Here is a 230,686-nt window from a genome sequence, read left to right as displayed (position 1 = left end):
ATCACCTCACCCTCCAGGCCAGAGGTATGTGTCAATAAGTGATGTACGCATACCTTAGTTTTGCCTTCACCTGTAAATTCGGGGATGTAATCGGAAACAGGTCTGTTTAGACCAATCTTCCCTTGTTCCATTAACATCATTATAGCGGTTGCCGTAAACAGTTTTGTTATGGAACACAGTGGATAAATAGCATCTACAGTTAATTCCGCTGCGCCTGGCTCTGGACCGAATTTCCCGTTCGCTTGATGGACGAGTAGCATCCCCTTTCTCGCAGCAACAATAACTTGTGCCGGTGTGATGTTGTCTTCAACCATTTGTGCAGCTGCTATACGTATGCGCTCTATACCGTAAGCCGACACACCCGCCTGTTCTAAAGAATGAAATAATAGTTCTTTCATGGGTAGCCCTCCTAAATAAATTTATTCAATACATATATAAATTATTATATAAATATGTTAAATAATCCTGCTTACTTACTATTTACCTGTGACTCCATGGTTAATGAGCTATTCTTAATAAAAGAAAAACGCTAATCTCGGTTATCTCCCGAAAATTAGCGTTTTATTTTAACCTCATCCACTTCTTCACTAAGTGACCGCTACCTTAAAAGCATCGACATTTAATGCCGTCCCATTGATGGTTAATGTGGCGTTGTAATAACCGCGATCACCACTCGGCTTACATTTATAATCACCCGAACATCCGCACACAAAGAATTTTGTATTTGTATAACCTGGATATATATTAGTAAGCTTTCGATAAAACAAATGTCCATGATGTGTGAAAATAGCTAGCACCTTATCCCTCACTTTCGTAGGAATAGCTGCAAAAAACTTAGCAGTCTCCGCCGCGCTTAATACATGGCTAGGATCGACCGTGATCCCGCTCACTTTTAAAGGCCAATGAAAATCAATAATATAAAAATGCTGATCATCTAAATTTTTCAATATATTTATACTTCCCGGAGTGAACTGCCCCATAGCACAATTAAGCCACACGTACTTCACCATACCTTGTGTCCCCGGAAAATTCATTTGCCCTTCCACTGCACCTAAATATTGCGTGAACAAGGACTGTGTACTAGCCTCCCAATTCCCTATAGATGCTTTATAAGGGATGCTCCCCAGCGTGCTTGTTACCGTATCTTTAAAATCCTTGTAGTAAGCATTTGCATTATTTCCATGATTCGCTCCCGCTTGCGTGTTATCTCCTCCAAAAATAACAAATCTCTTATTCCCGCTGCTTACTGCCTTTGGCAAAAGATTCTTAAAAATGCTAGCGCTATTCCCATATCCGACATGGCTGTCCCCAATAACCGCGAAGTTAATAGTCTGGGCTGTTGCTTTAGGAATCAGATTAGATTTGGGTTTAGGTCTGGAGAAAAGCTTGCGCTTCTTGGCGGAGGCTAACTGCTTTTTCATCTTAATCACCTCTTTAAAATGGATAAAGAATACCTGGTAGTATGTATATTCGATCCAATATGCTTTCTCTTGGACAGACGAATCTTTTAAAAAGGTAAGATGTTATAATTAGTTCCACAGACGTCAATAATACAGTTCGATCCATAGCATTATAGTTTGAAAATATATTCAAGTAACGGAGGCCTTATTTTGAATAACGTTATCCCGGAATGGGCCGAATCTCATTTTCCTTTATATAGCGCTGGCAGCATTCAATCGATGTATGGGACCTCAAATCTACCAAGAGTTCAGATTCATGAGAATCTAACCGTATTACTGGCCGTTGCCGCTGGTAAAGGGAGCCTTGAGGTTAATAATCTGACTTATGAGCTTACGGAAGGAAGCGTAATCCTTCTCCCCGCTAATACTCATGCCTCTTTAATTACAAATCTCCAGCAGCCGCTTCATGCCTATAAGCTCACCATCTGGATTCAAGAGCAGACTCAGGCTATACCTGGCGGTGCGATGATACGAAAAAGCGAAATGGCTTCGAGTTCAAATATGCTGTTGTTTCCTTATGAGCCTACTATTGTATCCAGTGTCAAGGAATTGTATCTTCACCGACTGCCAGATCGAGAAACACGCCATGTACAGAATCAAATGCTTTTTCATCAGATTATTCTACAATTGCTCGAACAGCTGGAAGCCAGATATACAGTTAACGAGCAACCATCGATGGAACGGAGCATTTCTTACCTGGAGAATCACTTTAGCGAAAAAATAACACGTGAGCACTTGGCCGCCATTGCGGGTGTAAGCAGCTCGCATTATTCAACGCTGTTTAAGCAGGTGACAGGCTTCAGCCAGAGCGAATATCTGTCGCGGCTACGGGTTCATAGTGCCAAGGAGCTTTTGCTTAACGGTTCAGGCACACTTAGGGAAATTGCGCTAAAGGTAGGCTACAAGGATGAATTTTATCTCAGTCGTCGTTTTAAGCTGCAGACAGGCGCATCTCCGTCTGGTTACAGCCGAAGCTCTCTCCAGCGAGTTGCCGTAATGCTTACCCCTTATGCAAGCCATTTGCTGTTACTTGGCTTAGAACCTGCGGTTACCATCTCTGAAAGCAGTGAATATTTGAATCTTTCGGATCAGGAACCACCGCAGTCGATGAAGTTTATCAATACAAATAGCTCGGCTGAACAGATCAGATCGCTATTAATTGATGCCAACGTTGAACTGATTATTGCGGCCAAAGAACATCTGGAGGAATACGGATTGAAGGCCGGGCAGCTGCGAGCTGTAGCACCTATTATGGAGATCTCTTGGAACGAAATCGGCTGGAAAGATCAGCTACGCCTAATCGGCCGAGCCATTCAGCGGAGTGAACGGGCGGAGCAGTGGCTGAAGGATTTTGAACAAGAAGAGCTAGAAGCCCGAGAAATAGTACAGCACAGCACAGTAGCTAACGATATCATCACCATTCTGGTAATCAAGCCTGAGGAGCTACTCGTTTACGGAGCAAGGAATGTAGGTTATGTGATGTACCAATCCCTTGGACTTAGAGCACCGACCTTGATTGACAACGAGATAAAAAGATTGGGAGATCAGTTCCATTCGATTTCGATCGGGGTTTCAGATCTTGCAGATTATGCAGGAGACCGAATTTTAGTCATTGTATTTCCCGATGCCAAAGGCTCTACTGCGCATACTGAAGCGATCTTTCAATCCCCTTATTGGAGCCAGCTTCCCGCAGTGCAGCAGAAGAAAGTCCATATTCTTGATCTGGATGATTGGGTGCCTTATAACCCGGCTTCGATTCGCTTACAACTAGGACGAGCGGTAGCTTTATTCGGAGGCAAATAATAGTCCAAGTCTTTTTTCCAACAAAAAGGCATGGTTAGGCACATAAGTGATCCCTATAATGATTACAAATGCGAATGATTCTCATAATCACTCTAAGGCATAGGCTGAAGATTGATTTACACGGTTTGAATTGTTCAAAGTAACACTGTCATACAAAAAAGGGGAGAATTATTTAATGAGAAAGATATTTATTCCGTTTGTACTTATTATGGGGATTGCACTTAGTGCTTGTGGGGGAAATCAGGCGAAGAATGATGCTAGTCCTACAAACAGCCCATCTTCTACTCCTGCTGCGGAGTCAGAAAGTGCGACTTTTACGTATCAATCCGAAGATGGACCTGTTGAGGTTCCAACACATCCTCAGCGTGTTGTTGTACTCACTCGTTTTTTAACAGGTAATGTCATGGCACTGGGTGTACCTGTTGTGGGCGTAGATGAAATGTCTAAAACTAACCCACGCTTTGAAGAGCAACTAAAAGACGTAGAAGCGGTTAGCGATGAAAGTCTGGAGAAAATCATTGAACTGCAGCCGGATCTGATCATCGGACTCTCCGATATTAAGAATATCGATAAATTCAAGCAAATCGCACCAACCGTTACTTATACTTATAATAAAGTGGATTACTTAACCCAACAGCTGGAAGTCGGCAAATTGGTGAACAAAGAAAAAGAAGCTCAAGCTTGGGTCGATGATTTTAGTGCCCGCACCAAAAAAGCGGGTGAAGAAATCAGAGCGAAGATCGGTGATAATGCAACTGTCTCTGTTATTGAGACCTTTAATAAGCAATTGTATGTATACGGGTATAACTTTGGCCGCGGAACTGAACTCCTCTATGGGGACTTCAAGCTTGGCATGCCAGAAACAGTAAAAGAAAGCACCAAAACGGATGGATTCTTTGCTGTCTCGACAGAAGTGCTGAAGGATTATCTGGGCGATTACGTTATTTTCAGTAAAAATGCGGATGAAGATAATTCCTTCCAGAATACAGAAATCTACAAGAGCATCCCTGCCGTCAAAAACAATCGTGTTTTCGAGGCTGATGCAAAAGCATTCTATTTTAACGATCCGCTTAGCCTTGAGTACCAGTTGGAATTCTTTGAACAACAATTTCTTGGAAAATAAAGATAATGACTACGAAGCAAACTTCCATTCCATTTTTATATAAGCTGCTTGGTAGCGTGCTGGTAATGGTTATATGCCTCGTGATTGCTATGCTATTCGGGGCTAAAGAAACCACTTTCAATGATCTGTGGCTTGCCATCACCTCTAATTCAAAGGCAGACAATGTCCTTATTCTGCGTGAGATCCGGCTACCTCGCGAACTCGCCGCCATGCTGATCGGTGCTGCCTTTGCCGTATCCGGTGCTATCATGCAGGGGGTTACACGCAATCCATTAGCCGACCCAGGCCTGCTCGGTCTGACCTCGGGCGCGAATATGGCGCTGGCTCTTACCTTTGTATTTCTGCCGGGACTGAATTATTTTGGTACCATGATCGCTTGTTTTTTTGGCGCTGCCCTAGGAGCCGTGCTAGTGCTTGTTCTCGGTTCTGTGCGCCAAGGTGGCTTCTCTCCGATTCGAATCGTACTCGCCGGTGCAGCGGTATCTGCCTTTCTGTATGCTATTGCAAGTGGTGTAAGCATTGCCTTCAAAATATCCAAGGATGTATCCATGTGGACAGCGGGTGGATTGATCGGCACAACCTGGGGCCAGCTTCAGGCTATTGCACCTGTGATCATCATCGGCATCGTGGTGGCATTAATATTTTCAAACCAGTTAACCATTCTTAGCTTAAGTGACGAGGTAGCCATCGGATTAGGACAAAATCTTGCTGTGGTTAAAGGGATTCTATTCACTCTTATTATTCTGCTGACTGGAGCATCGGTCGCTCTAATTGGGGATATGGCTTTTGTAGGGCTGATGATTCCGCATATTGTCCGTAAGATTGTCGGTACCGATTACCGGTATATTTTGCCGATTTCGATCTTTACGGGTGCATCGTTCATGCTTCTCGCGGATACAATTGGACGGACAATCCATGCACCTTATGAGACGCCAGTGGTCGCCGTCGTAGCTATGCTTGGGCTACCTTTCTTCTTGTTTGTTGTTCGGAAAGGAGGTAAAACACTCTCATGATTTCCTCTGCACCCGTGCGAAAGCAACGAATTATCCTATGTGTATGCACCGGTTTGATTCTGCTAACAGCTATCGTCAGCATGGGAATCGGATACTCTTCCCTATCTTTTGACAGACTGCTTCCGGTTCTGTTCGGGCATGGAACCTTTAAAGAGGACTTTGTATTATTCTCTGTAAGATTGCCGCGGATTCTGATTACACTGCTGGCAGGCATGGCCTTGGCGTTATCCGGTTCCATTCTGCAAAGCGTTACACGAAACGATTTAGCCGACCCCGGTATTATTGGTATCAACTCTGGTGCGGGAGTGGCTGTCGCTGTTTTCTTTCTTTTTTTCCCGGTTAGCGTTGGATCATTCATTTATGCGCTGCCGCTGGTTGCTTTTATAGGGGCATTACTTACAGCTGCATTAATCTATCTATTTTCATATAGTCGGACTAAGGGGCTTGATCCTGTTCGATTGGTGCTCGTTGGGGTAGGGTTCTCCCTAGCGTTGTCTGGCGTTATGATCGTGATCATTTCGTCCGCGGATCGTGCCAAGGTAGATTTTATTGCAAAATGGATCGCAGGAAATATATGGGGTACAGATTGGCCATTCATTTGGGCTTTACTGCCTTGGTTGATCTTACTAGTTCCCTTTACCCTGTACAATTCACAGCGACTCAACCTGCTCAGCCTAAGTGAAGTCTCTGCCATTGGTGTGGGGCTGAATCTCGAACGTGAACGTATCGTTCTGATTCTCACGGCAGTTGCAGCTTCCGCCTCCGCGGTTTCTGTCACAGGCGGGATCGCCTTCATCGGACTGATGGCTCCACATATTGCCAAATCGCTAGTCGGCCCGCGTAATCAGATGTTTATTCCCGTCGCTGTATTGCTGGGCGGCTGGTTGCTTCTGATCGCGGACACCGTTGGTCGCAATCTTGTCGATCCTGACGGCATCCCGGCAGGGATTATGGTGTCGCTAATCGGCGTACCTTATTTCGCTTATTTATTGCTTAAGAAATAAGCAGTTCTATAAACAAAAAAGAGAACCTCGGCATAATTACCGAGGTTCTCTTTGCTGACCGCCTTTGTCCCGAGATTTCCACCTCGAAGAGCGGTATATAATCAAGAAATCTGGGGACAACAACGGCCGCAAGTCCAATGATTCACCGCAGTGAATACTGAGCTTTTTGTTCGCAAATTTAGTTCAGCCTATATATCACCTAAATCTTCATATCCTTACCCGTATAATCTACAAACATGAAATGACCTTCTGGTGTAGTACGCTTCTCGATCAGGTCAAGGATCCCCTCGGCACTTTGATTTGGATTTGTCGGTGCCTCTGCCCCGCCCATATCGGTTTGCATCCACCCCGGATGCACGCTGAGCACTTGAATCCCACGTTCTTTTACATAGACATGCAGCTGCTGTGTGAACATATTGAGCGCCGCTTTGGAAATGCCATAAGGATAGTCGTTCGGATAAGCATTGGTGATACTTCCTGCTTCCGACGATATATTGATGATCGAGCATTCGGGTTCCGTAAGTAGCGGCAGGAAATGCTTAACCACTCGTATCGGTCCATACAGATTAATATCCATCGTTGTAAGCATATCTTGGAAATCCAACGCTTCAATCGATGTATCCCGAGCGTTGAGTACCGCCGCATTATTAATAATGGCACCGAGGGTCCGTCCTTGTTCTTGTAGACTCGAAGCAAGTGCCGCGATTCCCGCCTCATCCGTCACGTCCAGCGCAGCGATGGTAAGCTTACCTCCATAGGTTTCAGCAAGCTTCGATAGCGCTGTTTGTTCCTGATCGGGCCGGCGAACCCCAGCAATAACTCCATAGCCCCGCTTCAGCGCTTCGGCCGCCAGTTCATAACCCAGTCCACGTCCAGCACCTGTAATGATAATATTCATAGTTATTCCTCCCCGCTATCCTTATCGTTCTCTAGCAGCTCCACAATTACTTTTAACTCCTTGAAAGTGTCCATATAAGCATAACGCCCCCCGGTATACTCACCCTTTTGCTGGAGTGGGAAGCCTTTGCCTTCTAGCAGCATTATCTTTTCTTTCATTCCTTCAACTAAAAAAGCAATATGATGAGGTCCCTCACCATGTTCATTCAAGTAATCCCGCCACGTACTCGGCTCATGATCCGGTTCTATCAATTCCAGCTGCAAAGAGCCCATATCAAAAAAAGCTAGCTTAGCCCGCGCCTGCGTAGCCACGCCATTATGCCGTGTCTGTGCAACATCTTCTGTATCTGTAACGATAATTTCCGGCTTTTTGAGTCCAAAAAACTCCGCATATGCCGTACTTACCTTCTCCACATCATTCACCAATATTCCAATCTGCGTAACAAAATGATTGCCTAGCAATCCTGACATGCGCATCAACCTCCTATTAGTCTGACAAGTCCACCATACCGATTCTTTGAAAGGGCTGTCAAGCCTGTGTTGAAATCATTCTGAGCAACGATAATTTCAAGTATGTTTGTTTCGCTTAATCACCAATCCGGTTATAGAATGAAAAGTTTACATTAACAAAAAGGGGTGAGGAACGATGGACCATAGAAAAAGATCACGCCTGATGCAGCAGTTTGTTTTTGTCGGGCCTACTTCCTTGTTTTTCTTTATGATTGTGCTGATTCCTTTCTTTTTAGGACTCTATTATTCTTTTACCAGTTGGAACGGAATCTCACGTGATGTGGAGTGGACCGGACTCCGGAATTATCTACATATCTTCACAAAGGACCCTTCCTTTCTTCATTCATTCTGGTTCACGGCGAAGTTCACTTTCTTCGGTCTGGTACTGACCAATCTGCTCGGCTTCGCACTCGCTTATGTGCTGACCCGCAAGCTATTCACGCGCAATGTCCTGAGAACGGTATTTTTTGTACCTCATGTTATCGGTGGACTTTTGCTCGGGTTCATTTGGCAGTTTATTTTTGTCAGAGGATTCTCCTCGATTGGACAGGCTACGAGCTGGTACTTCTTTAATCTTCCGTGGCTGGGCACCGGAGGGACAGCCTTCTGGGCGATTGTAATCGTATTTGTCTGGCAAAATGCAGGGTACCTAATGGTCATCTACATTTCTGCAATCAACAACGTTCCCAAAAGCCTGATTGAAGCCTCAAAAGTGGATGGTGCCGGACGCTTTCAGGCTTTACGCCATGTCACCATTCCGCTGGTTATGCCAGCTGTAACCGTTTGTCTGTTCCTTTCTATCTCTTGGTCGTTTAAGCTGTTCGACCTTAACCTGTCGCTGACCAAGGGTGGTCCCTTCAAAGCTACTGAATCTGTAGCGTTGAATATTTACAATGAGGCCTACACTATTAGCCGATTCGGGATGGGCTCCGCAAAAGCGATGATTTTCTTCGTCATTGTGGCCGTAATCTCCCTGCTACAGGTTAGAGCAACCAAGAAAAGAGAGGTGGAGCTGTAATGGAGACTACCGCCAAGAAATTCAATGTGCCATTGCTTCTCGTCGAAGTAATTGTGATCCTGCTAGGCCTTCTATTCCTAATACCGTTTTACTTTCTGCTAGCTAACTCGGTTAAAAGCTATAGTGAGATTCTTTCGGATTCCGCTGCGCTGCCCTCTGTATTCCAGTGGAGCAACTACGCCGAAGCTTGGAAAGCTATCAATTTTCCTCGTGCCTTTATGAACTCTTTTATTATCACGGTGATTAGTAATATTCTGCTAGCGTTCCTCTGCTCTATGTGCGCTTACAAAATGGTCCGCAATAACAGCTTATATAACCGCATACTTTATATTGCTTTAGTGGCCGCTATGGTTATTCCGTTTCAGGCGATCATGATCCCGCTGGTGCAAGTTGTTAGCGGTCTGGGCGTCATGGATTCAACCGCAGGTTTGATTTTAGCGTATCTTGGATTTGGCGCCCCGATGACTGTGTTTCTATTCCATGGCTTCGTCAAATCGGTACCTCTTGATATTGAGGAGGCTTCGAGAGTAGACGGCAACAGTCCTTATGGTACCTTTTTCCGGATTGTGCTTCCGCTCATGCAGCCGATTATTGTCACTGTCATTATTCTGAATACCCTGTGGATCTGGAACGATTACCTGATGCCTTCGCTTATTCTGCAGGACCCGGTGCTTCGCACCATTCCCATCGCCACTTATAGCTTCTTCGGACAATATACGAAGCAATGGGATTTGGCACTTCCGGGACTTGTGCTCGGGATTACGCCCGTGGTCATCTTTTTCCTAGCGATGCAAAAATATATTATTGAAGGCATTGCCCAAGGCTCCGTAAAGGGCTAACGATACATGTTATTTTCAGCCAGAGAGGATGAATGAATATGAGAACCAAACGTGGAATCCTCCTCGCATGCTCCCTGCTGCTGGCTGCCCTGACAGCCGGCTGCGGACGTGGCAGTGACAATGCGAATGGAGTTAAAACCGTGCATATCTACCAGTTCAAGGTTGAAATATCTGAAGCGCTAGCTTCGCTTAAGACTGAATTTGAAAAGGAACACCCCGATATTAAGCTGGAGGTGCAAAGCGTGGGTGGCGGGACCGATTATGGTGCCTCCCTACGCGCCAAGTTCTCATCAGGAGATGAACCGGATATCTTCACCATTGGCGGCAACAATGAACGTGATATGTGGATGGAATATCTGGAGGATTTAAGCGGTGAAGCTTGGGCCAAGGATGTTAAGCCCCTAGCAGCAGAACAAATGACCGCAGATGGCAAGCTCTATGGCATGCCGATGAATCTCGAAGGATACGGCTTCATCTATAATAAGGACCTGTTTAAGAAAGCAGGCATCACCGAGAAACCCTTAACTCTAACCGCTCTGCGCGAAGCCTCCGAGAAGTTAAAGGCAGCAGGCATCACACCTTTTGCAAATGGATATCAGGAATGGTTCGTGCTCGGCAATCATAATGTGAACGTAGCTTTCGCCCAGCAGCCAGATCCCGAAGCATTTATCGCCGGGCTTACGGACGGCACCAAAACTTTCGCCGGAGACCCGGTTTTCTCCAAATGGATCGAACTGCTGGACCTTACTGTAGAGTATGGCAACAAGAATCCACTCTCGACCGATTATAATACCCAAGTCACAATGGTAGCGAGCGGAGAAGCCGCGATGATGCAGCAGGGCAACTGGACACAAGGACAGATCGACGGCATCGATCCTAATCTAAATCTGGGTATCCTACCGATGCCCATTGACGATACCCCCGAAGACAATGACAAGCTGTATGTAGGCGTGCCAAGCAATTGGGTGATCAATAAAAACTCCCCCGTTAAGGAGGAAGCCAAGGTCTTCCTGGATTGGCTGGTCACCTCCGAGACCGGGAAAAAGTATATCACTAAGGAATTCCAGTTCATCCCTGCGCTCGACAGCATTAAGGGCACCGAAGAAGATCTTGGAGCGCTGGGCGCCGAGGTGCTGGCTTATACCGATAAGAAACAAGCTCTGACCTGGAACTGGACCCGTCTGCCGAACGGGATGCCGCAGGAATTATCCAGCAGCATCCAAGGGTATCTCGGTGGCAAGCTGACCAAAGAAGGCATGCTGAAGGAATTCCAAGTCAACTGGGATAATCTCAGTGTGCAGTGAGTTACCTGCTCTGTACACGATCGTAAAGAAAAAGCCGCGCAGCGATGCACGGCTTTTTCTTTACGATCATATTCATTTGACTAGTTCGCACGCAGCATACTAATTTGTCTGGCAAGATACACTGGTGTATAGGGCATGTCATCTCGAAGCCAAGAAATAACCGTGCCAATTAGGGCTGCTGAACCGTACCAAACAGCAATGTCCTTCTGTATGGGCATCTTGGAATGCTCAGCAGCACCCTCCTTTTTCTCCTGGTGTGCAGAGATGATTTCCGCCATCAAGTTGAACAGACGGTCTGTAAAAATAGGGCTTCTTTTCGATGTGAGTATCACTTTATAGAATTTGGCATTTTCCGCAATATGCTTAAGCAGACTCTCTAGTATCCTCAAATTCTCTTCTTCAACCGATTCGTGATCGTTGTCATCGTTGTTGACCACTTGTAAAATGTCCTCCACCATTTCATCCGCCATCTTTTCCAACATATCCGGGAGATCCCGATAATGCAGATAAAAAGTAACACGATTGATTTTAGCCCGCTCTGCAATACGGTTTACTGATATTTTCTCAATATCCATTTCCTCAAGCAATTCAATCACAGCATCTCTAAGCAATTGACGTGTACGAAGTACCCGGGGATCTGTACGTTGCGTTGTGTTATTCATCTTACTCTCTCCAATCTTTAACTTTCATATCGTAAACTACAATTTTTAAATAATTGTTGTTTTTTAATGAGAAAACACTACAAATTTAAAACGAATGTAAACTATTTTACATTTTTTCGCAAATCGTTGCTTGATTACATGAAAATTTCATTTATAATCTAATTCATGCATTGTAAACTATACAACACACTGTAAATTTAGTCCATGATCAACGATTTGAAAGGATGGAGTGGAGTGAGTACAAAGACAGAAGTAACAAGCAGTTCCGTAAAAAAGGGACCCATCTTATTCATTATGATTTTGGGCGCCTTTCTTGCGACACTGAATCAGACAGTAATGAGCGTTGCCGTTCCCGAGTTAATGAATGATTTTAATATCTCGGCTGCTACCGCTCAGTGGCTGACAACAGGCTATATGCTGGTTAATGGTGTTCTAATCCCAATTACAGCTTATTTGATGCAACGGTTTACGACACGAGAGCTTTTTCAAGCTTCCATGTTTATATTTTTAGCTGGAACGATCGTCTCGGCTCTCGCAACTAACTTCCCTATTCTACTGACCGGGCGTATGATTCAAGCAGCTGGTGCTGGAATTATCATGCCACTGCTCACAAATGTTATCTTGACCCTGTTTCCTCCTGAAAAAAGAGGGGCCGCCATGGGGATGGTAGGGTTAGCTATTATTTTTGCACCCGCGATTGGACCTACTCTGGCCGGATATATTTTGGAACATTATTCTTGGGAGACTATGTTCTATGGCATGATTCCCTTGACCGTCATTGTAATCATATGTGGATTTATTTATTTGAGAAATGTATCGGTGCGCATCTATCCTAAGCTGGATATTGTTGGTGTAGTTCTTTCTACTATCGGTTTTGGCACCTTGCTGTATGGCTTCAGCCGTGCTGCAAGCGCAGGCTGGTCAAGCGCGGAAGTACTGTTGTCTCTGGGCCTCGGTGTCCTTTCCCTTGGCTTATTCGCTTGGAAGCAACTAGCTTCCCAAAACCCGCTGCTTGATCTTCGGGCCTTCAAATACAGTATGTTCTCCTTAACAACTGTCATCAGTATCGCAGTTACAATTGTGATGTATGCAGATATGATGCTGCTGCCTCTGTATCTGCAAAATGCCCGTGGCTTTACAGCGATGGAATCCGGCTTACTGCTGCTTCCTGGTGCGCTCATTATGGGTTTATTGATGCCGGTAACCGGAAAGCTGTTCGACCGGTTCGGGGCAAAGTGGCTCGCTATTATCGGATTACTGATTACAATTGCAACGACTCTAAGCTTTGTAAATTTAACGGACTCAACCAGTTACATGTATCTGGTATATATGTCAACTGGCCGCCGGATCGGTATGGCTCTGCTCCTTATGCCAATACAAACTTTAGGGCTAAATCAATTGCCCTCCAAGCTTAGTGCGCACGGTACAGCAATTTCGAATACCATTCGACAAGTGGCTGGCGCAGTGGGAACTTCCTTACTCGTCACCGTAATGACGAGCCGTACTACAACGCATATGAAGGATATGCTGGCCTCGGGCAGCACACAGAACGGAACACAAGAACATATGATTATGGAAGCTTCCATTCAAGGTATCAATGATTCCTATCTAGTTATTGTTGGTATCGGCATTCTTGGGCTGCTGCTCTCTTTCTTCATTAAACGTGTTGGGCAAGCGCCTGATCCGGAGCAAGAACCCGAAGTGAAGCTCAAAAAAATTATTGCTAAAGAAGCTTAATATATAGAAGCAATTAGCACTATTTAAAGCAACTTGCAAAAGAGATCAGCGATGTTAATCATTGCTGATCTCTTTTTAGTCTGACAACTACCCTGCTTACAAGCTCGGGCGGTTAAATACCCTGCATCCTGAATATAACCCCCACTCACATCTAAAAAATTGCCCATTGCGCAATTTTGCCCTTTGGGCAATAATATAAAAATAGAAAATAGAGCACAGAATGTCCTCTGTACTTAAGAAAGGAGATCGAATAGAACTTGAACCCCAAACAGACGCTGCGCGACAAAAAAAAAGAAGCTACGGCCTATGCCTTAGCCAAATCTGCCTTCGAGCTTGCGCTTGAACTAGGGATGGACGGCTTCATCGTCGACGACGTTGTACAGAAGGCTGGCTACTCCCGGCGGACCTTTGCCAACTACTTCTCGTGCAAAGAAGAGGCGGTAGCAGCATATTTTATCAGCAACTCTTCAAGAGAAGATAAAAGCATGTTATTCGATAACCTGCCACCAGATGCAACACCGCTAGATGCCTTGTACAAATTGTTCAAGCTGCAGTTTACTTCCGAGTTTCTGTATCAATTGCGACAGTTCGTATCGCTGGCTAATCAGTATCAGTCACTGGAGCCTTATATTCTCAGCGTATTCCGCCGCCTGCAGATTGCCGCACAGGAAGTGCTCGAACAGTTCACTCATGGACGTTATGACGACGGGTATACACATCTTCTCGCAGGCGCCGTTTACGGAGCGTTCGTGCCGATTCTGGATGGACGTCTGAACGTCATGCTACCAGGTGAAGCGCAGGATGAACACTCCGATGCCATATCGTTCGATCAATATCTAAATTCCATGTTTACTTACTTACGCAAAGGCTTTTAATTTAGAGATACAAAGGAGAAACCATAATATGTCTACATTTCTGTACCGATTGGGCAAATCTGCATATACCAAGCCCTGGTATTTCCTTACCGTCTGGATTCTGATTCTCGGTGTCATAGGCGCCCTGCTTGGTGTCAATGGCATCCAGTCCAGCTCGGAAATGAAAATTGAAGGCACTGAATCGCAAAAAGTACTGGATATGCTGGTCAAGGAACTTCCAGCAGCTGCTGGCGGACAGGCGAGCGTTGCCTTTACCGCACCTGATGGAGAACGGCTAGATACGCCGGAGAGATCAGCACTGATTCTGAAGGCTATAAATGATGTCTACAGCATGGACTATATCATCAATCCTGCTGAACTGGCCGCGCAAGCCGCGGCGGCTGCGGGTCAAGCTGCAGGAGCAGACCCATCAGCAGCTGCCGGTGGCCAAACTGTCACTGCGGACCCTTCGGCGGCTGCGAGTCAGACAGACGCTGCGGTTCAGGCGGCTCCTTACGGGCCACTAATCGTTGATGGTGCTCCGGTTCCCGGCGTCATGCTGTCTGCCGACGGTAGCATCGCCCTGTTCCAATTCCAGTTCACTGTTCAGCAGACATCACTCCCCTCTTCTGTACCAGATAACGTGATTAAGGCTGTAACCGAAGTCGAGCAGGCAGGCTCCGGGATCACAGCCATTCCGAGTGATTCGCTCAAAAGCACACCGTCCATCGGATCTACGGAAGCGATCGGAGTAGCCGTCGCAGCAGTTGTGCTGTTTATTACACTCGGTTCGATTGTTGCAGCCGGACTGCCGCTGATCACCGCGCTCCTTGGTGTCGCGATTAGCGTCGGTGGTGCTTTTGCTCTTTCGAATATTGTGCACATGAATGACATTACACCCATTCTCGCAGTCATGATCGGTCTGGCTGTCGGTATCGACTACTCCTTATTTATCGTGAACCGGCAGCGGCGGTTAATTCTCGATGAGAATTTAAGTGCCAAGGAAGCGGCAAGCCGAGCGGTCGGCACCGCCGGCAGTGCAGTATTCTTCGCCGGACTGACCGTCATCATCGCCCTTTGCGGCATGTTGGTCATCGGCATCGGCTTCTTGTCAACCATGGCTCTCGTTGCTGCTGTCAGCGTGCTGATCACTGTTCTGTTGGCGCTTACCCTGCTGCCTGCGCTGCTGGGTCTCGTCGGCGAACGGATCTGCACCGCCAAGGCACGTTCAAAGAACGTAGCTTCCGCGAACAAAGCCCGTCACGGGTTCTCACACCGCTGGGCGAACGCAACGGTAAAATACCGCTGGGCTATCATTGTTCTAGTGGTCTTGGTTCTTGGTACAGCGGCGATTCCAGTAACCAAAATGGAGCTAGGTATTCCGTCTGGCGCTTCGGCAAATCTGGACACTCCAGCACGCCAGAGCTATGACATCATCTCCAAGGGCTTCGGCGAAGGGTTCAACGGTCCGCTACTACTGGTGGCCCAACCAAACAACCCGTCCGACAAGATTTCCATGGAGACGCTTGGTAAGCTGGTTCAAGAGCTGCAAATGCATGATAACGTCACGCTGGTGTCCCCGATGGGTGTCAACGCGACCGGAGATATTGCTATTATCAGTCTAATCCCTAAAACCGGCCCTACAGATACAAAAACGAGAGATCTGGTACAGGATCTGCGCGATCCCGCTTCCAGCCTCGCATCAGCAAATGATGTAACACTTGGTGTGACCGGCTTCACTGCGATCAACATCGATATGTCCTCCAAGCTATCCGATGCATTTCCCGTGTATATCGGCATCATCGTAATTCTATCCCTAATTATACTACTGCTTGTTTTCCGGTCGGTCATCGTTCCGATCAAGGCGACGGTAGGCTTCATTCTCAGTGTGCTCGCTACTTTCGGTCTAACCACGGCCGTATACCAGTGGGGATGGCTGCACTCCCTGTTTGGTTTTGACACAGGAGGACCACTGCTCAGCTTTATGCCAATTCTGGTCACCGGCATTCTGTACGGACTGGCGATGGATTATCAGGTATTCCTCGTCAGCTCCATGCGTGAGGCTTACGTCCATGGACGTCGTGGCAACGACAGTGTCGTTCACGGCTACGATCTCGCCAGCCGCGTCGTACTTGCCGCAGGCGTAATCATGGTTTCCGTCTTCGCTGGCTTCATCTTCGCACCTGATGCGATGATCAAGCAGATCGGATTCGCACTGGCCTTCGGCATCCTGATCGATGCTTTCATCATCCGAATGACGCTCGTTCCGGCGGTAATGGCCGTCTTCGGAGACAAAGCCTGGTGGCTTCCGAAATGGCTAGACCGTCTGCTTCCGAACCTCGACGTCGAGGGCGATAAGCTGATCGCCATGCTCAATGCCAAGGGAGAAGGTAAGGACGGCCATTAAACCATCCTCACCAATCCTCAAATGCAATGTAATTTCCACTGAAGCCAGCTATTATTGAACGATAAACAAGAACAGCGATTCTCCAAGGATGGGAGAATCGCTGTTTTCTGTCGTTTACGTTTTTTTTGATACTTCTTGCAACCGCCTATAAAGACTTTCTCTCCAAGTTAAGCCTAAAGCTTCCAAATGCGGTACAAGATTACTGCCGCTTCAGCACGGGTAAGCGTGTCGTTTGGTGCAATTCTGTCGTTCTTACCGTTCACAACTCCGGCTTTGATCAACAATAATGCGCTGTCTTTCGCATAGCTGGAGATGCTTGCTTCATCCAGATAAGCATTTAAAGTTCCACTCGCCTTAACTTGCTTACCGGATGCCGCCAGAGCGCGAGTTGTCAGCACCATCATATCTTGACGGGAGATATCACTGTTTGGTCTGAACGTATCATCTGCAAAACCTGTAACGATTCCCAGTTCCTTCGCAATGACCAGTTCATCATAATAATAATCCGTCTTTTGGACATCGCTGAACAATGCTGCACTTTTGCCCGTTCCCTTCAGTTCAAGCGCTCTCACGAGAAGAGCAATGAAATCCGCTCGCTTCATAGAATCTGCAGGTGAGAAGCTATTCGCGCTCGTTCCTTGGATGACATCGCGAGCAGCCATAACATCTATGGCTTGTTTTGCCCAAGATACGTTCTGCAGGTCTCCGAAGTTTTTCTTTACAATGGTTATTGCATAAATGCTGAAGTGGGTCGTTTGAAATACAACCGTTTGGGTTGCAGCATCATATCGGCCGTTCGGAACCGGTACTACGTTGCCGTTATCATCGATGTACCAAACAACGATTAAATCCGGATTACTTAGCTCCTCCGCTGTCGGTGTGTAAGGAATGGATACTGTTACAGGCGCGTTAGGGTTATTCCATGGAATGACTTTGTCGCCTGATACTACGCTTAGATCAATAACCGGATGGCTGCCGATCAAATTGCGGTTAGCTGCACTCAGGCTGTCCGCAGAGACTTTACTTATGCGTATGGACACTTGCTCAGCAAGGTCTGTTAAGTCGGGCAGCATATTGCTTGGAATTTGGATTGTAGCATTTTCCGTCTTAAGCAATAGTTCAAAGTTTTCTTTCCCCATCAAGCTTTGGGTTGGCAATTGTATATCATACACTTTCGCATCCGTTTGCTTTGGTACTTCGATCACGATTTGTTTCTTGCCGTTTGCCGCTGCGGTAGCCTGTTCAAGCGCCTTTTTCAAGTTGTCGCTGGAGATCGTGCCTATGGCACGCCCGTTATCGGATTTCACCTCCAGTGTAATCGTAACAACACCATCTTTGTATGCAATGGCTACAGGCTGTGGAGTTGTTACTGCACTATCAGTGTTGCTGCTACCAGTTGGTTCATTGGTTGGCGCTGGTGTCGGTGTTGGTGTTGGTGTTGGTGTTGCTGTTGGCGCTGGTGTTGGTGTTGGTTCCGTATCAGTTGCTTTCCCCTTGAGGGTAAGTACACCATAAACAGATGTGTCCATATATCCAGTGCCTGTCGTATCGTTCCAAGCCGCAACACTTTGACGTGAACCGTCCTTAGCATCATTGATCTGTACATCGAAACCAAGCTTCTTATCGTTGTCCGGAGTTATCCCATGAAGCGGAATCTTTACTTCAACTGTGTAGTTTGTTCCGGAAATTTGAGTTGCTGATTCGAAGCCAGCTGCAATACTTGTCGGATTAAATGAGGTCTCGTTATCATAATTAACTCTATACTGCCCGTCATCACTTTGATAGAAGCTTGTTTTTGCATTGTTTTGATCCAAGAAAATTTCAACGGAATCTTGTTCATATTCATTGACACTGCTCTTGTTAAGCTGCGTATCGTTGACTTGGACTAAAAGATAAAGATTTTCATCATCCCAAAGTGCTTTTGCTACACCGTTTGCGCCTTGCCATGCCATCTGATAGCGATTAATCAGCATTGGGGCCGCATCGTTCCAAACGGCATCAACAACCCCGTCAATTACTGGTGTTGCATATTTAGCGGTTGACTGATTAGCATTTACACTTTCTGGTGTATGCTCTGCAATAAATTTATCTGGGTCGATTACACCATAATAAGCTGGTTTAGCCTGCAAGTTAGCATCAAACGGCAATGGATTATTTTCAGATCTCCAGCTTGTGCCATCATTAAGACCCCAGAAGGTCACGCGCGAAATATTTTTTGCATGATCCTTGTAAATTTTAAACAGCTGCGCATACAGATACCCCTGAGCATTCGCTTGCTGCTCGGTTAGCTTAGAGTCACTTCCGGCCATGATATCAAGCTCAGTGATGCTTACTTCTACACCCAAAGATATAAACTTCTCCAATGAAAGTTTCACATTTTCCGGGTTCGTGTTTATATTGTAGTGCGCCTGCATACCAATACCATCGACAAGAAGTTTGCCGGGGTGTTCCAACGCGTACTTATCGTTGATTTCTTTGACCATACTATAAATAGCTTGTGCTTTATTCTGATTATCATCATTGTAATCATTGTAATATAACTTAATGTTCCATTCAGGATGCGAGTCCAATACTTCTCTTGCCGCCAGGAACGCCTGCTCTACATAGTCTGTTCCGATGGCGCTTTTCCAAGGGGCTGTACGCAATGCGGCTTTCCAATCTGTTGGGTTAGATGGGTTATCGTTCATCGCTTCGTTAACAACGTCCCAAGAAATTACCTTGTCGCCGAAATGCTCCATAACGGTTTTGATATGGGTCCTCAGATTCTGGAGAGCTTCCTCCCGGCTTAATGGAGACTTGTTATTATTTACATCTGTTGTTGTATTCAACCAATCAGGAGTCTGCGCATGCCATACCAGTACGTGTCCATGCAGTTTAAGTCCTTCAGACAAAATTTTATCAACAAGCTTATCTTGCGCGGTAAAATCAAATACGCCTGGTGAAGAATAAGCCTGATCCGGCTTCATTGCGTTTTCTGCTGTAACGATATTATGATGCATCTTGAGAAGATCCAATCTAAGACCATCAAGATCTCCACCCGATATTGCGTTTCCAATCAGAAAATCATTTTTATAAGTATCCTTGATCGGGGCTAAGTCTTTTTCAATTTCAATCGTACCTGAACCTGTGTTTTCAAAACGGATATCGTCGATATAAAAAGAGGCTATTGCGTCAGAGCTTTCTACATAGATGGTTAGATATTCTTCACTAACTGAGCTATAACGATAGGTACCTTGTAACTGAACCCAGTCGTCATTATTACTGATGGTCTTTGAGGCAAGTGTATTATAGCTAGCACTCGTATTACCAACTTGTGTGGAAAGCTTAAGCTGTGAGCTTGCTGGCTCGATCAACTTAACCCAGAGTGAGATTTTATATTCCTGTCCCTTATCAACATTTTTCTCCACACGTAATGAAGGACCGTGCCATGTATCCGCTCTGCCCTCTACCTTCAAAGCGTATGAACCACCATCCGTATGATTCGCCTCGTTGGATACGGTCAGCGTTTCAGTACCTGCTCTACCTACAAAACCACCTGCTTTTTGATCCTCAAAAGTAACGGTGGTAAAAGGTAACGCCGGTTCTCTAGTTGGCTCTTCTGTAGTGACCTGTTCGGTAATCAATAGATCACCGATGTAGAATGAAACCTCTTTTCCGCTCGCATTTGATTGAATACGTAGTTTCGTATTTTTGCTCGTATCTACAATCAATTCTCCAATTAAGGTAATTGCTTTACCAGCTTCATAATTCGCGCTTGCAACAACGTCATAACTGCCTATGCTTTGTATAAAAGCTTGGGCACCGCTAGGTACATTCACGTTTTCGTCAACGTACACAGATGCGGTTACTGTGTAAGTCTTACCGTCTACAAGCTTTATCCCGCTGTAATCGAAATCAGCCGCATCCCAGTCATTAGCTCTATTACTAACATATAAAGCTGCCCCATCAGCATTTCCCGCAAAAACCTTGTCCGTGACTGTCGTCAAGCTTGCGTTCCCTGATTGTGTAGCAACTCCCTTACCATTCGAAAAGGATTCGTGATAAACGGTTACCGAAGTAGAAGGTGCTGTCGTATCAGGTGCAGGTCCACCAATCCAATTCGCAATGTCGGATAATGTTGTACCCATTTGTACGTAATAACGTCCACTAGCATAGTCCCCTTGATTCGGATAACCTACTTTAAAGGAGTACTTAATGCCATTCGCCGCAGCTGCAGCCTGAACATCGGAATTGAAGTCCCCATAAGGATAAGCCAAAAGAATAGGATCTTTATTCGTGATTTGTTTAAGATAATTATTGGCCTCAGCTAATTCTGCGGAAGCTTCCGCCTTTGTCATAGTCTTCCATACACCTTCTGCATGGTTAACCGTATGATTCTGGATACTGATATTCGGGTGGTTGGTTGCCAAATCTTGAAGTTGTGCTTGCGACATGCTATAACCTTTACCGATCCATCCAGTGACAATAAATGCAACCGCATTCATATCATATTGATCCAATACCGGAAGAGCTTTGGTAACAAAGTCAGGTGTCCCGTCATCGAAAGTGAGTAAAATCGGTTTGGCAGGAGCTGCCTCGACACCGGCTTTAATGTTCACATATTGATCTGCAGTCAATGTATTATAGCCGTTATCATAAAGATATTTCATAGTGCTCTTGAATTTATCTGCGCTTGTATCTGTCCATTCATTCGTCGCTGTATCGACAATACGATGATACAATAGTACAGGAATTTCAGATGTTGCTGCTTCCGTAACCGGAGCAAACAAACCTGACGGTATAAGTATCGCGATTGCGAGTAAGATCGAGATGACTTGTTTAAGCATTTTGTTCATTTGCAGCATTCCTCCTAATTTTGGTCTTTAGCATTAGCGAATTGCCTACAATTCCTTGTAACAGCCCTCAATCCGGTCTAAAAATTACAAAATACGAAACAGCGTTCCCCCTTTGCACTCATTGCAGAAACATCTTGTCTTGGTATTAATCACCTCCATTCTGTAAACGCTTACATCTATACTCACATTATTTTACCTTCCGATTCTATCCACTACTATACTGATACTAAAGGTGTTACCCCCCATAATCATAGGAAAACACACGCAAGATCCAGGAATTCCCTATGTCTTCCCATGTAATAAGACTTCTTCATAGGTAATCCAATACTATTCATTAAAAAGATTTCACAATATAGACGATTACGAATGATCTTTTTTTAGATATGCGCATACTAAGCTCCATATTTTGAAACTTGCGCCAAGTTGAATCGTAAGTTTGAAGATAGGTCCTGAAGTCTAATGATTTGACGAACTGATATACCATACTTGTGTAGAACACGCAGTTATGTGCACTTATGCAGTAAATCGAAGCTTATGAGACCTAAACAAAGACACAACACAGCGGAGAGGAGCTATCATTAGTGGAGTATTACCGCAAGAATGTAACAGACAGTTTACAGGAAGTGCAGAGTACAACTAACGGGCTTACGTCGGCAGAAGTCGACAAACGACTGGAACGTGATGGTTACAATGAATTAAAAGGAAAGAAAAAAGATCCCCTCTGGAAGCTTTTTCTTGAAAATTTCAAGGACCCTATGGTGGTCGTACTGCTTATTGCGGCCATTGTCCAGATTGTTATGGGTCAAGTTATGGAGTCGCTTATCATTTTCCTCGTGTTGATTCTCAATGCAGTTATAAGTGTCATCCAAACCCGTAAAGCGGAGAGTTCACTTGATGCCCTGCAGCAGATGTCGGCACCCGAGGCTAAAGTGTTGCGGGATGGAGCCTTAAAAACCGTCCCTGCCAGAGAGCTTGTTCGCGGTGACATCGTATTACTGGAGGCTGGAGATTTCGTACCTGCCGACGGCCGTATCATAGAATCGGGAAGCTTGAAGATCAATGAAGGCATGCTGACCGGAGAATCCGAAGCTGTAGAGAAGCATACGGATACCATCGCGAAGGAATCTCCACTCGGGGACCGTCGTAATATGGCGTTTAGCGGTTCTTTGGTTGTATATGGCCGTGGAACTCTTGTAGTGACAGGAACTGCACTGACAACCGAAATCGGCAAAATCGCTGAACTCATTGAGAGCGCCGAAGCCAAGCAGACGCCACTACAGCGTAAGCTCGAAACCTTTAGCAAGCAGTTGGGTGTAGCGATTATCGTGCTGTCCGTTTTGATCTTTGCCATCCAAGCCGGACGTGTTTGGCTGTCGAATGATACAGTGGATACCACGGAAGCCATTCTGAATGCCCTAATGTTTGCAGTCGCTGTGGCAGTCGCCGCTATTCCTGAAGCTCTATCCTCGATCGTAACGATTGTCTTATCCGTAGGTACGAATAAAATGGCTAAGCAACATGCGATTATTCGTAAGCTGCCAGCCGTCGAAGCACTTGGATCAACCAGTGTCATCTGTACGGACAAAACCGGTACTCTGACCCAAAATAAAATGACGGTTGTAGATTACTTTTTACCGGAAGGTGATCGTGATCAATTCAATCAAGAGCCCGAAGAATGGTCTGAGGAAGCCCGGCGCCTCCTACACATTGCCGTGCTTTGTAACGACTCTAACATTAATGAGGATGGTAAAGAACTAGGCGATCCAACTGAGGTGGCACTTATTGCCTTCAGTAACAGCATGAATAAAGATTACAAGGAAATACGCGACAATTTCCCTCGTGAAGCCGAACTTCCTTTTGACTCGGATCGCAAGCTAATGACGACCTTACACACTTTTAACGGACAAAAAGCAATGATCACTAAAGGCGGACCAGATGTACTCTTTAGTCTTTGTACGCATGTACTACTAAGTGGACAAGAAGTGCCGATGACACCGGAAGTTCTTGATCGTTTCATTGAAGCCAATGAGGAATTCTCCAGCAGAGCACTACGTGTACTTGCCTATGCTTACAAAACTGTACCAAATACGGTCACTGAAGTGGGTCTTGAGGATGAACAAAATCTGGTGCTCGTAGGCTTGACAGCTATGATTGATCCCCCTCGGGAAGCTGTCTATGGCGCGATCGCAGAATCCAAGAAGGCTGGAATTCGGACCATCATGATTACTGGTGATCATAAGACAACCGCACAAGCGATCGGACGTGATATCGGCCTGATGACCGAAAAAGAAATTGCCGTAACCGGTCAAGAGCTTGATGCCATGTCCGACGAAGAATTGGATAATAAGCTTGAGCAGATTGGTGTGTACGCCCGAGTCTCCCCGGAGAATAAGATCAGAATTGTCCGGGCGTGGCAACGAAAAGGCAAAATCACAGCCATGACCGGTGATGGCGTAAATGACGCGCCTGCCTTGAAGCAAGCAGATATCGGTGTTGCTATGGGTAGTGGAACCGATGTTGCTAAAGATGCGGCTGCCATGATTTTGACCGATGATAATTTTGTATCCATTGTGAATGCTGTGTCTGTAGGCAGAACGGTATTCGACAATATCAAAAAAGCGATCGCCTATTTATTTTCAGGCAACCTGGGTGCGATTATCGCCATTCTGTTTGCCCTGATCTTCGACTGGATTAATCCCTTCACAGCGATTCAGCTTCTATTTATCAATCTGGCGAATGATTCACTGCCCGCCATTGCCCTTGGTATGGAGAAACCTGAACCTAACGTGATGAATAGAAATCCAAGAGAACTGAAGGAAGGTATATTTGCCGGAGGAATGATGCAGGCTATTATTACTCGTGGTCTACTTATAGGTATAGCCGTAATTATATCCCTGTATATCGGACTCCAGCATTCCCCTGATATGGGCGTGGCTATGGCATTTACAACCCTGATTCTGTCTCGTACACTTCAGACCTTTGCCGCTCGCTCGAACAGTCAAACAGCTATTGAAGCTGGGTTTTTCAGCAACAAATACGTCATCGGAGCCGTTTTGGTCTGCTTTGCCTTTTACGGGATTGCGGTTCTGCCAGGAGTTAGAGAAATCTTCTCGATTCCGGCTTCATTCGGAATGTCCGATTGGCTGATTGCAAGCGGTCTGGCACTCGGCGCCGTCATCCTAATGGAATTGACGAAGGTTATTCGTAGAGCGTTTACTCCTAAATCAGCTTCTTAATCACAATTGAACAAAAAATCAAAACAGCGATTCTCCAAGGATGGAGAATCGCTGTTCTTCTGTCATTTACAGATCTGATTCAAACATCCGTAATATGATCGAAATATCACGTAAATTTTAATATTTGACTATGTATTCACAACATTCATCCCCATGAACATTACATTTCACTTCCCGGACGGAAACTCGTTTCCCACGTATTTTGCTAAGTGCTCCTTCGATAATGGCCCCCTCTAGGTCACAAACCATTTTCCCTTCCATAATAGGTAACCCTTCGCAGAAACAATCGTGTACTGCAATTGACATTCCCTTGTCATCTTCGTGGGTTATTATTGGGATCCCTATCTTCATTTGTTCGAATAACCCGAATAGTTCATTAACGGAGGTAACACCAAACTCTTCCCCAATTTTCCTTCCTATGGTCAACGTTGTGCCCTTACCATTCATGGGTAACGCTTGGTATAATCCAATAAGTCTAATCGTTCTGAAAAGCTCTAAAGGTACAGCATCACCCAAATTTTCTCTCTTTATTTTTTTCATATCTGTAAAAGTAAAATGATCCATGCCCGTAGCCTCCAAATTCTTATGTAATTTATATTTCAAATTTAATTAATATATTGAGTATAAACGTATCCAATAAATGCTTTGTGATCCTACGCACTTCCTATCTCTAATGATTGGAAGAACAAGGGTTAAAAATCATTATTTTATATTCTGACACTTGACTGTTAGCGCTTCATCTACGATAATTACAACCTCACCCAAAAAACTGGGACTGGAAGAAAATTGATTTTGAAAAGAGGCGGTCGTTATTAGCTGGTTAAGTGATCTATATAAATTACAGAAGCGGGAGCTAAAAAAGGACATCGAACCCTCTTTAGTCAATGCCATCTTTCGGATGTATGATAGATTTCCCAGGATTGGACTTAAAGAGCGGATCGGCCAGCAAGATATGTCTCTGGATATCGCTGATGCTTATATTAATGGTAGAAACGCAATGATTGAAGCTGGAGTCGGCATCGGTAAGTCCTTTGCATACCTCATTCCCAGCCTGCTCATTAACCAAGTCTCAAGACAACCGATCATTATTGCAACATCCTCCATACAACTTTCAGAACAGATTCATAAAGATCTGAGATTCATCGGAAGCCGGCTCGGATTTACATTGGTTCGCTCCGTAGTCGGAAAAGGCATGGGGCAATATGCTTGCCGATACAGGGCAACAGACCTGTTACAACCTGATGATTCAAGCTCTCCTCTATCTACGCTTGCCCAGCGTATTGTAAATTATGACATTGATGAGAGAGCAGATATTAAGGGCGGAGTTAGTGATGCAGTATGGTCTAATGTTTGTGTGAATGATTGTAAATTTGAACGATGCCATTATAAAAGTACATGTTCATTTTACGAGATGAGAGCGAAGATTAACGCCGACGCCAGCGACATGGATTTTATTATTGTCAACCAGGACCTGCTCATCCGTGATTTGATCAAGAAAAAAGAAGGAACGAAGGGATTAATCACTGAACGGCCAGCTCTGATCGTAATTGATGAAGCTCATAATCTGGAAGCAAAGGTTAGAGATGCTAGAACGCTCGAGTTTACATACCGGGGAACCTGCCGTATTCTGGATGACACCTTACAGATTCTCTTCAAGCAATCCGCAGATAACGGCCTTTTGCCGCAATTTAAATTTTTAAAAAGATGCGTGGGTCATATTTTCAAACAGGTAGAAGCGGATTTGCTGCAAACAGCCAAGCAGGATAATGACCGGATAAAAGTGTCGGAGATCACAGGGATTCCGTTAAAGCGGGGGGCTCAGGTTTTGAAAGAGTTTAACCTCAGCTTATCCGTCTTAACTTCCAAGCATGAGCGAGAGATCGATAATCTTTTTGAAGCCATGAACGGACTTATAGATCTCTTTGATGTACTCGCCGGAGTCCAGGATAACTACCTGATTTGGGGAAGCAATACCCAGCGTGAGGCCACTATTAGTATCTGTCCTAAAGGCATAAGCCAGTTCCTAAGATATAGCTTATTTAACGGGAAAACATCTGTTATTTTAACGTCAGCAACCATGTGCCAAACCGGAGAAACACTAGAGGAACAATATGCATACCTGACGCAGTCGCTCGGTTACAAGGGAGATTATATGGAGCGCCAGGCTTCGCCGTTTGATTATGACAACCACACCATGCTGTATATTGCTAAGGACATCCCTTACTACAACCATCAGAACAAGGTAGGTTATCTTGAAGCGGCATACAAGGAAATGCTGAGGCTCTGTAATTTAACGGACGGACGGACATTGGTTCTTTTTTCAGCGAAGGAAGATATGAAGTACATTCATAATAAGTTAAAATCCGAGAAGCTAGCATGGGCGGTGCATGTTCAAAGAGAAGGATCGTCTCAGGACGGGGTGATCGCTGAATTCCGTGGCAGTAAAGGCGTCCTTCTTAGTACCGGTGTATTCTGGGAAGGCGTGAACATCGAAGGTTCTGATTTGTCGCAGTTAATTATTTTCCGTCTGCCCTTCCCTGTTCCTTCCGATCCTGTCTATGAATATAAGGCATCTTTGACGAAGGATCCCTTAAATGACGTTTTTGTACCGGACATGCTGCTTCGGTTAAGACAAGGAACCGGGCGACTGATCCGTAGTGAGACTGACCTTGGTGTACTCAGCATACTTGATTCCCGTCTGTCTGCTGCTGCGAAAAAGGATTACCGGGATAAGGCACTGGAATCTTTACCATTTAAAAAGGTTACCGAGGATTTTAGAGTGCTGGAGAAGTTTGTAAAAGAAAAAGAGATACAACTTAGCGTTAAGTAGAATAGACTGTACCGTCCTCTAAGGAACGCGTATTTTTGAATAGCGATACTGTGTATCGTTTGGATGATCCTTTTCAGCATGAAAAAAACAAACAAGCCTGAAGAGCTTATGTGCCAGGCTTGTTTATTTTTGCTGTATCAGCTCTCCGAAGCTGATGATCCATTTATCATCCTTCATTCAATCATTCAAATTGTTCGTAGCCTCAAATGTGATAATCATTTACCCAAGGCAAAATAACCATCACGCTAGTACCTACCTGAACTTCTGAGTCTACCTTAATTTGTCCCCCATACATTTCTATTAATTGTTTACAAATTGATAATCCAATCCCTGTCCCTTTTTGCTTGGTTGTAAAGAAAGGGTCAAATATGCGATTTAGTTTATCCAGTGGAATTCCTTCTCCATTGTCTTTAAAAATAAGGATAATTTCGTTAGTCTCACTAGCGGTGCTAACTGTAATGTCTATTCTGCCTCTAAACGCTGTGAATGAATCGATACTATTTTTTAAAATGTTAAGGATTACCTGTTCTAGTTGAGAGGCGTTTCCATACGTCATTACTTTCTCTAGAGAATACTCCACGGAAAGAATAATATCATCACTAAGTATGAGTTGATTAACGATGTTATTAACTCTATGTATAACCTCGATAACGTTATATACTACGCCGGTATTTTTCGAACTATCTCCTTTTCGAGCCAGTACTAGGAAGTCCGTTACTAATCCGTTCAGAGCATCAATCTCTTTGATGGTTATATCCAGATACGCACGCAATTCATCCGCCTTGATCACCGGTTCATATAGCCTGTTATTTACAAGCTGGGCAAATCCTTTAATCGAAGCAAGCGGATTCCGTATTTCATGTGCCATACCAGCTGCCATTTGTCCCATAACAGCAATTTTTTGTTCATGCAAATTGTCAATCTGTTGATTTTTATTAGATAAATACCCCTTTGCAAAGCCCGTAAAACCGGTCCAGTTGCTTTCCATTAAACGATTATAAAAAAACAATCGAGTCGTAGAATCATCTTCCATCTCTTCAATGATCTTAAACATCATATTCTGAGCGATTAAGATTAAATCCTTGCTCATTTCAAGTAAGATATCAAAATGATCACCGAATATTTCTGCAGTATAAATCCCTTGCTCCACCCCCTCTTTTTCTAGTAGGTTTAGGTATTGGTCGTAATCAAAGGAATCCAAGAACAGTGCCTCTATCATACTCATTAATATCTTGTTGAATGTTGAATCTAACAATTCCTTATGCGTCTTTACAAACCAGGCGGATTCGATATTATTCATAGTTATAGAATGGTAATGCCTATCTAAAATAATTGGAACAGCTAGGGTTAATGACGAACGTAATGCATCTGCTCTATATGACATTTTCATCCTCCCTCTTTGTTGTTTTGTATTCAATATATATGTATATTTTCCTGCTTCAAAAGTAACAGTAAGTCACTATATTTCACAAAACCAATAGTTTTACTTAATTAATAATTATAAGCGCTATAAAAAATGCAACACCCCAAGCTATTCCGCCTGTAACGGAATGATTTGGGGTGTTGATTACTTGTATGATAAATCTATATAACCAAGGGGAGCTTGTTAGCCCCTACTTACCTTCAAAAGGCTAACCTTCCTCATTCTAGTATAACTATGCAATTGAAACGATAATGTCTTTGTACTATCAAAAATCATTTGATCCAGGATCAAATGATTTTTACGTTGCTCCTTGGTTATTCAAACAGATCATTCACGGAACGAATAGGCTTCACATCCATCGATTCCTTCGATGCGGCTAGATTCAAATACACTCCTACCCAGATGATTGCGCATAAAATGATATAAACCATCTCTTTATCCCCTCCCTTGCGTGGGTTTTATCAGCAATCTATTAATCGTCTCTGTACTCAAAAACATCAATGTTAGTAGGGCAAATACTATGAACCAGAGCATCGATGGAGCAATGAAAAATCCAAGTAGCGCAACCGCAGTATGGAAACAACTGAACAATGTGATTCTACCCGTACCCAGACGCTCGACCATCCTTTTGCTGAAGAGACTGGACACGATACCCGCCGAGCCAAGAGATGAACCAATCTCGGGCCAGATAACGGGCCATGCCGAGCCGAGTAAAGAGTCAGGAAGTCCTAGACTAATAAAAGCCAGATATATAATAATCAAAAACCAGGTAGACAAGCATGCTTCCCCCTCGTGATAAAAATGATTCGTTGCACGCGTAAAGAAATACATTTATACACTTAATAAATATACTTTATAAAGTCTATGTATGAAGTATGCAATATAAGCATTCCTTTGTCAAGCAACCCATTCAATGATCTGGAGCTGTATCATTAGTGTGCAGTGCATATCAGCAATTGGATCAATACTCATATTGATCACCTAAAAAAAGAGGCTTGTCCCATAAGTCATTCATCTCATGACTTATGGGACAACCTCTTAATGGAGCTCGACCAAATCCGGCTCCAATGACTTCAATGTCAACCAGCGCAGGCCGGCCTCGAAATCTTCTTGAAATGTATCTTGCATAACAATCTGTGGATAAATGGGCATTGGATGTCGAAGCTGATAAGCTTCCCAAGCAGATGTCCAGATTTCTAATTCCACCTTATCCTGATATATTACAATTTTGTCCGGAGCAAGAACAGCATTCAGGGTTTGGATAATCCGGCAGGTAGTATCGATGAACGTGTCCTTGCCCATCTCGAGACTCCAGTCAGGCATGTCGGGCAGGAATTTTATTTCCCCTGACATGCCCTGATTACCTTTAAGGATCTTTCCATTCAGATAGATACCCATGCCAGGTGGGTACCTGTTTGGAAAGTAAAGACCGAGCAAGTACTGTTCCTCTCCCTCTCCCTGGTTCATGCAATATCCGCTGATAGCTGCATTAACGTCATTTTCAACCAAGATAGGCAACTCAAATTGTTGCTCAATCTCTTGAATCATCCGTGAGCCAGTCAGCTCATGGTGGCTGCTGACTTTAATTTCGCCGTTGACAACCTGTCCAGGAATGCCTATGCCAATAACCTTGATAGAAGGATACAAGGCTATAGAGTGTTCAATAATATCACAAAAAAATTGTCTTTCGAAGACTGGAATGATATGTTCATCCTTCGCCAGAATCTCGTTCTCCAAATTCACAACGGTGGCTGAAATCAGTACCTGTCCCTCTTTATCCTTCAGATAAATAACCAGCCCGAGGCTGAAGTTGTAATTGTAGCGATAAGTTTGTGCTGGCCTACCACCGTTTGATGGTACAGTCAAGTCTTCGAACAGCTCACCTAACTCGTGCAGCTCCTTGACTAATGAGTTTACTGTTACGACGCTCAGTTTGGTCAGTGCTGCCAGCTGGGGTTTGGTGGCTGTATTTATACGTTTCATCACTTGACGAACGTTGTTAAGATTAATTTCCTTCATTAAGTTGGCGTTTGCTGTTCTCATAAGCCCCCCTGCTCGATGAACGTAGGGATCAATTCATCAGGTATTCCTTTTAAGTATGATTGTACCTTAATGTCGTCTAGTTTTCATCTTCGTATCTTAATACGATAGTGAAATATTAAATCTTGGGGTCCATCAAACTGAATTGCAAAGAATTGAACCTGGCTCGGATTAACAATAAGGACCTTTAATTATTAAGAAATAGAGCCAACAAATCTTAGCCGCTCTTCCATTAGTTCCATCATTCTCATCTTAATTCGTAATTACCCATTTTTGCCGATCAAGAGCAGGATCAAATTCGCTTAGAGACAATGTTGTTCCATCCGCTGATACTTCCAGCGCTTTCTTATGATGAGCAGAAATAATACTTACGGTACCATCATCATTTTTGTGAAAAATCCAACGCTGATTGTTATATCCGAGATAATGGTATAACTGAATTTTATTTTGCCCTGTGTCTAGATCAAGCGCCTGACCGGCTGTTGTACGAATGGAATAGGAACCTGCATCATCCCCCGTCGGCACGAATACCCACTTCTGATCCGTAGAATCATTCGCATCCTTCAGGGTAACAGCTTCACCATTTGCAAGATTTGCTGTATAGAGAGATTTGTGTAGTTTTGCATTTACTAGACTGGATGTGGTCAAGTTGGCAGGTGTTTCTCCGCTCACGTTAACGTTTTGATATGAAACATATCCACCAAATACATGTAATCCAAAGCAACCTTCTGCAAAAGTGCCATCCTGCAGGTCGATCACTTTCTGCCCGTCCACATAAACTACAATATGCGGGCCCTTCGCTTCGATTTTCACTTTGTAGGTTTGAACCGGGTGAATGAACGTCGGAACTTTTGCTAGAATCTGACGCTCTTCAAAACGGCCGTCGATTTTATAAAACAGACGGATGGACTTCATATTCGGATTCAGATTTAAGTAGTATCCGCTGCGTCCATCTTCGCTGGCGCGGAACAACATAGAGCCTGCTCCCCCGGATTTCCCTAACATCATATCTGCTTCATAAGTAAAATCTCCAGCCTGCTTCGCTGCGATATAATTCGCGTCACTCAAGTAACTTCCACGAATTCCATTTTCACTAATGACCCAAGAGGCTGCAGAAAGATCTTTAGTCCATCCACCTAAGTTCGTATGAAATTCACCATCAGTTACCTTAACTAATACGCTTGTTGATGTCTTCCCATTTGGAGTAGAGACAGTAATGATAGACTCGCCTTCTTTTTTTCCTACAATGGTTGCCTGTGAGTTATCTGCCATGTTTAGTTCAACTACATCTTTGTTACTGGAATTCCATTTCAGCGGCTGTGCACCATTGCCTGTTCCATTCTCTACCATTGCCAAGAGTTTGTCGCTTTGCCCCTTGCTCAGTTCACGATCATTTGTATCCATCATTATCTTGGTAGCGGAATTGGACTCCTGATTCCATACAGAGCCTAACCGATTCACCTTCAGAGATACGACCTTTACGTTGCCTCCATTGGTGTAAAAGCTCAAAGCTCTGCTGGCTGGATCCGGAAAAATGACATCAGAGAAAACGACTTTACCGTTGTTGCCAAAAACCTCAACAGAAGACTCGTCTACAAGGATACGCATCTTAATACGCTTATTCTCCGTTTGCATTGACGCTTCATGTCTTGTACTAAATAAACTCGAAAAATCCGTCAAACCAGATGCAGACCGATCCACGAAAATCTGACTCTCACTAGGTTTATATCCAACTACCGTTTTCTGACTTCCACCTACACGAACGTTAAAACCAAATTCACTTACCTGACTGTCTGCAGGAATTTCTACTTCAGCTTCAATCTCGTATGCCCCAGAAGTAACGCCTTTCAGTAGGTTCTGAGAAGAAGGACTCACCACTTTATTAGCTGTAGAATACAGCTGACTACGCAGCGATTGGAGCTCCTTGATTGGGCTTTGAACGAGCTGAATCCCATCTTTAGTCGTTACTAATGAGACTTCCCTTGGGATTGACAGTTCGCCCTTCCAATGGTTCGTTGGAAAAGCAAACGGATAGTCCCAGTTTGTCATCCAAGCCATCATTACACTGCGATGATCTGGCATGTTCGAAAAAGACATTGATGCATAGAATTCTTTTCCAAAATCAGTTCGCAATACTATGCCTGCCGGATTATCATTTACGAATTTACCTTCCGCTGTTAAATGACCCACAAAATATTCAGCATCTGATCCGCCTGTTTTTGAATTCGCTCCTGTACTAATCATCAGAACCCACTTCTTCTGTGATGTTCCGTCTACCGAAAGCTGAAGCAAATCCGGACATTCCCATACACCGCCGCGAACATAGTCCCCGTATCCCCAACTATCTGTCAGGGTCCAATCAAGTAGATTCGTTGAAGTAAAGAAACGAATATGATCTCCACCGGATACAACCATTACCCACCTGTTATTGTCGTTATCACGAATCACTTTCGGATCACGAAAATCCCAACCTCCAGGCTCATCTCCATTATCGCCGGGATTTCCAATAACAATTGGACGTTCCTTGGAATATTCCCAAGTACGACCTTGGTCCTTGCTGTATGCAAGACCGATACGCTGATTCCCATTCGGGCCATCGGGATTAAAGGAAGTGTAGTAGGCAATTAGCCCCTTACCTCCTGAATCCCCGAACAAGCCTGATTCATTCGTCAAATCTGCCACAGCCGATCCAGACCAGACATGTCCATGATCATTCCATGGCAGCGCAATCGGAAGCCGCTTCCAGTTCAGCATATCTTTACTGACAGAATGTGCCCATGTGCCTCCGTCCTGATGGAATAGATGATATTCTCCTTCGAAGTAGACCAGTCCATTCGGATCACTTGCAGAACCACGAATTGGCGTATAGTGATATTGAGGACGATATTTTTCATTATAATAACTGCTGGCATCCGTCACATAAGTATCCTGGAAGTAAGCCGTTCCTTGTTTAACGACGATTCCTGCATATCCATCGGTGTAGGTTTTATCTGTTAGATCGATTGCAGCCGGGGTGTATCCGTCTAGGAAGACCTGAATTCTGTTTCCATTTGCCTTTATCTCTACGTGATGTTTTGCTCCGGTCTGACTTGGATAGGTATGCTGTGAACTTGCAATGTCTGTTCCGTTAGCTTTCGTCAAGCTTACACGGACCTGATTTCCTTCCTTCGTAAGGGCAGCTTCATATCCCTTTGTTCCATCAGCCGATGAACGAAAGGCGAGCGCTGCAACAGAATCAGGACGAAGAGATATATTCCCTTCATATACAAAATCATCAGCTTGTTTGTTATAAATTTGCTGTGACTTACTCTCGTTTACTACCATTCCTTTTTTGCCGCTGATATTAGGCTGCCATTGTCCTTGATTTGTAACCACAGCACCTAGATTTCCTTTCAGATCACTTACGATTATGTTTTGGAACAAAACAGAACCATCCCATACATTGAGTCCTAGCTTACCTGTACGATACGCGTTATCCTGAACCTCAATCACAGGTTTATATGCATTGTCCCAATATACTTTCAGCGATGACCCCTCTGCTTTCACCTTGAGATGATAGATTTCGCCTGCCTTGACTGTAACTTTTCGCTCCTCTTTTAATTTCCCTTCACCACCACTTGCGTCCTGTAAACGAATCATACCTGCATTCGGTACGATTTGGAGCATATAGGAACCCCAGCCATCTTCATTAGAACGGAACAATAAGGTCACGTCCGCTTGCATATCCTTGATCATGACATCAGCTTCATAGATAAAATCCTCTGACACCGTTTCGGAGATTGCCATTACATTTTCTTGTGGATCGGAAGTCAGTAAGATTCCTTCAGGAGTATCCACCAAGTTACCTTTTCCTTTTATTTGCCAACCTGTCAAATTCGTATTTGTATTGGTTACGCTTTCAAAAATAGAAAGTCCCTCCTTAGCTCGTTTGCTTACCTCCTGTTCAGCGAGCGCAGCCCATCCAGTCCCGGGATTTGCTACATAAATGCCTGCTGAAGTCATTACAAGTCCTATTGCCATAAGAAAGCATATTGCGACTTTTCCTTTATTTTTCATCTTCTTTGCCCTCTTTTTCTATCATTAATATTGAAAAACAAGAAGGAGGCCAATTCATTACTGCACTGACCTCCTCTATATATTCTTTTACAATTGAGCAGAAATCTGACTTTCCAGTGCTGTGAGTCCAAGAGCCAGAGCACCGCATAATCCCGCCTGTTGGCCTAACCCTGGTGGAACGATATACTCATCTATGTGTTCCAAAATAGTACTTGAGCTGACATAGCCGTTCAGGTTCTGAAGCACAGCCTGACGGATCAGTGGAAACAATTGTGACTGCTGCATAACACCACCACCCAGAATGATTTTCTGAGGAGAGTTAAGCAATATAGCACCCGTAATCGACTGTGCAATATAAAATGCTTCCATTTCCCATGCAAGATGATCCATAGGAAGTTCATGGCCCTTCTTCCCCCACCTTGCTTCAATAGCAGGACCTGCCGCCATCCCTTCTAGGCAGTCCCCATGATAGGGACATCCCCCTGGGAATACATCGTCAGGATGGCGTCTCGTAAGAACATGACCCCCTTCAGGATGCACAAGACCATGAATGAGTTTACCTTCTGAATACACTCCCACACCAACACCCGTGCCAACTGTATAGTACAAACAGCTGGATAACCCTTGGGCAGCGCCCCATTTGGCTTCACCAAATGCCGCTGCATTGACATCCGTGTCCCATCCAAAAGGAACCGAAAAGTTTCTTTTCAAAGTGCCCAGCATATCGTAATTTCCCCACCCTGGCTTTGGTGTTGTAGTAACGCAACCATACGTTGGGCTGTCTGGGCGTATATCGATCGGACCGAACGATCCAATTCCGATAGCTTCTACTTGCTTGCCTTGAAAATATTGAATAACTTTGGGCAGCGTCACCTCAGGATGTTCTGTTGGGAAACTAATCTGATCTTCAATTTCCCCATTTTCATTCCCAATGCCACATATAAACTTCGTCCCGCCAGCTTCAATCGCTCCTATACGCATATACATGACTCCTCTCGATGACTAATTCTTGTCTTGCTCAGCAGAGGGAGTAAGCTCATAGATATCCAGGGAAATCAGCAAGTCATTCTCATTTTCTGCAAACACAGCTATACCTTTAGATTCTAGTCCAGGGAATATAAGATCCGTAATCACTGCCTGACCACCATTACTGAATGCCTCAACTGAAGAGCGATCCACAAAAATACGGAGATCATTTGACTCATCAAGCGCTTCGAGCTTGGCTGAATGATGTCCTACGAAATGTTCGTGGAAATCATGCTGACCTGAAGCCATCCGATCTACATAAAGCTCCTCTGTCTCACCGTTAATACCGATTATTGTTTGACTATCCGCACCTACTCTTACTTTGAAGCCTACAGATTTACCTCGAGTAAACTCAGCTATAATCTCATAAGATTCCAAGTGAATCTCCTTAAGAAGAGTATTGATTTCTTGCACCGTTGCCTCTTTCACAGAAAGGACTTGTACACGAGCAGATTCCAACTCTTGTACAGGCTTCTGCACAAGAAAGATCTCCCCTTGTCTTGATTCGAGTTGAAGTTCCCTTGCAATCGTCATCGCGCCGCGGAATTCTTCTGCCGGCGTCTTGTTAGCATACATCCAGTTGCTCATCCAGCCGATAAATAGTCGTCTTCCATCTTCAGCCGGTATATCAGACCAGCTTACACCTGCATAATTATCTCTTCCATAATCAATCCAGCGAACTTTTATCGAATCTTCATCTGGCGTGAACACTTCTCCATCAAAATCCCCTGTGAAATACTGAGTTCTTGACCCTTCCACAAAAGCGGGATCCGCACCGATGCTCACAAGCATCACCCATTTCGTGTTCGAATGATCGCCATCAATAGCAAGTCGGAACAAGTCTGGGCATTCCCATACCCCGTCATGAGAACCGATTCCGTTACCAAATTCGCTGGCATATGTCCAGTTAATTAGATCAGGAGAATGATATAAACACACCGTTTGACCACAAGCTACAACCATCACCCATTGATTCGTATCTTGATTCCAAAATACTTTGGGGTCACGGAAATCAATGAATGTATCATGTTCAAGTACCGGGTTTCCTTCATATTTCGTCCAGGTTCTTCCGTTATCTTTACTGTAGGCCAAGCTTTGACGCTGAATGGCTGGCTTGCCTTCTGGCATATCCAAATGATGCGTAAAAATTGCTACTAAACCTGGTTTACCTTCAAAAAATCCAGTCGTATTATTCCAGTCAACTACAGCACTGCCGGAAAAAATCATACCTAATTCATCTGGAGCGAGAGCGATAGGCAGTTCCTCCCATGTAACAAGATCCTTGCTGACCGCATGGCCCCAGTGCATAGCTCCCATGGTCATTCCACCCGGATGGTGCTGAAAGAACAAATGATATTCACCCTCAAAATAAACCATTCCGTTTGGATCGTTCATCCACTTTTCCTTAGGGGAAAAATGATACACACCTCGGTAATTTTGTTTCGCAATCGTAGACATTATTGTTTTCTCCTTTACTCCCGTTCTAAGATCATCTCTCTTTATATAGATGAAGGTCGTGTATAGCAGGTAACTGCATGGAACACGGCCTTCACCCCACAATATTAATCATTTGTTATTGGGTTGCTCTATCATATCCGCCTTGTTTAATTTGAAGCCATTCTTGCAAGCCCAGACGGTCCAATTCTTTCAGATATTCATCCCACTGCGCTTCGATTTTACCGTTTTGGTACCATTCCGTGCGCATTCTAAGCACGTAGGCAAAAAGATCTGTTTCAATTGTCGTAAGGCGATCAAGCTCTTGAATGGAGTGGAATACACTCGGCATTACGTTTTCTGCTTTCATATTTGGCGCCATGATATTCTTGATAATATCCATTCTGCTTTTGGCATCATCCGGCATGGTTGTGTATTTCCCATAATAAGAATCAAGAATAGCTAGGGGTCCACCGACACTTGTTTTCTCACGTAGTTCTACAGGAGCTGCACCCTCCAGTGGCAAATGTTTCAGCATTCCTTTTTCTTTATCAAATTCGAAAATATTCTGCTGTTTTTCATCTCCATACGTCCCCCAGTTGTTCTGTACAGATTGAATCGGATCGAAGAGTTGATCAACCCATTTCGCTGTCGTTTCCAAGTTCTTATTGGCGCTTGTGACAACCATCTTACCTCTTCCCAAACCAAGCGCGTTCGTTCTTGTTACGTTAACTTCACCATCGGGTCCAGCAAGTGGAGGCATAACTTCGTAGCTGTCATTATCTCCGGTGATGTTGGCCTTATCCCATGAGAAGTAAAGTCCGTATTTCTGATCCTTTCCTTTTGCAAGGTAAGTACTCCAGTCTTGTGTGTAGGCTTCAATATCAATGAGTCCTTCTTTATACAGCTCGTTAATAAAAGAAACTGCTTCCTTGTAGTCTTCTTGTGCCGCCGTAAATATCACTTTCCCATCATTGCTCACAACCGCATGGTCAGGGTTCTCACCCAATCCAAACGAAGCAAATAGGAATGCCAGATCTTCTGCTCCCGGCTTGTTAATAAAGGACAATGGAATTTCGTCAGCCTTACCGTTGCCATTTGGATCTTTTGTCTTGAATGCAATTAATACTTCCTTTAATTCTTCTGTTGTTTTAGGCATATCAAGGCCAAGCTTCTTAAGCCATTCCACATTGATCCAAGGCATACTATCTACCGCCTGGATTCTTTCTTTACCGCTACCCAGCTCTTCAATCCATGGAAAGGCATAAATATTGCCATCTGGTGCCGTAATCATACTCTTATATTCTGGTGCTTCTTCCAGCACCTTTTTGAAGTTTGGCATATTGTTTTCGATGAGATCATTCAGCGGAACGATGGCACCATCTTTAGCAAGCTTGAGCAGCTCATAGTCACTATAGTCCGCATTAAAAATTGCATCAGGAAGATCACCACTTGCCACAGCCAAGTTTCTTTTTTCAACAAATACGTCTTTCGTGAAATTCTTCCAATTAATATGAACATTCGTCTTTTCTTCAAGACGTTTATTAATCAGTTTTTCATTTGGATCCGTTGGTGCAAGTGGAGAGCTTTGCGTAATAAAGTTCAAAGTTACTTTACCGCTGGCGTCCTGTTCTTTACTAGCTGCACTTCCCCCTCCTCCTCCACCGCATGCACTAAGGAACATAAGTGAAGCAAGTACAGTTACAGAAGCTGCTTTCGTCGAAACTCTTGATTTCTTAATTCTTTTCATAGGGTATGACCTCCAAATTAGATATGAATGAATTAATCTTTATCTATGTGCAGCCTGTTTCCTACTTAAGGGAACCGACCATAACACCTTTTTCAAAGTACTTCTGGAAGAACGGATACATAACAATGAGTGGCAAACTGGAAACAACGATGGCAGCATACTTGATGATTTCAGACAATCGTTTCATTTCCGCCATGGCGAGTTGATCGCTGATCATGCCCGGATCTACCTGATTCTGGATCAAGATGGAACGCAACACGAGCTGCAGTGGATGAAGATTAGGATTATCTAAATAGATCATAGCGTCAAAGTAGGAATTCCACTGGCCAACAAAGGCATAAAGAGCGAGCACAAAAACAATCGGTTTGGAGAGCGGTAATACGACACTGAAGAAAATCCGCATCTCCGAAGCTCCATCTACATTAGCGGCTTCCTTCATTTCATTCGGAACTCCTTTGAAGAAAGTTCTAGAGAGAATAATGTTCCAAACATTGACTGCCCCTGGAATGATCACCGCCCATACTGTATCAAGCAGACCAAGGTTCTTAACGAGCAGATATGTAGGTATGAGTCCACCCCCAAAGAACATGGTGATAATAAACAATGTCATGAAGAACCCTTTTCCTTTGAGCCTGTCATCGGACAGTGCGTACCCTGCACAGATTGAGACGAGAACGGTAATCATAGCAAATGAAACAGAGTATAAAACAGAGTTTCCAAAACCTCGGATCATGGCCGGATTAGAAAGAATTTTTTTATACCCTTCTAATGACCAGTCCGAAAGATTGAATGATAATCCTTTACTGAGCAGCACAGATGGATCCATAAAAGAAGCAATCACTACATAAATCAAAGGAAGTACGATGATAAGTACGGCCAGTGTCAGGAAGATCGCGTTCAGCACGACGATAAAGCGATCTAATCCGGAATGTTTAATAGGCATAGCTTGTTGCTCCTTTCTTAGTAAAGACCTTCACCCTCATTCAGTTTCTTCACGGTGAAGTTAACTGTGAGGAGCAAGACGATGTTGATGATAGAGTTAAACAATCCTACTGCGGCTGAATAGGCATAATCGCCCGACTGCAAACCAATTTTATAAACGTAAGTCGGAATGATTTCTGAGGTTGGTAAGTTCATCGCCGTTTGCATGAGATAGGCTTTTTCGAAGCCAATGGACATAATCCCACCAGCTGCAAGGATAAATACGATAGCCATAATTGGACGAATGGTTGGCAGATCGATATGGCGTATTCTTTGTAGAAGATTAGCGCCATCGAGATTGGCTGCATTATGTAACTCAGGATCGACATTAGCAAGCGCTGCTACATAAATAATGGATGCCCAACCGGCTCCGGTCCAAATATCAGATAAAATGTAAATCGAACGGAAGTACTCGGGACGAGACATGAACATAATTGGTTCACCTGTAAGCCAGGTAAAAAACTGGTTAATCGGTCCCGTTGGGGACAAGAAGATAAACAACATCCCGACCACAACGACAACAGAAATAAAGTTAGGTGCATACAAGAACAATTGAATGTTCTTTTTGACGCCTGCACGGCGAATTTGATTCAACATTAAGGCAAGCAGGATCGGAATTGGAAAACTCAGAATTAATCCGAAGAAACTTAATTTAAGCGTATTCAAAAAGATTACTTCGAAATTGGGAGAAGAAAGGAATTTCTCGAAGTTGTACAAACCTACCCATTCACTCCCCATGATTCCTTTGATTGGGCTGAAATCTTTAAAGGCTATAATCGCACCATACATAGGACCGTATTTAAAAATAAGGGTCAGAATCACAGCTGGTGCGAGCAAAATATAAAGAAAGTAGTGCTTCTTTAAATAATCCATTAAGGAACTCTTATGTCGCGTCACCGTTATTCCGTGTTCGGCTTCTATTGGGTTATGCAATGCCTTTACCTCCGTTCTTATCAATGTTTACATCTTGATGCAGTAAGGGCTTTCAATCTCACTTATGTCCTGCTGCTTTTACAATTTACCAAACACTTAATCGTTCGTCAATACATTTTGTAAAAATATTTATGTGCATATGACAAATTATTCTGTTCATAAATGACGTATACTATTTTACATAATTACAAATACAGCCAAATTAAATAAGGATATATACTTTAATCTCATGATTTTCTCTAAAATATGAAAACAAAGCTATTTTTTTGCACATATGCAACCTAATAAAATGTAAACTAAATTGTTCATTTGTAAATATCATGTTGCTATTTTTAGCAAACTAATATACATTAAAGAGAGTTGGAATAATGGCAAATAGATACACTATTTGTGGCGAATATTAAGAACAAGAATATAGAGGTGAATTACATAGGTGGCCAGAGAAAAAGTAACCATACAAGATATCGCGGATGCTTTAGGAATCTCCAGAAATACAGCTTCTAAAGCCCTAAATGGAACGAACGGTATACCTGATGAAACCAGAAACAAAGTAATTAAGAAAGCAATAGAGTTAAAATATAAACAATTTGCTTTTATGGACACCGAGAGTGTTCAATCAAGAAACTCTGGAAACATCGCTTTATTAACAGAAAACTTACCTAACACTTCCCACTTTGGGTCGAAACTGATCAGTGGCATGGAAAAAAGAATCAGTGCAGAAGGATATAATTTATCCATGCACATTATAAGAGACATTGATCAAGAGTCCCTGTCTCTTCCAAATAATTTTGATATCTCCAATGTAGACGGAATTATTTGTATTGAGTTGTTCAATTCGGAATATAGTAAGCTGATTACAAGTCTAGGTATTCCAACTATTTTCATCGACTGCTCTGCAGATGTCTGTTACCCTGAATTCCAAGCAGATGTACTTCTCATGGAGAACGAACACAGCACATACCAACTTACCAAAAAGTTAATTGAGGGCGGTTACAAATCACTGGGGTTCATCGGGGACTATAATCACTGTAGGAGTTTTAATGAAAGATGGGTGGGCTTTAATCGTGCACTAATAGAATCCGGGATTCAGCTTGATCTCACACAATGCATTCTCGATGACGATCAACTATTTTTCTCTAGTCCAGAGTGGGCAGATACTAGACTAAGTCAAATAAATGAGCTCCCTTCTGCTTTCGTGTGTGCTAACGATTATATTGCGGTTACCATTATGAAGTCACTCAAAAATGTGCTTTCCATTCCTAACGACATCGTCATTTGTGGTTTTGATAACGGTCCTGAATCAAGCATTGTAGAACCCCATCTTACTACGGTTCATATTTACAGTAATGAGATGGGTGTCAAAGCAGCCGAAATGCTACTTTCCCGAATTAATGATCCGAAGCAACCCTATCAGGTTTCTCATATTTATACCAAACTCATCATAAGAGACTCTACACCTAATATCAGTTGATGAATTCATAATTTTGAGATAAAAAAATAACCTACGAAAATGAAGCAAAGAACCCAAGCGATTTAAAATTCAATCGCTTGGGTTCTTTATGTTTGTTAGACTACAAGAATGACCGTCTACTCCCTTTATTGGGACGATAGCTCTTAATGGCATTAATCAAGCCGATCACGATGTGATGTCAACAAAGAGGGCGTCTCTTATTCGTTGTTCCCCATCGTGCTGATGTCGATGACGAACCGGTAACGGACATCTGAAGCAAGCACACGCTCCCAGGCTTCATCAATCCGGTCAGCAGAAATGACCTCGATTTCAGATGCAATATTATGTTCAGCGCAGAAATCAAGCATTTCCTGCGTTTCACGAATTCCGCCAATCATCGATCCGGCAAACGAGCGGCGGTGGCCGATCAGCGAGAATACGTTTACTGCCAAAGGATCAGCAGGCGCACCGACATTGACTAATGTACCATCCAGCGCCAGGAGCGAAAGATAGGCATCGATATTAATCTGCGCGCTTACAGTATTTACGATTAGATCGAACGAACCGGCAAGCTGTTTAAATGTCTCCGGATCGCTAGTGGCATAATAATGGTCCGCCCCTAAATTCAATCCGTCTTCCTTCTTCTTCAGGGACTGTGATAAAACAGTAACCTCAGCCCCCATGGCATGAGCGATCTTCACAGCCATATGTCCAAGCCCACCAAGACCCACTACAGCTACTTTTTTACCGGGAGCTGCTCCCCAATGACGCAGAGGTGAATAGGTGGTGATTCCTGCACACAGAAGCGGTGCAGCAGCATCAAGCGGAATACTGTCAGGGATCCGAACCACAAAATCCTCGGTTACGACGATATGAGTGGAGTAGCCGCCTTGCGTATACTGCCCGTACCGGTCGATAGCTCCATAGGTGCCCGTATTTCCACTCAGGCAATACTGCTCCTCACCTTTATGGCAATTACTGCACTCTCCACAGGAGTCAACCATACAACCTACCCCTACCCGGTCGCCCACTGAGTACTTTGTGACTTCAGAACCAATCTGGCTGACAATTCCGGCGATCTCATGTCCCGGAACGAGTGGATAGTTGACCGGTCCCCACTCCCCGCGGGCAGTATGAATGTCCGAGTGGCAAATACCAGCGTATTTAATCTCAATAAGAACATCGTGCGGCTGCAGTTCTCGGCGTTCGATTGTGGTTAGCTTAAATGGACCTTCCTGACTGAATGTAGCGCGTGCATTAACTTTTATCATAGTGAAACCTCTCTTCTGGTTAATAATAAAATCTAAAACGCCAGCTTTACAAAACATATGTTATTACTTAAAGTTAACTCTAAGTCAAGCACAAAATATATTTGAGATTGGAGATAGATGATGAAGACATACTCCATAAGTGAAGTTGCAGAGTCCTTTAACATGACACCACATACCCTACGTTACTATGACAAGGAAGGTCTTTTCCCTTCTATAGAAAGAACCTCCGGCGGTAAACGTATATTCAAACAATCCGATATGGACGCTTTAAAGGTAATTGAATGCCTGAAGTCATCCGGGATGCCAATTAAAGAAATAAAACATTTCATTGAGTGGTGCTCTGAGGGGGATTCCACCTTACAGCAAAGATATTACATGTTTCTGGAGCGGAAAGCTTCCGTAGAAGCGCAGATGGAAGAATTGAAAAAAACGATGGAAGTCATAGAACACAAATGCTTCTACTACAAGACTGCCTTGGATAGTGGTACGGAAGATATCCATAAAAATAATAAAATAAAAAGTTCATCCGCTCATTAGGAATGGACCTTCAAATTACAGTAAAGGCGGGGCAGATTGATCTGCCCCGCCTTTCTTCAATTCATTTTTTTTAATTGGTACGCCTTTTTGCCAGAAGCTTCTCCGTAAAATTCACATCAAAAAAATGAATGATGGGTCCCAGACCAAGTGCTGACACCAAAGTTCCTAAGCCTACAATGCCTCCTGCCAGGAAACAAATCAGAGCACAAAGAGCATCCGTAAACATCCGGTGCCAAAAATAAGATATTTTAGGGAAGTTCTCTCTCATAATCAGGGACAAGCTGTCGTAGGGAGCTACTCCCACCTTCGATGTCTGATACAGGGATACCCCAAAACTGCATACCACCACGCCAATTGCTACGATAACCACACGCTGCCATAACAACTGAGGTTCGCCGAACAGAGATAGCCAATTATTATGAAAGAAAGTAGCAATATATCCTAAAAGAATTGCGTTTACGAAAGTCCCGACTCCAATAAACTTTCGTCCTGTTATGAATTCGATTACAAACAATAGCAGGTTCAGTAAGATCAAAAAATTCGCATATGTTATACCGACGCTCTCTGCAAGTGCCATTGCCATACCGCTGAAGGGATCATTCCCCATGCCGGACAGCTTGAAAATACTAATTCCCATGCCCAGAAATACATTGCCGATAATCATAATAAGCAATCGTTTTTTATCGACGTTATGAATATATCCCCTCATATTGTCCATCCTATTTTCATATTAAAAATGCAACTTACAATAACGACGTCATTATATCATATTTTCTTGATTTGGATTGGAAAGAAATACAAAGACTACACAGAAAGGAGACGATTAAATGAAGGACGACAAGAAAGCTCCGCTTGATGGACGCGGCCCGGGTGTTGATCCCATAACCGAACCCGATTCAAGCCTGGCTGGCGATATGGGAGCAACAGGTAAGCTGGAAGAAATCGTGGGTGCTTTACAGGGCGACGAACCAGAGATCACAGCTCCCGGCATTTCTCCTGATAAACAAAAAAATACAGAAACAACGGACTGAACATTGTTTGAAGGGAACATTCTAGGAAAGAGACTGTCCGATATTATTACAGCTAATGAGGTATCCCGTTTTTTAATATTCCAGGATCCGGGATACTTTGTTATCTAATCACCTTTCCTAAAAAAACAAAACAACTTATCCGCAGACAAGTCGCCTTTTAATACTTTAATGTTAACAGATCTACTTTATGACTTTAAGCTCACCGCTTTCAACATTATCAAGTCCAACTCTTCCTGTGACAACAGCATCAAACACCATGACTGACCAACTTCTTTTGGGACAATATCATCATTATCAAAATTGTAAAAACCTAATGACTCTAAATGCTTATACTACTTGTTCACATATGATTTGTTCAACCTGCAAACTTGAATTTTTAAAAACAGGCAATATTTTTTCCAAATACCAAGTGAAGTCGGTAATATCAATATCACTTTCAACTACAATTTTATTCCTATATATTAATAAACTGAAAACCATCTCATTCGTATTAAATATAAGCAAATCGCATCCGGCTTTAGAATCTCTTCATAACAATTGAATTCCAATAGTTTCACATAACCAATTGAAATCATCATCACCTATCGGTAGAAATGTAACAATCCCCTTACTATCGACGTAATCCCAACCTTCATTTACAAAGTGCTAAATTAAATTGGGTACTGATAAAATTGCACGACTACGCTCACTTAAAAAACCTCCAACCCCGTATATGCGGCTTCGGAAGTTATTCATTGACGCTGCATTTCGCAGTTACTCTAAGTACAGAATCCCAAAATCACAGCTTCTATGAAAATCTGGTTTGTTCGAATGAACTTTGCTCCATGTTCCAAAATGCGGATAGGTCGTATCGTCGCCGCACTTGTAAAAGTTACCTCTTATCCTTTTTCCCGGTACTGCCCGAAAATCCGAAAAATAAGATTGTACCCAAGCCCATGAGATCGAAAAGCTTAATTCCCAATACACTCCTCCTTTATCATTGATTTGATCCGTGGTGCATAGGACGTGGAAAAGTGCCGGATTGATAGTGATTGGGAAGCGATCATACCGATCTGCTCCTATCTGCAAGAGAATTACGCCATTCGCATTAAATTCGAAATTCATATAGCGCTGGTCCGAATCCGGAGTAGGCTGAAAAAAGAACTCGATGCAGCTATCCTTATACACGGGATCATTCATGTTTCTATATGTTCGTATTGGATTCTTTTCGTAAACCTTAAACTGAAGCTTCAGATCCTCCTGACTGTAATTTAATCTTGCTGTAACGACCGGGTTATACCCTTTAAGCCATTGATACTGCTTGATGATCTGGACTTCTTCTGTATCTGAACCATCCGTCTGATTTGTCAGGCGGGAAATTACTAAGGTTTCCAATTTTCTTTCCATGGTTCTTTCCCTTCTGTTCGGAATCCCACTGGGGCTAACACAGCAAAACAACCCCATTAATTAACTTGATTATTTAAACCCGCGATTCCCCGGTTTTCCAATACGCAGTTTCGATCCCCGAGATTTCGCACGGCCGTCTGCCGTTACATGTATTGGCGGATGAAGGAGACCGCCCGCTCTATATCCCTCTCGGGCGCATCCCCCCGTATCCGCTCTCTTGCAAGGCGGCGAAGTAGGCGTCAAAATCTACCTTCCCCTCGCCCAACGGAACCTCCTGGAATATGACTCCGGAGCTTACAAGCTCTGCAATCCGTTGATGATCCAGCGGCTGGTATCCGACGGCACCGTACACATCCCTCGGATCGACCGGCTGATGTCGGATGCTGTCCTTCACATGGATGTGGACGATATAGTCCTTCAGCAGGTGTATACCATACACCGGGTCATCCCCTGTTACCATCACCATGTTGGTCCACTCTTATTTCGCGCAAGGTAACGTAATTCCTTCATGGATTGCCCGGTCGGCCAGGAGAGCGATATCCATCGCCCGGCATGCATCCTCCATTGTCGGTATAGCGGGCAAGTTGTTCTCCAGCATGGACAGGAAATAGTCCAGTTGGGCACCCGTAGGCTTCACGGAGAAGTCCATATTGATCTGCCGAACCGTTCCTTTCCGGTGGTCTTCGACCTCAACCAGATTTCCCAGATGCTGATCCTCTCGCGGTCGATCGTTCTTGTAGATGATGCGGATCCGGCCTGCCGGTCCGATGAATTCCTTCCGGTTATCAGTCGGAAGCCCCTTACCCCACCCCGTCTCAAAGTAACCGATGGAGCCGTCCGACAGACGGAGGGTCATGAGTCCGTAATTGTAAGTGTACGGCGGGACTTCTTCATAGAGACGCTGCCCTATCCCGTTTACGCTTACCACTTCCGCCCCTGTAGCCCAACGCATCACATCGATATAATGGACGCCGCAATCCACGATCGGCGAGACGTCCCGGAGCAGGGACAATTGGGAAGCCCAATTTTTGGAGGGCTTCAATTGGGATAACCGGATGACCAAGGGGAAGCCGATAGCGCCCTCCCGGATCATCTTCATAACCGCCTGGTACGTGGTGTTATGGCGAAGGATGTGACCGATCAAGACCTTGGTTTTGGCTCCACGGGCCAGCTTCATGAATTCCTGTGTTTCCCGTGCATTACCCGCCATCGGCTTCTCGCATAGGATATGCTTCCCTGCAGCGAGACAATCTTTTGCGATCTCCAGATGGGATGACGGGTACGTGGCGATAATGACCAGATTCACATCGTCACGCTCGATCAAGACCCGGTAATCCGTGCTCCAACACTCGGCTCCGTATTGGCTTGCCACTAAGGAGGCCCTGTCCCGGTTCCAATCCGCCACGCCGATCAACCGGACCCGCTCCTGTCGTAATATCGCGTCCAAGTGGAGAGAGCCCATATAACCGCAGCCTATCACGACCGCCCCGTACCTTTTCATGATGCATCCATCCTATCCTTCTCACTCGCGGAGGTTATTTTATGTTAATCCAAGCTCCTTGTTGGGAGAATCCGAAGTCTCCCTACTGCGTCTAGTCTTCTTGGGCATTGATGACTTACCATTCTTCATGCATATCCTTCTCTTACATTTGTATTATACCGGATTGCTACAGAATAACTTTTATCTAGTTATGATACCTTGTTACCTTTATTATATAAGAATGATGGAGAGTTTTATTTAGCTAAGAAAGTTACTTTTTGCACGATTCCGTTATTCCGTCTAATACTATGTAAGGGAGCTGTCCCGCTATGCCCCCTCTCCAACACTGGTCCGCAAGCCAGTCCCCTTCCAGGAATGAACTCCCTCCATCCATTACGCGCATTTCCAGAGGGTCGCACCTCGCTTGTTCCCGAGAAGGAGGCTGTACGATTTCGAGCTGCTCTATGTATGCCATTGCGATGGAGGAGCGAACCTACACAGTGTTACCTGGGCAGCCTATCGTTCTACTTTCCGGCGTCTACCACCGGAAGGCAAAGGAGGCTGATCCGACCACCAAACTGATCGGGATCACGGTGAATTGCAGTAGGTAGAAGCGCAGAACTTAAAATCTTGCGGTACGTGAGTACCGTACGGGTTCGCCCCCCCGCCCTCAGCAGTTACAAAGTTAATTTTCTGAATATGCTTTTTTATGTTCAATTAGCCCAACTACTTAAATTAACAAAAAAGCAACTCCCTTGTTGGCAAGTCGCTTTTAAAACACTCTATAGTGAATCTTTAGTTATTATTTAAGATCCTAGCGCTTAGCCTTATAAAACTCATGATACAGCTTCATGAGTGCCCGCTTCTCTATCCGCGAAATTCCCAGCTCTTTCGCAATCTCCCTCTGTGTCCTCTCTTCCCCGCCTGTATTCAATCCAAACCGACCAACGACAACTTCTTTTTCCCTGTCATCCAATATATCGAGGTTTCGATATATCTTGCTCTTCTCGATCTTCAAATCCACTTCTTTAATAACATCATCAGCCTCGGAGCCAAGGATATCGATCAGCGTGATTTCATTTCCTTCCTTGTCTGTCCCAATTGGATCGTACAGAGATACGTCTTTCCGTGTTTTCTTCAAGGATCTAAGGTACATCAGGATTTCATTTTCAATACAACGAGCCGCAAATGTGGCCAGTTTTGTCCCTTTGTTCGGGCGATAGCTCTCAATAGCTTTGATCAAGCCAATGGTGCCGATGGAGATCAGATCCTCCATGTCTTCTCCGGTGTTATCAAATTTCTTGAGGTTATGGACACGATACGATGTAAAAAACATACCAAATACGATCGTTCCCAATTTTCCAGGAACACAAACATCGGTGCAATTGTCTCATTCATACGTTAAGTTCCTATTCGTTTTTTCTCAATTTCATCTGTGCTATATTCTTGGACAATTTGTCCTTCAGCTTAGCAATATCCTGCGTAAGATTCATCATTTATATAAACGCTTCTTTTTATCTTATAGCTTAGTAAAGAACAGCAAAGTGCAATTTGTGTTCACTCAAGTCTGGATGCATTATTTAATATATATTTCCATAATTAACTTGTTAAATGACCAGCACAGTGTTATTTATGTTCGGTGAAAATAAAGTATTAGACTGCCGCTGTTGTCGTTCAACTAACGTTCCCCGTTAGTTGAATATATTCAATGAATTATTCATCCTTTTTTGTGAGGAAAAAGGACTTTCTAACAAAAAACGTATAAATCAATACAATTACTGACCAACTGACATTCCCTATGAATGGTTGTTGATTATGCGATGATAATAGATTATAACTTATTAAACCGAATCCAAATGAGTAAATAATCATTAACCAAAATCCCCATTTTTTTAAACCCATATAACCATAGATGAGGATAAGGGAAGCAACAGCCAATATAACCCTAAATATTTGTTCTGGAAAGTTTGGTAAACCAAACCTATAGGCTATGCCAAATCCATCTGCATCTGCATTAAAGAATATTGCTGTGAAAATTAATACTAATGCACCAATTATGTAAAAACAACTAATTAAAGTCACTCCTAAAGGTCTTTTCACTTTTTTACCTCCTCTATTCAGATTTCATTTAAGCCCTTGTTCCGCAATCCTGCCCGTTAGTTGAATAAAGGTAGCCGATCGTGTTTGAGCTAACGTTCCTCGTTAGCTTCACAATCCATCCACGTGTTCCTCAGCCGCCGAATGAATATCTCAGGTTCATTTGGGTCAAACACCTCAATCCCGTCGTCTTTTATAAGCTGTCTTTTAATCAAATCGTCAATGAGCAGATCGGTTACATCGTGATAATCGTCCAATACATTTTCCTCTTCAATAAAACTAATTTGATCGCCTATATTACTCAAAAGGTACCAGGTCGTCATAGCTGCTGTTACGGGATTTCCGGTTAATTCCTTTGCTTTACTTGCTGGGAGATGGGCAAAGCTTATTATTTCTCCTTTGCTTTTATTGACTAAAATATATCCTTGTCCCATTTAAAATATCTCCTCATTTTCTTAGTTCACTGAACTAACGTGTCCCGTTAGCTTAACCAAACGACGAACCTTAATCATCGCTTGTTTCTATACAAGAGTCCCAAACAAATAAACTGCAAACACAGTAATACTAAGAACCAACATAACTCCTCCCACCCTATAACAGAAAGTAGTTCCAAAATTATTTGGATATTTTTTCGAAATTATCACTGCTGGTAACCAAAATACGATAGCAGCCATAAATGGAATGTGATACCCCTCGGTTTCATTCGTATATATATTCCAATTGAATAACTTAAAAAGATAATGGCTCAACATGAAGTCGTTTTGAAATTTAAAATTAAATAAAAAACCTAAAATAAGAACAACTATTGCAAATGACCCAGTACCAAATGATCTTTTTATTGTCACTTCATTTCGCTCCCCTGCAAATTGTTGCCCCTTGGCTACAATTCTCATAGAGTTGGTTTTCCAATTATATCCTATACGTAGGAACAGTAAATTTGTTGCGTTATCCTGCCCGTTAGCTGAACAAAGGCAGCCGATCCACTGATCGATTGCCTTTGTTTCGTTATTGAGCTATCGTGTCCCGTTAGTTCAAGAAGAACCGTAAACATTTCACTATTCCTTTACTTCGGTTAATTTCAATAAAACGCCCTTTTAACTAACCTGCCCATTAGCTTAAAGCCATTACCGCAAAGGTACCATCGACAGCAATATTACTACTCCTGTTTAATTTTTGATAATATATAATAAAAAAGACTATCGAATGGACTTGTCGACAGTCTTTTTTGGGCTATTTATTTGAATGGACGCATTGTTGCAGCTATTCCTTTAGGGCATCCACATATTGCTTCGCTTCTAATAGTGACAAACCAAGCACTTCTCTCGCTTTTTTAACAGCTGCTACTTCCTTGCCGTTACGTACGAGCTGGAGAACCTCATTTTGAACAAGATGTGGGGGCAGACCTTCAGACTTGGCAATTTGGTCAACGTTTGCCTGCATTGTTTTGATACGAGCTTCCATGGCACTTACTTTGTTATATACAGTTAAACATACAACTAAGGACACAAGTGATATCGTAATTGATAGGTATTCCATTTGCGACACTCCCTTCTATCTCTTCTTTTATTCTAAATGAAGATGTCTGGTTAAACAATTTATGTCGTGTCCTATTAAACTAACCTGCCCGTTAGCTGAACAAAGGCAGCCGATCCACTGATCGATTGCCTTTGTGTCATTATTGAGCTATCGTGTCCCGTTAGCGTGATGATGACCTAGCCTGAGAATACTTTATCAAACACATCTTGAAGGAATATCGCTTAAACGGTCTAAATGCACCTAAAAAACAGTCTAGATAAGAGAATAAACTGTTTTTTTTGATGAAGAGGCATCGGCGTATGCCCATTATGTTCGCAGGAAATTGTTATCCCAACACTAACTCAAAACGAGCAAAAATATCTTCTTCATACCACATCGTGAAATTAGTTCCCCATGTTGTGTTCAATAGTGTAAACGTAAATTTATTGTTGTCTTGATGGTATTTATTGTTATAACTTAGATTGTTATTTGTTCCGATTCCCAAAAGAGGGGCATCAATAGGTTTAATATTGATTTTTTTATCGCTGCCATCGTAAATTAACTCTTCAATCATGTGTTGCAACTTATTTCCGTGACCTACCACTTCAAAAGGTGAAATAACGGTATCAATTTTACGAATCTTAGTTAAGTACGGCGAATTCAAACGTGGTGTAATGTCAAAAGAATAAATTTCCGGATAACGAATTGCATCTTTATCCTTTAATAATAGTGCAATTTCAACTTTATCTCCAAATTGATATTTAACCTTTACAACTCTTGGAGCACCATACTCCTCCACAGCTCTTTGGCTATACTTTAAAGTTGCAATAATCGAATCATTTTCCATAACTAATTTCACAACATGTGGTGTGAAATTTTCATTCAATTGAATTCGTTTTTGAATTTCCATTCCTGGCTTTAAGAAGTCAATTGCCCACCAATTATGTTGTAATTCACGCAAATAGTTGTAACGTAGGTTATCATAGTCATTTTGCCCAGCAATTGTATAGTTCAGAACCCCGAGTTTGTTGTCCTGATCAAAGTAAAGTGTTCCATCCTTTTCTAAGTGGTTAATTGAACCATCGCTAGCAAACATAACTTGATACCCGTTTACCGAAATCAATTCTTCCAAACCACATTCAATATCTTGGTTTTCAAAGATATGATATGGAACTTCGATAAGTTTTTTAATGTTATTTTGATCTTTAGGCTCCAAACAAGCTATTGCACGATCAACGTTCTTGCGTTGTTCTTTCCATGAAGACTCATAAAATTTGTACGAACGATCAGTCCACTCATTATAAGTGAATTGCATTTCGCCAACAGTTGCATCTTTAACAATTCCATAAGCGTAGGTTAAATCAAGATCCGTAATTTGGTCTAAACTACGCGCTCGTTGGAAGTCTTTCTTTTCATAATTCATATAGTCACTGAAATAGCGTTTGATATCCATTCCCCAAGTATGCTCTGGAACTAACATCGCATAGAAATTAGCATCATCATTTTCTATTTTGTTATCAAACATGTAATTAGTTAAAATCCGATAATCACGAATGATTTTCGGATCAGACATCATTCCATGAATCCATGTGTCCCCAATCTCCTCTGTAATAACTGGCAGTTGGTCACGTACTTCCCAAATTTCATTTGCAAACTGATCCATTGAAGTCAATTCAAGCTCATAGTCTGGATACTCATTCGCCATTTTTGACAAAAAGACGTTAATTTTCTCTTTTGTTCCTGGACCACTATTATCATGAGTATGCATAAACGCCAGCTTGTTATCTATGCAATCAATTCCGATTACGCCACCATAGTCGTCTGAATAAGAGACAATTATCTCACTTTCGCCATTCTTCCATAGAAATGTATCTGGAACTTCTGGAATTGAGCTCGAGCCATTTACACCAATGTGTAGGAATTTAATTCCTTGACGATATAACTCATCAACAATCCCGATAGTATGTCCTGGGACGTCAGTCATCTTTGCGCTTGTTGTTTTGTATCCATAACGAGCATCTAACTTCTTTGAGATTGAAGTCATGTAATGTAAAGTTTGAGGTGTCATAGTTTCAGATTCAAACGTACACGGGATTGCGTGCCAGCGAATGTAACCTTTCTTTATGGCGTCGTCTAGCTTTTTACAAGCTTCTTCATCCATGTTTTTGAAGTAATATTCAATAATAAAGCTACCTGTTGTCCAAACAAAGTCTTTGCCCTCTTTTCTTAAGTCTTCAGCTAAAGTGATTGCGTTTTGAATGTAATCATGGCAATACTTGTGCAAGACATTTTCTGCTAAATCGGTAAAACCAATATCAAAATGAGTTTTGTTTACCACATAGATTTTTTTCATTTCTATAATCACGCCTTTCTTAGTCATAATACGTCGTGAAATAATTGATTTCAGGCTTTTACTCCACTTTTGTTTCTACAAAGGTTCGGCCATTCCAATTCGGACTCTGAATCATGATCTCTCATAAAAAACCTCTTAATAATCCCAGGCTGTCGAGACTTTCTCGACAGCCTGAGGACATCATTGAATGATGTCCTCTTCGACGTGGGTTATGAGCTATCAAATATGTGGATTAAAATCAAATGCGACCCAAACGTATGCAATCTGCAATAATACCAAGGGTAAGCTTATGCTCCTTCTCGAAACGCTCTTTCTTTAATGATTCGAACAGCTTTTACTTCAGCTTTAATCGAAAATTCTGCTATGTTCTAACATAGGCCTTGATTGTCCCCATTTTTTTTCCTACGCTATTACCATGAGGGCGTATCGAATAGCTGCCAACCATTGCAGGAATGATAAATGTTTCAGCATAATGAACTATAAATGGCTCAAAGGCATTTGTAGGGCTTTCGACTATAGCTTCCTCCCCCTCTATTAGATTGAGAACATTGACACCCCCATCAGTGTTATGGATGACTGGTCCTGAGAACCAATGTCTTCTAGTTTCAATAAACTGCCTGTCGTGTAAGCCTGTCTTTTCTTCGATCCACCCATCGCCTTCACCCATTTGTTCTAGACAATTGATTATATTTTCACTGACCCACTTCTCGTCTCTTTCCCATTGAATAGAATTGATTCCGTGTTCAAGATGGACAGGTCTTGGTATCCCATCCATCCCCAACCGTCCCCAATCCCATAATTTAAACGTGAAGTAATTGGGTGTTGCACTTATTTCTAATACCAAGGAATCTTTACCCTGCGAATGAATAGTACCTGCTGGTATTAAAAAATGGTCATGCTTTTTAGCTGGAAATTGATTAATATACTTTTGGTCGTCAAATTTACTGCCTTCATCATATGATTGTTTTAAATCTTGAATCATTTCATTGGAATTTATATCATCCTTGACACCCAAATAAACGATAGCATCTTCTTTTGCATCAACGATGTAATAACTTTCATCTTGCGTATAATGCACCCCAAACGTTTGTTGCGCATAATCAACCAATGGATGAACCTGTAAACTAAGATTTCCGCCCCCAAAAGTATCTAAAAAGTTAAATCGAATCGGGAACTCCGCGCCAAAACGTCCATATACCTTTTCACCCAAAAGATCAACTGGATGTCTAAAAACAGCATTAATAGCTGGGACTTCAATTTTTACGTCCCCGTATCTTAAAAAAAGACTATTTTCTTCTGGTACACCATTAAAGCTCCAAGCATAGTTTTCAACTGACGGATCAAGACCAAGCTTTTCTTTCATCCATTGCCCTCCCCATACTCCAGGGGCAAAGTAAGGAATCACTCTAAAAGGCTGGCTGACTGTTTGCTTTAATCCAGCTAAGTAGGTTGCCCCCTCTACCAGCTTTGGTTCATTGCTGCAGTTCGTATCTAATAGATAATCTATTTTTTCAAACAACTTCCTTTTATGTCTGTCCGCAACTGGCCATTCAAAGAAATAGCCTCTTTTAATCTTTCTAACCGCATCCTCATTATGGTTGTCTGCTCTCCAATTTGAAATTTCATTATTACTATATCTTTTTTGGATTTCCCACCTTGCCAAATCAGCATATATGAGAATATCAGGATCACATACAAGAGTAGCACCAGAACCATAAATAATGATTAAACCGCTATCAATGTTACTAATAGCACTTCTAGCCTCTTCCAAACGTTCATCATCTAAAAAATCCCCAAAATTATGAAGCGATATCTTCCCAAATACTCTATCCGTTGTTAGATGAAATTTAATCATATCCGTTACTTTATCGCTAGAATAATATAAATCATCTGCAAAAATTGTATAGGCAGGTTCCATTACTGAAACAAGATTAGTTTTTAGTTCTTCCATTCTTACGCCAGGATAACAATCGACGGTAACGATAGTCTTTTGCTTTCCTAGTTTTTTTATTGCCCGATTAAGCTCATTCTTAATGTTTCCGTAATCTTGCCAAGCATGATCATTTGAATTGGATACTAGTATCTCTGGGTACATATTAAAATTAGCCATTATTTTATTCCTTCCTTCTAATAGATTGCTTTAATAGATTTGCTACACCTTTAAATGTACTCAGTGAGGTTTCTTCAGAACATTCAATGTTTACCGTTTTGTTCTCAAGCGTTTCATAAACCCCATTCATAAACAAATCTTTACTTTTTGTAATTTGACCACCAAGAATGATCGCATCTGGTTTAAAACTTTTTATATATGGATTTAAAGCTTTTCCTATATATTCTCCAAACATTCGGAATGCCATCTTTGCCCTCTGGTCTTCATTTTTGCCCATAGCGGCTAATGTTTCCACTTCGTTGTCTGATGTACTAAGGCCTAATTCATTCGCCAGTTTTAAGATACCTCTTTTAGAAATATAGTCATCGACTATGGATTGCTTAAATGGTTGATTATAGATCCATCCATTTTCCGGTACATCTTGTCTGTCTTTTACCAATTTCCCATTTTCCATAAATGCCGATCCTGCCCCCGTACCAATCGTTAAAAAGATGGATTTGTTGTAACCTCCAGCCTTGCCGGATACATATTCTCCTAAAGCAAACAGGCTAGCATCATTATCAAAAACAATCTGAAACTCATTACTTGTCTTTGAATGAAAAGAACTCTCTTGTTTAAGACGATTTATTAATAGATCACGAAGGTTCACTTCGTATATCTCTTCAAATTTATCGATACCTTTGATGTAACTTATCCCGCTTTCATAATCAAATGGACCTGGAAATGCATAGCCAACTCCAGTTATTTCGAAGTCTTTATCCAAAATTCCATTTGTTTGCTGCTTAATGATGAACACCAAATGTTCAATGATACCTTCTTTAGTCTCTTTTGATTTCGAGGGGAAGATGGCATACGAGTTAGGAACTATTTCCCCATCGTCGTTTAAAACAGCTGATTTTATAAACAATCCTCCGACATCAAATGCGATCGAATATTTATTCATTACAACTCTTCACATCCCTTTTTGGCAAAATACCCTTTTTATATTGGATCATTCAATATTTAATTTTAGTATAAATCTTGTTCTCTCCTTAATCTTTTGAGAAACCAGTCATATTTTTATAAAATCGAGACATTCGTGATACACTCGTGGAGAAATATGCTACTATCAAAGCGGGAACATTAATGTGGTTCATCATTATTTTGAAAGGGGAAGACAGCCATGGAATGGACTGATTTGTTTATAGATGGTTCAATTGCTCTTAATCAGGAATCTATTCAAGTCAACGGAAGTGATGTTTCCATTCTAATTCACTATTGGGGTGCTCAACCCGATCATTACAATAACAAGCCACATCAACATTCTTATTTTGAACTGTGTTATATTGTCAACGGTGAAGGTGAGTATATGGATGATGGACATTCATTTCATATAACGAGTGGGTCCCTTTTCCTTTCCCGCCCCTTCGTTAAACACCAAATTTTAAGCGAAACTGGATTGGAAATTATTTTTGTTGGATTTGAAATTATAAAAACAAAATCAACAAAGAAATTAATAGAACTTTTCACTAATCTAGAAAAAACGAAAAAATTCATTATTAATAATGCTAGCCAATCTCCCGTTGTAAAACTATGGACTTCGATCCTCGTTATGGCCTGTGATTTTCACCTATTGTTCAACGACTGCTTTCAAGGCTTATGTTCTTCTTTCTATTCAAGTATTGTTGGTTTATTTAATGAACAACAAATTAAATACAAAAAGAATAAAGAAATTCGTATTTATTCGTCCTTAGTATATCAAGCGAAGCTATACATCCATGACAACCTATCTCAATCATTGAAAATGAGCGATGTAGCGGATTTTATTCACATTTCAGAAAGACACTTATCACGTATTTTCCAGGATGAATTAGGCCAATCGTTTTCAAATTATATTAAAAGAGAGAGAATGAGAAAAGCCAGCATCCTCCTCTCAGATACCGACCTTACCCTCAAAGAAATTTCAGAAATGTCAGGTTTTAAAACAGTTCACTATTTTACCACTGTTTTTTCAGCAGAAATGGGAATGCCACCTGGGGAGTTCAAGAGAAAGCTCAACCAACAAACGCTATTAGTACCAGAAAACTGAGACTTATTTACAGAGCGCTTCTATAAACTGATCAAGAATCTGAATAGCGTTTTTTTGTTTTCAACCAGCAAATCAAAGTACTTTGGGGATATACGTATTCGACTTGTTTTATATATTAATCTTATAAAAAAATCGACAAGTGGTAGTGTGCCCTTCAAGTAGACACTCAAAAAAAACCGATGTTATCATGAGGAACGAGTGAAACTTGGAGGGGTGTTAGGAATTGATGATTTTGCTATCCTTGAAGGTCATACCTGCAATACGGGGTTGCATGATTTGCGTGGTGACTCTTTGCTGTACATCATTCTAGGCAGGACATCGAAAGAATTACTTGCTTATTATGAGAATCATCCTGCGATGGGTCTGCTTAATCCGGTTGCCGTAGTTATGGATTTAGCGCATTTTTCCCGCAGTAGGGGCAACTTGGAAGCACGAACATGGGAGTCACCTTCAGAAATATTGAATCGTTCGCTTCATTTGGAATGAGTTTACTTACACGAAACTATGGTAGACCTAAAAATAATTTCGGAGCCAAGGATATCTATGAGCGTGATTTCGTTACCCTCTTTGTCCGTTCCAATCGGATCGTGCAGAAATACATCTTTACGTGTTTTCTTGAGCGAACGCAGGTGCATCAGAATTTCGTTTTCGATACAACGGGCAGCAAAAGTGGCTAGCATTGTCCCTTTGTTCGGGCGATAACTTTCGATAGCTTTAATCAGGCCGATGGTGCCGATGGAGATCAGATCCTCCATATCTTCCCCAGTATTATCGAATTTTTTGAGGTTATGGACACGATGTGATGTAAAAAAAAAATAAACCAATTACAGCTTTACTATTATCAATAACAATTAATTGATCAATCAACTCTAAGTGAGATTATTCATACTTGTTAAATTGCGTCTAACAATATCCTCGGTTTCAATATGATAGCCACCGTTTTTCACACGTAGAGCAATACATTCAATATTTAGCCGAACATCTGCTAGTCCCACATAAAACACAATAATTTCAAAGCCTTATTCCTTTGTATCCCTCATCTGCCTTATAACGTTACCACCCGCTAAAGTGGTTTCCACAATGAAATCCCACTTATTCCAGATATACTACCTGGCTATTCTTATGGCTTCTTTCCCAGCAGATAATTTACTCTTTTCAGGATGCCCATTATTGATCTTGCGGGCTAGTGCATCTGGAATCATCAGCGATTCTGCTTCATGCCATTCTCCCATATAGAATTCTTCCACTTTCATGAAATGAAAAACATAATATTCTCCGTTAATTATTAGCTGTTCCTCTTCTTTTTGATTTCGTGAAATTCAAGGTTTTTGATGATGCAGCCGGATGATGATACTCAATATCCTACGGCCCCTAAAACCTACCATATAACGTTATCTATTTAACAAAATATTTTACATATACATTACACGTAATAATTAAAAAAGCCTTTTTCTCCTTTTTATAAACTCAAAATATATTAAATTCATAATATTTATTGACTAGAACAAATACTAGTGTTATATTTCCTAACATTAAATAATAAAATACATAAAGGAAAAGGAGATTACGCACATGAATAAGTTCAAACGTCTACGTGAAACTAAAAGAGATCATTCTGGTTCCACCCGATCTGAATATTCACCAGAAAAAAAAAATTGGAGTAAAAAGCAATTTATAGCTACTTCAATTGTGTTATCTGTTATTGCTACGAGTGTAATTCCGTTCCAAACAGCTGATGCTTTAACTAGAGTTACTTCAGAAAGTGGCACAGTATGGGAGATTCACGATGTTTTTGCTCCTAGCTTAGACACAGGAAGTTTACGTACAGTTGGTGCTACACAAGTACAAGGTTTCGGCAATATCTTTGTTAAAGTGTCCTCGCCTTCAGCTCCACTGATGAATGGTCAAATGATGCGTGGGTTTGACTTGAAATACGATGGCGTTAATAAGTTTACTTCGGCTCAATCTGTAAATCTAGGAAATGTAACTGTAACACGTGAGGTGTATGTGGATACTATTCATAATCGAACGAGATTCTTTGATACATTCACTAATAAAAATGATGTCGCTATAAAAGTTGATGTATCATTCGGTGGCTCTTTAGGATATGGTACAACAACAAATGCTTCAGTAGTTAAGGCAACCTACTCAGGCGATCTAAAGGTAACAACAGATGATTCATGGATTGTTGTTGATAGCAGTGCCAGAAACAATAAGCCACTAGGCGTTGCAGTGGGATCACCAAAACCGTTTGATAATGGATTAACAGGTCTAGGGAATCAGCAACAGGATCCATTCACAGTACCCTTAGCTGAGTATGGAAATGAAGCGAATTTCTATGGGTTCATTAATTCACTAAATATTGGGCCGGGCGAATCGAAGTCCCTAGTAAATTATGTACAAGTTGGAGAAGCTGGTGAAGAAGGGTTGAAAAATCTGGTTGCTATGCTAGATGGACTTAATAGTCTGCTGGATGTAACAGGATTAACAAACGCACAAATTCGTTCAATTAGCAACTGGGATATATCTGCTATAGAGGGACTTGATACTGGAGATCATCTGGATATTCCAAATGCTCCTGCGGCCAAAGAATTAATAACTTCATCGCCGTATGATGTTAAGAATAAATCAATTGCAGAAATGCAGAAGGATATGATTAATGGTAAAACTACTTCTGTACAAATTACTCAAGCCTATTTAGATAGAATTAAGGTATACGATGAGGGACAATTGGGATTCCATGCATTCCTGCATGTATCTGAAACTGCGCTTAACCAAGCAAAAGCTGCTGACGATGCCCGTGCACAAGGTGTAAAAGGTGATTTATTGGGTATTCCAATTGCGATAAAAGATATTTATGACACAAAGGATATGCCTACTACAGGTGGCAGTAAAGCTCTTGAAGGCTGGCAGCCTGATTCCGATGCATTCCAAGTGAAAAAGCTGCGGGAAGCTGGAGCTGTAATTATTGGTAAAGTAAATACTTCTGAGTTTGCTAACAGCGGAAGCTTTAGTGAGAGCGGCTGGCAGCAAACATGGAATGCACTCTATCCATCAAAAACATCTTTTGGCTCAAGCGGCGGGTCTGCAGTATCTGTTGCAGCTGATTTTGCAGCAGCAGCAATGGGATCGCAAACAGGGGTATCTCTCTATGCACCAACTACAGGCGCTAGCTTAAAAAGCTTCCGGGGTACAGACGGTATGGCAAGTACTACAGGAGTACTTCCACTCACTTGGGGACAAGATTATGCAGGTCCCATTGCTAAAACAGTAACTGACCTAGCTATTATATTGAATACTACAACGGGTACGGACCCACAAGATATTTTCACAGTCACTGCTGATGCAGATCATAAACGTCCAGTGGATTGGAAGGAATCTCTGGATGCTAATGCATTGAAAGGAAAGAAAATTGGATATATTCCTGCATCCTTTGTATCTGCATATGCTGATGATGATACTGGACGGGCAGTGATGGATAAGTTCTCAGAGCTTCAAGCAGCGGGGGCGACAATGGTTGAAATGTCAGCTGTACCATCAGGCCCTAGTCGTCCTTCAGGTATTAATGGATCTACTGAAGGTTGGGCACGTTATATTGAGCTTCATAAGGACTTCCCTTATATTGATGGAGCAAGTGTACTAGCTTCAGATAAGGTGCTTATCTATAATCAAAGAGGATATAGTACTCCAACTCGTATGACTGAACAAGCTGTACAAGATTACATTAAGTATAGAACCGACTATAAGGAAGTTATTAAAAACTGGATGGACGCGAATAGCGTTGATGCTGTTGTTTATGCAGGTTTTATTAGTGACGTATATAACAATGACGCATCAGCTTCTCAATTAAGTTCTGACCGTAACACGGGCGTATTAACCTCTAATGTGGGTCTCCCTACGGTAGTTGTTCCTGTAGGAACGAATGACAGCGGATATTCTATTTCTATGCAACTGGTTGGTAGAGCATGGGACGATGCAAAAATTTTAGGCATGGGCTACGCTCTTGAGCAACAAAGTCAAGCTAGACTACTTACAACATTTGCTCCAGCACTTCAATATGTTTCAAACTCTACTAATCCTAATCCAAACACAGATAATGGACCAACCAATCCAAATACTGGAGGAGGTACACCTCCAGCAGTAACAACGCCTATAGAAACAACGGCACCTGCAGAAACAATAACACCAGCAGATAAGCCGAAAGTTGTTAGTTTTGTAGATACAATGAATCATTGGGCAAAAGCAAGCATTGACGCACTAATTGCTAAGGGATTATTGACCGGTTATTCCGATGGAACATTCCGTCCAAATTCAGGTTTGACTCGTGCCGAAGCAATTAAAGTAATTGCAACTTACATGGGACTTGAAGGACAAGAAAGTAACTTTATAGATGTATCTCCAACTCATTGGGCGAATAAGTTTATTGGTGCAGCTGCTGGATCAGGCTTGATGAACGGATATAGTGACGGAAGATTCCGTCCAGATGAGAAGATTAGTCGTGGTGAATTAGCGGCACTAATCACTCGAGCTTTTAAGCTAACAGGTACTGGAAACACATCATTCAAAGATGTTACAAGAAATGCATGGTATTATGATTCCATTGATGCACTCGCATCCAATAATATTATTACAGGATACGCAGACAGTACATTTAAGCCTGAAAAAGACATTACTAGAGCAGAGTTTGCAGCAATTGTTTCCAGATTACTAGGAACTATTAATTAAAAGAAATTCAATTAAAAATGACAGAGTACTGGAGTAACCACGTTTACAGGAAGGGCCATCCCGAAAGGGATGGCCTTATAACTTGCCGTTACAGATAGTGCGATGAACCGTATCATAAGTAGGGCGAACCCTATCCATACAAAAAACGACTCATCCGTAGACAAGTCGCTTTTCAAGTTTTATTATTAATGGATTATTACTGTGTAATTGTCATCAGTCTTACCGCTTCGCCTTATAAAACTCATGATACAGCTTCATGAGTGCCCTCTTCTCAATCCGCGAAACATAACTCCGCGAAATCCCAAGCTCCTTGGCAATTTCCCGCTGCGTTCGCTCTTCCCCGCCTGTATCCAATCCAAAACGACCCACCACAACTTCCTTCTCCCGGTCATCCAGAATATCAAGGTTGCGATATATCTTGCTCTTCTCAATCTTAAGATCGACCTCTTTAATGACATCATCAGCCTCGGAGCCAAGGATATCGATCAAAGTAATTTCATTACCTTCCTTGTCTGTCCCAATCGGATCGTGCAGAGATACATCTTTACGAGTCTTCTTCAACGATCTAAGATGCATCAGAATTTCGTTTTCGATACATTGGGCAGCAAAAGTGGCTAGCTTTGTGCCTTTGTTCGGGCGATAGCTCTCGATGGCTTTAATCAGGCCGATCGTGCCGATGGAGATGAGATCCTCCATGTCTTCCTCAGTATTATCGAATTTTTTGACGTTGTGGACACGATACGATGTAATACTAGAAATGGACAGAATTATGCATGTCTCTGGGCAAGCAAACAATTAAATAGCCACGTGGAGTTCTTACGCTCCTATGTGGCCTTTCACTTAACTATCTTGAATTTTCTTCTTCAATTACAATATTTCTACTACTATCTTCCCAATCATATATTTTTCCAAACATTACCTCCATTCCGCAAGTTGTACAACTAAATAGATATCTTGATTGTATTGAATTTTCTTCTCCCTTACTAATATCACAAATAGTTACTCTAATTTGGGAGTGATCCCAGTCTGATTGACTACAACAGTTACAAACCAGTTCCTTTCCCCATATTTTAATAGTAGCCATGTTACCTCCTAAAAACTAATATTCTTAGCCGATTGATCTTAATAATACTGTATAAAAGTGAGGTTTGGTATTTGCACTCTCGTATGTCATAAGCCAATTATCAACATTTCTTTTAACCTCATCTGTAATATTACAACGAAAAAGTCCCTTAACTACAGAGAAAAACTCAGGGCATCTTTCACCGCCTTTTCGTCCCCCTGCTGCGTCACTTTCTCTTGACGTACCCCGGTACGCCTGCGAAAAAGTTTCTGGCTTGGAACTAAATTCGGCAAAATCTGCTCCTTTAGGAGTTCTAAGACACACCCTAATCGAACTTGACCCTTTCGACAGTATTCGCGGGATTCCTGCACCGTAGAGAACTGGACTCGTCTCATCTCTTGGTATTGAACCACTCTACAAGAATCGCAGCCGTATCATGGGGCTGAAATACCGGAAAATAATGACCATAGGGTACATCTACGCATTTAACCTGTGGATCGATTTCCTCAGGATAGTGGTAATCCTCATCTTCCTTGCCCCAGACCACTACTGTGCTCTTCGCCTGATCAGCTTTACTCCACGTCCCCATCGATAACTTGTCTTGGACTCCTTTGACCTTCCCGGTATGAATCCAGCGTAACAAATCGGTATGCGCACCCGCAATGCGTGGAGATTGCATACTGGACCTCACCTTTTCTGCAAATCTTCTAATTACACGGTGATCCGTGTCACGGTTTGATTGAAGCATGCGATTCCAGCCAGCTTCGGATCGCCCGGCCAGAAGGGTACGCACGAAACCTCTTGGCATACGGGAAGCCATACGCAGAGCTTTCTGGTTAGAATTATGACCTGCGGGCTGCAATAAACCAAGCTGAATATCGGTGCGTCCGCTCCTGATTGCCGCCGTAGCTGCAATTGCGCCCCCAACAGAGTGACCGATCAGCTTCATCGGGCCTTCCAACTCGCGAAGTGCGGTGAGTAGTTCATGCACCTGGCCTTCAAACGCTTCACTCTTCTGATGAACAGGTGACCGACCGAATCCGGCCAGATCGACAAGCCATACCGGGTTTCCTGTCAGTTCCCGAATCCGTTCTCCCAAAGGTAACATCTCATCGGCACAACTAAGCAAACCATGTACGATGATCCACGACTCTCCTTCACCATCCCAACCAAGTGCAGCCAAATTTCCGATCCGTGATCGAGTACAACCGGCTGGATAAGTCCCAGATGATGCATGACGGAGACGATAATCCAAGTCGGCTGTCACAAATGGAAGCTGTTCCCTGATATCAGGCCAGGATTGTCCCATACGTGTGAACAGAGCCTCCGTCTCTTCCACCGGAAATGTTCTGTTGGTAATAAAAGAAACCGATTCTGCTGGAACACCGCTGATCCGCGTACCGCCTGATTTCATCGCCCATTGAACCCATGTCAGTGGTACAGCCCATTTGGGCTTTGGAACATCCATTTGCTGTGACAGAAGATGCAGTAATTCCTTCATGCTAGGACTATCTTCTTTGCGCGCCAAAAGTGGATACGTTCCTCCCACTGGAGCTGTTTCTTTGGATAAAAAGACAAGGGTCTTTGCAACCACATCATTCTCCACAAGCGGCAACCAATACGATGAACCTCCCGGTACAACAGGCATGAATCGTTTCTGAATCGCCTGAATGAGCAGTCCGATACCACCCGTTTGCTCGGTTTCACCCGTGGGTCGCGGTCCCACGACTGTACTTGGATTGACAACAGACAACGGATACTGATTCGCCTCTGCATGTTCACGGATATACAGATCAGCGTGAAATTTCATTTCTTCATATGCACTTTCATGATTTTCTAGTTTGTTGACCTGAATGTGCTCCCCTTTTTCGTTCCGTTGTCCATACGGGCTCATAAATCCAACAATATGGATAAAGTGTCTCAGTCCGCGTGTACGATGGATCTCGCCAGCCAGTTCCGCCACTTCCTTCGCGCCGTTCATAAAAATTTGTTCTGCTTCTTTACGCTCCAGAGTAACATCCATCGTGCCGCCAGCATGAATGATGACGTCTGCTTCGAGAACAAGCTGCCGATCAGTCAATACAAGGCCGAGACCTGGTTTGGACAAATCGCCGTGGATAAATGTAATTCGGTCGAAGTTCTTCACTCCGTAAGCTTGCAGCACAACTCTGGCTCTTGGTTCGGAGCGAACAAGCAACAACAATTTTGTGTCCCCAGCCGCGAGTTGTTTTACTGTTTCCTTACCGATAAAGCCTGTACTGCCTGTCATGAAAATGATTACTGGTTCAATTGCCCTCTTGTTAATAACCTGCTTTATGTCCCTAGTGTGCTCCGTATTTGTTTCACGAGTAGTATGAACATTCATTGTGTATTCGCCCCTTTTAGTACTATAAAGTACTAATAATATTCAAAAAAAGAGCTTCGTTTACCGAAGCATCTGACAAAAAGTACGTGCTGATTGTTCAATAATTCCTGTATCACGCGCGGTCTCCGCAAGCACAAGGGAACCTTCCATTGCCGCAATAAATAATGCTGCTGCTGGCCCCGGCTCGATTCCTTTACGAAACTCCCCGCCATCCAGCCCCTGTTGGAACAATTTCTCCATCATCGGCTGCAACTCACGAAAGAAACGGGATATGCTTTCTTTTACTTCCGGTGCACTGGCTGGTGTCTGCATATACAGTGTAATAAACGGACAACTTCCTTCATAATCCCGACCCTCTATGCCTGCAGACAGTAACGCCATAAACGAATAGATGCGTTCAGTTACCTCTCGTTCACGCTGACTGAGCAGCAGGTAAAGATTTGATTCATACTGGGCGATCCAGTACTGCACCACAGCCTGAAGTAATTCCTCCTTGTTTTTAAAATGGTAATAAATATTCGACTTGGATACTCCGCTAACCCGTACTACCTCATCCATACTAACGTAGCTGTACCCCTGACGCAGAAATAACTGTGCAGCCACTTCAACTGCCTTGGTCCGGTTAACCGGATTGGAACTCTTAGATTTAGCAGATCCATTGTTCAATTTTTTATTTGTCATAGATAGAACTATATAGTACTAATCAAATAAAAACAAGTTTTTTGTTAATCAAAAGATCCTCTCTCACCTCAACTCCCTCCTACTTGTCCGCATATAGTATTAACGCTGTGTTAAATACGTCATGGAATTATTAAACCGCTTCGGGTTATCCACATTCCAGAGATATTCACGAGGTTATTGGATCTGATCGGCAGATTCATCCTCTTTAATCAAAAGCGACTAGGGCGTGTTAGTGACTCAAAAATATATTTTCATCATATCCATATTATTACTACATCATTTCAACTCTTGTAGAAATAAGTCTTGCGACAATTATTACTACTCTTTTTTTTGCTAGCGATCATTTTAGAGTTATCTATTTAGAAGCTTATTCCTACATTCAAAACATATATTAAATCTTGTCATCATTTAAAGTATTCTTCTGAACACCAATTTATCTTTATTTCTCTACTTTTTTCATGAATTTTTATTAACTGATTTAGAACAAAAATTCGTTGAACTATATCTTCAGCTATAAAAAACTGCCTCTTAAAATAATTAAGTTGCTTCTGATATGGACCTTGATGCTTTTCATTGTTCTCATATACATGTAACAATTGAATATGGAGATCATATATTTCTTTGTATGTCATAAAACAACCCTCAGCAGTTACAAAGTTAATTTTCTGAATATGCTTTTTTATGTTCATTTAGCCCAACTAATTAATTAACAAAAAAGCAACTCCCCTGTTGGAAAGTCGCTTCTAAAATACTCTATAGTGAATCTTTAGTTATTATCTTAGATCCTACCGCTTCGCCTTATAAAACTCATGATACAACTTCATCAGCGCCCTTTTCTCTATCCGCGAAACATAACTCCGCGAGATCCCTAACTCCTTAGCAATTTCCCGCTGTGTCCTCTCTTCTCCACCTGTATCCAATCCAAACCGCCCCACGACAACTTCCTTTTCCCGATCATCCAGTATATCGAGATTACGATAAATCTTACTCTTCTCGATCTTAAGATCCACTTCTTTAATGACATCATCCGCCTCGGAGCCAAGGATATCGATAAGTGTAATTTCATTACCTTCCTTGTCTGTCCCAATTGGATCGTGCAGGGACACGTCTTTCCGCGTTTTCTTCAATGATCTTAAATGCATCAGAATTTCATTTTCAATACAACGAGCCGCAAATGTGGCCAGTTTTGTCCCTTTGTTCGGGCGGTAGCTCTCGATAGCTTTAATCAAGCCGATGGTGCCGATGGAGATTAAATCCTCCATGTCTTCTCCGGTGTTATCGAATTTTTTGAGGTTCTGGACATGATACGATGTCATTTCAGGTAGTAGCCTTCGTTGTAAACCAAAGTTACAATAGAGTAGCTTCTGAATGATATTATGGATTTTACGAGGTTAAAGGATTGTTATTACCCATCTATATCGAGGATTTGTTTGGAGATTTGGGCTGCGAAAGTTGAGCTAATTATTTATTCCCAGGAATTTATTACCGATAATAGAATAGTGATACTTAGAATTATCAAAATACCAAGAATGGGAAGAGTTGAGAACAAATGAAGAGCGTACATAACGTGGATCGGCAAATAAAATGCAAGAAAGTAACGGCAATCCTTTTCGTGCTAATTCTGCTAGCCTGTGTCTTGCCGGGTCCGCAGTATGCGGGTGCGGAAGCTGCAGTAGGAACAACTAAAGACAAAATACGGCATGAGACACAATTTCTTTTTGCCGGAAATATGGATAAGATTACGGTCCGAACAGTCAAAACAAGCTTTGATACCGGGGAGCGTAAGGCGAACGAATATTATTTCACAGATCCTGCCTATTTACCTAAGCCAGCTAATGGAGATGATTTCGACTCCTTTATTAACAAAGCTTCCCTGGTTAATTCTCCCACTGGATTGAAGGCTTATGCAATTCTGGAACAGTATGGCGGTGCTGCAAAAGAAGTGGTTAGGACACTTTATGAGTATGACTATAACAGTTTCTCGCTCCGCAAGGTTGTTGAATCTAAATCTCCTATTATTCTGCATGAATACATAGGCCTGTATGTCATTTATACATATTTTGAGAAACCGAACCAGTATTATTCTCTGGCGGATAACAAGCTCATCTCTACAGGCGGCGAGGTGATCCGGCCGGAGGATGTGGAGAATAGCAATTATACCTTGTCTCCTCAGCCAAAGACGCAGGATTATACAGTCTTTTGTCCCAAGTCTGATCTCAAGGGTTGTTATTTAATGCAATATGGCGGGGGAAAAGGAGCAGCTGTCAAGGTGACGCTCAACCACCGCAAGGGGGATTCATCCGGTATGGACGGCGACAGAGTCATTACGGTAGACTCCACAAAAATTACGCTGCAGAGCAAGTTTATCAAATATTTATCCTATAAATGGAATATTAAAGGTACGGTTAACGGGAAGAGCAAAGTTCTCTTTGACAATACCGCCACGGACGCGCGGACGTATATATCTCCCAACCACAAATATTTGCTGCTGATTACTGATCAGGGCACTCTTAACGGATACTCATCATCTGTCGTGCATATTTACAATCTCAAGACGCTGGAACTGGTACGGAAATACGACTCCCAGTACAAATCGAATGTTACGGCTGTAACATGGGCTTCAGATGAAATTTTCATTATCGAGTATTATTTCTCTAATCCAAGTAAGTACCCGCCATCCTTCTACTACATCCCTGCGGGTATCAGCCTTCAGATCCCATACATGGATTACAGGGATTGGAAGGAGCATAAATCCTGGGACAATTTCACTTATGAGAAAATGATCTTTCCTGCTCTGCCAGTGGCTATCCGATCAGGGAATGCTATGGTGAATTATCAGAGCCAGCCTGCTTTTCTCCTAAAGGGACAATATTACGTTCCGCTCAAAGAGTTCGCCGCAGCATTTCATATTCAGTATGCCATAGGGGCCAAAGAGATTACATTCACCCGGGGCAGCCGCTCAGCTGCGGTAACGCTCCAGGGCAGCGGGATTGTACGTGCAGGCTTCAATGACTTTCTACCGCTGGGAAGCTGGAATAAAGCGCTGGGCCTGAAGGTAATTGATGGTCGTATTACACTCTCTGATGAGGAGCAGGCCAGTGGTTTGGGATTGAGCCAAGAGGTGTATGACCCGCAGGCCGTTGTAGTCAATGTGAATACTTCCGACCGGGTAGATGATATTGTACTAAATCCTAATAAGACATTGTCTCTGGTATTATGGAATTATACTTGAGCGTTCAATCTGGAGGTGTACGCCTCTTCAGATCTCAACACACTCATCACAGCGATCCCGCTGGAAGCTAAAAGTGGAGAAACCCTTACGTATACAACAGCAGTAATCCCTATGGATCGTACCGTGACAATAGTACTTCCGGATATTGGGACCGGTTTGTATAGATCGGTTACCTTATATCTACCGAAATCTGATATAGATACTTTTTAGTGCCTGAAGCTCCAAGCAGGGCGATTCTCAACTCCCCGAGTCCAATCGGCTTAAGGAGGAAATCGATATCGCCCTGGCCGAAGGCCTTACAGTGTTTTTAGTTTAATATAATAAAAACCACAAATAACCTGTAGGATTTAGACTTCGATTCCTCATCCCTACAGGCTATTATCTTAACTCACCGCTTAGCCTTATAAAACTCATGATAAAGCTTCATCAGCGCTCGCTTCTCTATCCGCGACACATAACTCCGCGAGATCCCAAGCTCCTTCGCAATCTCCCGCTGCGTCCGCTCTTCTCCACCTGTATCCAATCCAAACCTACCCACCACAACTTCTTTCTCTCGGTCATCCAGAATATCAAGATTACGATAAATCTTGCTCTTCTCGATCTTCAAATCCACTTCTTTAATAACATCATCCGCTTCCGAACCGAGGATATCAATGAGTGTAATTTCATTACCTTCTTTGTCAGTCCCAATCGGATCGTGCAGGGACACGTCTTTCCGCGTTTTCTTCAATGATCTTAAATGCATCAGGATTTCATTTTCAATACAACGTGCTGCAAATGTGGCCAGCTTTGTGCCTTTGTTTGGACGGTAACTCTCAATAGCTTTAATCAAGCCAATAGTTCCGATGGAGATCAGATCCTCCATGTCTTCCCCAGTATTATCGAATTTTTTCACTATATGAGCTACTAATCTCAAATTGTGCTCGATAAGCAAATTCCGGGCTTTTGCATCCCCTTCAGCCATCATGCCTAAGTATTTGCTTTCCTCCTGCTCCGAGAGCGGCTGTGGAAATGCGTTGTTCCTTACGTAAGATACCAGCAACGTCAGTTCTTTAATTAGCAACGCGATCGTACTTAAGAATCCAGGCAACTTGGCGACACCTCCCGCACTTGTACAATGAAACCGATCTGTTAGCCTTACGGGTTCATGGTCATCTTATTGTATGTGGGTAGATGCCTAGAAGTGCATGTACGGGGGAAATTGTACAAACCCATTGTTAGTCTCTCCGATTTAGCTTCATTAATGTCCTCATCCATCTGCTCCCAGTTCTGCTCAACGGAGTGACGCTAATTTGTCATGATAAAAAAGATGCAGTAAGATCCAGCATAAAAAACAACACAGCTGCCTTAGCAAACCGCTCCAACCTGCGTATTTCCGGGATATTAACACTTTAATAGAGCGTTTACTAGACCAGTTCCCAACTAGTTAGGAAGCACTTTTCATGTTGACTTTTCAACATATAGTGATTAAAATAAACAACGCACACTAAATATAGTATGCATATGATTTTCCAGTATTTATAGCTTATCTATTCTATCTTTACAGTAATATATACAGGGGGAGAGACTCCATGCTAGTCGCATACGATTCAAAAACCGGAAACGTCAAACGCTTCATTGGTAAGCTTAAGCTGCCAGCTGTGCAGATTGAAGAGCATATGACCATTGACGAGCCCTATGTGCTTATTACATATACCACCGGCTTTGGACAGATTCCAGAGAAGGTGTCTACTTTCTTGAAGAACAATTATTCCAATTTGAAAGGCATCGCCGCCAGCGGCAACAAGAACTGGGGCGAGCTGTTCGCGCATAGCGCAGACTTGATTGCAGATCGGTACAATGTACCAGTTATCGGTAAATTTGAGCTATCGGGCACATTTGGTGATGTGGAACGAATTAAACAGGAGGTGAGCCGAGTTGCGGCATATTGAACTAAACAACATGTTGATGAAGAGAGACGAAAGTGGTTTCTTTCAATTGGATAAAGACCTTGAGGCAGTAGCCGAATTTATGCGGGATGTAGAACGGCGGAGCCTGGTTTTTGCGAATACAAAAGCCAAGGTTGATTATATGATTGAACAGGATTTCTACGAAAATTTTTACGAACAGTACAGCTTGGCTGAGATTGAAGATGTCTACCAAATTACCCATTCTTACAACTTCAGCTTTCCATCCTATATGGCAGCTTCGAAGTTCTATACGGATTACGCTGTAAAAAGCAATGACCGCAAGCAATATCTGGAGCATTATCCGGACCGTGTGGCGGCAGTTTCCCTTCACCTAGGACGCGGGAATGCCGCTACTGCTGGCATGCTTGCCCGTTCGATGATGGAGCAGCGTCTGCAGCCAGCGACCCCAACCTTCTTAAATGCCGGCAAGAGTCGTCGCGGTGAGCTTGTCTCCTGCTTCCTTATCGAAATGGACGACTCGCTTAATTCGATCAACTATGTGCTCAACACCTGCATGCAGCTGTCGAAGATCGGCGGTGGCGTGGCTGTCAACCTGTCCAAGCTTCGTTCCCGCGGAGAGACAATCAAGGGTGTCGAGGATGCGGCTAAGGGCATTATACCTGTGCTCAAGCTGATGGAGGACGGCTTCTCCTATGCTGACCAGATGGGTCAACGTAAAGGTTCTGGAGCCGCCTACTACAATATTTTTGGATGGGATGTTCTTGAATTTCTCGACAGTAAGAAGATCAACGCCGACGAAAAAACAAGACTCAAAACCCTGTCCATCGGCCTGATCATTCCGAATCGCTTCTATAAGCTGGCGAAGGACAATGAACCGCTCCATGTATTTGCCCCTTACAGTGTGTACAAGGCTTATGGCACACATCTTGATGACATGGATTTGGATGAAATGTATGATAAGCTGCTAGCCGATCCACGTGTCAAAAAGAGAAAGGCCATGAGCGCACGGGATATGCTGACCAAAATCGCCATGATCCAGCTGGAATCTGGCTATCCATATATTATGAACAAGAGCAACGCCAATGAGGCTCATGCCCTGAAAAACGTCGGACAGATCAAAATGTCCAACCTCTGCACAGAAATCTTCCAGCTGCAGGAGACCTCAGAAATTGCTGACTACGGACAGGAAGATACCATCCGCCGTGATGTAAGCTGCAATCTGGCTTCCTTGAACATTGTCAACGTGATGGAGCATGGCAAAATCCGTGAATCGGTACATGAAGGCATGATCGCCTTGACTGCAGTCAGCGATATGACCAGCATCTCTAATGCCCCAGGCGTAGCCAAAGCTAACAAAGAGATGCACTCCGTCGGTCTCGGCGTCATGAATCTGCACGGCTATCTGGCCAAGAACAAGATCGCTTATGAAAGCGAACAGGCTCGCGATTTTGCCCGGACCTTCTTCATGACCATGAACTACCATTCACTGGAGAAAAGCATGGAGATCGCTGCTGCAACCGGCCGGTCTTTCCATGGATTTGAGGCTTCTGATTATGCTACAGGAGCTTATTTTGAGCGTTACCTGACTACGGATTACCGCCCTGTAACGCCAAGAGTACAAGAGTTGTTCGGAGATATTTTCATCCCATCCCCTACGGACTGGGAACAACTACGGGATGCAGTAAAAGCAAATGGCCTGTACCATGCTTACCGTTTAGCAATTGCGCCAACAGCCAGCATTTCCTATATTCAAAATGCTACTTCAAGCGTTATGCCTATTGTAGAGCAGATTGAGACACGGACTTATGCTAATTCGACGACTTACTATCCGATGCCGTACCTGCGTCCAGACAATGTATTTTTCTATAAATCGGCTTACCAAATGGATCAGTTCAAGGTGATCGATTTGATCGCGGAAATTCAGCCCCATATCGACCAGGGCATCTCGACCGTTCTGCATGTGAACAGTGATGTCTCAACCAGAGAACTGGCCCGTTCCTATCTGTACGCGGCGCATAAAGGCCTGAAGTCGCTGTATTACACCCGGACCAAAAAGCTGTCCGTCGAGGAATGCCTCACCTGCTCGATCTAACTGGAAGGCTATAGCCGCAGAAAAGGAGATTGCCATATTATGACCGCTATCCAAGCCGTTAACTGGAACCGTCCCGACGACGATTTCTCATTGATGTTCTGGAATCAGAACATTATGCAATTCTGGACGGACGATGAAATTCCATTATCCGATGATAAAATGTCCTGGCTCACGCTCAGTGAGCAAGAAAAGGACTCCTATATGAAGGTACTCGGCGGACTCACACTGCTGGATACGATTCAAGGCGGAGTAGGTATGCCGCAGATTATGGAGCATGTCGAAGGTCTTCAGCGCAAGGCTGTGCTTGGCTTTATGGGCATGATGGAACAGATTCACGCCAAATCGTACAGTAGCATTTTCACCACTTTGTCCTCCACAGAGGAGATTGACAGTGTGTTCCGCTGGGTTGAAGAGAACCCTTATCTGCAGTTCAAGGCAGAGACCATATCACAATATTACAAAAAAATAGATTCACCCAAAGATCTGTACCTTGCCATGGCAGCCTCAGTGCTGCTCGAGAGCTACTTGTTCTACAGTGGCTTCTTCTACCCGCTTTATCTAGCTGGCCAAGGCAAAATGACATGCAGCGGTGAGATCATCGACCTTATTCTGCGGGATGAGAGCATCCATGGCGTATATGTCGGTGTGCTGGCGCAGGAGATCTTTGACGGGCTACCAGATGACGAGCAGCGTGAGCTACACCAGAAGCTGGTAAACCTCCTTAGACTGCTACATGAGAATGAAGAACGTTATACCGAGCAGATCTACGCTCCCATCGGACTGGTGGACGAGGTCAAGACCTTCCTTAGATACAATGCTAACAAAGCCATGATGAATCTGGGGCATGATCCGCTATTCGACGAGGAAGAGATCAACCCGATTGTTCAGAATGGCATCAGTACCCACACCAAGCAGCATGATTTCTTCTCGAAAAAAGGTAACGGATACGTCCGGGCGCTTAACGTGGAACCGCTGAAAGATGAAGATTTTCAATTTTAAATATAGATAAAGCAAAAAAGTGCGGAGAAAATTCTCCGCACTTTTTGCTAACTGTAGGATTAGATTATTGCAAGCTTTTCAGGTATGTTCTAGCTTCTTCGTAGGTATCGTAAGCATCTGCAAAATCTCTACCAAAAATACGTTTCAATTGCATCTTCCAAATTGGGTTTTTAGTTACATAAGCCCATCCTGCTTGACCAGCTTCACTCGCCATAGCACCTGTAGGGGCTAGCATAGCTGCAACCTCAGGAGTAAGTACACTTTTAGAATCAGTTACATCAGTTGTTCCTGTAAATTTAGGTTTAACAAGCTTCATGATATTTTCAAAATCTTTCAGGTATCCTGGAACATCTTCAGCTGAAAAATCAATAGATACTACATCGATATGGTTCTCATTTTGGTTGTACTTAATTGTGTATGACATAATTATTTTTCCTCCAAGTTTTAACGTTATTTTTTTAATAATAGAGATGAAATGTATGTAACTTCACAGACAAAAAATACCCGCCCCATGCTTTTTCAGGGCGACGACATCTACTTCCTGTATCGTTTTTATAACAACACCCTTTCTAGAATATTAACTAATACATATTACCTATATTATTATCGACAAATTTCTTTTTTTATTTATATTAAAATACAAATTTCTACAAATTCCAACATATCCATGGTCATATTTTCCTTAATTCATTCATTTTTGTGTATCTGCTATCTCTTGCAGCCATTCAATTTGCCAAAATACGAAGAATCTATTTTTTTTAGACAACTAAAAAAGGCTTTGCGTGCGACTTCCGATTCCAATCCAGTCATCCTTCAGATTTTTGGAATCAGAATACGCCGCAAAGCCTTCAATACTATATATTAGTTGTTATATAAGTAAATCAATCCGTGATTACTTTGTTGCGGAATAGCCCCCGTCAATCACATGTGCTGTACCTGTAATAAACGAAGCCTCATCACTTAGTAGGAAGCATGCAAACGCAGCTACTTCCTCAGGCGTACCGTATCTACCCAGAGCCGTTCCAGAAGCGATAAGAGATTGAAGCATCTCTACATCATCTGACAACAGCTTTTCATATCTGTTCATGGTTGGTGTAGGGATAGGTCCTGGACAAAGGGCATTTACTCTAATGTTACGGTGACCCACTTCTTTGGCAACCGATTTAGTCATCCCCACAATAGCATGTTTACTTGCTGAATAAGCTGCATCATTGGCCATCCCGATAAAAATACCATGCAAAGAGGAGCAGTTTAGAACGGAAGCTCCAGATTTCATATGAGGTAATGTATAATGCAACATGTAGAATTGGCTAGTGAGATTTGTCTGAATCACTTTTTGAAACAACAACGGATCATAGTCTATAACATCCGTATTGTCTCCTGTAATTGCTGAGTTATTATATAGGCAATCAATTTTTCCATAAGCTGCTAATGTTTGATCTACGATATTTTTGCAGTCTGCTTCGAGAGAAACATCTGACCGAACAAACATCGCTTCCCCACCTAGAGCCTTAATTTCCTCAACTGTGTTAGCGCCAGCATCTGATCGATTGGCAACTACTACAATACCGCCCTCTCTTGCTACTCTTAAGGCTGTAGCTTTTCCGATTCCGGTACCTGCACCAGTAATAATAACTACTTTGTTCTCAAATCTGTTGCTACTCATATGCGCACCACTTTCTTATGTCTTTTTCAGGAGGAGGATTCGAACCTCATAGACCCTAATATCGCCTGATGCAATATGGATTGGAACATTTTTGCAGAAAAATCGACAAAATTATCCTCTATATGACAACTTTATTGTATTTAATTGTATATAGCAATGAATATTTTAATCTACTTTTACAACAATTGAGAATTTTGGTTTGATCGTCACAAAAAAACACCCCTTAGAATTTCATCAGATAAACCAGAAGTTTTATCCGATGCTTATTCTAAGGGGTTTGATCATTTGTAAATCCGTCGTTGTTAATGAAACCACACTCCAAATAAATTATTTATTGGCTTATAGATAAGAATAATCAGAAACAGAGGACTCGGAATGTTCAATTTTAACAACGCACATACGGTCGCGCCAAGTCCCAAAATCCAAAATATAAAATATACGCTAAGATCACGTACTCGGCGCTTTCGCATTAATTTAGGCAAATCAAGTGCCATACAACCTACAGCAAGCGCCAAAAAAAACAATAACATCATTAGACTCACTCCTTGATTTTTTCAAGAAAAGAATTATCAGTTAGACCTACGCGGTTAATAACTACTGAGGCACTATAATGGATGGGCAATGATTTAAGGTAATCGTCGCCCTTTTTTTGCTGTAGCTTTGTCCAAGCTTTAGGACTGGCATGGTAGATCGATTGTCCAAATCCCATAATATCAACATTGAAGCGATTATTTACTTGCTCCACAGTGTCTTGCATCCGCTCTATAATCCGTTCCTCTGTTTCCTTTTCCAAACGTTTTATGGTGCTTTCCGATTCCAAATTTTCTGTACTGTGCACTTCTTCAATGTTGCAAAGCGTCTTAACGTCAAGGTAAATATGCGGCTCTCCATCAATAATTTTCACTTTGCGTTTAGTTGAAGCCTGGATCGCTTCGATAACAATAGGCTTTCCGTCTTCCCCTGTTATCGGGCCAGAATGTGAGGTTACCTTATCATTGATATAATTGTAACCAATCGTTTCACCCTCGTTTAGCCAACCGATCAGTTTGTCTTTTCTGAACACAGCAACAGTATGGTATTCCAATCTCGCCTTAGGCATTGTTCGCTCTACATTGCTTTTATCTCCTCCCTCTTTGGGATCTCCCATAACTTCCACTCCGGTCAGTACAGGATGTTCACCTTCAGCCAATAAATTTTCAATAAAATCATCCAGCGTGACAGCGACTGTTTTTGCTGAATCTTTATAAGAATTATCTAGGGAACTAAATAATTTGTTCGCTGGTAATTTATCCATAGGTGTAAGGACATTCAAGACATCGTTGGCGGTTGTATCTCTGGCAACCATAACGTAGAAATCCATTCGAGGTTCCCGACTTCTTTTAAATACGTCCAGTATCTCGGCCACTCCGGAGCGGGCAAGTTCCTCCCCAATCACTAACACCCGGATATGACCAAGATAACTCGTCCTAGAACTATCCAGATTCAACATACGTTGTGCATCATAAAACGTAGGTACAGTAAATTTATAAACAACCACGGGGACTCCAGTGCCTCCCCCTCCTCCATTCGATTGTGAGGAAATCGCAGATGGAATAACGACCTGCATCGAAACTGTATAACCAGTTTCAGCCTTGTCGATCCCTATCCCCAAGACAAAGGCTACCTCATTTAGCTCCTTTCTTTCCCAACAGCCACTTAGCATTAACGTAAATTGGAGAGCTATCATCAATTGGAGAGCGCCTCTAACTAATTTTTTCTTCATTGCGTTGATTCCTCATCACTGGAAGTGCTTTGACGAAATAGGTTCTGCGTCTTGTTCTCAGCAGGTCTTGTCTTTAAAAAAGGCCACGGAAAGCGAAAGATAGAGTCTTTTAAGTCTTTTGAATTATAAGGTCCGAGCGGACTCATATAAGGCATTCCGAAAGAACGCAAGCTCGACAAATGCAGTACGATGATAAAAATTCCGAATAGAATTCCATATAATCCGATAAATCCGGCCAAAGCTATAAGCACAAAACGGATCATCCGCGCAGCTATAGACATTCCTGTCTCCGGAATAACAAAGCTAGAAATGGCTGTAAGCGATACAATAATGACCATTGCAGATGAAATAAAACCCGCTGCAACCGCTGCTTGTCCAATCACCAACGTTCCGACAATGGAAATTGCCTGTCCAATATTTTTAGGTATCCGTACCCCGGCCTCCCGCAAAATCTCATAAGTCATTTCCATGATCAGCGCCTCGACAAAAGCAGGAAAAGGGACACTCTCCCGCTGGGCAGCTAAACTAATTACAAGATTGGTCGGTATCATCTCCTGATGATATGTAGTAATCGCAACATACAATGAAGGTGCAAGCAAAGTAATAAAAAATGAAATAAAACGAACTAATCTCAGCAATGTTCCAATATCGGCCCTTTGGTAATAATCCTCAGCAGACTGAAAAAATGCCACAAAAAATGTGGGTACCAACAGTACAAAAGGGGTTCCATCAACAAGAATGGCCACTTTTCCTTCCAAAATACCTGCTGCAATCGTATCCGGACGATCACTGTTGTATACGGTAGGAAATGGTGTAAATACCGTCTCTTGAATAAATTCTTCAATATATCCACTCTCGAGAATACTGTCCGTATCAATTTTATTCAGACGGCATTTTACTTCTTGCACCAACTCCTTATTCGCGATGTTGCTTAGATACATAATGGATACGCTGGTTTGAGTTACCCTTCCGATCTGAACGGTTTCCAGCCATAAATGGCTATCTTTTATTTTCCGCCGAACCAGTGCCGTATTCGTCCGTAAATTCTCAGTGAATCCTTCCATTGGACCTCGAACAACCGATTGGGAACTGGGCTCCCCTACATTGCGATCTTCCCAGCCTGGTAAGCCGATCCGGAGAGCGGTGGATGTCCCATCGAGCAGCAGCATTACACTACCGGACAGCAATTCGTGTACGAATTGGCTGTAATCAACGATAACGGTTAGATCACCGGCTATTAATATCTGTTTCTTAATAATCTCAATCTTCTGCTCAGGCTCAAGCTTTCCTAGCTGTTCATAAGGAATATGTTCCTGCAAAGAATACAAAATTGAATTATGCAGTACCTGAGTATCCACAAGACCATCTATGTAAATCAAAGAAATATTAGTATTTTCTTCTATCTGCAACTCTTTTATCACTACATCAGAACTTCCGCCCAGCAATCCGTTCAACTGATCAATATTGGTTTTCAATCGGTTTGATAGTGTACCCGTCTCCGAACTTTTCACGATGTAGCCTCCACTTCACTTAGTTTAATGAGTATAGTTTGATGTTAATTTTGATAATTATTCCTTTCTGATTAAAATTCGGAATGGCATAATTCTGGTAACTACAACCATACTAAAACTAGTCCAATAAATTTGAGGGGGTATATGAGTTTGGAGAAAGATCGAATTAGTACCAATCAAATGATTATACTCGGGCTATTCACATTTATTGGGGATATGGCGCTTGTGTATCCAGCGTTAATGATATCAGGAGCGAAACAAGATGCATGGATTGCTGCTTTGATTAGTATTCCCTTGGGCCTAGCGACCATAAAATTGTTGCTCTGCTTAGCAGACATTGAACCCAACAAGAATATCATCGAGCTTAGCCTACAAATTCTAGGAAAATGGGCCGGATCTGCTGTAGCCTTGTTCTATCTAGTGTTCTTTCTGATTGCCGCTGCCACTTACATAAGAGAAATTGAAGATTTCATGTGTACACAGATTTACGAGAAGACACCCGGTGGGGTTATCCGTTTTATGGCCATTTTCCTGCTGGTATATGGTGTACGACTGGGTCTGGAAACATTGGGACGGGCAGCTCAGCTTTTTTTCCCTTTGTTTGCAGTTTTTTTGATCGGTCTGCTGCTTCTGCTGACTCCCGATGTCAAAATGGAACGTTTATACCCCATTATGAACACACCAGTACCGGACATGCTCCATACTTTGATGTATGGTGTTTTTTATCCTTTTGGTGAATTATGCGTGTTTCTTATGGTATATCCTTATGCTCAGAAGAATAGCAAAACAAGCCGGGATATTTTCATAGCCCTGATCATCGGAGCTCTGGGACTTAACCTCATCTTATTTTTTTCCCTTACCGTTCTTGGTGTTTACGCTTCTGAACATCAATTTTATGCCGCTTATATTCTTGCTCAAAAAATTAATATTGCTAATTCTCTGCAACGTATTGAAGCACTTATGGCTACTGCATGGATTATCAGCACGTACTTCAAAACAGCCATTTATTACTATGCTTTAACATTAGGTGCAGCCCAATTATTTAAACTCAAAAGCCACCGTCCTCTGATCCTACCCACTGGATTTTTGTTATTTGGTATGTCACAACTGATTGCCAAAGACATCATTTTTTATGTAAAGGAAATCCCCGCCTACTGGGTAGATTGGGATTTCACGGTTGCATTTGTTCTACCGCTTATATTGCTAATTGTGTATTATTTAAAAAAACGTTTTGCTGCCAAGGTTTAAACGACCTCTCTCCTAAAAATAAAAAAGGACAGCTATTGAGCTGTCCTTTTGTTCATGAATTTCTTACATGCAGTAGATTTATTCCTTCTTATCCAATGTAATTGACGATGGCGTTACATCACGAATAGGTTCATTGGACGCTTCGAAAGTTGATCCGCAACTCGGACAAAAACGTGCCTCGATTGCCACATTACCACCGCATGCTTTACAATGCTTCACATCGGACAACCCAGCAATTTGCTGCAGATTGACCTCGATCTCTGATTTCAGTTCAAGAATACGGGAAATATTCTTCTCGATCTGCTCACTCGGCAGTGGTCCTGCACCTTGAGTTACAGCTTCAAACAACAGTTTACCCATTACCTGATACTGCTGGTCAATATCATTCTGCTTGCTGTTGTTCTGTAATTTCAAACGATTGATCTCCACCACTGTCTTTGCTTTATTCCCAGCCTCGCTTACGCCTGCCTTTACCTTGTTAAAAAAGCTCATATTCAGCCCCCAATTCCGTAGTAGTCATATCTAAGCATATTTCGACACCACCACAAGTATTCCTCTCTTTATTGTACCTAACTTCAACCGCGATTTGTAGTTCATCCACAATCAAGAACTAATTTCCCCCGCCTTCATGCGGGAACGAACCTCGACTCAGGTCTGGTATCTAAAACCGCCTTCAGGCCGTTTTGCCACAATCGAAAAGGCTTTACAATGAGTACATAAGCAAACGGGTTGCAAGGTTCAATCACAATCACCCCCATAAGAGAGGATGACAATAATAAATGAAAAAATTATATCGTTCAAGAAGTGATCAGAAAATTAGTGGTGTATGCGGAGGTCTTGCTATTTGGTCAGGCATCGATGCCACAATACTCCGTCTCGTGGCCGTTGCTGCAGCATTTTTCAGCTTCGGCACAGTACTTATCTTTTATATCATCGCCAGCATCATCGTCCCTAAAGAACCTTTTGGCAGCTTTTCAGATGGACATGATTTCTATTAACAGATCTTCATTCAGTACCAATCAAACATACTAAGGAGAGATATAACATGAGTTTATTCAAAAGAATTTCCACCCTTACTAAAGCAGCCCTACACGAAGGTCTGAACAAATTAGAAAATCCAGTGCTACTGACAGGTCAGTATCTGCGCGATCTTGAGAACGAAATAGCTACGGCAGAACGCAATGAGCGTGATTTAAAGGTTACAGCGAGTGTATTGGAACGCCGTAAGCAAGAATATACTCAGTTGATAGAGCAAAGCGAAGCGGAAGCCGTTCAGGCGGTTGAGCAAGGAAATGAAGAAAGAGCACGCCTTGCACTCATGGCCAAGCTGCGGTATACAGAACAGCTGGATGAGAGTATCAATAGTCAGGCACAAACTCAGCAATCCCTGGCAGAGCTGGAGATCAACATCGCTAGAGCTAAAGAAGAGCGCGAACATCTTAAAGCGAAAAGAACTGAACTTATCGCTCGTGCTCAGCAAGCTACAGAAACACTAAGCTCCGCTCCTCATAGCAACAGTGTAAAAGGACCGAATGTGGGTAACGCTTCACGTGGTTTCGAACGAATGGAAGAGAAAATTTTCGAGTGGGAAGCATTGGCGGAAAACTCCAAGTATAAATCCAACTCAGGCGCAGGCGTAGCTTCGTCTATTGATCCCAATCTTCGTAGCGCCGTGGATGATGAAATTGAACGTATCCGCAACCGGAAAATCAATACCGACAAAAAATAAATATAATAACAGGTCCCTTATTTCTCAGCTACTGAGCTATATAAGGGGCTTGTTTTTTCTATTCCTCTTCATCCCGCGAATCATTTTTTTCGATTCCGGATCTACTCGGTAAGACTCTGTGATTTTCTGCAAAGCCTTGTTATAGGTGAAATCATCTAAAGCGTTAGTTCTCAAATAATCTATCGTAGCCGCAGGCATCTTCACATAACACATCGAAAGCGCCCAAGAAACCGCCATTTTCACATAATACCCCTCATGTCTGACCTTATCGAGTAGTTGTAGAATCCGACTGATGTAGGCTTCTTCAATAAAGAAATTAAGCATCATTACTACCGCAAATCGAATCTTATATTCTTTGTCAGATAACAGATACGGCACTATAAAGTCCCACATCTGCTCTTTATTCTTCAAGGTAAACTTCAGCCCCGTGCAAAAGCTATCACATACCGACCAGTTATCGATTTTAGGAATAAAGTCCGCAATATAATGCAGAATTTCTTCAGGATCTGTCTTCACATAACCAAGTACCATACCTTGCAGCATTACCTCTTCAAAAAAATCAGAGTCGGCGTGCTCCAAATAGGCTCTCCAGTCACCCTTTGCAATGGTTTTGGCGAGTTTACGTAGCTCCGGTAGCCTGACTCCTATCACATTATCGATCGTCGGAAGTAAAGCCGCAGAAAACTTCTGGTAATCCGCATCTGCCAACTCCACTAGCTGTTCCTTTATTGTTTTGTCCACTATAGTGCTCCTTACGTATTAATTATTGAAATGAAATCTCCCATAAATATATGGATGCTACCGAACCGTGTGGTGAGTACCTGAGACGGTATTGTTCGAATTGCTTTTTGGTAAGCATATCAAGCCCATACAGCTTCATCATGCCGCGACGAATGGCGATATCTCCCCAACTAACTACATCTGGGCGCTCCATACAATTGATTAGCATCATCTCTGCTGTCCACATACCGATGCCTTTTAACTTCATGAGTCTTTGAATAACCTCTTGATCGGACAATCCATATAATTCCTCCAGCTTAAACTCCCCATCAGCAATCAGCTTTGAAATGTCATGAATACAAACCGCCTTTTTCATCGTCATACCGCAACCCTGAATCTCATCCGCTGTGTGTATAGCTAGCTGCTGCGGAGTTATTTCTCTGAATTGAACCTGCATTCTTGTCCAGATAGTTCGAACCGCTTTGACTGATATTAGCTGACCTACTATGGCATAGATAAGTGCAGTGAAAAGATCCGGAATAATCACACGTTCCACTTTCCCCATTCGCGCCATCGCCGCACCTAGCACTGGGTCCACACTTCCGAGGTAATCGATTTCTGCTTGCCCATATTCAAAAAATTTAGTGATTACAGCTCCCAAAGTATTTCCTCCCGTATCTGAGCTTAACAATAATATACAACATCTATTTTGCAGTGTACGGATTCTTGAATAGGATAGCAAGATAACGAAACTTGAAAAAGCCACAACACTTCTACTCGGGTAGATGGTTATGGCGGGAATTCATATTTTTACTCAACTACTATATATAACTTGTACTAGATTGTATTTATCATTTTACTACTTTAATATGAATGTATATATGATAGATGAGGAGCTTTACGAATGGACTTTATAGCAATTGACTTTGAAACGGCGAATTCCAGTCGATCCAGCGCCTGTGCTTTGGGGCTTGTGGAAGTTAAAGATGGCGTAATCACTGCAGAACATTCTTGGCTGATCGATCCGCAACAGCGGTTTGACGGCATGAACATTTCGATACATGGCATCACCCCCTCCATGGTAATCGGTCAGCCTACATTCCACGAATTATGGCCCACCGTTGAACCTTTGCTGCACGGACGAATCGTTGTAGCACACAATGCCGCTTTTGATATGAGTGTACTGCGGTATTGCCTCGATGGGATGTACATAAGCTATCCGAGCTTTCAATACTTATGTACTTATTTACTAGGCAAAAAAATGCTGCCCGAGCTTCCCTCTCATAAACTTAATGTAGTCTCCGAGCATTTCGGCATTGAGCTGAAGCACCATGACGCTCTCGATGACGCGCGCGCGGCTGCCTTGGTTCTATTAATGCTTATGGAGCGAGAATCACACCTTGACCCGCTTTTGCTCTCCAGCAGCCAAGGATATACTAGCGGAACAATGTTTGCTGGTGGATACACTCCTTTTTCTGCTCGAAAGAGTAAACCTGCTAAGAAACCTGTGAACAATCAAAGAACGAAAAACTTCTATTTGTAAGAAACTATTAAGTTATTCAGCAAAAAACACCCAACAGGCTCATTACAGCTGGTTGGGTGTTTTGCATAGATGGAGGAATATAGCATACAAGTCGATTCATTCACTACTTAGAAATCTAACCTTACTGGTCATTATAGGGAATAGCTCCCTGTAATTCTACATTTACGCCCTATAATGACTTCGAATAGACCCTTATCGTGCTAATTATAGGGAAGAATTCCGTATATTTTATCAACGATCAGTGAATATCCCATCGGTTCATCCAGATCACCAACCAAGATCAACACAACACGCTAGATCTTCATCCGATAGACTGCTTTATTCTCCAGTCCTCTAATGAATGGCGTCCATTCTTCGGTTTCTGGTGTGGTATCCAGAGCATCCTCCACCATTTGCAGCTTCGCATCCATCGCATCAATATGATGCAGCGCTACGGCCTCAGCCGTTTGCGGCTGAACAGGACTGCCCCATTCACCCAGGTTATGGTGTGATAATACGAGATGCTGTAACGCCAGAACCTTCTCCGAATTCAAATCAATGTCTAAGCGGATGGCCGCTTCTGTAATCCAGTTAGATGCCATCGAGATATGACCAATCAACTTACCTTGAACGCTATATTCTGAGACAATTCCGAGCTGAGAGATCATCTCCTCCGGCTTCGCGATATCATGCAGAATAATTCCAGCCTTCATTAAATCTGGATTCAAGAACGGACGCTGCTTGCACAGAAAATCCCCGATCTCCAGCATGCGAACCATATGATAAGCAAGTCCGGCAAAATAAGCATGGTGATGCGTTTTGGCAGCCGGATAATGCATCAATTTCTCTTCCACTTTGCTTACACAAAAGGAGACAATCGAGGCAATCTCCGGATCTGTGATGCTTGCCATAACCCCTTTAATCGTATGAATAAGGTCTACTGGACGAATAGGAGCGGAGCGAATAAAATCCGTTAGCGCAACGCCATCCTCATCGTTCACCAATCTAATCTTGGTTACTTTGATTTGCAATTTCTCACGATAAGTGTGCGCAATCCCGCGAACCTTCACTAGTGCCATAGGAAAAAAAGTTTCTTTATCGGTTGTGCTGACATCCCAATATTTCGCGGACAATTGTCCACTGGAATCTCCCAAGACTAGGTCGAAATAATCCTTTGGAGGAGTACCGTTCGTTTGTTTGATCGCTAGCTCTCTTAAGAGATAAAAGCCAACAAATTCATCCTGTGGAGCGAGCTGTTTAATTTGTGTCATGTTGAAGCCTCCTATTAATAACAGGCTTTGTACCTGCTCTCTATATTAAACTTTAGACACTCACGTCCAAAATCCCTTTAAATCACTATACGATCTATTTTCATTTTTATGTACAGGTAGATAAAGGAGGTTACTCCACAGGCCATAATATGGCTCTAGAATAACCCCCTTTATAGATTAACTATTGATTGAAAATTGCTTATTTACCAGCGGATTCAAGCGCTGATTTAATAGCTTCTACCACTTTAGCAGATACTTCTTTCTCAGCATCATTATTTCCGAAGGCTGCTGCGCGATATCCATACTTGTGTAAGCTATAGCCCGTTGAAGTCGACTCAATCTCGCTCTTCACAGCCAGCTCAGCGTCAGTCAACTGGTTAACCGCTCTTGTGCTTCCGTTTTTATCTAGATAGTAAACGAGCATTTTAACAGGAACGCCATGTTCAACATAGGTCATAACATTTACAAGCTTATCAGCACTTACACCAATGAAGATTCCATCGAAGTAAGCCGCTTTATTAGCTTCAACAATCTCAGCTTTCCCGTATGCTCTATCCACCGCAGTCTTAAGAGCTACACTACTGCTAGTTGCACCGGAAACAGCGTCCACATCTTGAACAGCTTCTCTAGTACCTGCTGCAAGGAAGCTAGAAGTCAATTGCGGAATTGCTTTTACCACCTCTGGGTAAGCAGCCTTGCCTCTATCCACAAGATTCATTCCTACACGATACAAAGCAACATTAACGATCTTACCGTTACGCAGTGTAACGTCTGCTCTGTTTGTTCCTTTATCATAGGCATCACCAAATGCAGTGAAGGTTCCGTCTTTATAGGTTCCTTGAACTTTGGATGCATTAGTCAAAGCATCAGTCAGAGCAGCTTTGGCAGCTGCGGATAGCTCTTCTTGACCTGTGATATCGGACATTTGCACACCTTTTTCAAGTAATCCTGAAGTAAGTGTACCCACCAGCGATTTTTGTTCTGCACTTAGTTTGTCATCAGCGATCAGCTTGCCGTCAGCTCCGAACAAGCTTAATTTAATGTTTGTAACTGTATCTGAAGCAACATCAACAAGCAGTAATACTTTAGATTGGTTATCTACACCTGCGAATTTTCCGTCAAAATATTTAACTTCACCAGGAACTTTCAGTGCTTTCTCGAAAGCTCTTTCTACGGCTTGGTTCCAACCGTGACTGCTTTCTGTAGCGCCAGAAATTCCATCTACTTTCTCATCATAGTTAGCGAAGTAAGATCCATTAGCAAGCAACTTAGCTGTCATCGGAGCATTAGCTTTTACAACTTCTGCATAAGCCGTTGCACCTCTGTCAATGAGGTTGTTCCCAAGTCTGAACAGCTTCACATCCACTAGCTTACCGTTGCGGATCACGATGTCAGCTCTTTCAACACCAACACTTCTTGCAGTCCCATAAGAGGAATAGAATCCGTCTACATAAGCAGAAGTATTGTTAATCTTTGCATTCTGCTCAGCATCCCAGAAAGCATTAATCGCAGTCTTAAAGTCGGCTTCGAGTCCTGCAACAGGCTCTGCAGCTGTACCTTTAGCCAGCAATGCTGGTGTTATAGCTGCAACTGCTGCGGATTGCTCAGCTGTGTAAGCCTTCTCATCCACGAAATCACCGGCACTGTTCAGCGGGTACACTTTAACAGCTGTGAGCTTGTTGGATTCGTAGGTTGCAAATACTGCATATTTACCTGTAGGATCTATGCCCATATGAACACCATCAAAGTAAATAGCATCTGTATCTTTCACTGTTAGAGCTCTTTCAAACGCTCTATCTACAGACAATTTCCATCCATTACTAGAGCGTGTTGCTCCCGAAACAGCGTCTACTGCTGCTGCTCCATCTCTTGTCTTGCCAATCAATTTATTCTCCATCAATCCATAAGCTTGCCATAAAGCGCTGTAATTGTTACGAGCATCTCTGTCGATCAGCTTAGGGCTGGTTCTCAGGAGATCAATGCTAGTAATTTTTCCATCTTTAATTTCGATCTTAGCGCCTTCGGTACCTTTGGAGTAAGCATCGCCATACGCTACGTAAACTCCATCTTGATATACTTTTTCCTTAACTGTAACCGGCAATGCTGTAGGCACAGGCTTAACAGTCGCTGCTGGAACTACTGTAGCCGCTGGAGCAGCGGTTGCTTTTGGCGTTGTAGCTGGTTTTGTCGTTGCTGCTGGTGCCGCTGTTGCCTTTGGTGTTGCTACTGGTTTTGCTGTTGGCTTCGGTGTTGCTACTGGTTTTGCTGTTGCTTTTGGTGTTGCTACTGGTTTTGCTGTTGCTTTTGGTGTTGCTACTGGTTTTGCTGTTGCTGCTGGTTTTGCTGTTGGTTTAGCTGCTGGTGCATCCGCTTCTTCAGAAGCTGCGGATACTGCATCTACCTTCAAGTTCAAAGCAGGCACATTAAGTGTGTAAGCAAATGGCGCTAACAATATTGCCGCGCTAACCGTTAAAGAAATTAGTTTTTTCAATAAAATTCTCCTTTACCAAGTCCCCAGTGATATATAGCTTTTCTTAACCAAACTTACCTTTCACGGCGCCCCTTCTCTTCTTATGAAGCATTACATCTCTCTTCATAAGAACCCATCCCCCCTCTCACGCCTATGCGCGAACCGTCACTTTCCAAAAAATAATGCCTTAAATCTATTCATTCCTTTTTACAATAAACCGCATCAAAGGTGAAATAATTCACATATAATATCAGAAAAAAATGAAGGCGCTTTTTTAATCAATTTCTGGTTTGATACTACCAAACTTTTCCGCAATTCCTCTGTATCTAAAATCACATACCCTATAAGAAACATCACTATTTGCTCTTAAATGTGATTTTTCATTATTTTCTCCAAACAAATAAACCCACTTCCTATTCCCAAAGTAGATAACGTGATCTCGATTATTGTGTATCCAAGAATAGATATGTTATTTTAGAACGATCTCTAACATGGGAAAGGAGTTCAAAGCTTTGAACAAACAGCCACCTATTGGAGTTATTCTCGCCCAAATTGGCACACCTACTGCACCTACTGCAAAGGCGGTACGTCCTTATCTGAAACGTTTTTTATCCGACCGCCGAATCATAGATTATTCCCCACTGCTCTGGCAACCTCTGCTGCGAGGCGTTATTCTGCGTACACGTCCTCGGCGGTCGGCTGAGCTGTACAGACAAATCTGGACAACAGAAGGATCACCTTTACTCTTCCACTCATTAGCTCAGCGATCTGGTTTGCAAGCGCTTCTAGGTTCTCGGTATCAAGTAGAGCTTGGCTTAGCATATAGCGAACCAAGTATGGAACAAGCGATGAGCACATTGGAAGCAAATGGAGTCACACGCATCATCATTGTGCCGCTATTCCCGCAATATTCGTCCACTACGACGGCATCTGTCTTCGATCAAGCGAGTTTTGCTGCACTAGGACGACAAAGCTCCACTGGGCCGGTAACAAAGCGCCTTATTCCTGCTCTCAGATTTATGGATGCTTATTATAATGAACCCGGTTATATTTCAGCCATGAAGTCGCATTTACTGCAGCAAATGGAACTTCTTAGCTCTAATCCTGATTTTTTTGTACTGACCTTTCACGGAATCCCCAAACGATATGCAGATACAGGCGATCCCTATCCAGAGCAATGTATGGAAACTGCGCGTCTTCTCGCTTCAGCTATGAATTGGGAGCCTGAACGCTGGCAGCTTACTTTTCAATCACGCTTCGGACGCGAAGAATGGGTAGGTCCCTCTACAGCAGATGTTTTGGGAAAGCTAGCGGAACGCGGAATTCATAAGCCTTTGATTTTCTCACCGGGACTTGTAACGGATTGTCTGGAAACGCTGCACGAGCTAGCCATAGAAGGGCGCGAGCAATTTGAGGCTGGAGGAGGACATGCTGAAGACTTCACTGCGATCCCCTGCTTGAATAATCATGAGGACTGGCTTCAATTTCTGGCTCAGCATATTGAACGAAATGCCATGGGCTGGTAATACAAAAAAACCGTCTTGTCCGCAGATATTCTCTGCTGAGATAAGACGGTTTGTTATGTCCGTTCATAGGATCTAAGGATAACTAAGATGCTTATGCTGTAAGCTGCTTATATTTAGTAGTCAGTTCATGGAACCATTGCTTGTCCTGTAAGGTCAACGCAAAATCGATCAGCTCGGCAATCTCACTTGGCTGCAAATCAGCTGAATCATTAAAAGATACTTCAGCGGTTGCAGTGGCTTCTCCATTCCCATTCTCTGCATAATCATAAGAGAAGCATATCTTGATATCACTTTCCAGAAATTCGTTACGCAGGAAATATAACACCTCACACATTAGCACAGGTCTAACATGATCATCAAAGACACATTCCATAACCTTCGCCCAGTACTGCTGATTGCTGAGGTGTAGCTTATCATTGGTTAAGAGATATTTCTCACCCTGAAAATCAGTGACAAATCTCAGCTCAAGCGGCTTCATTTTAAAAATAGTAGCAATTTGCTTCATGCTAATATTCAGAATGTCTTGCGTTTCTAGTCTGATCATCTCTCATGCACCTCGTCCCTCTTAGTTGGGTTACCTGAAACCTGATGATATCTATAATTTCGTTAAATGCCAATAATGTAAAATTAACTCTATTCAATCACTTTAATTTTTATCTAATTTAACATTATTATCGTCAACTGACTACGCTTTGTTAATATTTTTTCATTAATTCCACAGAAAAATGTTTCAATCTTTGTCCATCTGTTTAATATTTATATTTAAAAACTTAGTCTTTCTTATTTTCACAACAAAAAACTGTTCTGAATGGTCATCATCGACCTCAAAACAGTCTTTTGCCTAGTTATTAATCAGTTAACTTTACTTAAACAAACAATGGCACTAACTGTATTCCTTCAGGCGAGATCCGAACAAGTCCTTTATCCGTGATGCGTAGCGTCGGGATAACCGCCAATGCAAGCAGCGATAAAGTCATAAATGCGTAGTTCAAAGTACAGCCAGCATCATATAGCGCTTTGCTGATCGCAGCTGATTTTGCAGCAGCAATTTCGAACGGTTCCGTGGACATTAGACCTGCAATAGCCAACGGGAATAATGTTTCCCCACTGGATGTGATCATGCAAACACCACCCTGGGCATCCCCCACCGCATTTGCAGCTTTAGCCATTAACTCATCATCATTGCCGATGACGAGTACATTATGACTATCGTGAGCAACCGTCATTGCAATGGCAGCCGGCTCTTTAAATCCAATGCCTTCAACAACGGCCACTGATTTATTGCCTGTACCTTTATGACGTTCGAGCACTGCGATTTTGCACAAACCTTCTATAGCATTTACATCCAGTCGCCCCTCCACTACAGGTATCGAAACCATACGCTCAATAGTCTCCACATGATTTTCTCTTACTTTAATAACTCTTGTAGTAAGTTCACCTGTTTGAATTGGAGCAGCAATGATGAAATCTTCTGAAGTAGGACGCTGTGGCAAATGAACCGAAGCCAACACTTCCTCCGGATAAGTGAATTTAGCAAGTTCTGCCGTCATTACTCCGTTCTCCGCAACTACTACACCTGCGGCAATTGTCAGCACCACATTAATATCCGCCAAATTCCCGTCTAAAAGGATGATATCTGCAAAAGAACCCGGAGTAATAGATCCGATATCCCGCGCTAAACCAAAGCGTTCAGCAGTATTAATGGTAGCCATTTGGATAGCCGTTATAGGCTTAACACCTTGAGCAATAGCATCATGCAGGACGAAATTCATATGCCCTTCATCTCGTAAGGATTCCGAACTACGATCATCCGTTACCAGCATCATTCGGCGTGTATCAATGCCGTGTTCTGTATGGGCCGTAATTGTTTTAGCCACATCATGCCAAGCGGAACCCCGGCGCATTTTGGCATACATCCCCAGTCGAACGCGCTCAATCACATCGTCTGCCGTCACACACTCATGATCGCCAGTCACCCCTGCCGCAGCATACACGGGCAGTCTCCAGTCGCTGGAAGGCCATGTGAAATGACCATCTACAAATCTGCCTGCCCGCAGCGTAGCTTGAATTTCGCCAAGCATTTTCTCATCGCCATAAACAACGCCAGGAAAATTCATCACTTCACCCAGCGCAATCACATCGGGTCCCCAAGTAAAGGCTTCTGCCACTTCTTCTGGTCCAATAGAAGCTCCCGTTGTCTCGAATTCCGCACCTGCCGCAGGCACACAAGAAGCCACCTGCATGTAAGCCGCTAACGGTGTTCCCCGCATCTCATCGAGCATCAATTGAATCCCCTTCAGCCCAAATACATTAGCAATCTCATGAGCATCAAAGAAACCACCTGTTGTACCCAGCGGCAGAACCGCACGGGAGAATTCAGTAACGGTCAGCTGTGTGCTCTCAATATGACAATGGCCATCGAGTAGTCCCGGAGCTATATACTTACCGTTCGCCTCAATAACCTGCGTTCCTTCACCAATCATATGTGTCACATCTTTACCAACATAAGCGATACGTCCACCTTGTATACCAACAGACATTCCTTCTAAAATTTCACCAGAGCATACATTAACCAGCTTTCCACCTGTAATTACTAGTGTTGCCGGTTTATCGCCTCTTGCCGTAGCCACAAGCTCAGGTACACAATCTGCTAAAGGCTTTCTTGTAAAAGTTGTCATTTTCATCTCTCCCCCGTTAGTATCCAAGTGCGTTCTTGATGTAGTGAATAGATTCATAATAATAGAGGATTGCTTAACCATCGGCTGTGTTGATATCATAGTTGGCAAATCTGATATTGTACGAAAAAACGGCTCCGTCATCCCTGTAGATGATAGCCGTTTTCTTAATCCAAAGATTGTCCAACACTCCGGACATGCCCCTGGTATGAACTCACCCGCCAGCATCTATTCCAACGATTATCTTACGTTTTCCTCATATACGTCAAGTGCCGCTTGAACACCAAGTCCGTAAAAAACTTCAAATCCGTGTCGCAGCAACGCTGCTTCCAAAGCTCCAAGCAAACGCAGCACATTATTCATACGGCAGCTAAAGCCCATCGTGCCGATGCGCCAGATCTTACCTTTCAGAGGTCCAAAGGAGCTGGCAATTTCAATGCCGAACCGCTCCAGCAGCAGCGTACGTACAGATTCCCCGTCTATGCCCTCAGGAATCAGCACACAGGTAACAACGGTAAGTTTGCAGGACGGCTCCCCATAAAGTTCAAGCCCCATAGCTGTTAATCCAGCTACAAGTGCTTTTTCATGGAGGATATGTCTGGCGAATCTGGCATCCAGCCCTTCTTCAAGGGTAAGCCGCAAGCCCTCCCGCAGTGCATAAAGCATTGAGGTCATCTCTGTATGATGATTGAGACGTTGCGGGCTCCAATAATCCTGAAGCATGCCAAGATCGAAATAGTTGCTGCGGACAAAAGACAACTCACCAGGCTGAACATCGCTGATTCTAATCCCAAGTTCTACTCGTTTACGGGACATAAGCTTAGCCTCAGCGCGGTCATTATATGTTATTGGTGCCATACCGGAGGGGACGGACAGGCATTTCTGTGTACCTCCTACGACCGCATCCAGCATCCAAGCATCCGTTTCGACAGGAATGCCCCCAAGAGTTGCAACTGCGTCAACTATGAAAAGAGCATCCATTCGGCGGCAGGCTCTGCCAATTTCCGCGAGTGGCTGCACCCGTCCTGTAGAGGTCTCACCATGCACCATCGCTACCACATTTGGCTTAAAAGTCTCCATAGCCGCTATCACTTCCTCCGGTTCAAACACACTTCCCCATGGCTTTTCCAGAACGAATACCTCAGCGCCACAACGTTCGGCAATCTCATGAAGCAGGTGTCCGAAGCGGCCAAAGATCGGAATCAGCACACGTTCCCCCGGCAGGATTAAGCTGACCATCACCGCCTCAATACCAGCGCGAGAGGTCCCATCTATAGGGTAGGCCCATGAATTACGAGTAGCAAACAGCTCCCGCAGCATTTCCATCGTTTCATTCATAATAGAGGTGAACTCTGGATCAAACTGACCCAGCACCGGAAAAGACATCGCCCGCAGTACACGCGGATCAACCTCGACCGGACCCGGAGTCATAATACAGCGTTGGGACGGCGACAAATCTTCGTATCGCTTCATGATGATCCTCCCTTCAAGTAGAAACGGCTATGCCGTCCTTTAAGGGACGGGCTCCGTTTCAGCGAGAAATATAAGGATAAAGTATAGAGTAAAACATATACTTTATCCTTATATTTTAAAGTTCTGCGAACTCTTTTTAATAAGCTAACTCATATAACATCGCAGTCAGAACCTCAAGCCCAGCCGCAAGCTGCTCGGGGGATGTATACTCTTCCGGTGAATGGCTGATACCCGCACGACTGGGTACAAAAATCATCGCAGTAGGGCAACGCGGCGCAAACAGTTGGGCGTCATGTCCCGCTCCACTTACCATCATGCGGTACGTCTTCCCCTGTTGGCGGCAGATATTTTCCAGCATCGCAGATAGCTTCGTATCCATAGGCGCAGGGACTGTGTGGAGCACGGATGTAACCTCAAGAGTCACCCCACGTTTAACAGCAATTTCATTACATTCCGCAAGAAGCTTCTCACAGAAACGTTCCAGTTCGTCCTCTTCACTATGGCGGATATCTAGTGTAAAAAGAACCTCACCCGGGATCACATTTGGCGTATTCGGATACACCTCAAGCTTGCCCGAGGTTGCCACAAGAGGTTCACCAGCCTTTTTAGCAGAGCTTTCAAGCAAGTACAGCATTTCAACCGCACTAGCCAGTGCATCCTGCCGCATCAACATCGGTGTCGTGCCCGCATGATTAGCAATACCACTGACCTTGACCACATATCGTCTCTGACCAACAATCCCCTGAACTACGCCTATCTGAGTGTCTGTCTTCTCCAGAATAATCCCCTGCTCGATGTGCAGTTCTACAAAAGCACCAATATCATTTCTGACTCCATTCTCATCTGTTACACCTTGCAAAAAGCTGGATTCCGTCATTGCTGCCTGTAATGTCAAGCCCTCTGCATCCATACAGGTCTCGGCCTCGCTTCCGTCATACCTTTGGGTGACATGGCCCGAACCCCAATAAGCAAGCGGAAATCGGCTCCCCTCTTCTTCACAAAAAGATACGACCTCAAGCGTCCGCTGCGGCTGGCCAAAGTTCCTCTGCAAATCTTGAAGCGCAATCATAGCCGTAGCGATCCCATAGGCACCATCATATTTTCCGCCATTGACTACAGTATCGATATGCGATCCGGTTAAAATAACCTTTTGCTGCGGATTGCATCCACTCAATCGTCCATATACATTGCCAACCTTGTCTATGGAAACTTCTAAGCCGAGCCCAGCCATTTTTTCCTGCAAAAAAATCTGCGCCCGGCTCCATTCCTCCGTATATAGCAGTCTAGTAACTCCTGGCCCAGGTGTGCTGAATGCCGCCAGCTCCTCCAGCAGCTCCAGCAGTTTCTGAGTCGAAGCTTGAACTCTGGAATCATTCATAGGCTGTACTGCTCCTTCCTAATTCGCAGCCACTGTCCACCCCCCTCACTGATCATTCCTTCTTCAGAGGTATAGATCACATTCCCGCGACAGATCGTAGCAACTACCTTGCAGGATAAAGTTCTTCCGATGTAAGGGCTGTGCTTGTGGCGATACAATAAATCCTCCGCAGTCAGCGTATAGGTTGTGCTTGGATTCAGCAGAACTAGATCGGCATCTAGACCTAGGGCTATAGCGCCTTTACGATGCTCTATTCCAAAACGTTTTGCGGGTTGCCCTGCAAGCAGACTGGAAATTAATGTAACATCCAAACCCCGCACATTCACGCCTTCATGGAACATAAGCTCCAGACTGCTCTGCGCACCCGAGATCCCACCCCAAGCTGCAAAAAAAGACAAGTCCGGCTTCACCTTCAATTCCGCTGGACAGGGGGAATGATCCGAAGCAATCAGATCGATTTTGCCTTGGGCCAGCATCTCCCATAACTTATCCTGCTCCACCGCACTTCGCAGCGGAGGCGCACACTTCGCCACAGGGCCTAAAGCCTCCATATCATTTTCAGTGAGCACCAGATAATGTGGACAGGTTTCTGCCGAAACGTCCAGACCTCGAAGCTTAGCTTCATAGATTTTCTCAATGGCGGCGGCCGTGCTGATATGAACAAAATGCAACCGGCAACCAGTACGTTCACTGTACAGCAGCGCCCTGGACACTGCCTCCAGCTCTGCTTCAGCAGGGCGGCAAGCCGCAAAATCACTTGCGCTGGTTCTGCCATTTCGCACTGCATCTGCGGTCAACACCGCCGTGATAGCCTCACTTTCTGCATGCAGCGCCAGAATCCCGCCCAGAGAAGCGATTCGCTGCATCCCTTGATAGAGTGTATCCTCATCCACTTCACGGAATCTGCCTTCGCCCTCCCCTCCAGGATTGGAGAGAAAGGCTTTAAACCCAGTGACGCCAGCAGCTGCCAATGCTTCCAAATCATCCAGATTTCCCGGAACGAGACCACCCCACAGCACATAATCAACGGCAGAGTTTCCAGCCGCAGCATCTACCTTTTGACGAAGCGCAGCCTCGTTCACAGTCGGTGGATTACCGTTAAGCGGCATATCTGCGTAGGTTGTGCAGCCGCCAGCTGCCAACGCCGCAGAACCACTGCGAAAACCTTCCCAATGTCCAAACGTTGGCTCATTAAAGTGGACATGCATATCAATCATACCGGGGAGGACATAGAACCCATCTGCCTCGATGACTTTGGTTAGCGGCGCAAGCGAAAGATCCTCCCCAAGTGCGACAATCTTACCCTCTGATACAGCAATATCCAGCTTGAGTACCTGATCGGGCAGCACTACATTCCCGTTCTTAATCACAAGTTCATAGGATTCCTTCATGAGCTGCCACCTCCTAAGGTCATCAACTTTCTCCTAACTCCCCCGATACGTACTATATCCACCAGGAGCTACTAGCAAAGGTACATGGTAGTGTTGCATGGAGCTCTCTATATGAAAGCGAATAGGTATCTGTTCTAGAAAAAAAGACATCTCACGTTGAGTATCTACTGACGCTTTGGTATCCGCTCTACGGTAGTAATCGCCAACCATAAACAGCAGCTCGTAACATCCAGCCTCCATTTCGTTTCCCTCCAGCAGCGGAGCATCCAGCCTCCCGTCACTGTTCGTGACTTCTTCACACAGAAGCTTGCTCATCCCATCCGTAAGCTTCCAGAGCTGAAGCGTCAGACCTGTAGCAGGAATCCCCCGCGACAGATCCAGCACATGGGTGGTAAGACGCCCGCTCATTACGCTGTCTCTCCGGCCAGATCTGCACGGCTAACAGAAAAGCCCTGAAAACCATAAGGTGGACGAGGTTCGGTGAAGACTCCACCTTTAGTTTCTTCAGGCTCAACAATGGTTTCCCAAGTCCGGTTATTGGACTCAAATGAAACGGTAGCCAGCTGTGGAAAACCGGACAATACGCGCAGCCCAATTTGATAAATCAACGATTGGATTGATGGACTGTTCAGCTCATGAAAAGCGCTATGGGCGATATCGCGAACCTGCTCCGATGCCACATATTGGCCTAGATCTCCATCCAGAGCATGCTCAACATCACTGTAGGTCCAGTTAATATTCAGAAAAATATAAAGCGGACGGTCAAAGCTCTCCGGCAATGTTGTGTACTCATCACGGACGAATCCATAAAACGAGCTTCCGCTCACTTTTATCAGCTGTAAATCCTTCAATCGGCATTCATGAGCGATAACCTCAGTCCCATTCTCTCCACGTTTTATAGTTAACGAAGCCGAATAAGATTCATTATTGGAGTGACGCAGTACTAAATGACTCTGTTTAAGCCCCTCACCCCCGGGCACCATCACCTGTTCAAAAGGTAACCGGTCTGCGGATACTGAAACTGCGGTGACATGATCGTATTTATCGAGAAAACGGCTGCTTAGAAGCTGCAGTAGCCCCTCCGTTGTGCTTCCAGTGTAGTCCGCGGTATTGCGCAGGATGAAATTTTTCATAGAATCGGTAGCAACAACCATGGAATTATCCCCCTCTGAAAAAGAAGGAAGAAACGCTTCGCCCGTGACTGCGAATGTAATATTATGTGCGAATATAATGTTGTCGCAGCCTGTGAAGGAAGATTCGGGAACGGGGATAACGGCCAGCGGTTTAGCATAGGTACGATAAGTTAGCACATCACTTTTTCCATAAAACATTGTACGTCCGTTAATTGGTTCCAGCATGGCTGACACCCTCCCCGTTTATGATGAATGAATGAATGAATAATTAAATAATTAAATAATTAAATCACTTAGGCGAAATCTCGTAATTGTACCGACTTCAGAAAAGGCTTGAACCCATTCCTCTTGAGGGGAACGCTCAACTCGCACTCCAATGGCGATGATAATGTCATCTTTGTTTTTGCCACGAACCGCTAGAATAAAAGGGAAATGAAATTTGTCCGTATACTTTCGATTCAGATCATTTAATAGATTGAACTCTTCCGTTGTTAGCCGATCCAGTCCAGCTCCCTGCTGCTCTGAGGCAGACAAAGCCGTAACTTGAAGCCTAGTCGCCAAATCTGGGTGAGCTTTTAATAGTCCCTCCATTCGGCTCCGGTCAGCACTCAGTACGGTCTGCATCATGGTGCTATGCAAATGCTCTAAAGAATGGAACGGAATCTGCTTATACGCCTCCTCTGCTACCCACGGTGAATGTTCAAAAATGCCGCCTAGATGCTTCACAAAATCCGTTATACTCATGGCATTTATCTCTTCCAACGTAATCCTGCCTTCAGAAACAGCCATCCACTCAACCTCCAATAGCTTTGTTTACAGCTCGTAAAATACCCCCGTACCCCGTACAGCGACAAATGTTACCCGATAAAGCTTCTTCCACTTCAGCCTGAGTAGGATGCGGGTTCTCTTCCAGCAGAGCAACCACCGAGATAACCATCCCTGGTGTACAATAACCGCATTGGAACCCCCCCTCTTCTAAAAAAGCCCGCTGAACGGAATGCAGGCCTACTTCACTAAGACCCTCAATCGTTGTAATTTCCGCACCTGAGCATTGATAGGCCATGACCAGACATGAATTCACTGGACGTCCATCCACTAGCACCATACATGCCCCGCAGCGGCCAATCTCACAAGAACGTTTTGTGCCGGTCAGCTCCAAATCTTCACGTATGACCTTTAAAAGCCGGCGGGAGGGTGGAATCTCCGTGGATATCGCTTTCCCATTAAGATTGCAATTAAAGGTGAACCTCTCTTCTGCAAAAGCTTCCTCAGACGATAAGGGGGCAAGGTTATCTTCATCTAGATTGGGATCTGAATTATGGCTCGACATGGATGTTCACCACCTTTTGTGGAATAAACGGTGTAGACTGCAGCCATTCGGGATCAATGGGCAGCTTGGTTACCCGCTTCCCTACAGCCTGAAATATGGCTGACGCGACTGCCGGAGCTAAATTGACGGAACCCACCTCTCCAATGCCGCGAGGACCGTACGTGTCATGATCCGGCAACTCCTCTATCGGCTGCACCTGAATGCTGCCATTCATATCGGCAATGGTCGGCACCAAATAGGTGTCTAAATTTTTGGTGACATAGCTGCCGCCCGATATCACAGCATCCTCTGACAAGGTGAAGCCTACCGCCATACTGCTGCCACCCTCGATCTGCCCGAGATAACCTTGCGGATTAGCCACCGGCCCCGCCGCTACCGCATGATATTGATCCAGTACACGAACACGTCCAGTAAGCAGATTAACTTCCACGCGGACTGCGATTGCAGAATAGGTGTATAGGAAATGTGCCCCCACTCTTTTAAAGGGTGTGGTTGGATAAGTAAACTTTGTATTACAGACAATGGGTTCTGAAATACGCTGTGCCAAGTCCTTGTAAGTCAGAAGCAGACCGCCGTCTTTTAGCCAAATGCCGCCAGGGCCGAGCTTCATTTCATAGTTATCCAGCTCTGGCTTTATCATCGCAGCTGCCTGCAGCACTCGAGCGGTGAAGTCTGGACGCAGCCGTTTTAAGGCCATCCACATCATGCTGGTTGATCGGGAAGCCGTACTAGATCCGCTATCGGGCACAACATCCGTATCGCCAATGACGATGCTTAGATCCTCTGCCGCCAAGCCAAACTGTTCAATCAGCATTTGTTCCATTGTTGCGATTAACCCCTGACCAAACTCCTCGTAACCAAACACCGCCTCAATTTTGCCCTCTAGCGTCAAAGAGAGCCTGCCACCCGCCGGATCGGGAATACCATAGCCAAGTCCTGCACCATGCATAGCTATAGCAGCACCCGTTCCAGTTACGATCCAAGGTTCCACAACACCTGAATCACTGTCTGTAGATGCGGCCTCAGTCATAAGAGGCGAACCCGCCAGCGCTTCCCACACCTGAAAGGCACCATCGGTCTGAGCAATTTCCTGACCCAGCGGCCCCAGATCTCCATATTTACGCAAATTGCGGCGGCGCATTTCCCACGGATCGATCTGCAATCGCTCAGCCAACCGATCGATTTGTCCCTCCAAAGCGAAAATCGCCTGATTGCCGCCAAAACCGCGAAATTCACCAGATACACCGTTATTGGTATATACAGCAAAACCCTTCACATCCACATGATCGATGATATAGGGGCCCATCACATGTTCTGTCGCAAAGTTGAGCACCTCCGCCCCCAGTGTTGCGTAAGCTCCCGTATCCGAAATAATTCTGACCTGATGTGCCCTGATGATTCCTTCGGGGTCGCAGCCAGTCTTCATGGTGATTTTCATGGGATGGCGTTTTAGTCCTGCACGTACCGATTCAGCTCTCGAATTATGCAGTCTTACCGGACGGAGTGTCCGCAAGGCGAGCAGCGCTCCATACGGCTGTACATTCAGCTCGTCTTTTCCTCCAAAGGACCCGCCGATAGGACTCGAGATGACGCGAATATCTTCTTGAGGAATAGCCAGAATTCTGGATAGCTGCAGGCGATCCATCAACCCATGTTGTGTAGCTGAATATACGGTAAGCCGTCCGTTATCCTCTGGGATAAACAGTCCACCTTCAGTCTCCATATAGGTGTGCATTTGGCGTGGTGTATAATAAGTCTCCTCTACCACATGACAGCAATCCGTAAATACCGTTTCCGGCTCCCCTTTCCGATATTCCGTATGATGAAGCACGTTTCCCTCGGCATGCAGCAGAATTGCGTCCTTTTTCATCGCCTCTTCCGGATTATCGAGTAAGGGTAGAAGCTCATAATCCACTTCGATAAGAGATAAGGCGTATTCCGCAATTTCGTCCGTCTCTGCCGCGACTGCCGCAATCGCATCGCCAGTGTAACGCACACGGTCACTGCAAAATACCGGTTGATGCGGCAAAGCTATGCCAAAGCCGTTAAGTCCGGGCACATCCTCATGAGTAATTACAGCGTGTACACCAGGGACTTCAACGGCCTTCTCAATGCGTATGGACAAAATACGAGCATGTGCCTGCTCACTGCGGAGCACGCGGCCGATCAACATTCCTTCTGCCCTCATGTCGGTCAAATACTGCAGCTTACCGGATACCTTGCCCTCTCCATCGGGTCGTGTACGCCAGCGGCTACCGCTGGATTCCTTATTCAGCAGCATTTTCCCTCTCTCCTTTCGTCGGGTTATTCACCTCTTAACTCCGTATATTCATAGCCTTCCACAGCTCAGATACAACCAAATTCCCAGCAGTCTTTTTCTTGTAAAGTTCTGATGCAAAGGGATCACTATACGTCTCAAAGCTGTTCTCAACCCCTTCATATAAAGAAGCCAACAGCTCCTCTGTATACCTCACACCTTCAAGCATAACTTCAGCCCTACTTAGTCGCTGCGGCCGCCCAGAGCCCCCACCTGCGGCGATACGCACCTCACGGAAACGGAGTTCCTCATCGATTGATGCTGAGATTGCTACCGTTACAAGTGAAGGGGTGAACGCTTCCCGGCGGCCAACCTTACGGAAAATTTCTAGCCTATCCGTTAAGGGACTCTCTATGCGAGTAGGTGAGATGCGAATCTCAGCCACAAGATCTGCCGCAGGTTTTATCCCGCTCCAGTGATTGTTTAGCCACTCTATCAAAGGTAGTGCCGTCATAAATTTGCCGTCAAAGGAGATTAACTCCGCGTCATAGACCAGTAACGCAGGTAGAATATCTCCGAAGCCAGAAGCGATATTGCCCCCGAGCGTGGCAAGATTACGCACCGACGGAGCCGCTATGCAACGTGCAGCCTCTTGCAGCGCAGGAGCCACGGCCTGCAAATGCTCATTACTGCGGCACTGGGAGAGTGGAACAAGAGCGCCCAGAGATAAGTGAAATTCCGTTAAGGTAATGTCGCCGAGATTTGTGATTTGCCGAAGATCAATCAGCTGTTTGGGCATATGATCCGTTCCATTTTCCCACCCTGTTCTCAGCAATGTTCCTCCTGCGACATATCGGGAACTGTCTCCAAACTCCGTTTTTCTCTCCCAAGCTTCGTGCAGGCTGCGGGGTTGAATTACTTCAGGTAGCCTTCCATCCTCTTCCCTTATAACTCCCATACACTCCGCCCCCCTTTTTGAGTACCAGATTGCCGCTTCCCTTCTCGTATAGCCTGCCTTAAAACCTTTGTTCCCGAATATAAGGAACTCCGAGCGCCTCCGGTGTACCGGATGGTTTGTTGCGATTGCGGTACCCCAGGTACATCAGGACCAGAATGGTCACAAGGTACGGAATCATTTTGAGAAAATAGGGCGGAACTGCACTGCCCAGCAATTGAATGCGGAAGCCAAGTGAATCCAATGCCCCAAAAAAGTAAGCGCAGAACAAGGCGCGCAGCGGATTCCATCTGGCAAAAATCACTAGCCCTACCGCAATCCAGCCTCGACCGGCTGTCAGCCCTTCATTCCAGGTTGGCGCATAGGCCAATACCATATCCGCTCCGGCCAGGCCGATGAGAGCAGCACCGATGATCACATAGCTGTAGCGGATAAGCTGCACACGGATCCCCATCACATCTGCGGTAGCCGGACTGTCTCCGACTGCCCGCAAATGCAGGCCCCATGAAGTGCGGTGAATTAGCAGATGCAAAGCAAGCACTAGCAGCAGGCTGAACCAGGTTAGGTAATCCATGTTGCCGAATATTTTTCCGATGAACGGTACATTTTCCAGCCAATCCAGATGCAGCTTAGGGGAGGTTCCCGGCAAAGGAATGCCGCTGATCGGTTTACCAAGATAAGCGCTCAACCCACTGCCGAACAAGGTCATCGCAAGACCGGACATCGTTTGATTCGCCCGCAAGGTCACACAGAGAAAAGAATGCAGCAAACCAAGCACAGCCGTTACAGCTACGGTAGCCAGCAGAGCCAGCAACAGGTTTCCGGAGCGAATATACACGATACAAGTGGTGACCGCTCCCATCAGCATCAGACCTTCAGCCCCAAGCTGTATAATGCCGGCTCGTTCATTTAGAATGCCTCCCAGCGTAGCCAGCAGCAGCGGGGTCCCTGCGGAAATAGCGGCAATAAGTAGCTGTGTTGTAAAATCCATCGCCTATCTCCCCCCTTTCAGCTGAACCCGGCTACGACGAATGCGGAAACGATAGATCATATCGCCAGCAATCAAGAAAAACAGGATGGAACCCTGCAGCATTTCTGATATCGATGAGGGCAGCCCGATGGTTTGAACACTATATCCGCCAACAATTAAGCCACCGAATAAAATAGAAGTAACGATTAGACCGAGTGGATTCAATTTGGCCAACCAAGCCACAATAATGGCGGTGTATCCATAACCCGGTGAAATGCCCTGCATCAGCTTGTGTGTAACACCGGAGACCTCCGCCATGCCAGCGATCCCGGCGAGCCCCCCACTGATCAGCATGACGATAATAATATGGCGCTTGATAGGAATCCCCGCGTATCTGGCTGCAACAGGATTGGCCCCAATCAGACGGAGCTCGTAACCCCACTTGGTAAAACGAATCATTAAGTAATAAATCACAACGGCGATAAGTCCAAATAACAATCCAATATGCAATCTTGTACTTCCGAGAACAGGCAGCGACTGAGCCGCAGTAAACATAGGTGATCCCGGGAAATTAAATCCTTTAGGATCTTTCCAAGGTCCGAATACCACGTAATCGAGCGCCAATAGGGCAACATAATTCAGCATTAATGAAGTGATTAGCTCATTCACTCCAAAATGCGTCCGCGGAATAGCAGTCAATAGTCCCCAAAGCGCACCCGCGGCAATCCCGAACAGCAGCATTAAGCTCAGGGACCAGAATGAAGGTAAGTCAGGAAAATAAATCGTGACCGCTGTGGCCGCCATAGCCCCAACGGTTAACTGGCCTTCTGCTCCAATATTCCATACCGAAATGCGGTAAGCCACAGCAATCCCAAGCCCACATAGGAGTAGCGGGATCGCTTTAACCATCGTTTCGGTGAGCCCATACGCAGTGCCAAATGCACCACGGAACATTTTTTCATAGACCAGCACCGGATTCATGCCATTCGCCGCAATAAATAGGGCACACAACAATAACGCTAAAATTATAGATACAATAGGTGTCCACCAAGGAGAACGGATGCGGCTGGCATCGTATTCGAAACGTAGAGAGAATCGTTTTCCGGAGTGGGAGGGGAGGGGTTCCAGTACTGCTGCTGCGGTATTTCTTCCATTCTCCAGGCTCATACGGCGCTCTCCTCTCTATTATGAATACCAGCCATTAGTAGTCCGATGCTCTCTCGATTCGCTTCCTCATGTGTACTCTCACCAATAATTGAGCCGTTATAGATCACTAGAATCCGGTCGGACAACTGAAGCAATTCATCTAAATCCTCCGAAATTAACAACACGCCACTACCTGAACCACGCAGCTCCATAAGAAGGTCGTGAACACCAGCCGTGGCACCTACATCCAGCCCTTGTGTCGGATGAACGGCGACCATCAGCTTCGGCCGATGACTGATCTCACGTGCAAAGAGCAGCTTCTGCTGATTACCACCTGACAACTGTTGTACTGGCGTCTCGAGCTCAGGTGTCTTGACGTTAAAGCGCTGGACCAGCTCCTGTGACCACAAACGGTTCTTCGCGGACTTCAAGAAACCAAATTTGGAGTGCTCCTCTGAGCGGTAAGACTTAAACAAAAGATTATCCACCGATCCGAGGCGTCCAGCTAAACCGCTCTTCATCCGGTTCTCCGGCACGTGGGAGATTCCTGAATCAATTGCCCCTCTAACCGAAGCCGATTTCACCGTCTTTCCATCAAACGTGATTTCACCACTTTTCCAGCCTCTAAGACCTGTTAACACTTCAGCCAGTTCCTTTTGCCCGTTGCCAGCTACCCCAGCTACGCCTACAATCTCCCCTTTACATACGTTCAGAGAGAAGTGATCCAGTGCTTTTCGCCCGTGATCGGCATATACGTCCACATCTTTCACTTCTAATAAAGAATCCCCTTCAGTGGCTTCCCGTTCTTGACGGGTGATGGTTACTTCCTTGCCCACCATCAGACGAGCCAGCTCCAGTTCATCTGTATCTGCCGTGGTCAGTGTGGCGATCATTTTCCCTTTGCGCATGACGGAAATCCGATCGGAGGACGCCATAACCTCTTTCATTTTATGAGTAGTCATAATAACCGTTTTTCCTGCCTGCTTCATGACCCGCAGCGTTTCAAATAGCTGTTCCACCTCTCCCGGGGTCAATACAGAGGTTGGTTCATCCAGAATAATAATGTCAGCCCCGCGATACAGCGTCTTAACGATTTCAACACGCTGCTGCTCACCCACGGACAACTGCCAGATCGGGCGATCCACCGGGAAATTCAGTCCAAACCGTTCCGCTAATGCCTCTATCTCCTCGCATTTGTTCTTCATCCACTTACGGCCGCGCCAGAAAGACGACTTTTCGCCAAGCACGATATTTTCTGCTGCTGTGAGGCTTTGCACCAGCCTAAAGTTCTGAAACACCATACCTACACCCAGCTGCGCAGCATCTTTAGGAGAACGGATCTGAGCACCTTTCCCATGAATGAAGATTTCTCCTTCATCTGCTCTGTACACCCCTGACAGCATGCTCATCACCGTGCTCTTCCCGGCCCCATTCTCCCCAAGCAACGCATGAATCTCACCCGCATTTGCCGAAAAGTCGACTTGATCACTGGCGGTTACCGAGCCGAATTTTTTCACAATCCCCCGCATTTCAACTGAAGTTCCCCGCATGGCCTGAACCCCTCCTTCCTTCAAGTTGTAGTACGGGTGGGGAAGTTTCCGCTTAACGGAACCCGCCCCACCCATAGATTGTGCACATCTTATTCCCTATTTTTAAACATTATTGCGGGATAGTTCCTTCCACACCTTTTACGAGCCAGTTCATGCCCAACACTTCCTCCAAGGTCAGCTTCTGACCCTCCTGAACCTTTACATTCCCTTGATTATCTGAGATCGGACCTGTGAAAACCTCAAGCTCACCACTGATAATTTTGGCTTTGGCGTCTTCGACAAGCTTTTTCACATCATCTGGGATCTTGTTCCCGAAAGGAGCCAGCTCCACCATACCGTCAGCCATATCACCGGAATATTGCTCGCTCTTCCAGGTTCCATCCATAACTGCCTGCACAGCTTTTACGTAATACGGCCCCCAATTCCATACCGGATTCGTCAAATAATTGTCCGGAGCGTATTTACTCATATCCGAGTCATTTCCCCCGGCAAAAGCCCCTCGTTCAGCAGCAGCCTGCAGGGTTGCAGGTGAATCCTGATAGGCCAAAAGCACATCCGCACCCTTATCCAGCAAGCTGATTGCCGCTTGACGTTCAGTCGTCGGGTCATACCATGTATTCGTCCATACCACATTCACCTTTACATCAGGATTGACACTTTGTGCTCCAAGGGTAAAAGCATTCAAGTTATAAATCACTTCACTGATCGGAAAAGCGCCGACATAACCCAGCTGATTGTTTTTGGTCATTTTCCCTGCTGCAATCCCGCTCAAATAGCTGGCTTGATAATTCTTCCCGAAGTAGGTCCCCATGTTCTCTGCGGTTTTGTAACCCGAAGCATGCAGGAACTTCACGTTGGGAAATTTGCCCGCTACATTTAATGTAAAATCCATATATCCGAAGCTCGTTGTAAACACGATGTCGTGTGATTGCGCAAGCTCTGTGATGATTCTTTCGGCGTCAGCACTTTCAGGGACATTTTCTACAAAGTCAGCTTTAATCCCCAGCTCCTTCTCCATATACAGCCGTCCTTGGTCATGTTGGTACGTGTAGCCGCCATCTCCTGGAGGTCCGATATAAACAAAAGCAACCGTCGGTTTCTTTGCAGCCGGTTCTGTTGTTGCAGTTGCCTCTGTTGCCGCTGTAGTTGTCACTGGTGCCTCCGTTGCATTTGTAGAAGTATTATTATTGCTGCCACACCCCACCAAAGCCACCGTCATTAGAACCATTAATGCAAGACAAGATGTTATGAACTGACCCCTTTTTTTCATAATTCTCCTCCTCCAAATCATCTCTCATCATGGCTGCAACCATTAATGTACTTCTACTATACTTAGAGGTGGCCTTGGCGTAAATTTATATAACATACGTTTGTATATGAATATAAGAATCAGAACTTTTTTTGTGTGTAATGCACTAATTGGTTTTTGAAAGGTGAGTTTCGTGTCATATTATATGACCAGAAGTGGAAAAGGGACACTATTTCAGATTACTTTTTAGACTACTTTTTACTTCACTTTCCATTTCTCAGAATCCATTGCTCCTGAATCTCACCAAAATCTTCTTTTGTATCTGCGTCCATGAAATAATGGGCAGACTCAGATTCCAGAACAATCCCCTTATAATCAGGTGAACGCAATATCCCCGCCGCTCCTCGATCTCCATCTAATCCCTGTAGTGCTGGAAACAACGTCTTCGAGAACAAAGCCGGGGGCATAGCCGACCCATTGCTGACGCTAGCGACATAATCCATCTCCGGAGATTGTTCAAACGTTTGTATTAGACGGTTCACTAATGCTGTAGTAATAAATGGCTGATCCGCAAGCGCCACAACTACTGCATCGGGCTGTAAAGGTAATACCGCATTAAGGCCGCAGCGCAGGGAAAAAGACAATCCTAGATGTGCGGTTAAGCAAGTTTCGGTACGTCTAGATCCTTGCGGTTCAATCGCGGGTGGCAGCCATTCCAAGTTGTCATCCGCACGCACCACTACGATAAGCGGTTCAAGATTGCAGCGATCCAATTCGCTAAGCGCGACGCTCCCGAGCGAGACCTCCTGCGATAATTTCAGTGAAACCTTGGACACGCCCATCCGCCTGCTCTGCCCCGCTGCCAAATATATTCCTGCTACCTTCAATACTATCCACTCCTTTGGGCAGTTCTCGTGAGCCTACCCTTCTAATTTGAATAATTTCCGCTATAATACTGACCGCAATCTCCTCCGGACCTTCTCCACCAATGGGCAACCCAACAGGCGCATGCAAAGATGCAGGGGCCTCAAGCCCTTCCAGTAAAAGAGCTATCCGCGCCTTCGAACCAATAATCCCTATATATAGAGGAGCAAGCGGAATCACACTCTCCAGGAACTGTCTATCCCGCCCAAGTTGATGACTGCAAATCAATACATAATCCTCCCGAGCTACACCCAATCGCTGAACAACCTCCATAGGGGAACAAATTACTTGTTCAGCTCGAGGAAACTTATTGTGCAAGCTTCCTTCGCGCCAATCCGCAACCGCAACCCGAAAGCCAACTCTGTCAGCAAGTTCCGCAATCGGAACCACATCAAGCCCACCACCAAAAATCACAAGCCGCGGTTTGGGCACGAAAGACGTATGGAATGCTGTCAATTCTGCTGGAGCGGCCATAAAGCGACCTGCCGCTAGGTTTTCTTTTGCCGAGTGGGATAATTTCGGATGTTTCTTGCTCTGCGGCAGTGAAGTATCAGTATCCTGCTCCAGCTTATAAGTAAACCCCCTCTCCACTGCCTCCCGAAACAGAACCAACCGCTCTCCCGCCGCCAGTCTGTCACTCACCTGCACCAAAAGTTTGTAGAGCTGACCCTGCACGGGTTCAAGCACCACTTTGATTTTGCCCCCACAGCCGACAGTCTCACCCCAGGACAGATCATCCGAAGACAACATATTGTATTCCACAATCTCGGGCAGCCCTCGTTCCCATATCTCAGAGGTACGTAACTCCAGATCGCTTTCCAAACAACCTGGACTCAGACTCCCAATCGTGCCCCCTTCAAAAAACAGCATCACTGCCCCAGGTTTACGATACGAGTGCCCCTCTACCTCAATCAGTGTTGCCAGCACCGCAGGCGTCTTATGGGTTTGAATATGAATTGCGATCTCATGTGTATTCACGAGGCTCCCTCCTCCGTGTTTGCATTTCAACCCAGACCTTAGTCCCGCCCAAGCATTCTCCGAAACATGAACACTAACTTCAGCCTCATTAGATCATTTATTTTTTTAAAATCGACATCCAAGAGCTCACTAAGCTTCTCGATCCGGTAGGTAGCCGTGTTCCGATGAATAAACAACTTTTTGGCTGTCTCATTGACATGCCCATCGTTCTCTAGATAAACCTCCAGCGTCCGCAGCATTTCTCGCACATACTCCGGCTCACGACTAAGCAGTCCTCTAAGCGTTCCGTTGCAATATTTCTCCATGACCTCTGTCGGGATTTGCCCAAGAAGCAAGGACAGCTCAAGCTGCCGATAATGCACAACATTCCCATGCACTCCCTCAAACTGAAGCATCCCCATACATTCCTTCACCTCCGCAAAAGCCTCCTTCAGCCCATCTGGCTTCAATTTACAACTACTTATTGCAGCTCGTGGATAATACCCCTTGTCAAACTTAAGGTTGTCAAAACAAGCCTGGATTACATCCCGAAATTGCTCAGGACTCTGAAGAGCTGCTGGATAGATGGACAATAATCCTTGGTCTACAATCACATGAATGGCCTTTAAATCCCGCAGTACGGGGTGTTCAGTGTATTCTTCTTTTAATCTAAGCAGCTCACTTTGGCGTTCTTCAACAGTCGCAACAATATCAGTTAATACTAGTTGAAATGGCGACTGAAGCAGTTCAATTTCCAATTCGAGCGTAGCCTGTGCTAAATCGGCGTAAGATAAGTTACCATTTAGACAACGTCTCAGCAATCCACTGAACTCCCTATGTTCTGCCTGTTCAAAATAATCCTCGTATCCTGAGTAAATATGATATGAAATAAGTTCAGCACCCTGAACGAACAAGCTCTCTTCCACCGGGAGCAATAAAGGGTCGATGGAACAATACAATAAATATCCCGAACACTTTTCTCCTTGTATTAGTGGTGTGCGATAACCTGCACGATCCTCTACACGAAAACGTTGATTCCGTTTCTGCCAGGGCCATCCCTCCAGCAACTGTGAGGTCTGGTATTCAGAATTGTTATAGATTACATCCCCGCGTGCGCTAACCACTACAAGTGAATGGCCAATCACATCAGACACCGAGTCAAACAATGGACGGCTGCGGACAGATCGCAGGGCAAATTGCATCAGCTTTTTCTGCTTCTCCATTATGCTCTGCAGAACGTGAGTGCTCCGGCTAAGCTCAGCGCGAAACAGGCCATTCATCTGATCCGAAAAAGTGAACTGGAACGGCAACTGGATTAAGGGGAAGTTAAGGCTCTCAGCTTCTGCGATCAGCTGCTCCGGTACTTCATCCCAAAATCGTCCCAGCTTAATACCCAAGGCCGATGAGCCCCTTCGATTCAGCGTCTGCAGCAAAGCAGAGGCATCCTCCAGATTGTCCTTGATTAAATAGGCTGTCGTTAGCAGCATCTCGCCTTCTTTGATCCAATCCGAAATATCAGGTGCGTCCATCACATTAATCGATTTCACAATTCGATGTTTCCCCTTGGACCCCGCGATAAGCTTCGCCTCGGACAAAGGATAAATGGACAACGCTTCTTCAACCGTAAGATGCATGCCATCCCTCCTTTTTAGGATCAATTGAACCATTTTTGATTCATTATGTTATTTTATGTAACATTATAATTAAAATGAACCTCTTTGGATAGAGCCAAATTAAAATTTAACGATTACTATGTTAGTTAATATAACATTAAATGAACATAACTGATGAACCATTAATCTTTAGTTCACATCACTTGTGTGAGTAGTATAATTAGATCGGACAATATTAGGATGGATTTGGAGGGGATCTTTTGAGTAAAAAGCAAGTGTTTACGGGTTCACCCTGGGAGTCGGTGGTTGGATATTCTCGTGCCATTCGAATCGGCAACCGTATCGAAGTCGCAGGAACAACAGCCATGCAAGACGGGGAAATAGTCGGTATAGGAGATCCATACGCGCAGACGAAATTCATTCTACATACCATCGAAAAAGCGCTAAACCAGCTAGATGCTGATTTGTCGCATGTAATTAGAACAAGAATGTTCGTGACAGACATCTCACGCTGGGAAGAAGTCGGCAAAGCACACGGCGAATTTTTCAAAGATATTCAGCCTGTAGCAACCATGGTAGAGGTAAAGGCGCTTATTGATCCACTATTGTTAGTAGAAATAGAAGTCGAAGCATTCGTAGAATAGAGCTCGGATGGGGCACGGGGCATGGCACCTTCTTCACAGAAGGTGCTTTGTTTGCGTGTTCAGATGAAACGCGAGCGTGTCGTGGCTGACCTTTGTGGTGTGGGGCATTTATACCCCTTCTTCCGGTAATATCGCCAGTATTTTTGGATTCTGGGGGATTTATACCCCTCTTTTCGGCTATATGACCGGAATCACTGGATTCTAGGGTATTTATCCCCCTCTTTCCTGTAATATGGCCGGAATTACAGGATTCTAGGGTATTTTTGCCCTTCTTCCCCGCAATATGAGCCAATTTCGCGCATTCTACGGGATTTATACCGTTATTTTCAGCTATACGGGCCAATTTCGCGCATTCTACGGGATTTATACCGTTCTTTTCAGCTATATGAGCCAATTTCGCGCATTCTACGGGATTTATACCGTTCTTTTCAGCTATATGAGCCAATATCGTGCATTCTACGGGATTTATACCGTTATTTTCAGCTATACGGGCCAATTTCGCGCATTCTACGGGATTTATACCGTTCTTTTTCTTCACATGGAGGTGTTTACTGAAACGCTGGTCTTAAGCCAACTTTTGAGCACTGAATTTATCTTTTACTCTAACACACCATTATTGAGCCTACTTCATCACATTGAGTTCATTTTTTAAAAAACCAATTTCACCTATCATCTCAAAACCCATCAAGTCCCGTCATCTCACGACCGCCGCCAAACCTCCTTCACCCATGAGAGTAACCGAAGATCCTGACCATGTCCGGCGATAACCGACAATCCCAGCGGCAGTCCATTTGTAGAGAGCATAGGTAATGTTACTTGAGGCAGGCCTGCCAATCCAGCCATGCAACTCAACATCATCGCCCCACTACGGTTCTCCTCCAATTGACGCAACCCCCCACCACGCAGTGGAGCAGGACCAGGTACTGTCGGAATCACAAGACAATTATCTTCTCCCAGCAGTTGGCGCAATTGAGTAGAAATCTCCGCTCGTTTATTCAGAGCGATACCATGGTCCTTGCCAGCTAAGTTAGCAGCCCAAGAGAACCGTGCTGCAATATCTGGCCCAAAGAATGGTTTTACCTTCTCAATCCAGGCGCAATGGGTTGTCCAGATTTCACTACCCTGTAACTCTCGAAAAATATCCATCCAGACCTTCAATCCTTCGGGAGCTATTTCAGTTTCGAAGAAATGATCAGCACCAGTCCTCAAGCGGTTCAATCCATTCGCTAGAACACTCACATCCTTTGGATCGACCAAATCCCAACAGTCCGTAGCAACAAATAAAGTTCCCATGTTCTTTTGTATAGGATCTACTATGTTCTTTTGTAAATTATCCCTCAATTCCATCTTCGCCTTATTCTCGAGACCATTTTCTATACTCTTTAAATTTTTCTCCATACTAATATCTAAACTCATATCTGTTCTCAATTCTAAATTTCCATCTATGCTCATCATTACCTTTTCAGTCATGCGTCCACTTCCAAGTAAAACCTCCCCCACTTTCTGGAGCACATCCATACGATCAGCGATCCAGCCTACTGTATCAAATTGCGGTGATAACGGGATCACACCTTCCATATTCACAGCACCATGCGTCGGGCGAAAGCCATATACTCCGCAATAGGCGGAAGGGACTCGAATAGAACCACCTGTATCTGTTCCGAGCGCAAAATCAACACTACCTGAAGCTACCGCTACTGCCGATCCACTAGAAGAACCACCCGGGATACAACCTGCGGCACGGGGATTTATGGGCGTTCCATAATGATGGTTCTCACCACCCAGACTGTACATCAGCTCATCCGTATGAGTCGCTCCTCGAAGCGTCGCTCCCGATCGGAGCAACTGACGTACTACTGCCGCATGTTCTGTAGACGGATTGTGGCTCCGCAGCCAATCTGGATTACCAGCAGAAGAACTGTGCCCTGCTACCGCATACACATCTTTCACCGCAAAGGTCAGTCCGTCCAATATCCCGTTCCCTAAACGTCCGACTGTTAGCTGAGGATCGATAAATGCACCATACTGATTATCCACCATATCCCCTTCCTCCTCCCCTCAACATTCCTTCTAAGATCTTAATCAACTCGTCTAAGATTTTAATCATCCTTCTAAAATCTCATGTCCAATAAACTAGGGCTTTCTGTTACACCTTTCTAAGAAGCCTTTCACTTCAAGGTGTCGCCTGCAACCCACCTCCAACCCAAATTCTACCTACTCTCACCTCACCCTACCAACCTATCGCCGCGCCATCGCAGCGCGGGTCTGTCCCCCCACTACGATATCCATTGTCATCTATGGATATCGCGTGAGCATGACCCACGCTCCCGTCATATGCTTCCACTTTCCGGACAATATGACCGGCTCCCGCCAGATCTGCCAGCACCTCATCCGCTACCCGTCCCTCTACCTTCAGCTCCTGCGTAGGTTCCCCCCACGTTCTCCCCCATACAAAACGTGGTTCACTTACAGCCGCTTGCGGATTCATCCCATAATGCAGCATCCTTGTAAGTAGCAACGTTTGAGTTTGCGGCTGACCTTCACCACCTTGCGTACCATATAGAATCACAGGTTTGCCCTCGCGGCAGGCCATGGCTGGCATCAGTGTGTGGAAGCTGCGCTTATGCGGTTCAAGCGTATTGATATGGTTCGGATCAAGCGAGAAAAACGAACCCCGATTCTGTAGCAGAATCCCTGTATTCCCAGCCACCACACCTGAGCCAAATTCAAAATACAGACTCTGAATAAAGGAGACTGCATTCCCCTCCTCATCCACCACCGCAGCATACGCCGTATCACTGCCGATAGGCTGACTTGTCAGCTGTGCCGCTTTTTGCATCGAGATCGTAGAGGCTAGTTGCCCTGCATAGTTCTTATCCAGCAACTGCACCAAAGGAATAGCACTAAAATCCGGATCTGTAAGCACTCTATCCCGATCACGAAAACTCAGCTTCAGCGCTTCAACAAGCAGGTGGTAATAATCATAAGAACCATGCTCGATTTCTCCGAAATTAAAATGCTCCAATATATTAAGACTCATCAGCCCCGTAAACCCTTGAGAATTTGGCGGCACTTGATACACCGTATGCCCATGATATTCCGCATGAATCGGCTCGACCCAATCCCCCTGATGATCCGCAAAATCATCCCGTGTGAGATAGCCCCCAGCTGCCAGCATATAATCACAAATATCTTCAGCAATATTCCCCTTATAAAAAGCGTCCCGTCCACCTGCAGCCAACGTCCTCAGGGTTGCCGCCAGCTGTGTCTGCTGAAATCTCGATCCAGCAGACACAGCCACTCCACCCGGCATATAAATCGCGGACGCCTCCGCCGACAACGCCGCTCCAGCAAGCAGCGTATTATTCCGCTGGTCCGGCGACAGCGGAAACCCGCCTTGTGCGTAGCCGATGGCCGGCTCCAGCACCTCCGCTAGCGTTAATCGGCCATACTCACTCAGCATGGCATCCCAGCTATCCACCATCCCCGGCACAGTGATGGCACTGCGGATTCCCCGCCTGGGGATAGCTCCCTCCCCGGCAAAGCAACTCCTGCGAACTCCATAACCCGATCGTCCGCTTCCGTTATACGCCCGGACACGCGCCTCTTCTGTGCTATAAGTCAACCAGAACGAGTCCCCACCAAGCCCCGTCATATGCGGGTAGACTACAGCGAGCGTCGCACTAACCGCCACCGCCGCATCAAAGGCATTACCCCCTTTTCCCAAAATGCGCGCACCCGCAGCCGAAGCTAAATAATGAGGGCTGACGACCATTGTTTTTGTGCCTATTACAGGTTTCTCCGCCATGTTCCCCATCTCCCTATTAACTTCTCACTTAATTAGTGTCATTTAACATTACATAAAAATCCCTTGTCAATCGGTTACGCTAAACCTCAAAATAACCATCCTCTTTTTGTGATTCATGCACAAAGATTAGCTAATTTCTAGTCAACCTCGTAGTTTCACACATATGAATTGTATAGAATGGGCTCTAAACACAAGGGGAGGTCTCACGTGATATCCATCCATAAAGATTATGTACAATTAGCTATCGCCATGTTCAGAACTGGGATTGTCGGCTATGGCGGAGGGCCTTCCGTGATTCCATTAATCCGGCATGATGCGGTAACTCGCTACACTTGGCTGAGCGACGATGAATTCGGGGAGACATTGGCGATTGCCAACGCGCTACCGGGACCTATTGCTACTAAAATGGCGGCTTATCTTGGATATAAACTTCGAGGAGTTAGGGGGGCGATACTGTCAGTTCTGGCACATATTTTACCTAGCTGTCTGGCTATGATCATACTGTTATCGGCTGTAAATTATTTAAGTAGCTCAAAAGTAGTAGCTGGAATGATCGCGGGGGTATCTCCTGTCATTGCTGTCATGTTAGGAATAATGGCATATGAGTTTGCGCAAAAAGCCTATAAAGGGCTAGGAAAATATCTCAGCGCTGTCTTCATCCTTCTAGCCTTACTTCTGCTACAAATAATTCACATACATCCAGCTCTCGTAATCGTACTTTTTCTAGGTTACGGAGCCGTTCATTACCGGATCATCGCGAAGCAACAACAAGGAGGATCAAATTGATGGACTGGTTAGAGCTCATATACGGATTTTTCATGGCGAATTTGCTTGGATACGGCGGTGGTCCTTCCTCTATTCCATTGATGTATCAAGAAATCGTTCCCCATTACGGCTGGCTGACCGATGAACAATTCTCTAACATGCTTGCACTTGGCAATGCACTGCCTGGCCCGATTGCTACCAAAATCGCAGCTTACGTCGGCTATGATGTCTACGGCTGGTTAGGACTCATCGTAGCTTTGTTAGCAACCGTCTTGCCCTCCGCAGTAGTGCTTATTATCCTGTTAGAGGTCATGCAAAAATACAAGCAATCCCCCGTAGTGAGAGGGATGACATTGCTTGTTCAACCGGTTATTGCAGTTATGATGGCTGCGCTCACTTGGACAATGGTCAAAGGTCCTACGAACTCTATCGGAATCTGGCAAACACTGTTCATTGCCGCAATCGCATTCTGGGCCATCAAGCGGCTTAAGCTGCATCCTGCCTTTGTCATCTTAGCCGCTTTTACCTATGGTGGTCTGGTACTCCGCTACACGGTCTAACTAAACTAGTTTAAAATATATTGTGACAATACCGCCTGTACCTCATAAATATTCACGGATTTATTAAAGGTCTTCTTGAGTGGCACAGTGCTGCTGGAAATATAGATACATAGCTCCGCATCCAGATCAAAGTGCCCTGCCGTCTCCACGGAATAATGCGAGATGCTTTTGTATGGGATGGAATGATAGTCCGTCTTTTTCCCCGTCAGTCCCTGTTTATCCACTAGAATCAGTCGTTTGTCTGTAAAAATAAACATATCTCTAATCAACTTGTAGGCTCGTTCAATTTTCTCTTGAGGGGCAAGGATTTGTGCATATTCCCGTTGTACCTCCGCTAGATTTACTTGTGATGCATTACCCATCAATCCGTCAAAAATCGCCATATAACTTCCCCTTTTCATCTGTTATTTTTAGTGGCTTGTCTCCTCCCACATAGAACCATATTATTCCACATTTCATATTCTATGCAGTGTAAAACTTCGCTCTTCCATCTTTTTACTTGCTAAATTTCCGATTATTGTTTACACTGTCATTAAATTTGTTAAGAAAGGGGTGTGGAAGGAATGGATCACAATTGGACCAACAGTGTTATGAGTCGGCTACCTAAAGCGATAGCTGGCATTGCTCATGTAAATGGCGATAACGGGAGAAGTCTGTCCATTTCCATGAATTTAATAACACTACACAATTGTGAAATGCCTTTCCTGCCATCACCCGGACGGATCAGTTAACCGGAGAATGATAAGGCCGTGGGGAAATTTCCCTACGGTCTTTTTTTATGGTTTTTTACAGAATTCCAGTTTCGATTAAGGGTTCTGGCGGTGCAAAGGGCATTCTTAAAGGAGAATATATATGATTATTCAATGCCAAAATGTTCAAAAATACCACGGTGCACAGCTCGTACTAAATAGCATCACCTTCGATATCCGCCAAGGAGAAAAAATCGGTCTAATCGGCCGCAATGGCTGCGGTAAAACTACACTTTTCCACTTACTGAATGGCGAAGAGCGCCCCGATCAAGGGCAAATCTCAATTCGCAAAGGTAGTGTAGTAGGAATGCTGGCTCAAATTCAAGAGGTTAACGAAAAAGAAACTGTATATGAAGTTCTACAGCGTAGCTTTGCTGAACCTTTGCAATGGCAACAACGCCTGCGAGAGCTGGAGCTTGAAATGTCCGCCTTCAATACCGGAACGGATGAAACGCTATGGAATCGGCTGCTGAAAGAATATGGTAGCCTTCAGGATAAATTTGAGACCGCAGGAGGCTACGAAATTGAATCCACCATTCAGCGAGTTGCCATTGGTCTAGGAATCGGAACTGGGCAATATAACCGACTCTTCTCCTCTCTTTCTGGCGGCGAGAAAACTAAAGTCGGACTCGCAGAGCTGCTACTGCGTAGACCTGATGTACTTCTACTCGATGAGCCAACCAATCATCTAGACATGAACGCCATCGAGTGGTTAGAGCAGTACTTACAGAGCTATGACGGTACAGTGTTAGCCATTTCCCATGATCGTTACTTCCTCGACGCTGTAGTCAAAAAAGTGATCGAGATTGAGGATGGCGAGGCTTTTACCTTCCATACCAACTACAGCGGCTATCAAATAGAGAAGGAAACACGTCTACTTCAACAATTTGCTGATTATCAAGAACAACAGAAAAAGATAAAGCAAATGCAGGAGAGTATCAAACGCCTCATCGAATTTGGGAATCGGGGAACTCCCCCAAACCCTGCCTTTTACCGGCGAGCAGCTTCCATGCAAAAAGCACTGGATCGTATGGTAAAGGTTAAACGTCCTATTCTTGAGCGCAAATCGATGGATTTGCAGCTACAACAAAATGATCGCTCCGGGAATCAAGTCGTCATACTGGAGGATATCGGTAAGGCATATGGAGAGCGAAGCCTGTTTACAGACGCAAACGAAGTTCTTCGCTACGGAGAGACTACGGCACTTATCGGTGGTAACGGGGCAGGGAAAAGTACACTTTTAAGAATTATATTAGGTCAGGAGACGCCAGACACCGGAAGCTGCACGCTTGGTTCAAGAACCGTTGTTGGCTATCTCGCGCAAGAGGCTGTCCCTGACAATAACAAACAATCCGTACTCCGCTACTTCCGTGAAGAGGCCGGACTAGAAGAAGGTGAAGCGCGCGGGCAGCTCGCACGTTTCCTATTCTACGGTGCCGATGTATTCAAAGACATCACGAATCTATCCGGAGGGGAATGGACCCGCCTGCGTTTCGCTGTGTTGATGCATCGTAAACCAAACCTGTTAATTCTGGATGAACCAACGAACCATCTAGACATTGACTCCCGGGAAGCGCTAGAGGAAGCATTAGAAGAATTCCCAGGTACAGTGCTGGCCGTTTCACATGATCGCTATTTCATTAATCGTCTGTTCCATAAGCTCTGGTCCATTGAAAGTGGACGATTTGGAGTTTTCAACGGCAACTATGAGTATTACAAGGAGAAGCAAGCTGAACAGGCGTTAGCAGCACCAGTCTCTATTCCTGATCAGCCTAAACCTTTCTCTTCAGATGGAACCACTGCACGCTCCGGTAAGCCTCAATCTAACCGTTCCGTGAATGTTAATGTCACCACGGCTAACTCGTCCAGTTCCCGCAAGAAGAGTATCCACTTTGATTGGGAAAAGGCTATTGCCGAAGTTGAGGATCAGCTTGGGGAAATCGATGCCAAAATGCTAGATCCACTGATCAGTAGCAATGCGGCAGAGCTCGCCGAGCTACAGAAAGAACGCGATGCAGTGCAAGAGCAACTAGATGAGCTCTATGCGGGCTGGATGGAAACTGCGGGACACTAACGATTATTACATGAGGAGATACGGATATGAGCAACGAAACGAAGATTAAGCTTTTTTGGGAAGAATACACCCAGCTTCATCCACAAGCAGCGGATAACTACGAGGCTTGGGCCTTTGGCGACAGTCCTCAAATGGCCGATGAACTGCTAGATCTGGTGATCCGCAGGATTAAGACAGGAACCGCTTCGAACTATGAAATTTATGCAGTATGTGACGAGACCTTACCAGAAATTGGGCGACATAGTATCCTGCTGGACGGCCGTGGTAATCCACAAGCAGTGATCGTTACGACAGATGTGCAAATTACACCTTTTGATGAGGTAGGCGCTGACTTTGCCTATAGCGAAGGCGAGGATGACAGAACGTTAGAGTCGTGGCGCCATGAGCATGAGAAGTTCTTCAGCAGAGAGTCCTTAGCGTTCTTGAAGAAGCCTTTTGATCCAAAGATGAAGGTAGTTTGCGAGAACTTTAGACTGGTATATTCGAAATCTTGAGAAACACAGGAAACTAAAAAGGCGGCCTCTTCAGTTACGAAGAGACCGCCTTTGATGTATACTATACAACTAATAGAGTTAGATAATTATTAAAATACGGCTCAGCGCCAAAACCCCAGAATCCAGCCAATCACAGAGATCCATAACGGAATGCTGATTAAGATACCCCAAACCAGCCCAGTGGCAATATTGCCCTCTGCAGGGCGCACCACATTTTCCTGTTTCAATGGAATGCTCAACTCTTCTTGTTCCATGCGATCCCCTCCTAAAATTCTTATCGTCACAGTAGAGGAAAAAATGTAGACCGCTCGACCTAAAAGCTTAGAATACCAGCATTGTAAGTGCTTACATATTAGTTATTACCCATCATTTACATCATTAAAAACATCACTTTACGGAAGTCATACATAATATGCAAATTCTTAGTCCAATATTACTACTTTTTCTGGATTTCGTAAATATTCAAACATCGTTTCAATCTGCTCACTTGTATTCCTCTCTAATGAGAGCTCAGGCATTTCATCTTCAGCAAAAAAGGATACTTCACTCGTCTCCACCCCTTGCAGCGCCTCGCCGCCTACAATTCTGCACAAAATAAAAAACTTATACACGTGATACGGCTCCGGAGGATGGTTATGAAATTTCTTATCTAAAACAGCCAGCAGGCGAATTGCTTCTGTCTCAAATCCTGATTCTTCTTGAATTTCCTTAACAACGACTTCACTCGGTGACAGACCGATATCTCCCCAGCCCCCGGGAAGCGCCCACTTTCCATCCAATTTCTCGCGGACAAGCAGGATTCTGTCATCCTGAAAAACAACACCACGGATATCCACTTTCGGCGTAGAATAGCCACCCTCACTAGCAAAGGAGAGTCTTATTCTCTCCTTGCTTTCAAACGTATAATTAGCGAGGATATCTACACTTAGCTCCCGCAAAGCTTGATACCGTTCTATATCATAGACATCTTTAGCGTAAGTTAGTCCAGTCTGTGCGATGGCCTGTATTTCTTTAGCCCAGGTTAACCATTTCTGCTCCATTGCTGCACCCCTTTAAATAACTTGATTAGGATTACTGGCAAAGCATTAAATGACGGGAGAACAAACCTTTTTTAGCTTCACAGCGGTCTATAATCGTAAATCCAGCCTCCGTGATCATCTCATCCATCGGTTCAATCGCAACGATAACTACCCGATCTGCAATCCGGCGCGCATTCACTAGAATCACAAACTGTTCCTCAGGTGTAATACTAGAATATAGATTATAAGGCATATCTACAATAGCTACATCGTAATGTTCTGTGATGTCAGCAATATCTCCAAGCGTAACCTCACTTGTGAATCCAAAATGAGCAATATTCGTTCTGGCACCGATCGCGATTTGAGGGTTAATGTCACGTCCAACCATATTGATTCCCATCGAGAGGGCTTCTACCATTACTGTTCCGATGCCGCAGCAAGGATCGATAGCTCGTACACCTTCCGGATTCGGAACGGCTATATTGACCGCAGCTCGGGCTACACGTGTGCTAAGCGCGATAGAGTAGCTACGCGGCTTTTTCATTTGACGGAACCAGGTGGCCTTGTTCTTATGATAAGCTCCAAAGTACCAGCGACCGCCCAGCGTAACAATGCCGTATACCAGCTCTGGATGGTTTACATCCGCTTCCCCTTCAATCCGCAGCCCAATTTCCCGCTCGATCACTCTTCGCTCATCATATTCTATTTTGTCCGCAGGGGGCAGATCATTGGTCTTCACAAAAATAACCTTAAATGTCTTACCGCCAAGCTCCACCTGCTCCGTTTGATCATAAATCTCAGGCAAGCTATCTCCTTCGTACATAACATCAATTCGTTCTTTAATGAAGGGACTGCGGCTGACATCCACCTCTACCTCACTCTTAAAGATTGAAGAAGGTACTTCCTCTCCAAAAAGACAACGAAGCTCCATCTGACATAGTGATAACTCGTCCTCTGAACAGGTGTAAGTATATAAAAATGTGTTTTTTTCACTTTTCTTTTGCAAAATAATCCATCCTCTATCCCAGTAAATTGTACACCTAGCTTGCTACTCCAACATTTCGTGCTGACGATCATACCCTATACGCGCTTTGGCGATTTCAGCGTTGTTTCTATTGACCCATTCCACTAGGGAAGTTAAAGGATCTAGCAAGGACTCTCCTAAACTTGTCAGACCATATTCAACAGTCAAAGGTACCGTAGGCGTAACTTTACGCCAAACTATACCATCTCGTTCTAAATGACGCAGGGTTTGGGTCAGCATCCGTTGTGATATACCACCAGAACGCCGCTGAAGTTCTTTAAACCGCAATGCTTCTGCACCCAAATTAACAATGATGAGCACACTCCATTTGTCCCCAACCCTGTCGAGAATCTGGCGGGTGATGGAGCAATCCTCTAGCGTCGGCATTAGCCGAATGGGTTCGTCCATTGAATGTTCCAAAGTGGTTACCTCCATAGGAACTCAAGCATGTAATAGTGCCTTCTTGTCCCTTAAGTTTAATCAGCTTATCATGGTTACTGTTAGTAATCAACAACCGGAAAGGAACTATTAATTGCGAAAAAAAGCTCCGGTCACGAGGATCAGATAAGACGTCTTTCCAATCGCTTTTGATCCATAGTGAGTTCTCCAGTATAATGATTCCTATAGAATGCTAAACAAGACGGTCACGCATGACGATTAAGCTCATAGCCGGTTTTGCGCAGCAAAACTTAAGGAGGTACATACACACTATGTCATATGAAACGTATTTTTCAACACACCGGGATGAACATCTCGAAGAACTAAAACAATGGCTCAAGATTCCAAGTATTTCTGCCTTGTCTGAGCATAAGGACGATGTACTAGCTGCAGCCCATTGGCTGACAGACACACTAAAGAAAGCTGGACTTGAGAACATTGAACTTCATCCGACAGCGGGGCATCCCGTCATATATGCTGACTATCTTCATGCTCCGGGTAAGCCAACCATTCTTGTATACGGCCACTACGACGTGCAGCCAGTAGATCCGCTAAACCTGTGGACTACCCCTCCGTTTGAACCAGAGATCCGTGACGGCAAGCTGTATGCACGTGGAGCAACGGATGACAAAGGACAAGTATTCATTCACCTCAAAGCGATTGAAGCAATCCTGAAACAAGAAGGTACTCTTCCTGTTAACATCAAGCTCTGTATCGAAGGTGAAGAAGAAATCGGCAGCGCAAATCTCCCTCCATTCCTGGAAGCTAACAAAGAGAAGCTGGCTGCAGATGCGGTGCTAGTCTCCGATACTTCCCTGCTGGAACGTGGTCGCCCTGCAATTTGCACAGGACTACGTGGCCTAGGATCACTTGAAGTGAGCGTTACTACAGCTCTTACAGACCTGCACTCCGGTTCTTACGGTGGTGGCGTTCCGAATGCACTGCACGCTCTCGTGTCCCTGCTCAGCTCCCTTCATGACGACAAAGGCCGTGTTTCTGTAGAAGGCTTCTATGATGGTGTACCTGAACTTTCTCCAATGCTACGTGAGGAATTCGTGAAGCAAGGCGTGAATGAAGATAAGATTCGTGAAGGACTTGGCCTTGATGCGTTATACGGCGAAGAAGGTTATTCTTTTGTAGAACGTATTGGTGCTCGCCCTACACTTGAACTTAACGGTGTGTATGGCGGCTTCCAAGGCGAAGGAAGCAAGACAGTTATTCCAAAAGAAGCACATGCCAAGATTACTTGCCGTCTCGTTGGCGATCAGGATCCACAACATGTTCTTGATGCCGTTGAAGCGCATCTGAAGGCTAATATTCAAACCGGAGCGAAAGTACATGTGACGCAAATGGAGAAGGCACGTGCCTTTAACATCGATCCATCGAACCCTATTCTGCAAACTGCCGCAGACGCTTACGGCAAAGTATACGGAACCCGTGCCCTCTTCACCAAAGACGGTGGCTCCATTCCGATCATGGAAAGCTTCTCCCGTGTACTTGAAGCACCAGTGGTCCTGATGGGCTTTGGCCTTGATGATGAGAACCTGCACGCACCGGATGAGCATTTCAACCTGGAGAACTTTGATAAGGGACTGCTCACCATTGTTGAGTTCTTGAAGACTGTTTAAGAGAATCAGGTAGTATAACAAAGCCAGGCTCCTCTTCATTGAGGAGCCTGGCTTTTTGATATCTAAGAATAGTTCATAACAAAACCATCAACCAAAACATAAAAAAATCCTTGCATCGCAAGGATTTGGAAGTTTAAATTATGGAGCGGGTGATGGGAATCGAACCCACGCTATCAGCTTGGAAGGCTGAAGTTCTACCATTGAACTACACCCGCATTGGAAAGTGAGTACAAGAGATATTGTATCACTCCCATAAATAAAAATCAACATTTTTTTATGCGAAATATAAGACATAGAGTATGGTGTGAAACTTATACTTTCTTATATTTTACAAGGAAGCGCCGAGGGGAGCCTTTTTCAAAAATGAGGTCTCAAATTCAGCTGCTTGAATAGGTTTACTGAACAAAAACCCTTGAGCTTCATGGCAATGCTGCTCACGCAAAAACTGCAGCTGCTCTTTGTTCTCCACCCCTTCTGCGGTAACCTTAAGCTTCAAATGATGCGCCATAGAAGTAATCGTGGAGACTATTGCCGCATTATTACTGTCCTCCATAACCTCGGAGACAAACGATCTGTCAATCTTTAGCCTGTCGATCGGCATATCCTTCAAATAGTGCAATGAGCTATAACCTGTACCAAAATCATCGATGCTAATGAACACACCTAGCTCTTTCAAGCGCTTCAGCTGATCAAAAGCCGTTTCTTTATCCAAGGTCATACTCTCTGTAATTTCAAGATCAACATAACATGGATCCAAACCAATATCGGTCAGAATGGTATGAATTTTACCAGCCAGGTTCGGCTGAAGGAATTGACGCATAGATAAGTTGATAGAGATGCATATCGGCTGGTAGCCTGCTAGCTGCCACTGTTTATTTTGCAGGCACGCCATCTTCAGTACCCATTCCCCAATTGGAACAATTAGCCCGCTATCCTCAGCTAATGGAATAAACTCATTAGGTGAGACAATACCACGCTTAGGATGATTCCAGCGCAATAAAGCTTCCATACCTACAATCTCTTCTGTCTCCAGCTGCACCTTTGGCTGATATAAGAGATAGAACTCATCACGCTCAAGCGCTCTTCGAAGGTCATTTTCCAGCTTCAGGCGTTCCTTTGCCTTCATCTGCATGGCTGGGATATAACGACGAATCTCCACGCCCTGCTCCTTCGCATTATGAACAGCAGTATCCGCATTTTGAATGAGATGTTCAGCAGTTTCCCCGTCACCAGGATAAATACTCATCCCCAAGCTGAGTGAGATATGGTACTCGCCAGATTCTATATTAACGGGTGCTTCAAATAATCTGAGCAACTCTGTAGCTCGTGCCAAGCATTCTCCAAGACTTGCTCTTTCAGTCATTAGAAAAGCAAACTCGTCCGCTCCCATACTATACAGCTCTTCACTGGATCTAGCCTCATTACTGAGACGCTCAGACACCAATTTCAATAAAAGGTCTCCGGCATAATGACCCAGAGAGTCATTTATATTCTTAAAATGATTAATATTCATAATGGCCAAAGCTGAGAATTGATCATTTGTGTCCGTCTCTCCAGCATCAATCATTTCTTCTACACGCTGTGTCAGCCGACGTCTATTAGGAAGTCCTGTTAAATCATCATGATACGCCAAATAATTGATCCGTTCTTCGGCCAACTGTTTCTCGTAAAATGGCTCTTCAATTGTCAGGCGATACACGCCAGTAAGCAACTGGTAATAAGCAATTCCGCTACATAACATCCCAAAGAGATCATCAATATTTCCGCCACTTATGGGAGTCATAAAAAAAGCCTGGCCTAGCGAGAAAAAGATAAGTGCCCGAATAATAACAAGCAGCGAGGCAGACTTTTCATTATTCCCAGGAAATACGATGACAGCAACACCTGCTAAATAAACAAAAAGTACTGCCAGATCAACGAATTGTTTAAGTGTACTCATCCAAGGCTTAGTAAATAACTCAGGCACTGCAGTGTGGATAAATATAAATAATGCGATGAAGAGCACGATCAACATGAAGGCGATTCTGAATACATTTCTTTTTTCGGTAACGGTCACAGGTTTATCTTCTCTACTAAAAATAAACAATATACCCAGCCCGCTGGATAGTCGTGAAAAGGTAAGCAGCCACCTTGATTCCTCAGGGGTTATAAACGATGAAATCAATGGAAATGCTACAAAGCCGAGTGTATGCAAGAAGTCAATAATACATATTCCACCAAAAAGAGCTGCGACATATAATCTTCCTTTAGATAATCTGCTAGAGAAGAACAACCAGCCCTGTGCAAATATCGCAAATCCAAAAGCAACAGTACAACAGCCGACAATGAGATAGAGTGCAGAAATAATTTCCCAATTGTCCAATCGGTTTAACGATGTATGGAAAATTTGAATGAATAGGAACAGTAAGGCTCCTATAATAGCCGCTTGAATTGTCTTTTTCTCTTCTTGTCTCATAGATCCCTCGCGTCTGAAAATGATGTCGATTATTAAGCAACTATGTATAGTCTTGTCCTATGTATAAATATCGGCTATATCGGTCTTTAAAGTTACATTTCTTTTGTGAGGTCGTATTTTTATGGCGATTATTCATAAATCTTGCATAAATATAAACCATTTTCTTCTAGCAGGCAAGCAAAAATACCTTCAGGCTTCTTATTAGAACGGTAAGTATTTTAGCGAAAAATATTAGAATCATTTATCAGAGAAACTTATAGAAATTTTATTTTTATTCAAAAAAAAAAAAAGCACTTCCCCCTACGAACGGGTTCAGTGCTTCTGAACAACAGGTTTATTTATCTCCGAAGTTAACCTCTGGTGTTGTAAGCTTATCATAGAAATCAACCGCTTTATCCTTATCCACCGATGCGCGAAGCGCCATTGCTGAACGTGGATGCTCATCAAGCGTTCCAGTGATCATGTAAGGAATGATATAGCCCCACTCTTCTTTTTCACGTAAAGGAATCATCAGGCGTTCAATGATATCAATTACAGGGCGCAATGTGTAGCGTGTATTCTTCAAATGAGTCACAAGCAGCTCTGTAGGACAGTTCCCCGCAGCACGTCCCATTCCATAACAGGAAGCGTCCAGCAGCTCTACACCTTTCTCAGCAGCAATCAACGTATTGGAGAACGCGAGTTGAAGATTATTATGGGTATGTACGCCCAGGCGTTTGTTTGGCAAATGAGTTTTGAACTTCTCAACTAAGTAATTGATGTCGTTGTGATCTAGACTACCGTATGAATCCACAATGTATACCACATCAACTACACTCTCACGAATCATTTCGAAAGCTTCTAATAATTCATTCTCCATTACATTCGACAAAGCCATAATATTGATCGTTGTCTCATAGCCTAGATCATGGAAGGTTTGTACCAGCTGTAAGGCTTTCTCCACATCTTTGCTATAACAAGCTACCCGAATCAGATCCAGCATACTTTCGCTGCGAGGTAAAATATCATTCTCATCCACACGACCGATATCAACCAAAGCGGAAAGCTTCGTATGTCCCTTTTGCGGGATAACTTTACGTAAGAAGTCATCGTTCAGAAAACGCCATGGTCCAGCACCTTCTGCTCCTTTGAGCAGTTTAGGGGAGTTTTTATAACCGATTTCCATATAGTCAACACCAGCCTCATTCAAGCCGGCATACAAATTTTGCACAAATTCCACGCTGAAATCCCAGTTGTTAACGAGCCCCCCATCGCGAATGGTGCAGTCAACAATTTTACATTGATTAGTCTTCATAATTATCTCCCTTCAATTCCTGCAATCATCGTATGTGCTATTGCAATCATTATAACCTCTAGCATAGCTTTACTATGCAATTTATATCGTTCAATCATACTTTAATGAAGAATAAATTGTAAAGGTATTTCGCCTTTAGCACTTTAAAGTAATTACCATAGTAGGTCAGGGACAAATGTCACAGTATACAAACACTTAAAAATGCTACATTACAAGAAAACAGTTGAGATTGATTCTCAATCTCTTTTGGAGGGATTACAATAGCTACTTCTACCTGCTGTTCCTTACTGCAATTACAACCTGGCGCTGCTGGAAATATTCATAAAATAGAAGGAATGAACCCCGTTCTACGCCGTCGTCTTGCTGATCTCGGAGTGTCAGAGGGTGTGAACATCCGTCTTAAAGGAAAGGGACCTTTTTGGGGACCGATTACGCTAGAATGTAACGGCCAGCTGTTCGCCATACGCCGCAAAGAAGCTTCTCTGATTGAGGTGAACGTATCTTGAGTTCTATAGCTCTTGTGGGCAATCCAAATACAGGTAAGACCTCCCTCTTCAATACATTAACGACTTCATACGAATATGTAGGTAACTGGTCAGGCGTCACGGTTGAGAAAAAGATCGGAAATCTGAAGAACGGGGCAGGCAAGCTCATTGATTTGCCCGGCATCTATTCTCTGCACCCACTCTCCCGTGATGAAGGGGTCGCAGCCCAATATCTGATAGAAGAGTCCCCTGAAGCATTAATCAATATCGTGGATGCATCCCAGCTGGAACGTAATCTGCTGCTCACGCTTCAACTACTTGAGTATGGCAAGCCTACTGTACTCGGTCTTAATATGATTGATGTCGCTAATGCGCGTGGTATTCATATTAATCAAACCATTTTACAATCAAGACTGGGTGTCACCGTCCTCCCACTTATAGCAAGAACCGGTAAAGGCAGCGTACAGATGCTCAGCATCCTCGAGGAATCGTCAGCTATTCCTGCTGTAAAGTTCAAGCTGAATTATGGTGAGGTCGTCGAGCGAGCGATATCTTCTATAGAAAAGGAATTACGTTCTATAAAAGATCTGCCCAATCACCGTTGGGTCGCTCTACAGCTATTGGAGCAGAATCCGGTTATACTTCAGTTTCTGAAGTCGCGTATAGATGTTACAAGACTGCTAAACATCTGTGAGTCTTGTCAGAGTGAGCTACAAATCAAAAAACTCGCCCTGACACTCCCGCAATGGATTCGCTCGAACCGTATGGAGTATATTCGCAATATTTGTGTCGAAGTCCTTGATACGACAGCTCAGAAGCCCCATAACTTAACCGAAAGATTAGATTCGGTATTGACTCATCGATTTTGGGGACTGCCCTTATTCATTTTCTTTATGTATGCTCTCTTTAAGACTACATTTGACTGGGTTGGCGGCCCCCTATCGGATATCGTAGACGGCCTGATATCGGGCCCTATTAGTGATGGAACGAACTCACTGCTTCAGACCATTGGAGCTTCAGGCTTCACGCATGCATTGATTGTAGATGGCATCATCGGTGGTGTAGGCGGCGTACTGGTCTTTGTTCCGCAAATCTTCATTCTCTTTCTCATCATTTCCTTCTTAGAGGATTCCGGATACATGGCAAGGGTCTGCTTGTTGATGGACAGCACCATGGAACGAATGGGACTGAACGGAAAAGCATTCATTCCATTTATCATTGGTTTTGGTTGCAATGTACCGGCCATTATGGCGGCGCGAAGCATCGAACAGCCCAAAGACCGCATGCTGACAACCCTGTTAATGCCGCTGATGTCTTGTTCTGCAAGATTACCTGTTTATGCATTATTCGCAGTTGTATTCTTCCCAGAGCAACAAGCGTTTGCCGTTCTCTCTATGTATGTTATGGGGATTGTGTTTGCCCTAACTCTTTGTAAGGTATTCTCTAAATACTTATTCAAGAATGAATCCTCCGTCTTCATCATCGAACTTCCTCCTTACCGTATGCCGCAGATCAAAACCTTATCGCGCAGCACTTGGGAGAAGGGCAAAGGGTTCCTTCGTAAAGCGGGAACGATTATTCTAGCTGGATCAGCCATTATTTGGTTCATGTCTTATGCTGGTCCTGGCGGATTTGATGTAGAAATGGATCATAGCTATCTAGCTAAATTCGGAGGCATGATTGCACCACTACTGGAACCGCTTGGTTTCGGAACGTGGCAGGCTGGCTCTACCTTGGTCCCAGGATTTTTAGCGAAAGAGGTTGTTGTGTCTACGATGAATATCATCTATCACGCACCAGATACCGCTGGATTAGAGAATCAAATTTCACAAGTCTTTACACCGCTAAGTGCAATCAGCTTTATGGCCTTTATCCTGTTATATATTCCTTGTCTGGCCACTGTAGGGGTTATCAAAAAAGAAACAGCCTCTTGGAAATGGACTTTCTTCTCCATTGGCTATTCTCTTGCTCTGGCGTATATCGTATCTTTTGTTATTTTCCAAGGTGGGCGATTATTAGGCTGGTCGTAGAACTTGTAATTCGTTGATTCTCTTTATGAAAGTGGGGCACCGTAATGGTAAATGTTCTAATCGTCACTCTGATCTTCGGTTATTCAGGCTGGATCATCTATCGACATGTGCAAAAGGGCAAGCAAGGCGCTTGCGCTGGCTGTGATAAGAGCAAGACCTGTTCTGCAGCGTCTTTAGATTCTCCCCTCTCCTGCTGCTCAACACCTGTTAATAAGAAGAATTAGGCTTGCCTAACCGTTATATGAAAGGGTTCATAGTTTAGCTTTCATTGCTTTCGGGTATGTTTGTTATAAGCAACTACAGACTATACCTAAGGAGGTAATCACTATGAACACAAAAAAAACATTTTTTACAACTGCCGCATTGGGCGTAGCCTATTTACTGAAGAATAAGGGAACTCGCGATAAAATAATGAATAGTATTCAATCCTTTACTTCTCAATCAAAGGCTAAAAAATCCAGTGGCAATATTTAATCTTCAGCATTCTTACAAAAGCAAAGAAACCTCGTCTTAGGGAATGGTCGGTCTTCCATCCATTGTCCTAGGGCGAGGTTTCTTTTGTTGATTATGAAGAGCTAATCATTCGCTTTCGCCGAGCAACCACTGAACCAATGTGCGAACCATGACTCCTGTACCGCCTCTAGGATTAACTCCACGTTCTTTAGAAAGAAATGCAGTTCCAGCAATATCTAGGTGTATCCACGGCAGACCTTCCGCAAACTCACCTACAAATAACCCAGCGGTAGTGGCTCCCCCGAATCTTCCTGCGGTGTTACGGATATCGGCCACTTCACTCTTTAGCATTTCACGGAATTCCGGGTAAGCCGGAAGCTGCCATATTTTTTCACCCGAAACATTAGCTGCTGTCAGAAACTGCTCCATAAATTCCTCGTTGTTAGTAACAGCACCTGTAGCTATATCTCCTAATGTCGACAACACTGCACCTGTCAGCGTAGCGACATCAATAACTCGTTTCGCTCCCCATTCCCGGGCATAGGTCAGCGCATCCCCAAGTACAAGTCTGCCTTCTGCATCGGTATTCAATACTTCTATGGTTCTTCCGCTCATTGATGTAATGATATCCCCGGGTTTAAAGGCATTAGCAGATGGCATATTCTCAGCGGATGGAATGACCATTACGACATTAATTCGTGGACGTAATCGGCCTAATGCCTCCATGACTCCAAGCACAGCCGCTGCGCCTCCCATATCACTGATTAACTCTTCCATGCCTGGGGCTCTTTTTAAGGAAATTCCCCCCGTATCAAAAGTAATCCCTTTACCGACCAGCCCCACTACATTATCCCAGTGCCCCGTTCCCTGGTAACGGATGACGATCATTCGAGGAGGGTTTACACTTCCTTTTCCGACTGCGAGCAATCCGCCCATTCCTTTTTGCTCAATTTCCCGTTCATCCAGCACTTCGGAAGGAAATCCATAACGTTCAGCAACTTCTATAGCGGCCACAGCAAGGTCAGATGGAGTCAGCAGATTGCCGGGCATATTCGTCAAGTTCCGTGCCAGATTCGTAGCCTCACCAAAAGCCAGCCCTCTCTGCATGCCCAGATTCCAGTCACGCTCGAAAGTATCCGCTGTCTTCTTCTCGATAGTAAAAATAACCGAGTTTGGACCTGTATATTGAGATTGCTCCTGCTTATATGTGGGACGACGATAGGAACCAAGTGACAACCCCTCAGACAACGCATAGGCAATAGATACGATATCCTTATCTTCTGTTAGCTCCTGAACACCTTCAGGCAACTGAAACACTAGCTGTATTGCCTTCAATCGAAGTGCTGCACGTGCTATCTGAACCGCCATTTGACGTAGGTCTTCAGTACTAAGTAATTGATCCCCTTTTCCAACTAAAATAGCTATAGGACAACCAGATGGATAATCTAATGGCATTACATAAGTCTGATTCAGCTTCCCACTAAAGAGACCTGACCTTCCTAATAATCGAATTCTGTCATTCCACCTCTCTGAGAGGCCTCCATGTTGGGCTTCCGACTCAGAGATGATAAGAATAAGGGCATCACCCTGTATTTCATTAATGGCACTGCCACTATTAAATTCTATATTCATTGTGTCTACCTCCATTTGTCTCCCAAAACCAACCCCCATTGTAACATAAGCAAGGCCGATCTCTGCATCTGTATTATCCGCAGGGATCAGCCTCTTAAACACTTTATATTCTATTCGAATGTACTAATGAATTAATGGCAATGAGATTACAAAATGAGTACCTTCGTTAACTCTACTACTGACAGAGATACATCCGCCATGATTTTTGATGATTCGGTCACTCACGGATAGCCCAAGCCCAGTCCCATTCTCCTTAGTTGTAAAAAATGGACTAAATAACCTGTCCAGTGTACGGATATCCATTCCCTTTCCGTTATCAGAGATGAACATACGGACCTCAGAACCCTCTCTGTGGGCTCCAACCTCTATTATACCCATTAGACCATCTGCTCTATCCGCAACGGCCTCCATAGCGTTTCTAATCAGGTTGAGGACTACCTGTTTCATTTGTTTTACATCTCCAGAAATCATCATATCTCCCTCCTGAAAAGGATGTAGATTGATCTGGCAACCTTTCATCAGGGCTTCGCTCTCTGTAAGCAGCACTACTTCCTTGAGTAAAGCTGACACAGGAATCATTCCCACTTGAGGAACTGACGGCTTGGAGGAAGTAAGGAATTCATGAATGATATCATTGGCACGATCGATCTCTGCCAAGATTATCTTGCCGTATTCCTGCTTCCCAAGCTGCTGTAGATGCGGGTGAAGCAATTGAATAAATCCACGAATTGCAGTTAATGGATTCCGGATTTCATGTGCAATAGATGCAGATAATTTACCTAGCATAGCCAAACTATCGTTCTGGTAAGCCGTTTGCTCAATCAACTTATAATCGGAGATTTCTTTAACTGTAAACAAATAACAACCCTTCATTTGTTCTCCACAGCATAGTGTAACTTTCCAGTACCGGCCATACTCGTCTAAAAACTCATAATTAGATTTTCCTTTGTATACCATCTCTCTATAGCTTTGTAGTACTTGCTTTTTCTTAAAGCGGCTCAGTCGAACGTTAGATAACAGGTGTGATATTGTACAGCCAACAAGGGAGTGACGGGTTAATTCAAGCATCCCGTACATTTGCTTATTTACAAAACTTATAACTCCCTCTTCATCAAAAAGCATGATTCCGCTGTCAATATTCTCTAGTACATCCTCGTATGTAGTATCCACAGGTCCTGATTGATAGGTTCTTCCCGGTAATAGAAGACTTTCTTGATATTGGCTAATCACGATACGAAGTTCCCCCTTTTACTGCATTTGACGAAGACGCTAAAGCGACATCAAATTACTATGTATTTGAGTATATGACGAAGCCGCCAGAACATTCGGTAATCGTTGCACTTTTTCCAACCGGTTCAATTATATTCCAATCATATCCAAGTGAAGTAGACAACGCAATCAGAGAAACTGTCGAATGATAAAAAAATTCATAAAATGATTCCAAAGACATATAAAAAATCACATCTAATTATATTTATTACTATTAATTCGTTCAATTGATTTAAACACGTTTAAGAAAAATTCAGAAAAAGCTAAAAGCCCTCGCAGTTGCGAAGGCCTTGATAAAGAAATGGGTCAGACCCAAATTGTAAATAATCTTACGCTTTCTGTTGCAGACGAAGGCGTCTTTGACTCATCACAGCTAATCTTTTCTTCAATTCCCGTTCCCACTTCGTATCCTCAATCTGTTTGGCTACAGCAAGCAGGTCAAGCGCCATATCGATCTGACTCCGCACAATAGCTAGAGGCTCTTCACTCTCGATGTTAATGACATTCTCGAATATTGCAGTTTCGTCTTCCATGACATAGTCCTGAAAATCCACATCAGTAACACCGTCTCCATGTGCGTATTCCGCCAAGATCTCATACTCGTTTTCGACCTTATAGTGAACCTCTACACGATGACATACCGGACAAAAAAGCAGGGGAACATTATGGACTTGCGTGCGATAATGTTTAAGGGTTCCCTTTGTTCCTACCATACTCGCTCCACAGCAAAAGCTCATATTTGTTCACCCTCCTTAGAATAACTAACCCATCTGAGTTTTTATTATTGTATTACATTACCCCAATGGAGATTCCTCCACTCGAGGACATAATATAACTTTTCACGCCTATTTTCAAATCCATTTTTTATTTAAGCCTTTTTTGGTGCAAAAAACCTCCTTACAGAAAAAACTTCTGCAAGGAGGTCGAAATCAAAATATCAAAGATCAGATAATAGCAGAACAACATTTAAAGGTTTCTGTCACCTGGTTTCCAGTTCATTGGGCATAAGCCACCAGATTGCAGGGCTTGCAGGACACGAAGTGTTTCTTCTACGCTGCGACCTACATCATTGTGATTAACGACCTGATATTTCAATTCACCTTCAGGATCAATGATAAACAATCCACGCAATGCAATACCTTCTTCTTCAATCAGAATGCCGTAGTCTTTAGCAACTTGTTTAGTAATATCAGCAGCAAGCGGGAAATTCAAACGGCCAAGACCATTCGAATCCTTAGGTGTATTGATCCATGCTTTGTGGCTGTGGATCGAATCTACACTTGCGCCGAGAATTTCTGTATCAAGCGCTTCGAACTGCGCAGCTGCTTCACTGAGAGCTGTGATTTCAGTCGGACATACAAAAGTGAAGTCCAGAGGATAAAAGAAGAATACCAGCCATTTGCCACGATAGTCGGACAGACTTACTTTACCAAAATCCTTACCATCACCTGATATGGTTTGCATAGTAAAATCTGGAGCTGGTCTACCTACTAAACGTTCAGCCATTGCCAAAATCCTCCTTTGATTATGTAAGAAACCAACCATTTCTTGTCGTGATATGCTGGAATAATTTACATCTTGTCTACATATCAAATGGTATCATCGCACAAAATCAAAGTCAATCTTAGACAAATTCCCCTATAATCGTAATTAGAAATTAGATTTTATTATGCTTTGCGGATAGCTGCAACAATCAGGTCGCCCATTTCAGATGTACTGATCGCTTTGCTCTTATCTACGGCGATATCACTTGTACGGTGTCCTGCATCCAATACTTCAGCTACTGCAGCCTCTATCGCAGCAGCCGCATCCTCATAACCAAAGGTTAAACGGTACATTAGTGCTAAGGACAGGATTGTTGCAATCGGGTTCGCAAGTCCTTGTCCGGCAATATCAGGTGCGGAGCCGTGAACGGGCTCGTAGAGACCGTAGTTACCATCGCCCATCGAAGCGGAAGCAAGCATACCGATAGAACCTGTCAACATCGCAGCCTCGTCGCTCAGAATGTCACCAAACATGTTCTCGGTAACGATAACATCAAAGCTAGCTGGACGACGCAGCAGCTGCATTGCACAGTTATCAACGAGTACATGTTCAACCTCTACCTCAGGATATTCTGGAGCAATCTTATTTACGACCTCACGCCATAAACGTGAAGTTTCAAGTACATTCGCTTTATCAACACTTGCCAGCTTATTGCGACGCTTGCCAGCAATCTCAAAAGCCTGACGCACAATTCGTTCCACTTCCATTACGTTATATACACAGGTATCCACTGCTTCTTCACCATGTTCACCTTGACGACGCAGTTTATCTCCGAAATAAATCCCACCAGTCAGCTCACGAACGACCATAAGATCGGTACCTTCCAGCACTTCTGGCTTCAATGTCGAAGCGTCCTTAAGGCAATCGAATACGACTGCTGGACGTAAGTTTGAGAACAATCCAAGTGCTTTGCGAATGCCAAGCAATCCGGTTTCAGGACGAAGCTCCTTAGAATTGTTATCCCACTTCGGTCCGCCTACAGCGCCCAGTAATACGGCGTCAGCACTGCGACAGATTTCCAGTGTATCTTCCGGCAGCGGTGTGCCTCTTTCGTCTATTGCAATGCCTCCAAAAAGAGCGTGCTCCGTTTCAAAAGCATAACCAAATACTTCTTCCGTTGCTTTCAATACTTTTTCTGCTTCAGCTACTACTTCAGGTCCAATACCGTCCCCTGCGATTACGGCGATTTTTTTAACCTCACTCATCTCAGTCACTCCTCAAGTGGTCTGCTCTAACAGACATAGTTCTTCTTTATAATGTTGTATCATACCCAGTCGTAAAGGACAAAGATATAGATTCTATTGAGTTGATAGGCATAGCCTATAATTCAATGAGATAAGACAACTTATCCAAATTGCCGCTTCATATTTGCTCTTATTTGCTCTTATTTCTGAAGATGTTTACAATTAAGTTGAAATCATCTACCTAAGGAGTGAATGCGAAGTGCAATATGCTAAGCTTGGTAAATCCGGTATGAAGGTCAGTCGGCTATGTCTCGGAACAATGAACTTCGGCCCACAAACAGATGAACAAGAAGCCTTCCGTATTATGGACGCTGCACTCGACGCAGGTGTTAATTTTTTTGATACCGCTAACATTTATGGTTGGGGTGAGAATTCCGGTTTAACAGAAACGATTATTGGTCGTTGGTTTAAGCAAGGTGGTGGGCGACGTGAAAAGGTCGTGTTAGCTACCAAGGTATACGGTGCAATGAGCGATAAGCTCGATGGCCCTAATGATGAGGGTGGACTATCATCTTATATTATACGCCGCCATCTAGAGGGGTCTCTGCAGCGTCTCCAGACCGATCATATTGAATTGTACCAGATGCATCACGTTGACCGTAGTGTCTCTTGGGACGAGCTGTGGGGGGCTTTCGAGCTTGCTGTAAACCAAGGAAAGATTGGTTATGTCGGCTCCAGTAACTTTGCGGGATGGGATATCGCTGTAGCCCAACAAGAAGCGAAGGCACGTGGCTTTTTGGGTTTGATTTCTGAGCAGCATAAATACAGCCTCACCTGTCGCCTTCCTGAACTTGAAGTATTACCTTCCTCTCTCCATCATGGATTAGGCGTTATTCCTTGGAGCCCACTGGATGGAGGTCTTCTTGGACGCAATGCACTTAAGAAAATAGAAGGCAGCCGCAGTGGAGGAAATGCTGAGCGCGTAGAGCAATACAAAGATCAGCTTGAGGCTTTTGCAAGCTTATGTATAGAGCTTGGGGAACCACAAGATAATGTAGCACTAGCATGGTTATTAGCCAATCCTGCTGTAACCGCACCAATTATTGGACCACGCACACTAGAGCAATTCGAGAGTGCACTGCGCAGTCTTGAGATTGTGCTAGATGAATCTGTCCTTAAACGTTTAGATGAGATCTTTCCAGGACCGGGCGGAGAAGCTCCTAAAGCTTACGCTTGGTAGGTTACTTATAATTTGAAAAAGGGAGCTAAGGCTTCAGCAGAACCAATCGCTGAAGCCTTAACTCCCTTTATTGTTCGTACTTATTCAGCTGTGTCCACGGTTACACTTCCATTACTCGTACTTAGGTCCACAGTATAAGTTCCTTTACCAAGAATGGCAGTGCCAAAGCTGTCCCCGTCTAGATCCCAAGGGACATTCCCCTTCAGTGAGCCATTGCTAGTATCCGCTGTAATCTTCGCATCGGACACAGTTGGCAACCCCACCGTAATCTTTCCGTTACTAGACGAACATTTCCATTTTCCAGTCACTGCTGAATTAATAGTGATCTTGCCGTTGCTGCTCTTTGCCGTCAACGCTCCATCTATATTATCCAATATAATTGCACCATTAGAGCTTTTGAGCTGCGCTCCACCTTGGATGTTCTGAACAGTCAGTGAGCCATTGCTGGTATCTGCTTCAACTCCGCCAGCAACATCATGAATATTTATAACCCCATTACTAGTATCAACCACTAAGCCAGACTTTAAATCCCAGGCTTCTATAGACCCGTCACTAGTATCTACCTCAACGGCAAGGCTGCTAGGTACACTTACATTTAAATAAGGACTTTTAGTATTAAATCCAAACTGAATATTAGAGAACCAATTATGATCTGTATCAAGCTCCATAATCAGTGTATCTCCCTCAGTTTTTACTTTCCATTTCTTTTCCAACGCACTTTCGGCTTCACTTTGCGATTTTCCAGGTAGGAGTAAGCTTCCCTCATAATCCAATGAGCTTCCATCTATTCCCTCGACCTTTACTTTTCCACTTGGAAGTACGATTTTCAGCGTCGTAATATTGTCTTTCACTTCGAGATTGCCGCTTAGTGGAGTTAAATGTGTATTCCCGATTAAACTGCTAAGTGAGCCTCCGGCCATTACGCTCTGTGCACTGCTTGCTCCAACCAACAGGATGATCAATAGGATTGCCCAACCGCTCACACGACTTTTGGCATCGGATTTGATAAACAATCTTAGCAACATCTCGAGTCCGAACAGGATCAACAGTGCTGGCCATAAATAACCAAGTACTTCATAGCTGATCATATTATACTGAGCCATCACAATAATGACACCAAGTGCAATGCAGCCTATAGCTGCAGTAAAACTCCCGATTTTCCATCTCCCCATAGTCAAATCCCCGTTTCTTACGCTCTCGTATTGTTTCTTAGCATCTTCAGACCGTACGCAATCAGACCCAGTGATAGCAAGATCGTACCAATGTTAATCTCAATTAACATTCTCCAAAGCGTCGGAAATGCTGAGATCACCAGCATAAGGAAACCGGCAACAACACATCCAACACCAACCCAAGCCGGATTCACATCTTCATGTGGGTAACCCGGCATAGAGGACATCCCCATCGTCCAAGGTTCTCCGAAGCTGTCAGGATGGAACATCATACGCTCATGTTCGGCTGCAGTTATTTTCATCCAAGCCGCTTTCTGCAGGGCATCAAACAATTGGTAAAACCATAGTGCAGCTAGCGCAAAAGGGAAGATCATGGGCTCAGACGGAATAAACATAATACATAAGGAAGCCCCGATCATAAACTGCAGCCCCTGCTTTTTGAAACCTAAGTACAAATGACCTACACCAGGAACCATAGCTAGCATAAAAGTGAGCCAACGTCTCTTCTTAATCATAATACATCCTCCTAAAATTTGGATAGCATAAACTTTTCAGTTTACCTGAATCCATCTATTATTTATAAATCTCTTTATGACTATTTTCTAAAACCACCAAACCATTGGGTCACCGAATTCGACACATGACCATTAATTTCAGTAATCCCATAAGCCAAATTCTCAAAAACGCCAAACTGTAACAATAAGAAGCTCAAGCAGGCAGCCACCGCATAATGCATCCAAGATGTTCTAGGAGCATAGCGACGTCTTACGCTTGTCGCTTTAACCGCTCGCTCTCTGCGTCCTGTTTCGAGCTGCTCGATATGGGCCATAACACCAGCTGCGAGATCTGGAAAGTCCATCTGTTCATGCTGATATTCACTGTCCGTTTCCATTTCTGACCAAAGAGCGGACATTTCCTTAGCTTCCTCCAGCCACTGCGCGCAATCAGGACAGGATTGTATGTGCAACCGGATACGCAGCTCCATATCTGGAGACAGTAGGCCGTCAATGTAATGTGGCATCCATTCCTTCACTATTGCACAATTCATCGCAATTCCTCCCTTTGTCTACGCATCATCTGTCTGGCACGATAAAGCTGCGATTCGATAGTCTTAACGGAAACACCCTTTTGCTCCGCTATCTCTTGATAAGAATTTCGCTGAAAATAGTACAGCTGTACGACCGACCGGTACGGTTCCGCAAGGCTGTTCACATTCTCACCCAGCTCAGCTGATTGTTCCTGCTCTAGCACCTCTTGCTCTGGTGTTTGAGACGTTACCCAATCATTCTCAGTGTAATCAGCTGCACTCCGATGCCTCCACTCCCTATCATTGGCCCGTTTCCAGTCCAGACAGGTTCGATAGGCTATCCGATAAAGCCAAGTCGAGAAGGTAGACTGTCCTCTGAAGGAGGGGAGCGCTTTGTATGCTTTTATAAAAACCTCTTGGGCCATATCTTTGGCCGATTCGGCTTCTCCAGTAATCTTGACGCACACTCTGTATACCATGCCTTGATAACGTGTCACCAAATGCCCAAAGGCCTGATGCTCACCGTTCAGCACAGCAGAAATCCATTCCTTCTCTTCCAGCTTTCTCCCCTCCTTCACCTACATAACGTTAGACGCCAGCCAATTCTAATCCCCTGCAACTTTGCCGTAACTTTTTTTGAAATTTTTGAAATATTTTTGTGAAAGGAATATATTGTTTTTTGTCGAATAATGTTTAATTACTATGACTAAACGAAAACTCTTTCTAATTATCGTGCTATTTCTAACTATACTTACTGGATTTCGCTTCCTATGGGTTTGGGCTTCGCCTCATGCTATACAACCACAATTAGTCAAAGGAGTTCTCGATTTACGGAATAAAGAATTGAATCAAGACAAGCTCCTTAACTTAAAAGGGCAATGGGAGTTCTATCCTAATACGCTGCTTCCCACTTTCAATAAAGAATCTCTAAACAAAGCTCCCCCTAAAAAATATATACAAGTCCCGGATCAGTGGAACGATACCATTCATAATGGCGAAAAGTCTGCTTTTGGCTACGGCTCCTATCGGTTACGGATTCTTGTAGATAAAAACGAAAAGCAGTCTTATGGCATACTTATATCTGGGGTTCGGACTTCTTCGGAAATATATATCAATGGTGAACTACTGGAAAATTCAGGTTCTCCATCTGCCAATAAAGAAGACTATGTTGCTCGTGTATTACCTTACTCCGTATCTTTTACAACGGATAAGACTGAAATTGAAATTGTGATTCATGTAGCCAACTACTCTTTAGCTCATACAGGCGGTATTTTTAAACCCATTTTATTTGGTAACGAAAAAACTTTAACACAACAGAGGAACGTTTCTATAGGCCTTCAACTGTTATTATGTGTAGTACTTCTACTCCATGCCGTCTATGCAGCAATATTATATACCATTGGTCCGCGGCAAAAGATGTTGATCTATTTTTTTCTGTTGGTAATTTCCGCTATAACTACAGTACTCATTGATGATGACAAGCTTTTGCTGCATATGCTTCCCTTAAACTACCAATGGAGCTTAAAACTATTAATCATATCTAATATTATGGCTTTTATATTCATCTTACTGACAAGCAAGCAACTAATGTTCCATAATTTAAAAATTAAAAGCGTTCGGATCCTGACCAGCTTATCCTTGGTACATATCCTTTTCATACTGCTTGGTCCCGTTGTCCACTATTACGAATCATATACGCTTCTTTTTTTCATCAATATATTCGTTCTATCATTAGAAGTTGTAGTTCTCTTTCTGAAATCTGCGCTTAAAAACAACGATGGCTCTATTTTTCTATTGCTATCTATCCTAGCCATCATTAACAGCAATCATTGGGGATTGTTCAAAAATTTCGATCTGGTTGACGTTACCTATTATCCTTTCGACCTGATTATTGCCTTTTTATGCTTTGCGACTTTTGGGTTTAAGCGCTATTTGTGGAATGCTAAGCAGACTGAAAATCTGGCAAAAAGCCTACAAAGAACCGTTACGCAAAAGGATGATTTCCTAGCTAATACCTCTCACGAGCTGAAAAACCCCCTACATAGCATCATTAATATTGCTGAGACCGTCTTAGACAGTGAGAGAGACTCTTTAATGCATCAGAACGCAAATAATCTAGAACTGCTAATTACCGTCGGAAGACGTATGTCTTTACTGATAAACGATCTTCTAGATCAATCACAGCTTCGTGAAAGCAACATTCAATTACAGTTAAGAAATGTTCCCATTCAATCCGTAGCTGTTGGCGTACTCGATATGCTCAAGTTCCTAACGGAAGGTAAGCACATTACACTAATCTCGGAGATTCCCGACTCGTTTCCTTCTATTGTGGCAGATGAGAAAAGACTCATTCAGATTTTGTTCAATCTGCTTCAAAATGCTGTGAAATATACGAGTGTAGGCTCAGTTAGGGTCCATGCAGATATTCATAAGGGTGTGGCGCGCATCCATATTACGGATACTGGCATTGGAATGAACGAGGAAACACAGCTTAGAGCCTTCCAACCCTATGAACAGGGTGACTCAAGCGTGACAGCAATAAGTGGTGGAATTGGATTGGGCTTAAGTATTTGTAAACAGTTAGTTGAACTTCACGGTGGAGAGATTAGCGTAAAATCTTCACTTGGCAAAGGCTCTACTTTTACTTTTACTATGCCTCTATCCGATTCAAACATTCAAAAATTCAATTTAGAATTCTCAACAGTGACTGAATACACGGACAAACTATCTCATATTAGGCTATCCGAATTTAACACTACATCTGCTACTTCAACGGATGGAAGAAGACCTAAGATTTTGGCTGTTGACGATGACCCGGTTAATCTGAAAATCCTTACTAGCGTACTGTCCATCAAAGACTATGAAATGGTTACGGTAACCAGTGGAATTGATGCTTTAATAAAACTGGATACTGATCAATGGGATTTAATCATTACAGATGTAATGATGCCCCAGATGTCCGGCTATGAATTAACACAGAGAATTCGTGAACGTTTTACTATAGCTGAGCTTCCTATTCTACTTCTGACCGCACGTAGCCAGCCGGAAGATATCTACACCGGATTTGTTTCGGGCGCGAACGACTATGTAATGAAACCCATGAACGCTATGGAGCTAAGAGGACGGGTACGTTCCTTAACAGACTTAAAACAGTCCGTAAGTGAACGGCTTCGTCTGGAAGCAGCATATCTTCAAGCGCAAATACAACCACATTTTTTATTCAACACATTAAATTCTATATCTGCTCTGGCATCTTTTGATACACAGCGTATGGGTCACCTTATGGATGCCTTTAGCTCTTATTTACGCTTAAGCTTTAACTTCTTGAACGCTGAGCCGATGATACCGATTGAACACGAGCTTGAGCTTGTCCGTGCCTATCTGTACATAGAGAAAGAGCGCTTTGAGGACAGGATGACCATCAACTGGGATTTAACAGAAAATCTACATTTTCAGTTACCTCCCTTGACCATTCAGCCACTCGTTGAAAATGCCGTTAGGCATGGTATATTAAGCCGCTCCAAAGGAGGTACGCTTTCAATATCCATCAAAGAACTAGCTGATGACATCGAGATTACAATCGCTGATAATGGTAAAGGTATGACTTCCGAGCAACTTCAGCAACTGCTGAGCAGTCAGTCTAATGTAACAAGAGGGATTGGATTTCTTAATACACATAAACGCTTGTTACGTGTCTATGCTAAGGGTTTGCAAATTAAAAGCAAGGAAGGGCTAGGTACTTCAGTAAGTTTCATAATCCCTTCTGAAAAAAGAAATATGAATCACAAAAATACCTAGTCACAGACAGACTATAATGAACCGAAAAATAAAGAAGAGTTTATTGTTTTTTGCTAAAAAATACTATATTGAGTGGTGAAATAACAATGATTCAAGCAGTATTGGTGGACGATGAACGTCTTGCTCTCGTAAAGTTAGAATTCATGTTAAAAGAAATGGAAGCTGTTCATATCATCGCGTCCTATACAGATCCTGTTCAAGCTATACAAGATGCCCCAGCCTTGGAGCCTGACGTTATTTTTATTGATATTGAAATGCCTGAAGTGAGCGGGCTTCAAGCTGCCGCAATTCTGCAAGAGGTGTGTCCAAACGCTAATATCGTTTTCGTGACCGCGTATAACCAATATGCAGTGGAAGCCTTTGAGTTAAATGCGATTGATTATATTTTGAAGCCCGTGCGACATGACCGTTTATTCAAAACAGTACAACGCTTGGAGGACAGATTGAGGTTTGCACCAAAAAGCACAGAGGTAGCACATGAACTAACGATTCGTTGTTTTCAATCGCTGCGTTTTGAACGAGGAGGACAACCTTTAAACAATCTCCGTTGGAGAACTTCTAAGGCACAAGAATTGTTTGCTTTCTTGCTTCATAATCGCAATCGATTCGTCAGTAAAGATACCCTGATTGACCTACTATGGCCAGATTTCAATCTTAAAAAGGCTTCTACCCATCTCTACACAACCATTTATCAAGTACGGCAATGTTTAAAGCAGAGTGAGGTAGATCTGCATATCAGCAACGTTAGTGGCGGGGAAGGGTATACGCTTGAGACCGGGCCGCTTCTAATCGATGCAGCCCAGTGGGAGCACAACATTCTTGCACTCGAATCCATCAGAGAGAACAATTGTTCAGAACATCAAAGCTTATTTGAACTTTATTCGGGGGATTATTTTGGAGATTACGATTATTTGTGGGCGGAGGGCGAACGACAACGTCTGCGCACCATTTGGCTACACCATGCTATGGGAATGGCCCAGTTCTATATCGACAACAACAGAGTTCCCGAAGCTGTCACCGTGTATCAAAAGGTAGTACAGCTTCAGCCCTATTTTGAACAAGGACATTTAGGATTAATGAAGGTCTACGACAGTATTGGGGAACGATCCGCTGTGGAAGAACAATACAAGAATCTGACGGAATTATTGAAAGGCGATCTTAGTATTGGTCTTCCTGCCGTTGTTCAAGATTGGTATGAACAATGGGAACTACATAACCTTAGAATACGCAGCAAGAAATAGTTTCTATTTAACAAAGACACCCGGATCTATTCGGGTGTCTTTGTTGTTACGATATATTAATTGCTGCGTTTGAAACAGCTAGTTAAACGAAGCTAGCGAATTACGCAAGATTGAACAAACTTGTCGAAGCAAATTCAGACATTGTTCAATAAGCCGCAATTCTAACATGTTGTTGGCAGAGCTATGCCCTATTATCCTAAATCCGGGTAATCTACGAAGGTAACAGCGGTATCTGAAGTGCTGTGCAATTCAAAGATGACAATCTCATTGTCGCCTTGTTTCAATAGAGGACCTGGCACATACATTGTTTTCTGTGGTCCGATATTCCAATAGCGTCCAAGGTTGAACCCATTAATGAACACGACGCCTTTAGTCCATCCTTCCATGCTCAAGAACGTATCACAAGGTTCATCCACAACTAAGGTGCTACGGAAGAAGCAAGGTTCCACTTGCCTGAATAGACCTTCAAACTGCAGACCAGATAAATCCGTTAATGGCAACGTATAAGTCATCCATTCCGACAGAAACTGCCGTCCATAACGTACCCCTTCGGTAATCCCTTTACAATCTCTCATAAAAGGACCATAGTTGACGCGTCCTAAATTCTCCACAAGTATACTAACATGCAGCCCTTCGGCCGGAACCTCGAACTCTAATTTCACCTCTGGCTCTACACGATCTAAGGTTGCAGTGAGCTCTCCATTCAGAAAGACTAATGCACGATCATGTAAATCTTGGATGAAGAACTCATCTTTGGGGCGAGGTCCTGTAAGGAACGTACTATAATGTATAAAGCCATAATCCTGAGCCAATTTCTCCATCGGTTCAGGGTATGCAGAGTGAATAGGTGCAGAAATACGATTCAAGTTTGCGGTAAGTGAAGTCTGCTCCTTCATCTCTACTCTCCCATATGCTCTCTTAGCGACAGGAGCTGGCAACTCAATGGGTCCGAGATCTACATATTTGGAGATCACTTCACGAACTGCATAATATTTAGCTGTCGGCTCACCGGATTCACTCAGTAAGGAATCATAGTCATAACTAGTAATTGTTGGTTCATAGCTGTCAAACGTATGTCCATTCGCTCCGTTGTAGAACCCAAAGTTAGTTCCGCCATGGAACATATAGAAATTAACGGATGCACCTAAACTAAGTATCTCATCCAATACCTTCGCTACATCCTCAGCCGGGCGCGTATGATGCTCCTCACGCCAATGATCAAACCAACCGTTCCAGTATTCCATACACATGATTGGAGCCTCTGGTTGGTATTCACGGAGCTTGTTGAATGCTTCTACTGGACGTGATCCAAAGTTCACCGTCTCCAGCACACCTGGGACCATACCTCCCTGTAACATCGCGTCTTCAGGTCCATCGGAAGTGAATAGTAGTACATCTATCCCACGGGAAATCATGCTGTCTTTTAAATGATTTAAATAGCGCTTGTCATTACCGTAACTTCCGTACTCATTCTCAATCTGCATAGCAATGATCGGGCCACCATTCGTACATAACAGTGGTTGTAATTTGGGGAGCAATACATCATAATACGCATCTGCATGATCTAGAAATGGCTTATGGTAGCATCGAAGACGCATATCCGAATCAGCTAGCAACCAAGATGGCAGTCCACCAAATTCCCATTCTGCACAAATATAAGGTGCGGGACGAACGATGACATGCAGACCCAAATCTCCAGCCAATTCAATAAACCGGACTACATCTGCCATACCTTCAAAATTATGTTCGCCTTTCTTCGGCTCGTGTAAATTCCATGCCACATAGGTCTCAACCGTATTGAAGCCGCAAGCTTTTAATTTGATAAGACGGTCTTCCCAATGTTTCGGCAGAGTCCGAAAATAATGGATGGCTCCTGAGATAAGCCGTATCGCCTGATCGTTATAATAAAAGGAAGATCCTGAATAATGAAAAGTTGCCATATTCTCAACACCTCGTAATGGTATGATCACTTAAGTAGAATAACTTGCTATCGCTTGATTGATCCGCTCTCTTGCCTCTAAGAGCCATGTTCCCTGATCCCTCGGGTATACAGAGAAGGTCAACGATGTACTCAGACCCTCTTCCATAATGGTTATCGTTGCTTTCTTGCCAATTTTCTGCTCAAGTAATTCTAGTGCGCGCAAATCCTGCAACCCTTCATATAGAACTTCCAGTCGAATGGATTCAATCGGGCCTTCTACTCCCGGATAGACCAAGTAGGCATCTCCTGAGGGAAATGCATGCTCAGCGTCAGTCGTACGATAAGGGTCCAGCTGCTGATTCAATGAATATTGCGAGTACCAGAAGTTATAACCCCAATGCAAGAAGCCCTGTAATCCGAATTTATACAATTGAAACCCGATTATACGATTTCTAGCAGACGGCATGTTGAAAAACCGGTTGGATACTTGTTCACCTTGAGCGCAGCAATAGTACGTCCAAAGGTCTGGAACCTGATGTTCTAAGAACGGTTCAATATGCGTATTCGCAGGAATCGGCCTTTTCACCAGGCCCTGTTCATACAACTCCAATTCGGACAAAGCGTCCATGATCGGATAACTTGATAAATGTTTATAAATGATCTCACTTGCAGCTCGGTACGATTCCAAATGTTCCTCTCCTGGTTCATCTGAAATATGGAACCAGCTTTGCTGGTCTATTCCCTGCTCTTTCAAATATTGATCTAAGCAAGGTAAAAATTGATCCAAGAAACTACGGTATTCCGCTGAGGATGCGTCCGTATCCCAACCGAATAGTTGCTGATCTTCACCTTGAATGGTTACCATTATTTTCGGTGCACATTTTGCACCCCATTGAGTAAATAAATGAGAGAACTCAAAGTATTTGAAGCCAAGTCGGCGGCACATCGATACCCAACGAGTAAGCAGATCAAATCCGAATTCATAACGATTTCCCGCTTTAGTCACGGAAATCAATTGAACGGTTGGACGTACTCCACCAATGGCTGTATCCAAAGGCGGTGTAAACAACGGAGTTAAGATCATGTTCATGCCATGCTTAACCATCGTATCTGCATAACGTTCTATAAGGGCCCAATGCGCTTCACTAAATACTTCGACACCATACTTTGTAGCAAGACAATCCACATGGAACCATTCCGTATGAATTAACTGTTGCGGCGGTAGTGTTGCAGGGATGACGGTTAACTCGAATACATCCGATTCACCTAATATCTGCCCTTCAGATGATTTGAAGAGGACCTGAATAGAGCGAAGCCCCGTACTCATTGTTTCATCCAAGGTTATCGCCACCCATAAAGATCGCCATTGTCCCGGGATCGATGAAATAGATTGTTGATCCAGCGTATACAATGGATCTGGATATAATCCCGGCGTAGTCCTTAGCACATCGTCATCATGATTTTTGAAACAAGGCATTTCTGAGGGAACAAGTCCAACGGATCTTATACATATTAGATCTGGAAGAGATGACTTTATCTCTACTTCAATATTCTTTAAAAGTGTATCTGAGGTATAAGCGACTTGGAACGAAAATGTTTCCCCGACAAGTGCGGTTGCACTGTGATAGGGTTCATGATTCGGCACTTCATCAGCAAATACCTTAACCAACGAACTTAATAACATCGTCTGAAATGGCTGCGGAGCATTCATCATTGCTTCACCTCTTCATCATTACAGACACTTTGTGCAAATTCTCTCAGAACAATACTGTTACCCTCGATGCGAGATTGCTCCGCTGCAAAAGCCATAAGGTGACTTTGAACGGAATGATTTGCTGATGTAAGACCTTGAATCTTTCCTTCCGCTCGAACCAGCTTAACAAAATCTTTGATTAACCCCATATCGCCGCCGCCATGACCAACATGACCACCTGCATTCTCGAACGAGATTCTCTCTACCTTACCGCTGCCAAAATGGATCACTTCAATTTCATTCTTCTCCATCGCACCGCGAATTTCTCCCGTGGTACCCATCAGCTTGAGGGTACGACTTACATCTTTGGTAAACGCACTCATTGTAAAAGCTATAGTTACGGAATTAGCAAATTCTAGATTTACCACTTGATGGTCGACGACATCATTATCACAATGATAGACACATCGTCCATAAGGTCCTTCCTGAAGAGCATTCAGTCGGGCTTCATAGCTTGGATCATCGCTAATTGCCGATGTAGGCCAATCCGTATCCTCCGTCAAATATTGATTAGGAGCATAATAGAGACATTTATCTGCTGCTGGGCATCCATCTGTGCAACGTAGCGGGGCTCCTTCCGGTGCTTCACTAGATTTGAAATGGGACAGTGAGCCGAAGGAAGACACTCGAACACATTCTGAATCTGTCAACCAGGAAAGAATGTCCAGATCATGACAGGACTTAGCGAGAATCATCGGACTGGACTCATCCTTTTTGCGCCAATTCCCTCTTACGAAGCTATGAGCTTGATGCCAGTAACCCACGTTCTCATTATGTTGAATAGACATCAATTTTCCGATGGCACCACTTTCCAGTAGTTCCTTGATCGTAGAGAAGAAATTGGTATATCTCAATACATGGCATATCGAGAAGACACGATTCACTTTAGAGGCCATTCCCCCCATAAGTACACATTCCTTGGCATCAGGGGACATCGGTTTTTCTAATAGTACATGATACCCTGCCTCCAGTGCTTTCATTGTTGGCACATAATGCTGATTGTCTTGGGTACAGATGAATACCGCATCTGCTACTTTCGGGGAGGCAAAAAAATCATCCCAATGGGTAAAGCACATATCATCAGCCAGCTTATGTCTTGCCTTAAATTTATTTCTCCGCTTCGCATTCGGCTCTGCAACAGCTACAACTTGAAGCTCATTGGGGTGCTGAATCGCATATTCTGAATAATTAATTCCTCGCAGGCCCGCTCCAATTAAAGCAACAGTAACTTTCTTCATCGCAATCTGCTCCTTCATATGAGACTTTATGCTATGTCTGTACTCTATTTCTTTATTCTTTAACACTACCAACCGTCATTCCTTTTACGAAATACCTTTGTAAGAATGGATACACTACCATAATTGGCAATGCGCCCATGAATATTTGCGCCGTTCGGATCGTCTTCTCACTCAGGTTCTCCATCACCTTGAGCTGCTCAATGGACATCGATGACATCTGGGCATTGATAGACATAATCAAGGTAGAAAGATAGGTCTGTAGCGGATAATGCTCAGGTGAATTCAGGTAAAGGATACCGTCAAACCAAGCGTTCCAATGCCCAACTATGGTGAATAACCCAATCGTTGCGATGGATGGAAGGGATATCGGTAAATAAATTTGCCAAAGTACTCTCCAATGTCCGGCACCATCAATCGTAGCCGCTTCATCCAATTCTCTTGGAATAGATCTGAAGAAGTTAAGCATCAGAACCATATTCCATACATTCAATGCACCTGGTAAGATAAGTGCCCATATGGAATCGATTAAGCCTGTATTCTTCACTACGATATACGTCGGAATTAAGCCGCCTCCAAAAAACATCGTAATCGCGAATATCCATACATATACGGTTCTAAATTTAAACTGATCATTCGATTTGGAAAGCGGAAAAGCAGTAATAAATACTAGAAACAAGTTAACTACTGAACCGAGCACTACTCGTTTTACGGAGACTCCCAAGGAACGAAAGAACTCTACCTTTTCTCCTAAATATACATAAGCATCCCAGGAAAAGCCGACGGGCCAAAGCTTCACTTCTCCAGCCATCGCAGCTGTATTCGAGCTAAGTGAGATGGAGAGTAAGTGTACAAATGGGATAATGCCGAGTATGGTAATGAAAGTTAACAACAGCGTATTGAACACGATAAATAACTTTCTGCTGAATGATTGTTTATGTAGCACCATCTCCACCTCCTAGAATATGCGGTAATTGTTAAATTTGTACGCTGCATAGTAAGTTGTTGATACCATAAATAAAGATATTATCGATTTAAAGAGACCCACTGCTGCCGCAGGTCCAAATTGTTGGCTGAACATCCCCAATCGATAGACAAATGTATCTATTATATCTGCCCCTGCATATACAGTCGGGTTATACATAATCAATATCTGCTCAAAACCTGCGTTAAGAATACCACCGAGACCTAATACACTAAGTAAAATAATAATCGGTGCTATACCTGGAAGCGTAATGTTAAGCATTTGCTTCCATTTCCCTGCACCATCTACCTCTGCCGCTTCATACAGCGTCGCATTAATTCCTGTGATGGCAGCAAGCATGATGATCATATTGTAGCCCATGCCTTTCCAGACATCCGAGCCAATGATAATCCCCCTGAACCAACCATTATCAAGCATGAACATGATAGGTTCTAAGCCCATAGAGGAAATTAAGCCATTAATAGGTCCATTCAGAGAGAATAATTCAATAATGACACCCCCAAGGACAGTCCATGAAAGGAAGAACGGGAGGAAAATGGCGGATTGAATAAAACCTGCGAACCATTTCTTAGTAAGCTCATTTAATAATAGAGCTAGAATGAGCGGGACAAGCAGAGACAATACCATTTTGATGATAGCTATGACTAGCGTATTCCAAAGTACTTGCTTGAAATCCGGTAAATTAAATACATAACGGAAGTTATCTAATCCCACAAAATCAGATTTAAAAAAACCGGATAACGGCTCAAACTGCTGAAACGCCATAACCAGGCCGGCCATCGGTCCGTAGGCATAAATCAGTGTAACAATCACACCCGGTATTAACATGATATGAAGCGGATATTCTTTCTTCAGTGATTTCATAGATGCCCTCCTCACCAACTTACTCATTTTAAAACGGGAGGTGAGTCGGCTCACCCGACTCACCTCACCCGCTTTCTTGTCCCTATGATTTATTTCGTAGCTTCCGTGCTATACCATTCATTGACCTCATCGATAATTTCATTACCGCCAAGTGCCTTCCAGCTATCCACGAATTTATCGAAATCATCAAGAGAACCACCCATGATAATCTTGGTAAAGGACTCTTGCATCAACTTATCCAGCTGACCGCCCTTTTCCACTACTGTTGGTGTAGGAAGACCGTAAAACTCGTTGTATACAAATTGTTGATTTTCTTTAATTTGTCGTGTTAAGCCCCAGCCACCGTCTTTTGCAGCCCGGCTATAATATTGACCCCAGTTTACACCTTTGGTAGCGTTAGATGTGTCGCCTGCCAGGAAGTCCTTAGTCGCTTTAAAAGTATCCGCAACGGTCTTATAATTTGCATCGTCTATTGTAATTTCAGTCTGATTAGCATCGAGCGCTTTGTTTACTTCCCTGTAAATCGTATCAATATCAACAGGGTTGGCAATCCTTGGGTTAAACCAGTTGTATACATAGCCATCTGCCGCTTTGTTCTTATCCTTGTATTTCTTATTACCAACTTCGATGTAGAAATTGAGCATCTTAATCGCTGCTTCGGGGTTCTTCATCTTTTTGTTCACAACGAAAATTTTGTTGCTGCGGATTTTTGGAACGAGTGATTTAGCTGGACCATCAATCCCTGGAAGCTGAATTGCAATCCAATCCGCCTTTGGATCTTTGTCTACGCTGGAGTTAAGCGGCCAGTTCGGATACCACCACTCTCCGTAGGAAATACCCACTTTACCTGCAGTCAGATCTTCTACAGCCTTATTCTCATCCTTTAGTGCAAACTCTTTATCAATAATTCCATCTTTATACCATGCTTGTAGCTTACCAAGTGCAGTCTTCACTTCAGGCTGAATCAATCCCGGTAACAATTTGTCATCGCCGCCTTTAATCCAAGCCGATTGTTTATCACCAACGGAAGGATAAGCACCGAATCCATTAAAGAAACCTCTGACATCAAATCCCCAAAAGAAGAGATTCTTTTGCATGGCGATACCATAGGTGTCATTCTTACCATTCTGATCTGGATCATTATGTGTGAATGCTTGTGCAACTTTCTCAAGCTCATCGATCGTCTTCGGTGCCTGTAAACCTAGATTATTAAGCCAATCTTGACGAATCCATAGCAGCTGCGTGGATAAGAAGGGATCTTCAAATGCAGGAATACCTAATTGCTTACCATCCGCACTGAACGTTTTCATCGCGAATCCACCATCTGAGTCCATATAAGCCTTAAGAGCTGGTGACGCATATTGTGCATAAGCATCTGTCAGATCAGCAAGCATATCTTGCTTTTTAAGTTTCTCATAGTTCTTCTGATCAACTTCTATCACATCGGGTAGATCCCCCGATGCCATGGCAAGCGAGAACTTCTGCTCAAACTGGGCAGAGGGAACGGTCCATTTGTATTTCACTTCAATATTCATCATCTCTTTGAGATCTTTCAGGTAGGCATTTTGTTCCGGTGTTATTCCGCTTGGAGTTCTTGGATCTTCTGGTGGATTATATCCTAGTATTTCTGTAACAGTGACCGTTTCCGGGTATTTCCCTAGTGGATCAGGTGCTGTGGCGCTGTCTGTCGCACTATTCGTAGTCTCTTCCTTAGGCGTAGATGGTGCATTCGCATTTCCATTCCCTTGACTTCCACATGCTGACAATAATGAAAGAATCATCGTTACTGACAAAATCATTTTCCATGGTCTCATTTTTTTCATCTGAACGCTTCCCCCCTTTGTTTGCTGCAATTCTTGTTGTTAATCAGTGTTCCTAGTTATTATTTTAGTCACAGAGGAAACCGCTTTCAATTTCACTTTTTTTACATCACTTTCACTTTATTTACTTATTTTGAGTTTCGATAATCCTGTGGAGATAAACCCATTTTGCGTTTGAAGAATGTTGTAAAGTAGGATGGTGATTCAAAACCGACCCGGATGGCGATTTCATTTAATTTCAGAGTTGTATTCTTCATCAGCTGCAGAGCAACATGCAGCTTCGTCGACTGGATATACTCTAATAAATTTTGTCCTGTCGTCTGTTTATAATAACGAGATAAATAGGACGGATTAAGATGCACCTCTGCAGCAATTGAGGTAAGCGATAAATCTCCAGATAAGTTCTCCTGCACAAACTGGTGAATTTGTTCGATGATTAGCGTCTTGAAATCTTCCTGCTCGATTCCTCCAGCTTTGTGCATCGTATCCTCAAGTTGACTTAGTTTCTCAAGGTCTAAGATAAGCATGTGCTGACCTAATAAAGCTCTCTTAAGAATCATAGTGCGCACGGCTTCAACTTGAAGATGGATTGATTCCCAATGGTTAAGTAAATCCCCCGATATTCCGAATGAAACGCAGACACTTAGCAGCTCATCACACTCATTCTGTACAGGCTCTAATATCCCTCTCATATAAGCAACGATTCCAGGCCAATTCACCCCTTGATCTGGATAGCCACTACGAAAGCGATTCAGCAACCCTTCATCTGGTTGAAGCAGCCATATGATTACACGATCATCATAAACCACTTCTTCACATGCAATAGATGCAGGCAGGTGATCATGGAAAATACGCTGAACAGACGGAGGCATTTTAAATTTAGGATCATCTAGTCGATCCAAGATACCAACAAGAAAGAACGAAGGACGATCTAATGCAATGCCGAACTCTACATCCTTGTAACGTACATTATTGAGTATAGAAGTAATAGACTCCCCGCTCAGCACCCGCTCCATCAGCTCTCTCTTTAGGAAGGAACTAGCGATTTGATAGTGCATTTGTGCCTTCTCCAATTGAAGTCTACGACGGTTCTCCTCGTCTAGCTTGTCGATTGCTGCCTTCACAGCTTGGAAAATAGGTTCAATTCCTTCCGTTTTCAGAATGTAATTGTCCACATTCTTACGAATCGCTTCGTATACATAATCAAATTCACTGTATCCTGTAAGGAAAATCACTCGGCATAATGGCCAATAATAGACGATTTCGTCCACGAGCTGGAGACCATTCTTCTGAGGCATACGAATATCGCTAACCATAATATCCAATTTCGTTTTCTTAGCAATTTCAAGAGCTTCGCTTGAGGAGTAAGCTTTTCGTATATCCAGTTCAAATTCTGAGTTATCCTGAAACAGTTGGACTAATCCATTCACAATCACAGGCTCGTCATCTACGATTAGTAATCTATACATAATCACACTTCCTTACTCTCATATTTAACTATCAGTTCTACCCTCAATCCTCCATATTTGCTGCGTGAGACAAACAAGCCACTATCTGGTCCGTACTTCAATTGGAGTCTATTATTAACGTTGATTAATCCCGTCTTCTCAACTTGTTTCAGACCCATCGCAAGTTTCTTCTGCAAGTACTCTATTTCCTCATCTTTTAAAAGATTGCCGTTATCTTCAATTGTGATAATTACTATTCCCTCTTCGCATTCCGCACCAATATAGACAACCCCGTGTCGGGAGTCGTCTTCGAAAGCATGCTCGAACACATTCTCAACAATCGGCTGAATAATCAGCCTCGGTACTAAAATCGCATTCGCCAAAACGGGTATTTCTTCATATTCGAAAGAAATACGATTCGAGAAGCGAATACACTGAATTTCACAATAATCAAGCGCATGCTGATACTCCTTAAAGAAAGGCACCTCGTCCGATCCACTTCTTGTGATGTATTGGTAGTAGCTCCCTAGCTTTTGTGAGAGCTCAGCCGCACTATCGGAATCTCCTACTTTACACATCATGTAAATATTAAAGAAGCTGTTATAGAGAAAATGAGGGTTAATCTGTGACTGCAATTGCTTCAACTGCGAATGCTGCAGGGCAATCTTCTGTTCATAATTTTCCTCAATAGAACGCTTAAGTCTAGAAGCCATGCGATTAAAACTATTAAATATATAGTAAAACTCATCTTTGGTCTTTGACTCGATGACTAAATCAAGATTATCCGTTTCTACCATACGGAATGTCTTAACCAATTTAGATAAGGGCCTATGAATCATTAGATTTACCGAATAAGAATAAAGTATCATTACCACAATAGCGATGACGAAAGAGGCATATAGTAGTGTATTAAATTGGCTTAAAGGCCTTGTGATTTCATTCTGATTCACGTACATAATCAAGGATAGATTCAAAGAACTGATAAAGTTATGGGCAATAAAGTAACTTTTACCGTTCACCTTGTTTATTTCTGGGATATCGGAATTAAACTGATCCTGTTTGGTGATGAGTCTAAGGACCTCAGTAGATACTAACTGATCGTCTGTAGTAGATAGAATATTGCCCAGCTCATTACTTCCCAGAAATACCTCCGATTCTTGATATAAGGTTGCGATTTGATTTAGTGCCTCCAATAGCTTACCTTTTGAGATTTCAATATACGACCAAAGCTCCGCATTATCTCCTGTTTCTATAAGGAAAATCGCATCACCGCTCCGATAGAATGAAGGCTTCTGCTTAACGTTAAGTAACGAGGAAATTTTTTCGTACTCCATATTAGGAATAGACGTGATCCCCGTCTTACCAGAGATCGTTTTGCCCAGAGACTTAATATATACCCCGGCGTTAACCACATATTCGCTTGAGGCAATGATCCGATTCAATAGATCTTCAGCATTACCGATTAATTCTACCTCTTCATACTTTTCTAAACTTTCGCCTCGGAAACTAAGCTTCTGTATGTTTTTATCTTCTTGAAATTGTAATTGTTGATTGCGGATGAAATATATCTCTTTATCCAGTTGCTTGGAATAGAACGACGCCCCAGCCAGGGATGAGTCCAAAATCGTATTTTTGGTGAATGACATCCCCTTATAATTCACCCAAATATTCATCGATATGAGCGGAATCAAAAAGACGATAAATACGATGACAACTTTCTGATAGACGAACCATTTTACTTTTCCCGTAGCCAGCAGCTTCATTCTCTACCTCCGTATCTACTCATTTTGAGCCCTTAAAGCTATAAAAAAGACCCGTAAAGTAGTCCTTTCCTCAAGGGAGGATTTTACGGGTAATGACTATTCTTTTAATTATAGATAGACTATCATCACGTCATGCTAAGAAGACTTTCATCCCATCATAGGAAATGATGAAATTCTCCTCTGCTGTATTCTTAACTAAAGTATCATGCAACTCTGCGCTGTAGTGAGAGAAATGAGTCAGAATAAATGATGTACTAGTATCACAACTATTTTGGTCAAGCAAACGTTCTCTTACTATCCGACAACCGGAGATCCCCATATGATAATCATATCTATCCTCTAGCCCATAATTACAATCCAGACTAACAACGTCCAGGTGCTTATCACGTAGATAATTGAAGGTTTCATCACTGAATATACCACTATCATTGCCGTATAAGAATCTTGTGTTATTCTGCTCAAGTAGATAGATAAAGCTATGTTCATCCGGCTTGTGATGGGCTGGCAATGCGGTTACTGTCACTTCTCCAAGAGTGAAGGGCATGAAAGGCTGTATGATATGAAACTCGTAAAAAGGATCTTCAATCGTATCGGTTCCATAATCATAGCGAAGAGCTGATTTCATCGTTTCTTCTACCGTTTCATTTCCGTAAATATGCAGTTTTTTTCCACTCTCCTGCAGCTGACAATACCAATGTTCATGCCTCATCATGAGCTCTGCTGCTGCAAAATGATCCGTATGCGAATGCGTAACAATCAAATGATTAACTTTCCCCAAATCCAATTTGTAACGAAGCTTATTCATATACATGTCAGGTGAGAAATCCAGCAGCAAATCAGAGTTAATAAGCGCTCCTGTACGAGCGCGAATATTCTTGCCACCAAGCTCCATCGCCATAGAGCAACGTTCACATTGACAAAATAAAGCTGGATAACCCTCGCTTGCTCCAGTTCCTAAATACATAAATTCCATGGTATCATCTCCCAGCGCATTTTATGATAGCGCTTACTAATTAGTAAAAAAAAGATATATGCTAAATAGTGTCGCTGGCGCTACATTACGAATAATGAGTGAAAATCCCATTTTCGTCAAGGTTCACTTCGTTGGGAGTTGGGTAGTAAGTGAAGAAGGTTATGAAACGAGTAGCCATAGACAAAAAAAAAGCAAGGCTCCTCCAATAACAGGAGGAGCCTTGCTCCGTTGACTCTTATCGTATGGGTGTTGAGTGCCGGGACAGCACCCTTATCATTACGATATATTAATTACTTCGTTTAAATCTTCGAGCTAACACAAATCCCACAAGAACTAGACCTCCACCTACTAAGTAAATAGGAAGTGCACTGTCTTCTCCCGTTTTCGGAAGCTCTGTTGGTTTATTGCTGTTATCCCCTGGTTCTTTCACAGTACCTGTCGGTACTTCCTCGACATCAATCTCGATCTCAATCTCTTCTTCATTTCCATTCTCATCTGTCACAATGATCGTGAACTTGTCTTTGCCAATGAAGCCTGGATCTGGTGTATAAATCCACTTGCCATCCTTAGTAATTGTCACCTTACCATGATCTGGCTTTTCACCGACACTCGGCACGCCCCCAAGTGGTATTTCACCTTCAAGAGGAACTTCCTCATCTGTAGTCAGTTTCTCTACAGGTGGCGTCACCTTCGGAACAATAGGCGTACTAGTTGGCACCGACGTAATAGTTGGTGTTACTGTTGGTGTTACTGTTGGTGTCGCCACCACAGGTGTTGCGGATGGAGTAGCCGTAACGATTACTCCCGGTATTGACGTCGGGGTCGACACAGGGAAAATTGGATTGTCTGGCGTCGACGTAGGTGTTACTGTCGACACAGGTGTTTCCGTCGGTGTTGCTGTCGGCGTTGCCGTTGGCGCTGTTGTTGGTGCTGTTGTTGGTGCTGTTGTTGGCGCTGTTGTTGGCGCTGTTGTTGGCGCTGTTGTTGGTGCTGTTGTTGGTGCTGTTGTTGGTGCTGTTGTTGGTGCTGTTGTTGGTGCTGTTGTTGGTGCTGTTGTTGGCGCTGTTGTTGGTGCTGTTGTTGGCGCTGTTGTTGGTGCTGTTGTTGGAGTCACTATCTTTTGATTCGTTACAGTCATATCTGTAACTGTTGTTGAACTAAATTTCACCTCATATTTATTTGCATCCTTGATATATCCAATAGGTGCCGTTTTTTCTTGCAAGAAGTATTTACCAGGCCGGAGATCTTTAAATACTGTTTTACCGTCTTTATCTGTCGGAATAGATGTGCTAAATAAAACCTCCTCGGATCCAGACACGCGATATAAATTAAAGATAGCTCCTTCAAGAACTTTACTATTATCTGCTACATCTACTTTCTTGACAGCTAATTCTTTTCTAGTCCCTTGTCCAATTCCACTGGAATCCGAAAATACTACAGTTACACTTGATTCTTTGGATTGGGTTTCCGTTTGGGATCCATTACCACTAAATTTAACAGAGTTACTAATTTTCCCACCATTTTTCGCCTCTAAAATTATAGAGTCATACTTCAAAATAAAAGGTTTCTCAATCGTTTTATTGAACTTCAATTTAAATTGCTCTGCACCTGTCTTGTCATCCTTTGTAAATTCAAGCGTATAATCCTTGTCCGCTCCTTGAATGAGTGCTGGACCAGATTCATTGACTGTGCCATCCTTTAAAATTGTTGTCGGCAGCAACCGGAATGACTCCGGCAAGAACATTTGATTAGCGTCCGGATTATCAATGATTTGTGCATCTTCTACAAGAGATTGGTTATAGTTGATCTTTAAAGTCCAATTTAGTTTTGTCTCATTTTTAGGGTCCTGTACTCCTGACTTGGTAACATATTGATCATTTTTACCACCGTTTGGAATGCTAACTTCACTTTTCAAATCTTTTGATACAGGCACACCATTGTCAGACAGCTTAGCTGTATTGTAAATCGTTCCATTCTCGACCACTTGATCCTTTAAGCTGGTGCTGAATTTAATCAAATAAGGCTTAGCAATTTTTTCATTAAAGCTTATTTTCAACAATTTAGTCGTTTTATTGTAATCTACAGAATATAGTTTGGGATTAGAGCTGGCAGTAACAGTGACTTCTTTTCCAACTTTAGGGTTACCACTGCTTTCTATCGAAAGTTCATAAACCTTTATAGATCCCTCTATCAACTGCTGTTTATCTTCTAAGGTATCAACAAGCACAGCTTTATCAAGCTCTTTGCTATTGTAGTTAATCCCTATTTCCCAAGAAATCTCTTTGGTTTGAGCGTCATAGGAACCGTTTTTGTAGCCATTATTCTTTGCTTTTGAATCAGGATAGAATGTATCCTCAACCGTGATGGTTTTCGTTTCTGTAGGTTTGGACGGGTCATTCCATACAACAGAAGCTCTATTCAAAAATTTCACTTCGTTCTTAACCCAATCATATACAGTCCCGTTACTATTCTTCAACCAATCATTATTGAAATACGTTTTGTAAGTAATTGTATAAGTCTTATCTATTGATGAGTTGAATTTCACGGTAAAACCTTCTGTAGGTTTTGAATCATCAAGAGTATACATAGAAGAGTCCACTAGTTTACCGCTATCATCTTTGATAACAAACCCAACATCAGTAAATTTCAAACCTCTGTTAGGGAAGGTATCCGTAATCACTACATTATTCATTACTTTTTTATCACTATTAATTTTTATTGTCCAGCTTATAGTTTTATCAGCGTAATTAGCCTGTCCAACCTTCTTGGAGATAATATCTTGATTAAGTGTCCCGCTCGCAGGCTTGTCATTAGTAACACCATTAACTATAGTAGTAACAGTATTTGAAACCTTTGTTGCTTCTTCGATGCGATCTTTCGCCCGGGTCTGATACTCGATCTTGTAAGCATTCGAAATATTATTATTAAATGATAATTCGAAATTTTTCAGCCCTGCTTTCGGAGTTAAAGTATTCTCAGATACTGTGTAGTCAGTTACTAAAACTTTATCAGGATTATCTTTAGACTTAGTGAAATCTAATTTATATACCTTCAGAGAGCCAGGTACAAACTGTTGAGAGTCCGTATAATAATCGAACAATTTGGCATCTGCTTTAGAGATCGATTTTTCACCATAATTGTACTCAATCGCCCAATAAGTGTCCTGTGTCACGGAATTATAACTGAGAAAAGATTTCTTCAATAATGCTCCATGATTAAGAGATACACTTGCATTATCTGAAAAAGGTCCTGTATTATTCCCCTTGAAAGTTGCCGTGTTTACAAAAGTGGTTTTAGTATCATCAATAACATCCGTAACGTATTCAATACGGTATGCTTCCGTAATAGGTGTATTAATATCAGGGGTAATAAACTTTACCTCTAGGGTGTTCCCCACTAGAGTTGCAGAATATTGACTATTGTTTAAAGGAGCACCCGGAGATACAGTACCGTTTAACGCTACATTAAGCTTACTGACCTTGATATCACTTATATCAGTTAAAGCTAAACCCGTAGGGATTACATCAGTTACAGCAGCTCCATATACACTATCCATAACTTTGTTCACATCAACAGTCCATTTAATCTGTTTGGCATTATAATTTCCTTGATTAGTGCCTACCGCAACTCCATCTTTGTCAATAGTAGAACTAACCTCAGGTTTAAATTGGACTGTAAACTCCTGCTCTGCACCACCATTTATCGGAAACTTAATCGTATAGGGTATAGTATCCGTAAACTTTGTTGTATCAAATCGAGTCTCCACTTCAATTGCACCTTTGACATCGAAATATTCTCCGACTTCACCGGTGAATGTTAAGGTAACTTTGTTAGGACTCCCTTTTATAATGTCGTAATGCCCCAGTTCTTGCCCTTCAATCATAATCTTTTTATTCAAAAAGTCTTTCTCGAGCACAAACCCTTCTGGTAGTTCAAATGTAAAAGTATCACCTGCAACGTAATCACTTCCATCTGGAACCGCCCAGTTATAGTTCAACTTCACTGTGGAGCTCAGCTTGTAAACAGAATCTGTGACCTGTACCCCATTCTCATATACAGACATCGTCACACTTGTAATGATATTAGCACTGTTCTCAATCGCCTTTGCTTTGACCTGAGAATCGAAGCCAAAAGCATTGAAAAACTGCGTACTAAGAAGTATTACTACCATCCATAAACCAATTTTCTTTTTCCACATAAAACGAAAGTCCTCCTTCTTCCTATAAAAGTACTTACTCGACTATTTCTAAGTTGTTTGTTCTCCAAATACTTCAATAATCTCCCTTCGATTGTAATTTGCCGACATGAACAATTTCTGAACAGATCTGAAATTTCGCCAGAATTGGCTCAATTAGCAAATTTTTTGAATAACAAAAAAGCCCTGACAGTGAGTTCACTGTCAGGGCTTCCTCTAAGTATTAGTAAATTTCTGCACAATATAATTTCACTTATATACTTGCGTGGTCACGTTTGGTGTAAGTTTTACGCTTCTCTAGAAGCTTGTTAAGCGCATCAATATAAGCACGGGCACTCGCTTCCAGAATATCGGTGCTAAGTCCACGGCCCTGTGCAGCAACTTCACCCTGCGACAGTACTACATGAACCTCGCCCTGTGCATCTTTACCACGGGAGACGGATTTAATGGAATAGTCCCCAAGGGTAACTTCCTCACCCGTGGCTTTATCAATTGCATTGTAGATGGCATCTACAGAACCATTGCCTTCTGCCTCTGCTACAATAGGCTCCGCTTCCGGACCATCGATAATCACCTTTGCAGTTGGAACAGCTTTATTACCGTAAGTAACGTAAATCGTCTGAAGTCTGAATACTTCTGGCGTATCAATTAGTTTCTCTTCAATTAATGCCAAAATATCTTCATCCGACACTTCTTTTTTCTTATCCGCCAAGTCTTTAAACCTTGAAAAAGCTGTATTAAGCTCTTCTTCAGATAAATCATACCCTAGATCACTTAACTTATCGCGGAAAGCATGGCGTCCAGAGTGCTTACCAAGTACCAGTTTGCTCTCTTTAAGTCCAATGGTCTCCGGTGTCATGATCTCATAAGTGGTTTTCTCTTTCAGCATTCCGTCCTGGTGAATACCCGATTCATGAGCAAATGCATTAGCTCCTACAATCGCCTTATTCCCTGGGACTACCATACCTGTCAACTTGCTGACCAAGCGACTTGTGCGAGAAATCTCGGACAAAGTTAAGGAAGTTTTTGCGCCAAAGAATTCAGCGCGTGTCTCCAGCGCCAATGCCACTTCTTCAATCGCTGTGTTCCCGGCACGTTCACCGATACCGTTGATCGTTCCTTCGATCTGATCTGCACCATTCTGAATCGCGGCTAACGTATTGGCCGTAGCCATGCCAAGGTCGTTATGACAATGAGCACTAAGCTGTACGCGTTCAATATCAGGCACATTCTCTTTTAGATATTTAAAGATAGCTCCGTACTCAGAAGGATTCAAATAACCTACAGTATCCGGGATATTAACAACATTAGCCCCTTCCCGGATAGCCATGCCGACCATTTCAGCCATGAAATCATACTCCGTACGGCCCGCGTCTTCTAATGAAAACTCGAGCTTAGGGAAATATTTCTTAGCGTATCGGATAGCAGACTGTGCAGTTTCCAACACCTGAGCCTTATCCATCCGCAGCTTATGCTGCCGGTGAATAGGAGATGTAGCTAGAAAAATATGAATACAAGGGTCCTGCGCTCCCTGTAGTGCTTCTTTTACAGCATCAATATCTGTCTCTCTAGAACGAGAAAGGCCGATTACCGTGACGTTCTTCACAGCTCTTGCCACCGCATTAACAGAAGCTAGATCACCTGGAGAAGCTGCAGGAAAACCCGCTTCCATGCGATCAATTCCCAGCTTCTCTAACTGGTAAGCGATCTCCACTTTCTCACGCGTGTTGAGGTTCACACCTGGTGACTGCTCTCCATCTCGCAGTGTCGTATCGAACACATAAATTTTCCGCATGCTAAGCACCTCCCAAAAATTGTGCTAAAACTCTCAAATGCGGCTCGCAAAGTCACGGCCGCATTTGAAGGTAATACTATTTAATCATAAGTATGATTATGATTATTTCTTAATCCAGTGCATCATTTCACGCAATTGGCTACCTACAACTTCTACTGGGTGAGCAGCTTCGTTGCGGCGAGTAGCGGTAAGGAAAGCACGTCCGGATTGGTTCTCAAGGATAAAGTCACGAGCGAATTTACCTTCTTGAATATCTGTCAGAACAGCTTTCATTGCTTTTTTAGTATCTTCAGTTACAATGCGTGGTCCAGTTACATAGTCACCGTATTCCGCAGTGTTACTGATGGAATCGCGCATGCTGGACAATCCGCCTTCGTATACCATGTCAACGATCAGTTTCAATTCGTGCAGACATTCGAAGTAAGCCATTTCAGGAGCATAGCCTGCTTCTGTCAAAGTTTCGAATCCAGCTTTGATCAGTGCGGATACACCACCACAAAGTACTGCTTGTTCGCCGAACAAGTCGGTTTCGGTTTCTTCGCGGAAAGAAGTTTCGATAACTCCTGCACGTGTACAACCAATACCTTTTGCATAAGCAAGACCGATTTCTTTCGCTTTACCTGTTGCATCTTGTTCGATTGCAATCAAGCCAGGAACGCCGAAGCCTTCAACATAAGTACGACGAACCATGTGACCTGGAGATTTTGGTGCTACGAGCAGCACGTCCGCATCTTTAGGAGCAACGATTTGTCCAAAGTGTACGTTAAAGCCGTGGGAGAACATCAAAGCTGCGCCTTTTTTGAGGTTTGGTTCCACTTCATTTTTATATACGGATGCTTGAGTTTCATCTGGCATTAAGATTTGCACAACATCTGCACGGGATACTGCTTCAGCTACTGGCAATACTTCAAAACCGTCATTTTTCGCAGTTTCAAAAGATTTACCTTCACGAAGACCGATGACAACTTGAAGACCACTGTCACGTAGGTTTTGTGCTTGGGCATGTCCTTGGCTACCGTACCCGATTACCGCAATTGTCTTTCCTTTTAATACACTAAGTTCTGCATCCTGTTCATAGTACGTTGTAACTGCCATTGTCAATATCCTCCTTTAATTTGAGACCCATCATAAAGAGCGGGTGCTTCAAGAGAACTGGATTCGTCGATTAGATCAAGCTGCTCCTCAAGCTCCCGCTCTTTAGCGGGAATGTCATTCATATCATATCAGATTAATGCAATCAAGCAGTAATCCGTTAAAGTCGCAAAATAAACTATTTAAGAGTTGCCACGTACCATAGCCGTAACACCTGTGCGAGACAGCTCTCTGATTCCATAAGGCTTCAAGAGCTCGATCATCGCGTCAATCTTCTGTGTCTCCCCAACTACCTGCACCAGTATAGTGGTGCTGCCGATATCGACAACTGAAGCACGGAAAGTCTCAACTACACCCAAAATTTCCGGACGCTCACTTGGATCAGCATTCACTTTAATCAGAGCCAGCTCGCGTGCAACCATTGGCTTAGCTCCAAGATCAACAACTTTGATAACATCAATTAGCTTATAGAGCTGCTTCTCGATTTGTTCAAGGGTATGCTGGTCGCCAAGAGTAACGATAACCATCCGGGATAATCCAACCTCTTCGGACTGGCCGACTGTAATACTCTCAATATTAAATCCACGGCGACCGAACAAGCCTGACACCCGTTGAAGCACACCTGGCTGGTCATTTACGAGTACAGAAATCGTATGTCTTGTCACTGTTATTCATCCCCCATCAGCATATGATCGATGGTTGAACCTTGAGTTACCATCGGGTAGACATTCTCGTCTTTTGGAACAACGAATTCTACCAATACTGGACCCTGTGTTTCCAGAGCTTTCTGCCATGCATCACGTGCTTCTTCCTTATTCGTCGCCCGTAGACCTTTTACACCATAGGCCTCAGCCAGCTTAACGAAATCCGGACTACCTGCAAGGTCTGTATAGCTATAACGTTTGTCATAGATAAGATTCTGCCATTGGCGAACCATTCCAAGCACTTGATTATTAATAACAACGATTTTGACAGGTATATTGTTAATCGCACAAATCGCCAGCTCTTGGGAACACATTTGCATACCGCCATCCCCGTTAATCGATACTACCAACCGTTCAGGATGTGCCATTTGCGCACCGATAGCTGATGGGAATCCGAAGCCCATCGTTCCAAGACCACCTGAAGTAATCCATGAACGCGGATGATTGAACTTGTAATATTGTGCTGCCCACATCTGATGCTGGCCAACGTCCGTAGTAACAATCGCTTCACCATTAGTGGTGTCATTAATCATTTCAATAACCCATTGTGGTTTAAGCTCTGTCTCCGAATCTTTATACCGAAGTGGCTGATCAAGCTTCGACTGCGCGATATGCGTTCTCCAAGCATCAGCCTTAGATGCACGGCCAACCTCAGGAATCAGCATTTCCAGTACAGTTTTTACATCTCCAACGATCGGAATATCAGGCGATACATTTTTTCCGATTTCTGCTGGATCGATATCGATATGCACGATCTTGGCTTTTGGCGCGAAGCCGTCCAGCCTACCCGTAACACGGTCATCGAAGCGGGCACCGATATTAATGAGCAAATCACATTGCTGAATCGCATTGTTTGCGGTATATGTGCCATGCATACCTGGCATTCCCATCCAAAGCTCTTCAGCACTTGGGAAGGCTCCAAGTCCCAGCAAGGTTGTAGTTATTGGAATCTCTGTCCGTTTCACGAATTCGAACATAGCCTCATGTGCTCCAGAGTAGATAACTCCACCACCTGCAATGATAATCGGACGTTCAGCAACCTCAATCGCACGAACCAGTTTATCAAGCTGCAGTTTGTTTGGAACTGTACAAGGGTTGTAGCCACGAAGATTTACGGTCTTCACTGGTGTGAACAACGTCTTTGCTGCCGACACATCTTTCGGTATATCGATCAACACTGGACCTTTACGACCGGTATTCGCCACATGGAAAGCTTCATGTATTACGCGAGGGAGATCCTCAACATCTCTTACAAAGTAGCTGTGTTTAGTGATTGGCATCGTGATTCCAGTAATGTCAGCTTCCTGGAAAGCATCTGTACCGATCAGGCTTGAGAAAACGTTACCTGTGATTACGACCAATGGAGTGGAGTCCATATATGCTGTAGCAATACCTGTTACAAGGTTTGTTGCGCCAGGACCCGAGGTTGCGATACACACCCCTGGTTTGCCACTTGCTCTAGCGTAACCGTCAGCTGCATGAATCGCTCCTTGCTCATGACGTGTTAACACGTGATTGAAATCCGTAAAACCGTACAATGCATCATAAATGTACAATACAGCTCCACCTGGATATCCGAATACTGTGTCTACACCCTCCAATACAAGGCTGCGGAGTAGTATTTCCGAACCGGTAATAACTTCCGGCTCCATCCATTTTTCTTTTAGCTGCTCTGTAGACCGTAATTCCGGTATTTGCGCGCTCATCAGTATTCCTCCTCCGATATTTAACATTCATTATGCAAATGACGGACCGTCCTCTATACATCAGCAAATAGTTATTTATAAAACAAAAAAACCTTCCGCCTCCCACGCACAGTATTAGCGCGTGAGGGACGAAAGGTTGATCTTCCGTGGTACCACCCATGTTTGCATTACATCTCGCGATGCAACGCCTTATCAGGTATACAAAAATCCATCGATGTAGGCAAGGGCCCTAATCTCTGTAACCTGAAGTCCGTAACGCGGACTAAACGATTCCCCCTAATAATTCCACCACTCTAGCCAGTGGACCTTTCAGGGAAACAGCTCCGAGGTGAGCTCGTATATAAGGGATTTCGGTGGAGGTTGCAGCAAATCCTCACACTCTCTGAGCAAAAGAGCCCTTAAAACTTCGTCCTCATCATTGCCGATACATGTATGTTCGTTAAAATGTTTAGACACATTATATGATTCCTATCACGGATAGTCAATACCCTTATTTTAAAATCGTCACAACTCCTGCTTCTACCCTCTCGGAACGCCTGCCCCTCTCCCAACATATGATGTACGACAATGCGTGGAAAGGGGACGCTCTATGATTCGTTATCGTCGACCGAAGCAGGATGACGTTGTTATTTTTGATTTAATCGAGCGACAGCTCGTTCCATTATCTCATCTGCCGCAAACTGAAATCACTAAAATCAAAAAGGATTTACCCCGTCGTCTAGGACACGGAATCACACTTGTCACCTGTCCCGACTATGAAAGCGATCCAAACGGGTTTGTCCATTTCTTGCTGCATGGTGATTTACTCTACATCGATATGCTAGCCATTGCACCAGATGCTCGGCGAAAACACTTGGGAAATATGCTTATGGATCGGGCAGAAAGATTTGCACTTTCTCGCGGTTGTCATCGTTCTAAGGTATCTGTCGATCTAGGGAATGCAGCAGCGCTAGCCTTTTATCGAAAATTGGGCTACAGCGTAGCCCGTTATCAATCACTAAGTTTTTGTTACGAGCTTGAGAAACGATTCTCCTAGCCAAAGCAGCACTTATCGGAACTCAAAAGAATCCAAAAGGTGAATATGGTGTGCCTCCGTACCCATAACCTCCATAAGGAGTTCCATATCCGTAACCGCCACCATAAGGTGTAGCTCCACCATAGCCTCCTCCATAGCCACCGCCATAACCTCCACCATAAGCATAAGGGGCAGTACCAATGGCGAGCAAATCAAACAACACTAATGGAATGATTGCTTTAGTTTGTACTTTTTTACCACTCACACGTTGCAAAATAAGACGATTTCCTGATACACGAAGGAGCTTTCCTGTAACCTGTGTGCCATCTTTTTTCACAGCGATGATCTGTTTACCTATGAGCCTCATAACCTGCTTTTTCGTAACTGGCTTAGTCATAATATCCCCTCCAAAAAGTTTTGCATGCCTCTGATTCCCACCATCTTCAAAACAGTTTATTCGCACAAAAGTACCTTCGCCTGTACACTTGCCCTTACCTCTTAATGTTTATCCATATCGATCCTAACAAAAAAAAGCCGTATCTCCGGAAAAGTCCGGAAATACGGCTTGATAATGATATAAGCAAAAAATCGAAAAGATCTAGCGTTTACCAGGATCGTAAGGCTGACCTAATGCCTTAGGAGCAGCGGAACGACCTACAGCACCCACCAATACAATGATCGTTAATACGTAAGGAATCATAAAGATAAACTCTTGTGGAATGTCCTTTGACCATTCAAACAATTGTACGTAGTTACGGATCGCTTGAGAGAATCCGAAGAACACAGCAGCGCCAAAGGCACCAAGCGGATTCCACTTACCAAAGATCATCGCTGCAATAGCGATAAAACCTTGACCTGAAATCGTATTATGTCCAAAGGTTCCGGTTGTAGTTAGAGTGATGGTAGCACCACCGATACCAGCCAGCAATCCACTCAGCATTACGCCGATATATCTCATCCGCTTCACCTTGACCCCTAAGGTGTCTGCAGCACTAGGATGTTCACCTACTGCGCGTAAACGCAGTCCAAATGGCGTTTTAAACAAAACGAAATAAATAACAATAACCAGCACAATGGCCAGATAAGTGGTCGGATAGGAATTAAATATCCCTTCACCGATCACTGGGATTTTGGAGAGTCCAGGAATTGAAACCTTGTTAAACCCATCGATTAGTGGAGTTTCAGCAGATCCATCAAACAGCAGCTTTACCATGTAGAGCGTACTGCCTGCGGCTAAAAAGTTAATAACCGTACCACTGATCGTCTGATCCGATTTAAAGGTAATAGCTGCAACTGCATGAATTAGTGAACCAATTACCCCGACGGCCATAGCACATAGTACGCCAATCCAAGGAGCCCATTCACCCATCCCAGCATCTTGAGCATAATAACCGCCCACTGCTGCGGCAAAAGCACCAAACATCATCAAACCTTCAAGTCCAATATTTACGACACCAGAGCGTTCAGAGAAGATGCCGCCAAGTGAGGCAAAAATAAGCGCTGTGGAAAAAACAAGCGTTGTATTAAGCAGTTGACCTAACGTCTGCAGATCCATCTATAACACCTTCTCTTTCTTGCGCTTGAAGTAAAAGGGCTTAAGCACCCAGCGCACAATCCCTTGTGCCGCAATAAAGAATATGATTGAACCTATAACGATACGAATAAGCTCTGGAGGAACATCTGCAGCAAAACTCATTCCTGCAGAACCATAAGTCAACGTACCATAGAGAATCGCAGCAAGAACAACACCAAGTGGATGTGTTAAACCAAGTAGAGCCACTGCGATACCATCAAAACCATATCCTGGTGATGCCGCGAACACAGATTGATAATGGAATACACCCAGTACCTCCCCTGCTCCGGCCAACCCTGCAAATACTCCACTTATGAACATTGCTTTTACAACGTTACGGCCAACATTCATACCTGCGTACTCGGCAGCATGAGGATTGTAACCAACAGCACGCATTTCATATCCTTGCTTAGTCTTCCATAAGTAGACATAGAAGAATACTGCTGCGGCAAGGGCAATAGCTGTTCCCCAGTGCAGACGTGCATTGTCAAATAAAGAATTCAAGAACGTCATAGAAAGTGAAGCTGGAATATCCTCGGAACGATTCTGTCCCGGAAGTAAAAGAAATGCTCTTACAATATAATTCGACAAGTACAGAGCAACCCAGTTTAACATGATCGTGGTAATAACTTCATTAATCCCACGTTTGGCCTTTAAGTAGCCAGCGATACCAGCCCACAGACCTCCACATAACCCTGCTATAATAACAGCAAGCGGAACCAATATGAATCCTGGCAAGGCTGCAAATTTAATGCCCACCACGGTTGCAGCTGTCATACCAATCATCACTTGTCCGTCTGCCCCGATATTAAACATCCCTGAACGGAATGCAAAGGCTACGGCTAAACCAGTGAGCATTAATGGCGTCATTTCGCGCACGGCTTCACCAAAGTTGTACAAGTTACCAAATACACGTGAGAACAGTGCGGAGTAAGCAGTTATCGGATCATAACCACCCATAAGCATAACTATTGCTCCCACAAGAAAACCAAGTACGATGGCGACAAGAGGAACGATATAGCTGTCAGTTGTGAAGATTTTTTTGAACTTATTCAACTGCCTTACCTCCCCGCTTCAAGCTGCCTGCCATCATAAGACCCAGTTCCTGGTCATTCGTATCCTGCGGGAACACTTCACCGACAATTTTGCCTTCATAGATTACAGCAATTCTGTCTGATACATTCATAATCTCGTCCAATTCAAACGAAATGAGCAATACAGCTTTTCCTTGGTCACGCTGTGCGATAAGCTGCTTTTGAACAAACTCGATAGCCCCAACATCTAGACCGCGTGTTGGTTGTGCTGCAATAAGTAATGTCGGATCTTTATCTATTTCCCGAGCAATAATCGCTTTCTGTTGATTTCCGCCGGATAGAGAACGTGCTTTGGTCTGAATTGAAGGTGTACGCACATCAAATTGCTCCACAAGACCTTCAGCATATTTATCAATGACATCATTTTGCATAAAGCCATTTTTGTTATATGGACTCTTATAGTAAGTTTCCAGAACCATGTTCTCACTTACTGAGAAATCAAGCACCAAACCATGCTTATGACGGTCCTCTGGAATATGAGACACATTCATCTCCGTAATCTTACGCGGGGATAAATTAGCTATTTCGTTCCCGGACACCTGAATAGAACCAGAATCAATTTTACGCAGACCTGTAATGGCCTGAATCAGTTCACTCTGTCCATTGCCATCTACACCAGCTATTCCGAGAATTTCTCCGGCTTTCACATCAAAGCTAAGACCGTCCAGCACCGAGACACCGTCTTTACTCTTGCTGTTCACATCCTTCAGCTCGAGTACAGTTTTGCCAACCTCAGGAGCCTTCTTATCTACCTTGAAGGTTACGCCACGTCCAACCATCTTCTCAGCTAGTTCATTCGGATTAGTCTCTGCGGTATTTACGGTATCGATTACTTTTCCGCGTCTAATAATGGTTACCCGATCAGATATTTGCATAATTTCTTTAAGCTTATGCGTAATCAGGATAATAGATTTTCCCTCTGCAACAAGCCGCTTCATAATCGCCATCAATTCCGTAATTTCTTGAGGCGTAAGTACTGCAGTCGGCTCATCAAATATGAGAATATCCGCTCCGCGGTACAGGGTCTTCATAATTTCTACCCTTTGCTGCATACCTACAGAAATGTCATGAATAACGGCATTTGGATTCACTTGCAGGCCATATTGCTCCGATAGCTTCCGAACCTGTTCCGCAGCGGATTTATAGTCAATTTTAAGACCTTTCTTCGGCTCCATCCCAAGAACAATATTCTCGGTAACCGTAAAAGGTTCCACGAGCTTGAAATGCTGATGCACCATACCAATACCAAGCTCAATCGCTTTATTGGGATTATCAATTATAACCGGTTTCCCGTCGATTTCAATACTACCTTCGTCCGGTTGATACAATCCAAACACGATATTCATTAGGGTTGATTTACCTGCACCATTCTCACCGAGCAATGCAAGAATCTCACCCTTTTTTAAGGTCAAGCTAATGGAATCGTTAGCAACAATACCAGGAAATCGTTTTGTGATTTGCTTCAACTCTACGACAGGAGCCGCAGCACTCATGGAATCACCCTCATCACAGAATATATAACTACCATGCAGACACGGATGTACCGCCCTTTTCAAGACGGTATAACTGTGTCCAACTTATCATAACCAGTGCTTTAACAAGGAATAAGGCCAGCACATAACCGGCCTTATTCTTTGTTGCTTATTGTAATCCGACAAATAAAAGGGAGATCTTACTCGGTAGGAACTGTAATTGTTCCATCAATGATTTGTTTTTTGTAATCTTCAACTTTAGCCAAGATCTCTTCAGAAACGTTAACTTTAGATGTATCAGAGATACCTACACCATTGTCTTTCAAACCAAGAACAGTTGTAGTACCACCTTTGAAAGTACCATCGATTACTTCTTTGGAAACCTTCTTCACAGCTTCGTCAACGCGTTTGATCATGGAAGTCAAAGTTACGTCCGTACCAAATTCAATGGATTGGTCTTTGTCTACACCGATAACCCAAACTTTTGCACCGCCAGCTTTGTTACGGGATTTAGCTTCGTTAAATACGCCATTTCCTGTTGCACCAGCAGCAGGGAAGATGATGTCATTACCATCGTTATATAATGTAGCGGCAAGAGATTTACCAGTATCTGGTTTGTCATATGCACCTGCATAAGTAATTGTAACTTTAGCGTCAGGCTTAACTGCTAATACACCAGCTTTAAAGCCTACTTCAAAACGTTTGATTACTGGGCTTTCCATACCGCCGATAAAAGCTACCTTGTTAGTTTTTGTAGTCAAACCAGCAACCACACCAACCAAGAAGGAACCTTCGTTCTCAGAGAAAGTAACGGATGCTACGTTAGGAGCATCTACAACGCTATCAATAATTGCCAAGTTAGCATTTGCGTTCTCACCAGCAACCTTTTTAATTGCGTCGCCAAGATCAAAACCAATACCCCAAGTCAAGTTGTAGCCATCTTTAACGAATTGGTTAAGGTTTGGCTCATAGTCAGCGTTTGATTTACTTTGCAAATATTTAACGGAAGAACCTGTTTCTTTTTCAAGAGCTTGTAATGCTTCCCATGCGGATTGGTTAAACGATTTATCGTTTACGCCTCCGATGTCAGTAACCATACCAAATTTGAAATCAGATTTTGCGGCATTTGTTCCGCCATTTGTTCCTGCATTAGTCTCGCCATTTGCAGCATTCTTAGCGTTGTTGTTTCCGCAACCGGCCAATACTACTGTGAATGCCAGCAACATTACAAGAGATAGCTTGAAAACTTTTTTCATTGAATGTGATCCCCCTTAAAATATTGGATGTCATCTGTGTTCTACTTGGACATTCCATAGATCAAATTATAACTGCAATAAAATCTAAAATCCAGTCCATAAATGACCTCAGGTCAATAAATATTTGTACTTTTTCGTAAGTAACCGCTTTCCATGACACGACATGTTATCATCATGTTTGAATGATGTTAGAAAACCTTATTTTACTTTGTATAGTATTCCAACACATTACAAATATTATTGCACACTTATGTGTTTTCTATTATTATGATTGCTTAGTATTTGCACTGAAAGGAAGTTATCAGATATGACCGATGAAAAAAATCCACAAACGATGCCGGCTTTTAAATATTGCCGTGAATCCCGTGTCTTCAAAACCGGACGCGTTTTCCCTAATGATGTTAATAATCACAAAACATTGTTTGGCGGTAAGCTTATGAGCGGCATTGATGAAGTAGCCTCCATCTCAGCTATGCGCCATTGCCGTGCCAATGTCGTTACAGCCTCTACAGACTCTGTTGACTTCTTGAGGCCCATCCGACCTACAGACTCCGTATGCTTCGAATCCTTCGTTTCTTGGACCGGACGTACAAGCATAGAGGTATTCGTAAAGATCATTTCAGAAAACTTATATACGGGTGAGCGCGCCGTCGCTGCCACTTCATTCCTTACCTTTGTTGCAGTTGGGGAGGATGGTACTCCCACTCCAGTTCCTGCCATAATCCCAGAGACCGATGAAGAGAAATTGATCAGCGAATCAGCTAATGAACGTTCTGAGCTACGTAAAGTAAGAAGAACCATCAGTAAAAAGCTCGCTGCCGAGCTCAATACTGTGAAGTACTGGGAATAACTCTGCATTAAGCAGAGTTTTTTTCTCGTTTTTTTTACGGCAGAGAAATCATTTCCTCATTCTATATACTTCATACCACACAAAAAAGCACCGCTGCATGGGCAACACGCAGGCGGTGCTTTTCGATTATATTACAACACTTACGCGTTGATTTTCTCTTTGGCAATACCAGCCAAGGAGTTGAATGCGTTAAGATCATTTACAGCCAGATCAGCCAGCATCTTACGGTTAACTTCTACACCAGCCAATTTCAAGCCGTATACAAGCTTGCTGTAAGAAAGACCGTTCAAACGAGCTGCTGCATTAATACGAACGATCCACAGTCTGCGGAAGTTACGTTTAGTTTGACGACGGTCGCGGTAAGCGTAAACCATCGATTTCATTACTTGTTCTTTAGCTGTTTTAAAAATGCGGTGTTTAGAACCGAAATAACCTTTTGCCAATTTCAATACTTTTTTATGTCTACGACGAACTACAAATCCGCCCTTAACTCTTGCCATATTAATAAACCTCCCAAAAATGTGTGATAAACTATTTCAAGTTAGCCAATCCTTGTTTCAAACGTCTTACATCCCCAGGGGCCATTACTGGATTACCGTTCAGAACGCGCTTAGCGCGTTTAGATTTGTGGGACAGCAAGTGGTTTTTGTGAGCTTTGTAACGTGTTACTTTACCAGTTCCGGTAATTTTGAAGCGGCCTTTCAGGCTGCTATGTGTTTTCATCTTAGGCATGGTGTTTCCTCCTTGAATATTATGCGGCGCCAAATTGCATGTAAGCAAGTGACTCCAGATTTATTGGGCTTTAGGAGCCAAGATCATAATCATGCTGCGACCTTCCAGCTTAGGCTGGCGCTCAACAACAGATATATCAGCCACTTCGTTCTTAACACGCTCGAGGATTTTCTGGCCGATATTCGCATGTGTAATCTCACGTCCGCGGAAACGAACGGAGCACTTTACTTTATCGCCTTCACCCAAGAACTTGATCACATTGCGGAACTTGGTTTGATAATCATGTTCCTCAATGTTAGCACGAAACCAGACTTCCTTGATATCAACGACCTTCTGGTTCTTACGGGCTTCCTTCTCTTTCTTCTGCGTTTCATAACGGAACTTGCCGTAATCCATGATGCGGCATACCGGCGGCTTAGCCTGTGGTGCTACATTGACTAAATCTAGATTAAGATCGATCGCCATTTGCAACGCTTCGCGGATCGGTTTAATTCCGATTTGTTCACCTTCCGCACCAACCAACCGTACCTCTTTGGCCCGAATTTCATCATTGATCATATGTTCCTTACTGATAACTCTCCACCTCCGGATCTTTTTAACAACTATACTGCCTTACTCCATAAAAAAGGGGTGCCGGTAACACCCGACACCCCGTGTTTGATCAACGTTCATGAACATTAACATTCATAAAGCATTGAGATCAAAACCAGCCGGCGAATATGCCAGTCAGGTGAGAAGCAGGTGCTTCTTCTTGCAATCCCTATGATTTGCGTACTTGAATACTATACACCACTCCAAACGGAGTGTCAATTCTTTTATTCAATATTCTTAAATATCTTATACCTGCTTGCTTTGCACTTCTTCAAGTCTTACGACACGCGTATGCTTGGTATGGCTCCATTGCTTGTTGTTCTGCGTAAAGAACGCATAGAACGTAATTGGATACCAAGAGATCAGGTAAATTGGGAAGAACACCAGATAAGCGTACACCTTCTTGAATTTAACCTTCTCCAAAGCCATCGCAATCCCAAAGGTCACCAGATTCAAACCGATCGCAAGAAAACCGAGCCAGACTGGCAAGCTGCCGTAAATATTAGCAATATTCGGTCCGTTAAAGAGGGCCATATCCACCCACATTACCGCCGTCATCAAGAAGGTGAGCAAAACAATGTACACATTTGCTCCGTAAAGCGCAAGGTCAAACTTCGTTAAGCTACGTTCTTTAATACTTTGCCAAAGTAATGGAAAAAAATAACGACGAGCTACAGTAAAGTGTCCTTGCATCCAGCGCAGACGCTGTCTTGAAGAGGCCTTGAAAGTTAGAGGCTTCTCATCAAATACCTTTGCGTCATAGTTGAACTTAGGATATACACCATGAGATGCACTGCGCATCGTAAACTCCAGATCCTCAACCAAGCTTGTAGCTCCCCAGCCCATCTCTTTAAGGAGATTGGTCTCGAAACACATTCCTGTTCCGCCAAGGAAGTTCGCCATATTCAAATTATGGCGTGAAAGTTGCCACAAACGGTTAATATACCAATACGACACACCATACGCAGCAGTAATCCAGGAATCTTCTGGATTCTTGGTGTCAATATAACCTTGAATAACACGTGCTCCTGAACAAAGATCATTATTCATCTCCATTAGGAATTCAGTATGTGCCAGATTATCGGCATCAAACATTACAACTGCGTCATATTGACGCTGCATGCCCCAAAGCTCCTTGAGCATCCATTCAATGGCATAACCTTTACCACGTAGATTCGGGTTAGTACGGACACAAGCGTTCATTCCGTGCTCTCTAACGATGCGAGCTGTGCCATCTGTACAATTGTCACAAATTACAAATACGTCAAACAGCTCTGAAGGATAGTTAAGCTGCTTCAGGTTCTCCATTAACGCGCCGACGACTTCTTCCTCGTTATGTGCAGCAACAAGTACTGCAAATGTTTTTTCTGGCTTATACTTTGTCTTTGTCTTTTTCTTGTGCAGACCAAATAACGAAAAGGTAAACTGATATACTGCGATTGCTGCCAAGATCACTTGGAGCGTAACAAACAGTGCGTCTGTCATGACCTTTTGATGCCCCCTTTTTTTCACTCTCGGTGTTCTTTTTTTTCTCTCTAGCTTGCTTGACGTTCCTTCTGACCCTTTTGTTGCATCCCTTAACAATAGACCAAGAGTATTCTTATTCTAGGCAGACTTCACAATTTTTATATGTGTTGTTTAAAAGAATTGTATGGATTCCATTTATTTGGATCCTTATTTATCTCTTACCCTTTTAAACATGTTTAGTCCGCTTGAATCATTGTACGGCGTTAGCGGCTCTAAGTCAAAACTAGCAAATTTCTAGCAAAACTGAGCTTTTCCTTGAAATGGACTACCTTTAAAAAGTATGATTAAGACAGATCTAATGCTAAAGAACGGACTGCTCATAAGCACCTGTTATCGGTAGCCGACTGGCGGAGGGACAAGATATGAGACATTTATTCATGAAGCTACATCTCTGGGAGCGGCACCTTTTTAAGTGGATCAACGGTCGAATGCATAATCGTTTTCTGAACTTTTGGCTCTTCTATCTCACTCATTTGGGTGGAGCTACAAGCACAATTGTTATCAACATACTGATATGGGCATTTGCTCCTCAGCCATGGAGAACCGCTAGCCTGCAAGCAATGACGGCTCTAGCTGTTAGCCATTTGCCCGTTGCTGTCGCTAAAAAACTGTATCCACGCATGCGGCCTTATCTGGCGTTACCGGATACGAACACATTTCGTAATCCATTAAAGGATCATTCCTTTCCTTCTGGTCATACTACAGCTATCTTTGCTTCAACGGTCCCATATATGGTAGCATTTCCTGCCTTGACCGTTATTCTGCTGCCGCTGGCCTGTATTGTCGGGTTTTCACGCATTTATCTGGGATTACATTATCCATCTGATGTCTTTGCAGGCTTAGTGATCGGAACCAGTGTTGCAGCGGGCACTATAGCCTTATGGATCTGAAGTATATATGGTTAAACCGGGAAAACCTTTGAGAATAGGTGAATCAAAATTGCAAAAAAAAAGAATTTTAATACTCTCAGAAGGCTTTGGAGCAGGACATACTCAAGCAGCTTATGCGCTGTCGAGCAGTCTGCGCCAACTGTCACCTAATTTACAAACGAAGGTGCTAGAACTTGGGAATTTCCTTAATCCCAAAATGGCACCCATTATTCTGTCTGCTTACCGTAAGACGGTAACGACTCAGCCAAAGCTGATGGGGTATGTCTACCGTCACCAGAAATCATTTAATCGTCTTACCACGCTTGCCCTGCATCGTATATTTTATACGCATACCAAAAATGTTGTTATGCAGTTGAAACCTGACGTTATTGTCTGCACACACTTCATTCCGGGTGCTGTAGTATCTCGTCTTAAGAGAGTGGATCCTACCCTAAAGATGCCACTCGTAACTGTTATAACGGATTATGACGCACATGCCAGTTGGATCAGTCCAGAGGTAGACCGTTATCTGGTATCAACACCAGAGGTTAAATCCAAATTGCGTATGCGAAACATTCCTTCTGCAAAAATTCAGGTTACTGGGATACCCGTACACCCTAATTTTTGGCAGCATCCTGGAAAGCAGGAGATTCGACAGCAATTCAATCTCAAGGATATGCCAACGGTACTAGTCATGGGCGGCGGCTGGGGGATCATGAACGATCAGGTTGTAAATGCCTGTCTGGCGGAATGGCGAGAGAAGATTCAGATTGTTTTCTGTCTCGGCAAGAATGAAGAGCTGCTTCAGGAAATGAAAGAAGACTCACGTTATAATCATCCTAATATATCCTTGATCGGCTTTACGCGTGAGATTGACAAGCTGATGGAGGTGTCCGATCTGCTCGTCACGAAGCCGGGTGGAATGACCTGCAGTGAAGGGCTTGCTAAAGGAATACCGATGCTTTTCTATAACCCTCTGCCCGGGCAGGAGGAGGAGAATTGCCGCTATTTTACCGCAGCAGGTTTCGGAGAGCCGATAGAGTCTTTAGACGTAGTCGTAATGTGGATGGAACGTCTATTAAACAACTACGAGGATGTGCAGAATAAGCGAAAACTTCATCTTGAGGAAATCGCCCGTTACCACCCATTGCAATGTGCTCAGAGCATTATCGAATTATTGGAATAGTTAATTTAAAAGCGGCAGCCTCCAAACCACTTGGAGGCTGCCGCTTTATTATTGAAGCACATCTTTTGGAGTAGTGCTTTGTAACTACAACCGATATTTGTCCAAACGGGTAGCTTGATACTGCTTGAGCGCTTCCGCACCTACAATGGCCTCACAACGATGGATATTCACGCCACGTCCGACAAATTTCGTCTCGTATTCCGTCATAATATGATCCTCATTTATGATGCCGTCCGCATGTAGGTCTAACGAGATATTTTTCATCTGTAGACCAAAGTCCGCAAATGCATTTAATGAGAATTCAAATAGGCTTCGAGAATCTGTTTTCAAATGAATTTCACCTAAGTCGCTTAGCAGCCCCCGATATTTGTCAAGAAAACGCGGGTGTGTCAAACGACGACGAGCATGCTTACTCTTCGGCCATGGATCACTGAAGTTAAGATAAATTCGTTCCAGCTCTCCTGGAGCAAATACTTCCTCTGCATAATCAATATTGGCGAGTGCCAATTTCAGGTTGGGCGGCGTCTCATGACCTGCCGGCTCCCATACTGCTCTAGCCTTATCTCCAGCACGGCGGATCAGCTCATCATACATATCAACGCCGATAAAATTAATATCGGGATATTTGAAGCTCATTTGGCTGATAAACTGTCCCTTGCCCATTCCGAACTCCACATGGATCGGATGATCATTTCCGAACAGCTTAGACCACTCACCTTTATAACTCCGAGGGTCAAGAATGACTAGATCGGTCTGTTCTTCCAAACTTTCACGTATTCCTTTTCTTCCGCGTAAACGCATAGGTATTCCTCCGATTATCTCTTATACGATAACTGTCACTTGCAATATTGTGCCGAAATTGTCCCGAAAAGTAAAGGGATTGAGGTAAAAAAGAAAAAGGAATTCTCTGGCTCAGCTCTTAAATGAGCTATCCAGGGGAATTCCTTCGTTGTGTATATTTGGAATTAAGGCTCATTCTTGTCCGGTAGATTAGGATCTACTTTGTGTTTGAGCTTGTGGCAAATGTCTTTTTTTCGAATGCGCTGCGAATTTTACGCTGTGCATCTGTCTTGATCTTAGGGTTGCCGTTAAATTCCACACCTGTTAGTGCAAGGGCTTCATCTGGCGTTAAGTGGACTTCAATCGAATCTTTACCCTCAGCATATACCGTTTGAGAATTCATTGCTATCACCTCACGGTTATTATTATGGATCGGACGACACGAAATTATGAACTCCTGGCTGAATTTCTTTAAGCCACAGCAGCTTTTCACACTCTGAATATAACATACTATGTAAGCATTTTCAAGTTGAAAGCGCCTTACTTTCGGCCTATTTTTCATGCCAGTACCGGGAGTGAATGTTACGCCGAGCTCTGTTTTTTGATACAATGTATTGGATTATAAGAAACGGCTGTGTGTTCTTTTATAAAGGATGCCATCCGTCTCAGAAAAATATAAGGATAAGGATACTTATCTATGTTTATATTTTCAGAAAGGAGCTCCTCGTGTCTAATCTTCAATACACTACTCCTCCGCAGCTTTGGGGAGATAAACGTTTTCATACCTGGAATTACGAAATGCGTGAACATTTGAACACCAAGGTATTCAAAGTTATGCTTGATGCAGGCTTTACCTGTCCCAACCGTGACGGCTCCATCGCTAAAGGTGGTTGTACTTTTTGCAGTGCCAGAGGTTCTGGTGATTTTGCGGGAAGTCGCCGAGATGATCTCGTCACCCAATTTAATAATATCCGTGACAAGCAGCATCTAAAATGGCCAAACGCTAAATACATCGGATATTTTCAGGCCTATACGAATACGTACGCTCCGGTCGAAGAGCTTAGAGAATATTTCGAAGTGATTCTACAGCAGCCAGGTGTCGTTGGACTATCTATTGCTACACGGCCTGACTGTTTGCCGGATGATGTTGTCGAATATTTGGCCGAGCTAAACGAGCGCACGTATCTGTGGGTAGAGATGGGTCTCCAGACTATACACGACTCCACCTCTGAGCTAATTAACCGGGCTCACGATAGCCAGTGTTATGTAGATGCTGTTGAGAAGTTGCGGCGTCATGGCATTCGTGTCTGCACCCATATCATTCACGGTCTCCCACAGGAGACGCATGAAATGATGCTTGAAACGGTATCTGCTGTGGCTCGCATGGATGTGCAAGGAATTAAGATTCACCTTCTGCATCTCATGCGTAAAACACCCATGGTGAAGCAATACGAAGCTGGATTGCTACGATTCATGGAACAGGACGAGTATGTGAAGCTCATTGCCGATTCACTCGAAATTTTGCCCCCTGAAATGATTGTACATCGCTTGACTGGAGACGCTCCTCGGGATATCTTAATCGGACCGATGTGGAGCCTCAAGAAATGGGAAGTGCTAAATGCCATTGACGATGAGCTAGTTGCTCGTGATACTTGGCAGGGTAAGTATTGGAGGAAGAGCTAATGGGCTTTATGTCCGTTTTAAGCTTTGCTCATAAATTAATCTCTGAGCGGTTAACTTTAGGTGATCGTGCGATTGATGCCACAGTAGGCACTGGTGCTGATACGCTTTTTCTAGCCAAAGCAACCGGAGCTCGCGGTGAAGTCTACGGCTTTGACATTCAAGCTGCAGCACTGAGGCTGGCTGAAGAGCGCCTGCGGCTTGCAAGAGAGGAAGCTCCCTCGCTCGCCACCGTCACCTTGCTGGAACGTAGTCACGCCGAAATGGCTGAAGCTGTTCCAGCGAACTGGCATGGCACCGTTGGAGCTGTAATGTTCAATCTAGGCTACTTGCCTTCAGGAGATGCCGACAAGAACATCATTACTCAGCCGGACAGCTCCATTGCAGCCTTGGAAGCTTCTCTCCAGTTACTGCGTCCAGGTGGGATCATTACGGCAGTTCTTTATCCCGGCCATGCAGGTGGAGATAAAGAAGCCGCTGCCGTTGAATCTTGGGCAGCAGTTGTTTCCCAAAAGGTAGCACAAAGCATTGTTTATCGTCAGCTGCAGCGCACGGATTCACCTTATATGATTGCGCTCGAAAAGAAAAAAGGAATCCCCTCTTAAACTGTAAGCATCAAACTATTTTATATTTGGGAAGGAAGATGTAGCAATGACTCAACCATATCCTTTGAAATTTCAACCGGAGTTTAAAGAACGTGTCTGGGGAGGCCGCGCGCTGGAGAAATTCGGCCTAGATCTACCTGAAGGACATATTGGCGAAGGCTGGATGATCGCCGATCACGCGAATGGAACGTCTTCGGTGGTAAACGGAGAGTTAGCCGGTCAAGGCTTAGATCAAATTCGTGAGCAGTTCGGCCATGAATGGTTCGGAAGCAAAGGGATTTCAGAAACGGGTGGAAGATTTCCTCTACTAATCAAATTGCTGGATTGCAACGACAATCTTTCCGTTCAAGTCCACCCTACAGATGATTATGAGGGATTGCCACAAGGTGAACTGGGTAAAACAGAGATGTGGTACGTGTTAGACGCTAAGCCAGGTGCCAAAATCATCTATGGTCTTAAAGAAGGCGTGGATCGTGAAACATTGCGCGAAGCACTGGAGAAAGGCACCGTTATGGATAGCCTTCAAGAAGTATCTGTCTCTGCAGGAGACTCCTTCTATATTCCAGCCGGAACCGTTCATGCGCTATGTGCTGGTGTCGTTGTAGCAGAGATCCAGCAAAATTCCGACACTACATACCGCATTTATGACTATGACCGTCCAGGCCTGGACGGAAAACCACGTGAGCTTCATATTGAAGATTCACTTAATGTTACAGCTTATGAAGGCGCCGGGGCTACTTCGATGAAGACAGATAACGCAGTCCCTGGAGAGTGGTTGCAACTTGCCGCTTCGCCATATTTTATCGTTGAAAAAGGAATCGTAAATGGTTCATGGGACCTCACCACTACAGAAGACAGCTTCACTATTCTAGTCATCTGTGAAGGCAGCGGACATCTTGCTTGGGATGGCGGCTCCCAACCTTATGCTGCAGGAGAATGCTATCTGATTCCTTCCAGTCTCGGCCGTTACGCTATCGAAGGTCATTCTACTGTGCTTCGCTCTTATTTACCATAAGTCGAGAACCTTTAGGAGGAATGGACCATGAAGGAAAATAGCTTTACCATAACGGATCCCATAGGTGTAAATATCCATGTCTATGAATGGTTACCTGAATCCGATGTGCCAGTTAGAGGAATCGTGCAAATTTCTCACGGTATGTGTGAAACAGCTATCCGCTATGCTCGTTTTGCGGAAGCATTAACCGGAGTAGGTTATGCAGTATATGTCAATGACCACCGGGGACATGGTAAAACCGCTGGTCAAGTCGATCTGCTTGGCGATGTTGGGGAGGACGGATTCTATTGGATGCGGCGCAATCTGCTCCAGGTAGCAGCCAAAGCACTCTCCAAACATGAAGGTAAGCCCATCTTTCTATTCGCTCATAGTATGGGTTCCTTTCTGGCTCAAAAGCTGATGTGTGAAGAGGGTAACGAAATCTATGAAGGATTTATCCTAAGCGGTACAAATGGTCCTCGCGGTATGCTGCGCCTTGGAGAATCTCTGGCTAGTGCACAGCTCAAGTTAAAGGGTGAACATCACCGTAGTGTACTACTGAACAGCTTAGTATTCGGCAGTTACAACCGTGCTTTTTCTCCTGTAAGAACTGCATATGACTGGCTGAGCAGCGATGATGCGGAAGTTGATAAGTACATTGCCGATCCATTCTGCGGAGCCATTTGTACAACACGCTTTTTCCGTGGTTTCTTCCACCTCCTAAGGGAGATCCATTCCGAGGAATCACTTAGAACATTATGTACAAGTAAGCCCATTTATATATTTGGTGGGGATAAGGATCCTGTAGGGATGAGCGGCCAAGGCATTCCTCGTCTTGCGGAGCTGTACAAAAAACGAGGGATATCGGACGTAGAGTATCAGCTCTATCCAGGTGGCAGGCATGAAATGCTTAATGAGGTGAACCGGGATCAAGTTACGGCCGATGTGCTTAACTGGTTAGAACAGCATCTCCCTTCTGAGGTTACGACTACAGCTTAAAAGAAAACCGTAGGTTTTTTGGATTATTTGAGACAGAGCAGCGATCCTCCCGTTATTAGGGGATCGCTGCTCTTCGTTTTGGGTTGTGAGAAGCTTACATTACTCCTAGCTCCTTTCTTCCCCTCCGCTCCCGGACTCATCTGACGCTTTTGGCCAGCCATTACTATCCCCCTTCATTTTCGGACTTAGAAGACTTTTATGGCCAATCATCACTTCCCTCCACCACTTGCGAATTCTGAAGGCGCTTGCGCATGTAACAAAAAAAGACCGCCCCCAAAGGAACGGTCTTTCCTCCCAACACAATCGCCCTATTACAAAGGCAGCGTATAATACTGAGCGCGTTGGCTCTCGTTCTGCTGATACATTACGATTAGCAGCGTGCGACCTTCTCGAACGGAAGGTGATTCAGCTACGGCTACAGCAGAGTTTGTGGTTTGGACAGACTCTTCTAAACTACTCTCTGTAACTCCCTGTATTAATGACTCAGAAGAAGGTACAGCCCCGTCGTTAGCATCGCCTGCTTCCTCTTCCTCTGAACCCCCATCCGCCCGTAGACCGCTGATGGATTCCAGTACCGCTTCAAGCGAGAACGGTAGCACTTCAAGCACCGTATATTTTTGCAGCTCTCTTTCACTGAGTCCGGCTTCTGCCAATTGCGCAGAGATTTGACCCGGATTAGCAGCGATATCCCTCAAGTAACTCGACCAATCCGACTTATCCAGCACGAAATCCCACCAGATTTTGCGAGGCTTATACTTGTGTCCTAGGAAATAATCAAGCTTCATTAGCCCAGTAATAATATCCATAGATGGAGTCCCACGATCTATCAAGAAGGACTGCAAACGGGTAAAGAGATCTTCTAGCTGATGCCCAATCTTTTGCCAGCCTCTCTCCTCCCAGTAGTCACCGAACTCCTGAAAGAAATCAAATGGTGAATCAAACACGTGACGGATCAAGTATTTGGCTGTATGGTCCATCCGGTGGCTGTTCCAGTATTTCTCCAGCACATCCTCAAGCCGCTTCAAACGAATAATATCCGAGAAGGTCATCATATGACTGCTAAGAATTTCGTAAGGGGCATGTTCCATATACGTATACTCATATTTTGCCGCCTGTGCACGCAGACCCGTCCCGCGAAGCATTTTGAGGAATCCAAGCTGCAGCTCTTCTGGCTCCATAACGAATACATCATTAAAGGTTTTGCGGAAGGTGGTGTAATCCTCCATTGGAAGCCCCGCGATCAAATCCAGATGCTGATCGATATTACGACTTTCCTTAATCTTCATTACCGTACGAGAGAGCTTCTTGAAATTCTGGCGGCGTTTAACAAGCTCGTTCGTCTCATCATTTGTAGACTGTACACCAATCTCAAATCTAAAGATGCCCGGAGGCGCATTATTCGACAGGAAATCCAGAACTTCTGGCCGCATGATATCTGCTGTGATTTCAAACTGGAACACACAGCCTTGATGATTATCGATCAGGAATTGAAACATTTCCATCGCATAGTTGCGGTTGATATTGAAGGTGCGGTCCAAGAATTTAATGATTTTGGCGCCATTTTCAATTAAGTAGAGTAAATCAGACTTCACTCGTTCAATATCATAATAACGTACGCCTACCTCAATACTGGATAAACAAAATTGACAGTTAAACGGGCACCCACGGCTTGTCTCAAAATAAACAATACGTTTGCTCAGATCTGGAATATCCTCTGGAAAACGATGCGGTGTAGGCAGCGTATTTAGATCGCTTTTGGGACGAGGTGGATTTACAATGATCTCCTCTCCCTTACGATAAGCAGCTCCGTACACAAAATGAAATTTCCGGTCGTCTCTCAGCTCCTGCAGCAGATGATGGAACGTCTCTTCTCCATCTCCGTTGACGATGAAATCAATGCCAGCTTCTCTCTTCATCCAATGCAGCGGCTCATAAGAGACTTCCGGTCCTCCGAGAACAATCGTAACCTCAGGCATCACTTGCTTAAGAATTCCGATCAGCTTAAGCGTCTCTTCGATATTCCAGATATAACAGGAGAAGCCAATCACATCTGGCCGTTTCTGAAACAAGTCGGACACGATATTCATCACGGGATCTTTAATGGTGTATTCCACCAAATGAATATCTTTAAATTCGTGCTCACTGTAGGCTTTAAGCAAACGGATCGCCAGTGAGGTATGGATATATTTTGCGTTTAGCGTGGTCAGAACGATTTTCAATGCTACACGACCTTTTCTACATTTCATTTTGAAAAAACTCTAGGAATGCCTTACCATACTTCCGGTATTTCACTTCCCCGACACCCTTTACCCTCAGCATTTCCGCTTCGGTCTGCGGGCAAACCACACTCATCTCACGCAGCGTTGCATCATTAAAAATGATATATGAGGGCACATGCTCACGTCCAGCCAACTCTCGCCGGATCAGACGCAGCTGCTCGAAGACGGTCTCATTGACTGCGGAAGGTGACAGGTCATGACCGCGACTACGAACTCGCGTACCAGATGCCGCACCTGCTCGTGACGGCCGCGCAACTCTCTGCATCACCTCACGCTGCCCGCGCAGTACTTCGGCAGCCAGAGGCTGAAGCCGTACTACTGGATACTGTCCTTCCGACAAGGCCAGATATCCCTCTGAGATCAGCACATTGATGCTCTCCGAGATTTCCTTCTCTGTCCGGCTCGACATCGCCCCATGCGTTGGCAGCTTGTCAAAACCATATTGCATCACTTTCTGATTGCGAGAGCCTTTCAGCACAGAAGCCACCAATGCTACTCCATAACGTTCCCGCATACGGTGGATGCAAGAGAATATCTTTTGCGCATCTACGGTCATATCTATAAGCTCTCGTTCATCTGTACACGAGCTGCAAATGCCGCATAACTTGTCCTCATGCTCCTCACCGAAATAATCCAGCTGGGCACTGCGCAAGCAGCGGGTAGTATAACAATAATCAATCATTTGCTGAAGCTTGCGATATTCGTTAGCTTTACGGTCCGTATCCTGTGGATTCTGCTCGATCAGGAACTTTTGCGTCATAATATCCTGTGCACTAAAGAGCAGGATACACTCACTAGGCTCACCATCACGTCCAGCACGGCCTGCTTCCTGAACATAAGCTTCCATGTTTTTTGGCATATTGTAATGAATTACGTAGCGGACATTGGATTTATCAATCCCCATCCCAAAAGCGTTCGTGGCCACCATAACCCGGATATCATCATATAGAAAGCCTTCCTGACTGTCTGCCCGCTCCTGATCATTCATACCTGCGTGATAGCGGCCTGCCGCTATTCCAGAAGCCTGCAGCCTTTGATATAGATCATCCACTTCTTTGCGTGTAGCCGCATAAACAATACCCGGCTGATGAGAATGCGTTGCTGTGTAATCCATGACGAATTCCCGCTTATTCTCTCCACGTAGCACAGACATCGCTAGATTATCTCTTCCGAGTCCAGTCATGAAAATACCCGGCTCGCGCAGACGCAGCAGCCGAACCATATCCTCCATAACCTCTGGTGTTGCCGTCGCTGTAAATGCAGCCAAGATTGGCCGTTCTGGCAGCTCGTTCACAAAAGGCGATACCGACAAATAACTTGTACGGAAATCATGTCCCCACTGAGATACACAGTGCGCCTCATCCACAGCCACACAGGAAATCGCCAGTTCAGCCATCTCCAGTCGGAACCAGTCCAGCTCTAGCCTTTCAGGTGCGACATAAAGCAGCTTCAAATCGCCGCGACGGGCAGCCCGAATCCGCTCATTTACTTCTTTCCCGCTTAACGTGCTATTAATAAAGGCTGCCGGAATACCTGCCGTGGTTAACGCATCGACCTGATCCTTCATCAGAGAGATCAATGGTGAGATCACCAGTGTCAGCCCAGGAAGCAGCAGTGCGGGAACTTGATAGCAAATCGATTTCCCACCTCCCGTAGGAAGAATACCGAGTGTGTCGCGACCTTCCAGCAAGTTCTGAACAATCTTCTTCTGACCATCCCGAAAATCCGGATAACCGTAATATTTTTGCAGCTCAGCCTGCGCCTGTTCAATAGTAGGTGCTTGCATCATCATATCTCTCATAACCCCTTAAGCGTTTCTATCTTTAGTTTAGCGGTCAAAAGTGTATTGAGCAACACTCCTTAACTATGGTCACCATGTTCTTCCTTTGAAATATTTACATAAAAGGCCTTCTTTTAAGCCAAGCTTTAAGAAGAGAGATTTCATAGAAGGGTGGAGCGACCGTGCAAAATTGGAAACAAAAATATACCTCTTTTAAACATAAGCCTGCACGCAAAGAGTCCTCTGCCCAGGACAATCGTCCGGTAAAGCCACTGGATTCCAGCCTGGAGAGCAATATAAGCTTCATTCAACAAGTCTTTGGAGAAGACAGCGATCTTATAGTCCGTAACTTCAAGGTGTACGGTAGACATGATGCGGCTATTATCTTTTTTTCTTCTGTGGTGGACCAGAATCAAATTCAGAACTATGTTTTAAAGCCATTAATGAATGTTTCCTCTGATCTCTCAGAAATTCCAAAAGATCTAAAGGATTTACCTGATTACATCTGGAGTATGACGGTACAAGTAACACAAGGTAACCGTACTAAGGATCTAAATACTCTAGCCTCTATCTTGCTGGAGGGAAATGTAGTTCTAATCATAGATGGAATGGATCAGGCACTTTACTTCAATCTGCGTAAAATTGAGCATCGTAGCATTGAGCAACCTCAAACTGAACAAGTCATACGCGGTTCGCGTGATGGGTTTATAGAGAATTTAGAATCCAATATCTCTTTGCTTCGCTATCGACTACAAACACCGGATTTTCGTGTAGTAACTGCCCCTCTTGGCCTACGAACGCGCTCAAAAGTATCTGTTTGTTATATCGAAGGAATAGCCGATCCAGGGCTAGTTCAAAAGGTGATGAAGCGATTATCAGCAATAAATGTAGACGGCATCCTTGATGCGGGGTATATCGAGCAATTCATAGAAGATCATCCCCTTTCCCCGTTTCCACAGGTTCAGCCAACCGAACGTCCGGATAAATCTATAGCCTCTTTATTAGAAGGACGAGTCATCATCCTTGTAGATGGCTCACCATTCTGCCTCATCGTCCCGGCGCTTTTCAATCAGTTCTTTCAGACGATGGATGACTATACAGAACGTTTTGTTGTAGGAAGCCTCCTAAGAATGATCCGCCTGATCGCATTATTATTTTCCCTTTTCTTCCCAGCCTTATATGTATCCATTATCTCTTTCAATCCTGAGCTATTGCCGACAGAGTTCGCCGTAGCAATAACTGGTGCAAGAGCTGGCGTACCCTTTCCAGCCGTATTGGAAGTTCTGATTATGGAAGTCTTCATGGAGGTGCTGCGCGAAGCAACCATTCGCCTACCGCAAATGATTGGCGGGGCTCTTTCTATTGTAGGTGTGCTTGTCATTGGTCAGGCAGCCGTAGCAGCAGGTCTGGCGAGTCCCACTACCGTAGTTGTTGTTGCTATAACGACTATAGGGTCTTTTGCCACACCCGCTTACAATGCTGCTATCTCTTCAAGAATGCTTAGATTTCCATTGATCATATTGGCAGGCTGCTTTGGCCTGTACGGAGTAATGCTTGGCACTATTGTTATTGTTAACCACTTATTATTCCTGGAATCGTTTGGCGTTCCCTACATGACACCCTTTGTGCCTACGATTTGGAAAGACCTCAAGGATAGTATCGTTCGGGTACCTTTATGGTGGATGCGAAGTCGCCCAAGCTTTCTCAATACACCTGATCCTGACCTTCTTGCGAAGGATATCCCCAAAATGCATACCGATCTGATTTTTAAGGAGAAAAGTGAAGCTGATGAATAGTAACCGCCCCATAACAACGATCCAAGTCATGGCTGTAATCATCAGTACGATTATAGGAATAGGAATCTTAAGTATTCCTCGTTATATGGCTGAAGCCGGAGACAGTGGTGCACCGCTCGTAACTGCTTCTGGCGTACCTGTTGCTTTTTTGGGTTGCTGGTTTACAGCGGTTGTCTGCCGAAAATTCCCTAACGAAACGTTGTTCGTATTCAGCCGCCGCCTTCTCGGAACTTGGCTCGCAGATATTTTCTCCATGCTTATTACTTTGTTTTTTGCTTTCTCTGCCGGGATCACCATGCGCCAATTCGGAGAAGTATGTGTTGCGGTTGTCTTTAAAAAGACACCAATCGAAGCAGTAATTCTCTTAATGCTCCTACTGGTTGCCTTATCAATCCGTAGAAATATTGTAAAATTCACTTATGTACATGTTTTTTATTTACCCTTTATTCTATTATCCGTTATCGCAATTATATTGGTAGCTATGAGAAATGTTGATGTTCTGAACCTGCTACCCCTCACCGGAAATTACACCACCTTTTCAAGCTTTTCCAAAGGAACAATTACATCCGCTGGCCTTTATCAAGGCACACTTGTCATCATCCTGCTGGTTCCTCTAATGAAAAAACCTCAACAGATCCTTAAAGCAGGCACTGTTGCGCTTGGTATCATTGGATTCATTTATGTAATGATCGTGTGGGTCACTCTAGGCATGTTTGGAGCTCAGGAAACCAAATTACTGTCCTATCCAACCCTAGAAGCAGCTCGCTCCATATCCATCGGCGCAGGACTATTAGAACGGTTTGATGCTCTTTTTATAATAATTTGGGTGATTTCTATATTCACTACCATTTTTACGAACTACTACTTAGCCGCATACTCTCTGCAACAAGTGCTGCGGCACAAGGATCACCGCCTAATATCCAGTTTCTTACTTCCACTTATCTTCACTTTTTCACTTTTGCCGAGAAACATTTTTCAGGTCTATTCATTTGCTAGCATTACAGCGATAATCGGTTTGATTTTTTTGACCTTCTATCCTCTTTTATTATGGTTAGTCTCTTTAATCCGAAATAAAGGAGCCATTTCTCATGAATGAAAAAATTTATAAGCGTGTAGTTCTTATTTTTATTCTCTCACTCCTGTCTGGATTGCTCGCAGGTTGCTGGGACCAGCTCGAAATTGAAGATCGTGCATTGGTGCTAGGGTTATCCATTGATTCCGTCCCTCCAGACAGCAAAACAAATGATGACCAAACCACTCATCTTAAAAGCGCAAATATTAACCTACCCCAAATTCGTGTAACCGCCCAAATTGCGGTTCCGGGAAGAGTTCCACTCGGACCAGGCAGTGGGGGTGAAGGCGGAGGCGGGAATCAAAATCCAGTATGGGTCGTAGAAGTATACGGGTACACATTAGATGACGCCATGAACAATTTGCAGCAGCAAATTTCTGATCCACGTTATCTAATTCATTTACGAGTAATTATTATTAGTGAAGACATAGCAAGAAAAAGCATGGACGACTTAAATGATTATTTGCGGCGAAATCCAGAAGTTCGTCGCCGGACCTGGCTGCTAGTATCCGAAGGGGAAGCTGCCAAATTCATGAATATTAATCCTCCACTGCAGCGAGTGCCGACCCTTTACATCCTCTCCACCATGGAAAAAGCAGTGACATCGGGGAAATTTCCCGCTGATTATATAGGTGTATTCTGGTCAGCAGATTCCAAATGGGGCGAAAGTGGTTATCTGCCTTACGTCTCATTACATCAGGAAGACAATATCATGATTAAAGGCCTAGCTTACTTTAGTGGTGGAGTGATGGTCGGTTCGACGATTCCGATTGAGATTGGAGCATATATGTCCATGAAGGGCATTAATCCCGGGGGATACTCCGATCTTTTTTATGCTGATGAATTCGGTCCGGTGATGCTCAAGGTCAACGACCGGTTCACGAGGGTGAAAGTTCAATTCAAAGCGGGCAAACCTCACATCACCTATAACCTCTCTTTAGAGGCGGCTCTAGATGAGCATTTACGTAGTAATATCCCTATCGATTCCAGCCGTTCTTTAGAGAAGATTGAAGATATCTTTCAAAAGAGAGTGATCGGTATTTTCAACCACCTTATTGAAGAAACTCAACAAGCACATTCCGATGTCTTTGGCATGGGTGAATATATTCGTGCATATGCTCCCTCCTACTGGAAAGCACATGTTCGTGACAAACATGACTGGGAGCAGCAGTATTCCAATCTCAGTATTGAAGTTAAGTTGAAAATTCACATCGACAGAGTAGGTCTTAAACAAAATTAAATGACGTTTATAGGAGGCTCTACTATGCTCTATCACCAGCTAACCTACGTAATTGTTGCGCTGCTGATCTCCAGTGTTCTGTTGCTTACTGTGGATACTAAAATATATGCAGTCAATGCTATGCACCGGGAAAAGAAATACGCTAATGTGATCGGTTGGATATATTTCAGCTTATTCCTGCTGATAGGACTAGCTCAGCTATTCTATCTATAAATCGAATTCGTTTCTTGCTGTCCTTCACATAGTATTTCTTAACCGCCCATGGTATATTGAGGAGTACAATATTAAAGGACGGAGAATGCAGTCATGAACACAAGAAGAAATCCTAAAGAAACAGCCAAAAGAGGTACTCGTTCCCACAGCAATTCCCACAGCAAGCCAAATGGCAAGCTTAATCATAAAGCTAAAGCACCCGCAGCGCCCAAGTCTTTTACAGTAAATGAACCTTCTGAGCTGTTACCCTTCTTACTCATCCATATCACAGGCCGTGGACGAAATGCAATTAAATCTATCCTCTCGCGTGGACAAGTAGCAGTGAATGGCAAAGTAGTCACACAGCATAATTTTCAATTACATTCGGGTCAAACTGTGACGATTGATCAAGAGAAGCCTGTACAAGTAGCGGAAATGATCGGACTCACCATCGTCCATGAAGATGATGATCTAATCATTATTCAGAAGGATGCTGGACTGCTGTCGATTGCCACTGCGGAAGAAAATGAATTAACAGCTTACCGCCAGCTTATGGAGCATGTCCGCATCAGCAATCCTAAGAATCGAATTTTTGTCGTGCACCGCTTGGACCGCGATACGTCTGGGGTAATGATGTTTGCCAAAAGCGAACGGATCCAGCAAGCACTGCAAACTACGTGGAAGGATACCGTGAAAGAACGTTCTTACGTAGCTCTAGTTGAAGGCGCCGTTAAAAGACCTGAAGGTACAGTGAGCTCTTGGCTAAAAGAAACCTCTACCCTGAAAATGTACTCCAGTCCTCATGAAGGCGATGGTCTACATGCGATCACACATTATAAGCTCATTCAGGCGAACCGCCACTTCTCGTTGCTTGAGGTAAAGCTTGAAACTGGACGCAAAAATCAGATTCGTGTTCATATGGCAGATATCGGCCATCCGATTGCAGGAGACAAGAAGTATGGTGCAGAGACCAAAACGGTAGGTCGCCTCGGTCTGCATGCTCGTGTACTTTCTTTTATTCATCCTACAACAGGAGAGTTAATGACCTTCGAAAGCCCAATTCCGAAGACATTCCTGAAATATACCGCACCTGCACCTACGAACTGACAAGATCACATTGAACACCCATTCATCCTAAGGGGGCTGATTACAGTGGAGCTTACTACACTACAATCGCTACAATAACTTAACAAAGAATGGGTGATTAGCTATGACAACAGCACATCATTATGAATGTATTGAACGTTTACCCACGACTGAGGAGCATGCCTCCTTATGGGAAGCTGTCGGTTGGGGGAACGTGAATACGGAAATGACCGCAGCCTCTCTGGCTCATTCGGTGTATGGTATGGTCGTTGTACAGGAAGACAAGGTTATCGGTATGGGGCGGATCGTCGGCGATGGTCATATGTATTTCTATATTCAGGACGTAGCCGTGCTTCCCGAATTTCAGGGCCAAGGCATTGGTAATGTCATTATTGAGCAGCTAATACACTATATTCGATCTCATTGTTTTTCTGGCGCGTTCGTCGGACTTTTCGCATCACATGGGAATGATACCTTTTACGAACGATACGGCTTTCAGAATCATGCCCCGGGTATGACGGGCATGTTCAAGGTCATGGAGTAACAAGCGAAAGATGCCCGGTCCATATGGTCCCTGGGCATCTTTTTCACTTCTATTTAGATCATGTTACAATACTAATAAACAAAAGAAGGTGCCATTATTGTTCCATCCTACTGTCTTCGATAATATTAAAATTGCTTTTGAGAACCAAATCTACGATTACGATAATTTGGACGGAATTCTAGTAGTTACGGATCGTTCCGACCTTCTGAATATGGCATTGATGTCCAGAGAATTTAGCCTTTCCTTCCAATTGACGGCTGGCAGGAGCGTAACCGCCGAAGTCTTTCTTACTTCATCTGTGAAAGATCTTAGCGATGAAATATTGGAAGTGCCTAACACGGATCCCGGTTGCAATCTTTCGTTACGTTTTTATATGGAGATCGAAGATATTCCTGCTGAATGTCAGGCAATCGAGAGTATTCTCAAAGCGATCTGGGGGCCTGAATTCCAGCCCGTGCAATCTTTAAGCTTCATTTATGGTCAAGAAGGTGAAACCTACAACAACTGCATCGAGCTGCGATTCAAAAGGCAAATCACGGAGGAGCAGATGGAGGACATTCCGAACCTGCTGAATCATCTTCTGCAAAGTGTAGAAGAACTGGAATCTTTCTCCGTATAATCCCTACTGCACACCGTTCGTACTTTGGAAAAAGAGGTGAGCCAGAAATGAAATTCCTGCCTGCTACCAAAAGTAACCGTTGGTTTATCTGGATGGCTGTTTATGGTGTTTTTCTGTGGTTGCTTTTCATTCTGCACAGATTCGTTATGATGGCTCATACATTAGATGTCACACTCTTGCTGCGCTTCGCACTCTTTTCCATTATTGTATCTGGTATCGTTAACGTCTTAGCGTGGTTCGGAGCTCGTCTACTCTGGTTAATCACTACAACAGGAATAATCATCGGTTCAGTAATTATGCTAAGCTACACCTATAGAGAGATGTCCGGTTGGGAGGATCTCGCGGGACTCCTTGCTTTTTTCTTTTTTACATGTGGAGGATTTGTACTCGGTTTATTGGCGGAAGGAATTCGTCTGCTAGTTAAGCAGTGGCCGAAAGCTTGAACGGAGGAGATGATCGATCGTTGTCCAATTCTTTTCTAACCAAAAATGCATTGTCCCATTCCTTAAAAGAACTAATGGAACATACGTCGCTCAATAAAATTACAGTCAAACAGCTCGTGGACCATTGCGGACTAAATCGACAAACTTTCTATTATCATTTTCAAGATATATTTGATTTACTCGGTTGGATCTATAAGACTGAGGCTGTAGAGAGCATCGCCCAGTATCGTAGCTACAGTACGTGGACGGACGGTTTTTATAGAATCTTCTGCTATATCGAACGAAATAAAACCTTTTGCTGCAACACCTTGAACTCACTGGGCAGAAATCATCTGGATGCGTATCTATACGAAGTGACGAATGATCTCATTATGGGTGTCATAAACGAACTGTCCGCCGGGATGGAGGTTAGCCACGAAGATAAACATTTCATTGCTAACTTCTATACACTGGCCTTCACAGGCCTTGTCATTCAGTGGATGAGAGACGGGATGAAGGAGCATCCGGATCACATTATCGAGAAGCTAAGTGTACTCATTGAGGGGAATTTTCTAAAAGCTTTGCACAAATATGAGAACAAACCGTTGTAACCTTTGGGTTCAGCGGTTTTTTTGTCTAAAAACTAGACACATAGACCGTAATGACTAAAATCCATACACTCTAAAAGGATTGATTATACCTTCGAAATTGGAGTTGGTTTACATTAAGAATGTGATTATTTCAACAACAACTTGGAGGCGACCATTGTGAAAAAAGAGTACGGTAATAAACAGGTTTATTTTGTCGGTGGCGGAATTGCATCCTTAGCGGGCGCGGCTTACCTGGTCAGAGACTGTGACTTTCCGGGACAGAACATTCACATTATTGAAGAGATGAAGATTCTCGGTGGCAGCAACGACGGCGCAGGTGACGCTGAGCACGGTTATGTCATTCGCGGTGGCCGAATGCTCAACGATGAGACCTATGAGAATACATGGGATCTACTCATGTCGATTCCCTCCCTCGACCATCCTGAGAAATCCGTTAGAGAAGAGATTATAGAATTCGATACCGCCAATCCAACACATGCTAACGCTAGACTCGTTAACCGCAACGGTGATGTGGAAGATGTATTATCCATGGGCTTTGATATGGCTGACCGGCTTGCGATGGGTAAATTAATTATTACACCGGAAGAAAAAATGGGGAAAGCTCGGATTAACGACTGGTTTGGTCCACACTTTTTCACCACGAACTTCTGGTATATGTGGGCTACTACTTTCGCCTTCCAACCTTGGCATAGCGCGGTAGAGCTTAAACGATATATGATTCGCTTCGTTCATGAGTTCCCAAGAATTCAAACCCTGGAAGGCGTAACCCGTACTCCATATAACCAGTATGATTCCATCATCTTACCTATGCACAAATATCTCGAAGGCTTTGGTGTAGACTTTACATTGAAATGTACAGTAACTGACCTGCAGTTCAAAGACGGAGATGGCATTACCGTAACCCAAATGAACGTCCTGCGCCAAGGTGTCCCAGACGTTATTAACATAAGCGAAGACGATATCGTAATCGTCACGAACGGCTCCATGACTGAAGGATCGAGCCTTGGATCCATGACCTCTGCCCCACGTCTCAATGGGAAGGGTAGCTCATGGAAGTTATGGGAGAACATCGCTGCCAAAAAACCAGGTCTCGGCAACCCATCCTCCTTTGATGATCATATCGATGGTTCAAAATGGGAGTCCTTTACCGTAACCTTCCAAGATTCCAAATTCTTCGATCTTATGGAGAAATTCACTCGTAATCGTGCAGGTACTGGCGCATTGGTTACCTTTAAAGATTCGAGCTGGTTAATGTCCGTTGTATTAGCTTTCCAACCGCATTTCCGCAATCAACCAGAGCATGTAAAAGTATTCTGGGGTTACGGTTTGTACCCTGACAACGTAGGAGACTTCGTGAAGAAGAAAATGAGCGAATGTACCGGTGAAGAAATCATGGAAGAATTAATCGGTCATCTTCATTTCGAAGAACATAAGGACGAGATCATGGCAACTGCTAATTGTATTCCATGTATGATGCCTTATATCACTTCACAATTCATGCCTAGATTAAATAGTGACCGACCTAAAGTAGTTCCTGAAGGCTCCACTAACCTTGCCTTCGTTGGCCAATATTGCGAAATTCCAGATGATGTTGTATTCACGGAAGAATACTCTATCCGAGCAGCAAGAACTGCAGTATACACATTGCTCGGCATTAACCGGCCTATCGAGCCAATCAATCAACATCAGTACGATGTCCGCACCTTGTTCACAAGCTTTATCACTTCTTTTAGATAAACACATCATAAAAAGACAAGCGCTCCCGTATAGATTCGGGGGCGCTTGTCTTTGTAGTGTGTAAAACAGAGCAGAGTTTCGGAATTAAAAAAAGAAGAAATGGATACTTCTCCATCTCTTCTTCTCCACACTATACGAACTTTATATATTGCAAGATCCATCTGCGCAGCCATCATCCCTGGATACTTCGGATTTTCCATTGCCAACCACCTGCAGCGTTGGCCCTGCTTGCTCCTCCGCCCAGACAGTATCCAACACCTCTGTAAATACAGGTCCTGGCTGTGCACCGGATAACGCATATTTATTATTGAACACGAAGAATGGTACACCGGTAATATTAAGACGGCTTCCTTCCTTGATATCGCCGTTCACTTCAGCTGTGTAAGCATCTGTCTCCAGCATTTCCGCAACTTCTGCCTGATCCAGCCCTACCTCGGCAGCAAGTGTAGCAAGTACACTGCGGTCTCCAAGATTCAATGAATCCGTAAAGTAGGCACGTAGCAAACGTTCGGACATTTCTGCACCTTTTCCTTTTGAGCTTGCAAAGTGACTCAGGCGGTGGCTGTCGAAAGTATTCGTATGCTTCACTGTATCAAAATTGAATTCCAATCCCACATCTTGTGCTTGCTCAGCTAACTGAGCATTCATTGCTTTTGCTTTTTCGATTGACATGCCGTATTTGGTAGCCAACAGCTCATGAATATTCTTATCTGTACTCACCTCTGCGTGTGGATCTAGTTGAAAGCTACGGAATACCACCTCTACTTGATCACGGTTCGGGAACTGACTCAGCGCATTCTCCAAACGTCTTTTACCAATATAACAAAATGGACACGCATAATCGGACCAAATATCTATTCTCATGAAAAAAACCTCCTAATATTATTGTTCATTTGTAACTGCTGAATAAGATTGATAACTAAATATTCGTCGCTTACTATTATATAGTTAAAAACCGAAAAATACAAACTTAACTTTTATTTTCAAAAACTCTCATTAGACCTGAACCCCAACTAAAAGTATACGAAAGTGGTATATACGCTCTTCATTAGGAACGATAGAATCAAGGTAACCATTTCGCCGGGAGACTACATTCAGATTAGCGGACGAAAGAAGTCCTGAAGGGAGATTCAAGATATGTATGATCTATCTATAGTGATTCCTACCCGTAACCGAATCGACGACCTTACGGTGTGCATAGAATCCATTGGCAAGCAGACACAGCTTGAGGACATCTCCATCGAGCTATGGATTGTGGACGACGGTGAGATCCCTGAGGACAGATTAGCCTATTATCGTGAAATACTAACTGGATTACCGCAGGCTAAACTACATTATCATCGCAAAACTAAGCCTGGTCTCTGGCTTTCACGTTACGAAGCGCTAGGACTGATCCATGCAGAAATTATGCTCCACTTAGATGATGATGCAGAATTAGATGACTCCTTATATATTCGACGACTGCTAGATACTTATGCAGCTGATGATTCCATTGTTGGAGTAGGTGGTGTAGCCAAAGGCATACATAGTAGCATGCCAAGCAGGCTATTCGGTATGCTAACCGGACAAATGTCCGGATCACCAGGCAGATTGTCGGCAAGTATGTTTGCAGGCTCGCAATTCCTTTGGGGAGAGAAGGAGCATGTATTTGAAACGGATTTTTTTCACGGATGCAATATGTCCTTCCGGCGTACGGCACTGCGTGATATTAAGCCCTATCCATGGATGACAAGCTATTCCATAGCCGAAGATATTTATTTGTCCCATTTGGCTAGCCGCTATGGCAAGCTTGTAATTAATCCCGCGATGAAGATCGTCCATCATGAGTCGCCAGGCTCTCGCGATAAGGCAGGCGTTGTAGCACGTGCTACCGCCATCAACCACTACTATCTGCTCAACTTGCGTAAAGCTCCTTTTATGAATTATGCTGCCTTGATTTGGACACTGACTTGTCTGACGGCTAAAGCAACTCTAAAACGGAATTTCAAAGCCGTTAACGGATATGCCAAGGGTATCCTCTTCGTATTAAATCCTCGCAAGAATAAATATAGTGAATATATGCTCGATTAAGTAGCATCGTATACTTCTAAATCTGTAGCACCGCTCCGAATCAGGATACGGGGCTTTTTTCTATGTCGCCCGATTATATCCCTAAATGTGTCATGAAATTAATTTCCATCAACTTGTTATCTGGGGTATGATATAAATAATGTGTTTTGTTTTAGAAACTAACTTTATGGATGGTGGAATATGTTCAAGAACAAAAAAACGACGCTGATCCTCGTTGTAATCGTCATCGCCCTCATAGCTGTCGGCGCTTGGCTAATTACTAAGGATAAGGACGATAAAACAGCGGGAACTACGGGTAGCGCAACAACAGCCGGAAAAGGAGAGGAAAAGTCTCTCTCACAAACCTTTTATATTTATGACACTGTTGTGAATATCAAAGTGTTCGGTGCTACAGTAGAACAGAAAAATATGGATGATATCCAGCAGATGCTGGAGCGAATGGATATGGAGCTTAGCCGCACCAAAGAAGGTGGAGAGACTTACGCAGTCAATCAGGCAGCAGGAAAAGAAGCGGTTGTTGTTTCTGACGAGACCCTGGATGTAATTAAACAATCCATACAATACGCAAAGGAAATGGACGGGCTTTTTGATCCTACAATCGGTCCGTTAATCGATCTATGGAATATTGGTAGCGGTGGAAATAAGGTACCTCCCCAAGCTGAAATTGATAAAGCGAAGAGCCTAACCAATTACAAGGACGTTGAAATTGATGAAGCTGCGAAAACTGTAAAGCTGATGAAGGAAAATATGGTGCTAGATCTGGGCGGTATTGGTAAAGGTTATGCTGCTGACCGTATCGCTGATTATTTGAAAGAGCAAGGTCTAAATAGCGCTATGATTAATCTCGGAGGCAGCAGTATTATTGCTCTCGGTAAGAAGCCAAACGGAACGGAATGGAATATCGGCTTACAGGATCCAGATCAAAGCCGTGGCACACAGCTAGGAACCATTAAGATCTCAGATGAGGTCATCGATGCTTCAGGTGTATATGAACGGTATTTTATGCAGGACAATGTTCGTTACCATCATATCCTTGATCCACGCACAGGATATCCCTCACAGAACGGTCTCAAAAGCCTTACCATTATGAGCCCGAATGCAACAGATGCGGATGCCTTATCCACTGGGGTATTCCTGATGGGAATCGAGGAGGGCATGAAATATCTTGAATCTTTACCTGATGATGTTGAAGCTTTCTTTATTACCGACGACAACAAAATCTATGCCACTAAAGGTATAAAAGAAAGAATGAACCTGACAGATCCAACGTACAGCTTCGCAGAGTAAACGAAAAAAGCTTGTCCCATTGAGCCGAAGCTGGCTTTCTAGGGAGCAAGCTTTTTTTGATAGGAGATGGTTCAATCTCTGGCCGTCGAGACTAAGCAACTAAACCATTATATGTTGAAAAGAATTAGGAAAAATATCATGGCTCTAGAAGATCAATATCATAAGATTATGCTGCTGTTCGCTACTTAGACGTTGTACTCAGGTCATAGCTTCGCAGTTTCACTTGCCAAGACCTTATTGAGAAAAATCACAATAGTCTACCGTCTCTGAACGGAGAAGGATGGTGTGGATAGAAAGCGAAAAAATCTGGGTATGTATCAACTTTTATCGGTTTATTTCTTAGAACATCAGTTTTATTTCAATCTACTCCAGTGTAGGAAAGACCGCTTTCTTGCGGCTTACCACTGCAGTTCTCCGCATTACAATCCACGCTCCTGCGTAGGGAGCGACGAAACATACGTATGTGGCATTCTTGATCCAGCAATTTCAATCCACGCTCCCGCGTAGGGAGCGACAAGATATGGAAATACAGAAAGATGATCTCGATAAATTTCAATCCACGCTCCCGCGTAGGGAGCGACCAATACTTACTTTAGGCTGTACGACAACATGTTTATTTCAATCCACGCTCCCGCGTAGGGAGCGACTCGGTGCGTGCGTTGCGTATATGCTGGCGGAGGATTTCAATCCACGCTCCCGCGTAGGGAGCGACTCGTTTCATTTTGTTGAACAACCAGGCTACTGGTAATTTCAATCCACGCTCCCGCGTAGGGAGCGACGGTGCTGTTGATGGCCCTGGTCCGTCATAGTCTTATTTCAATCCACGCTCCCGCGTAGGGAGCGACAAGTAAACCATGAGCGCCAATCCAACGGATATTAGATTTCAATCCACGCTCCCGCGTAGGGAGCGACCTCAGTGTAGTTACCGCCCTCTGTCGCTTTCAATCATTTCAATCCACGCTCCCGCGTAGGGAGCGACCAGAACAACAGGCGTTGATTGACGCAGCTCAAGCATTTCAATCCACGCTCCCGCGTAGGGAGCGACGCGTATATAATCCCAAACCAACGGAACCGGAAATTTCAATCCACGCTCCCGCGTAGGGAGCGACCCCTGCCGGATCGGCAGATTGTATAAAGGGTATATTTCAATTCACGCTCCCGCGTAGGGAGCGACTACTGAGCGATTTTTTCATAAGCCCCCCCGATACGATTTCAATCCACGCTCCCGCGTAGGGAGCGACAAGGTCTGGAAATAGTTTTTCAGAATGAATTCATTTCAATCCACGCTCCCGCGTAGGGAGCGACAACTCTACAAGACCGGCTATTGATCCGATTTCCATTTCAATCCACGCTCCCGCGTAGGGAGCGACGTGACTCCGGTATTTGCAAGAACCAATGTAATAATTTCAATCCACGCTCCCGCGTAGGGAGCGACTCTATATAGTTCTTCCAGTTTACACCAACATACTATTTCAATCCACGCTCCCGCGTAGGGAGCGACGATCGTCCTGTGATGCTATGGGCGGTGTGGTGTTAATTTCAATCCACGCTCCCGCGTAGGGAGCGACCGGATATCGTAAGCCGCGCCGTTGTATACGTAAGATTTCAATCCACGCTCCCGCGTAGGGAGCGACGGTCGCGGAATTAGTGCTTCGATTACCCTAATGAAATTTCAATCCACGCTCCCGCGTAGGGAGCGACTATTCACGACACCCTTGACCTGTCATTTGAATATATTTCAATCCACGCTCCCGCGTAGGGAGCGACGCCACACAGGAGCCGTCAAGGGCGCGTTAGCGGCATTTCAATCCACGCTCCCGCGTAGGGAGCGACGAAAACTATGTAGCAAATCATAGTAACCAACGTATTTCAATCCACGCTCCCGCGTAGGGAGCGACGATAGCTGTCAATAGGTACAGTAATCTTGATAGGATTTCAATCCACGCTCCCGCGTAGGGAGCGACATGAATCTGTAAAAATCAATGTACTAGATACTACAATTTCAATCCACGCTCCCGCGTAGGGAGCGACCTGGAGTCTTTTCAGATGCTTTAAGCATTTCGGTATTTCAATCCACGCTCCCGCGTAGGGAGCGACCAATACTCATTACAAGTTGCGCCTGTTGCATAATATTTCAATCCACGCTCCCGCGTAGGGAGCGACAGCGATTACACCCATAAAAAAGAAAATAATCTTCCTGAAAATTAAAAAATCACTATTTCTCTCGCAATATACAACTTACACTAATTTCACTCAATCATTCTTTTGTAAAAAATGTAATAAATCCGGTGCGAAGGATCCGTGCATTTCATGTGAGCTTCACATTCGCACTACAAGATTAAGGGGCATTCGAGGTCAATGGATTCCTTGATGCCTACATGCTCAACCTTATTTTTGTGGTTATTGCCAAGTTGGTAGAAGCGAAGACTGTCCTCTTTTTCGTTAATAATGCTCTTCAGTTTGATTTTCAATTCAGCAAACTGTGTAGGATCTACTACACATTCAAACACCGAATTCTGAACCCGTTGTCCGTAATTTTGGCAGACCTTAGCGACTCTCCGCAACCTGGATTGGCCTATACTGCTGGTGGTGCTTACATCATACGTAATCAGAATCAGCAATTCTCACACCTACTTCCATAGAAAGGGAGGATACTCGTCCAGATCGTTCCTCAAATGACGAGCTAATAGCAGCGCTTGGGCGTGGGGAACCAGTCCCCAGTTTATTTTCTCTCCCAAATATGGATGGGTGATGTTCTCTTGCTTCTTATTCTGCCAAGCAGCAAGAAATTTTTTGCGGGCTTCGTCGGTCATAATGACAGCGCCGTTTTCTTTTTTGAGGAAGTCCTCTTTATGAAAAAGCTTCTTGTTAATCAACGACAAAACGAACTTATCAGCGAAGACTCCCCGTAGCTCCTCCATCAGATCCAACGCCAGAGAGATTCTTCCCGGCCTGTCCCGGTGCAGAAATCCTACATAAGCATCCAACCCAACAGCTTCCAGTGAAGCGGCAGTATCATGGGACAATAGCGTATAGGCTAGAGATAACATTGCATTCACATTGTCCAGCGGAGGTCTACGGGAGCGCGAATGAAAATTGAAATCGTCTTTCTGTTGCAAAATCATCTGATCAAACAGTTTATTATAACTAACCGCAGCCTGCCCTTCTAACCCGCGCAAACGGTCTAGCTGTTCGCAGACCCTTACCTCAAGCAGAATAGAGGATAAATGCCGGGAAGTCTCTTTAAACTGCTCAACATCAATGCGCAAGGGATAATCACGTGTCATCCGCTCCAGCATCCATTTGTGATTGTAGATTTTACCTATAATAAAATTGCGGGCGATCCTGGCAGACAACTGCTCATCCTCTGAGAGAAGATACTGCTTTTTTCTCAGCACCACATTTCCCTTGCTTGGCCCGATCACTCTGGCAAGGAATCTACCATTCATCGTCAGAAACAGCAGTGAAATGTTCCGCTCTGCACAATAGCCCATCAAAGCCGGGCTGGCCCCTGTATACCCGAAGGCAACTATCGACTCCAGATTATGAAGTGGCAGTCTGCCTAGCTTCTCCTCGTCCTTCAGAAGAACAATGTTATCCCCATCCAAAGATAAATAGACTGAGGGCTGTGTGATATATAACGTATTCTGAAGCTTTTTCATTCTTTGATTTTCCCTTCAACATAGCTTTTTACAGTCTGTTTATTCATTAACTTAGGCAAACAAATGTGCTGAAGGGAGCAACTTTGGCAAAAAGGGCCTATTTTCACTTTAGGAGTGTGCCTCCGACGATAGTAGTCTTGCATCTCTCTCACGATTGTTTTCACCTTGGACTTGAGATCTGGGGTAAGCCGAACTTCAATCCTGTGTTTGATCTCATCGTAAAATAAATAGCCTGTTGGGACATCACACAGCAGCATTTCTTCCAGGCACATCGCTTGTGCGGCCAGTTGCAGGATATCTTCATCGTTAACCTTGGGCTTGCCCCGTTTGTATTCAACCGGGAAGGCAATGTACTTGCCCTCAGCACCATTAATCGGCACACCCTCATCATTCTTCACAAACTCTACAACATCACATATACCGGATATATTCAGTTCTCCTGACCTTACCGGCATCGCTCGGACAATGAGCTTATCCCCCCGCTTCTCTCTTATAAAGGGCTGATCCGCATTTCGATGCAGATGTTGCCCCTCAACGGTCTTAACATTCTCTGCCCATTGTTGTTCGATATGAATTAATGCCCACTGGCGTTTACAAAATTGAAAATGCTGTATCCCGGATAGCATCAACTCATCGTCTTCATTATAAGCCATTCAATTCCTCGGCTTTCAGACCTTCGAGTTCATAAAGCTCAATTGTATAGTCCTCAATACGTTTAGGCTCCTCAACCTTTGCCTTTACATCAAGCGAACGATGCACTTTTGCAGAAGAATATTGTCCTAGTCTGGAGCTGTGTTCCCACCAGTACAACTTATGTACCTCCATGCTGCCATCCGGTCTAGCAGAGGATACGTCATTTTCAAAAAGCGATCGTAGCGCCTCTTTGATCTTGCCAGAGTCTTCATTGGTAAAGCCCGTTTTTTCAGCCAATTGTGTATTGATGCTGCCGTAAAAAACATAGACCCCAAAGTCTACACGGTGCTTCATCCCCATCGTATCTGATCCCCGGTCTTTTCCCGGTTCGGAATTCACGCTTTTAGTAATTTGCAGACTTGTAATGTCAATAGGACTGACACTGGTCGCGGTATGAATGGATACTGGTCCTCGGACACCGACAGATACGCTGGATCCTTTGCTATCTGCTTTAAATGCAAACACTTGGCCAAAGCTACGCACATCAAGCCACTCCTGACAAGCAATAGCGGCAAATTCATCGTTAGAGCTAGTTTTAGCCTTGAAGATTTTTTCCAATTCGGAATTTGCTTCCGCACGTTCTCTCAAACTATTAAAAGCGTCTGACTTACGATCATTAGACTGGACAAAAATTGCTTCACCCATATCTTGCAGTCGGTTTCTAATTTTCCGTTTCAGAGCCACATCCGAAATCTCACCAAAACCATCATAGTTCTGGCGCGGACGGTTGCCATTCAACGGATCGCCATTTGGGTTAGCCTTGGTTACAGAAAGTACAACAGCAAAATCTATTTTATGATCCAATGTAGTCATTATTCATTTCTCCTTTTTATTTAGAAGTTTCTTCAGACTCTTTAGATTCTTTGTTCTTATCCTTACTTTTGTACAGCTCATGACGTTGGCTATAGAAACCGAGCAAATATTTACCGGATAACGCGGTATTATTGAAAGTCTCTGTTGTAAATTTTGATGCGACTTCATCTATCAAACTGGAGTAATAGGTAGCTTTTGCACCAAGCTTTGCCTGATGTGGTTGTAAAGCGGCCTGAATGATTCCCCAGGTTCTCTCAGGATATCTGGAGAAGGAATTCATATACCTGATGGCATTAGTAGATCTTTTCTCATCGGCATCTAATGCCCTTCTTTCCAATACATCGGCAATCGCCAACAATCGCCCAAATAAGTAACTACGGTCTAGATTCTCAATTTCTAGCGCCATACCATATCTCTCCTTTTTGTTAATCAAGGCACAAGTAATACTAAGTGTCTTCTCCCATTCCCATTTCTCCATTGCTACCGGATTAGAGGCACGGTGGATAGCACTTCTGACAATATCCACCGGGATGTGGCGGCCATCTACAATACAAGGAAGCATTCGCTCCATAAGTCCTTTGATAACCTTATCGTTGGCATTAGGCCCATATGCGGCAAAAGCAATATCTTTGGTGGACGGCGCACCATAGAACTGGGATGTTTCTCCGTCATTTTTACGATAACGATGCATCCAGGCACAGGTTGAATGCCATTCGATCAGCTTGTCCAAATACATATTTTTGTCCATATTCCGGTAATACAGAACGGCAAGTCGCCCGGTAGTTGCAGAATCGAGGACCAGAATATTAACATTCGATTTATCTTCCTTATGAAGACTGTTGCGGTATCCGCCGATAGCCTTCGCAACCTCGTTTGCAAACACCTCATTGCTGTCGCTGATTCTTTTAGTTATTGCCTCAGCGTCCGGGTTAAGATTGAAGAAATCCTCTGTTGGATCGGGGATATTAAGGTCATTGTTACCCCAGACAAGGAACACGCGTTGGTCAATGATCTTAGCCTGACGGTTAATCAGCCATTTCAGGGCATTATGCGCTTTCTGCGAAACCTCATAACTGATACTGGCTGCATCGCTGCTGTGGGTAAATCGCCCCCGGAAGGTAAAACCACTATTATCGTTAGCTGAAATAAGCTTAGCCTTATCTCCTGCATTTCGGATTTTATTGGCGTGTCTGTCCGTGCTAGGAAGCAGTTTGCCTGATACATAACAGTAGTCGTCTGCTCCTAGCTGGTGACTGTAGAACCTTACAAAAGAATCATAGACCTCGGGATCTTTCCACACACTCTTCGTTGTCCGATTAGGTGAATGAACATTAAACCGTATAAATGCACTTTCCTGTTCACCGGCTATCAGCGAGAAGAGCTTAGGCTTCTCTCCATGCTGATCTTCATACTTCTTGTCCCATTTTTCAATGAGTCGCCCACTCTCGTCTAGGAACAGTACCTTCGCTTCTACCAAATCCTGAATTAATCTACGTTTGCTTAAGTAGCTGTAAATACTCTTTACCTTTTCACAGGAGTAAATAGAGTCTGCCCATTCTTCAAGATTTTTGATATAGGTGGCAAAAGGTTCTTCTTTCTTGATCTTTCCACCATAGGCGACGAAATCGCCGGCTACATAGCTTAATTTATCATGCAACGGATACGGAGCAACCTTAGATCCCGCGCGACTAGCGGATTCTTCTGTGCAAGGAATCAGTGTACTAATATCCTCTTTAGCGATCACATCAGCTGAATGAAATTCGCCATCCTCCGTAATTTCCACAACAATATGCGCATTTTGAGTGGTGTGGGAGACAGGCAGAAGGGTGTATTCACGATCATTATTTTTCCGCTCTATAATGCCTACACGATCCAGATTGGACTCATAAGTCTCGTATAAGTTCAGTAGCCAGCTCATGAATTCCCCTCCATTTCCAGCTCTTCCAACAGTTCTTCTGCGGATTGAACATTAGTCTCGTTGAACAGCTTGGGCTGCATGTCTGAAATTGTACGTACCTGCGTACATTCCTCCGGCCGGGTAAAACGGATAACGCCATCCCTCATCACCGGATTCCACAACCGTATCTCCATATGCGTTCTTCCAGTCTCATCAGGGTAATTGATGCCATGAACCATGTTACCCAGGTGAATCTCACCATAGTTATCATAGAATCCAGGCTCCTCACCGAAGACACAGGGTTCTACATAGGCTTGGCATTCTCTCGCCCCAAGAAAGATATCTCTACGGCCTCCGACATTTAAGGAACGCTTCAAAATATTGTGATGCTTATGTTCGTTGCGGTCATGTTCTAGCTCTGAACGATTCATATTGAACTCAAAATGTGCCCGAACCTCGTAGCATACATCCTTCAAGTAGGTATAGTTGGCTAACGTGTTGCCTCCGCCGTATTCAATCGGACGGATTCCTTTGGATTCCATCCGAATTGCGTTCACAATACGAACCTCGTCTACTATGAATAAAAGAGTCGGCTTCCAATAGACAGCTTCAACAATCCCTTTTAACGCCTGATAAGTTGGCACACTGTACGTCAGCTTCTCACCCCCCAATTTGGTTAGCGGATCTGTGAAAAGAGCATATTTTCCGTACACCTTAAATTCAATTCCATTTCTCATCGTTTATTCAGCCTCCTTTCCAAAAATGCAGCTTTAATTGCTTCACCACATGCGCAGCTCAAACGGACTGTCATTCTCCAGATTGAGCCCATAACTCTCATGGTAAGCCCCTTCGGTCAGAGCCAACACTTTGCCGTCCAGGTACGCTACCAGAGCATTATTCTTGCTTAACTGCTCTTTCTCATGCTTAAAAATATTGATAGTATACTGCTGTGCTCTACGAAGTAAGCGTGTAAGGTCCTCGATGCTCTGCTGCCCGTTCAAATCCGTAATTATTCCTGCCCCCTCCCCAAAGGGAACGATTACAGAGGTGGTATGACTATCAATGACCTCGAAATGCTCGGCAGCAGTCTTATAGCTATTAACTAAGAACAGTGGCAATGCTTCTTGATGTCTCTGACGATATGCTTGGTAATACTTATTTTCCATCCGCGGAGACGACAATAAATCCGTCATATCTTCCCCAAGCTTGGAAATGAAATAATTCAGACTAGACTCAAACTCCGTATAAAATTCTTGAAAATACCTTTCCATCGCCTGCACAGACAGAAGGCTACCACCATGAGAAGACGGATCACGCTTCAGATCTACGAGAATCTTCGCTGAGATTTCCTTACCTCTTTTAATTTCTTTTAATCTGTCCAGCTTTTCCTCCGCATGATCAATGACATACACCTGCTGTACATCATCCTCACCGTGTCGGTTGCATCGACCTGCCGCCTGCGCGATGGAATCCAATCCCGACAGAGAACGAATGACACACTTGAAGCTTACATCGACCCCAGCTTCGATAAGCTGTGTACTAATACAAATGACTGGACTGCGATTCTGAAGTTTTCCCTTCACCTCTGCCAATATCTCATTACGATGAGCTGCACACATGGAGGTGCTCAAATGATACACAGACACAGGTAGACTCTGCTCCTGCAGCTTCTGGTATAACGTTTTAACTACTGTTTTGGTATTAAGAATGACGAGCACACTCTGTACTTCTTCTACCTTTTCCATAACAAAATCTGCAAGCTTGTCGCTATCAAACTGTTCACCTGTTGCCCTGTCCACGATATCCACCCGTTTGAATGCTTGGATGACATGATCAAGGCCGCTTATCATTTCAGCTTCCGGCTCGATGTTTAGCTTATGTTGAACATAATCCAACTCAGGTTGGGTAGCCGTACAGAGTACAATGCTGGAATTGGCGTGGCTTTTCAAAAAATTTACCGCTTGATTAAACAGCGAGATGCACGACACAGGAACCTTCTGAACCTCATCAAAAATAATCACCGAATCACTTAAATTATGAAGTCTACGGATGTTTCGGCTGCCGTCAGCATAAAAGACATTTAGAAATTGTACCATTGTGGTAAAGATAATAGGAGAATCCCAGTTATCCTTAGCCAGCTTTAATTTTTGCCGAATGTTGATCAGGCCGTCTTCAAGTTCATCATTCTCTGTTTCCTCTTCAACCACATTAGAATGATGCTCCAGAATGTGAGCCTCATCTTGCAAAATGTCGCGGACTTCTTTTGCATTCTGTTCGATAATTGTTGTATAGGGGACTACATAAATGATATGCTTCTTCCTGAAAATCTTGGCGTGCTTAAGTGCGTATCGTAAACTCGCCAGCGTTTTACCGCCGCCTGTGGGAATGGACAACGTATATATGTCAGATGGCTTGTTGGCAAATTGGTCGCATTGATCCGACATTTCTCTTCTTAAGAGATTAATAGGTGAACTAGCATCTTCTTGTGCTGCAAAGGAATCAATTTGGAGCATTAGTCTATCGTAAAATAATCCAAATATTTCTTCTGGAACGAGAGATTCGCTAGAATTGTTTTCTTCAAAACAGCCAGTATTTGTTCGATCTGCATCGATCAATGCGCTAAAGATAAATTTACTCAGAAACATAAGCTGCTGCTCTCTACTAGTCTCAGAGTCTTTTTTTAAATAAACATCCAATTCCTTGACAGCTTCATCTACATATTCGTGAAACGTCGTCTCATTTATCACATGCTTGAAAAAGTTGGTTTTAGACCACTCAAACTCCTCCAGCTTCTTATCCCGTACGCGATTCAAGTAGTTAGATTCCAAATTTGGATTTAAAAAGTCCTGTAAATACGAGTGGTGAGAAATAATCGCATTTCCCACGATTTCAGCCAAAAGCATTCTATTCATCATAACCGCTTTGTCGGAGCTGCTTTTGGTATGATCATGAAACAGGTCAAATAGTAGTTTGCCACCCGCAGTGGAGTGATCTACACTTCCCCTCTTGGGCGGGGCCTCCGGATGGTTCACAGCCATTAATATGTATTCCTTAAATTCTTCTGTATATTTGCCCATATCATGCAACATACCAGCCAATCCCGCAATGTGTCCGACACTCAATTTGTCACCAAAACCCTCAGCCAAAACTTGCACTCCCAATAAGTGCTCACCAACGGTCTGCACCTTCTTGTCACTTTCCCTTATATGGGCAATGTATGCCATTTCATTCCTCCTTTAGGGACGAATCAAAATATGTCTTGAGATGCAGGAGATTACTCACTCCTTCCTAAGAAAAAAGAACTACTTATACTATACTAATTCCCCAATATCTCTCAATTCCCTTGCCTATTCCCTAAATTCCCTGGATATTTGTGAGTTTTTTGTAAAAAACATTTCCAATATTCTGGATCTAATCATGAGATTTAATGTTTGAAGGTAGTAAGGGATAAATATGCAGTGAAAATTTGAGTGGGTAAAGATTTATTCAGGGGGATTGTTCATATTCCTCTGTGGGAAGAGGCAATTACGGGGTTTGAACACTCGATAAATTTTGAATTCAAGCCACACAATCGTATAGGGAAGAAAGATGAACACCGTACGTTTGTATCCTGACTTGAAACGGATTCATTCCATACTCTCACGTAGGGAGCTACCGGATTTTTAGGCAACGTTGCCCTTGGCATATAGCATTTCAATCCACGCTCCCACGTAGGGAGCGACAGGATGCGCCTATGCCTATTCCCTTTTCAAGCTCATTTCAATCCACGCTCCAACGTAGGGAGCGACACTATTAACGTAAATCTAAAAGACATAGTGTTAGCATTTCAATCCACGCTTCCACGTAGGGAGCGACAATTTGATTACTGCCTTTGTCATAGCATCGATTGATTTCAATCCACGCTTCCACGTAGGGAGCGACAATTTGATTACTGCCTTTGTCATAGCATCGATTGATTTCAATCCACGCTCCCACGTAGGGAGCGACTTTTCAAACAGCTCATAGAGCCATTTCATATATTTCAATCCACGCTCCCACGTAGGGAGCGACGTACTCTGCCAACACAGCAGAGATCAACTTCATATTTCAATCCACGCTCCCACGTAGGGAGCGACGAGCAGATTTATGCTGCCACTTCTTCTGTGCGAGATTTCAATCCACGCTCCCACGTAGGGAGCGACAACTCTAAGACTTGTTTCACATCACTGACATGCTATTTCAATCCACGCTCCCACGTAGGGAGCGACAAAACATATCTACGCTGCTACTTGGGCTATTGATTTCAATCCACGCTCCCACGTAGGGAGCGACTTCAACACACAGCGATACGTTCCATCGCTCATTTATTTCAATCCACGCTCCCACGTAGGGAGCGACTATAGCGACTAGCAATCGTCCGTTGATAGAGTCATTTCAATCCACGCTCCCACGTAGGGAGCGACGTAGGTATATAGTATAAATAAACTTTCAGCTGAATTTCAATCCACGCTCCCACGTAGGGAGCGACAGAATCAGAAGATATAGAAGACCTCACTGTAGCGATTTCAATCCACGCTCCCACGTAGGGAGCGACTTGCTTCCAGTACACAATGTGCATAAACAACGTATTTCAATCCACGCTCCCACGTAGGGAGCGACGATAAATCGAATTTAGTAGGACCGACAGAAAAAATTTCAATCCACGCTCCCACGTAGGGAGCGACGCTTACTGCTGTTGTACTTGCATATCTCCCTTGGATTTCAATCCACGCTCCCACGTAGGGAGCGACTCTACCGTAGTGGTATCGACTACGTGAACGATGGATTTCAATCCACGCTCCCACGTAGGGAGCGACAGTTCACGTTAATATACGCTGTTGCGTCTTCTACCATTTCAATCCACGCTCCCACGTAGGGAGCGACACCTACGCCCAGTAAGGGTTACACTTATTTAGACATTTCAATCCACGCTCCCACGTAGGGAGCGACGGCTTCATCCAAAACAACGAGACACAACTTTTTATTTCAATCCACGCTCCCACGTAGGGAGCGACCGGTTCTAATCAATCACGTTTTCAAGTGCTGATGTACATTTCAATCCACGCTCCCACGTAGGGAGCGACAGCGATTTTTCAACAAATAAAAGGAAAAAACCTTTTTTCGCATCAAAAACACGTTCTAAATCTTCATTTAAAAATACTCAACACAATTTTTTGAGTATTCCCTTACAATTTTTGCAATAAATATGGTGCGAATGGCCCAGGGATTTTATGTGAGCTATACATCCGCACTCTGACTTCAGCCCAAATAATCACATTATTATATAAGCTCGAAAAACTACCTGTGGCCACTGATTGTACTGTAATGTAATGGCTCATACAAAAAACTGCTCCTACTATCAAATATGGATCAGGCTATGCATCAGACTTCGGTGTGATGATATAGCGATCGTAATCACCACATTGCCAAGAGCTATCGTATTCTTCATCATGCAAAAGCATTTTGTCAAGGATATGATAGGTGAAAGAGTTTAATGAAATTCCACACTCACACCAAAGGAAGCTCGCCAAATTCCTTATAATTAGTAAAAATATAACTAGGCTTATGATCCGTAGCCGGTTGTCTTCCTCTCGGATTGTACCAGCAAACCTTCCATCCAGCCGCAAGTGCTCCAACTACATCGTTAGCCCAAGTATCCCCTATATAAAGCGAATTGTCCGCCAAAGTACCCGTCTTTTGGTTTACGTGCATGAATATTTCTGGGTCTGGTTTAGCAAGACCTACAGCATCAGAAATAAAGATCATGTCCTCGGGAATAATCTGATCTAAGCCTAGTCCACGAATCTTACTCATCTGATGATCCTTCGGTCCATTCGTAATAATGCCTACCTTATGACCATCCGCAATAAATCGTTCAAGATGCTCACGCACGCCATCAATCATCTGAATCGTATATTGACGTCCAATATATGCCGCTTGAACCGCCGTGGCTTGATCACGATTAATCTGCAAACCATACTCGGCAAAAGCAAGCTCCAAACGGCGCACCCTCGTCTCTTCAAGCGGAATCTCACCGCGCAAATACATTGGCCACAACACATCGCTATGATGTCTCACTTTATAAAATAATTCTGCAAAGTCCAGACTACTCTCATCTGGGCTGAGCACTTCCCGTACCGCTTCTTTAAATGGTACCAGATGATCATACAACGTATCATCGAGATCAAAAAAGATTGCCAACTTATGACTTGTTTCCACTTTAACGCCCCTTACTCGTCTTTCTCTCTAGCTGCTTTAGAAAAAAAGGTTATAGGTAAAAAATTCATCATCCCGAATGTAGCCATGCGCTTCATATAACCGCTGTGCCACCACATTCTCCGTCATCGTTGTCAGGGATAAGCCCTTCGTATTCGTAGAGACCGCATAATCTCTAGCACTTTCCAGTAGCATAGCACCTAGCCCTTGCCCTCGGATTTCTGCAGTAACGAACAAATCATTCAGTATCCAAAGGCGCTCCATCGTAACCGATGAAAAAGACGGATAGAGCTGTGTGAAGCCCCGCACGCGTTTCTCATCGCCTTCCCCCTCAACCACCATAAGGATCACAGATTCATTCAGCTTTAGTCTGTCAGCTAAGAAGACGCGTGCACCTTCCCGATCTGAGGCTGCTCCATAAAATACTCGATACTCATCAAATAATGGGATGAGCCGTTCTAAATCATCCAGAACCACTCGTTCTATCCGATAATTGTTCATCATCAGCGCTCACTTTCCGGCTTCGCCCGTTTTAACCTCATTGTAAATGGTTACCGAGCCGTTCACCATGGAGAGAACGCCGAATGATTTGGACAATTGAGCCTTATTCCTTTGAATCGTAGAACACATGCCGGGCACTAACTTTACCCGCTTCGATATCTAAAATTCCGAAAGAATACAATTTCTCACGCCGCTTATCTGTAGGAGAACCTGGATTAAATAGCAGGATACCATTCTCCTCTCTTAGCAAGGGCTGATGTGAATGACCAAAGAGAATACAATCCACCTCATCATTCGCAAAAGCAAGCAGTGCATTCCCATCCGTTCCTTTGCGGGAATGTGGCGTATGTCCATGTACCATGCCAATCCGGATTCCTTCAAGGGTAATGATCTTGCGCTCTCCGAAACGCGCAATGATCTCATCGCCATCATTATTTCCGGCAATCCCCTCCACCGGTGCTAGTTCTGACAGTAAATCATAGATTCCCATACTCACCCAATCACCGAGATGCAAGATTAAATCCACATTTTGAAACTCTGCTATCAACGCCTTTGGCAGAGACTTAGCCATTCTTGACATATGTGTATCAGATACGACTCCTACTTTCATAAATCTCAGCTCCTAATCTATCATCCTCAACTTTGGTTATCATACTTATTCATAAATCTAATATTCAAATAATTGTACGATTTGCTTAAGCGAGAAGCAAGTTCTGTGACTTCTTCCACTCCGCAGCTACTTCTCCCTATCCCGCCAATTCCACAGCCTTACTTCCCCAACATGCATTCTGCTGACCCATGTTTCTTCCTTCAGCTTGAGCAGTTCTTTCACCGGACCGGTTACGACAGCTCCATAGAGCTTAACTCCATTCTTCTCTATATAACTAATGGAATCATCCAAATCAATGAATGGAATCACCCTTTTGGAGATGGATTTATACTCTTGCATCAAGTGCAGCGTCTTGAGGAAGTTTGCATTACGCAGTTCACCATCACCATATGAGTTAACAGATGGAGAACTACTTGAACGGCTAGTCACCCCTCCAAACCATCCTCGCTTCTCCCTCGATTCCTGTGTCACTTTCATATCATCCGCATGCCAAATTGGCATATATGGAAAACCTAATGGATCATTAACTACTGGCTGTCGTGTCCGTGGACCTGTATCTGCCGCAAACCACAAAGGCTGAAGATTCTTAGGCTCAAACTTCTTCAACAGCTCATCTGTCGTAAATAATTGGTCAAAAGACAAGTATGCTTCCGCTACCGTCCCCTCAGGGAGCTTCTCTAATCTCTCCCACTCACTGCCATTATCCATACTATTTGCCGCATCATTCTTCCCCTGTGGATATAGAAAGTAATAACCAACACTTCTACTCTCATTCGTCCAGGAATAGTTGTAGAGCCTAGCCCAGCCAAATAGAAGCTTCATTGAATAATCCCCGACAGTGATTTGTTCATCTCCCACTTGTTTCTCTATCTTACTTGTCAGATTCATACTAAAAAATGGACCGGTACCACTGCTCAAATGTACAATCGTATTCGGCTGTGAGACAGCAATAGCGGAAGAAACAACATCACTATAAGTCTCTCCTCTTTCTCCAGTGCCATAAAATATCGCGGTGATGACACTGCTGATAATCAAGAAAATTAAGAACGCAGAAATTACCGTAAAAGTATTCGATATACGGGCTCTCCATTTACCGCGGCGGATGATCTTTTTTTCCTTGCCAGATCTGTTTCTTTTACCCTTTCCGAATTTTATGCTCTTATCCTCACTTGAAGCCGGCTTTTCTTCACCCATGAGTTCATCCAGATAAGCCTGATAAGCTTCCATCTTCTCCAGTTCGCGCTCCACTTCATCCCTATCCTCGTCAGCAAGGGTACCTTCGCCGTACCTTCTTAATTTCTCCTTGAACTCCTCACTCATGTTCATTCCTCCTCCGCTCTGCTTCACGCAGTTTCTGTCTAGCCCGAAAAATCAATATCTTATATTGGGATAGACCCACATTCATAATGTCCGATGCCTCCAGATAACTAAGACCATGAAAATCATGTAGCAGCAGTGCATGCCTCTGATTGTCCGGTAGCTCACCTATCGCAATCCTCATCTCTTCCCAACGTTCCTGCCGAAGCAGCGTGCTTTCCGTGGTATCTGGATGGGCGAGCTGTTTAAAAAAATCCTCACTCTGAACAGTACTGCGTCCTTCCTTCCGCTTATAATCTACGAAGGCATTGTACGCGACACGGAACAACCACGGCTTAATCTTCTCGTCTTTACAATCCTCCAAATATAAATAAGCACGGTAAAAAGTCTCCTGCATTAAATCTTCGGCCGCGTGATGATCACCACAAAGGGAGCGCAAATAGCGGTAAATATCCATCACATACATCTGATATATTTCATCCAGTGAATTTCGCTTCATGCACTCCCCCCTTAACCTAACCACGTATACTCGCATAAAAAGTTACAGCTAAATTTAGCAACTAGTATGAATATACCAGTATTTCTATGGAAGAATGCGAAAAAAAGCCTGCTGACAAGGAGGTTTACTCCTGCCAACAGGCTTGTTAATAATTATCTGAATATTCATTGATCATTCAATTCCCCAGATTACTCTGCTTACAGAACAACCTCAACTTCTTTGAGCATTTCACTAACAGAGATTAAACCGCCACCGGACAAGTACCAGTAGTTAGGATCAAGGTAAATGATTTTACCGTTTTTAAAAGCATTTGTGTTCTTCACGAGATCGTTCTCAACTGCATCCTTCGCTGAACCGGATTTGCTGCCATCACTCTTCACAGCCGCATCTCTATCTACTACGAACAGATAATCCGGATTCTTGTCGGCTACATATTCGTAAGATACGCTTTGACCATGAGTGGATACTTCGATTTTATCATCCGCTTGTGCAAATCCGAATACATCATGGATAATACCAAAACGTGAACCTGAACCATAAGCACTGATTTTTCCTTCATTGGCAAGAATAATAAGAGATTTTTTACCATCGGCTTTAGCTTTTTCATTCAGAGCTTTAACGGAGTCATTAATAGCAGTAAGTTCAGTCTCTACTTCAGCTTCCTTGCCAAAAATTTGGCCCAGCGTCTTCACATTCTTCGTGAAGGATTCCATGTAATTCGCATTATCTACAGCAACGTACAGTGTAGGTGCAATTTTGCTGAATTCATCATAAGAATCTTGCTGTCTGCCGGAAATGATGATCAGATCAGGAGAAAGACTATTTATTTTTTCGAAGTCAGGCTCTTTCAAACCACCGACATTCTCATATTTGGCATCGCTATATTTAGAGAGATAAGAGGGTACATTGCTTTGAGGCACTCCAGTCACCTCTACGCCCAGTTTATCCAAAGTATCGAGTGTACCGAAGTCAAATACAACGACTTTCTGCGGGTTACTCTTAATCGTAATTTCTCCAAGTTCATGCTTAATAGTAAGCTCTTTGGATTCTGTATTCGGTGCAGTAGTAGCCTCTGTATTGCCTGCCGCTGCTGTATTATTATCTGAAGTTGCTGCATTATTGGAGCCACAGGCCGCCAAGATTACGGCAAGAAACACTGTCATAATTAGTAAAGATACGTTCTTCTTCAAAATATTCACCCCTATAATTTATAGTCAAGCTATTTGAATTATTCGCGTATACGTCAAGAAGCTGGCGCCTATCACTTCTAGCGTTACGTCATAATAATTTCCGAAATATAAGCGGAGTCTTGTTTAAAAATAGACACCAATTTTACGACCACCTATTGTTTCTATAGGGATATCCATGTCATATACATCCCTAAGCACTGCTGTATCAATAATTTCATCCACCGTACCCGATGAAGCTACCCGCCCATTCTTGAGCGCTACAATGTAGTCAGAGTAACAAGAAGCGAAATTAATATCATGAATGACGAGCACAATCGTCTTGCCCTTCTCTTCTACCAATCGGCGTAACACCTTCATAATTTGTACAGAATGCTTCATATCCAGATTGTTGAGTGGTTCATCGAGCAAAATATACTCAGTGTCCTGAGCCATAACCATTGCAATATACGCTCTCTGACGTTGTCCACCGCTAAGCTGATCAATATATTTATCCTGCATCTCTTGAAGGTCCATGTAAGCAATCGCTTCGTCAACGAACGCTCGATCCTCAGGTGTGAGCTTCCCTTGTGAATAAGGGAACCTTCCGAAAGAAACAAGCTCCTTCACGGTAAGGCGTACGCTGATATGATTGGACTGCTTTAGTACCGATATTTTACGAGCAAGTTCATTACTCTTACAGCTGCCAATTTCCTTTCCTTCGATCAGTACCTCTCCCGCGTCTTTGGAGATAAGTCTACTGATCATGGAGAGCAACGTGCTTTTACCAGCTCCGTTAGGGCCGATAAACGAGGTAATAGTACCCTTCTTAATGGATAAAGACACATCGTCAACGACGGTAATTCCGCCATAACGCTTGGTTACATGCTTAACTTCTACCACGACTTATTCTCCTTTAACAGCAGATAGACAAAGTAGACGCCACCTGCAAAATTAATGATTACACTAACCGTAGTAGTGAATCCAAACACACGTTCAACTAGAAACTGTCCCCCGACAAGAGCAATAATGCTTAGCAAAATCGTGCCGGGAATCAGATAGGAATGCTTATACGTACGGAACAACTGATGCCCCACATTGGCTACTAGTAAACCCAAGAAAGTGATCGGTCCTACTAAAGCCGTTGATATCGAAACGTAGATGGATACAATAACTAACAGCCTTTTGACTACATAGTCATAATTGATCCCTAAGTTAATGGCTTCATCTTTTCCTAAAGAAATAACATCTAAATACTTCACAAATCGCATGAAATACAGCGTAGTTAGCGCTAGAACAACTGTAGACAATATCAGTAGATCACTGCTGACGTTGTTGAAGCTGGCGAACATTTTTCCTTGTAGAATCAGGAATTCATTCGGATCAATGAGCACTTCCATAAAAGAAGATGCACTCTGGAACATCGTCCCCATAATAAGTCCTACGAGCAGCAGGAAGTATATGTTTTGACCCTCTCTGCGGAACATTAGCTTATACAGCACACCTGAGAACAGAACCATGATGCAAGCTGAGAACAAGAAATTCACATTTTTATTCATAAACGTCATATTTGATGAGCCTAGGGCGTATACACCGAACGTCTGGATCAACATGTACAAAGAGTCTAGCCCCAGAATACTAGGTGTCAAAATCCGATTGTTCGTAATGCTCTGAAAAACTACGGTAGAGACAGCTATCACCGCTCCGGTAATTAAAATGGCCGCCAGCTTTCTCCCCCGACTGGGTAGAACATAATCCCAATTTCCCATAACATGATAGGTCATAAACAAGACGATGAGAGCAACAGCGCTTAAGGATAATATAGTTAGTTTCGTCTTCATCACTAATTCGCCTTTCTTCTCATCAGCAAGTAGATAAATAGACCACTTCCGATGACGCCTACCGTCAGACTGATGGATATTTCATATGGATATATAATGAGCCTGCCCAGAATATCGCAGAACAGGAGGAACACCGCACCGAGAATGGCAGTATGCGCCAGATTTTTTTTCAAGTTATCGCCTATGTATAGCGTTACTATGTTAGGTACAACAAGACCCAGGAATGGAATCGTACCTACGGTTAAAATAACAACTGAAGAGATTAACGCTACAATCACCAATCCTACGTTCACTACCGCTTTGTAGTTCATACCGAGATTGACGGAGAAATCCTCCCCCATACCGGCAACGGTGAACTTATTGGCGAAAACATACGCGAGAATGACAAGTGGAATACTGATATAGATTAATTCGTATTGACCCTTAATAATCGTTGAGAAATCGCCAAGCATCCAAGATGAGATATTCTGAACCAAATCATTTTTGTAAGCAAAAAATGTAGTAATCGAGCCTACAATGTTCCCGAACATGAGTCCGACCAGCGGGATAAAAATACTATCCTTGAACTTGATCCGATCTAAGATTCTCATAAAAATAAATGTTCCCAGTAGGGCAAAAACAAAAGCAACAAGCAGCTTCTGCATCGGTGTCGCCCCTGTGAACAGCATCAGGGACACGAGAATACCGAATTTCGCGGAATCCATCGTGCCCGCCGTAGTGGGAGAAACGAATTTATTCCGTGATAATTGCTGCATAATTAATCCGGCAATACTCATGCTTACACCAGCTATAATCAGTGCAGCTAAGCGTGGAATCCGGCTGACTAACAGAGTCTGCATCTGAGATTCTGTAAGCGAAAAAAGATCCAAAGGTGAAATGTCTTTTACGCCTATAAACAAAGATATAAATGAGAATACTATTAGAAGTAGGGACAAATATTTTAGTTTCATGAGTTGTTCCTTATCTGTTTAATAGTTAAATAGTTTGGGAAATAGATGATATTATCGGTATTGATAATGATTTTCATTTGCACTATGTTCGATTATACCTAAGCCCACTTTGAGGGTCAACCCTTTCGTATAGTAAAATTTAAAACAATTGAATTTTATAAATAACATTAAAAAAGAGACACCCTAATAGGCATCTCTTTATCACATGATCTATTTCCGCTAGCTATAGCAGTTATTTATACTTGTGCCAATCCTGATTACTGTTCTCCAACAGATGTGCAAAATCATTCTCAAGCCGCTTTTGCTCAGCTTTTCGCTGATCTTCAACCGCTTTACGAGCAGCTTCCTTGCGGTCATTCTCTTCCGCTTTCAACGCATCAGATTGTGCCTTCAGCTTTCCAAGAACATCACTGCTCAACAGGTCTTTTAGCGTAGCTGGTCCATCGGTCGCAGCAGGACGCGGAGTGGTAGGCATTTTCTTTTTTTTAGCCACTGTCAATCATCCCTTCTAGTTATGAATTAAATTGGAATTTGTTTTAATTATTGGTCTTTTCGTTTATAATGTTCACTAAGAGGTGAGCCATATGAAGTCCACTGATTTATGTCCCCAGCTACAAAAAAGTATGGATATTATCGGCAGGCGTTGGACAGGTTTAATTATCTACCAGCTCCTCCAAGGACCGCAACGTTTCAATGTGATTGAAGCAGCCTTGCCCATCAGCGGAAGATTGCTCTCCGAACGACTTAAAGAGCTGGAACTGGAAGGGATTGTCCTTCGAGAAGTATTCCCTGAGACACCTGTGCGAATCCAATATTCCTTAACGGATAAAGGACTTGCCCTGGAGACAGTTATCCGGGATTTGCAGCGTTGGTCAAAAATATGGATTGATTGTGACACAAATAGCGTAAGCTCAACACTCAAAATGTAAGCGTTTCAATTGTGGCAATTAGATTTTAAGTCCAACAATCACTAAATCACGTTCTATACCATCCAATTCAGCTACACCGGGTAGTAATCCCCACTGCTTAAAACCGAATTTTTCTAGCAAACCAAGGCTTGGATCATTATGTCCGAATACAAAACCAACTAGATTCTTAATGCCGAGACTAGGTGCTTTCTCAATGGCCTCTTTCAAAAGAATTCTACCGGCTCCACCACCACGGAACTTTTCACTCACGTATACACTAATTTCTGCTGTTGCATTATACGCTGGACGACCATAGAAGGATTGAAAGCTGAACCATGCCGCAATCTCATCTCCCTGCCTAAGTACCCATAAAGGACGATGGTGGCTGTTATGCTCATTGAACCATTTTTCTCTGTCTGCAACAGTAATAGGTTCCAGATCCGCAGTTACCATCCGTCCAGCAATCGTTGAGTTATAAATCTCCACAATAGCTGTTAAGTCTGTAGGTTTTGCATCTTCAATCCTGCTATTCTCCCAACTCATCCCTTGATTCCTCCAAATGTGTTAATTCACTCAGGCCGACCTGCTCCTGGCTCCATTGCCACAGCCGCTGCGCCTCTTGTTTATTCTGTGCTCTGGGAGTCAGCTCCTGATTCTTTCGTCGATAATAATATTGACCGGTTACCTCTTGCAAATCCGATTCTGTAGCCAAATAGATCGCTGTATCGGCTCCTTGTTCAGGAGTTAAAAAGAAGTATGACAGCAGCTTAAGGATCGACTTGCCAAAGCCTGTCTCCCGGTTAACACCTATATTTGTGCCCACTGCTCCTGGATGCACGCAATTCACCGTTACTCTTGTCCCTTGCAGGCGTGCTGCCAACTCTTTCGTGAACAGTATATTGGCTAACTTGGATCGAGCATAGGCTTTTGCGGGATTGAAACGGCGTGCGAGAGTTGGATCTTCATAGTGAAGTGCACCTATTTTGTAAGCACCGGAAGCAACCACAACGATACGGCCTTGCTCTGCTACTTTTAAAGGCTCCAGTAACATATTCGTGAGCAAAAAATGACCCAAATGGTTCACACCAAGATCCATCTCAAAGCCGTCCTTCGTAAGCTGACGCTTAATCGTGACTACCCCAGCGTTATTGATGAGTATATCTAGAATCGGATATTTCCGGGTGAATTCCTCCGCAAAACTGCGAATGCTCTCCAGCGAGGCCAGATCACACAACATCAGCTCGATATCCACGGAGTGGCTCTTTTGCTTGGCGGCAGCCAGTGCTTCCTCTCCACGCTGGCGATTACGGCATACCATAATTACTTTGGCTCCCTTGCGAGCCAGTTCAACTGTCGTCGCTAGCCCCATACCAGAATTTGCTCCAGTTACAAGTGCAATTTTACCTCTCATCCCAAGAATCACTCCTCTCTCAACAACCGTACCCCAATAAGCTTCCGCCTAACCTTACGAGAAGTATATTTAAGATTATGTTACACCAACTAGTAGGCTCAAGAAAAGCTTCTTGTCAGGTTTTAAAAGTATAGGTGATCAAATATGCATCCTTCTTTACGGAAAGCTTGCGAATAGGCATGTTATGATTAGCCAACGATAGATGTAGTCCGTCTCGTGCGTCTAGTCTATTTTTGATCTATAATAGGAATATTGCAGTTCTAATCGTGAAGTTGAAAGGGGAACACCAACTATGAATAATGCTCTGACAAGCCTAGAGCAGCAAATGACGGGCGAAGGCCTTGATGCCCTGCTCGTAACAGATCCCAAACATGTCTACTATTTAACCGGATTCGCCAGCGATCCGCATGAACGTTTTCTCGGTCTGCTGTTAATACGCGGAGAAGAGCCAATGCTCATTCTACCCGCACTAGATGCAGAAGCGGCTCAAGCAGCTTCTTCGGTCACCAAAATCATAACTCATAATGATACCGATAATCCCTATAACCTGCTTAAAGATTGTTTCGGCAGCAGTAAGCTAGGTACTCTTGGTATAGAGAAGGAACATTTCTCAGTAGCCCGTTTTGAGCATCTAACCGCAGCCGTTCCAGCAGAACGTTTTAGCGATATAGGTCCATTGCTGCGCAGCATGCGCTCCAAAAAGACCCCAGATGAAGTTAAACGCATGAAACATGCCGCTGAGCTAGTTGAGGAAGCTTTGCGCCGCGTGCTTACCCATGTGAAAACAGGCGTTACAGAAAACGATTTAGTAGCGGAACTGGAATATCTAATGAAAAAGGTTGGCGCTTCCGGCCCTTCCTTCGACACTATGGTGCTTTCTGGTCCAAAAACAGCCCTGCCTCACGGTGTTCCAGGCAACCGGGTCCTTCAGCCAGGCGACTTCCTGATGTTTGATATTGGGGTGTATGCTGATGGTTATGCTTCTGATATTACACGTACCTTTGCTATTGAATCCGTGGACGACAAGCTAATCACGATCTATAACACCGTGCTGGCTGCCAACGAAGCTGGGATCGCTGCTTCCAATCCTGGAGCTCCTTTCGGTTCTGTCGACAAAGCTGCGCGTGATGTGATTGAGGAAGCCGGATTCGGAGAATATTTCTTGCACCGTGTCGGACACGGACTGGGTATGGATGTTCATGAATATCCATCACTCCATGGACAGAACGATGACATTATCGAGATCGGCAATGTGTTCACCGTCGAGCCAGGGATTTATGTACCGGGACTAGCGGGTGTGCGTATCGAAGATGATCTGATTATTACAGCTGAAGGTGCGGAAACCTTAACAAGCTTCCCTAAGGAACTGACTATTCTTCATTTGTAGAAAAGAAAATACCAAGAGTATCCGAAAAATATTAAAATCAAAGATAGCCCATCCCTAATAAGTTGGAAATGAATCACTTTCAACTTACTGTGATGGGCTTTCTCTTTTCCCGCACCATACTCGACTTGTTCAGATCCTTTCAAATCTATAATCCCTTTCAACCTTACAAACTCTTGTTTTATAAGTGAGTTTCAACATTTCATCTGCCATTTCCGCATATTGGTTATCTCCATCAGTTCGTTCAGATGTAAAAATCACTGCATATAAGGTGGTTTTGATGTTTTAGCAATCTCACTCATGACTTTGCCTCCGTTTTTTGGTTATTAATAGGCACATTTTTTTGCTTTCTCCATTAATTTATACTATATTAGCGCTTGAATAGAAACGAGCTGTTCAGTGAAAATAAAGTATCAGACTGGAGCTGTTGATTTAGCGTGGTTTTTGAATTGAAGAATCGCCAGCTTTTGAAAAATAAGTAGACTGCTGCTATTGTCATTGAACTAACGTTTCCCGTTTGTTCAAAAACTTTGTGTTAAAATACATTCCTAACAACTGCAGTTGTATTTTCCAGAATTCTCTCTCAGTTATAAGTTTTCTAATCCCCAATCGCTGTAGGTGTATTTTTTATTATGATAAACGTGTTTGAAATCTCTACAAAAATTCAGAAGTTTTCGGCTTCTTGTTTCAAAAGATCTATCACATGTCACTTATGGTAAGGTTCACCGTAACGGGGCTAGCGGCGAAAAAAGTAAAAGGAGCTGCCGCGGCATGCTCCTTCGCTTAACGCTCTTAATGCTTCGATCGTCTTCTCAAGGTTTTTTGACGTGGTATGCTAATTTGCGAATGATCTTCACACAGGATAGCCTCCCTATCGTCAAGCTTGTTCCGCTGCCTTTAGCAATCGAAGCAACAGCCCCTTACGCGGTTCCTGCGCCTTTCGAGCCAATACAGCCAGCTTCTCCGCCTTGCCTAAAATCGGATACAGCACTCGTTCGGCCTCGTAATCCGCCAAAGCCTCTACATGCTGCACCAATAGCGATAGCTTGTCTTCACTTTCCAGTTCAGGCTGAATCCTCAGCTTCAGCGAATCATGAGAGCAACGCAGGCAAGCGATCAAGGCGGGCATCGAGCGTTCGGTTATGCCATGGGTCTCGGCGAAAACAGCCGTGAACTTGTCCTGCACCAGCTGATGCTCCTCGTCTACAAGGGCCATATAGGTCTCTACCAACGGAAAATAACGCTCGTCCGTGAGTCCCAACCCGAATACGGCATAACTGCCCGGCATGACGCTTTTCTCACCTTCCGTATCCTCGTACCACACGAACTCTTCCATCGCCTCACGAGCGTATTCCTCCAATAACGGGTACAGCTCGGAATAGGCCAGTGCATTTGCGAAAAAACGATGCGTATCCGATTTGGCAAGTCCTTTAATGGGTAATGCCTCTCTCACGCTGGATTTTAGCTTGATTTTGTAGCTTTTTGGGAAACCCTTCCGTAGTAGGGAGAGAATGAACGAAATCGCCCGTTCGTACGCACCAGCCTCTTCTTTACGAATAACGACCGTAATGATGGAAAACACATCGTTAGCCTTGCATTCAGTCAACTCGTCACGCAGATGAATGTCTTCACGCGCGAAGGTGTCGCTACCTTCCTTCAACATGCGTTCGGCTTTGCCGCTGCCCAGCTGCCTCGCAAGCTCCAGAAAAGTCATGCCCTTGGCTTTACTGTAACTTGGCTCGTAACGAAGAATCATCACAGCGCCGTACAACAGCAGATCGATAGGCTGGTTCGGCTCATCCATATGCTTGAGAGCCTTATCCGGCTTGATTCCATTTTCATTGGTTCTGTATTCGGAAAGCGTAACATCATAGTGACGTGGCAGGAATACTTCCTCGGTCCAGTGGGTTAAAGCTCGAATGATATCGCTTCGATGCTCTCTCAGCGCTTGCGCCCGTTCTTTATTCAACGCCTGAATCCGGTCAAATATAGCAATCGTCCGTCCGACGTCCGGTTCGTTGAACAAATACGGGTCCAACAGATGGCGTGTCAAAAAGAAAGTTTCTAACGGCTTTGTCGGGTAAGCACCCTTCTCCAGTTTTTGCTCGATATAGGACTCAACCCGCTCCAGAAGCTGCCGCTTTTTCTCTTCATATATGATGTCAAACACCATTAATCTCACGGGCCCGTCTGCCGTTGCGAATCTTCCCTTCAAGGTAAATCGGTAATCGATAAGGGCCGACGTATGCAACTTGTCCAGTTTCTCCCTTACGATGCTCGTCAACCGGGGCTGCACCTCATGCAAGACCTCCTCCTGCGTAAAAGGAGACGCCTTCATCGACTTGCGCCCTGAAGCATTCCTTCCAAAATCCGAACTGCCAACGCTAGTCCTACCCGGTCGATAATCCAGCACAATGTCGTTAAAAATGCCCACTTGTAGCGTGGTACGCCTGACAGCGCCCTCCACGTCCTTTCGTTTCTCTTGTTCCTCAAACCACTCATAAATTGCCGCTTTCATCTCTTCCAGTGCTTCTTCCTGTAGTGCGTTCATGGTCTCCCGCCTTTTCCACATGTTTCTTCGCTCATCGCACCCAAAATATCGTTTTTTCCCCTTCGGAAAATTCACTATCCTTGCGATTTCCGAGCAGCCAGCAGTAACAATTCCAACCCTCCGACATTTTCAGCTCTACACCACTTGCAATCCATTTATCGGCTAGTTCTTGCGCAATATCCGTTACTGCCAAAGTTACTGCTACCACAAAATCCGATAGCATAGCTGCCTCAATCCACCGTTCAAAATCCGCCTCAGACATTACTTTAGGATCCGGGATCACTCCTGCAAAGTACATAGAGTCGTATTTCCATGTAGCTTAGAGCGGCCAAGGTTGCTCCTCATTAAATCACTTATTTATCACCTAGCTTTATCCCCACTATTCAACCTGTTATGTACATGAAAAGTTACCTTTGTCCCTGTACCTAACGTACTTGTGATATGGAGTCCTGTTCCAAAGTGTCGTTTTAATCGCAGATCAGTATTAATCAATCCGACGCCTGAACGACTATCTGCTTTCCTTTCTAATATTCCTTGCAATTGGACCTCGTCTATTCCGTCCCCATCGTCTTCAACGGTTATCTCTGCATGCGTCTCATAGACAGAAATCCGAATAAGAATCGTTCCTCCACGATTGCGCTTCATTATGCCATGTCTTATCGCATTTTCAACGAGAGGCTGGATCGTAAGAAATGGGACTTTTATGTCCCCACAGTCATCTGTCTCCCAAATAACCTGTAACCTTTCTTCAAACCGAACCTTTTCAATATATAGATAAGAACGTACTAGACTTAACTCCTCTTCTATCGGAACAAGCCTATCCATGTTTTGAAATTCAAATTTATTCCTCAGAAAATTGCTGAATTCATCGAGCAAAATACGCATCTTATCCAAATTAATATCACTTAAAGCTGTTACAGCATTCAACGCATTAAATATAAAATGAGGCTGGATTTGCGCTTGCAGCCATGCAGCTTCTAATCGCAGTTGTTCTCGAACCGATTGTTTAATCGTAGCTAACGCCTCAATCCGCGATTTTATTTCTATTGCTTCCACTGGCTTCGTCACATAATCGTTTGCCCCCGCTATAAAGCCGCTCTGAATATCTTTCGGTTGGCTTCTTGCGGTAAGGAGCAATACAGGGAGCTCCGTGAGTGTAAACCGCTCACGAATCATTCGTGTCAGCTCATAACCGGACATCTGTGGCATCATGATATCGGAGATGACCAGATCCCATTCCTTAGTGTCCAGTACAGCTAATGCCTCTTTACCACTCGTTACCATCGTTAAATCATATTCGTCTGGTGGTAGTATGGCTTCAAGTACTTGAAGGTTGACAGGATCATCATCAACAACTAATAGAATCGGACGTTCACGATTCATTTCTATTAAAGTTGTTTGATTGGTAGCTGGCGGAATCTTCACTTTTTCAATATACACTGAGGAGGCTATTTCTTGAATCGGCATGGATTGTAATGGTTCAAATGAGTTGGTCAAATCATTCTCTTCCTCCTCTTCCAAACCTGCTAGCCTTAATGAAAATGTGAATTTTGAGCCCTCTCCTAAAACAGAGGACACTACTAACGTACCTCCATGAAGCTCAACCAGTTGCTTGCTTATACTTAAACCCAACCCAAAGCCACCATCAATCATAGTCTCACTCGTGCTGGCTTGCTCGTACGGACGGAATAGGCGCTTAAGCATGTTCTCATCCATTCCGATCCCGGTATCAGCAATAACGATATAGGCTCGTCCATCTTTTACAAAAGCTTGAATCGAAATGACCCCATCATTCGTATATTTCACAGCATTATGAAGTAAATTGAAAACGATTTGAACAACCCGGTTCTCATCCGCATTTACTGGAGGAAAATCTTCAGGAATTTGATTTGCAATTTTTACAGACTTCACATCTGCATTTAATTGCAGCATATCAAGTACTCCGGTCACAATTGGCTGAATATATATGACTCTTTTGTGTATGCGCGGATTGCCTTCCCGTAAACTCATCACATCAATTAAATCGTCTAATATCAATGTCAT

The 230,686-nt window shown here is 43.8% G+C and carries 196 protein-coding genes, 1 tRNA gene, 4 pseudogenes, 2 CRISPR repeat arrays and 1 other annotated feature (2 of these 204 cut by a window edge); of the genes and pseudogenes, 65 read left to right on the top strand and 136 right to left on the bottom strand.

Annotation, left to right across the window (positions count from 1 at the left end):
- Together MKY99_RS07330 and MKY99_RS07325 are read right to left on the bottom strand one after the other, a co-directional pair.
- Positions 1–398, bottom strand: partial view of a serine hydrolase domain-containing protein gene (locus MKY99_RS07330; RefSeq protein WP_339269619.1) — the beginning only. Its footprint begins 763 nt before the window's first position; 398 of the gene's 1,161 nt are visible here — the first part of the coding sequence; it begins with the start codon at positions 396–398; its stop codon lies off the left edge, out of view.
- Positions 399–587: 189 nt separating this feature from the next.
- The gene (locus MKY99_RS07325) at positions 588–1,421 is read right to left on the bottom strand and encodes a metallophosphoesterase (protein ID WP_339269617.1); all 834 of its coding nucleotides are present in this window, start codon (positions 1,419–1,421) and stop codon (positions 588–590) included.
- 189 nt (positions 1,422–1,610) lie between these two features.
- Here MKY99_RS07325 and MKY99_RS07320 point away from each other — a divergent pair, with 189 nt between their 5' ends.
- The 4 genes from MKY99_RS07320 (at position 1,611) to MKY99_RS07305 (ending at position 6,403) form a co-directional block, all read left to right on the top strand.
- Positions 1,611–3,263 carry a helix-turn-helix domain-containing protein gene (locus MKY99_RS07320; RefSeq protein WP_339269615.1) on the top strand — a complete coding sequence of 551 codons (1,653 nt, stop codon included), beginning with the start codon at positions 1,611–1,613 and terminating at the stop codon, positions 3,261–3,263.
- Between the two features lie 175 nt (positions 3,264–3,438).
- Positions 3,439–4,386 carry an iron-hydroxamate ABC transporter substrate-binding protein gene (locus MKY99_RS07315; protein WP_042185910.1) on the top strand — a complete coding sequence of 316 codons (948 nt, stop codon included), beginning with the start codon at positions 3,439–3,441 and terminating at the stop codon, positions 4,384–4,386.
- Positions 4,387–4,391: 5 nt separating this feature from the next.
- Positions 4,392–5,399, top strand: coding sequence for an iron ABC transporter permease (locus MKY99_RS07310; RefSeq protein WP_076284343.1), 1,008 nt, complete (start codon positions 4,392–4,394; stop codon positions 5,397–5,399).
- Positions 5,396–6,403: an iron ABC transporter permease gene (locus tag MKY99_RS07305; RefSeq protein ID WP_339269611.1), complete on the top strand. Its 1,008-nt coding sequence runs from the start codon at positions 5,396–5,398 to the stop codon at positions 6,401–6,403. The genes MKY99_RS07310 and MKY99_RS07305 overlap by 4 nt, the downstream gene beginning before the upstream one ends.
- A gap of 199 nt (positions 6,404–6,602) precedes the next feature.
- On the opposite strand, the gene MKY99_RS07300 is transcribed toward MKY99_RS07305, so the two are convergent.
- Both MKY99_RS07300 and MKY99_RS07295 read right to left on the bottom strand, forming a co-directional pair.
- Positions 6,603–7,301: an SDR family oxidoreductase gene (locus MKY99_RS07300; protein ID WP_339269609.1), complete on the bottom strand. Its 699-nt coding sequence runs from the start codon at positions 7,299–7,301 to the stop codon at positions 6,603–6,605.
- A 2-nt stretch (positions 7,302–7,303) separates the two neighbouring features.
- Positions 7,304–7,771 (bottom strand): VOC family protein, encoded by a 468-nt coding sequence (locus MKY99_RS07295; protein WP_339269607.1) that lies wholly within the window; start codon positions 7,769–7,771, stop codon positions 7,304–7,306.
- A 175-nt stretch (positions 7,772–7,946) separates the two neighbouring features.
- Between MKY99_RS07295 and MKY99_RS07290 the strand changes: the two genes are divergently transcribed.
- Genes MKY99_RS07290 through MKY99_RS07280 form a run of 3 tightly spaced genes read left to right on the top strand, consistent with a single transcriptional unit; the run spans position 7,947 to position 10,971 of the window.
- The gene (locus MKY99_RS07290) at positions 7,947–8,828 is read left to right on the top strand and encodes a sugar ABC transporter permease (RefSeq protein WP_339269605.1); all 882 of its coding nucleotides are present in this window, start codon (positions 7,947–7,949) and stop codon (positions 8,826–8,828) included.
- On the top strand, positions 8,828–9,667 hold the full coding sequence (locus tag MKY99_RS07285; RefSeq protein WP_339269603.1) for a carbohydrate ABC transporter permease: 840 nt from the start codon (positions 8,828–8,830) through the stop codon (positions 9,665–9,667). Before MKY99_RS07290 ends, MKY99_RS07285 begins: the two co-directional genes overlap by 1 nt.
- 38 nt (positions 9,668–9,705) lie before the next feature.
- The gene (locus tag MKY99_RS07280) at positions 9,706–10,971 is read left to right on the top strand and encodes an ABC transporter substrate-binding protein (RefSeq protein WP_339269600.1); all 1,266 of its coding nucleotides are present in this window, start codon (positions 9,706–9,708) and stop codon (positions 10,969–10,971) included.
- A gap of 80 nt (positions 10,972–11,051) precedes the next feature.
- On the opposite strand, the gene MKY99_RS07275 is transcribed toward MKY99_RS07280, so the two are convergent.
- Positions 11,052–11,633, bottom strand: coding sequence for a TetR/AcrR family transcriptional regulator (locus tag MKY99_RS07275; RefSeq protein ID WP_042185894.1), 582 nt, complete (start codon positions 11,631–11,633; stop codon positions 11,052–11,054).
- A 294-nt stretch (positions 11,634–11,927) separates the two neighbouring features.
- Between MKY99_RS07275 and MKY99_RS07270 the strand changes: the two genes are divergently transcribed.
- The 3 genes from MKY99_RS07270 to MKY99_RS07260 all read left to right on the top strand — a co-directional run bounded on the left by MKY99_RS07270 (position 11,928) and on the right by MKY99_RS07260 (position 16,631).
- On the top strand, positions 11,928–13,370 hold the full coding sequence (locus MKY99_RS07270) for a DHA2 family efflux MFS transporter permease subunit (protein WP_339271537.1): 1,443 nt from the start codon (positions 11,928–11,930) through the stop codon (positions 13,368–13,370).
- Between the two features lie 257 nt (positions 13,371–13,627).
- The gene (locus tag MKY99_RS07265) at positions 13,628–14,245 is read left to right on the top strand and encodes a TetR/AcrR family transcriptional regulator (RefSeq protein WP_339269598.1); all 618 of its coding nucleotides are present in this window, start codon (positions 13,628–13,630) and stop codon (positions 14,243–14,245) included.
- Positions 14,246–14,273: 28 nt separating this feature from the next.
- Positions 14,274–16,631 (top strand): MMPL family transporter, encoded by a 2,358-nt coding sequence (locus MKY99_RS07260; RefSeq protein WP_339269596.1) that lies wholly within the window; start codon positions 14,274–14,276, stop codon positions 16,629–16,631.
- Between the two features lie 173 nt (positions 16,632–16,804).
- On the opposite strand, the gene MKY99_RS07255 is transcribed toward MKY99_RS07260, so the two are convergent.
- Positions 16,805–21,466: an endo-1,4-beta-xylanase gene (locus MKY99_RS07255; RefSeq protein WP_339269594.1), complete on the bottom strand. Its 4,662-nt coding sequence runs from the start codon at positions 21,464–21,466 to the stop codon at positions 16,805–16,807.
- 581 nt (positions 21,467–22,047) lie between these two features.
- Here MKY99_RS07255 and MKY99_RS07250 point away from each other — a divergent pair.
- Positions 22,048–24,702, top strand: coding sequence for a cation-translocating P-type ATPase (locus MKY99_RS07250; protein WP_339269592.1), 2,655 nt, complete (start codon positions 22,048–22,050; stop codon positions 24,700–24,702).
- 117 nt (positions 24,703–24,819) lie between these two features.
- Here MKY99_RS07250 and MKY99_RS07245 read toward each other — a convergent pair whose 3' ends face one another.
- Entirely contained in the window at positions 24,820–25,266 is a 447-nt protein-coding gene (locus MKY99_RS07245) for a V4R domain-containing protein (RefSeq protein ID WP_042185883.1), read from the bottom strand.
- 334 nt (positions 25,267–25,600) lie between these two features.
- Here MKY99_RS07245 and MKY99_RS07240 point away from each other — a divergent pair, with 334 nt between their 5' ends.
- A complete protein-coding gene (locus tag MKY99_RS07240; protein ID WP_339269590.1) occupies positions 25,601–27,532 on the top strand; it encodes an ATP-dependent DNA helicase in 1,932 nt (643 codons plus the stop codon).
- 202 nt (positions 27,533–27,734) lie between these two features.
- Here MKY99_RS07240 and MKY99_RS07235 read toward each other — a convergent pair whose 3' ends face one another.
- From MKY99_RS07235 to MKY99_RS07195, 9 genes and pseudogenes are all read right to left on the bottom strand, one after another.
- Positions 27,735–28,916, bottom strand: a complete 1,182-nt coding sequence (locus tag MKY99_RS07235; protein ID WP_339269589.1) for an ATP-binding protein — start codon at positions 28,914–28,916, stop codon at positions 27,735–27,737.
- Between the two features lie 546 nt (positions 28,917–29,462).
- Positions 29,463–29,732 (bottom strand): annotated as a pseudogene (locus MKY99_RS07230) (MFS transporter); the annotation flags it as partial.
- A gap of 261 nt (positions 29,733–29,993) precedes the next feature.
- The gene (locus MKY99_RS07225) at positions 29,994–30,998 is read right to left on the bottom strand and encodes an ROK family protein (protein WP_339269587.1); all 1,005 of its coding nucleotides are present in this window, start codon (positions 30,996–30,998) and stop codon (positions 29,994–29,996) included.
- 249 nt (positions 30,999–31,247) lie between these two features.
- Positions 31,248–35,051 carry a GH32 C-terminal domain-containing protein gene (locus tag MKY99_RS07220; RefSeq protein ID WP_339269585.1) on the bottom strand — a complete coding sequence of 1,268 codons (3,804 nt, stop codon included), beginning with the start codon at positions 35,049–35,051 and terminating at the stop codon, positions 31,248–31,250.
- A gap of 87 nt (positions 35,052–35,138) precedes the next feature.
- Positions 35,139–36,032, bottom strand: a complete 894-nt coding sequence (locus tag MKY99_RS07215) for an ROK family protein (RefSeq protein ID WP_339269584.1) — start codon at positions 36,030–36,032, stop codon at positions 35,139–35,141.
- Between the two features lie 21 nt (positions 36,033–36,053).
- A complete protein-coding gene (locus MKY99_RS07210) occupies positions 36,054–37,535 on the bottom strand; it encodes a glycoside hydrolase family 32 protein (protein ID WP_339269582.1) in 1,482 nt (493 codons plus the stop codon).
- A gap of 115 nt (positions 37,536–37,650) precedes the next feature.
- Positions 37,651–39,261 (bottom strand): ABC transporter substrate-binding protein, encoded by a 1,611-nt coding sequence (locus MKY99_RS07205; protein ID WP_339269580.1) that lies wholly within the window; start codon positions 39,259–39,261, stop codon positions 37,651–37,653.
- A gap of 61 nt (positions 39,262–39,322) precedes the next feature.
- Positions 39,323–40,204 (bottom strand): carbohydrate ABC transporter permease, encoded by an 882-nt coding sequence (locus MKY99_RS07200; RefSeq protein ID WP_042125286.1) that lies wholly within the window; start codon positions 40,202–40,204, stop codon positions 39,323–39,325.
- Between the two features lie 17 nt (positions 40,205–40,221).
- The gene (locus MKY99_RS07195; protein WP_081382700.1) at positions 40,222–41,115 is read right to left on the bottom strand and encodes an ABC transporter permease subunit; all 894 of its coding nucleotides are present in this window, start codon (positions 41,113–41,115) and stop codon (positions 40,222–40,224) included.
- A 493-nt stretch (positions 41,116–41,608) separates the two neighbouring features.
- Here MKY99_RS07195 and MKY99_RS07190 point away from each other — a divergent pair, with 493 nt between their 5' ends.
- Positions 41,609–42,646, top strand: a complete 1,038-nt coding sequence (locus tag MKY99_RS07190; protein ID WP_339269578.1) for a LacI family DNA-binding transcriptional regulator — start codon at positions 41,609–41,611, stop codon at positions 42,644–42,646.
- A 197-nt stretch (positions 42,647–42,843) separates the two neighbouring features.
- Here the strand turns inward: MKY99_RS07190 and MKY99_RS07185 are convergent, their stop codons facing one another.
- Complete coding sequence (locus MKY99_RS07185; protein WP_339269576.1) at positions 42,844–43,896, bottom strand: NAD(P)-dependent alcohol dehydrogenase; 1,053 nt, start codon at positions 43,894–43,896, stop codon at positions 42,844–42,846.
- A gap of 120 nt (positions 43,897–44,016) precedes the next feature.
- Between MKY99_RS07185 and MKY99_RS07180 the strand changes: the two genes are divergently transcribed.
- Entirely contained in the window at positions 44,017–44,433 is a 417-nt protein-coding gene (locus MKY99_RS07180; protein ID WP_339271535.1) for a MerR family transcriptional regulator, read from the top strand.
- Between the two features lie 70 nt (positions 44,434–44,503).
- Here MKY99_RS07180 and MKY99_RS07175 read toward each other — a convergent pair whose 3' ends face one another.
- Positions 44,504–45,142 carry a hypothetical protein gene (locus tag MKY99_RS07175; protein WP_339269574.1) on the bottom strand — a complete coding sequence of 213 codons (639 nt, stop codon included), beginning with the start codon at positions 45,140–45,142 and terminating at the stop codon, positions 44,504–44,506.
- A gap of 118 nt (positions 45,143–45,260) precedes the next feature.
- Between MKY99_RS07175 and MKY99_RS07170 the strand changes: the two genes are divergently transcribed.
- Positions 45,261–45,464 (top strand): hypothetical protein, encoded by a 204-nt coding sequence (locus MKY99_RS07170; RefSeq protein ID WP_076284369.1) that lies wholly within the window; start codon positions 45,261–45,263, stop codon positions 45,462–45,464.
- A gap of 753 nt (positions 45,465–46,217) precedes the next feature.
- Here the strand turns inward: MKY99_RS07170 and MKY99_RS07165 are convergent.
- The 11 genes and pseudogenes from MKY99_RS07165 to MKY99_RS07115 form a co-directional block, all read right to left on the bottom strand.
- Positions 46,218–46,850, bottom strand: coding sequence for a carbohydrate-binding family 9-like protein (locus MKY99_RS07165; RefSeq protein ID WP_339269572.1), 633 nt, complete (start codon positions 46,848–46,850; stop codon positions 46,218–46,220).
- A 143-nt stretch (positions 46,851–46,993) separates the two neighbouring features.
- Positions 46,994–47,319: pseudogene (locus tag MKY99_RS07160) on the bottom strand (TIM barrel protein); the annotation flags it as partial.
- A gap of 9 nt (positions 47,320–47,328) precedes the next feature.
- Positions 47,329–48,312, bottom strand: a complete 984-nt coding sequence (locus tag MKY99_RS07155; protein ID WP_339271533.1) for a Gfo/Idh/MocA family oxidoreductase — start codon at positions 48,310–48,312, stop codon at positions 47,329–47,331.
- Between the two features lie 832 nt (positions 48,313–49,144).
- Positions 49,145–49,666 (bottom strand): RNA polymerase sporulation sigma factor SigK, encoded by a 522-nt coding sequence (gene sigK, locus MKY99_RS07150; RefSeq protein WP_339271531.1) that lies wholly within the window; start codon positions 49,664–49,666, stop codon positions 49,145–49,147.
- A gap of 377 nt (positions 49,667–50,043) precedes the next feature.
- A complete protein-coding gene (locus MKY99_RS07145; RefSeq protein ID WP_076284374.1) occupies positions 50,044–50,430 on the bottom strand; it encodes a hypothetical protein in 387 nt (128 codons plus the stop codon).
- 89 nt (positions 50,431–50,519) lie between these two features.
- Complete coding sequence (locus tag MKY99_RS07140; protein WP_076284375.1) at positions 50,520–50,861, bottom strand: hypothetical protein; 342 nt, start codon at positions 50,859–50,861, stop codon at positions 50,520–50,522.
- 87 nt (positions 50,862–50,948) lie between these two features.
- Positions 50,949–51,320, bottom strand: coding sequence for a hypothetical protein (locus tag MKY99_RS07135; protein WP_076300643.1), 372 nt, complete (start codon positions 51,318–51,320; stop codon positions 50,949–50,951).
- A gap of 367 nt (positions 51,321–51,687) precedes the next feature.
- Positions 51,688–51,963 (bottom strand): hypothetical protein, encoded by a 276-nt coding sequence (locus tag MKY99_RS07130; RefSeq protein WP_339269568.1) that lies wholly within the window; start codon positions 51,961–51,963, stop codon positions 51,688–51,690.
- A gap of 325 nt (positions 51,964–52,288) precedes the next feature.
- Positions 52,289–54,322 (bottom strand): DUF5054 domain-containing protein, encoded by a 2,034-nt coding sequence (locus tag MKY99_RS07125; RefSeq protein ID WP_339269566.1) that lies wholly within the window; start codon positions 54,320–54,322, stop codon positions 52,289–52,291.
- Positions 54,323–54,656: 334 nt separating this feature from the next.
- Complete coding sequence (locus MKY99_RS07120; RefSeq protein WP_339269564.1) at positions 54,657–56,405, bottom strand: class I mannose-6-phosphate isomerase; 1,749 nt, start codon at positions 56,403–56,405, stop codon at positions 54,657–54,659.
- A gap of 4 nt (positions 56,406–56,409) precedes the next feature.
- Complete coding sequence (locus MKY99_RS07115) at positions 56,410–57,348, bottom strand: ROK family protein (protein ID WP_339269562.1); 939 nt, start codon at positions 57,346–57,348, stop codon at positions 56,410–56,412.
- 219 nt (positions 57,349–57,567) lie between these two features.
- Here MKY99_RS07115 and MKY99_RS07110 point away from each other — a divergent pair, with 219 nt between their 5' ends.
- Positions 57,568–58,473, top strand: a complete 906-nt coding sequence (locus MKY99_RS07110; protein ID WP_339269561.1) for an AraC family transcriptional regulator — start codon at positions 57,568–57,570, stop codon at positions 58,471–58,473.
- Positions 58,474–58,671: 198 nt separating this feature from the next.
- Complete coding sequence (locus tag MKY99_RS07105; protein WP_339269559.1) at positions 58,672–58,959, top strand: hypothetical protein; 288 nt, start codon at positions 58,672–58,674, stop codon at positions 58,957–58,959.
- Positions 58,960–58,997: 38 nt separating this feature from the next.
- Here MKY99_RS07105 and MKY99_RS07100 read toward each other — a convergent pair.
- Positions 58,998–59,258: pseudogene (locus MKY99_RS07100) on the bottom strand (sigma factor); the annotation flags it as partial.
- Between the two features lie 321 nt (positions 59,259–59,579).
- Entirely contained in the window at positions 59,580–59,726 is a 147-nt protein-coding gene (locus MKY99_RS07095; RefSeq protein ID WP_339269557.1) for a hypothetical protein, read from the bottom strand.
- Between the two features lie 319 nt (positions 59,727–60,045).
- Between MKY99_RS07095 and MKY99_RS07090 the strand changes: the two genes are divergently transcribed.
- Positions 60,046–63,198 carry an amidase family protein gene (locus tag MKY99_RS07090; RefSeq protein ID WP_339269555.1) on the top strand — a complete coding sequence of 1,051 codons (3,153 nt, stop codon included), beginning with the start codon at positions 60,046–60,048 and terminating at the stop codon, positions 63,196–63,198.
- A gap of 219 nt (positions 63,199–63,417) precedes the next feature.
- Here MKY99_RS07090 and sigK (MKY99_RS07085) read toward each other — a convergent pair whose 3' ends face one another.
- The 5 genes from sigK (MKY99_RS07085) to sigK (MKY99_RS07065) form a co-directional block, all read right to left on the bottom strand.
- Positions 63,418–63,969, bottom strand: a complete 552-nt coding sequence (sigK, locus tag MKY99_RS07085) for an RNA polymerase sporulation sigma factor SigK (protein ID WP_339271529.1) — start codon at positions 63,967–63,969, stop codon at positions 63,418–63,420.
- Between the two features lie 73 nt (positions 63,970–64,042).
- On the bottom strand, positions 64,043–64,282 hold the full coding sequence (locus MKY99_RS07080; protein ID WP_339269553.1) for a hypothetical protein: 240 nt from the start codon (positions 64,280–64,282) through the stop codon (positions 64,043–64,045).
- Positions 64,283–64,652: 370 nt separating this feature from the next.
- The gene (locus MKY99_RS07075) at positions 64,653–66,626 is read right to left on the bottom strand and encodes an alpha/beta fold hydrolase (protein WP_339269551.1); all 1,974 of its coding nucleotides are present in this window, start codon (positions 66,624–66,626) and stop codon (positions 64,653–64,655) included.
- Positions 66,627–66,686: 60 nt separating this feature from the next.
- A complete protein-coding gene (locus tag MKY99_RS07070) occupies positions 66,687–67,307 on the bottom strand; it encodes a TetR/AcrR family transcriptional regulator (RefSeq protein WP_339269549.1) in 621 nt (206 codons plus the stop codon).
- Positions 67,308–68,092: 785 nt separating this feature from the next.
- Positions 68,093–68,623: an RNA polymerase sporulation sigma factor SigK gene (gene sigK / locus MKY99_RS07065; protein ID WP_339269547.1), complete on the bottom strand. Its 531-nt coding sequence runs from the start codon at positions 68,621–68,623 to the stop codon at positions 68,093–68,095.
- 233 nt (positions 68,624–68,856) lie between these two features.
- Here sigK (MKY99_RS07065) and MKY99_RS07060 point away from each other — a divergent pair, with 233 nt between their 5' ends.
- On the top strand, positions 68,857–70,539 hold the full coding sequence (locus MKY99_RS07060; protein ID WP_339269544.1) for a hypothetical protein: 1,683 nt from the start codon (positions 68,857–68,859) through the stop codon (positions 70,537–70,539).
- A 388-nt stretch (positions 70,540–70,927) separates the two neighbouring features.
- Here the strand turns inward: MKY99_RS07060 and sigK (MKY99_RS07055) are convergent, their stop codons facing one another.
- Positions 70,928–71,629, bottom strand: coding sequence for an RNA polymerase sporulation sigma factor SigK (gene sigK, locus MKY99_RS07055; RefSeq protein ID WP_042125228.1), 702 nt, complete (start codon positions 71,627–71,629; stop codon positions 70,928–70,930).
- Positions 71,630–72,110: 481 nt separating this feature from the next.
- Here sigK (MKY99_RS07055) and nrdI point away from each other — a divergent pair, with 481 nt between their 5' ends.
- Genes nrdI through nrdF form a run of 3 tightly spaced genes read left to right on the top strand, consistent with a single transcriptional unit; the run spans position 72,111 to position 75,540 of the window.
- Entirely contained in the window at positions 72,111–72,470 is a 360-nt protein-coding gene (nrdI, locus tag MKY99_RS07050; RefSeq protein WP_042185827.1) for a class Ib ribonucleoside-diphosphate reductase assembly flavoprotein NrdI, read from the top strand.
- A complete protein-coding gene (gene nrdE, locus MKY99_RS07045; protein ID WP_339269542.1) occupies positions 72,457–74,541 on the top strand; it encodes a class 1b ribonucleoside-diphosphate reductase subunit alpha in 2,085 nt (694 codons plus the stop codon). The genes nrdI and nrdE overlap by 14 nt, the downstream gene beginning before the upstream one ends.
- Before the next feature lie 39 nt (positions 74,542–74,580).
- Positions 74,581–75,540, top strand: coding sequence for a class 1b ribonucleoside-diphosphate reductase subunit beta (gene nrdF, locus MKY99_RS07040; protein WP_339269540.1), 960 nt, complete (start codon positions 74,581–74,583; stop codon positions 75,538–75,540).
- Between the two features lie 64 nt (positions 75,541–75,604).
- On the opposite strand, the gene MKY99_RS07035 is transcribed toward nrdF, so the two are convergent.
- The 5 genes from MKY99_RS07035 to MKY99_RS07015 form a co-directional block, all read right to left on the bottom strand.
- The gene (locus tag MKY99_RS07035) at positions 75,605–75,964 is read right to left on the bottom strand and encodes a hypothetical protein (RefSeq protein ID WP_042185820.1); all 360 of its coding nucleotides are present in this window, start codon (positions 75,962–75,964) and stop codon (positions 75,605–75,607) included.
- Between the two features lie 468 nt (positions 75,965–76,432).
- On the bottom strand, positions 76,433–77,206 hold the full coding sequence (locus MKY99_RS07030; protein ID WP_042185818.1) for an SDR family NAD(P)-dependent oxidoreductase: 774 nt from the start codon (positions 77,204–77,206) through the stop codon (positions 76,433–76,435).
- A 302-nt stretch (positions 77,207–77,508) separates the two neighbouring features.
- Positions 77,509–77,739, bottom strand: coding sequence for a hypothetical protein (locus MKY99_RS07025; protein ID WP_339269537.1), 231 nt, complete (start codon positions 77,737–77,739; stop codon positions 77,509–77,511).
- A 5-nt stretch (positions 77,740–77,744) separates the two neighbouring features.
- Positions 77,745–78,968 (bottom strand): Ger(x)C family spore germination protein, encoded by a 1,224-nt coding sequence (locus tag MKY99_RS07020; RefSeq protein ID WP_339269535.1) that lies wholly within the window; start codon positions 78,966–78,968, stop codon positions 77,745–77,747.
- The gene (locus MKY99_RS07015; RefSeq protein ID WP_339269533.1) at positions 78,965–80,479 is read right to left on the bottom strand and encodes a spore germination protein; all 1,515 of its coding nucleotides are present in this window, start codon (positions 80,477–80,479) and stop codon (positions 78,965–78,967) included. Before MKY99_RS07015 ends, MKY99_RS07020 begins: the two co-directional genes overlap by 4 nt.
- A 144-nt stretch (positions 80,480–80,623) precedes the next feature.
- Here MKY99_RS07015 and MKY99_RS07010 point away from each other — a divergent pair, with 144 nt between their 5' ends.
- On the top strand, positions 80,624–81,727 hold the full coding sequence (locus MKY99_RS07010; RefSeq protein ID WP_339269531.1) for an endospore germination permease: 1,104 nt from the start codon (positions 80,624–80,626) through the stop codon (positions 81,725–81,727).
- Positions 81,728–81,805: 78 nt separating this feature from the next.
- On the opposite strand, the gene MKY99_RS07005 is transcribed toward MKY99_RS07010, so the two are convergent.
- On the bottom strand, positions 81,806–82,219 hold the full coding sequence (locus MKY99_RS07005) for a zinc ribbon domain-containing protein (protein ID WP_339269529.1): 414 nt from the start codon (positions 82,217–82,219) through the stop codon (positions 81,806–81,808).
- Between the two features lie 287 nt (positions 82,220–82,506).
- Between MKY99_RS07005 and MKY99_RS07000 the strand changes: the two genes are divergently transcribed.
- Positions 82,507–82,725: a PspC domain-containing protein gene (locus MKY99_RS07000; RefSeq protein WP_339269527.1), complete on the top strand. Its 219-nt coding sequence runs from the start codon at positions 82,507–82,509 to the stop codon at positions 82,723–82,725.
- Positions 82,726–82,772: 47 nt separating this feature from the next.
- Complete coding sequence (locus MKY99_RS06995) at positions 82,773–83,456, top strand: PspA/IM30 family protein (RefSeq protein ID WP_339269525.1); 684 nt, start codon at positions 82,773–82,775, stop codon at positions 83,454–83,456.
- A gap of 36 nt (positions 83,457–83,492) precedes the next feature.
- Here MKY99_RS06995 and MKY99_RS06990 read toward each other — a convergent pair whose 3' ends face one another.
- Both MKY99_RS06990 and MKY99_RS06985 read right to left on the bottom strand, forming a co-directional pair.
- Positions 83,493–84,197 carry a DNA alkylation repair protein gene (locus tag MKY99_RS06990; RefSeq protein ID WP_339269523.1) on the bottom strand — a complete coding sequence of 235 codons (705 nt, stop codon included), beginning with the start codon at positions 84,195–84,197 and terminating at the stop codon, positions 83,493–83,495.
- Positions 84,198–84,219: 22 nt separating this feature from the next.
- Positions 84,220–84,837 carry a DNA-3-methyladenine glycosylase 2 family protein gene (locus MKY99_RS06985; RefSeq protein ID WP_339269521.1) on the bottom strand — a complete coding sequence of 206 codons (618 nt, stop codon included), beginning with the start codon at positions 84,835–84,837 and terminating at the stop codon, positions 84,220–84,222.
- Positions 84,838–85,080: 243 nt separating this feature from the next.
- Here MKY99_RS06985 and MKY99_RS06980 point away from each other — a divergent pair, with 243 nt between their 5' ends.
- On the top strand, positions 85,081–85,719 hold the full coding sequence (locus tag MKY99_RS06980; protein WP_339269519.1) for a 3'-5' exonuclease: 639 nt from the start codon (positions 85,081–85,083) through the stop codon (positions 85,717–85,719).
- Positions 85,720–86,012: 293 nt separating this feature from the next.
- Here the strand turns inward: MKY99_RS06980 and MKY99_RS06975 are convergent, their stop codons facing one another.
- The 3 genes from MKY99_RS06975 to MKY99_RS06965 all read right to left on the bottom strand — a co-directional run bounded on the left by MKY99_RS06975 (position 86,013) and on the right by MKY99_RS06965 (position 89,839).
- Positions 86,013–86,969: an HD domain-containing protein gene (locus MKY99_RS06975; RefSeq protein ID WP_042125202.1), complete on the bottom strand. Its 957-nt coding sequence runs from the start codon at positions 86,967–86,969 to the stop codon at positions 86,013–86,015.
- A gap of 199 nt (positions 86,970–87,168) precedes the next feature.
- The gene (locus tag MKY99_RS06970; RefSeq protein WP_339269516.1) at positions 87,169–89,460 is read right to left on the bottom strand and encodes an FMN-binding protein; all 2,292 of its coding nucleotides are present in this window, start codon (positions 89,458–89,460) and stop codon (positions 87,169–87,171) included.
- Between the two features lie 253 nt (positions 89,461–89,713).
- Positions 89,714–89,839 (bottom strand): hypothetical protein, encoded by a 126-nt coding sequence (locus tag MKY99_RS06965; protein ID WP_339269515.1) that lies wholly within the window; start codon positions 89,837–89,839, stop codon positions 89,714–89,716.
- Between the two features lie 112 nt (positions 89,840–89,951).
- Between MKY99_RS06965 and hemH the strand changes: the two genes are divergently transcribed.
- A complete protein-coding gene (gene hemH, locus MKY99_RS06960; protein ID WP_339269514.1) occupies positions 89,952–90,965 on the top strand; it encodes a ferrochelatase in 1,014 nt (337 codons plus the stop codon).
- A gap of 91 nt (positions 90,966–91,056) precedes the next feature.
- Here hemH and MKY99_RS06955 read toward each other — a convergent pair whose 3' ends face one another.
- From MKY99_RS06955 to MKY99_RS06870, 18 genes are all read right to left on the bottom strand, one after another.
- Complete coding sequence (locus MKY99_RS06955; protein ID WP_339269512.1) at positions 91,057–91,509, bottom strand: IDEAL domain-containing protein; 453 nt, start codon at positions 91,507–91,509, stop codon at positions 91,057–91,059.
- 322 nt (positions 91,510–91,831) lie between these two features.
- On the bottom strand, positions 91,832–93,649 hold the full coding sequence (locus MKY99_RS06950) for an adenine deaminase C-terminal domain-containing protein (protein WP_339271527.1): 1,818 nt from the start codon (positions 93,647–93,649) through the stop codon (positions 91,832–91,834).
- 231 nt (positions 93,650–93,880) lie between these two features.
- Positions 93,881–95,113, bottom strand: coding sequence for an alanine--glyoxylate aminotransferase family protein (locus tag MKY99_RS06945; protein WP_339269510.1), 1,233 nt, complete (start codon positions 95,111–95,113; stop codon positions 93,881–93,883).
- Positions 95,114–95,249: 136 nt separating this feature from the next.
- Complete coding sequence (gene allC, locus MKY99_RS06940) at positions 95,250–96,491, bottom strand: allantoate deiminase (RefSeq protein ID WP_339269508.1); 1,242 nt, start codon at positions 96,489–96,491, stop codon at positions 95,250–95,252.
- The gene (locus MKY99_RS06935; RefSeq protein ID WP_339269507.1) at positions 96,488–97,882 is read right to left on the bottom strand and encodes an allantoinase; all 1,395 of its coding nucleotides are present in this window, start codon (positions 97,880–97,882) and stop codon (positions 96,488–96,490) included. Before MKY99_RS06935 ends, allC begins: the two co-directional genes overlap by 4 nt.
- 33 nt (positions 97,883–97,915) lie before the next feature.
- Entirely contained in the window at positions 97,916–98,290 is a 375-nt protein-coding gene (gene uraH, locus MKY99_RS06930) for a hydroxyisourate hydrolase (RefSeq protein WP_339269505.1), read from the bottom strand.
- Entirely contained in the window at positions 98,290–99,240 is a 951-nt protein-coding gene (gene pucL / locus MKY99_RS06925) for a factor-independent urate hydroxylase (protein WP_339269503.1), read from the bottom strand. The genes uraH and pucL overlap by 1 nt, the downstream gene beginning before the upstream one ends.
- Positions 99,241–99,291: 51 nt before the next feature.
- Complete coding sequence (gene uraD, locus MKY99_RS06920) at positions 99,292–99,804, bottom strand: 2-oxo-4-hydroxy-4-carboxy-5-ureidoimidazoline decarboxylase (RefSeq protein WP_339269501.1); 513 nt, start codon at positions 99,802–99,804, stop codon at positions 99,292–99,294.
- 4 nt (positions 99,805–99,808) lie between these two features.
- Entirely contained in the window at positions 99,809–100,345 is a 537-nt protein-coding gene (locus MKY99_RS06915) for a (2Fe-2S)-binding protein (protein WP_339269499.1), read from the bottom strand.
- The gene (pucD, locus tag MKY99_RS06910) at positions 100,332–102,626 is read right to left on the bottom strand and encodes a xanthine dehydrogenase subunit D (protein ID WP_339269497.1); all 2,295 of its coding nucleotides are present in this window, start codon (positions 102,624–102,626) and stop codon (positions 100,332–100,334) included. Before pucD ends, MKY99_RS06915 begins: the two co-directional genes overlap by 14 nt.
- 34 nt (positions 102,627–102,660) lie before the next feature.
- On the bottom strand, positions 102,661–103,560 hold the full coding sequence (locus tag MKY99_RS06905; RefSeq protein WP_339269496.1) for an FAD binding domain-containing protein: 900 nt from the start codon (positions 103,558–103,560) through the stop codon (positions 102,661–102,663).
- Between the two features lie 58 nt (positions 103,561–103,618).
- On the bottom strand, positions 103,619–104,548 hold the full coding sequence (locus MKY99_RS06900) for an ABC transporter permease (protein ID WP_339269494.1): 930 nt from the start codon (positions 104,546–104,548) through the stop codon (positions 103,619–103,621).
- A gap of 3 nt (positions 104,549–104,551) precedes the next feature.
- Complete coding sequence (locus MKY99_RS06895; RefSeq protein WP_038569246.1) at positions 104,552–105,694, bottom strand: ABC transporter permease; 1,143 nt, start codon at positions 105,692–105,694, stop codon at positions 104,552–104,554.
- Entirely contained in the window at positions 105,691–107,223 is a 1,533-nt protein-coding gene (locus MKY99_RS06890; protein WP_339269493.1) for an ABC transporter ATP-binding protein, read from the bottom strand. The genes MKY99_RS06895 and MKY99_RS06890 overlap by 4 nt, the downstream gene beginning before the upstream one ends.
- Positions 107,224–107,332: 109 nt before the next feature.
- Complete coding sequence (locus tag MKY99_RS06885; RefSeq protein ID WP_339269491.1) at positions 107,333–108,493, bottom strand: BMP family ABC transporter substrate-binding protein; 1,161 nt, start codon at positions 108,491–108,493, stop codon at positions 107,333–107,335.
- A gap of 242 nt (positions 108,494–108,735) precedes the next feature.
- Complete coding sequence (locus tag MKY99_RS06880; RefSeq protein WP_175617362.1) at positions 108,736–109,308, bottom strand: NTP transferase domain-containing protein; 573 nt, start codon at positions 109,306–109,308, stop codon at positions 108,736–108,738.
- Complete coding sequence (locus MKY99_RS06875) at positions 109,250–110,374, bottom strand: XdhC family protein (RefSeq protein WP_339269489.1); 1,125 nt, start codon at positions 110,372–110,374, stop codon at positions 109,250–109,252. The genes MKY99_RS06880 and MKY99_RS06875 overlap by 59 nt, the downstream gene beginning before the upstream one ends.
- Positions 110,375–110,412: 38 nt before the next feature.
- Positions 110,413–111,987 carry a PucR family transcriptional regulator gene (locus tag MKY99_RS06870; RefSeq protein ID WP_339269487.1) on the bottom strand — a complete coding sequence of 525 codons (1,575 nt, stop codon included), beginning with the start codon at positions 111,985–111,987 and terminating at the stop codon, positions 110,413–110,415.
- Between the two features lie 239 nt (positions 111,988–112,226).
- Here MKY99_RS06870 and MKY99_RS06865 point away from each other — a divergent pair, with 239 nt between their 5' ends.
- From MKY99_RS06865 to MKY99_RS06855, 3 genes are all read left to right on the top strand, one after another.
- Entirely contained in the window at positions 112,227–112,610 is a 384-nt protein-coding gene (locus MKY99_RS06865) for a RidA family protein (protein WP_339269485.1), read from the top strand.
- Between the two features lie 76 nt (positions 112,611–112,686).
- A complete protein-coding gene (locus MKY99_RS06860) occupies positions 112,687–112,815 on the top strand; it encodes a hypothetical protein (RefSeq protein ID WP_339269483.1) in 129 nt (42 codons plus the stop codon).
- Between the two features lie 78 nt (positions 112,816–112,893).
- Positions 112,894–113,262, top strand: coding sequence for a hypothetical protein (locus MKY99_RS06855; RefSeq protein ID WP_339269482.1), 369 nt, complete (start codon positions 112,894–112,896; stop codon positions 113,260–113,262).
- 47 nt (positions 113,263–113,309) lie between these two features.
- Here the strand turns inward: MKY99_RS06855 and MKY99_RS06850 are convergent, their stop codons facing one another.
- Entirely contained in the window at positions 113,310–114,647 is a 1,338-nt protein-coding gene (locus MKY99_RS06850) for an amidase family protein (RefSeq protein WP_339271526.1), read from the bottom strand.
- A gap of 193 nt (positions 114,648–114,840) precedes the next feature.
- Positions 114,841–116,418 carry a gamma-glutamyltransferase gene (gene ggt / locus MKY99_RS06845; RefSeq protein WP_339269480.1) on the bottom strand — a complete coding sequence of 526 codons (1,578 nt, stop codon included), beginning with the start codon at positions 116,416–116,418 and terminating at the stop codon, positions 114,841–114,843.
- A 210-nt stretch (positions 116,419–116,628) separates the two neighbouring features.
- Here ggt and MKY99_RS06840 point away from each other — a divergent pair, with 210 nt between their 5' ends.
- Entirely contained in the window at positions 116,629–117,204 is a 576-nt protein-coding gene (locus MKY99_RS06840) for a chromate transporter (protein ID WP_339271524.1), read from the top strand.
- A complete protein-coding gene (locus tag MKY99_RS06835) occupies positions 117,204–117,743 on the top strand; it encodes a chromate transporter (RefSeq protein WP_339269478.1) in 540 nt (179 codons plus the stop codon). Before MKY99_RS06840 ends, MKY99_RS06835 begins: the two co-directional genes overlap by 1 nt.
- Positions 117,744–117,748: 5 nt before the next feature.
- Here MKY99_RS06835 and MKY99_RS06830 read toward each other — a convergent pair whose 3' ends face one another.
- A complete protein-coding gene (locus MKY99_RS06830; RefSeq protein ID WP_339271522.1) occupies positions 117,749–118,126 on the bottom strand; it encodes a PH domain-containing protein in 378 nt (125 codons plus the stop codon).
- A 180-nt stretch (positions 118,127–118,306) separates the two neighbouring features.
- Here MKY99_RS06830 and MKY99_RS06825 point away from each other — a divergent pair, with 180 nt between their 5' ends.
- The 3 genes from MKY99_RS06825 (at position 118,307) to MKY99_RS06815 (ending at position 121,060) form a co-directional block, all read left to right on the top strand.
- Positions 118,307–118,474 (top strand): hypothetical protein, encoded by a 168-nt coding sequence (locus MKY99_RS06825; protein WP_156114741.1) that lies wholly within the window; start codon positions 118,307–118,309, stop codon positions 118,472–118,474.
- Positions 118,475–118,595: 121 nt separating this feature from the next.
- Positions 118,596–120,566, top strand: coding sequence for an ABC-F family ATP-binding cassette domain-containing protein (locus tag MKY99_RS06820; RefSeq protein ID WP_339269475.1), 1,971 nt, complete (start codon positions 118,596–118,598; stop codon positions 120,564–120,566).
- A gap of 26 nt (positions 120,567–120,592) precedes the next feature.
- Positions 120,593–121,060: an ASCH domain-containing protein gene (locus MKY99_RS06815; RefSeq protein WP_042125149.1), complete on the top strand. Its 468-nt coding sequence runs from the start codon at positions 120,593–120,595 to the stop codon at positions 121,058–121,060.
- Positions 121,061–121,161: 101 nt separating this feature from the next.
- Here the strand turns inward: MKY99_RS06815 and MKY99_RS06810 are convergent, their stop codons facing one another.
- The 4 genes from MKY99_RS06810 to MKY99_RS06795 form a co-directional block, all read right to left on the bottom strand.
- Positions 121,162–121,314, bottom strand: coding sequence for a hypothetical protein (locus MKY99_RS06810; RefSeq protein ID WP_156113065.1), 153 nt, complete (start codon positions 121,312–121,314; stop codon positions 121,162–121,164).
- A gap of 168 nt (positions 121,315–121,482) precedes the next feature.
- Entirely contained in the window at positions 121,483–122,100 is a 618-nt protein-coding gene (locus tag MKY99_RS06805; protein ID WP_339269473.1) for an NUDIX hydrolase, read from the bottom strand.
- A gap of 31 nt (positions 122,101–122,131) precedes the next feature.
- On the bottom strand, positions 122,132–123,085 hold the full coding sequence (locus tag MKY99_RS06800) for an RNA methyltransferase (RefSeq protein ID WP_339269471.1): 954 nt from the start codon (positions 123,083–123,085) through the stop codon (positions 122,132–122,134).
- A 42-nt stretch (positions 123,086–123,127) separates the two neighbouring features.
- The gene (locus tag MKY99_RS06795) at positions 123,128–123,511 is read right to left on the bottom strand and encodes a helix-turn-helix domain-containing protein (RefSeq protein WP_143759300.1); all 384 of its coding nucleotides are present in this window, start codon (positions 123,509–123,511) and stop codon (positions 123,128–123,130) included.
- 302 nt (positions 123,512–123,813) lie between these two features.
- Between MKY99_RS06795 and MKY99_RS06790 the strand changes: the two genes are divergently transcribed.
- Positions 123,814–125,169: a dipeptidase gene (locus MKY99_RS06790; RefSeq protein ID WP_339269469.1), complete on the top strand. Its 1,356-nt coding sequence runs from the start codon at positions 123,814–123,816 to the stop codon at positions 125,167–125,169.
- Positions 125,170–125,310: 141 nt separating this feature from the next.
- On the opposite strand, the gene MKY99_RS06785 is transcribed toward MKY99_RS06790, so the two are convergent.
- The 3 genes from MKY99_RS06785 to MKY99_RS06775 form a co-directional block, all read right to left on the bottom strand.
- A tRNA-Gly gene (locus MKY99_RS06785) sits at positions 125,311–125,384 on the bottom strand.
- A 113-nt stretch (positions 125,385–125,497) separates the two neighbouring features.
- Positions 125,498–127,624 (bottom strand): EAL domain-containing protein, encoded by a 2,127-nt coding sequence (locus MKY99_RS06780; RefSeq protein ID WP_339269467.1) that lies wholly within the window; start codon positions 127,622–127,624, stop codon positions 125,498–125,500.
- A 334-nt stretch (positions 127,625–127,958) separates the two neighbouring features.
- The gene (locus tag MKY99_RS06775) at positions 127,959–128,918 is read right to left on the bottom strand and encodes an aldolase catalytic domain-containing protein (RefSeq protein ID WP_339269465.1); all 960 of its coding nucleotides are present in this window, start codon (positions 128,916–128,918) and stop codon (positions 127,959–127,961) included.
- A gap of 239 nt (positions 128,919–129,157) precedes the next feature.
- On the opposite strand from MKY99_RS06775, the gene MKY99_RS06770 reads away from it, so the two are divergent.
- The 4 genes from MKY99_RS06770 (at position 129,158) to MKY99_RS06755 (ending at position 131,907) form a co-directional block, all read left to right on the top strand.
- Positions 129,158–129,424: a FeoA family protein gene (locus MKY99_RS06770; RefSeq protein ID WP_306440392.1), complete on the top strand. Its 267-nt coding sequence runs from the start codon at positions 129,158–129,160 to the stop codon at positions 129,422–129,424.
- A complete protein-coding gene (gene feoB, locus MKY99_RS06765) occupies positions 129,421–131,433 on the top strand; it encodes a ferrous iron transport protein B (protein ID WP_339269463.1) in 2,013 nt (670 codons plus the stop codon). The genes MKY99_RS06770 and feoB overlap by 4 nt, the downstream gene beginning before the upstream one ends.
- Positions 131,434–131,477: 44 nt before the next feature.
- The gene (locus MKY99_RS06760) at positions 131,478–131,657 is read left to right on the top strand and encodes a FeoB-associated Cys-rich membrane protein (protein ID WP_339269461.1); all 180 of its coding nucleotides are present in this window, start codon (positions 131,478–131,480) and stop codon (positions 131,655–131,657) included.
- Positions 131,658–131,760: 103 nt separating this feature from the next.
- A complete protein-coding gene (locus tag MKY99_RS06755) occupies positions 131,761–131,907 on the top strand; it encodes a hypothetical protein (protein WP_179085847.1) in 147 nt (48 codons plus the stop codon).
- A 105-nt stretch (positions 131,908–132,012) separates the two neighbouring features.
- On the opposite strand, the gene MKY99_RS06750 is transcribed toward MKY99_RS06755, so the two are convergent.
- From MKY99_RS06750 to leuB, 5 genes are all read right to left on the bottom strand, one after another.
- Positions 132,013–133,518, bottom strand: coding sequence for a leucyl aminopeptidase (locus tag MKY99_RS06750; RefSeq protein ID WP_339269459.1), 1,506 nt, complete (start codon positions 133,516–133,518; stop codon positions 132,013–132,015).
- A gap of 123 nt (positions 133,519–133,641) precedes the next feature.
- Entirely contained in the window at positions 133,642–134,748 is a 1,107-nt protein-coding gene (locus tag MKY99_RS06745; protein ID WP_076298229.1) for an ATP-binding protein, read from the bottom strand.
- A gap of 368 nt (positions 134,749–135,116) precedes the next feature.
- A complete protein-coding gene (locus MKY99_RS06740) occupies positions 135,117–135,524 on the bottom strand; it encodes a hypothetical protein (RefSeq protein WP_042125131.1) in 408 nt (135 codons plus the stop codon).
- 229 nt (positions 135,525–135,753) lie between these two features.
- Positions 135,754–136,293 (bottom strand): peroxiredoxin, encoded by a 540-nt coding sequence (locus MKY99_RS06735; protein ID WP_339269457.1) that lies wholly within the window; start codon positions 136,291–136,293, stop codon positions 135,754–135,756.
- 161 nt (positions 136,294–136,454) lie between these two features.
- Positions 136,455–137,537 carry a 3-isopropylmalate dehydrogenase gene (gene leuB / locus MKY99_RS06730; RefSeq protein WP_042125128.1) on the bottom strand — a complete coding sequence of 361 codons (1,083 nt, stop codon included), beginning with the start codon at positions 137,535–137,537 and terminating at the stop codon, positions 136,455–136,457.
- Between the two features lie 238 nt (positions 137,538–137,775).
- On the opposite strand from leuB, the gene MKY99_RS06725 reads away from it, so the two are divergent.
- Positions 137,776–138,756, top strand: a complete 981-nt coding sequence (locus tag MKY99_RS06725; protein ID WP_339269454.1) for an aldo/keto reductase — start codon at positions 137,776–137,778, stop codon at positions 138,754–138,756.
- Positions 138,757–138,836: 80 nt separating this feature from the next.
- Here the strand turns inward: MKY99_RS06725 and MKY99_RS06720 are convergent, their stop codons facing one another.
- The 4 genes from MKY99_RS06720 to MKY99_RS06705 all read right to left on the bottom strand — a co-directional run bounded on the left by MKY99_RS06720 (position 138,837) and on the right by MKY99_RS06705 (position 141,533).
- Entirely contained in the window at positions 138,837–139,928 is a 1,092-nt protein-coding gene (locus MKY99_RS06720) for a DUF4097 family beta strand repeat-containing protein (protein WP_339269452.1), read from the bottom strand.
- 17 nt (positions 139,929–139,945) lie between these two features.
- Complete coding sequence (locus MKY99_RS06715) at positions 139,946–140,443, bottom strand: hypothetical protein (protein ID WP_042185734.1); 498 nt, start codon at positions 140,441–140,443, stop codon at positions 139,946–139,948.
- Positions 140,444–140,523: 80 nt separating this feature from the next.
- Entirely contained in the window at positions 140,524–140,976 is a 453-nt protein-coding gene (locus tag MKY99_RS06710) for a zf-HC2 domain-containing protein (RefSeq protein ID WP_339269450.1), read from the bottom strand.
- Positions 140,973–141,533, bottom strand: coding sequence for an RNA polymerase sigma factor (locus MKY99_RS06705; RefSeq protein ID WP_042185733.1), 561 nt, complete (start codon positions 141,531–141,533; stop codon positions 140,973–140,975). Before MKY99_RS06705 ends, MKY99_RS06710 begins: the two co-directional genes overlap by 4 nt.
- A 124-nt stretch (positions 141,534–141,657) precedes the next feature.
- Between MKY99_RS06705 and MKY99_RS06700 the strand changes: the two genes are divergently transcribed.
- Positions 141,658–144,753: an ATP-binding protein gene (locus tag MKY99_RS06700; protein ID WP_339269448.1), complete on the top strand. Its 3,096-nt coding sequence runs from the start codon at positions 141,658–141,660 to the stop codon at positions 144,751–144,753.
- Between the two features lie 86 nt (positions 144,754–144,839).
- Positions 144,840–145,994 (top strand): response regulator, encoded by a 1,155-nt coding sequence (locus MKY99_RS06695; protein ID WP_339269446.1) that lies wholly within the window; start codon positions 144,840–144,842, stop codon positions 145,992–145,994.
- Between the two features lie 191 nt (positions 145,995–146,185).
- Here MKY99_RS06695 and MKY99_RS06690 read toward each other — a convergent pair whose 3' ends face one another.
- The 14 genes from MKY99_RS06690 to ilvB form a co-directional block, all read right to left on the bottom strand.
- A complete protein-coding gene (locus tag MKY99_RS06690; protein ID WP_339269444.1) occupies positions 146,186–147,934 on the bottom strand; it encodes a beta-galactosidase family protein in 1,749 nt (582 codons plus the stop codon).
- Positions 147,935–147,964: 30 nt separating this feature from the next.
- On the bottom strand, positions 147,965–149,629 hold the full coding sequence (locus MKY99_RS06685; protein ID WP_339269442.1) for a DUF4091 domain-containing protein: 1,665 nt from the start codon (positions 149,627–149,629) through the stop codon (positions 147,965–147,967).
- Complete coding sequence (locus MKY99_RS06680) at positions 149,626–150,906, bottom strand: Gfo/Idh/MocA family oxidoreductase (RefSeq protein ID WP_339269440.1); 1,281 nt, start codon at positions 150,904–150,906, stop codon at positions 149,626–149,628. Before MKY99_RS06680 ends, MKY99_RS06685 begins: the two co-directional genes overlap by 4 nt.
- A gap of 52 nt (positions 150,907–150,958) precedes the next feature.
- Positions 150,959–151,852, bottom strand: a complete 894-nt coding sequence (locus MKY99_RS06675) for a carbohydrate ABC transporter permease (RefSeq protein ID WP_042125110.1) — start codon at positions 151,850–151,852, stop codon at positions 150,959–150,961.
- 9 nt (positions 151,853–151,861) lie between these two features.
- Positions 151,862–152,752 carry an ABC transporter permease subunit gene (locus tag MKY99_RS06670; RefSeq protein ID WP_339269438.1) on the bottom strand — a complete coding sequence of 297 codons (891 nt, stop codon included), beginning with the start codon at positions 152,750–152,752 and terminating at the stop codon, positions 151,862–151,864.
- A gap of 89 nt (positions 152,753–152,841) precedes the next feature.
- Positions 152,842–154,575, bottom strand: a complete 1,734-nt coding sequence (locus MKY99_RS06665) for an extracellular solute-binding protein (protein WP_149645115.1) — start codon at positions 154,573–154,575, stop codon at positions 152,842–152,844.
- Between the two features lie 125 nt (positions 154,576–154,700).
- Complete coding sequence (locus MKY99_RS06660; RefSeq protein ID WP_339269435.1) at positions 154,701–156,041, bottom strand: helix-turn-helix domain-containing protein; 1,341 nt, start codon at positions 156,039–156,041, stop codon at positions 154,701–154,703.
- Positions 156,042–156,043: 2 nt separating this feature from the next.
- Entirely contained in the window at positions 156,044–157,783 is a 1,740-nt protein-coding gene (locus MKY99_RS06655) for a histidine kinase (RefSeq protein ID WP_339269433.1), read from the bottom strand.
- A gap of 130 nt (positions 157,784–157,913) precedes the next feature.
- Complete coding sequence (locus MKY99_RS06650) at positions 157,914–158,756, bottom strand: MBL fold metallo-hydrolase (protein ID WP_042125099.1); 843 nt, start codon at positions 158,754–158,756, stop codon at positions 157,914–157,916.
- Between the two features lie 286 nt (positions 158,757–159,042).
- Complete coding sequence (locus MKY99_RS06645) at positions 159,043–162,954, bottom strand: collagen binding domain-containing protein (RefSeq protein WP_339269430.1); 3,912 nt, start codon at positions 162,952–162,954, stop codon at positions 159,043–159,045.
- A 250-nt stretch (positions 162,955–163,204) separates the two neighbouring features.
- The gene (locus tag MKY99_RS06640; protein WP_042125095.1) at positions 163,205–164,746 is read right to left on the bottom strand and encodes a 2-isopropylmalate synthase; all 1,542 of its coding nucleotides are present in this window, start codon (positions 164,744–164,746) and stop codon (positions 163,205–163,207) included.
- Between the two features lie 102 nt (positions 164,747–164,848).
- Positions 164,849–165,841 (bottom strand): ketol-acid reductoisomerase, encoded by a 993-nt coding sequence (gene ilvC / locus MKY99_RS06635; RefSeq protein WP_036679485.1) that lies wholly within the window; start codon positions 165,839–165,841, stop codon positions 164,849–164,851.
- Positions 165,842–166,020: 179 nt separating this feature from the next.
- Positions 166,021–166,509, bottom strand: a complete 489-nt coding sequence (ilvN, locus tag MKY99_RS06630; protein WP_170880323.1) for an acetolactate synthase small subunit — start codon at positions 166,507–166,509, stop codon at positions 166,021–166,023.
- Positions 166,506–168,248: a biosynthetic-type acetolactate synthase large subunit gene (gene ilvB / locus MKY99_RS06625; protein ID WP_339269428.1), complete on the bottom strand. Its 1,743-nt coding sequence runs from the start codon at positions 168,246–168,248 to the stop codon at positions 166,506–166,508. Before ilvB ends, ilvN begins: the two co-directional genes overlap by 4 nt.
- 589 nt (positions 168,249–168,837) lie before the next feature.
- Between ilvB and MKY99_RS06620 the strand changes: the two genes are divergently transcribed.
- Entirely contained in the window at positions 168,838–169,284 is a 447-nt protein-coding gene (locus MKY99_RS06620) for a GNAT family N-acetyltransferase (RefSeq protein WP_042125089.1), read from the top strand.
- Between the two features lie 22 nt (positions 169,285–169,306).
- Here the strand turns inward: MKY99_RS06620 and MKY99_RS06615 are convergent, their stop codons facing one another.
- The 5 genes from MKY99_RS06615 to MKY99_RS06595 all read right to left on the bottom strand — a co-directional run bounded on the left by MKY99_RS06615 (position 169,307) and on the right by MKY99_RS06595 (position 174,658).
- Entirely contained in the window at positions 169,307–169,660 is a 354-nt protein-coding gene (locus tag MKY99_RS06615) for a hypothetical protein (protein ID WP_042125087.1), read from the bottom strand.
- Positions 169,661–169,861: 201 nt separating this feature from the next.
- Positions 169,862–170,818: an ABC transporter permease gene (locus MKY99_RS06610; protein WP_042125085.1), complete on the bottom strand. Its 957-nt coding sequence runs from the start codon at positions 170,816–170,818 to the stop codon at positions 169,862–169,864.
- A complete protein-coding gene (locus tag MKY99_RS06605; protein WP_042125082.1) occupies positions 170,819–171,892 on the bottom strand; it encodes an ABC transporter permease in 1,074 nt (357 codons plus the stop codon).
- A complete protein-coding gene (locus MKY99_RS06600) occupies positions 171,885–173,423 on the bottom strand; it encodes an ABC transporter ATP-binding protein (RefSeq protein WP_042125080.1) in 1,539 nt (512 codons plus the stop codon). The genes MKY99_RS06605 and MKY99_RS06600 overlap by 8 nt, the downstream gene beginning before the upstream one ends.
- Positions 173,424–173,602: 179 nt before the next feature.
- Positions 173,603–174,658, bottom strand: a complete 1,056-nt coding sequence (locus MKY99_RS06595) for a BMP family ABC transporter substrate-binding protein (protein WP_042185713.1) — start codon at positions 174,656–174,658, stop codon at positions 173,603–173,605.
- Positions 174,659–174,965: 307 nt separating this feature from the next.
- On the opposite strand from MKY99_RS06595, the gene MKY99_RS06590 reads away from it, so the two are divergent.
- On the top strand, positions 174,966–175,508 hold the full coding sequence (locus MKY99_RS06590) for an acyl-CoA thioesterase (RefSeq protein ID WP_042185711.1): 543 nt from the start codon (positions 174,966–174,968) through the stop codon (positions 175,506–175,508).
- Positions 175,509–175,648: 140 nt separating this feature from the next.
- On the opposite strand, the gene rplT is transcribed toward MKY99_RS06590, so the two are convergent.
- The 4 genes from rplT to MKY99_RS06570 form a co-directional block, all read right to left on the bottom strand.
- Complete coding sequence (gene rplT, locus MKY99_RS06585; protein ID WP_042125073.1) at positions 175,649–176,008, bottom strand: 50S ribosomal protein L20; 360 nt, start codon at positions 176,006–176,008, stop codon at positions 175,649–175,651.
- Between the two features lie 31 nt (positions 176,009–176,039).
- On the bottom strand, positions 176,040–176,240 hold the full coding sequence (gene rpmI / locus MKY99_RS06580; RefSeq protein ID WP_036679507.1) for a 50S ribosomal protein L35: 201 nt from the start codon (positions 176,238–176,240) through the stop codon (positions 176,040–176,042).
- A gap of 60 nt (positions 176,241–176,300) precedes the next feature.
- Positions 176,301–176,798 carry a translation initiation factor IF-3 gene (gene infC, locus MKY99_RS06575; protein ID WP_036679510.1) on the bottom strand — a complete coding sequence of 166 codons (498 nt, stop codon included), beginning with the start codon at positions 176,796–176,798 and terminating at the stop codon, positions 176,301–176,303.
- 56 nt (positions 176,799–176,854) lie between these two features.
- Positions 176,855–176,999 (bottom strand) — a sequence feature (ribosomal protein L20 leader region).
- A gap of 78 nt (positions 177,000–177,077) precedes the next feature.
- Positions 177,078–178,316, bottom strand: a complete 1,239-nt coding sequence (locus MKY99_RS06570) for a glycosyltransferase family 2 protein (protein WP_042185708.1) — start codon at positions 178,314–178,316, stop codon at positions 177,078–177,080.
- A gap of 404 nt (positions 178,317–178,720) precedes the next feature.
- Here MKY99_RS06570 and MKY99_RS06565 point away from each other — a divergent pair, with 404 nt between their 5' ends.
- Both MKY99_RS06565 and MKY99_RS06560 read left to right on the top strand, forming a co-directional pair.
- Entirely contained in the window at positions 178,721–179,248 is a 528-nt protein-coding gene (locus MKY99_RS06565) for a phosphatase PAP2 family protein (protein ID WP_042185706.1), read from the top strand.
- A gap of 49 nt (positions 179,249–179,297) precedes the next feature.
- Positions 179,298–180,413 carry a glycosyltransferase gene (locus tag MKY99_RS06560; protein ID WP_081382712.1) on the top strand — a complete coding sequence of 372 codons (1,116 nt, stop codon included), beginning with the start codon at positions 179,298–179,300 and terminating at the stop codon, positions 180,411–180,413.
- An 84-nt stretch (positions 180,414–180,497) separates the two neighbouring features.
- Here the strand turns inward: MKY99_RS06560 and trmB are convergent, their stop codons facing one another.
- Positions 180,498–181,214 (bottom strand): tRNA (guanosine(46)-N7)-methyltransferase TrmB, encoded by a 717-nt coding sequence (gene trmB / locus MKY99_RS06555; protein ID WP_036679523.1) that lies wholly within the window; start codon positions 181,212–181,214, stop codon positions 180,498–180,500.
- Positions 181,215–181,410: 196 nt separating this feature from the next.
- Entirely contained in the window at positions 181,411–181,596 is a 186-nt protein-coding gene (locus MKY99_RS06550; protein WP_042125061.1) for a hypothetical protein, read from the bottom strand.
- Positions 181,597–181,919: 323 nt separating this feature from the next.
- On the opposite strand from MKY99_RS06550, the gene MKY99_RS06545 reads away from it, so the two are divergent.
- Genes MKY99_RS06545 through MKY99_RS06530 form a run of 4 tightly spaced genes read left to right on the top strand, consistent with a single transcriptional unit; the run spans position 181,920 to position 185,471 of the window.
- Entirely contained in the window at positions 181,920–182,876 is a 957-nt protein-coding gene (locus tag MKY99_RS06545) for a TIGR01212 family radical SAM protein (RefSeq protein ID WP_076286344.1), read from the top strand.
- Complete coding sequence (locus MKY99_RS06540; RefSeq protein WP_339269423.1) at positions 182,876–183,478, top strand: class I SAM-dependent methyltransferase; 603 nt, start codon at positions 182,876–182,878, stop codon at positions 183,476–183,478. The genes MKY99_RS06545 and MKY99_RS06540 overlap by 1 nt, the downstream gene beginning before the upstream one ends.
- Positions 183,479–183,524: 46 nt before the next feature.
- Positions 183,525–184,493, top strand: a complete 969-nt coding sequence (locus MKY99_RS06535) for a type I phosphomannose isomerase catalytic subunit (protein WP_339269421.1) — start codon at positions 183,525–183,527, stop codon at positions 184,491–184,493.
- Positions 184,494–184,520: 27 nt separating this feature from the next.
- Positions 184,521–185,471 carry an alpha/beta hydrolase gene (locus MKY99_RS06530; protein ID WP_339269419.1) on the top strand — a complete coding sequence of 317 codons (951 nt, stop codon included), beginning with the start codon at positions 184,521–184,523 and terminating at the stop codon, positions 185,469–185,471.
- 23 nt (positions 185,472–185,494) lie between these two features.
- Here the strand turns inward: MKY99_RS06530 and MKY99_RS06525 are convergent, their stop codons facing one another.
- From MKY99_RS06525 to recQ, 3 genes are all read right to left on the bottom strand, one after another.
- Positions 185,495–185,632: a hypothetical protein gene (locus tag MKY99_RS06525; RefSeq protein WP_339269417.1), complete on the bottom strand. Its 138-nt coding sequence runs from the start codon at positions 185,630–185,632 to the stop codon at positions 185,495–185,497.
- A gap of 150 nt (positions 185,633–185,782) precedes the next feature.
- Entirely contained in the window at positions 185,783–187,690 is a 1,908-nt protein-coding gene (locus MKY99_RS06520; RefSeq protein ID WP_339271520.1) for a B12-binding domain-containing radical SAM protein, read from the bottom strand.
- Positions 187,691–187,706: 16 nt separating this feature from the next.
- Positions 187,707–189,542 (bottom strand): DNA helicase RecQ, encoded by a 1,836-nt coding sequence (gene recQ / locus MKY99_RS06515; RefSeq protein ID WP_042185693.1) that lies wholly within the window; start codon positions 189,540–189,542, stop codon positions 187,707–187,709.
- 170 nt (positions 189,543–189,712) lie between these two features.
- Between recQ and MKY99_RS06510 the strand changes: the two genes are divergently transcribed.
- The 10 genes from MKY99_RS06510 (at position 189,713) to MKY99_RS06465 (ending at position 198,849) form a co-directional block, all read left to right on the top strand.
- The gene (locus tag MKY99_RS06510) at positions 189,713–191,326 is read left to right on the top strand and encodes a spore germination protein (protein ID WP_339269414.1); all 1,614 of its coding nucleotides are present in this window, start codon (positions 189,713–189,715) and stop codon (positions 191,324–191,326) included.
- A complete protein-coding gene (locus MKY99_RS06505; protein ID WP_339269412.1) occupies positions 191,319–192,422 on the top strand; it encodes an endospore germination permease in 1,104 nt (367 codons plus the stop codon). Before MKY99_RS06510 ends, MKY99_RS06505 begins: the two co-directional genes overlap by 8 nt.
- The gene (locus MKY99_RS06500) at positions 192,415–193,638 is read left to right on the top strand and encodes a Ger(x)C family spore germination protein (protein WP_339269410.1); all 1,224 of its coding nucleotides are present in this window, start codon (positions 192,415–192,417) and stop codon (positions 193,636–193,638) included. The genes MKY99_RS06505 and MKY99_RS06500 overlap by 8 nt, the downstream gene beginning before the upstream one ends.
- Positions 193,639–193,662: 24 nt before the next feature.
- Complete coding sequence (locus MKY99_RS06495) at positions 193,663–193,851, top strand: CLC_0170 family protein (RefSeq protein ID WP_149645127.1); 189 nt, start codon at positions 193,663–193,665, stop codon at positions 193,849–193,851.
- A 93-nt stretch (positions 193,852–193,944) separates the two neighbouring features.
- Positions 193,945–194,937, top strand: coding sequence for an RluA family pseudouridine synthase (locus MKY99_RS06490; protein WP_339269408.1), 993 nt, complete (start codon positions 193,945–193,947; stop codon positions 194,935–194,937).
- A gap of 103 nt (positions 194,938–195,040) precedes the next feature.
- A complete protein-coding gene (locus tag MKY99_RS06485; protein ID WP_339269406.1) occupies positions 195,041–195,460 on the top strand; it encodes a GNAT family N-acetyltransferase in 420 nt (139 codons plus the stop codon).
- 97 nt (positions 195,461–195,557) lie between these two features.
- Positions 195,558–196,079 (top strand): hypothetical protein, encoded by a 522-nt coding sequence (locus tag MKY99_RS06480; RefSeq protein ID WP_042185682.1) that lies wholly within the window; start codon positions 195,558–195,560, stop codon positions 196,077–196,079.
- Positions 196,080–196,126: 47 nt separating this feature from the next.
- Entirely contained in the window at positions 196,127–196,522 is a 396-nt protein-coding gene (locus MKY99_RS06475; RefSeq protein WP_339269404.1) for a hypothetical protein, read from the top strand.
- A 20-nt stretch (positions 196,523–196,542) separates the two neighbouring features.
- A complete protein-coding gene (locus tag MKY99_RS06470) occupies positions 196,543–197,112 on the top strand; it encodes a TetR-like C-terminal domain-containing protein (protein ID WP_042125036.1) in 570 nt (189 codons plus the stop codon).
- A 156-nt stretch (positions 197,113–197,268) separates the two neighbouring features.
- Positions 197,269–198,849, top strand: a complete 1,581-nt coding sequence (locus tag MKY99_RS06465; protein WP_339269402.1) for an oleate hydratase — start codon at positions 197,269–197,271, stop codon at positions 198,847–198,849.
- Between the two features lie 141 nt (positions 198,850–198,990).
- Here the strand turns inward: MKY99_RS06465 and MKY99_RS06460 are convergent, their stop codons facing one another.
- Positions 198,991–199,713, bottom strand: coding sequence for a DsbA family oxidoreductase (locus MKY99_RS06460; RefSeq protein ID WP_339269401.1), 723 nt, complete (start codon positions 199,711–199,713; stop codon positions 198,991–198,993).
- A gap of 273 nt (positions 199,714–199,986) precedes the next feature.
- On the opposite strand from MKY99_RS06460, the gene MKY99_RS06455 reads away from it, so the two are divergent.
- Both MKY99_RS06455 and MKY99_RS06450 read left to right on the top strand, forming a co-directional pair.
- Entirely contained in the window at positions 199,987–200,919 is a 933-nt protein-coding gene (locus tag MKY99_RS06455) for a glycosyltransferase family 2 protein (protein ID WP_339269399.1), read from the top strand.
- Positions 200,920–201,099: 180 nt separating this feature from the next.
- Positions 201,100–202,206, top strand: a complete 1,107-nt coding sequence (locus MKY99_RS06450; protein WP_339269397.1) for an FAD:protein FMN transferase — start codon at positions 201,100–201,102, stop codon at positions 202,204–202,206.
- Between the two features lie 418 nt (positions 202,207–202,624).
- Positions 202,625–204,369: direct repeats of the CRISPR family, unit length 32 nt; unit sequence ATTTCAATCCACGCTCCCGCGTAGGGAGCGAC.
- A 167-nt stretch (positions 204,370–204,536) separates the two neighbouring features.
- Here the strand turns inward: MKY99_RS06450 and cas2 are convergent.
- The 17 genes from cas2 to MKY99_RS06365 all read right to left on the bottom strand — a co-directional run bounded on the left by cas2 (position 204,537) and on the right by MKY99_RS06365 (position 222,864).
- A complete protein-coding gene (gene cas2, locus MKY99_RS06445) occupies positions 204,537–204,827 on the bottom strand; it encodes a CRISPR-associated endonuclease Cas2 (RefSeq protein WP_339269396.1) in 291 nt (96 codons plus the stop codon).
- 9 nt (positions 204,828–204,836) lie between these two features.
- Positions 204,837–205,868, bottom strand: coding sequence for a type I-C CRISPR-associated endonuclease Cas1c (gene cas1c / locus MKY99_RS06440; RefSeq protein WP_339269394.1), 1,032 nt, complete (start codon positions 205,866–205,868; stop codon positions 204,837–204,839).
- Positions 205,865–206,521: a CRISPR-associated protein Cas4 gene (gene cas4 / locus MKY99_RS06435; RefSeq protein WP_339269392.1), complete on the bottom strand. Its 657-nt coding sequence runs from the start codon at positions 206,519–206,521 to the stop codon at positions 205,865–205,867. Before cas4 ends, cas1c begins: the two co-directional genes overlap by 4 nt.
- Positions 206,511–207,374, bottom strand: a complete 864-nt coding sequence (gene cas7c / locus MKY99_RS06430; protein WP_339269390.1) for a type I-C CRISPR-associated protein Cas7/Csd2 — start codon at positions 207,372–207,374, stop codon at positions 206,511–206,513. Before cas7c ends, cas4 begins: the two co-directional genes overlap by 11 nt.
- Before the next feature lie 16 nt (positions 207,375–207,390).
- Positions 207,391–209,292, bottom strand: coding sequence for a type I-C CRISPR-associated protein Cas8c/Csd1 (gene cas8c / locus MKY99_RS06425; protein WP_339269388.1), 1,902 nt, complete (start codon positions 209,290–209,292; stop codon positions 207,391–207,393).
- Complete coding sequence (gene cas5c, locus MKY99_RS06420; protein ID WP_339269387.1) at positions 209,289–210,008, bottom strand: type I-C CRISPR-associated protein Cas5c; 720 nt, start codon at positions 210,006–210,008, stop codon at positions 209,289–209,291. Before cas5c ends, cas8c begins: the two co-directional genes overlap by 4 nt.
- Positions 210,009–210,050: 42 nt before the next feature.
- Entirely contained in the window at positions 210,051–212,495 is a 2,445-nt protein-coding gene (cas3, locus tag MKY99_RS06415) for a CRISPR-associated helicase Cas3' (RefSeq protein ID WP_339269385.1), read from the bottom strand.
- A 399-nt stretch (positions 212,496–212,894) separates the two neighbouring features.
- Positions 212,895–214,373: direct repeats of the CRISPR family, unit length 32 nt; unit sequence ATTTCAATCCACGCTCCCACGTAGGGAGCGAC.
- Positions 214,374–214,797: 424 nt separating this feature from the next.
- Positions 214,798–215,508, bottom strand: coding sequence for an HAD family hydrolase (locus tag MKY99_RS06410; RefSeq protein WP_339269383.1), 711 nt, complete (start codon positions 215,506–215,508; stop codon positions 214,798–214,800).
- A gap of 36 nt (positions 215,509–215,544) precedes the next feature.
- Positions 215,545–216,009: a GNAT family N-acetyltransferase gene (locus MKY99_RS06405; RefSeq protein WP_339269381.1), complete on the bottom strand. Its 465-nt coding sequence runs from the start codon at positions 216,007–216,009 to the stop codon at positions 215,545–215,547.
- A 100-nt stretch (positions 216,010–216,109) separates the two neighbouring features.
- Positions 216,110–216,616, bottom strand: coding sequence for a metallophosphoesterase (locus MKY99_RS06400; RefSeq protein WP_042185664.1), 507 nt, complete (start codon positions 216,614–216,616; stop codon positions 216,110–216,112).
- Positions 216,617–216,742: 126 nt separating this feature from the next.
- Positions 216,743–217,936, bottom strand: a complete 1,194-nt coding sequence (locus tag MKY99_RS06395) for an anti-sigma factor (protein WP_339269379.1) — start codon at positions 217,934–217,936, stop codon at positions 216,743–216,745.
- Complete coding sequence (locus MKY99_RS06390; RefSeq protein WP_042185661.1) at positions 217,929–218,432, bottom strand: sigma-70 family RNA polymerase sigma factor; 504 nt, start codon at positions 218,430–218,432, stop codon at positions 217,929–217,931. Before MKY99_RS06390 ends, MKY99_RS06395 begins: the two co-directional genes overlap by 8 nt.
- A gap of 197 nt (positions 218,433–218,629) precedes the next feature.
- Positions 218,630–219,622 carry a siderophore ABC transporter substrate-binding protein gene (locus MKY99_RS06385; RefSeq protein WP_280788796.1) on the bottom strand — a complete coding sequence of 331 codons (993 nt, stop codon included), beginning with the start codon at positions 219,620–219,622 and terminating at the stop codon, positions 218,630–218,632.
- A gap of 123 nt (positions 219,623–219,745) precedes the next feature.
- A complete protein-coding gene (locus MKY99_RS06380) occupies positions 219,746–220,501 on the bottom strand; it encodes an ABC transporter ATP-binding protein (protein ID WP_076298253.1) in 756 nt (251 codons plus the stop codon).
- On the bottom strand, positions 220,495–221,439 hold the full coding sequence (locus MKY99_RS06375) for an iron chelate uptake ABC transporter family permease subunit (protein ID WP_042125012.1): 945 nt from the start codon (positions 221,437–221,439) through the stop codon (positions 220,495–220,497). The genes MKY99_RS06380 and MKY99_RS06375 overlap by 7 nt, the downstream gene beginning before the upstream one ends.
- Before the next feature lie 2 nt (positions 221,440–221,441).
- Positions 221,442–222,389, bottom strand: a complete 948-nt coding sequence (locus MKY99_RS06370; RefSeq protein ID WP_042125010.1) for an ABC transporter permease — start codon at positions 222,387–222,389, stop codon at positions 221,442–221,444.
- Positions 222,390–222,621: 232 nt separating this feature from the next.
- Positions 222,622–222,864 carry a YqkE family protein gene (locus tag MKY99_RS06365; RefSeq protein ID WP_143759304.1) on the bottom strand — a complete coding sequence of 81 codons (243 nt, stop codon included), beginning with the start codon at positions 222,862–222,864 and terminating at the stop codon, positions 222,622–222,624.
- Positions 222,865–222,973: 109 nt separating this feature from the next.
- Between MKY99_RS06365 and MKY99_RS06360 the strand changes: the two genes are divergently transcribed.
- On the top strand, positions 222,974–223,318 hold the full coding sequence (locus MKY99_RS06360; RefSeq protein WP_042185654.1) for a helix-turn-helix domain-containing protein: 345 nt from the start codon (positions 222,974–222,976) through the stop codon (positions 223,316–223,318).
- A gap of 18 nt (positions 223,319–223,336) precedes the next feature.
- Here the strand turns inward: MKY99_RS06360 and MKY99_RS06355 are convergent, their stop codons facing one another.
- The gene (locus tag MKY99_RS06355; protein WP_339269375.1) at positions 223,337–223,840 is read right to left on the bottom strand and encodes an N-acetyltransferase family protein; all 504 of its coding nucleotides are present in this window, start codon (positions 223,838–223,840) and stop codon (positions 223,337–223,339) included.
- Entirely contained in the window at positions 223,824–224,708 is an 885-nt protein-coding gene (locus MKY99_RS06350) for an SDR family oxidoreductase (protein WP_339269373.1), read from the bottom strand. Before MKY99_RS06350 ends, MKY99_RS06355 begins: the two co-directional genes overlap by 17 nt.
- Positions 224,709–225,000: 292 nt before the next feature.
- Here MKY99_RS06350 and MKY99_RS06345 point away from each other — a divergent pair, with 292 nt between their 5' ends.
- The gene (locus MKY99_RS06345; protein WP_339269371.1) at positions 225,001–226,095 is read left to right on the top strand and encodes a Xaa-Pro peptidase family protein; all 1,095 of its coding nucleotides are present in this window, start codon (positions 225,001–225,003) and stop codon (positions 226,093–226,095) included.
- 874 nt (positions 226,096–226,969) lie between these two features.
- Here the strand turns inward: MKY99_RS06345 and MKY99_RS06340 are convergent.
- From MKY99_RS06340 to MKY99_RS06330, 3 genes and pseudogenes are all read right to left on the bottom strand, one after another.
- Positions 226,970–228,643 carry a DUF6138 family protein gene (locus MKY99_RS06340; protein WP_339269369.1) on the bottom strand — a complete coding sequence of 558 codons (1,674 nt, stop codon included), beginning with the start codon at positions 228,641–228,643 and terminating at the stop codon, positions 226,970–226,972.
- A 61-nt stretch (positions 228,644–228,704) separates the two neighbouring features.
- Positions 228,705–228,968, bottom strand: a pseudogene (locus tag MKY99_RS06335) (DNA alkylation repair protein); the annotation flags it as partial.
- Positions 228,969–229,003: 35 nt separating this feature from the next.
- Positions 229,004–230,686: the 3' portion of an ATP-binding protein gene (locus MKY99_RS06330; protein ID WP_339269367.1), read on the bottom strand. It continues 1,443 nt past the right edge of the window; the window shows 1,683 of its 3,126 coding nt (coding positions 1,444–3,126); the start codon falls outside the window, past its right edge; the stop codon is at positions 229,004–229,006.

The sequence above is a fragment of the Paenibacillus sp. FSL R5-0470 genome, from assembly GCF_037975205.1.
Taxonomy (GTDB): domain Bacteria; phylum Bacillota; class Bacilli; order Paenibacillales; family Paenibacillaceae; genus Paenibacillus_AQ.
Note: the sequence above shows the minus strand (reverse complement) of the source record. Positions and strands in the feature narration are given on the sequence as shown.

Bases quoted from the DNA above. Each gene is read 5' to 3' on its own strand.
- MKY99_RS07325 (WP_339269617.1), bottom strand. From the start codon at position 1,421: ATGAAAAAGCAGTTAGCCTCCGCCAAGAAGCGCAAGCTTTTCTCCAGA.
- MKY99_RS07315 (WP_042185910.1), top strand. From the start codon at position 3,439: ATGAGAAAGATATTTATTCCGTTTGTACTTATTATGGGGATTGCACTT.
- MKY99_RS07310 (WP_076284343.1), top strand. From the start codon at position 4,392: ATGACTACGAAGCAAACTTCCATTCCATTTTTATATAAGCTGCTTGGT.
- MKY99_RS07305 (WP_339269611.1), top strand. From the start codon at position 5,396: ATGATTTCCTCTGCACCCGTGCGAAAGCAACGAATTATCCTATGTGTA.
- MKY99_RS07300 (WP_339269609.1), bottom strand. From the start codon at position 7,301: ATGAATATTATCATTACAGGTGCTGGACGTGGACTGGGTTATGAACTG.
- MKY99_RS07295 (WP_339269607.1), bottom strand. From the start codon at position 7,771: ATGTCAGGATTGCTAGGCAATCATTTTGTTACGCAGATTGGAATATTG.
- MKY99_RS07290 (WP_339269605.1), top strand. From the start codon at position 7,947: ATGGACCATAGAAAAAGATCACGCCTGATGCAGCAGTTTGTTTTTGTC.
- MKY99_RS07285 (WP_339269603.1), top strand. From the start codon at position 8,828: ATGGAGACTACCGCCAAGAAATTCAATGTGCCATTGCTTCTCGTCGAA.
- MKY99_RS07280 (WP_339269600.1), top strand. From the start codon at position 9,706: ATGAGAACCAAACGTGGAATCCTCCTCGCATGCTCCCTGCTGCTGGCT.
- MKY99_RS07275 (WP_042185894.1), bottom strand. From the start codon at position 11,633: ATGAATAACACAACGCAACGTACAGATCCCCGGGTACTTCGTACACGT.
- MKY99_RS07270 (WP_339271537.1), top strand. From the start codon at position 11,928: ATGATTTTGGGCGCCTTTCTTGCGACACTGAATCAGACAGTAATGAGC.
- MKY99_RS07260 (WP_339269596.1), top strand. From the start codon at position 14,274: ATGTCTACATTTCTGTACCGATTGGGCAAATCTGCATATACCAAGCCC.
- MKY99_RS07255 (WP_339269594.1), bottom strand. From the start codon at position 21,466: ATGAACAAAATGCTTAAACAAGTCATCTCGATCTTACTCGCAATCGCG.
- MKY99_RS07245 (WP_042185883.1), bottom strand. From the start codon at position 25,266: ATGGATCATTTTACTTTTACAGATATGAAAAAAATAAAGAGAGAAAAT.
- MKY99_RS07240 (WP_339269590.1), top strand. From the start codon at position 25,601: ATGTATGATAGATTTCCCAGGATTGGACTTAAAGAGCGGATCGGCCAG.
- MKY99_RS07235 (WP_339269589.1), bottom strand. From the start codon at position 28,916: ATGTCATATAGAGCAGATGCATTACGTTCGTCATTAACCCTAGCTGTT.
- MKY99_RS07225 (WP_339269587.1), bottom strand. From the start codon at position 30,998: ATGAGAACAGCAAACGCCAACTTAATGAAGGAAATTAATCTTAACAAC.
- MKY99_RS07220 (WP_339269585.1), bottom strand. From the start codon at position 35,051: ATGAAAAATAAAGGAAAAGTCGCAATATGCTTTCTTATGGCAATAGGA.
- MKY99_RS07215 (WP_339269584.1), bottom strand. From the start codon at position 36,032: ATGCGTATAGGAGCGATTGAAGCTGGCGGGACGAAGTTTATATGTGGC.
- MKY99_RS07210 (WP_339269582.1), bottom strand. From the start codon at position 37,535: ATGTCTACGATTGCGAAACAAAATTACCGAGGTGTGTATCATTTTTCC.
- MKY99_RS07205 (WP_339269580.1), bottom strand. From the start codon at position 39,261: ATGAAAAGAATTAAGAAATCAAGAGTTTCGACGAAAGCAGCTTCTGTA.
- MKY99_RS07200 (WP_042125286.1), bottom strand. From the start codon at position 40,204: ATGCCTATTAAACATTCCGGATTAGATCGCTTTATCGTCGTGCTGAAC.
- MKY99_RS07195 (WP_081382700.1), bottom strand. From the start codon at position 41,115: ATGGATTATTTAAAGAAGCACTACTTTCTTTATATTTTGCTCGCACCA.
- MKY99_RS07185 (WP_339269576.1), bottom strand. From the start codon at position 43,896: ATGATAAAAGTTAATGCACGCGCTACATTCAGTCAGGAAGGTCCATTT.
- MKY99_RS07180 (WP_339271535.1), top strand. From the start codon at position 44,017: ATGAAGACATACTCCATAAGTGAAGTTGCAGAGTCCTTTAACATGACA.
- MKY99_RS07175 (WP_339269574.1), bottom strand. From the start codon at position 45,142: ATGAGGGGATATATTCATAACGTCGATAAAAAACGATTGCTTATTATG.
- MKY99_RS07170 (WP_076284369.1), top strand. From the start codon at position 45,261: ATGAAGGACGACAAGAAAGCTCCGCTTGATGGACGCGGCCCGGGTGTT.
- MKY99_RS07165 (WP_339269572.1), bottom strand. From the start codon at position 46,850: ATGGAAAGAAAATTGGAAACCTTAGTAATTTCCCGCCTGACAAATCAG.
- MKY99_RS07155 (WP_339271533.1), bottom strand. From the start codon at position 48,312: ATGGGCTCTCTCCACTTGGACGCGATATTACGACAGGAGCGGGTCCGG.
- sigK (WP_339271531.1), bottom strand. From the start codon at position 49,666: ATGTTTTTTACATCGTATCGTGTCCATAACCTCAAGAAATTTGATAAC.
- MKY99_RS07140 (WP_076284375.1), bottom strand. From the start codon at position 50,861: ATGGGACAAGGATATATTTTAGTCAATAAAAGCAAAGGAGAAATAATA.
- MKY99_RS07135 (WP_076300643.1), bottom strand. From the start codon at position 51,320: ATGAGAATTGTAGCCAAGGGGCAACAATTTGCAGGGGAGCGAAATGAA.
- MKY99_RS07130 (WP_339269568.1), bottom strand. From the start codon at position 51,963: ATGGAATACCTATCAATTACGATATCACTTGTGTCCTTAGTTGTATGT.
- MKY99_RS07125 (WP_339269566.1), bottom strand. From the start codon at position 54,322: ATGACTAAGAAAGGCGTGATTATAGAAATGAAAAAAATCTATGTGGTA.
- MKY99_RS07120 (WP_339269564.1), bottom strand. From the start codon at position 56,405: ATGGCTAATTTTAATATGTACCCAGAGATACTAGTATCCAATTCAAAT.
- MKY99_RS07115 (WP_339269562.1), bottom strand. From the start codon at position 57,348: ATGAATAAATATTCGATCGCATTTGATGTCGGAGGATTGTTTATAAAA.
- MKY99_RS07110 (WP_339269561.1), top strand. From the start codon at position 57,568: ATGGAATGGACTGATTTGTTTATAGATGGTTCAATTGCTCTTAATCAG.
- MKY99_RS07095 (WP_339269557.1), bottom strand. From the start codon at position 59,726: ATGAAAGTGGAAGAATTCTATATGGGAGAATGGCATGAAGCAGAATCG.
- MKY99_RS07090 (WP_339269555.1), top strand. From the start codon at position 60,046: ATGAATAAGTTCAAACGTCTACGTGAAACTAAAAGAGATCATTCTGGT.
- MKY99_RS07080 (WP_339269553.1), bottom strand. From the start codon at position 64,282: ATGGCTACTATTAAAATATGGGGAAAGGAACTGGTTTGTAACTGTTGT.
- MKY99_RS07075 (WP_339269551.1), bottom strand. From the start codon at position 66,626: ATGAATGTTCATACTACTCGTGAAACAAATACGGAGCACACTAGGGAC.
- MKY99_RS07070 (WP_339269549.1), bottom strand. From the start codon at position 67,307: ATGACAAATAAAAAATTGAACAATGGATCTGCTAAATCTAAGAGTTCC.
- sigK (WP_339269547.1), bottom strand. From the start codon at position 68,623: ATGACATCGTATCATGTCCAGAACCTCAAAAAATTCGATAACACCGGA.
- MKY99_RS07060 (WP_339269544.1), top strand. From the start codon at position 68,857: ATGAAGAGCGTACATAACGTGGATCGGCAAATAAAATGCAAGAAAGTA.
- nrdI (WP_042185827.1), top strand. From the start codon at position 72,111: ATGCTAGTCGCATACGATTCAAAAACCGGAAACGTCAAACGCTTCATT.
- nrdF (WP_339269540.1), top strand. From the start codon at position 74,581: ATGACCGCTATCCAAGCCGTTAACTGGAACCGTCCCGACGACGATTTC.
- MKY99_RS07035 (WP_042185820.1), bottom strand. From the start codon at position 75,964: ATGTCATACACAATTAAGTACAACCAAAATGAGAACCATATCGATGTA.
- MKY99_RS07030 (WP_042185818.1), bottom strand. From the start codon at position 77,206: ATGAGTAGCAACAGATTTGAGAACAAAGTAGTTATTATTACTGGTGCA.
- MKY99_RS07025 (WP_339269537.1), bottom strand. From the start codon at position 77,739: ATGATGTTATTGTTTTTTTTGGCGCTTGCTGTAGGTTGTATGGCACTT.
- MKY99_RS07020 (WP_339269535.1), bottom strand. From the start codon at position 78,968: ATGAAGAAAAAATTAGTTAGAGGCGCTCTCCAATTGATGATAGCTCTC.
- MKY99_RS07010 (WP_339269531.1), top strand. From the start codon at position 80,624: ATGAGTTTGGAGAAAGATCGAATTAGTACCAATCAAATGATTATACTC.
- MKY99_RS07005 (WP_339269529.1), bottom strand. From the start codon at position 82,219: ATGAGCTTTTTTAACAAGGTAAAGGCAGGCGTAAGCGAGGCTGGGAAT.
- MKY99_RS07000 (WP_339269527.1), top strand. From the start codon at position 82,507: ATGAAAAAATTATATCGTTCAAGAAGTGATCAGAAAATTAGTGGTGTA.
- MKY99_RS06995 (WP_339269525.1), top strand. From the start codon at position 82,773: ATGAGTTTATTCAAAAGAATTTCCACCCTTACTAAAGCAGCCCTACAC.
- MKY99_RS06980 (WP_339269519.1), top strand. From the start codon at position 85,081: ATGGACTTTATAGCAATTGACTTTGAAACGGCGAATTCCAGTCGATCC.
- MKY99_RS06975 (WP_042125202.1), bottom strand. From the start codon at position 86,969: ATGACACAAATTAAACAGCTCGCTCCACAGGATGAATTTGTTGGCTTT.
- MKY99_RS06955 (WP_339269512.1), bottom strand. From the start codon at position 91,509: ATGATCAGACTAGAAACGCAAGACATTCTGAATATTAGCATGAAGCAA.
- MKY99_RS06950 (WP_339271527.1), bottom strand. From the start codon at position 93,649: ATGAAAATGACAACTTTTACAAGAAAGCCTTTAGCAGATTGTGTACCT.
- MKY99_RS06945 (WP_339269510.1), bottom strand. From the start codon at position 95,113: ATGAAGCGATACGAAGATTTGTCGCCGTCCCAACGCTGTATTATGACT.
- allC (WP_339269508.1), bottom strand. From the start codon at position 96,491: ATGAATGATTCCAGAGTTCAAGCTTCGACTCAGAAACTGCTGGAGCTG.
- MKY99_RS06935 (WP_339269507.1), bottom strand. From the start codon at position 97,882: ATGAAGGAATCCTATGAACTTGTGATTAAGAACGGGAATGTAGTGCTG.
- uraH (WP_339269505.1), bottom strand. From the start codon at position 98,290: ATGAGCGGGCGTCTTACCACCCATGTGCTGGATCTGTCGCGGGGGATT.
- pucL (WP_339269503.1), bottom strand. From the start codon at position 99,240: ATGCTGGAACCAATTAACGGACGTACAATGTTTTATGGAAAAAGTGAT.
- uraD (WP_339269501.1), bottom strand. From the start codon at position 99,804: ATGGCTGTTTCTGAAGGCAGGATTACGTTGGAAGAGATAAATGCCATG.
- MKY99_RS06915 (WP_339269499.1), bottom strand. From the start codon at position 100,345: ATGTCGAGCCATAATTCAGATCCCAATCTAGATGAAGATAACCTTGCC.
- pucD (WP_339269497.1), bottom strand. From the start codon at position 102,626: ATGCTGCTGAATAAGGAATCCAGCGGTAGCCGCTGGCGTACACGACCC.
- MKY99_RS06905 (WP_339269496.1), bottom strand. From the start codon at position 103,560: ATGGGAGTTATAAGGGAAGAGGATGGAAGGCTACCTGAAGTAATTCAA.
- MKY99_RS06900 (WP_339269494.1), bottom strand. From the start codon at position 104,548: ATGGATTTTACAACACAGCTACTTATTGCCGCTATTTCCGCAGGGACC.
- MKY99_RS06895 (WP_038569246.1), bottom strand. From the start codon at position 105,694: ATGAGCCTGGAGAATGGAAGAAATACCGCAGCAGCAGTACTGGAACCC.
- MKY99_RS06890 (WP_339269493.1), bottom strand. From the start codon at position 107,223: ATGCGGGGAACTTCAGTTGAAATGCGGGGGATTGTGAAAAAATTCGGC.
- MKY99_RS06885 (WP_339269491.1), bottom strand. From the start codon at position 108,493: ATGAAAAAAAGGGGTCAGTTCATAACATCTTGTCTTGCATTAATGGTT.
- MKY99_RS06870 (WP_339269487.1), bottom strand. From the start codon at position 111,987: ATGCATCTTACGGTTGAAGAAGCGTTGTCCATTTATCCTTTGTCCGAG.
- MKY99_RS06855 (WP_339269482.1), top strand. From the start codon at position 112,894: ATGAGCCAATTTCGCGCATTCTACGGGATTTATACCGTTATTTTCAGC.
- ggt (WP_339269480.1), bottom strand. From the start codon at position 116,418: ATGGCGGAGAAACCTGTAATAGGCACAAAAACAATGGTCGTCAGCCCT.
- MKY99_RS06835 (WP_339269478.1), top strand. From the start codon at position 117,204: ATGGACTGGTTAGAGCTCATATACGGATTTTTCATGGCGAATTTGCTT.
- MKY99_RS06830 (WP_339271522.1), bottom strand. From the start codon at position 118,126: ATGGCGATTTTTGACGGATTGATGGGTAATGCATCACAAGTAAATCTA.
- MKY99_RS06825 (WP_156114741.1), top strand. From the start codon at position 118,307: ATGGATCACAATTGGACCAACAGTGTTATGAGTCGGCTACCTAAAGCG.
- MKY99_RS06820 (WP_339269475.1), top strand. From the start codon at position 118,596: ATGATTATTCAATGCCAAAATGTTCAAAAATACCACGGTGCACAGCTC.
- MKY99_RS06815 (WP_042125149.1), top strand. From the start codon at position 120,593: ATGAGCAACGAAACGAAGATTAAGCTTTTTTGGGAAGAATACACCCAG.
- MKY99_RS06810 (WP_156113065.1), bottom strand. From the start codon at position 121,314: ATGGAACAAGAAGAGTTGAGCATTCCATTGAAACAGGAAAATGTGGTG.
- MKY99_RS06805 (WP_339269473.1), bottom strand. From the start codon at position 122,100: ATGGAGCAGAAATGGTTAACCTGGGCTAAAGAAATACAGGCCATCGCA.
- MKY99_RS06795 (WP_143759300.1), bottom strand. From the start codon at position 123,511: ATGGACGAACCCATTCGGCTAATGCCGACGCTAGAGGATTGCTCCATC.
- MKY99_RS06790 (WP_339269469.1), top strand. From the start codon at position 123,814: ATGTCATATGAAACGTATTTTTCAACACACCGGGATGAACATCTCGAA.
- MKY99_RS06780 (WP_339269467.1), bottom strand. From the start codon at position 127,624: ATGAGACAAGAAGAGAAAAAGACAATTCAAGCGGCTATTATAGGAGCC.
- MKY99_RS06775 (WP_339269465.1), bottom strand. From the start codon at position 128,918: ATGAAGACTAATCAATGTAAAATTGTTGACTGCACCATTCGCGATGGG.
- MKY99_RS06760 (WP_339269461.1), top strand. From the start codon at position 131,478: ATGGTAAATGTTCTAATCGTCACTCTGATCTTCGGTTATTCAGGCTGG.
- MKY99_RS06755 (WP_179085847.1), top strand. From the start codon at position 131,761: ATGAACACAAAAAAAACATTTTTTACAACTGCCGCATTGGGCGTAGCC.
- MKY99_RS06750 (WP_339269459.1), bottom strand. From the start codon at position 133,518: ATGAATATAGAATTTAATAGTGGCAGTGCCATTAATGAAATACAGGGT.
- MKY99_RS06740 (WP_042125131.1), bottom strand. From the start codon at position 135,524: ATGAGCTTTTGCTGTGGAGCGAGTATGGTAGGAACAAAGGGAACCCTT.
- MKY99_RS06735 (WP_339269457.1), bottom strand. From the start codon at position 136,293: ATGGCTGAACGTTTAGTAGGTAGACCAGCTCCAGATTTTACTATGCAA.
- leuB (WP_042125128.1), bottom strand. From the start codon at position 137,537: ATGAGTGAGGTTAAAAAAATCGCCGTAATCGCAGGGGACGGTATTGGA.
- MKY99_RS06720 (WP_339269452.1), bottom strand. From the start codon at position 139,928: ATGGGGAGATGGAAAATCGGGAGTTTTACTGCAGCTATAGGCTGCATT.
- MKY99_RS06715 (WP_042185734.1), bottom strand. From the start codon at position 140,443: ATGATTAAGAAGAGACGTTGGCTCACTTTTATGCTAGCTATGGTTCCT.
- MKY99_RS06710 (WP_339269450.1), bottom strand. From the start codon at position 140,976: ATGAATTGTGCAATAGTGAAGGAATGGATGCCACATTACATTGACGGC.
- MKY99_RS06700 (WP_339269448.1), top strand. From the start codon at position 141,658: ATGACTAAACGAAAACTCTTTCTAATTATCGTGCTATTTCTAACTATA.
- MKY99_RS06695 (WP_339269446.1), top strand. From the start codon at position 144,840: ATGATTCAAGCAGTATTGGTGGACGATGAACGTCTTGCTCTCGTAAAG.
- MKY99_RS06690 (WP_339269444.1), bottom strand. From the start codon at position 147,934: ATGGCAACTTTTCATTATTCAGGATCTTCCTTTTATTATAACGATCAG.
- MKY99_RS06685 (WP_339269442.1), bottom strand. From the start codon at position 149,629: ATGATGAATGCTCCGCAGCCATTTCAGACGATGTTATTAAGTTCGTTG.
- MKY99_RS06680 (WP_339269440.1), bottom strand. From the start codon at position 150,906: ATGAAGAAAGTTACTGTTGCTTTAATTGGAGCGGGCCTGCGAGGAATT.
- MKY99_RS06675 (WP_042125110.1), bottom strand. From the start codon at position 151,852: ATGGTGCTACATAAACAATCATTCAGCAGAAAGTTATTTATCGTGTTC.
- MKY99_RS06670 (WP_339269438.1), bottom strand. From the start codon at position 152,752: ATGAAATCACTGAAGAAAGAATATCCGCTTCATATCATGTTAATACCG.
- MKY99_RS06665 (WP_149645115.1), bottom strand. From the start codon at position 154,575: ATGAAAAAAATGAGACCATGGAAAATGATTTTGTCAGTAACGATGATT.
- MKY99_RS06660 (WP_339269435.1), bottom strand. From the start codon at position 156,041: ATGTATAGATTACTAATCGTAGATGACGAGCCTGTGATTGTGAATGGA.
- MKY99_RS06655 (WP_339269433.1), bottom strand. From the start codon at position 157,783: ATGAAGCTGCTGGCTACGGGAAAAGTAAAATGGTTCGTCTATCAGAAA.
- MKY99_RS06650 (WP_042125099.1), bottom strand. From the start codon at position 158,756: ATGGAATTTATGTATTTAGGAACTGGAGCAAGCGAGGGTTATCCAGCT.
- MKY99_RS06645 (WP_339269430.1), bottom strand. From the start codon at position 162,954: ATGTGGAAAAAGAAAATTGGTTTATGGATGGTAGTAATACTTCTTAGT.
- MKY99_RS06640 (WP_042125095.1), bottom strand. From the start codon at position 164,746: ATGCGGAAAATTTATGTGTTCGATACGACACTGCGAGATGGAGAGCAG.
- ilvC (WP_036679485.1), bottom strand. From the start codon at position 165,841: ATGGCAGTTACAACGTACTATGAACAGGATGCAGAACTTAGTGTATTA.
- ilvB (WP_339269428.1), bottom strand. From the start codon at position 168,248: ATGAGCGCGCAAATACCGGAATTACGGTCTACAGAGCAGCTAAAAGAA.
- MKY99_RS06620 (WP_042125089.1), top strand. From the start codon at position 168,838: ATGATTCGTTATCGTCGACCGAAGCAGGATGACGTTGTTATTTTTGAT.
- MKY99_RS06615 (WP_042125087.1), bottom strand. From the start codon at position 169,660: ATGACTAAGCCAGTTACGAAAAAGCAGGTTATGAGGCTCATAGGTAAA.
- MKY99_RS06610 (WP_042125085.1), bottom strand. From the start codon at position 170,818: ATGGATCTGCAGACGTTAGGTCAACTGCTTAATACAACGCTTGTTTTT.
- MKY99_RS06600 (WP_042125080.1), bottom strand. From the start codon at position 173,423: ATGAGTGCTGCGGCTCCTGTCGTAGAGTTGAAGCAAATCACAAAACGA.
- MKY99_RS06595 (WP_042185713.1), bottom strand. From the start codon at position 174,658: ATGAAAAAAGTTTTCAAGCTATCTCTTGTAATGTTGCTGGCATTCACA.
- MKY99_RS06590 (WP_042185711.1), top strand. From the start codon at position 174,966: ATGACCGATGAAAAAAATCCACAAACGATGCCGGCTTTTAAATATTGC.
- rplT (WP_042125073.1), bottom strand. From the start codon at position 176,008: ATGGCAAGAGTTAAGGGCGGATTTGTAGTTCGTCGTAGACATAAAAAA.
- rpmI (WP_036679507.1), bottom strand. From the start codon at position 176,240: ATGCCTAAGATGAAAACACATAGCAGCCTGAAAGGCCGCTTCAAAATT.
- infC (WP_036679510.1), bottom strand. From the start codon at position 176,798: ATGATCAATGATGAAATTCGGGCCAAAGAGGTACGGTTGGTTGGTGCG.
- MKY99_RS06570 (WP_042185708.1), bottom strand. From the start codon at position 178,316: ATGACAGACGCACTGTTTGTTACGCTCCAAGTGATCTTGGCAGCAATC.
- MKY99_RS06565 (WP_042185706.1), top strand. From the start codon at position 178,721: ATGAGACATTTATTCATGAAGCTACATCTCTGGGAGCGGCACCTTTTT.
- trmB (WP_036679523.1), bottom strand. From the start codon at position 181,214: ATGCGTTTACGCGGAAGAAAAGGAATACGTGAAAGTTTGGAAGAACAG.
- MKY99_RS06550 (WP_042125061.1), bottom strand. From the start codon at position 181,596: ATGAATTCTCAAACGGTATATGCTGAGGGTAAAGATTCGATTGAAGTC.
- MKY99_RS06540 (WP_339269423.1), top strand. From the start codon at position 182,876: ATGGGCTTTATGTCCGTTTTAAGCTTTGCTCATAAATTAATCTCTGAG.
- MKY99_RS06535 (WP_339269421.1), top strand. From the start codon at position 183,525: ATGACTCAACCATATCCTTTGAAATTTCAACCGGAGTTTAAAGAACGT.
- MKY99_RS06530 (WP_339269419.1), top strand. From the start codon at position 184,521: ATGAAGGAAAATAGCTTTACCATAACGGATCCCATAGGTGTAAATATC.
- MKY99_RS06525 (WP_339269417.1), bottom strand. From the start codon at position 185,632: ATGGCTGGCCAAAAGCGTCAGATGAGTCCGGGAGCGGAGGGGAAGAAA.
- recQ (WP_042185693.1), bottom strand. From the start codon at position 189,542: ATGATGATGCAAGCACCTACTATTGAACAGGCGCAGGCTGAGCTGCAA.
- MKY99_RS06505 (WP_339269412.1), top strand. From the start codon at position 191,319: ATGAATAGTAACCGCCCCATAACAACGATCCAAGTCATGGCTGTAATC.
- MKY99_RS06500 (WP_339269410.1), top strand. From the start codon at position 192,415: ATGAATGAAAAAATTTATAAGCGTGTAGTTCTTATTTTTATTCTCTCA.
- MKY99_RS06495 (WP_149645127.1), top strand. From the start codon at position 193,663: ATGCTCTATCACCAGCTAACCTACGTAATTGTTGCGCTGCTGATCTCC.
- MKY99_RS06490 (WP_339269408.1), top strand. From the start codon at position 193,945: ATGAACACAAGAAGAAATCCTAAAGAAACAGCCAAAAGAGGTACTCGT.
- MKY99_RS06485 (WP_339269406.1), top strand. From the start codon at position 195,041: ATGACAACAGCACATCATTATGAATGTATTGAACGTTTACCCACGACT.
- MKY99_RS06475 (WP_339269404.1), top strand. From the start codon at position 196,127: ATGAAATTCCTGCCTGCTACCAAAAGTAACCGTTGGTTTATCTGGATG.
- MKY99_RS06460 (WP_339269401.1), bottom strand. From the start codon at position 199,713: ATGAGAATAGATATTTGGTCCGATTATGCGTGTCCATTTTGTTATATT.
- MKY99_RS06455 (WP_339269399.1), top strand. From the start codon at position 199,987: ATGTATGATCTATCTATAGTGATTCCTACCCGTAACCGAATCGACGAC.
- MKY99_RS06450 (WP_339269397.1), top strand. From the start codon at position 201,100: ATGTTCAAGAACAAAAAAACGACGCTGATCCTCGTTGTAATCGTCATC.
- cas1c (WP_339269394.1), bottom strand. From the start codon at position 205,868: ATGAAAAAGCTTCAGAATACGTTATATATCACACAGCCCTCAGTCTAT.
- cas4 (WP_339269392.1), bottom strand. From the start codon at position 206,521: ATGGCTTATAATGAAGACGATGAGTTGATGCTATCCGGGATACAGCAT.
- cas7c (WP_339269390.1), bottom strand. From the start codon at position 207,374: ATGACTACATTGGATCATAAAATAGATTTTGCTGTTGTACTTTCTGTA.
- cas8c (WP_339269388.1), bottom strand. From the start codon at position 209,292: ATGAGCTGGCTACTGAACTTATACGAGACTTATGAGTCCAATCTGGAT.
- cas5c (WP_339269387.1), bottom strand. From the start codon at position 210,008: ATGAGAAATGGAATTGAATTTAAGGTGTACGGAAAATATGCTCTTTTC.
- cas3 (WP_339269385.1), bottom strand. From the start codon at position 212,495: ATGGCATACATTGCCCATATAAGGGAAAGTGACAAGAAGGTGCAGACC.
- MKY99_RS06405 (WP_339269381.1), bottom strand. From the start codon at position 216,009: ATGATGAACAATTATCGGATAGAACGAGTGGTTCTGGATGATTTAGAA.
- MKY99_RS06400 (WP_042185664.1), bottom strand. From the start codon at position 216,616: ATGAAAGTAGGAGTCGTATCTGATACACATATGTCAAGAATGGCTAAG.
- MKY99_RS06395 (WP_339269379.1), bottom strand. From the start codon at position 217,936: ATGAGTGAGGAGTTCAAGGAGAAATTAAGAAGGTACGGCGAAGGTACC.
- MKY99_RS06390 (WP_042185661.1), bottom strand. From the start codon at position 218,432: ATGAAGCGAAATTCACTGGATGAAATATATCAGATGTATGTGATGGAT.
- MKY99_RS06375 (WP_042125012.1), bottom strand. From the start codon at position 221,439: ATGAAGACGAAACTAACTATATTATCCTTAAGCGCTGTTGCTCTCATC.
- MKY99_RS06370 (WP_042125010.1), bottom strand. From the start codon at position 222,389: ATGAAACTAAAATATTTGTCCCTACTTCTAATAGTATTCTCATTTATA.
- MKY99_RS06365 (WP_143759304.1), bottom strand. From the start codon at position 222,864: ATGCCTACCACTCCGCGTCCTGCTGCGACCGATGGACCAGCTACGCTA.
- MKY99_RS06360 (WP_042185654.1), top strand. From the start codon at position 222,974: ATGAAGTCCACTGATTTATGTCCCCAGCTACAAAAAAGTATGGATATT.
- MKY99_RS06355 (WP_339269375.1), bottom strand. From the start codon at position 223,840: ATGAGTTGGGAGAATAGCAGGATTGAAGATGCAAAACCTACAGACTTA.
- MKY99_RS06350 (WP_339269373.1), bottom strand. From the start codon at position 224,708: ATGAGAGGTAAAATTGCACTTGTAACTGGAGCAAATTCTGGTATGGGG.
- MKY99_RS06345 (WP_339269371.1), top strand. From the start codon at position 225,001: ATGAATAATGCTCTGACAAGCCTAGAGCAGCAAATGACGGGCGAAGGC.
- MKY99_RS06340 (WP_339269369.1), bottom strand. From the start codon at position 228,643: ATGAACGCACTACAGGAAGAAGCACTGGAAGAGATGAAAGCGGCAATT.